The sequence below is a fragment of the Streptomyces sp. NPDC049627 genome, assembly GCF_044465645.1.
Classification (GTDB): domain Bacteria; phylum Actinomycetota; class Actinomycetes; order Streptomycetales; family Streptomycetaceae; genus Streptomyces.
In genome coordinates, this window is the sequence record NZ_JBITLW010000002.1 from 1 (window position 1) to 230,136 (window position 230,136).

The window sequence follows — 230,136 nt, forward strand, 5'->3', positions numbered from 1 at the left end:
CTTTGTACTCACCCTCTCGGGCTTTCCTCCGGGCGCTTCCCTTCGGTCTTGCGTTTCCGACTCTATCAGATCTTTTTCCGATCCGATTTCCTCGGCGCTTTCCAGGTTCCCGCTCTCGCGTTTCCCTTTCCGGCGGTTCTGACTTTATCAGATCCTCTCGGGCCTGACTCCCAGTCAGCGGGGGTTGTCTTCGCGGCCGTTGAGCCGTTCCGACGTCTCAAACCTTAGCGGATTCTCTCGGCGATTCCCAATCGGGCCGCCGAGTCCCATTCGAATTGAATTCGGGCACGCCGAAATCAACCCCGTCGGGAGATCGTGCTGTGGTTTGGGTTGCCGCTTTCGCGGCGGGAGGTGCTGTCGCAGAACCGTTACGGCTCCGCGGCAACCCGAAGAACTGTACGGATCGGGGAGGGGGCTGTCAAGCGTCCCCTGTCAAGATCTTTTGCGTCGGCGGCAGTGACCGCATCAGTCCAGGTCAGTGAGGCGTCCGCCGGCGTCCGGCTGGGCGTGCTCCACCCTGCGGAGCAGACGGGTGAGGACTTCGCCGAGGACGGTGCGTTCGTCCGCCGAGAGGTCTTGGAGCAGGTCCTCCTCGAAGACCGACGCGAGCCGCATCGCCTCCAGCCACTTCTCGCGTCCCTCCGCGGTCAGCTCGACGATGACGCGGACGCGGTTGGACTCGTCGCGCTCACGGGTGACCAGACCCTCCGCGACCATGCGGTCGATCCGGTGCGTCATGGCGGCCGGTGTGAGGCCGAGGCGCTTGGCGAGGTCGCTCGGGCCCATGCGGTAGGGGGCGCCGGAGAGGACCAGGGCCTTGAGGACCTCCCACTCGGCGTTGCTGATGCCGAGGGCGGCGGTCTGGCGGCCGTAGGCGACGTTCATACGGCGGTTCAGGCGGGAGAGCGCCGAGACGATCTTCTCGACCTGGGGGTCGAGGTCCCGGAACTCGCGCTGGTAGGCGGCGATCTGCTCTTCGAGTGTCGGCTCGCTGATGCCTGTGGTGTCGCCCATGGGCCGAGTATCGCATGGGCTTGCTTGGCGTTGAAGTCCTTCGGGATGTACTCTTTAGCTTCGAACTTTAGCTTTGAAGTCTTCAGGCCTGCATTCAGGGCTGATCGAGAGAGGTGAACGTGACCAGGGCGATGGGCGCAGCGATGCGCCGGATCCATGTGGGCAACGCACTCAGCGCGTTCGGGCTCGGTTTCACCGTCCCCTACCTGTACGTCTATGTGGCGCAGGTCCGGGGGCTCGGTTCGCTGACGGCGGGGCTCGTCCTCGCCGTCTTCGCCGTGGCCGCGCTGATCGTGCTGCCGTTCGCCGGGCGGGCCATCGTCCGGCGGGGCCCGCTGCCGGTGCTGCTCGCCGCTCTGATCACCGCCGCGCTCGGCGCGCTGAGCCTGGGGCTGGCGGGGAGTGCGGTGACCGTACTGCTGTCGGCGGCCGCCCTCGGGGCGGGGCAGGCCGTGATGCAGCCGGCGCTCGCGACGATGATCGTGGACTGCTCCGGCGCGGGGACTCGGTCGCGGGCGTTCGCGATGCAGTTCTTCCTGCAGAACCTGGGGCTGGGGGTTGGCGGGCTGATCGGTGGACATCTCGTCGACACGACGAGCGTTGCGTCCTTCACGCTGCTCTTCGCGATCGAGGCGGGGGTGTTTGTGCTGCTCGTCGCGGTGATGTCGACGGTGCGGATGCCGCGCGCGCCGCGGATCGAAGGGGCGCCGGGGAGTGGGGCGGCGAGGGGGAGCTGGAAGCAGTTGCTCCGGAACCGGGCGATGGTGCAGCTGTGTGTGCTGGGCTTCGTGCTGTTCTTCGCTTGCTACGGGCAGTTCGAGTCGGGGCTGAGTGCGTACGGGGTCGAGGCCGCCGGGGTGTCCACTTCGGCGCTCGGGACCGCGTTGGCCGCCAACACCGCGGTGATCGTGGTGGCGCAGTTCGCCGTGCTGCGGTTCGTCGAGCGGCGGAGGCGGTCGCGGGTGATCGCGGCTGTGGGGTTGATCTGGGCTGTGGCGTGGGTTGCGGCGGCGTATGCGGGGCTGGGGCACGGGAGCAAGGAGATGGCTACGGCTGCCTTCGTTGCGACGTACGCGTTGTTCGGGCTCGGGGAGGCGATGTTGTCGCCGACTGTGGCTCCGCTGGTGGCCGACTTGGCTCCAGAGGGGATGGCTGGGCAGTACAACTCCGCGTTCGCGCTGGTGAAGCAGCTCGCGTTGGCTGTTGGGCCGGCGGTGGGCGGGCCCATGGGGGCCTCGCTGCATGGGGCGTATGTCGTGACGTTCCTCGGGTTCTCGTTGGGGATCACGTATCTCGCGGTTCGGTTGGGGCGGCAGCTCAGTGCCGTGCAGGATCAGCCGTGGCTGGCGAAGAGCCGGGTGGTGGCGCAGGGGGCCGGGTCGGCGTCCGGGTCGGCTCGGGCGCGTGCCTGAGTTTCTTCGCGCCCGGAGCTCGGTTCACGCCCCCCGCGCTTCCGTCGCCCGGAGCCTGTGGGCCGAGTGGGCGGCGGCCAGGAGTGCGGCCAGGTAGATCGCCGCGGCGAGTACGGCCAGCTGCCACCACGGGACGCTCAGCACGAATCCGGAGATCCGGGCGGCGAGGACCACACTGGGTATGACGGCGATGACCAGGCCGAGCAGGGCGCTCACCGCGATGAGGGCGCCATGCCGGCAGAGCAGGACCTGGCGGGCCCAGCGCGGTGGGATGCCGACGGCGATCAGCCGGGCCGGATAGCGGCGCAGGATGCGGGTTTGGCTGCGGGTGGCGGCCAGGATCGCGAGAAGGGCCAGGGTCACCAGGCCGGCGGCGGTGGCCAGTAGCGCCGCGGGAGGCACCGGGTCGTCCGGCTTCACGTGGATCAGGACCGCGCCGGCGTCCATGCCCGCATCGATGACGGCCTGCTGCAAGGCGTGGGCCCGGTCCGCGGAGACACCGGTGACCATGAGCGGGCCGTCGGGCTGCACCGGAAGTTCCAGCGCGTCAGCGGCGGAGCGCAGCATGATGCCGTCGGAGCCGGTTCGCCACGCGGCCGGTTCGGGGGCGACGGTGGCCGTGGGCAGTTCGGCGGTGCGGCCCAGGACCTTGTCACCCTCGCGGACGACGAGGCCGGCGCGCTCGCCCGTGCCGGTGGTGGCGTCGTTGGCGTTCCTCCAGACGAGCAGACCGCCGTCGCAGCAGTGCCTCGCTCGGCGGCAGGGTGTGGCTCCTGGTGCCGGCCAGAAGGACCTGACCGGGGAGTACCTCGGGGTACGACTGCCTCTCGGCGGTGCGGATCAGGGTGTCGAGGAGGGTGACGTAGCCCAGTGAGGCGCCGAACAGCACCGTGAGGACGGCCAGGGCGGCACAGGCCCTGCGCCGGTCGGCGGCAAGCTGACGGCGTACCAGGCGGCGGCGTGGCCCGCTCTCGGGGAGGACCCGCAGTACCGCGGCGAAGCCCTGGTGTCCGCGCTCACCCCGCGCGAATGGGACGTCCTCGCGCTCGTCGGTGACGGACTGCCCAACCGCGAGATCGCGAGCGCTCTGAACCTGAGTCCCGACACCGTCAAGGACCACCTCCGGCGCGTCTACACCGAGCTCGGCGTCGAGACCCGACTTCACGCGGCCCGCATCGCCGGGGTGGCGCGCGATCCCCCCTTCTCGTCAAGTCGCCGCCTGCGGCAGTACGAACTCGCACCACACCGCCTTCCCACCCCCCGGCGTGCGGCGGGAGCCCCAGGCGGAGGCGATGGTGGCGACGATGGCGATGCCCCGGCCGGACTCGTCGGCCGGTTCGGCGCGGCGGCGGCGTGGGAGGTGGTCGTCGCCGTCGGTGACCTCGATGATCAGGCGGCGGTCGGTGCGGCGCAGGCGCAGGCGCATGGGCGGGGTGCCGTGCTGGAGGGAGTTGGCGACTAGTTCGCTGGTTGCCAGGACGCCCAGGTCATGGAGGTCGGACGGGAAGCGCCAGCTCGTCAGGACGCCGGAGGCGAAGGCACGGGCGCGGGGGGCCGCTTCCACGCCGCCCAGCAGTTCCAGGGCGGCGTTGCGGAAGAGGTCGCCGTCGGGGCCCGTGCGGGACGGGTGCTGGAGGACGAGGACCGCCACGTCGTCGTCGTGGTCCGCCGTGACGCCTGCCGTGCGCACCAGGCGGTCGCAGATGACCTGGGGGGTGCCGGTCGCGCCGGCCAGGGCGCGTTCGAGGGAGGCGATTCCCTCGTCCAGGTCCTCGTCCCGGCGTTCCACCAGGCCGTCCGTGTAGAGGACGGCGGTGGAGCCGGGGCTCAGGGCGATCGAACCCGACGCGTGCATCCAGCCGCCGGTGCCGAGGGGCGGGCCGGTCGGTTCGTCGGCACGCTGGACGGTGCCGTTCTCGTCGCGGACCAGGATCGGCAGGTGGCCGGCGGAGGCGTACACCAGGCGTCCCTCGTTCGGGTCATGGATGGCGTAGACGCAGGTGGCGATCTGGTTGGCGTCGATTTCCGTCGCCAGGCCGTCCAGGAGCTGGAGGACCTCGTGCGGGGGGAGGTCCAGGCGGGCGTAGGCCCTCACCGCCGTACGGAGTTGGCCCATGACGGCAGCCGCTCGGACGCCTCTGCCCATCACGTCGCCGATGACGAGGGCCGTGCGGCCGCCGCCCAGGGTGATCACGTCGTACCAGTCGCCGCCCACCGCGGCCTCCGTGCCGCCCGGGTGGTAGGTGGCGGCGATGCGCAGGTCGTCCGGCTCTTCGAGCTCTTGGGGGAGGAGGGAGCGCTGGAGGGTGACGGCTGTTTCGCGCTGGCGGCGTTCGCTGGCGCGCAGGCGCTCGGCGGCCTCCGCGTGGTCGGTGACGTCCGTGGCGAAGATGAGGACGCCGCCGTCGCCCTCGGTCACAGGGGTGCAGGTGAAGGTGTAGGAGCGGCCGTCGGGGGCCTTGCGGGACTTGAGGGTGCGGGGCTTGCCGCTGCGCAGGACCTGGTCGAGGAGGGGCAGCAGGCCCAGTTCGGCCAGTTCGGGGAGGGCCTCGCGGGCCGGTTCGCCCGGAGGACGTACACCGAAAGCAGTGACGTAGGCGTCGTTGACGTACGCAAGACGGTGGTCATGGCCGTGGACGAGGGCGACCAGGGACGGGACCCGGTCCAGGACCTCGCGGACCGGGAGTTCGTCCAGGGCGGGGATCGGCTTGGCCTCGTCGGTGAGTTGTTCGGCGCGGGCCGCGGGGACGGCACCCGGGCCCTCTCCCCGGCGGTCGTGGGTGACCGCCGCCGCTGTTTCGGTCCGCGCTGCGGCGCGGCGCTGCGTTCCGGGGAGCCGGGCGCTCCAGCGCGTGAAGTTCACGAATCCTTGCCTCGTGTCGTCGTCTTCTGCCGGCTCCGGACCAGGCCGGGGGTCTGCGGGGTGGCACCCCTGAGTCGCAGCACTGTGGGGAGAGCCTCGTGTTCGGGATCGGTTCGGGGATCAGTCTGGCAGTGCGGCCGACCTGGCCGACACCCGTCAGACGCCTGCCTCGTCGGTGGAGTTCCTGGGTCCGGTCAGGACGACCCCTTCGAGTCGTCCTGCGGGTCGAGAGGATGCTTTCCACCGGCCGCGAGTTCGAACTCCGCTCGGGGATGTTCGAGCGAACCCAGGGAGACGATCTCCCTCTTGAAGAGTCCCGACAGGATCCATTCGGCCAGGACACGGGCCTTGCGGTTGAAGGTCGGCACCCTGCTGAGGTGGTACACGCGGTGCATGAACCAGGCAGGGTAGCCCTTCAGCTTGCGTCCGTAGACGTGTGCGACCCCTTGGTGGAAGCCGAGGGAGGCGACCGAGCCCGCGTACTTGTGGGCGTACGTCTCCAGGGGTTCGCCGCGCAGGGCGTGCGCGATGTTGTCGCCCAGCACCTTCGCCTGGCGCAGGGCGTGCTGGGCGTTGGGGGCGCACTCCTTGCCCGGATCGCCGGCGGTGACGTCGGGGACGGCTGCTGCGTCTCCCGCGGCCCACGCGTGCGTGGTGCCCTCGATGGTCAGCTCGGGGGTGCACTGGAGCCGGCCGCGGCCGTCGAGCGGCAAGTCCGTCGCGGCGAGGACGGGGTGGGGTTTGACGCCGGCCGTCCAGACGACCGTACGAGTCGGGAAGCGGGCGCCGTCGCTGAGGACGGCGACGCGGTCCGTGCAGGACTCCAGGCGGGTGTGCAGGCGTACGTCGATGTTGCGGCGGCGCAGTTCGGTGACGGTGTAGCGGCCCATGTCCTCGCCGACCTCGGGCAGGATGCGGTCCGAGGCCTCGACCAGGATCCACTTCATGTCCTCGGGCCGGACGTTGTGGTAGTAGCGCGCGGCGTAGCGGGCCATGTCCTCGAGTTCGCCGAGCGCCTCCACGCCCGCGTAGCCGCCGCCGACGAAGACGAAGGTGAGGGCGGCGTCGCGGATCGCGGGGTCGCGGGTGGAGGAGGCGATGTCCATCTGCTCGATGACGTGGTTGCGCAGGCCGATGGCCTCTTCGACGGTCTTGAAGCCGATGCCGTGCGCGGCGAGGCCGGGGATGGGGAGCGTGCGGGAGACCGAGCCGGGGGCGAGGACGAGTTCGTCGTACGACAGCTGTTCGGTGCCCGTGCCCTCTTCCTCGGTGGCGAGGGTGGTGAGGGTCGCGGTGCGCTTTGCGTGGTCGATGGCGGTGGCCTCGCCGATGACGACCCGGCACAGGGGCAGGACGCGGCGCAGCGGTACGACCACATGGCGTGGGGAGATGGAGCCTGCGGCCGCTTCCGGGAGGAACGGCTGATACGTCATGTACGGGTCGGGAGTGACCACCGTGATCTCGGCTTCGCCCCGCACCAGTTCTTGTTTCAGCCTCCGCTGAAGTCGCAGGGCCGTGTACATCCCGACGTAGCCGCCGCCGACAACGAGAATGCGCGCACGTTCCTTCACCATCCCATGACGCACCCGGCGCTTGCGTTTGTCCACAGGCTCGACAATTTGTGTGACCGGAGCCCGTCGGAACCGCGATTTGGCCGAATTGCCGGAGTGCGGGGAAAATTCGCAGGTCAGGGGGCGTGCGCCGGGGGGTCGCAGGTGGCTCAATCGGGACGTAAACGACTCGTACTCCGATCGAGGGGCGCTCCGTGCGGAACGTGCCCCTTCTGAATTGACCCTCGCTCAACTATGTTCGTGTCTCGACGGGGTGTAGGGGGATGCGCTCTTCGGGTCCGTGAGTCACACACGGCGGGCTCGTTGTCCGGGCTTGTTCCGCGACGCTCCGGCTTTGCAATGACGGGGAGAGTCTCCGGGGGGAGACGTCATTACCGGGGGATCGCTTATGCATGTTCAGGATTCTCGTTGGTCTTCCGCGTCCGCCATCACAGCGGGTGGCGGGGCGGTGGGCGGCACGATGAGCGCGGCTGCGGGCAACGGACGCGGGGACAGCTCGCGTACGACGCCGCTGCGCGTGGACGCACAGCGCAATCTGGAGCACGTGCTGCGTGCGGCGCGCGAGGTCTTCGGCGAGCTGGGGTACGGCGCGCCGATGGAGGACGTGGCGCGGCGCGCGCGGGTCGGTGTCGGCACGGTGTACCGGCGCTTCCCGAGCAAGGACGTCCTGGTGCGGCGGATAGCCGAGGAGGAGACCTCCCGGCTGACCGACCAGGCGCGTGCGGCGCTCGGCCAGGAGGACGAGCCGTGGTCGGCGCTGTCGCGCTTCCTGCGCACGTCCGTGGCCTCGGGTGCGGGTCGGCTGCTGCCGCCGCAGGTGCTGCGGGTCGGGGTCGCCGAGGACGGCACCGTGCTCGACGAGGCCCGGGTGCCGCAGCAGCGGACCCAGCCGGGCGCCGGTGAGCTGCGGTTGGTGCCCGACCAGGCCCCGGCCGTGCCGGCCGACTCGATGGACGACGCCGGGGCTGCGGCCCTGCTCGACGTGGTGGGCCAGCTCGTGGAGCGGGCTCGCGCGGCGGGTGAGCTGCGGGCCGACGTGTCGGTGTCGGACGTCCTGCTGGTGATCGCGACGGCGGCGCCCTCGCTGCCGGATGCGGCTCAGCAGGCGGCGGCCTCGGCCCGTTTGCTGGACATCCTGCTGGAGGGGTTGCGGTCGCGGCCTCAGATGTGAGCCGACCCTTGTGCAGGGGGCGCGAAACGTCCGCTGCTCGGAACGGGTGTCAAGAGGCGGGGTGCTGCGCCGCCCTCGCCTCGAACACCATCACGGCACATCTCGGGCCATTCGAGCGCAGCATTCAACTCGCCGCCGTCCAGGGCCCGTTGAGCCCTCCCCGTACGGGCGAGGGCCAGTATCGCGTTACCGGAAGTCCCCACGGACGAGTGGATCCTCCGTACGGGTGGGTCCTGACCAAAATCCAATGTGGCACCCTGACCCGGTGTCCAGGACTGGTGGAGCCGGCGGCGGGGGCTTTCCGCGATGAGCGTTGACGGGTGGGACGAGTCGCGCGGTGACGGCGACTCGGCGACTCCCCAGGTGCCGAATCAGGGCGGACGGGCGGACCTGCCGCCGGGCGGCTCCACGGAGGGCCGCAGGCAGGGGCGCGCGGAACGCAGCGTCCCGGCCCAGCGCGACCGGCGCGAGGACAGCACGCTGCCTGCGCCGCGCGGACTTCCGCCGTCCGACTCCGACCTGATCGGCCGGATGCGCTCCGGCGACGACACGGCCTACGAGGAGCTGTACCGGCGCCACGCGGAGGCCGTGCGCCGGTACGCGCGCACCTGCTGCCGTGACGCCCACACCGCGGACGACCTCACGGCCGAGGTCTTCGCCCGCATGCTCCAGGCGGTACGGGGCGGCTCCGGGCCCGAGCACGCCGTACGCGCGTATCTGCTCACCTCGATCCGGCGGGCCGCCGCGGACTGGACGAGGTCGGCGCGGCGCGAGCAGTTGGTCGACGACTTCGCGGTGTTCGCCGCGCAGACCGCGCGGGTCTCCGAAGTCTCGGACGACGACACTCTGGACCTGGGCGCCGATGTGCGGGCGATGCACGAGGCCGAGCAGTCCATGGCCATGCAGGCCTTCCGGTCGCTGCCCGAACGCTGGCAGGCCGTGCTGTGGCACACCGAGGTCGAGGACGAGTCGCCCAGCGAGGTCGCCACGCTCTTCGGGCTGGACGCCAACGGCACGCGAGTGCTCGCCAGCCGCGCCCGCGAGGGCCTCAAGCAGGCCTACCTCCAGGCCCACGTCAGCGCCAGCCTCGCCAGCGACGAGGGCTGCGCCCGCTATGCCGACCGGCTCGGCGCCTACGCCCGCGGCAGCCTGCGCACCCGTGCCGAGCGGGGCCTGCGCAAGCACCTGGAGGAGTGCGCCAAGTGCCGGCTGGCCGCGGGCCAGATCAAGGAGGTCGCCGGCGGTATCCCCGCCGTCGTGCCGGTCGCGGTCATCGGCTGGTTCGGTGCCGCCGGGTACGCAAAGGCGGCCGGGCTCATCGCCGGTGGTGCGGGCGCCGCCGGTGCCGCGGGCGCGGCCGCGGCCGCGGCGGCCGGCGGAGGCTCGTCGAGCGGTGCCGCCGGTGGGGTCGGCGCGGCGGGCGGCGGTTCGTCCGGCGGGGCGGGTTCCGGGGGCGGTGCGGCGGCCGCCGAGGGGCTGGGCGCGCCGGTGAAGGCCGGCATCGCGGCCGGTGTGGTCGCCGTGGCCGCGGCGGCGGCTCTCATGCTGGCGCTGGCCGGCAACGACCGTCCGGCCCACAAGGAGGACGCCAAGCAGCCCTCCGCCCCCTCCCCCGTCGTCGAGGACACGCCGACGCCCCAGCCGACGAAGAAGGAGCCCACTCCGCGGCCTCCGGCGATCGTCCCGGCCGTGAAGCCCAAGCCGGCCCCGACCCCCAGGCCGACGCCGTCGCCGTCGCCCACCCGCACGCCGAGTGCGGCGCCCACGCCTTCCCCGCCGGCGCCCCCGGCCCCCGCTCCGACACCGACGCCCACCCCGACTCCGCCGCCCCCGCCCGCCCCGGTCGTCTACCAGTGGAGCGAGCTGTCGTACGACGTCGCCGGCGACGGCACCGAGCCCGAGATGCGGATCGGCGAGAGCAGCTGGGTGTGGCAGCGGTACGGCGTGTCGATCGCCGACCAGCGGTACGCGCACGGCGTCACCGTGCACGGCCGGTCCTCCGTCACCATCGACCTCAACCGGGAGTGCTCCGCCTACGACGCGATGGTGGGCGTCGACGACACGAACGCGGGGCTCGGCGCGTTCTCCTTCTCCGTCCGCGCCGACGGCGTCCGGCTGTGGCAGTCCCCCGTGCTCAAGAGCGGCGACCCCGCGGTGCCCGTCCATGTGAACCTCGCCGGGCGCCGCACCGTGCAGCTGGTGGTCGAGCCGCACACCACCTTCGACACGCTGCTGCTGGCGGACTGGGCCGAGTCGAAGTTCCGCTGCGCATAAGCGCCGTAGGCCCGGGCCTACGGCGCCTGCTCGGCAGGGCGGTGAAGGGCGCGCACGGCCTCGGCGAGTTCACGCAGCACGTCCTCCCGGGTCCGGGTGGCTCCGCGGGCCTGCTCGGCGGCGAACCGGTCGGCGCCCAGGGCGGTGCGGGCGGCCGCCTCGGCCCGCTCGGCGTTCGCCCGCTCCGGCTGCGGACGGGGATGGCCGCGGCGCCACTGCTCCGAGGCGGCGAGCAGGCGGGCCGCCCGCGGGTGGTCGCCGAGACGGCTCAGCAGATCGGCCGCGGCCTCCGCGAGAGCCGCCGTGATCACGTCGGCAACCCGGTTCTCCACGGCCAGATGGAACGTGTCGGCCAGGAGGGGCAGCCCGCGCTCCGGGCCCGACTCGGCCGTCACGACCAGGGCGTGGATCGCGTTCAGCATCACCATGAAATGGGGCGGCGGTGTGCCGAGGGCGGTCTCCGAGCGGGCCGCCTCCCACATCTCGCGCGCGCGTGCGGTGTCCTTGTCGTCCAGCGCGATCTGGGCCCGCATCAGCTGGACGAAGGCCCGGGAGTCCGCCACCCCGTACCGGTCGGCCGCCGCGCTCGCCTCGTCCAGCGCGGTCAGCGCGGCCGTACGGTCGCCCGCGCGGTAGGCGATCTCGGCGAGCCGGGCGACGAGGAACGGGGTCTCGGCGTACGCGCCCACCTCGTGGGCCAGGCGCAGCGCCTCCTCGTACTCGCCCTTGGCCTCCTCGAAACGGCTGCGCGAGATGGCCGTCTCGCCGGCGGCGCTGCACACCTGGGCCCGCATCCAGCGGTCGCCGACCCGGCGGCTGAGCACCCTCAGCTCGGCCAGGTCGTCGTCGATGCCCGCCAGGTCGCCGTGCGAGTCGACGGCCATGTGCGTGCGGAACATCAGCAGGACGCCGACCTCCCAGTCACCGCCGTGGGCCCGGCAGTTGGCGACGGCCAGGTCCATGTCGGCCTTCATGTCCCGCGAACTGCTCAGATAGAAGGCGGTCAGCGGCCAGACCAGCCCCGGCAGCCGCGCCGCCACCGGGCCTCCGCGCTCGAAGAAGGCCCGCACCCGCATCAGGTAGCGCCGCATCCGCTCGTTCAGCAGCGTGTCGATCGGCTCGGTCTCCGACTTGAGGAAGAGGTGCAGCAGCCGGAGATCCATGCGCGGGCCGTGCAGGGGGTGGTGGGACTGGTCTTCCTGCGTGGCGAGGAAGACGTCGACCGGGTCCAGGGCGGCGGTCAAGGAATCGTCTGGGGCTTTCGGGGGACCGTCGTCGGCCAGCCGAGGATGGTCATGGGCTATCCGGGGATCGTCATTGGCTGTCCGCCGATTGTCGTGGGCCTTCAGGGAGTCGCCGCCCACGGTGTCCAAAGCCGTCCCCAGCCGCAGGATCCGGTCGATCCATGCGCTGCCCTCGCGGCGGTAGTTGCGCAGCCACCAGAACCAGCCCATGGCGAGCGCGATGGAGGCGGCATCCGCTTCGTCGCCGGCCGTGAGGGCGCGGTCGAGGGCCGCACGGATGTTGTCCAGCTCCGTCTCCAGGCGGGCGACCCACGGCAGTTGACCGGCCGAACGCAGCAGCGGATCGGCCTCCTCCGCGAGCGCACGCACCCACGCGCGGTGCCGGCGCTCGGCCGCCAGACGCAGCTCGGGGACCTCGGCGGCGCGCTCGACGGCGTACTCGTGAATGGTCTCCAGCAGGCTGTACCGCATGCCGTCGGAACCGTCCCGCTCGCACGGGGTGGCCACGATGAGGGACTTGTCGACCAGCGCACCGATGAGGTCCGCGGCCGGCCCGGTGCACACCGCCTCCGCCGCCGCGAGATCCCAGCCGCCCGCGAAGACGGACACCTCGCGCAGCACAGTCCGCTCCCGCTCGTCGAGCAGCTCCCAGGACCAGTCGACGACGGCGCGCAGGGTCTGCTGGCGGGGCAGGACCGTACGGCTTCCGGAGGTGAGGAGGCGGAAGCGGTCGTCGAGGCGGTCGGCGATCTGGCGGGGTGTGAGCAGCCGTAGCCGGGCCGCCGCCAGCTCGATGGCGAGCGGCAGTCCGTCGAGACGGCGGCAGATCTCCGCGACGGCTTCCTGGTCGCGCGTGTCACCCAGCACGGCGGCGGCGTCGGGGCGGACGGCCGCCGCGCGCTCCGCGAAGAGGCGGTGCGCCTGGTCGGGGAGCAGGGGTTCGACCGGGCGCACCGACTCGCCGGGGACGCCCAGGGGTTCGCGGCTGGTGGCGAGGACGGTGAGCCCTGGGCAGCGGGTGAGGAGGGTCTCGGCGAGGGTGGCTGCCGCGCCGATGACATGTTCGCAGTTGTCAAGGATCAGAAGTTGGCTGCGCGGGGCGCAGTACTCGATCAGCAGGGCGGTCGGGTCGTCCTGCGGGGCTGTCAGCTCGTTGGTCATGAGCACGGTCTCGCGCAGACCGAGCGCGTTGACCACCGCGCCTGGTACCGCCTCCGGCCGGTCGAGCGGGGCGAGCTCGACCAGCCATGCCTGCGGTAGGCCTGAGGCGGCTTCCTCGGCGAGGCGGGTCTTGCCAGAGCCGCCCGGTCCGGTGAGCGTGACCAGTCGGGCCCTGTGCAATTCGGAACGGATGGCGGCGAGTTCGAGTTCCCTGCCCACGAAAGAGGTAAGGCGTGGACGGAGGTTGCCATGGCGGTCCGGGTGGGGAGTGGGGGGCGGGGTGGGCTGGGGTTGGCGCTGGGGCTGGGACTGGGGCTGGCTCTGGGATTCAGGCTGGGGCTGGGGCAGAAGTTGCGGCTGGGATTGGGCTTTGGGTTGGGGGCCCGTGTTGCGAGTGGTCACGGGGAGCGTCTTGCGGGCTGCCGGGCGAGCCGCCTCGGGGCCCTCGTGGCGAGCCGTCCCGGGCAGCGGCTTGAGGGCGGCTGGTTTCAGTAGCTCGGCGTGCAGGGCCCGGAGTTCTGGGCCGGGATCGGCGCCGAGGCCCTCGGCGAGGGCCTGGCGGGCGGTTTCGTACGCGGCGAGCGCGTCGGCCGTGCGGCCCGTGTCGCGCAGGGCGCGGATGAGGAGGGCGTGCAGCGGCTCGTCGTACGGGTGCGCCGTGGTCAGTTCCCTGAGTTCGGGTACGGCGTCCTGGGCGCGGCCGAGTCGCAGGTCCGCCTCGGCGCGGGCTCGGGTGGCCTCCAGGCGCAGGGCCTCCGGGCGGGTGGCGGCCGCGGTGCGGTCGGGGAGGTCGGCGAGGGCGGGGCCGCGCCACAGGGCGAGGGCGGTGGCGAGGTCGTGGGCGGCGGTGGTGGGGTCGCCGTTCTGCAGTGCGGAGGTGGCCTGGCGTACCAGTCGTTCGAAGACGAAGAGGTCTACGTCGTCCTTGGTCGCCGTGAGGCGGTAGCCGCCGGGGGCGGAGGTGACGGCGGTCTTGCCGAGGGTGCGGCGCAGGCGGCCGATCAGGGCCTGGAGGGCGGCTGGGGCGTCCTGGGGTGGGTCGTCGGTCCAGACCTCGTCGATCAGGGTGTCGGGGGTGGTGAGGTGGCCGGGGCGTAGGGCCAGGGCCGTGAGCAGGGCGCGTAGGCGGGGGCCGCCCAGGGGTATGACGGTGCCCTGGTCGTCTTCCGCCTGGGTGACGCCCAGGATTCTGTACCGCACCGGGTCATTGTCGCGGGGGTGGCTTTGGGGGGCACGGGTTTTGTCTGGGTGGGGGTGGCGTGGGTGGGGCCGGGGGGGGGAGTGGTCGGGGTGGGTGCGGGGGTCGGCCGGGTGCGGGCCGGGAGGATTCTCGCCCCCGCCGCCCCTACCCGTCCCATCCCTGAAGGGGCTCCGCCCCTTCCACCCCGCCAGGGCGCCGCCGCCCCCTGGACCCCCGCTTCAGCCCTGAAGGGGCCTCGTCCTCAAACGCCGGACGGGCTAAGAATGCCGTGAGCGGAGCCGGAGTCCGCCTGACGGTGGTGGTCAGGGGCAGGCAGTGCGGACCACCCGCCCTCACACCCGCCGCGCCCCCGCCCCCAGCGCCCCCCGCTGCGGTGTGATCCCCGCCGGTACTGCGCGCTGTCGGGCGGGCGTTCCCGTCCAGCAGGTGCCGCGGCGGGCCAGGAGGCGGTGGAGCCAGAGTTCCAGGGAGACCAGGTCTGCCAGGCCGTCCAGGGGGAGGGGCTCGCCCTCGGCTGCCGCGCGGAGGGCCTTGCGGACGACTCGGGCCTCGACCAGGCCTGCTTGGGCGAGGAGGGGGGTGCCGAACAGGGCCGTGAGGGAGTCTGCGGCCACCCTCAGGCCCGTTCGCGCGGCCACTGCCGTCGACGCGTGGGACGGGGCGCCCCAGCCGGGTGGGAGGTCGGCCACGCCGGCGCCCTCCAGGACCGTGCGGAGGATGGCCGCGCGGGCGCCCGGCTGGACGCGCAGTGCCTCGGGGAGGGCTCGGCAGGCGCGGACGACCTGGTTGTCGAGGAACGGGGCGTGCAGGCGTTGGGAGCGGATCTCGGCGGCCTGTTCCAGGACACGGAGGTCCGATGCGTGGCGGGCCAGTGCCGCACGCGCGCGGTAGTCGCCGGGACGCTGGCCGGGGCCGATGCCGTTGCGGCTCGTCGCCGCCTGCAGGCGAACCGATACTTCAGCGAGCGCCTCACCGGTCAGCCAGCGCGCCGCCGGGCCCGGTCTGGCCCAGGTGAGCGCGGCGAGCGACGCCCCTACGGCACCTCCGGGCTCGTCGAAGCGGCGGTGCAGGAGGCGGTCCGCCAGGGATTCCAGGCCGGTGCGGTAGGGGGTGCGGGCCAGCTTCCGGGCCGCGCCGTACACGCGCGCGGGGACCAGCACCGAGCCGTCCGCCTTCGCCAGGGCCGCGACCGGGCGGACCAGGTGGCGGCGTTTGCGGTCCATCAGCAGGTCCGCCAGGCGGGCCGGGTGGGCGTCGAGGACCTGGCGGGCGCCGTAGCCCGTGAAATGGTCCGCGCTGCCTGACGCCAGGCGCGCGCGGTGTCTGGCCGCCGTCACCAGGCTCGGGCCCGGTTCGTCCGTCAGCGGGCCGTCCAGGTCGGCGTACGGCAGTGTCTCCTCACCGCCGGTGACCACCACGTGGTGCAGGCGGGGGTTGGCCGCCAGGGTGCCGGCTCTTTCCAGCTCGGCCTCGCGGCCGCCGACCGCCAGGTCGTTGAAGGTCACGGCGAGCAGCCGCTCTCCCGCGCCCGTGCCGTGTCCCAGCACCGTGCCCGGCATTCCCGGCAGGCCGGCGGCCAGCAGGGCCAGGGTGCCCGAAGCCGGCCCTCCGGACAGGTCCGCCCCGATGCCCGGTACCGGCATCCCGCGCGCGGCACGCCGCTCGGCGGGGCCCATCCCCGGGACCGGACCCGGGTCTATGTCGGCGCCGGGGACATGGCGAGGCGCCGACAGGCGCGCGCGTACCGCTTCCACGAGGGCGTCGCGTACGGCGTCCACCGCGCTGTCCGGATCCGCCGTGGGTGCCGCCACCGCCAGCGAGGCGACCGGCTCGTACCCGGCGATCTCGCGCGCCCCGGCGCGGAGGATGAGCGCATGCCCCGGCGGAATGCGCCGCACGCCGTCGTACGGCGTGGAGTCGTGCACGGCCGCCGGTACGTCGGGCGCCGCGAGCAGTGCGGCGAGGTGCCCGAAGTCGAGGTTGGCCTCGATGAGGTCGGCGAGGGGGAGCGCGGCCGTCGCATAGGCCGTACCGCCCGCCCACGGGGTGTAGAACACGGGCCGTGCGCCCGCCAGATCGCCGCACACCGTGACCCTGCGGCCCACCTGGACGACGGCCGTGTAGCTGCCGGACCACGCCGTCAGATGCCGAAGTGCCCCTCCGCGCGCGGCGAACAGTCCGACCCGCAGCTGCTCGTCGGTCGCTCCGCAGGTGCCGAGGACCGCGATGCGCGTCTGGGCGTCGGCCTTCACGACGCGCACCTCGTCGGGGCGCCAGTCGCCGACCGCCCACAGTGGATCGGGGTCACCCCACAGGAGTTGGGAACCCACCGGGTGCACCGTCTCGCCGTCGCTCCCGGTGGCCCCCGCGGAACCGATTCCGGCGGCCACCGCGGCGGTGCTGCTCCATCCCACCAACCACCGCATCGACGCCTCCACAGGCTGTGGACAACCAGTGCACCGTACGAACCGGTTCACCATGCTGCCATGAAGGACGCGCGCCGGAGGGGCGGCGGAGCCGCTCGGGATCCGGGAATGCGCCTGTGTCTGCGCCCCCGTGTCGCCCTCGTGCCGGTTCGGGCGCCGCCCGAACACCCGGACGGGGCAAGGGGATCCACGCGCGCGGGGCGATCGGATCCCGGGCAGGTCCCAGGACGTCTGCGACGCGAATGCGCCCCCGATACGCTCCCCAAAAACGCCGTTCGCGCCCTCAAGTTCCGTGGTAGGAGCGGTAATCACCCACGAGCGACAGGGTCGATTTTCGGCCAAATCGGCGTCGCACGGACAGGCTCACGCACGCTCCGTACAAGCCCTGCGGACTACTCGCCGTGCTCGCCGCGCGCGCAGTCCGGGGAACGGAGTGCGCCCCCCGGACCGTTCCGCCGCCCGCGGGGATGAAGGCGGCGGAATCCCCCAGCCCACTGGATCCAGTACAGCGGGCCGACCCACGCACGAGCCATGGAACCGCTCCCCCGATGGCTGGAGAAGAGCGCACGGACGGGCGCACAGCCACACAGCGGGAGCACGTCACAACTGTCCGTACAGAGGGCGTACTTCAGTACGAACCACAATCCCGCCATCCGGAACAATGCCCCTTAACGCTTGGGATGCGGCGAACTACGCTGGGTTTACGAATGCCGCGTGGTTATGCCAGCGCGGCAGCCGTCTGTGTCGAGGGGTGGCGCATGTCCAGGGAGCAACGCGGGCCGAACGAAAAGCTCGGCGCCGTTCTCGCCCTCGCGGGAATCAGCAACGCAGGCCTCGCCCGACGCGTCAACGACCTTGGCGCTCAGCGGGGACTGACTCTTCGCTACGACAAGACGTCGGTGGCGCGCTGGGTGTCGAAAGGCATGGTGCCGCAGGGTGCCGCGCCCCACCTCATCGCCGCCGCCATCGGCCAGAAGCTCGGCCGCCCGGTGCCGCTCCACGAGATCGGCCTGGCGGACGCGGACCCCGCACCCGAAGTGGGCCTCGCCTTCCCCCGGGACGTCGGACAGGCGGTGAAGTCGGCGACGGAGCTCTACCGTCTCGACCTCGCCGGGCGCCGCGCCGGCGCCGGCGGCATCTGGCAGTCGCTGGCCGGTTCGTTCGCAGTAAGCGCATACGCAACGCCTGCCTCACGGTGGCTGATAACCCCGGCCGACAGTTCGGTGGCGCGCGAGGCGAGCACCTCCGAGGGCTCCGGCGCACCGCTCAAAGTCGGCCACAGCGATGTGCAGAAGCTGCGGGAGGCCGCCGAGGACGCCAGGCGCTGGGACTCCAAGTACGGAGGCGGCGACTGGCGTTCGTCCATGGTGCCCGAGTGCTTACGCGTGGAGGCGGCTCCGCTGCTGCTGGGCTCGTACTCCGACGAGGTGGGCCGGGCGCTGTTCGGCGCCTCCGCCGAACTCACGCGTCTCGCCGGGTGGATGGCCTTCGACACCGGGCAGCAGGAGGCCGCCCAGCGGTACTACATCCAGGCGCTGCGGCTCGCGCGCGCGGCGGCCGACGTACCCCTCGGCGGGTACGTCCTGGCGTCGATGTCGCTCCAGGCGACCTACCGGGGCTTCGGCGACGAGGGCGTCGACCTCGCCCAGGCGGCCCTGGAGCGCAACCGGGGCCTCGCCACGGCCCGCACCATGAGCTTCTTCCGGCTCGTCGAGGCACGCGCGCACGCACGCGCGGGTGACGCACAGGCGGCAGGAGCGGCGCTGAAGGCGGCGGAGGGCTGGCTCGAACGGTCCAGGGAGGGCGACAACGATCCCTCCTGGCTCGGGTTCTACTCCTACGACCGCTTCGCCGCCGACGCCGCGGAGTGCTACCGGGACCTGAAGGCACCGCGCCAGGTACGGCGGTTCACCGAGCAGGCCCTGTCCAAGCCGACGGAGGAGTTCGTACGCTCGCACGGGCTGCGGCTCGTCGTCTCGGCGGTCGCCGAGCTCGAGTCGGGCAATCTCGATGCGGCGTGCGAGCAGGGCGTACGGGCGGTGGAGGTCGCGGGGCGCATATCGTCGGCTCGCACCACCGAGTATGTGAAGGATCTTCTGCATCGGCTGGAGCCGTATGGGGATGAGCCGCGGGTGGTGGAGTTGCGGGAGCGCGCTCGGCCGCTGCTGATGGCTCCGGCGTAGCGCTCCGCTTCGGGGGCAGGGTGCCTTCGCGTCCGCCTGGTGCTGTGGATCGGCGGCTGCCGGCAGCCTGTGGCTTGTCGCGCAGTTCCTCGCGCCCCTTCAAGGCGTGGCAGTCCCCCTGGTTTGAACGCGTTGTCAGTGGCGCAGTGCACTATCGAAGCCGGAGGTGGTGCAGGTGGCAGGGCAGGTGCGGTCTGTCGGCTACGACTGTGATGTGCTCGTGATCGGCGGGGGGATCGTCGGGCTGTCCACGGCGTATGCGATCACGCGTGCCACGCCGGGGACGCGGGTGACCGTGCTGGAGAAGGAGCCGGGGCCCGCCCGGCACCAGACGGGGCGCAACAGCGGAGTCATCCACAGCGGGATCTATTACCGGCCGGGGTCGCTGAAGGCACGGTACGCGGTGCGGGGCGCCGCCGAGATGGTCAAGTTCTGCGCGGAGTACGGCGTCGCGCACGCCGTCACCGGCAAGCTGATCGTCGCGACGGAGCGCGATGAGCTGCCACGGCTGCACGCGCTGGTGCAGCGCGGCCGGGAGAACGGGATTCCGGTACGGGAGCTGGGCGCCACGCAGATCGCGGAGTACGAGCCCGAGGTGCGGGGTCTCGCGGCCATACACGTCGGGACGACGGGCGTGTGCGACTTCGTCGGCGTCGCCCGGCAGCTGGCCGAGGCGTCGGGGGCGGAGATCCGGTACGGCGCGGAGGTCGAGCGGATCGACCGGCGGGCGGAGCTGGGGGTCGCCGTACGGACCACGCGCGGGGACGTGGTGCGGGGGCGGGTGCTGGTGAACTGCGCCGGGCTGTACTGCGACGAGGTGGCCCGGTTGACGGGGGACGAGCCAGGCGTGCGGATCGTGCCGTTCCGGGGCGAGTACTACTCGCTGGCGCGGCCCGGGCTGGTGCGGGGGCTGGTGTATCCGGTGCCGGATCCGGCGTTCCCGTTCCTCGGGGTGCATCTCACGCGCGGGATCGACGGGGATGTGCACATCGGACCCAACGCGGTGCCTGCGCTGGCCCGGGAGGGGTACCGGTGGGGTGTCGTACGGCCGCGGGAGGTCGGCACGACCGTGGCCTGGCCCGGGGTGTGGCGGATGGCGGCGCAGCACTGGCGGTACGGGGCCGGGGAGCTGCGGCGGTCGGTGTCCAAGGGGGCCTTCACGGAGGCGGTGCGGAGGTTGTTGCCCGCGGTGACGTCCGATGATCTGGTGCCTGCGGCGGCGGGGGTGCGGGCGCAGGCGGTGTTGCGGGACGGGTCGCTGGTGGACGACTTCCTGATCAGGGAGGGGGCGCGGGCGGTGCATGTGCTGAATGCGCCGAGTCCGGCGGCCACGGCTTCTCTGCCGATCGGGCGGGAGGTGGCTCGGCGGGCGCTGGCGGTGCTGGAGGCGGCTTGAGCGGGGTGCTCCGAGGGTGCCGGGAAACGCCGGACGGGCTGGGATGCCCGGGCCGGCGTCGAGGAGTGGAGTGCCCTGCAGTGCTGGTCAGAGGCCGGCCGGAGAAAGCCGTGTGCTTCTGGTCCTGCGGATGGCGTACTATGGAGTCACCGACGCGGGGTGGAGCAGCTCGGTAGCTCGCTGGGCTCATAACCCAGAGGTCGCAGGTTCAAATCCTGTCCCCGCTACTGAAGGCTCAGGGCCGGAACTGATCAGTTCAGTTCCGGCCCTGAGTGTTTTCCCCTCACCGCGGACCTTGTCACCAACGGTGATCGGGCGACCGCCCTCCGCATAACAACTGACATACCGTCAATACCTGTGCGCTCCCTGAGGCCCGGCCAACTCGCCCGATTTAGGCCGCTCATGACCCCTAAGTCCCGTCGAAAATAGTTAATGATCAAGCGGAACAGCTTGGAATCCGCACCTCGCGTCTATTAACGTTCGATAACGCAGCGCGGTCGTCCCAGCCGTCACAAGAGGCGGCTCCGTGCGCACGCGCCGAATCCCGCAAGGGAGCCGGGGAACCACCACCCTGGGGTGAATCGCGCGGATTCCGCCGTGAAGTCACGGACGGTATACGCGCGTAGGAGACCTTCCTGCTCCGAACCCGTCAGCTAACCCGGTAGGCGAGAAGGAAGGAAAGGAGTACGCCCACGTGGCGTCCAACAGGCCTGCTACGCAAGCCCCGTTCGTGCCGAGCCAGCGCAGCACCGACACCTTCGGCTACGACCGCTACCGCACCGACGAGGGCCCGTACGAGGAGTGGAACCCCACCGCGGAGTCCATTCGTCCGGTACGCGGCAGGCATCGCGTCGCCAAGCAGCGCGGCGGGGGACTCGCGCGCAGCTCCACGGTTCTCGGCGTCGGTGTCATAGCCGCCGTCGGCGCGGGCGGCATGGCCAGCGCGCAGAGCGGCAAGCCGCCGGTCGCCATCTCCATCCCCGACCTGCCCCTGATCTCCGACGACTCCTCCGCCCCCGAGGACACCGCGAGCGCGCTGAGCACCATGGGCGGCGAGGCGACCGAGGAGACCACCCAGGGCACGAGCGACGCCGGTGAGGCGCTGCGGGCCCGGATCATCGCCCAGGTCGAGCAGCAGCAGGACCAGATCGAGAACAAGGCCGCCGCCGAGGCGATCGCCGCCGCCGAGAAGGAGGCCTCCGCCGCGGCCGCCAAGGCGGAGAAGGAGGCGGAGGCCAAGGCCGCCGCCGCGAAGGCCGAGGCCGAGGAGGAGGCCCGCAAGAAGGCCGAGGCCGAGCGTCTCGCCGAGCTGGCCAAGCAGTACACGCTGCCGACCTCCTCGTACACCATCACCTCGACCTTCGGTCAGGCCGGCGCCTACTGGTCCTCCGGCTACCACACCGGCCTCGACTTCGCCGCCCCCACCGGCACGCTGATCAAGGCGATCCACTCCGGCACGGTCACCTTCGCCGGCTGGGACGGCTCGTACGGCTACAAGACGGAGATCACCCTCGACGACGGCACCGAGCTCTGGTTCGCGCACCAGTCGTCGATCAGCGTCAGCGTGGGCCAGAAGGTCAACACGGGCGACGTCATCGGCCGCGTCGGCGCCACCGGCAACGTGACCGGCGCCCACCTCCACCTCGAGGTGCACCCCGACGGGAACGCGAACGGCATCGACCCGATGGCGTGGCTGCAGAGCAAGGGCCTCACGCCCTGAGGTTCTCCCGCTTCTGACACCCCGGCCCTGATCCACCGGCGGTCCTGACGCCTACCCCCCACGTCAGGGCTGCCGGTTTCCGGATCGCCGGGGTCCGCTTGTTTACGGGAAATTTGCGGGCGTGCCGGAAGACCGGCCTCCGTCAAGGGCGTTGATGCCGAGCATGACTTCTCTTCGCAAGCTCGGCTCCTCCGACCTCGAGGTCTCCCCGCTCGCCCTCGGCGGCAACGTCTTCGGCTGGACCGCCGACGAGGCCCAGTCCTTCGCCGTCCTCGACGCCTACACGGCGGCGGGCGGCAACTTCATCGACACGGCCGACTCGTACTCGGCGTGGGCCGAGGGCAACGTGGGCGGCGAGTCCGAGACGATCATCGGCAAGTGGGTGCGGGCACGCGGCAACCGGGACGACGTCCTCATCGCCACGAAGGTCAGCCAGCACCCAGACTTCCAGGGCCTGACCGCGGCCAACATCAAGGCCGCCGCCGACGCCTCCCTGCGCCGCCTCGGCACCGACCGCATCGACCTCTACTACACCCACTTCGACAAGCCTGAAGTCCCGGTCGAGGAGATCATCGGCGCCCTGGACGAGCTGGTGAAGGCGGGCAAGGTACGGCACATCGCCGCCTCCAACATCTCCCCCGAGCGGCTGCGGGCGTCCCTGGACATCTCCGACCGTGAGGGCCTCGCCCGGTACGTGGCCCTGCAGCCCCACTACAACCTGGTCTCCCGCGACACCTACGAGGGCGAACTCCAGGACCTCGCCGAGCGGGAAGGCCTCGCGGCGGTCCCGTACTACGCCCTGGCGTCCGGCTTCCTCACGGGCAAGTACCGCGCCGGTACGACGGTGGGGAGCCCGCGCGCCCAGGGCGCCGGCAGGTACCTGGAGACGGAGCGGGGGCGCAACGTGCTCGCCGCCCTCGACGAGATCGCCCAGACCCACGAGGTGCCGGTGGCCACGGTGGCCCTGGCGTGGCTGGCGTCGCGGCCGACGGTCGCGGCCCCGATCGCCTCGGCCCGGACCGTCGAGCAGCTGCCCGCGCTGCTGGGCGTCGGAGAGCTGACGCTGACGGAGGGGGAGCTGGAGAGGCTGACAGCGGCTTCCGCCTGACGTCCTGCGAGGTCACGTCCGATACGGGTTGTACACGGGATACGGCGCCGTCGGCCCGTACAGGGGCCCCTGTCCGTGCATGGGCCCCTGTCCGTACATGGGCCCGTGCCCGTACATCGGCCCGTGCCCCGGCCCGTACGGCTGCCACTGAACCGGCGCCGGATATCCATACGCCGGCCAGGCCTGCGCGGCATTCAGCGCCGGGCGTGCGAACGCCCGGCGCCCCCACAGCTCGTGCAGCAACTCCCGTTCCCGTACGGCGAAGTCGGCGCCGGCCCGCCCACGGCGCCCCCGGTGCCGCAGGAACGCCAGCGACGTGGCGTACGCCTCGTACTGCGCCACCTCCCGGGCCGCCGCCCGCCCCCCGTGGCGCCGCGCGTACTGCCGGGCCACCCGCCGGGCCCGCATCGAGCCGAGCGCGAACGGTTCGCCCGGGGTCAGCCACCCGGCCGCGACGTAGGCGGGCAGTTCCTCGCGCACGGTCCTCAGCTCGCGCTGCCGGGTCCAGATCACCAGCCAGGTCAGCAGCCCGAACGCGGGCACCATGAAGGCCACGTACACGGCGAAGAAGCCGTACTCGCCGAGCGCCGACGAGCCGTTCCAGGTGGCGTGCATGCCCATGGCGAGCAGAAGCCCGGAGACCGGGAGGAGAACGCGGCGCAGATGCTGGCGCGGGCCCGACAGCGCGGCGATGCCGAAGCCGATGCCGGTGAGGACGGTGAAGAGGGGGTGCGCGAAGGGCGACATGATGACGCGGACGAAGAAGGTCGCCGCGGTGACGGAGGCGATGCCGCTGTCGCCGGAGAGCTGGTCGGTGCCGAAGGCGGTGCCGAGGTAGAGGATGTTCTCGGTGAAGGCGAAGCCGGTGGCGGTGACCCCGGCTATCACCACGCCGTCGACGATTCCGGTGAAGTCCTGTCTGCGGAAGAGAAAGACGAGCAGGACGGCGGCCGCCTTGGCCGTCTCCTCCACGATGGGCGCTATGACGGTCGCGCCGAGGGTGTCCGCGTGCGACGGATCGGCCGTCGCGGTCGCTATCCACCGGGTCGCGAAGCTGTTGGCGACGATCGCTATCAGCGCCGCCGCGCAGGCGCCCCAGGCGAAGGAGAAGAGCAGGTTGCGCCAGGGGCCCGGCTCGACCCGGTCCAGCCACCGGAAGGCGGCGACCAGCAACGGCACGGGCAGGACGGCGAGCCCGAGCCCGACCAGGAACCCTTCGGTGCCGGTCTGCTCACGCACCAGCGCGAGGATGACCAGCCCCGAGAGCGCGAGCAGGGTGCTGAGCGCGCCGTAACGCACCCACCGCTTCTGCCACCAGTGCGCGTGCCGCAGTGCGCCGCCGGCGGGACCGGTGGGGTGCGTCGGGTACGGGGGACAGGTGGCCACGGCATTGACCCTAACGAGACGGGGGCGCCGCCCGCAGCAGCGCGAGGGGTTCCGGCGCCCGTTGCTCTTGCAGGTGGTTCTTCCCGCTGTTCCTACCGCTGTACGCGGCGGAAGAGCAGGTCGTTCACGACATGACCCTTGTCCAGTCCCTGCCCCTCGAAACGGGTCAGCGGCCGGAACCGAGGACGCGGCGCGAACCCGCCGTCGGCCTGCGTGTTCTCGAAGTCGGGGTGGGCGGTCAGCACTTCGAGCATCTGTTCCGCGTACGGCTCCCAGTCGGTGGCGCAGTGCACCAGGGCGCCGGGTTTCAGCCGGGTCGCGGCGAGGCTGAGGAACTCGGGCTGGATGAGGCGCCGCTTGTGGTGCCGCTTCTTCGGCCAGGGGTCGGGGAAGTAGACGCGCAGCCCGTCGAGCGAGTCCGGGGTGAGCATCTCCCGCAGCAGGATGATGGCGTCGCCGTTGCCGACGCGGAGGTTGGTGAGCCCGTTCCGGTCGGCGAGGCCCAGCAGATTGCCCTGCCCGGGGGTGTGTACGTCCACGGCGAGGATGTTGGTGCCGGGGTCGGCGGCGGCCATCTGGGCCGTGGCCTCCCCCATCCCGAACCCGATCTCCAGAACGACCGGGCTCCCGTTCCCGAACAGCTCCCCGAGGTCGACGACGCGCTGCCCGTCGATGTCCAGCCCCCACTTGGGCCACAGCCGCTGCAACGCGTCCGCCTGCCCCGCGGTCACCCTGCTCCGGCGCGGCTGGAAACTGCGGATCCGCCGCTCGAAGTGCGACCCGGCAGGATCGGCCTTGGGCCCGTCCGGGAACCGGGGCTCGCCCTTGGCCCGGGTGTGCCGGACGGAGACACCTGGGACGTGATGCGGATGCTCGCCGGAGACGCCGGACTGCTCGGGGGTGCCGTGGGTGCCGGCGGCTTCGGGGGTGTTCAGGGAGTCAGACACAGTGGGATCGATTTTACGGGGGCGCGCGGCGCCGGGTTTCAGCCCGTCCGGCAGTTGCGCTCAGCCCGGCAGATGAGCGTTCGGAGCCTTCGCCCGCTCCTCGTACTCCGGCAGGACCAGGACGTCGACCCCCTCCCCCGCGAGCACCCCGCTCCCGTCGGCCCCCGCCACGAAGGTGTCCGGCTCCCGCCAGGCCGTCACCACCCGCCGCACCCCCGCCTCCAGGATCAACCGCGCACAGGGCACAGGCCGGGACGCCCGGCGCGTGCACGGCTCCAGGCTGCTGTACACCGTCGCGGTGGCCAGCCTCAGATCCCCCGGCGCGATCTTCGCCAGCGCCGCCTCCTCCGCATGCACCACCGGGTCGCCCCCTTCCCGGGAGTACCCCCGCGCCAGCTCGGTCCCGTCGGCGGCCACGACCACCGCTCCCACACTGAACGCCGTCGCCGACGGCGGACACTGCGCGGCGAGCTCGCACGCCAACGCCAGCCAGCGCCGGTCGGCCGCGGCAGGGAGAACGCCGGTACCCGGCGCCGTCGGCTCGTAGCGCATCAGCACGACGTCCTCGATCCGCCGCGCCTCCAGCAGACGCAGCCGTCCGCCCTGGTACCCGCCCGGCCCGAACAGGCGTGGCGCGTCCGGGTCCCCCACGAACAGCGGGGCCAGCACCAGCTGCAGCTCGTCCGCCAGCCCCTGCTGGAGCAGCTGCGTGTGGATCGTGCCGCCGCCCTCGACCATCAGCCGCTCGACGCCGCGCACCTCGCGCAGATGCTCCAGCAGGCCCCGCCACTGCAGCTCCGCGCCCAGGGCGACGACGTCCGCCGCGACCGGCGCCCGCCGCAGCCGCTCCGCGCCCTTCTCCGTCGTACAGACGATCTTCTCGCCGCCGGTGTGCCAGAAGTTCGCCGTCGGGTCCAGCTCGCCGGACGCGCTGACCGTGATCTTCAGCGGATACTCCGGCTTGCCCGCGGCCACCCGCGCCGCCCGCCGCTCGGCGGAGTTCACCAGCAGTCGCGGGTTGTCCGCCCGGATCGTGCCTGCGCCGATGAGGATCGCGTCCACGGACGCGCGTACCTCGTCGACCCGGTCGAAGTCGGCGGGGCTGGACAGGAGCAGTCGCTCGGGGGTGGTGTCGTCGAGGTAGCCGTCCAGGGAGACGGCGGCGGACAGCAGGACGTAGGGGTACGACGGCATCGGCGCGCTCTCCGGCTCGGCTTCTCGGCATCTCAGGCTTGGTTCAAGTTTGAAACAAACCTACACTGGTCGCATGACGACTCGCTGGCTCACTCCCGAAGAGCAGCGCGCCTGGCGCGCGTACATCGCCGCCGCCGCGCTCGTGGAGGACGCGCTGGACCGGCAGCTCCAGCAGGAAGCCGGCATGCCTCATCTGTATTACTCCATCCTCGCCACCCTGTCCGAGGCTCCGGAGCGCCGGCTGCGCATGACCGACCTCGCGGAAGGGCTGAAGATCACCCGCAGCAGGCTGACCTACGGCGTCTCGCGCCTGGAGAAGGACGGCCTGGTGCGGCGCGAGGACTGCCGCTGGGACAAGCGCGGCAGCATCGCGACCCTCACGGACGAGGGGATGCGGGTCCTGGAGCGCGCGGCTCCGGGCCATGTCGAGACCGTACGGTCGCTGCTCTTCGACCGGCTGACCCCGGAGCAGGTCGGGCAGCTGGAGGAGATCTTCACGGCGGTCGGTGAGGGGTTCCAGGGAGACAGCGCCCACGCCACGCCGGAGGACGTGCCCTGGCGGCGGCGCTCCGGCAAGTCCTGTTCGTGACGCGGCCCGTCCCTGACACGCCCCGTACGTGACGCATCCCGCTCGCGACACACCCCGTACGTGACGCGCGCGACAAACTTGTTGCTTCAAATTTAAAGCATGGGGTAGGGTCCTGGCCGAGGAGCTGCTTCAAATCTGAAGCAGCAAGCCCACGGACGGAACCCGGAGAACCCGCATGCCCGACTTCACCGCCGCCGCCACCCAGCGCGCCCGCGTCCGGGTCCCGCTGCGCTTCCACGACGGCTACCGTGCCGACGCCGAACTGGTCACCTTCCACGGACTCGCCGACGGCCAGGAGCACGTGGCCGTCGTCCTCGGCGACCCGGCCCCCGGCACCACCCCCCTGGTCCGCCTGCACTCCGAGTGCCTGACCGGCGATGTCTTCGGCTCGGCCCGCTGCGACTGCGGCCCCCAGCTGCGCGAGGCCGTCGAGCGCATCGCCGAGCGCGGCGGCGTGCTGCTGTACCTGCGCCAGGAGGGCCGCGGCATCGGTCTCTACAACAAGCTCGACGCGTACGCCCTCCAGGACCAGGGCCTCGACACCTACGCCGCGAACGCGGCCCTCGGCCTCCCCGAGGATGCCCGCGACTACACGGCGGCCGCCCAGATGCTCACCGCCCTCGGTATCGGCGAGCTGGACCTGCTCTCCAACAACCCCGACAAGGCGGACCAGTTGCGCGCCCTCGGCATCGAGGTCCGCGACCGCGTCCCCACCGGCGTCTTCGCCACCCCGGACAACGTCCGCTACCTGCGCGCGAAGGTGCTCCAGACCCAGCACACGCTGCCGCTGGGGGATCTGGCCGGGCTCAACGTGGGCTGAGCAACAGCCCTGCGAACGACGGCCGCACGAACGACGGCAACAGGAAGGGGCGGGCGCCCGGCACCGGACGCCCGCCCCGGGCCGACCGCGCCGCGCCCCTCCTGACCCGCGGTCAGCCGAGCTGAAGCCGGTCGGCCAGACCCGCCGCGGTGAACGCGGCCACCAGTTCCTCCCGCCCCTCGGTGAAGTGGGCCCAGCTGTCGAAGTGGACGGGAACGACCCACCGGGCCCCGAGGATCCGGGCGGCCTCCACGGCCCGGGCACTGTCGAGGGTGAGCAGCTGACGGTCGAGGACGGCGGTGCGCGCGGCACCCGCGAAGAGGACGGCGGTGTGGACCGGCCCGAACCGCTCGGCGATCTGCTCGACCGGTCCGAGCTGGGCGTTGTCACCGCTGACGTACACCGTGGGCAGCCCCTCGCCGGTCAGCACGAAGCCGACGACCTGGCCGACGACGGCTTCGAGTTCCTCGCGCTCCCCCGGGCCGTGCAGCGCGGGCACGCCGGTCACCGTGATCACCCCTCCGCCGGGCCGGTCCACCTCCACGGACTCCCAGTCCGCCAGCCCTCGCGCGGTGCCGCCCAGCCGCCCCGCGCCACCGGGCGTGGTGAGGGTGAGCGGTACGTCGGCCAGCAGCGCGCGGCCGGAGACGTCGAGGTTGTCGGGGTGCTCGTCGTGCGAGAGGAGAACCACGTCGACGTGACCGGCTTCGGCCGGCGAGGCGGAGGCGGCTGCGGTCTTGGTCAGCGCGCGGCCGCCGCCGATGGGGTAGTCGCCGGGGGCGTCGAAGGTGGGGTCGGTGAGGAGTCGCAGGCCGCCGTACTCGATGAGGGCGGTGGGGCCGCCGAAGACGCGGACGGGGATCTGTGCGGTGGTGGGGGTGGTGATGCGGGTGGCGGCCATCGGCGGACCTCACGGTTGAGTAGGTGTTTATCCGTGAGGCAAAGCTAACCGTGTCTCACGGATGGGCGCAACCAGAAACGTGAGATGCTGACTTTTCCCGGTGGAGATACCGTTCGCCGTGATGCGCCGGCGGCTCTCCCGCCGCCGCACGGAAAGGCGGCCCGTCCGCCGCCGCTCGGAAAGGAACGACCCTGAACACCCCGCTCGCGGAGGCGCTGTCCGCAGCTCTGCTCGTCCTGGTGCTGGCGTGCGCCGTCGTCCGGCCCTTCGGCCTGCCGGAGGCGGTGGTCGCCGTTCCGGCCGCCGCGCTCCTGGTCGGCGTCGGGGCCGTCTCCCTGGACGACGCGCGGGCCGAGGCCGCACAACTCGGCCCGGTGATCGGATTCCTGGCAGCCGTACTGGTCCTCGCCCAACTCTGCGACGACGAAGGGCTGTTCCAGGCGTGCGGGGCGTGGATGGCGCGTACGGCGGCCGGCCGGCCACGCAGACTGCTCGTCCAGGTGTTCCTGGCCGCCTCGGCGATCACGGCGGTGCTCAGCCTGGACGCCACGGTGGTGCTGCTCACCCCGGTGGTGTTCGCCACCGCCGCCCGGCTCGGCGCCCGCCCCAAACCGCACGTCTACGCCTGCACCCACCTGTCGAACACGGCCTCGCTGCTGCTGCCGGTGTCCAACCTGACCAACCTGCTGGCGTTCGCGGCCAGCGGGCTGAGCTTCGCCCGGTTCGCCGCGCTGATGACGCTGCCCTGGCTGGCCGCGATCGCCGTCGAGTACGTCGTCTTCCGCAGGTTCTTCGCCACGGACCTGGACGCGGGGGCGCAGGCCCCCTCGGTCACCGAGACGACCGAACTGCCCTTGTTCGCCCTGGTGACCGTGGCATGCACGCTGGCCGGGTTCCTGCTGACGTCCGCGCTCGGGATCGATCCGGCGTGGGCGGCCCTGGCGGGCGCGCTGACCCTCGCCACCCGGGCCCTCGTGCGACGCCGCACTACCCCGAAGGCGCTGCTCGGGGCGGCCTCGGTGCCGTTCCTCGCCTTCGTCCTGGCCCTGGGCATCGTGGTACGGGCCGTCGTCGACAACGGTCTCGACTCCGCGCTCGGCCAACTGATCCCCGGCGGCACCGGATTGCCCGCCCTGCTCGGCATCGCCGCTCTGGCCGCGGTCCTCGCCAACGTGATCAACAACCTGCCCGCGGTGCTGGTCCTGCTGCCGCTGACCGCCCCGTCCGGGCCGGGCGCCGTCCTCGCCGTGCTGCTCGGCGTGAACATCGGCCCCAACCTCACCTACGCCGGCTCCCTGGCCACCCTGCTGTGGCGGCGCATCGTGCACGCCCACGACGGCGAGGTGGAGCTGAGGGAGTTCACCCGTCTCGGTGTGTATGCCGTACCGGCAAGCCTGGGCGCCTCAGTACTGGCACTGTGGGCCTCACTGGCCGCGATCGGAGGAGGCTGACGCCATGGCCGTGGTCGTCTGGATCGTCGAGGGCACTTGGCCCGCGTGTGTGGACGCGGCCCGCGCCCACGCCCCGGAGGACGCCGACGTCGTCCTGCTGTACGTCACCCCGGCGGAAGTCCCGGGTGTCGCGCACGGCGCCTTCGCCGGGCTGCTCGGCCGCGGCCGTCCCGACCGCGATCCCGGCACACGCCTGGCCGACCTGGCCGCCGCCTCGGCCGGGGAACTCCTCCAGGCCGCCGCCGACCGCCTGGGCCGGCCCTGCACGCGGACCCGGCGCACCGGCCGCATCGAGCACGAGGTCGTCGCCGCGGCGGAGGGGGCCGACCTGCTCATCCTGGCCCGCGACGGCGACCGCACCCATCTCGGACCACGCAGCCTCGGCCCCGCCAGCCGCTTCGTCGTCGACCACGCTCCCTGCCCCGCCCTGCTGGTCTGGCCCGAACCGGCCCCCGGCCTGTCCACCATGCCGCCCCCGCCGCCGCATCCTCCGCACCACGGCTGAGGAAGACAGCGGGGTAGACGGCCCTACCGGTCAACTGGGAGTCGGGGACACCTCATTGCGCATCTGTGCGTGCGCGAAGGCAGCGCCACCCGAAGTAGAGCACCCCCAGCGCTCCTCCCACGGCAGCCCCGCCGCCACTTTCCTGTTTCCGGCAGTAATAGCCGAGCGCATCAAGCTTCTTGAGATCGCTCATGGCCTGGTACTTCTTGTAGGACAAAGCCCTGCCGCACCACTGCCGATACCCAGGACGGTGCAGATCTCATCAGCGCCGGCGCGGAGCTGCCCCGCCGTCGCCGCCTGCGCGCCGTGTTCGCGCGTGCATTCCGCAATTGCCGGTCAGGCAATTGCTTGATCATTACAGGCGGGGACGCTACCAGCGGGGCCATACGTACACAATGGCGAATTGCCCTGTGGGACACGTCTGCTACGTCCGCGACATCTTGAGCAGGAGCAGCCCGAGGTCGGTGCCGTGTGCGCCGAGTTCGTCCCGATAGCGCTGGAGCATGCTGTTCTCCCGGGAGAGCTCCACACGCGGTTGCCCGAGAGACTGGCGTACCCGATCGAGCCGCGCACATTCGGCATTCCGTTGACGAATGAGTCGGATGATCGCGTCGTCGAGTCGTGCGATGAGGTGCTGCTGCTCCTCAGGAGTCGGTGCTGCCGCCGCGCTCTCTGCTGAAGCTCGGGTCGCCGCCGCGCCGTTGTGGCTCATGCGAAGGGGTCCAGAATCTCGTCGACTTCGGCAAGCACGTCATTCATGTGAACCTCCGGGATGTCGGCGACGGCTTCCGTTCTGATCTCGATCGAGGAGCTGATCCCGTCGGCCTGCGCGAGGGCCTCGGAGGTACTGGCCGCGTGGACGAGGACGTATCCGCACCGGTCCTCCGACCAGTGCAGGGGGCGTACGAGATCACCTTCCTGAACCTTCACGTCGAGCTCGATCACAGCCTCGTGGGCGCGGGCCTTCTCGACACCGTCGACTGCGACGACCCGGCCGGGCTCAGCCGTGAGGAACCGGATGGCCGCGCCGCCCTTGGCCTCCGGCGACGGAACGGAGAAGCCCGTCGTGTCCAGCAGATGGAAAGGCAGCTCCTCCATGTCGATGCCTGTCGACAGTTCGACGAGCTTGGTGATGCGGTCACCGCCACACCGGGCGTGCGACTCCACCACCCGCGGACCGGCCGCCGTGAGGATGAGCTCGGTGTGCGCGGTGCCCTCCACCACTCCCACCGCGTCGAGGACGGCAGCGGTGAAGTCGGCGACAGTCCGCTGCTCCGCCAAGTCGAGCGGAGCCGGCACGACATGCCCCAGTTCGACCACGCCGCCACCGGTCTCCTTGCCCGTCACGGCCAGGACATGATGCTTGCCGCGGAAGGAGAACGTCTCGACGCTCACCTCCCGGCCCTGCAGGAGTTCCTCAACCATGAACGTGCCGATACCGAAGGAGGAGAGCCAGTCCCAGGCTTCGTCCACTTCGGCCACGGAGCCGATCTTGCGCACTCCCAGGCTGCCCGATCCCATGACGGGCTTGACGACCGCGCTCCCGTGCTCGGCAACGAAACGGTGGAGTGCATCGCGAGTCGTTCCCCGTACGACACCCACCGGCCCGATGCCTTTGGCGTTCAGCAATGTGCGCAGGGCGAGTTTGTCGTGGAGCGTGCGCATCACGGTGAGGCCGTTGCCCGGTAGTCCCAGTTCGTCGTTGAGGTGCCCGACGACCAACTGGCCTATCTCACTCTGGGTGAGGATGCGCTCGAAGGGGTGCAGAGCGTGCAGTGTGCGCGCGAGCCGGGTCACCAGCTCGATGTCCTGGTAGTCGATCAGATGGACCTGTACGCAGTGTGAGACCACCTCTGGGTTGAAGAGGGCGGGCTTCTGGAAGTTCACGACTTCCAGACCCAGGGCAGCGGCCTTGCCGAGCGTGCGGGCGTTTCCACCCAGGACGAGAACTCGTCGCGATGTCATGGCGGTTCACAGCCTTCTGGAATGGTGACGTTTGGTCAGCGGAGAACTTCGGTCGCCGTGGCGGAGTCGGTCGAGGCGGACCTCCTCCACGACGCGCGGGCGACGGTGTACGGGAGACAGGCGGCCAGGACAGCGACCGCGGGAGTCCACAAGGCGAGGCCCTGGGGGGAGTGCGCTGCTACGAACCCGCAGACGGCGCTTCCCGTGGAGACGCCGACGTTGATGCCGGAACCGGCCCAGGAGTACACCTCCTGGATGCGTGCTGGGTCCGGGCTCGCGCGTCCGAGCAGGTTGAACTCCTCGACTCCCAGCGCCGCCATCGGAATGCCGGACAGGAAGAGGGCGAGCGCGAGGGGCCACGGGGTGTTCTGGGTCGCGACCAGGATCAGGGTGCACATCCAGGCGAGCAGCAGCAGGCCGAGCCTGCGACCCGGCATCCGCTCCGCGGAGACCCAGCCGTATCCGATGCCGCCCAGCACACTGCCCACCGCCGGCGCGAGCAGCACGAGCCCCGCGCTGTGCGCGGAGCCGCTCTCGCGCAGCGCGGCCACCACGGCCACGTCCATCGCTCCCGAGGCGGCCGCAGTCAGGCCGGCCACGCACAGCAGCCACACCACCGGACCGCTCAGCACCCGGCGCGACGGCCCGCCCGAGCGGTCCGTCGTCGGACCGAGGAGCCGCCGGACCAGTGGGGCGGTGGCAAAGCCGATCGCTCCGACCAGCACGCAACCGTCGGCGACGACAAGCGTGAGCACGGGATCCACCGTGGCGAGCAGACCGACCAGCGGCGGTCCGAGGATGAAGAGCACTTCCATACCCACGGATTCGAGCGAGTTGGCCGGACCTCGAAGGTGTTCCGCGATGTCGGCCTTGGCCCACAGCGCCCTCATGCCGGCCCCCACGGGCGGGGCGGTCGCGCCGATGATCACGCACCCCAGGGCGAACCCGGGCAGACTGTGCCCAGCGGTACTCAACAGGGCCGTCAAGGTGCCCAGCACGCTGGTCACCGCCATCAGGGAAAAGACCCTTGGCGTGCCGTGCCGGGCACTCAGCCGACCGGACAGGGGAGTTCCCACGGCCGCACCGAGCGCAAAGGCACCGGCTCCCAGACCACCGGCTGTGATGCCCATCCGATCGGTTCCCAGAAAGAGGGAACCGAGTCCGCACATCACGTACCCCAGGCGTCCCAGTAGGGAGAACACTTCTGCTCGCAGGGAGCCGGGTGTGCGCAGCAGCGCCCGATAGGGACTCACTGAGTGTCCCGCCGCAGCCAGGTCACACGGTGGCGGAACCCGTCGATGTCACCCCGGACCGCCTTCTGGTAGTCGTGGGCCAACAGACGGGTCGTCGGTCCGCATCCGTAGACCCTGTCGCCGACCGCCTCGACCGGTCGGATCTCCAGGCCGGTTCCCGTCAGGAACACCTCGTCCGCCGTCGACAGGTCGGCGAGCGTGACCGGTTCCTCCACCACCCGCAGCCCCCTTCCGACCGCCAGCTCCATGACGGTGTCGCGGGTGATGCCGCACAGCAGACCGGTCGAGCGGGGCGGCGTACGCAGCACACCGTCCGAGACGGTGAAGACGTTCGCCCCGCTGGCGTCGCCGACCAGCCCGTCCTGGGTGAGGAAGAGCGCGTCGTCGGCGCCCGAGGCCTGGGCCTCCCGCTTGCCGAGCACCGAATTGAGGTACATGCCCGTGGACTTGGCCTGGTAAGGCAGGGTGTCCGGGCCGGGACGGCGCCACGTGCTCACAGCGACCCGGATCCCCTCGGGTTCCGAGTCGAAGCGTTCCTGCTCCCACTCGTCCACCAGGACGGCCACATGGGCGGTGCGGCCCGCCGTACCCATCCCGAGCGGGCCTCCGCCGTAGAACGCCATGGGCCTGATGTAGCAGTCCCCGAAGCCCGCCCGTTCGGTCAGGGATACGACGGCCCGGGTGATCTCCGCACCGGAGTGGCCGAGGGGGATGCCGAGGATTTGGGCGGACCGTTCGAAGCGCCGCAGGTGGTCGTCGAGCCTGAAGAGGGCGACATCGCCGCCGACGGCGTAGCCCCGGATTCCTTCGAAGACGCCGTATCCGTAGTGCAGGCCGTGGGCCGACAGTGATGCCGCGCCCTCGGTATCGGTGACGAGACGGCCGTCGATCCAGTAGGTGCCCGGGGTCACGGTGCGCTGTCGCTCTCGGTGTCGGCGTCGGCGTCGGCGTCGGCGTCGATGATGCGGTCCTGCAACGCCGCACTGGCGTCCAGGATCAGTTCGCCCAGCCGGGCGAACCAGTCGGCGGCTTGTCCTTCCTGGCTCAGCCGGCCTGCCTGCCGGTATCGGTCGAGCACCTGATCGGCCCGGCCTTCCTCGCCCACGGCCTTGCCTTGCGCGGCTTTGAGAGCGCCGACGGCTTCGCTGACATCCAGGCGCCGGGAGAAGAGGGCGATGATCTGTTCGTCGAGTCCGTCGATCTGTGCCCGGTACGCCGCCAGGGACTGGAGGTATTCACGGTCGGTGTCAGACACGCTGCGGCTCCTGCGCACCACGGGAGGGCACCGGGCCCAGTTCGAGGCGGATGCTCTCCTCGATGGCCTTGAGCTGGGTGAAGAACTCGTCGGGTTCCCGGCCGGCCGCGAGGACCCTGAAGGTGTGAGCGTTGGTGCCCGCCTCCTTCGCCAGTACGGCGCCGGCGAACTTCGTCTGGATCACCTCTACGACGCCGGGTACGGCCGCGATCTCCTCCCGGCCGCCCACGGAGAGGATCTCGTAGTCGCCGGACGGGGGCTGCGGGGTGATGAAAGCCGCGTATCCCGAGAACCGGGGGCGTTCCTCCAACCGCTCCCCCAGGGCGATCCTGGCCTGCTGCCTCGCCATGTCGTATGCGGCCGCGGTTCGCAGCAGTTCGAAGACACCGCCACCGATACGCCCGTTCACCTCGATGATCACCGGTCCGTCCGAGGTGAGCATGAGCTCTGTGTGGGTGGCTCCGGACGTCGCGCCGAGCGCCCGCAGGGCCCGGGTCGTCACATCGAGGATCTCGGCACGCCGCTGCTCGGGGAGCCCTGAGGGCATGACATCGCCCACTTCCCGGAACGGCGGGGCCAGCGGGAGTTTGTCGGTGATGGCCAGGTGGTGGATCTCGCCGGCATCCAGCAACGACTCCACGCTGACGCGTGTTCCGATGCGTTCGTCGGCGTGCCAGTTGTCGCCCTGGATGACTTCCTCGACCACGAAGACGGGACTGGCACCGTTCACCCGGGGGTCGTCGCGGTACTGCAGGCCGGCTCGGGCGAACGCCTCGACGAGTTGGTCACGGTCCTCGGCCATGGTGACGCAGAGGCTGCCGACGCCGATGGCCGGCTTGAGGACCACCGGGAAGGCCAGGCGGGACGACGCGGCCTCCAGTTCGTCCTCGTCGGTGACGACGGCGAACGCCGGGCACGGGACCCCGGCCGCGCTGAGTGCCTGGCGCTGCAGGTCCTTGCGGCGCAGCCGGATGCTGGCCTGGGGGGAGTTCGCCGGAAGGCGCAGGGCCGCTGCGGCGACGGCCGCGTGGTAGCTGACGATCTCGCTGAAGGCCAGCACACCGTCGATGGGCCGGCCGCCGGCGGCGACGGCCAGCACCGCGTCCACCACCTGGTCCGCCCGCTCGATGATGTCGACCCGCCCCAGCGCCCGCAGCCCGTCGACCCGGCGAGCGTGCTCCGCCGGGCTGCCCCAGCGCAGGCTTACGACGGTGCAGGTGGCCAGTCCGGCCAGGGAGTTGACGATGTCGGCCACTTGAGGCCCGCCCGGTGCGTCCACCAGGACGAGATGGCGACGGCTCTCCGCCTCTGCCACTGTTCTCTCTCCGTTGATGTGAGGTTCTGTACGGATTCGGCGCACGTTGCGGCTCAGATCCGTTCGAGCAGCCGTTCCCGTTCGAAGGACGTGACGGTTCGCTCGAACTCGTCCAGTTCCACCTGGGCCACCGCGGTGACGAGTTCCACCGCACCCGCCGGCAGGACGCCGCGCAGCGCGGTACCGCTCCTGGTCCGGGCGATCGCCTGCGCGAGGGTCGACGGGAACGTGTCCAGCGCCTCCCCTTCCTGCGGGCAGTCCAGCCGCTGCTCCACGCCGTAGAGGCCCGCCGCGAGGAAGGCTGCGGCAGCGAGGTAGGGGTTCGCGTCGGCGCCCGCGATCCGGAGCTCCAGCCTGGGGTTGTGCTCCGGTGAGATGAGACGGAGCGTTGAGCGACGCCTGCGGTGCCACGCGAGGCGCGCGGCGGAGGCGCCGGCCGGGAGGCGCTTGTAGGAGTTGACGTACGGGGCGTAGAACAGCGAGCTCTCCGGCAGCAGTGTCAGCACGCCCGCCATGAACGAGCGCAGCACCTTCTCGTCGTGGAAGGCATTGCCGCCCTCGTGCCCGAGGCTCAGGTGCATGTGGCAGGAGCTGCCGAAGCTGTCGTCGGTCGGCTTGGCCATGAAGGTGACCGTGCGGTCGTGCAGGCGAGCCGTCTCCCGCACGATGGTCTTGTACACCGCGTGCGCGTCGCAGACCTGCAGGAAGTCGCCGTATCCGAAGTTGATCTCGAACTGCCCCGGCGCGCCCTCGTTCGCGTAGCCCTCCACGTCGAGGCCCGCCTGTCCGCATGCGCGGCAGATCGCTTCGAGCAGGGCGCGGTCACCGGGAGGGGTCTCCAGCAGGGTGTCCGGGATGTACGGCGAGTGTGGGCGAGGGTCGCGGAAGGTGTCGTCCCGGAGCGCCTGGGGGCTTTGGCCGTAGGCGTAGAACTCCACCTCGGTGCCGATGGCCGGTTGCAGGCCGAGACGGGCGGCGTCGGCCAGAACGGCCTTCAGGACCTGCCGGGGTGCGGCGTGGATCGGACGGCCCGCGCTGTCGTGGGCATCGGCCAGTACGAGCCTGCCCGCGTCGCCGAGGTCGTAGACGCGGGAGTCCTCGGCCGCCCTGACGACGATGTCGCCGTCGCCGGTGTACCAGTGCAGTCCCTCGGTCTCGGTCTCCGGTTCGGCCTCGGTCAGGTCGATGTCGGTGGCCAGGACGTAGTCCCGGGCGGTGAAGGACGGTGCGGGAGCCTGCTGGTCGGAGTTGACCAGCAGCCGGCGACCCGTGAGGCGTCCGTGCACGTCCGGAAGCCCGACCTGGAGAAAGGTGGTGTCGTGCGGGGTGGTTGTCATGCGTGACCGTTCCGGAGGGTGACGGGAGCGTCGTTCAGCGCGCGCTCGAGGGGCTCGAGTTTCAGGGCGACCTCGGCGAATTCGTCGTCCGGATCCGACATGTGCACGATGGCGCCGCCCGCGCCGACATGGACGCCTGCCGGGTCGTTCACCACCGTCCGGATCACGATGTTGAGGTCCGCGGTGCCGTTGAGGGCGAGGTAGCCCAGGCTGCCCGAGTAGATGCCGCGTGGAGCGCCTTCCAGTTCGTCGATGAAGGACATCGTGCGGATCTTGGGGGCGCCCGTCATGGAGCCGCCGGGGAAGGACGCCCTCACACACTCGACTGCGTCCGTGCCCTCGGCAAGGGTGCCGGAGATCGTCGACACGAGCTGATGGACGGTCTCGTACGACTCGACGTGCATGAGGCTGTCGACCTTCACGGTGCCGACCTCGCACACGCGGCCGAGGTCATTGCGGAGGAGGTCGACGATCATCATGTTCTCCGCTTGCGTCTTCTCGTCGCCGCGGAGCCATTCGGCGAGCGCCCTGTCCTCCTCGGGGGTGGCACCGCGCTGGATGGTCCCCTTGATCGGTTTGGTCTCGACGCGGCGGTCACGGTCCAGCTTCAGGAACCGTTCCGGGGAGGAGCACAGGACCTGGATGTCTCCGAGGGCGAAGTAGGCCGCGTACGGAGCGGGGTTGATGCGGCGCAGTTCCATGTAGAGCGCCAGCGGATCGTCGACCGGCTCACCGGTCAGACTGGTCGTCAGGCAGACCTCGTAGGTCTCCCCTGCCCGGATGAGCTCCTGAGCCCGCCCGATCAGAGCCCGGTACGCGTCCTTGTCGTGCCGCAGGACGAGGGGCCCCGGGGCGGATGCCGCTGCCCGGGTGGGTCTGCGGGCCGGCTCGGAGACCGCCGCCACGCGCCGGCTCGTCTCCTCCGCCCACGCACGGGCTGACGCCAGGTGCGCCTGGTCGGTCACCGCGCAGACGTGAACCCGGCCCTCCTCGTGGTCGAAGGCGAGGAATCTGTCCGAGAAGATGAACGCCGCGTCCGGGTAGCGGGAACGGTATCGATCCGAACCGCCGCATTCGGCCTTGAGCTCGTATCCGAAATAGCCTACGAACCCCCCGTTGAAATCAAACGGGAGCTCCGTTTCCTGCTCTAAGTCCACGCCGGTCCGGCGGGAAAGGTATTCCCAGATCGACGTGTCAATGGGGCCGTGGTTGCGGGATTCCACCTGCTGTGAGCCGTGGCGATAGGTGATCACATCGGCCAGCGGCCCGCTCGCGTCACCCATGAAACTGTACCGAGCCCCCCGGACACACCGGCTGCTGTCGAGCCAGTAAGCATCAGGTGAAGATCCGTAGAATTCTTCGAACACGGCAGCAGCAGGCAGAGCGCACTGCGTCTGGACATGGACGAGCCGAAGCCCGTGCTTGAGATTCAATATATTTCCTGGTCAGGGAAAGGAGAATTGTTCGCGATGCGTGAATCAGGCGACGGCCAGAAGATCGCCTGTCAGAGTCATGAAGTTCGCCACCAGTTGCTCGCCGTACTCACTGCAGACGGCTTCGGGGTGGTACTGCACCCCCCACTGAGGCTTGTCGGTGCGACGCACGCCCATCAGGACGCCGTCGTCGCTCCACGCGATGGCGCGCAGGGTGGCGGGAAGTGGCGTGGCCAGCGCCAACGAGTGGTAACGGACCGCAGCGAAGCCCTGCGGGATGCCGGCGAAGAGCTCGTCGTCGTGGGTGATTCTGGAGATGCGGCCGTGCATCGGCTCCGGTGCGCGCACGATCTCGGCCCCAGCCGTCCAGCCGATGCCCTGGTGCCCGAGGCAGACCCCGAGCACCGGCTTCCGGCACTTCAGCAGCACGTCGGCGCACACGCCTAGATCCCCGGGCGCCGCAGGGGTGCCGGGACCAGGAGATATCACGACGTTGTCGAATTCGAGTTGCTCGAGCTGCGCCCAGGACAGTTCGTCATTCCGGACGACTGTCGGCCTCTCCCCGGAAACGTCAGCTATGAGCTGGAAGAGATTGTAGGTATAGGAATCATAGTTGTCGACTATGAGAGTGTGCATCAGTGCTTTACTTTCCCCCATCGCGCGATCGACATATTGACCATGCCTTTAGGGCATGAAAAGATGAGCTTTACAATCGCCTTGTGTGGCATTTTCCCGCTCATCTCGTGGGCCCGCGGTACGGCCCCTGCCGACGTGACTCAAAGGAAAGGCTAACTCACTCATGATCAAAGTCAACCACCTTTCGGTGGGTCTCGTCGACAGCCTGCGTCCTCTTTGGCGAGAGCTGGTAGAGCATCACGCCCGGGTCTCGCCCCATCTTGACCGATTTGGCGACCTGCACCCGGAAGCGACCTTTTGGGAATTTCGTCGCCGTCAATATCTGGAATGGATGGACGAGGGTTTCAGTCGATGTCTGACGGCGCACGTGGACGGGGAGCTCGCCGCCTACGCGATGGTCCGCATCAGGACCGCCTCGGGCTCGCGGGACTGGGGCGACCGGGTGGGTGTGCTCGAGACCCTCGTCGTCCGGGAGCAGTACCGCGGAATGGGGCTGGGAGGCCAGTTGTACGAACAGGCCATGAAACTTCTCGCCGATGAGGATGTGGCGACTGTTCAGATCGCCGTCATGGCGGGCAACGACGGTGCCATGCGCTTCTACCAGCAGCGGGGAGCAGTGCCCTTCCTGACGACCGTCGTCGCCCCGACCGAACACCACTCAGGACCGACCCACGGCAAGCAGGACGGCACCCGGGCCGGCTGATGCCGGTCCGAGCCCTGCGTATCTCCGCAACGAGACAGCGCCCGACCCGACCGAAGCCGACTCAGGCGCTGCACAGCAGGTCAGAGGGCACTTGCCTCTCCCGCCACCGGTAGGCCCTGTGGGACTCGAACCCACAACCAATGGATTAAAAGTCCACTGCTCTGCCAATTGAGCTAAGGGCCCAGGCGATGTTGCCACCCCGAGCATAGCCGCACCTGGCCGTGTCTCCGATCGGGTATCGGGGACACGGCCGCGTCGGCTACGGATCCACCGGCTCGGGCGCCCCCGCCCGCCCCGCCTCCCGCGCGATCGTCCGCTCGTGGTCGGGGTTGAGGAACCAGTGCCGCGCCGAGGCCAGCCACCAGGTCGCGGCGAAGCCGAGGACGGCCAGGACGGCGAGCGGGGCGTAGTTGAAGGTCTCCCAGGTGACCGGCGAGACCTGCGGCAGCATGAACAGCACCGTGATCACGCCGACCCACACCACCGCCACCACACCCACGGGCCCCGACCAGCGGCCGAGATGCCAGGGGCCCCGCTCGAAGGCGTCGCCCTTACGCAGCCGCAGCAGCGTCGGGATGACGTAGGCGATGTAGAGGCCGATCACCGCGATCGAGGTCACCGCCGCGTACGCCGTCACGTTGATCAGATACGGCAGTCCCAGCACCAGCGCCCCGCCCGCCGCCAGCCACACCGCCGCGACCGGTGTGCGGGTGCGCGGGCTGACCGTGTGCCAGACATGGGAGAGCGGCAGGGCGCCGTCACGTGAAAAGGCGTAGATCATACGGCTGTTGGCAGTCACGGACGCCATCCCGCAGAACAGCTGCGCCCCGATGACGACGAGCAGGAGCAGCTTGCCGGCCGTCGCCCCCAGCGCGTCGAGCAGGATCTGCGCGGGCGGGGCGCCCGTCGGGGACGCCAGCGCCTTGTCGTACGACTGGATGGCGAAGGTGAAGCCGAGCAGGAGCACGAATCCCGCGATCCACGACGTCCAGATCGACCGCACGATGCCCTTCGGGCCCGCCGTCGACGCGTCGTGCGTCTCCTCCGTCATGTGGGCCGAGGCGTCGTACCCGGTGAAGGTGTACTGGGCCATCAGCAGGCCCAGCAGGACGACGTACACCCCGCTGCCCCAGCCCGTGTTGTTCACGAACTCGCCGAAGACGAAGGACGCCGACTGGTGTCGGTCCGGTACGAAGGCCAGCGCGCCGACGATCACCGCGACGCCCAGTACGTGCCACCACACGCTGATGCTGTTGAGCAGCGCCACGATCCGGACGCCGAAGGTGTTCAGCAGGCCGTGCAGCAGCAGGATCCCCGCGAAGAGCAGGATCGTGCGGCCCGGCGTCACCTCGAAGCCGAACTGCAGGTTGAGATAGGCGCCCAGGAACGACGCGGCCCCGAAGTCGATGCCCGCGGTCACCGCCACCTGGCCGAGCACGTTGAACCAGCCCGTGAACCACGCCCAGGCGGCCGCCGTACGGGGCGGCGCGAGCCGGTGCGCCCAGAAGTACAGGCCCGCCGACGTCGGGTAGGCCGAACAGATCTCGGCCATCGACAGGCCGACGACAAGGGTCATCAGTCCTACGGCGACCCAGCCCCAGGTGATCACCGCCGGGCCGCCCGTGTTCATGCCGAACAGGTACAGGGTCAGACAGCCCGACAGGACCGAGATGATCGTGAAGGAGACCGCGTAGTTGGAGAACGCCGACATGCGGCGGGCGAGAACCTGCGTGTAGCCGAGTTGGGCAAGCCGTTCCTCGTCCGAGAGACCCCCGGAGGACCGCCCACTCGCTATGGCGTCATCTGTCATGCCCCCAGCGATTCCCTCACCGGGGGCGTGACATGCGTCACAGCATGGCCAAAAAAGCTCGGCTAAAAGATGCCCTTGTAGCCCTGCCAGCCGCTCGCGATCTTCACCCGTGCCCCGAACGACCCCTTGCCGTCACCGTTGTTGCGCCACACAGTGCCGCTGCCGTCCCGCGAGACGAGGTCGGCCTTCCCGTCCCCGGTGATGTCCCCGGCGCCGACGACGACGTCGTAACCCGAGCCCCAGCCCGAGAACACCTTCACCCGCTCCTTCAACAGCCCGTTGCCCAGGCCGTCGTAGCGCCACAGCACCCCGGCCCGGTCACGGGCGAGGACGTCCCCGTGCCCGTCGCCGTTCAGGTCCCCGGCACCCACGACCTTCGTGTAGCCCGTCCACGCCGAGCGGATCCTCTTCCCCGCGGCCAGCGTCCCGTCGCTCTTCGCCGCGAAGAGGTAGACGTCCCCGGTCGACGCCTTCCGCGCCAGCAGATCGGCCCGCTTGTCGCCGGTCAGATCGCCGGGCGAGGTGAGGACGTCGTACGCGTTCCAGCCGGTGCCGAGCTTCGTGTACGGCATCGAAGGCGTCGGCGCCAGCCCGCACTTGACCTTGTAGCCGCGCAGCGAGCCGTCGCTCATCCGCACCAGCACGTCGTTGCAGCGGTCGTTGTTCAGGTCCCCGAAGGGCACCGCGACCACCGACGTCGACCAGCCGCCCCCGGACACCTTCCCGGAGAAGGTGCCCTTGCCGGTGCCCTGCTGGAAGGTCAGGGTGCCGGAGGAGTTGAGGGTGAGCAGGTCGGCGGCGCCGTCCGGCATGCCCTCCGAGCCCACGTGGTCGTGACGCACGGGACTGCCGTTCAGCAACTGCACCGAGCCGCGCACCTGCAGCGGACCGCCGACGCCGTCGGCCGGCGTGACGGTGAGGGTCCAGTCGTAGACGCCGTTCGGCAGAAAGGCAGATCCGGCCACCTTCGGATCGAGGCCGTTCCAGCCGACGCTCAGCTCACCGCGCGCGGGGCCGCCGTCCTCGCCGTCGCCGTAGACCTTTCCAGTGGCCCGATGGCGCACGGTCAGGTCCCAGCCCGAGGACGGCTTCGACAGCAGCACGGTGGCCAGGGTGTCGGGCGTCGTGTCGAACTCCCGCGCCTCGACGTGCGACGCCTTCCGCACCGGCCCCAGCAGCCGCAGCGGCTGCTGCGCGACTCCGGACGGCACGAGGTGCACGCGCTCCTGGTCGTCGACGTACGCGGCGTTCGCGCCCGCCTCGTCGACCGTCCAGCGCACGTCCCGCTGCGAGACGCCGGTGTCGGGCAGGTCGCCGATGACCCGGCTGTGGGGCGTGCCGTCCGCGACCGTGGTGAGCGTCAGCTTGCCGGCCTGCTTGTCGTGCGTGACGACGTACCCGTCCCCGAGCTTGGCCTCACCGCCCGGCACGGGCACCGACTGCTTCGCCGTACGGTCGTAGACCCCGGCCTCGCCGTCCGCGCACGACCAGTACAAGTACCGGCCCAGCGCCTGGAGTTCGGTGGGCGTGCAGCCTGCGTCGGTGGTGAGGGTCTCGGTGGTCCTCCTGGCGGTCAGGTTGTACGCGGTCACGGTGCCGGGGGTGGCGGCCGCGGTCCACAGGGTGTCGCCGGTAAGGGCGGCGGGGGCGGGGGTGCGGGTCAGCACCGGAGTGGAGTTGCCGATCTCGAGGACGATCTGCTGAGTCGCGGTCGTATGGATCAGGTACCGGCCGGAGACATCGGTGATCCGCCCGCCCCGAGGGAGCCCCGTGCGCTGCCAGATGTCGCTGTTGCCGCGCCCCCCGACCCGGATCCGGTCGGTGGTCTCGTCGTGCAGGAGCCAGGCCATACGGCCGTCCGCCGTGCCATGGACCTGGGCGCAGGCAACGTCCGTCGTGGCGCAGGCGGCGATGGGAAGACCCGGGGTGAACTCGCCGCGCTCGCCGAACACGGGGGTGCCGGACGGGGCGACGGTCCGAACGTTGTCCTCGCGCACATCGACGCCGGGGTAGTCCAGGACGACAAGCCGCCCCTGCTCCAGGGACAGGCCCTGGATCGGCCGCGGCGGCTTGGGCAGGGCCTTGACCAGCGTGACGACGGGCGGGCCGCCGTCCGCGCCCGGGGTGATGCGCTGGACGCCCCAGTCGTCGGTGCCGGTACGGCCGATCTTCACGGCGGTGCCCCCCGGACCGGCCGCGATCCCGTACTCCGACGACCGCAGCAGGGTCACCGGCTCGCCGCCCGCGATGGGCTGCGCCGTCACCACGCCGGTCCCGTTGACCAGCCAGTCACCGACGACGGCCAGGTCGTGGGTGGCGTTCACGCCATCGCTGAAGCCCTTGAGCGCGAGCTCCGCAGGGGCCGCCGACAGGTCGCGCGGGAACACCAGGACCGTGGCCTTGTCGTAGGCGGAGACGACGGCATGGCCACCGCCCACATCCACATGGCGGTACCCGACGGGAAGCGGCCCGCTCCAGCCGCGCACCTCACCGCTCGCGCGGTCCACCGCGGCCAGCCCCACCTGCCCGTCCACGGACGCGAGGAAGTACACCATCGTGGCGTCTCCGCCCGCGATCAGCCCGAGCTTGATGCCGGCCGGCCCTCCCGTGACCGTCAGGTCCCCGGTCGCCCCGTCGGGACTCGGGGTCAGCAGATGCACGACGCGTGTGGTCGTGCCGTCTTCGGCGGCCACGTTCCGATAGGCCACCGTCAGGTTGTCGTAGGACGTGAGGCGGCTGAGTCCCTCGGGGATGCGCAGGCTGCGCGTGGTGCCGTCGGTCGCGTCCCAGAAGTCGACACGGCCGTCGCTGTACGGGTACGCCAGGACATCGGTGCCGGTCGTCATCGGAGCCGTGCCTGCCGTCGGCACCCTCACCGACCTGCCGTCCGCGTACCGCGTCCACAGCAGCCCGCCGGTGCCCTCCAGGGTGTGGAAAACGCCCTGGACCCCGGCACCGTCATGGCCGGTGTGCGTCGACGTCCCCCGAAGCACCGCCTGTGTGTGGGAGCTCCGCAACGTCGCCGGCACCACCGTCTCCTGCGGCACCTCCGCCGCCGACGCGGCCGGCAGCAGCGGGCTCAGCCCCGCCGCCAGGGCCGCGGAGGCCGCCACCGCGACGGCTGTGCGTCTCGCGCGCGAAAGACGTACGAAGGCATGACGAGCCAAGGCGAACCCTCCCCAGAAGCAAGAGGGGAAGCGTGCCCTGCGTCAGATGCCCCCGGCTCCGGCATCCCCCTCAAAAGTGGGCTGATCTTACAGTCCGCTCACGCCCATCACACAGCAAAGCGCCGTGGCCCGAACCGGACCACGGCGCTCTGTCGATGTACTGCTCAGCCGATGTACTGCTCAGCCGTCAGCCGTTGCGCTTCCAGCGCGGCTTGTCCTCACGGCGCCCGAAGGAGCCGCCACCACGGTGGTCGTCACGCCGGCCGTACGGACGCTCGTGGCCGCCGGAGCGGAAGCCCGGGCGGTCGTCGCGGCGGTCACGGTTGAAGGGACGGTCGCTGCCACGGTGACCGCCGCGCTCGTCCCGGCGCTCGAAGGAACGACCGGCCGGCCGCTCGTCCCGGCGGAAGCCGCCACGGTCGTTGTCACGGCGCTCGAAGGAACGGCCGCCACGGTCACGGTCGAAGGAACGGCCACCCCGGTCGTCACGACGGTCGTCCCGGCGGAAGCCGCCACGGTCGTTGTCCCGACGCTCGAAACCACGCTCACCACGGTCACGGCCGAACCCACCGCGGTCATTGTCCCGACGCTCGAACGAACGCCCACCCCGGTCATCGCGACGCTCGTCCCGACGGAACCCGCCACGGTCGTTGTCCCGACGCTCGAAACCACGCTCACCACGGTCACGACCGAACCCACCGCGGTCATTGTCCCGACGCTCGAACGAACGCCCACCCCGGTCATCGCGACGCTCGTCCCGACGGAACCCGCCACGGTCGTTGTCCCGACGCTCACGACGCTCGTACGACGTCGAAGCCTCCGCCTTGTCGACGTCCTGCGCCACCGGCTGCTCCGGCACCGACACCTCGACGACCTCGGCGACGACCGCCGCCTGCGCCTCGGCCACCGCGGCCTCGGGGTCCTCGCCCCGCTCCCGGGCGACACGGGCGATCAGCCGGTCGGCCTCCTCGCGCAGCTCCGTCGCACGCCGCTGCGCCCGCTCCAGCTGCTTGGTGAGCTGGGCCACGTCACGCTCGGCCTGCTGAGCGGCGTTGCCCGCCGACTCGGCCTGCACCTCGGTCATCGAACGGGCACCGGTGATCTCGGCGACCTCCGGGTCGAAGGCGGCACCGCCCTGGATGATGTGGCGCGAAGCGTCGACGCCCGCGTCCTCCATCAGCCGGAAGATCTGGCGGCGCTGATGCGGCAGCGACAGGGACACCACGGTGCCCGTACGGCCCGCACGCGCCGTACGGCCCGCCCGGTGCAGGTAGTCCTTGTGGTCGCCCGCCGGGTCGACGTTCAGCACCAGGTCGATGCCGTCGACGTGGATACCGCGCGCGGCGACATCGGTCGCGACGAGCACATTGACGTACCCGTCCTTGAAGTCGGCCAGCGTCCGCGTCCGCGCACCCTGCGTCATGCCGCCGTGCAGCGCGTCGGCCTTCACACCGGCGTCGCGCAGCTGCTCGGCGACACGGTCGGCGCCCAGCTGCGTACGCACGAAGATGATGGTGCGGCCCTTGCGGGAGGCGATCGCGGCGGTGACCGGCGCCTTGTCCTTGGGCTTCACGATCAGGATGTGGTGCGACATGGTCGTCACGGCACCCTGCGCGGCGTCGACCTCGTGCAGGACCGGGTCGCTCAGGTACCGGTCGACGAGGGTCTTGATCTCGTTCTCCATCGTCGCGGAGAACAGCATCCGCTGACCGCCCGCCGGGACCTGGTCGAGCAGCTCGGTGACCTCGGGCAGGAAGCCCAGGTCAGACATCTGGTCGGCCTCGTCGAGCACGGCGACCTCGACGTCCTCCAGAGAGCAGGCGCCACGGTTGATGATGTCGCGCAGCCGGCCCGGAGTGGCGACCAGCACATCCACACCCCGCTCCAGGGCGTAGATCTGGTTGCCCATCGACGTACCGCCGCACACGACCTTCATCTTCAGGCCGAGCTGGTCGCCGTACGGCTGCAGCGCGTCCGCGACCTGCATCGCGAGCTCACGGGTCGGGGTGAGGATGACGGCGCGCGGCTTGTGCTTCTCGGTGCGGCCACCGGAGAGGCGGGCCAGGGTCGGCAGACCGAACGACAGGGTCTTGCCGGAGCCGGTACGACCGCGGCCCAGGATGTCCTTGCCGGCCAGGGCGTCCGGGATCGTCGCGGCCTGGATCGGGAAGGGGGTGGTCACGCCGTTCTGCGCGAGCTTGCGCACGACGCCCTCGGGGAGACCGAGGTCCGCGAAGGTGACCTCGGGGGTCTCCTCGACGGCTGCGTTCTCGTCGTTCTCGGACACGACGACGTGATCAGTACTGGAAATGGACATGCGTATGCGAAACCTTCCGGAGTCTCGTCGGCACGCGCCCGTCAACTCCGTGATTCGCAATACGACCGCCTCAATGCGGTCCGCCACGGCAAGGGAGAGTACGCGCCACACGGCGCGCTCTGCGGTGGCGCCGGGCAAATGGGATCAAACGATCTACCACCATACGCACCCCCAACCCCCCAAGGCAAACCGAGTGCCGCCGGTGTAGCCAACGTCACCTGCCGCATGCCCGGCATCCCCACCGAACCCCCCTCACGCCGGCGCCCCCGCGGCCGGCGCCGGCTCCCGCTGCCCCAGCTGCGGCTCCGTCTGCTCATGCGCCGACGACGACGGCTCAGCCTGCGTGGGCGTCGGCGAGGCAGACGTCGGCTCCCCGGTCGGCGTCGGCTCCGGATCCGGCGTCCGAGTCGGCGTCGGTTCAGCCGTACGAGTGGGCCCCGGCTTCTCGGTCGCCCCCGGACGCGCCGGCTTGCCCCCCGCCGAAGCGGACGCACTCACCCCCACGGACGGCGAAGCGGAGGCAGCCGCGGACTCCCCGGCCCCCTTCTTCTTCTCACCCTTGCCGTCCTTCCCCCTGCCCTTCCCCCGCTCGCCGCCCTCACCATGGGCCCCGAACCCGAAGCCGCCACCCGACACGGCCGACCCCCCGTCGGGCGCCTCACCGCCCCGCTGCCCGGCGGACGGCGACGGCTTCGCGCCCCCGCCGGAGCCGTCGTCGCCCACGCTCATGCAGCCGGCGGCAGCGGCGACGGCCATGACCGTGACGGCCAGACGGACGGGTACGTACAAAGGGCGCACGGAAGCCACCTCCAAGGGCGGGCGAAGAAGTCAACCTGCCCAACTCCCGCCGCCCACAAGAGGACACGCGCCCCGCATTCACAGGTTCACAGACCCCACGGAGCACCACTCACCCATAGCCGAGCGCATGCAGCCGCGCATCGTCGATCCCGAAGTGATGCGCGATCTCATGCACCACCGTCACCTCGGTCTCCTCGACGACCTCCTCCCGCGACTCACACATCCGCAGCGTCGGCCCCCGGTAGATCGTGATCCGGTCCGGCAGCACCCCCGCGTACCACTCACCGCGATCGGTGAGCGGAGTCCCCTCGTACAACCCGAGCAGCTCGGGATCGTCCGCGGGCGGTTCGTCCTCCACGAACACCGCGACATTGTCCATCAGCCGCGTCAGCTCCGGCGGGATCCGGTCCAGCGCCTCGGCGACCAGTTCCTCGAACTCCTCGCGCGTCATCTCCAGCACAGGCCCATTGTCGGGTACGACCCCGCCGTACAGGAGCCGCCAACAGCCCCGCATATCCGCCGCCACACTTGGGCATACGGGACCAATGGCCCGCGTCCCCGCCGCAGTCCTGAAAGCCCTCGGTCACCTCCCCACGGCCCCGCGCGCCCTCACCCGCCGCCACACCACCCGCCACCGGCCCACCACACTGGAACTCGTCGCGCAGCCACGCCCCTGGGGCCGCGCCCTCGGGCTGATCGCCGTCGTCCTCCTCGGCGCCTGGCTCGGCCTGCTCATCGTCGGCAACGTACGCGTCCCCGTCGGCCCCATGAACACCACGATGACCCTGCGCCCCTCCCTCACCGGCGGCACGAAGATCAACGTCTCCCCCCTGGGCGCCCTCCAACTGGACAGCCACATCGCCCCCGTCCGCCTCGACGTCAACGTCGACCAACTCGACCCCGCCCGCTCCCAGGCCCTCGTCGACCACCCCGAACGCCTCTCCGGCCTCCAGGACGAAGTCGCCCACGACGTCGCCAACGGCACCCGCGACCTCGCCCTGCGCTCCTGCGTCGCCGTCGTCTCCGGCGCCACCGCCCTCGGCCTCGCCGTCTACCGCCGCCCCCGCCGCGCCCTCGCCGCCGGCGGACTCGCCCTCACCCTCCTGGCAGCCTCGGGCGGCACGGCGCTCGCCACCTGGAACCCCGAATCGGTCCTGGAACCGAAGTTCTCCGGACTCCTCTCCTCCGCCCCCTCCCTGGTCGGCAACGCACGCAGCATCGTCACCGAATTCGACGTCTACCAAAAGGAGTTGGCCCGCCTGGTCACCAACGTCACCAAGCTCTACGACGCCACCTCCACACTCCCCGCCTACACACCCGACCCGTCGACGATCCGCGTCCTGCACGTCTCCGACATCCACCTCAACCCCGCGAGCTGGAAGATCATCGCCTCGCTCGTCGACCAGTACAAGGTCAACGTGATCGTCGACTCCGGCGACACCATGGACCACGGCACAGCCGCAGAGAACGGCTTCCTGGACCCCATCGAGGACCTCGGCGCCCCCTACGTCTGGGTCCGCGGCAACCACGACTCCCGCGTCACCCAGCGCTACCTGGAAGGCCTCAAGAACGTCCACGTCCTGGACGACGGCAAGGCCGAAACGATCTCCGGCCTGCGCTTCGCCGGCATCGGCGACCCCCAGTTCACCCCCGACCGCACCCAGGTACCCGGCGGCGACGCCGCGAACGAACTCGCGGGCGTCCGCCTCGCCTCGTCCCTGCGCGACCAGAAAACCGCCGGCACCCCCGTCGACGTCGCCGTCGCCCACGAACCGGTGGCCGCCCGCCAGACCGACGGCGAGGTCCCCCTGGCCCTGGCCGGCCACATCCACCACCAGGAGACCGAGCTCCTGCGCTACGGCACCCGCCTGCGCATCGAAGGCTCCACAGGCGGCAGCGGACTGCGCGCCGTGGAAGGCAAGCACCCCGACCCCATCCAGACGTCGATCCTCTACTTCGACCGGGACACCCGTCGCCTCCAGGCCTGGGACGAGATCGAACTGGGCGGCCTGGGCCTGACCACCGCCGAGGTACGCCGCCACCTGGCCGAGGACCCTGTCGATTAGCGGCTCCGCCGCGGGCAACCGGGAGCGACCGACTCGCCAAGCCCCCCGACGCCCTCGCCCACCCCCTCCCCGTAAACCGTTTTGGCGATACCTCCCGCCATCCCATATGCTTCTCACGTCCCCGACGCGCTGAGAAGCGCCCAGGCGGGCCGATAGCCCTCATCGTCTAGCGGCCTAGGACGCCGCCCTTTCAAGGCGGTAGCACGGGTTCGAATCCCGTTGGGGGCACGCAGTACGGTGTGCGACACTGTCGTACACATCGCTTGGTCCTGTGGAGCAGTTTGGAGTGCTCGCCACCCTGTCAAGGTGGAGGCCGCGGGTTCAAATCCCGTCAGGACCGCTGAGGCTTCTCGGAGCCTCGTGGCTGGGTAGCTCAGTTGGTACGAGCGTCCGCCTGAAAAGCGGAAGGTCGCCGGTTCGACCCCGGCCCCAGCCACAGCAAACACCCCCGTCGAGATGATCGACGGGGGTGTTTTTCATCCCCCTACGGGTTGGGGGCACGCTCCGGCCTTGAAGCCGGCCCGGTCCGATGTCGTAAAGGCGGGTGGTGCAGGACCGGATCGCCCCCCGGCAAATCGTTCGCCAGGGTTTTCCAGGGGATGAGATCCTGGATCGCGTATGTCTACGCACCCTGCCCCCGGTACCCCGGCCCTCGGCGCCCTCGCCCCCCGCCTGACCGAGTTGTCCCTGCGCGATGCGCAGCGGCTCGGTCGGCGGCTCGAAGGTGCCCGCAAGATCCGTAAGCCGGAGGCGCGGGCCGCCGTGCTGGCCGAGATCGAGGCGGAGATCGTCAGGGGCGAGGAGCGTGTCGCCGCGCGGCGCTCCCGTGTGCCCGCGGTCACGTATCCCGAGCAGCTGCCGGTCAGCCAGAAGAAGGCCGACATCGCGGCCGCCATCCGCGATCACCAGGTCGTGATCGTCGCCGGTGAGACCGGGTCCGGGAAGACGACCCAGATCCCGAAGATCTGCCTGGAGCTGGGGCGGGGTGTCCGGGGCATGATCGGGCACACGCAGCCCCGTCGTATCGCCGCCCGGACGGTCGCCGAGCGGGTGGCCGAGGAGCTGGACACGCCGCTCGGTGAGTCGGTCGGCTGGAAGGTGCGGTTCACGGACCAGGTGAATCCGGACGCGACCTTCATCAAGCTGATGACGGACGGCATCCTGCTCGCCGAGATCCAGACCGACCGCGAGCTGCGGGCCTACGACACGATCATCATCGACGAGGCACACGAGCGGTCCCTCAACATCGACTTCCTGCTCGGGTATCTCGCGCAGTTGCTGCCGAAGCGGCCCGATCTCAAGGTCGTCATCACCTCGGCGACCATCGATCCCGAGCGGTTCTCCCGGCACTTCGGCGAGGCGCCGATCATCGAGGTCAGCGGGCGGACGTATCCGGTGGAGGTGCGGTACCGGCCCCTTCTCGAGGAGGACGGCGAGGATTCCGACCGGGACCAGATCACCGCGATCTGCGATGCCGTGGAGGAGCTTCAGGGGGAGGGCAAGGGCGACATCCTCGTCTTCCTCTCCGGTGAGCGGGAGATCCGGGACACGGCCGACGCGCTGGTCAAGAAGAACTACCGGTTCACCGAGGTCCTGCCCCTCTACGCCCGCTTGTCCCATGCCGAGCAGCACCGTGTCTTCCAGCCGCACACCGGGCGCAGGATCGTTCTGGCTACGAATGTCGCCGAGACCTCGCTGACCGTCCCGGGCATCAAGTACGTGATCGACCCGGGTTTCGCCCGGATCAGCCGGTACAGCCACCGCACCAAGGTCCAGCGGCTGCCCATCGAGGCGATCTCGCAGGCCAGCGCCAATCAGCGCAAGGGCCGTTGTGGACGGACCAGTGACGGTGTCTGCATCCGGTTGTACTCGGAGGACGACTTCCTCGCCCGTCCGGAGTTCACGGACGCCGAGATTCTCCGTACGAACCTCGCCTCGGTCATCCTGCAGATGACCGCGGCCGGCCTCGGCGACATCGAGAAGTTCCCGTTCATCGACCCGCCGGACCACCGCAACATCCGTGACGGCGTGCAGCTCCTGCAGGAGCTCGGCGCGCTGGACCCGGCGCAGAAGGACGTACGCAAGCGGCTGACGGAGACCGGCCGCAAGCTCGCCCAGCTGCCCGTCGACCCGCGTCTGGCCCGCATGGTCCTGGAGGCCGACAAGAACGGCTGTGTCCGCGAGGTCATGGTCATAGCGGCTGCGCTGTCCATCCAGGACCCGCGCGAGCGCCCCGCCGACAAGCAGGCCCAGGCCGACCAGCAGCACGCCCGCTTCAAGGACGAGACGAGCGACTTCCTCGCGTACCTCAACCTGTGGCGCTACGTCCGTGAGCAGCAGAAGGAGCGGGGGTCGAGCTCCTTCCGGCGCATGTGCAAGCAGGAGTACCTGAACTTCCTGCGTATTCGGGAATGGCAGGACATCTACACGCAGCTGCGTACGGTCGCCAAGCAGATGGGCATCCACCTCAACGACGAGGATGCCCCTGCCGACCGGATCCATGTGTCCCTCCTCGCCGGCCTCCTCTCGCACATCGGGATGAAGGATGTGAAGGAGTCCAAGGACTCCGGTCCGGGCGTACGCAAGGACGGTGGCCGGGGGGAGTATCTCGGCGCCCGGAACGCCAAGTTCGCGATCTTCCCCGGCTCGGCTCTCTTCAGGAAGCCGCCCCGGTTCGTCATGTCCGCCGAGCTGGTGGAGACGAGCCGTCTGTGGGCCCGTGTGAACGCGAAGATCGAGCCGGAGTGGGTGGAGCCGCTCGCGGAGCACCTGCTGAAGCGGACGTACTCCGAACCGCACTGGGAGAAGGACCAGGCGGCGGTGATGGCGTACGAGAAGGTCACGCTGTACGGCGTTCCGATCGTCGCCCAGCGGAAGGTTAACTACGGCCGTATCGACCCGGAGGCGTCTCGCGAGCTGTTCATCCGCAACGCGCTCGTCGAGGGCGACTGGCGCACGCATCACAAGTTCTTCGCCGACAATCGCAAACTCCTCAGCGAGGTCGAGGAGTTGGAGCACCGGGCGCGGCGCCGGGACATCGTCGTCGACGACGAGACGCTGTTCGACTTCTACGACCAGAAGGTGCCCGCGCACGTCGTCTCGGGCGCCCACTTCGACTCCTGGTGGAAGCGCAAGCGGCATGAGCAGCCGGACTTCCTGGACTTCGAGCGCGAGATGCTCATCCGGGAGTCGGCGGAGGCGGTCACGAAGGCCGACTATCCGGACTCGTGGCGGCAGGGGCAGCTGAAGTTCCGCGTGACGTATCAGTTCGAGCCGGGCGCGGACGCCGACGGTGTGACGGTCCACATCCCGCTCCAGGTACTCAACCAGGTCACGGACGAGGGCTTCGACTGGCAGATCCCGGGGTTGCGGGAGGAGTTGGTGACGGAGCTGATCCGTTCCCTGCCGAAGCCGATTCGCCGCAACTACGTGCCGGCGCCGAATTTCGCGAAGCGGTTCCTCGATGCGGCCGTGCCCCTGCAGGAGCCGTTGACGGTGACCATGGCGCGTGAGCTGAAGCGCATGGTCGGAGTGCCGTTCGAGGCCGAGGACTTCGACTGGACGAAGGTCCCGGACCATCTGCGCATCACGTTCCGGATCGTCGACGAGCGGCGCCGCAAGCTGGCCGAGGACAAGGATCTGGAGGCCCTGAAGCTGCGCCTGAAGCCGAAGGCGCGCAAGGCCCTCTCCCAGGCGGCCGCGGCCACCGCGTCCCGCGAGGGCGGGGAGTCCCTGGAGCGCAAAGGTCTGACCGACTGGACGATCGGCTCGCTCACCCGCGTCTTCGAGACTCGCCGGGCCGGTCAGCCGGTGCGGGCGTACCCGGCGCTCGTCGATGACGGCGACACGGTGTCGGTCCGTCTCTTCGACACGGAGGCGGAGCAGCAGCAGGCGATGTGGAAGGGCACGCGCCGCCTCATCGTCCGCAATATCCCGGTGAACCCGGCGAAATTCGCGAGCGAGCGCCTGACGAACGCCCAGAAGCTCGCCCTGTCCGCCAACCCCCACGGCTCCATCCAGGCGCTCTTCGAGGACTGTGCGACGGCGGCGGCGGACAAGCTGATCGGTGACTTCGGTGGGCCGGCGTGGGACGAGGAGTCGTACCGGAAGCTGTACGACAAGGTGCGCGCGGAGATCGTCGACACGACGGTCCGTACGGTGGCTCAGGTGCAGCAGGTCCTGGCTGCCTGGCAGGCCGCTGAACGCCGCCTGAAGGCCGTACGCAGCCCTGCCCTGCTCGCAAACCTCACGGACGTGCGTAAGCAGCTGGACGCCCTTGTGAGGCCCGGTTTCGTGACGGAGGCGGGCCTGCGCCGCCTGCCCGACCTCATGCGCTACCTGATCGCCGTGGACCGCCGCCTCCAGCAGATGCCGACGAACGTCCAGCGCGACACGACCCGCATGGAGAAGGTCCACGAGATGCAGGACGAGTACGCCTGGCTCCTGGAGCAGATGCCGCAGGGCCGCCCGGTCCCGCAGCAGGTCCTGGACGTCCGCTGGATGCTGGAGGAGCTCCGCGTCAGCTACTTCGCCCACGCCCTCGGCACGGCGTACCCCATCTCGGACAAGCGGATCGTGAAGACGATCGACACGCTGGCGCCGTAACGGCATGCACACGCAGGGTGAGTTCGACCCGGGGCTCACCCTCCTGTACAGTCTCTTCTCGCAGCGCAACGCACGAATGGCGCAGCGAAACCTGGTCCTGTGGAGCAGTTTGGAGTGCTCGCCACCCTGTCAAGGTGGAGGCCGCGGGTTCAAATCCCGTCAGGACCGCATTGAGAGTCAAGGCCCGCGCCCCGCAAGGGATGGCGGGCCTTACTCGTACCGCAACTCCACACCACACCCCGCGCCACCCAGCCAAGGTGCAGGCCGCGCCCGCGGCGCAGCCGCAATCGGGCACAGCAAATCCCGTCAGGACCGCATTGAGAGTAAAGGCCCGCGCCCCGCAAGGGGTGGCGGGCCTTACTCGTACCGCAACTCCACACGACACCCCGCGCCACCCAGCCAAGGTGCAGGCCGCGCCCGCGGCGCAGCCGCAATCGGGCACAGCAAATCCCGTCAGGACCGCATTGAGAGCAAAGGCCCGCGCCCCGCAAGGGGTGGCGGGCCTTACTCGTGCCCCCAGTGCACCCCCCAGTGCCGGTTCGCAGCTCCCGGCGCCGGCCGGCATCAACCAGCCCGTCCGGCGTTTGAGGACGAGGCCCGTTCAGGGCCGGAGCGGGGGTCTGGGGGCGGCAGCCCCCGGCAGACGGCCGCTGCAGCGCCGGGCGCTTCACAGCGGCGGCGCAACCGGCGGAGCCCCCCGCCACCTTGACGGAGTCACATTCGCTCGGTACCCAGAAATCAGGGCACCTTCCCGTGTGGCCCCCGGAGGTGGCGTATGGCGGCATCGGCAAGGCACGAGACGCGGGCACTGCTCCGCGCGCATCTGTCGGCCGCCACCTCCTATCGGCATCTCACCCGTCACTGCCCGATCTGCCACCGCCTGCTGCGCCTGGCGATGGACTCCGCCCCGCGCACCCCGCGGACGGCTCCGGCCGAGGTCACCGAGGACGAAACCGCTTCCACTGCCTGACCGCTCATGGGCGTCAACTCCCGTGCGGCCATGGGGCGCTGGAGCATGCGCCCCCCCTCTAGCGCACAGAGGCCAGAGGCAACAAGCACCGCGGCATGTGACGGGTGTCACCGCATGAGTTTCCGGGAGTGCGGTACTTACACCCTGCCTACAACTGGTCAATTTAATATGTGCAATTGCACCAGCTTCCAGCGATCGCCCGGCATACGCTCAGTGACGACCCTTGGGTCAGCCATGGACCACCCATGGAGCACCCAAGGGCCGCCCAGGACCCACTCAAGGACTGCTCAAGAGCCGCCCCGGGGTGACTCCACAGGAGATCCGACAGGCCTCCCCAGAGTCCGACAAGCCCGCCCACAGGGCCCCGGCCGGCACACGGTCCGCACACAAAAAAGATCGCGCTGGACCCGGCGGAGTCCAGCGCGATCGACGACGCACCCTTGTTACGTGCCTGAAGAGCTCTGATCGGCTTGGGCGTGGGCTCTGTTGGGGCAGAACCCGCGTCGCTTGGAGCTAGAGTTCGGGCGCCGCGGCAAGTTGGGGGAACCGCCGGTTTGCCCGGTTATGGAGTTGTTCAGGCCTCGCTGCGCTGCTGCGGGATGCCCGCGAGCAGTGCGCGGACCTCGGCCTCGCGGTAACGGCGGTGCCCGCCGAGCGTACGGATGGACGTGAGCTTCCCGGCCTTCGCCCACCGCGTGACCGTCTTCGGGTCCACACGGAACATGGTGGCGACCTCAGCCGGGGTCAGCAGCGGCTCGGCATCAGGGGTGCGAGCGGTCATGAGCGGCCTCCTCGGGAGAACCGAACCTTCTCGGTTCTTTCCTCTAAATTCTGCACCTTGACCCGCGTTGCCCGAAATGGCGGACGCGAGTCGAGTCGGTTATAGGACGAACGGCTTGTCCTCGGCACTACAACTACACCATCTGTCCAGCCGCGTCGGCCAAACCGATGGAATTGCCCTCCCAGGTGTTCATCAGCGACGGAAGCCGATGGACCATGCCATAGCGGACAGTCACGCCACTGTGACGATCAGTCACAGTGGCGTGCAGGAGTCTCAAGACCCCCCAAAGCGTGCAATGTCGAGCTAGAGCCCTCCCCGGACTCCTTGTCCTATTTTGGCACGAGGAGGGGTTAGGGGCGCAAGAGCCGCGTAAGTGCGGTCCGTCACGCTTACACGCGTTGACACATCCTTGATGCATACGCCCGGATCGGGTCCTACGTCCTTTGTTGACGAGGCATCAAGAACCTCAGAGCGAGCACGAAACCCCAAAACGGGCGTCTCGTCAAACGTCAGTTCGTTACCTCACCGAGTGCGCCAGATCACACCGGCCCGCCCCGCCCGCAGCGCTCAGTTGGCCGACCGCCGGTCCCGCACCGCCCGCCACCGCTCCACGAGCCGCGTGTAGGCCGCCCCCGCGGCCGCCCCGTCGCCGAGCCGCAGCGCCTCGATGCCGTCGGCCACATCGGCCGCCGAGTGATCGTCCTCCAGGTCACCGGCCGGCAGGGTGTGCACCAGGCCGCCGTAGTCCAGCTCGACCAGTGAGCGCGGGTGGAACTCCTCCAGCCAGCGCCCGACGTCCACCAGGCCGTCGATGAGCGGGCCTTCGTCGATGGCTTCCTTCAGCGTCCGCAGGGCCCGCGCCACCCGCCGCCGCGCCTGCACCATGGGCGTCCGGTAGCGCAGCATCGGCGGGATCTCGCCCGAGCCCTTGTCGAAGCGCCGCTCCTCGTCCGACACCAGCACGAACCAGTGCAGCGGCACCTGCCAGGTCGAGGTGCGGATCCACGGCCGGGCGTCCGGGTTGCGGGCCAGCCAGCGCTCGTAGTCCTGGGCCGTCTGGCGCCGCACCACCTCCGGCAGCACCGCCTCCAGCACCGGCTTCGGCAGCTCCTCGGCGAGCTCCCCGAGCGCCTGCCAGCCGCGCAGCCGGGTACGCCACGGGCAGACGCACAGCACCCCGTCGGCCTCCAGCACGAAGGCGTCGCTGCTCTCGTGCACCGGCACCGGGATCGGCGGGGTGGGCACCAAGTCGGCCAGGGAGCGGCGCAGTTCGTCCTGGTACGAGGGGCGGTCGGGGCGGCGGGCGTAGCGCGCCCAGTGGCTGCGCTCCGGCTCCGGGAAGGCTGCCAGCGGCTCGTACACACGCAGATAGGTCGCGTACGGGACGATCACCGAGGACACCTTGGGCACGCCTGCTCCCTCCCCCGCCGTCTGCCAGGAAAACCTGCGAAACCCGCTCACAAAGATGCGGGAAAACTATGCAAATCGTCGCACGGCTGTACTCCGGGAGTAGGTGATCCTGAGCACTGCGGGTTGGAGGGGCGCTTCCGGGTCTAATCTCATGCTCACAGCACCCGCCACCCGTACGGGAGCTCGCTCCGATCGCCGCAACGTACTCAGGAGTCACCACAGTGACCGACGTAACACACGGCGTCCTGCACACCCTGTTCCACTCGGATCAGGGGGGTCATGAGCAAGTAGTGCTCTGTCAGGACCGCGCCAGCGGCCTCAAGGCCGTCATCGCCATCCACTCCACCGCCCTGGGCCCGGCCCTCGGCGGTACGCGCTTCTACCCGTACGCGACCGAGGAGGAGGCCGTCGCCGACGCGCTGAACCTCGCGCGCGGGATGTCGTACAAGAACGCCATGGCCGGGCTCGACCACGGCGGCGGCAAGGCCGTGATCATCGGCGACCCGGACCGCATCAAGAGCGAGGAGCTGCTGCTGGCCTACGGCCGGTTCGTGGCTTCGCTCGGCGGTCGGTACGTCACCGCGTGCGACGTCGGTACGTACGTCGCCGACATGGACGTCGTGGCACGCGAGTGCCGCTGGACGACCGGACGGTCCCCGGAGAACGGCGGCGCGGGCGACTCCTCCGTGCTCACCGCCTTCGGCGTCTACCAGGGCATGCGCGCCTCCGCCCAGCACCTGTGGGGTGACCCGTCGCTGCGCGGCCGCAGGATCGGCATCGCCGGCGTCGGCAAGGTCGGCCACCACCTGGTGGAGCACCTGCGCGCGGAGGGCGCCGAAGTCGTCATCACGGACGTCCGCGAGGAGGCCGTGGGCCGGATCCTCGCGGCCCATCCGACGGGCGTCACGGCCGTCGCCGACACCGCGACCCTGATCCGCGTGGAGGGCCTCGACATCTACGCCCCCTGCGCGCTCGGCGGGGCGCTGAACGACGACACCGTGCCCGCGCTGACCGCGAAGATCGTCTGCGGTGCCGCCAACAACCAGCTCGAGCACCCGGGCGTCGAGAAGGACCTCGCCGACCGCGGGATCCTCTACGCGCCCGACTACGTGGTGAACGCCGGCGGTGTCATCCAGGTCGCCGACGAGCTGCACGGCTTCGACTTCGACCGGTGCAAGGCGAAGGCCGCGAAGATCTACGACACCACGCTGGCCATATTCGCACGTGCGAAGGCAGATGGGATTCCGCCGGCCGCCGCGGCCGACCGGATCGCCGAGCAGCGGATGGCGGAGGCGCGCACGGCGCTCTGAGCCGATCGGCCGGCCCATAACACGGGTTTGGCCGGTACCCGCCGGTGGGCAGTTGGAGAGAACTCTCACTCTTACCGGCGGGTCGACCGCCAATAAGTGGTTAAAATCGCGGTTGACCAGCGAGGACAGGGCGCCTCGAAGGTCCTGGGCACACGCCTGTGCTGCGGGCGACGTACCGTATGGGCGCGGGCTCAGGTACCGTGGAAGCCCTACGGACCGGCCTCTCCACGGAGAGTCCGTTCCGGATCATGAACGCGTGTCAGACTCTGGGGCCGTCGAGCCCCGTCGTTGAGGGGGTCGAGCCATGGGGCGCGGCCGGGCCAAGGCCAAGCAGACGAAGGTCGCCCGCCAGCTGAAGTACAACAGCGGTGGGACGGACCTCTCACGCCTGGCTGAAGAGCTGGGCGCATCGACGTCGAACCAGTCGCCGAACGGCGACCGTTTCGAGGACGATGAGCAGGACGACGACCTGTACTCCAAGTACGCCGACCTCTATGAGGACGACGACGAGGATCAGGACGAGGACCCCTCGGAGCAGCGTCGCGGCGCTTGACTTTGCATTGAGCACTCACCCGGTCGGTGACCTCGGTCACCGACCGGGTTCTGTGCTACCCGCAGGTCTTCAGCTCGCGTAGTCCCCGACCAGGGCCGCGCCCGTCTCGTGGTCGCCCCGGTCCGTGATCTCGCCCGCGACCCAGGCGTCCACGCCTCGGTCGGCCAGCGTCGCCACGGCCACGTCCGCGGACTCCTCCGGCACGATCGCGATCATGCCGACGCCCATGTTCAGGGTCTTCTCCAGCTCCAGACGCTCGACCGAGCCGGTCTTGCCGACGAGGTCGAAGATCGGGGCGGGGGCCCAGGTGGAGCGGTCGACGATCGCGTGCAGGCCGTCCGGGATCACCCGGGCCAGGTTGGCGGCCAGACCGCCACCGGTGACGTGGCTGAACGCGTGCACGTCCGTGGTGCGGGTGAGGGCCAGGCAGTCCAGCGAGTAGATCTTGGTGGGCTCCAGCAGCTCCTCGCCGAGGGTGCGGCCCAGCTCGTCGATCTGTGCGTCCAGGGCGAGGCCGGCCTGGTTCAGCAGGACGTGCCGGACCAGCGAGTACCCGTTCGAGTGAAGGCCGGATGCCGCCATGGCGATCACCGCGTCACCCGTACGGATGCGATCCGCGCCCAGCAGCCGGTCGGCCTCCACGACGCCCGTACCGGCGCCCGCCACGTCGAAGTCGTCCGGGCCCAGCAGACCGGGGTGCTCGGCCGTCTCGCCGCCCACCAGGGCGCAGCCGGCGAGCACACAGCCCTCGGCGATGCCCTTGACGATGGCGGCGACACGCTCGGGGTGGACCTTGCCGACGCAGATGTAGTCGGTCATGAACAGCGGCTCGGCGCCGCACACCACGATGTCGTCCATGACCATGGCGACCAGGTCGTGGCCGATGGTGTCGTAGACACCCATCTGGCGGGCGATGTCGACCTTGGTGCCGACACCGTCGGTGGCGGAGGCGAGCAGCGGGCGCTCGTAGCGCTTGAGGGCGGAGGCGTCGAACAGGCCGGCGAAACCGCCGAGGCCGCCGAGGACCTCGGGGCGCTGGGTCTTCTTCACCCACTCCTTCATCAGCTCGACCGCGCGGTCGCCCGCTTCGATGTCGACGCCGGCAGCCGCGTAGGACGCACCGGAAGCACCGGTAGTTGTCTCAGACATTGCCTGGGATCTTTCGGGTTGGTTTCTACGGGCTTACGGGCGACGGATCGCGTCGACGGCAGCCGGGGCGGCCGTACCGGCCGCGAGCTCGGTCTCCAGGAGCTGCTTGCCGAGCAGCTCGGGGTCCGGGAGCTCCATCGGGTACTCGCCGTCGAAGCAGGCGCGGCACAGGTTCGGCTTGGCGATGGTGGTCGCCTCGATCATGCCGTCGATGGAGATGTACGCCAGCGAGTCGGCGCCGAGCGAGGTGCCGATCTCGTCGATCGTCATGCCGTTGGCGATGAGCTCCGCGCGCGTGGCGAAGTCGATGCCGAAGAAGCAGGGCCACTTCACGGGCGGCGAGGAGATCCGGATGTGGACCTCGGCGGCGCCTGCCTCGCGGAGCATGCGGACCAGGGCGCGCTGGGTGTTGCCGCGCACGATCGAGTCGTCGACGACGACCAGGCGCTTGCCCTTGATGACTTCCTTCAGCGGGTTCAGCTTCAGCCGGATGCCGAGCTGGCGGATGGTCTGCGAGGGCTGGATGAACGTACGGCCGACGTAGGCGTTCTTCACCAGGCCCGCGCCGAACGGGATGCCGCTGGCCTCCGCGTAGCCGATGGCGGCCGGGGTGCCGGATTCCGGGGTCGCTATGACCAGATCGGCCTCGACCGGGGCTTCCTTCGCGAGCTTGCGGCCCATCTCCACGCGGGAGAGGTAGACGTTCCGGCCGGCGATGTCGGTGTCCGGGCGGGCCAGATAGACGTACTCGAAGACACAGCCCTTGGGCTTCGCTTCCGCGAATCGGGAGGTGCGCAGGCCGTTCTCGTCGATGGCGACGAACTCGCCCGGCTCGATCTCGCGGACGAAGCTGGCGCCGCAGATGTCGAGGGCGGCGGTCTCGGACGCGGCGACCCAGCCGCGCTCCAGACGGCCGAGGACCAGCGGGCGGATGCCCTGCGGGTCACGGGCGGCATACAGGGTGTTCTCGTCCATGAAGACGAGGCTGAAGGCGCCCTTGACCTGCGGAAGGACCGTGTGGGCGGCCTCCTCGATGGTCAGCGGCTTGCCGTCCTCGTCGACCTGGGCCGCGAGCAGCGCGGTCAGCAGGTCGGTGTCGTTGGTGGCCGCCACGCGCGGTGTTCGGCCGCCCTCCTGCTTGGGCAGGTCGGCGACCATCTCGGCGAGCTGGGCCGTGTTGACCAGGTTGCCGTTGTGGCCGAGCGCGATGGAGCCGTGCGCGGTGGCGCGGAACGTCGGCTGGGCGTTCTCCCACACGGAGGCGCCGGTGGTCGAGTAGCGGGCGTGTCCGACCGCGATGTGACCCTGGAGCGAACCGAGCGAGGTCTCGTCGAAGACCTGGGAGACGAGGCCCATGTCCTTGAAGACGAGGATCTGGGAGCCGTTGCTGACCGCGATTCCCGCGGATTCCTGGCCCCGATGCTGGAGGGCGTAGAGCCCGAAGTACGTGAGCTTTGCGACCTCTTCACCCGGAGCCCAGACACCGAAGACGCCACACGCGTCCTGGGGGCCTTTCTCGCCGGGAAGTAGATCGTGATTGAGTCGACCGTCACCACGTGGCACGCCACCGAGTGTAGGCGAGATCGACCACTGGTCCGAATTGGGGATACGCGCCCGTAAAGGATCACTCGGCGGCGGACGCGTTGACACGCTCGCCGTTTTCGCTGGTCAGAGTGAGGGTGCGGTGATCGAGTGTGTATTTCACCGTGCCGTCGAAGAGCTTCAGGAGGCTCTTCTCCGTATGCATGAGTGAGGTGTCGCACATCATTCGCGTGGTGGACGCGGTGCCGAGCGTGATACGGCCGTCGCTGACCGTTGCCGTGGCCTTCACCTTGTTGCAGCCGAGGCTTCCGCTGACCTGTCCGGTTTTCTCGTCGAAGGTGAGGTGGGCCTTGCCGGCCGTGTCGGGGCTGGTGATGGTCCACTTCGTGCCCTTGAGCGGGGCGGCGTCCTGCTTGGTGAGGGCGACGCGGTCGCCGTCCGCGGTGGTGAGGGTCAGCTTGTCGCCGACGACCTCGGTCTTGAGGTCCCCGTCGGCGAGGGTGCGGGCGAGGGTCTCCTCGAAGGCCGGGGGGACGCCCTCGCAGGCCATCTCGGTCGCCTGCACCTGGTCGAACGTGATGTGGCTGTCGGCGAAGGCGGCATCGGCGCCGAAGTTGTTGCAGCCGAGACTGCCCTTGACCTTGCCGCCGTCGGCGATGCGCAGCCAGGCGCCGCCCGGGGCGTCGCTCTTCTTCCCGTCGACGGTGATGTCGTCGACGGCCCAGTGGACGCCGCTGACGGAGGCCGCCGCGCCCGCGCCGACGGTGTCGCCGGCCGCCTTCTCGTTGCCGCAGGCCACGGCGAGCGGGAGGAGGGTGAGTACGGCCAGAGCGGCCAGTCGCTGCGGGGTGTCCATGCCGAGTGTGTCCATGCCGGTGGGACGGGAGGGACACCGGACCGGTTCCGCTTGTCGCCGCTCGGCGCGTGGGGGCCGGTCAGCCCATGAGCGGCAGCAACCCGCCCAGGTCCGCCCTCTCCCCGCTCGCGCTCACCCTGGCCTGAGCGACGGCGTCCTGCCACGCCACCCGCCCGGTCGCGAGGCGGATCCAGGTCAGCGGGTCGGTCTCGACGACGTTGGGCGGGGTGCCCCGGGTGTGCTTCGGTCCCTCGACGCACTGCACGACGGCGTACGGCGGGACCCGCACCTCGGTCGAACCGCCGGGCGCCTTGGCGGCGAGGGCGTCGGCGAGGAGGCGGGTGCAGGCGGCGAGGGCCTGGCGGTCGTACGGGGTGTCAAGGCCGGGGACGGCGGCGTTCAGGTCGTCTGTGTGGACGACGAGCTCGACGGTACGGGTGACCAGGTAGTCGGCCAGAGTCATGAAACCGGGACGGGTGACGAGCAGCCGCTCGCCCGGGGTGGCGGCCAGCCGCTCGGTCAGCCGCTGCTCGGTGTGGGCGTACAGCGCGTCGAGGTCGGGGTGCTCGCGGGCGAATTCGCGGCCGAGGTCGGCGCCCGCGGCTGCCAGTGCGGCGGTCGCGAACGGCCAGTCCAGCAGGGCGAGTTCGGCCTTCGCGGGTGGCTCCAGGTCGATGGTCCGGCTGACGCTCTCGACGGCCATGGCGATATGCGCGGCCAGTTCACGTACGGTCCAGTCGCCGAGGCGTGTGGGGCGCGTGAGCTGCTCGGGGGTGAGGGTGTGTACGGCCGCCCGTACGTTCCCGAACTGGGCCAGGACCGCGGTGCGGATCTTGGCGGGGTCGTAGGTGCGGGCGCGCTTCTTGGCCGGGGACATGGGGGCAGCCTATGCAGGCCGCGACGGCCTCGTCAGAGCCTGTCCGCCTCTACCGGCGGGACCCGCGGGCATCGCGGCGCGCTCCGATGAGTTCGGCGACGCCGGCCAGCCAGCGGGCGGCCCGGTCCTCGGCGTCCGGAGCGGCCGCCACGTCCGCGGCGGTACGCAGCCAGCCGCGCAGCACCTCCGACGCCTCGGCCGAGGGCAGGGGTTCGGGCAGCTCGGCGACGTACCGCACGCCCCCGGCCCGCACCGTGTCGGCGAGGAACGCCACCGAGCGCGGCAGCACCCCGAGCCGGTCCAGTGTGACGGCGGCCGCGACGGCCCCGTCCCCGAACAGTGCGGTGCGGAAGGCGTCCCGGCTGAGCCCGTAGCGCAGCAGGCCACCGACGTCGGTGGCCGCGATCAGCTCGTCGTCGGTGCGGGTGGTGGGGGTGGGCGGCATGGCGGTGATCCTCGGCTGCGGGGCGATCAGCGGACGGTGATCGTGTAGAGGTAGTAGGTGGGGTTGTCCGTGTCGTTCGGGGTGGCTGTCGCGGCGGCCGTCATGACCGGTACGGGGGATGCGGTTCCCGAGGGGGGCGGACTCGCGGTCACCTCGGCCGCGCTGTGGCACAGCCCGTGCGGGCAGTACAGCAGCTTCACCGTGGTCCTGCCCGGCGCCACCGCGGTGAAATCGAAGTGCTGGGTGCCGCTGCCGCCGCCGCTGATGCCTTCGGCGCTGCCCTCTGTTTCCTCGCCCCTGCCTTCGTAGCGCAGCACGGCCGAGTCCGGCCGCGGCTCGGCCAGGTACCAGTTCTCGCCGAGTGTGGGGCTGGCGGGCACCTCCAGGGTGAACTCCTCGCCGACCTCGGCGGTCACCGAGCGCTCGTCGGTGCCGTACGCGGAAGGTCCGGTCAGCCCGCAGCCGGCGAGGGCCACGAGGGGGAGCGCCCAGAGGGCGGTGCGTATGCGCACGGTGTTCAGTCCTGCTCGATGTAGACGTTGTTGACGTTGGTGAACCGGTCGTCGCTGGCCGCGCTGAGGTCTCCCTTGACGAAGTCCTCCTCGCTGACCCAGGTCGTCGTACCCCACGGGTTGTAGATCTGCAGCATGTCGCCTTCCTGGCCGACGATCATCATGCCGTGCCCCACCCAGTCGCCGTTGTCCTCGTGCCCCTCGATGTTGATCGGCACGGGCTTGCCCTCGGCGACGGACTTCTCGATGTCGGTGAGGACATCGCGCCGGTCGTCGTCGGAGCCCATCTCCTGCACGTCGTAGCGGTCTCCGGTGTGCGGTGACAGCTGCGAGTCGGAGATCTCCTCCTGCCCCTCGGAGTCCATGCCGGCGGGCTGCCGGTCCCACAGCCAGCCGGAGTTGGCGCCGTCGCCCTCCTCGTGCAGCCGCAGCTGCTCGTCGGTGAGCCGCTCGCGGAACGCCTCGGGCGAGTCGTCGGTGCCGTCCGGACCGCCGGTGAGCTCCAGCGCGTACACCGGGTCCACCATGGCGCGCGCGGTGACGGTGGAGGACGGGACACAGGTGGAGCCGTCCTGTGACCAGTTCGCGTCGCCGTACGTCTGCTGCTCCTGCCCCCAGCTGTTGGTGGTGACCGGGGCGAGGTGCTCCTGCAGCCACCGCGGGTCCTTGCCGTGGATCTTCCCGGCGAAGTCCTCGACCTCGTCGACGCTGTAGCCGGCGGCGAGGGACTTCATGAGGTACGCGCGCTCCTGCGGCGTCCTCGCATCCGCCAGCATGCGTTCCATCCGGTCCTGGTCGGCGGGGGAGAGCTTCTCCATGCGGTTGCCGGCGCGTTCGAGGTCGTTGGCGGTGAGGATCTCGTTCAGCTCGCGGTCGCCGTCGATGTTGGCGGTGTCGGCCAGCACGAGACGGTCGGCGGCGGAGAGGCTGTCGGTGTGCATCTGGCCCGCGCGGGCTTCGGCGGCGTACTTGTTCAGGTCCCGGGCGGCGGCCCGGGCCGCGTCGTCGGCGGTCACCGCGGCGGCGTGCCGGTCGTCGGCTCCGGCCGTGGCGATCGACCGGGCGCGCACCCGGGCCTGCTCCTCGCCGTCGTCCTCGTGCAGGTCGTCGAACCAGCCGTCCTCCCCGCCGAGTTGTCCGCGGGCGTCACGCAGTTGCTCGCGCCCGGTCCGGTCACGGCGTCGGGCGTCGTCGAGGGCGTCGGCCAGGGTCAGGAGCGCCTGGGCGCCGCCGCGGAAGGCGCAGGCCATCTGGTCCGCCGAGCGGGACGCGGCGCCGACGACCTCACCGGCACGGGCGCCGGTGGTGCCGACCCAGGCGTTCGGCAGGCCCTGCCGGGCGACCTTGTCGACGCGGTCGCGCACGTCGTCGGCGTCGTCGGCCTGTGAGCGGTAGCGCTTGGCGAGGGTCCTGAGCGTGTCCGGGTCGCCGGACGGAGCGGCGACGGCCAGAGCGGCGTCGATGGCCTCGATGAGATCGTTCTTGCTCTCGGCGCCTGCGATGGTGGAACGCAGGTCCGCGAGGCGTGCGCGGCGGTCGGTGGTGGATTCGGTCACAGCGGTCCCTGGGCGGTGCGGGAAAGGGGCGTCGGGAGGGCGGGGCTCAGTCGAAGTCGGACAGGGTGGTGCCCGGGGCGGCCTGAGCGGGCTGTGTGCCGCTGCCGGAGTGCGCGGCGCTCAGTCCGGCGATGGCGTCCCCTTCCGCCGCGTTGTAGGCACGGGTGGAGGTACGCACCCGGTCGGCGAGCTCGTGCAGTGCGTCGGCCAGGGTCTTCGCCTCGGCCTCCCAGGCCCCGGCGTAGTCGCCGAAGGCGGGGCCCATGTCGGACCCGCCGAGCGCCTCGGGCGTGTAGCACTGGGTGGCGGTGATCGCCTTGCGTATCCCGTCCGTGTCGTCCCCGGCGGCGTCCAGCTTGCCCGCCTCCGTATCCAGCGAGCCGGCCTGAACCTGGTAGCCGCTCCCGGCCCCCACAGCGCTCAACGCGCCCTCCCCCGTGTGCTGCGTGCCGTCAGAGTGTCAAGACTGCCTGGTGTGCCGCGAGTTACCGCAGGTGGGGCAGCGTAATGACGGGTTCATGGTAAGTCACGGCATGCCGAAGCCCCCGCCCGGTGGACCGGACGGGGGCTTCAGAACCGTAGAACCGCCGGCTACTTCAGCAGCGCGGGGATCGTCTCCTCGTGTGCCGTGCGCAGTTCCTCCAGGGTGAGTGCGAACTCGCCCTGGAGCTCCACGGAGTCGCCGTCCACGACACCGATGCGGGTGACCGGCAGGCCACGCGCCCCGCACATGTCGTTGAAGCGGACCTCCTCGGAGCGCGGTACGGCGACGACCGCACGCCCCGCCGACTCGGAGAAGAGGAAGGTGAAGGCGTCCAGACCGTCGGGGACGATCAGGCGGGCGCCCTTGCCGCCGAGCAGCGCCGACTCCACGACCGCCTGGATCAGGCCGCCGTCGGACAGGTCGTGCGCGGAGTCGATCATGCCGTCGCGGGAGGCGGAGATCAGGATCTCGGCGAGCAGCCGCTCGCGCTCCAGGTCGACCTTGGGCGGCAGACCGCCGAGGTGGTCGTGCACGACCTGCGACCAGGCCGAACCGCTGAACTCCTCACGCGTGTCGCCGAGGAGGTACAGCAGCTGGCCCTCCTCCTGGAAGGCGACCGGCGTGCGGCGGGCGACGTCGTCGATGACGCCGAGGACCGCGACGACCGGGGTCGGGTGGATCGCCGCCTCGCCCGTCTGGTTGTAGAGGGAGACGTTGCCGCCGGTCACCGGGGTGCCGAGCTGCTGGCAGGCGTCCGCCAGGCCGCGCACCGCCTCCGCGAACTGCCACATCACCGCCGGGTCCTCGGGCGAGCCGAAGTTCAGGCAGTCGGAGACCGCGAGCGGCTTGGCGCCGGTCGTGGCGACATTGCGGTAGGCCTCGGCGAGGGCCAGCTGGGCGCCCGCGTACGGGTCCAGCTTGGCGTACCGGCCGTTGCCGTCCGTCGCGATGGCGACGCCGAGGCCGGTCTCCTCGTCGATGCGGATCATGCCGGAGTCCTCGGGCTGGGCGAGGACCGTGTTGCCCTGCACGAAGTGGTCGTACTGCGAGGTGATCCACTTCTTGGAGGCCTGGTTCGGGGAGCCGACCAGCTTCAGGACCTGGTCCTTCAGCTCGTCGGAGCTCTCCGGGCGGGGCAGCTTGTTCGCGTCGTCCGCCTGCAGCTCGTCCTGCCAGGACGGGCGGGCGTACGGCCGCTCGTAGACCGGGCCCTCGTGGGCCACCGTGCGCGGGTCGACGTCGACGATCTTGCCGCCGTGCCAGTAGATCTCCAGGCGGTCGCCGTCGGTGACCTCACCGATCACCGTGGCGATGACGTCCCACTTCTCGCAGATCTCCAGGAAACGGTCGACCTTCTCCGGCTCGACGACCGCGCACATGCGTTCCTGCGACTCGCTCATGAGGATTTCCTCGGGCGAGAGCGTGGAGTCGCGCAGCGGTACGTCGTCCAGGGTCACGCGCATGCCGCCGGAGCCGTTGGAGGCCAGCTCGGACGTGGCGCAGGACAGACCCGCGGCGCCCAGGTCCTGGATGCCGACGACCAGCTTCTCCTGGAAGGCCTCCAGGGTGCACTCGATGAGGAGCTTCTCCTGGAAGGGGTCGCCGACCTGCACGGCGGGCCGCTTCGAGGGCTTGGCGTCGTCGAAGGTCTCGGACGCGAGGATCGAGGCACCACCGATGCCGTCACCACCCGTGCGGGCCCCGTACAGGATGACCTTGTTGCCCGCGCCGGACGCCTTCGCGAGGTGGATGTCCTCGTGCCGCATCACACCGATGGCACCGGCGTTGACCAGCGGGTTGCCCTGGTAGCAGGCGTCGAAGACGACCTCGCCGCCGATGTTGGGCAGGCCCAGGCAGTTGCCGTAGCCGCCGATGCCGGCGACGACGCCCGGGAGGACGCGCTTGGTGTCGGGGTGGTCGGCGGCGCCGAAGCGCAGCGGGTCGACGACCGCGACCGGCCGCGCGCCCATGGCGATGATGTCGCGGACGATGCCGCCGACGCCGGTGGCCGCGCCCTGGTAGGGCTCGACGTAGGAGGGGTGGTTGTGCGACTCGACCTTGAAGGTGACCGCGTAGCCCTGGCCGACGTCCACGACACCGGCGTTCTCACCGATGCCGACGAGCAGTGCGTCGCTCTGCGGGGCCTTCTCGCCGAACTGGCGCAGGTGGACCTTGGAGGACTTGTACGAGCAGTGCTCGGACCACATGACCGAGTACATGGCGAGCTCGGCACCGGTGGGCCGGCGGCCGAGGATCTCCACGACCCGCTCGTACTCGTCCTTCTTCAGGCCGAGTTCGGCCCAGGGCAGCTCGACGTCGGGGGTCGCGGCCGCGTGCTCGACCGTGTCCAGAGGCGTCCGGCTCATGCGTTGACCAGCTTCTTGAGGATCGAGGTGAAGAAGGGGAGGCCGTCGGTGCGGCCGGTGCCGATGAGCGGCTCCACGGCGTGCTCCGGGTGCGGCATCAGGCCTACGACGTTGCCGGCCTCGTTGGTGATGCCGGCGATGTCGTTGAGCGAGCCGTTGGGGTTGAAGTCGAGGTAGCGGAACGCGACGCGCCCCTCGGCCTCCAGCTTGTCCAGCGTGTACTGGTCGGCCACGTAGCGGCCGTCCATGTTCTTCAGCGGGATGTGGATCTCCTGGCCGGCCGTGTAGTCGGTGGTCCAGGCGGTGTCCGCGTTCTCCACCCGCAGCTTCTGGTCACGGCAGATGAAGTGCAGGTGGTCGTTGCCGAGCATCCCGCCGGGCAGCAGGTGGGCCTCGGTGAGGATCTGGAACCCGTTGCAGATGCCGAGGACCGGCAGACCGGCCTTCGCCTGCTCGATGACCGTGTCCATCACCGGCGAGAAGCGGGCGATGGCCCCGGCGCGCAGATAGTCGCCGTAGGAGAAACCGCCGCACAGCACCACCGCGTCGACCTGCTTGAGGTCCTTGTCCTTGTGCCACAGGGCCACGGGTTCGGCGCCCGCGAGCCGGATCGCACGCTGCGTGTCCCGGTCGTCGAGAGAGCCCGGGAAAGTGACGACGCCAATACGAGCGGTCACTTCACGGCCTCCGCGACTTCCTCGACGCGGACGGTGAAGTCCTCGATCACGGTGTTGGCGAGGAAGGATTCCGCAAGATCATGGATGCGGGCGAGCGCGGCCTCGTCGACCGGCCCGTCAACTTCCAGTTCGAAACGCTTTCCCTGACGTACGTCCGAGATGCCGTCGAAACCCAGCCGCGGCAGTGCGCGCTGCACCGCCTGGCCCTGGGGGTCGAGGATCTCCGGCTTGAGCATGACGTCGACTACGACGCGTGCCACGTGCACTCCCGGTGGTGTGGTGCTGAGCAGGTTCCTGCAGGTGGTTTCAGACTACCTGCACAAAATTTCTACGCGCGTCGACTTGTAGGAATCTACGTGACGGCCATCACGGCCCGACGGAAGACTGCCGGTCCGCGAAAAGTTCCGGAAAAGATCCCGGATCGACACCCGATACCTATTGCGCTCGGACACGCGGAAGGATTTAGTCGAGCTTCACATCGCATTGTCGGGCACTGTACAAATGAATTGTCACCGTGCCGTACGAAGGGACCGATATTCGTGGCGCAGAAGGTCGTGGTCACTCTCTTTGACGACATCGACGGCTCGGAAGCGGCGGAAACGATCGCCTTCGGACTCGACGGCAAGTCGTACGAGATCGACCTGAATGAAGCCAATGCCAAGAAACTGCGTAAGGCGCTCGCGCCGTACGTGGAGGCCGGTCGCAAGCGGTCGAAGTCAGGCAAGGCGTACAAGCAGACCGAGGTCGCCCCGGACCCGGCGGCCGTGCGGGCCTGGGCCCAGGCCAACAAGATGGAGGTCCCGGCCCGCGGCCGGATCCCCAAGAAGGTGTACGAGGCGTTCAGCGCTGCACAGTGACGCCGGCCGACGGTGTGGTCCAGGGCCCGTCAGCGGGCCCTGGCGACAACCGACTTGCGCTACCCCCCTGCCGATCAGCTAATGTCTGGGACACGCCGCCGGGCGGGGCAGAAAAGTCCAGCTCGGGGAGCTTGCGGGTGTAGTTCAGTAGCAGAACATCCCCCTTCCAGGGGGAAGGCGCAGTGTGCAATTCCTGTCACCCGCTCTGCACCACCGTCCGGACCACTGTTGTGGATCAGGTAGGCTGGTGCTCGCACCGATCGGTGAGAGCCGGTCGGAGGCAATGCGGACGTAGCTCAGTTGGTAGAGCGCAACCTTGCCAAGGTTGAGGTCGCGAGTTCGAGCCTCGTCGTCCGCTCCGGTGAAAACCCCGGTCCACTGGACCGGGGTTTTTTCATGTGCCGTGACCGGCCGACTGACATTTGTCATGCCGAGTGGTGACAGCGCGCACTGCTGCCGGGCCCGCGGTGCCGGGACGCTGATGTCATGAACATCAACGAACACGAACACGTGATTGAGGTCACCGACCTGCGGCGTGTGTACGGGGGCGGGTTCGAGGCGGTGCGCGGCATCACGTTCTCCGTGGCCCGCGGCGAGGTCTTCGCGCTGCTCGGCACCAACGGCGCGGGCAAGACGTCCACCGTCGAACTGCTGGAGGGGCTCGCCCGGCCGGCCGGAGGGCACGTGCGGGTGCTCGGGCACGATCCGTACGCCGAGCGGGCCGCCGTACGGCCCCGGACCGGGGTGATGTTGCAGGAGGGCGGCTTTCCCTCCGAGCTGACCGTCGCCGAGACCGCGCGGATGTGGGCGGGGTGCGTGAGCGGGGCCCGGCCCGAGGGGGAAGTGCTGGAACTCGTCGGGCTCGCGGGCAAGTCCGGCGTACGGGTGAAGCAGCTGTCCGGGGGTGAGCGGCGGCGGCTGGACCTGGGGCTCGCGCTGCTCGGCGATCCCGAGGTGCTGTTCCTGGACGAGCCGACGACCGGACTGGACGTCGAAGGGCGCCGGGACACCTGGGAATTGGTGCGGCAGCTGCGCGACGCCGGTACGACCGTGCTGCTGACCACGCACTACCTGGAGGAGGCCGAGGAACTCGCCGACCGGCTCGCGATCCTGCACAAGGGGCGGATCGCGGCCGGCGGGACACCGGCCGAGGTGACCGCCTCCCAGCCGTCGCGGATCTCCTTCGAGCTGCCCGAGGGCTACTTCCTGGGGGACCTGCCGCCGCTCGGTGAGCTGGGGGTGAGCGGACACCGGGTCGACGGCCGTCTCGTACGGCTGCGCACGCATCAGCTGCAGCGGGCGGCGACCCGGCTGCTGGTGTGGGCCGAGAAGGCCGGCGTCGAGCTGCGCGGGCTGGATGTGCGGTCGGCCTCGCTGGAGGAGGCGTTCCTGGGGATCGCGCGAGAGGCGGCCGACGCTGCCAGGACGGAGGAGTACGCGGCATGAGTACGGCGATGACCACCCCGGTCGGGCGCATGACGGCGTTGGCGCGGGCCGAGCTGACCTTGCTCGGGCGCAGCAGGGGCACGCTGTTCGCGGCGCTGTTCGTACCGCTGGTCCTGCCCTTCAGCGCGCGGGAGGCAGCGAAGCAGATGGACCTGGCGGAGGTGGGCCTCACCCTCGGCACGGTCATCCTGCCCGCCTCCATCGGCTTCTCGCTGCTCTACGCGGTGTATGTGACGCTCGTCAGCGTCTATACCGCCCGGCGCGAGGAACTCGTCCTCAAGCGGCTGCGCACCGGGGAGCTGCGGGACAACGAGATCCTGGCCGGGGCCGCGTTGCCGGCCTTGGCCACGGGCCTCGCGCAGTCCGTCGTCCTGGCGGTGGGCTGCGCCGTCCTGCTCGACGTGGGTGCGCCCCGTGCTCCCCACCTCGCCGTGCTGGGCCTGCTGTTGGGGTTCGTCCTGTGCGCGTCACTCGCCGCGGTGACCGCCTCGTTCACCCGCAGCGTCGAGAACGCGCAGGTCACGACACTGCCCGTGGTCTTCCTGTCCATGATCTTCTCCGGGATGTTCGTGCCTCTGGAGGTCCTGCCCGACCGGCTGGCGTCGGTGTGCGAACTGCTGCCGCTGTCCCCGGTGATCACGCTGGTGCGCGGCGGCTGGACCGGGAATCTCTCGGTGTACGAGGCGGTCGGTGCTGTCATGACCGCGCTGGCTTGGACGGCTCTGGGCGTGTTTGCTGTACGGCGGTGGTTCCGGTGGGAACCGAGGCGCTGACGTACGGGGAGCTGGGACATGCGCAAGGCGGGGGGCTGGTGGCGGCGCAAGAGCACACCGGCGAAGTTCGAGACGTACGTACGGTGGTCGTTCCACTCCCTCGCGGCCGTCGAGGTCCTGATGGTCGGGCCGGGCCTCGTCGCCGCGGTCGGGTCCGAGCTGGGCGGCTGGGTCTTCCTCGCGGTGTGCGTGCACGCGGCGCTCTGCTGCCTGACCAACTCGCGCGCGCTGGACTCGGTGCGCGGCCGGCGTGAGCAGCCTCTGGGACTGCTGTGGACGCTCGGCGCCGCCACCGCGACGGTCGCCGCCCTGGCGATCGCCGTCGCCGAGTTCGGCCCCCACCGGGAGCGCGTCGGCTCCGCGGCGGGCGGGGTCTTCGGGGTCGTGGTGATCTACGGCATGGGCATTCTCGCGCTCGGTGTGCGCAGTCGGCGTCGCGTCTGCGCGATGGTCGCGGCCTTCAGCGCGGGATCGGCCGTCGTGGCGCTCGCCCTGGGCATGTCCGCCGTCCTCGCCGTGACCAGTGCGGTGATGGTGCTGCTGGGCGGCGGGTTCATCTCCGCCAGCTCCGTCTTCTCGGTCTGGCTGGTGAAGGCCGTCTACGAACTCGACGAGGCCCGCGAGACCCGCGCCCGGCTCGCCGTCGCCGAGGAGCGGCTGCGGTTCGGGCGGGACCTGCACGACGTGATGGGGCGGAATCTCGCCGTCATCGCCTTGAAGAGCGAGCTGGCCGTGCAGCTGGCGCGGCGCGGGCGGCCCGAGGCCGTGGAGCAGATGATCGAGGTGCAGCGGATCGCTCAGGAGTCGCAGCGCGAGGTCCGGGATGTCGTACGGGGCTACCGGGAGGCCGACCTTGGGGTCGAACTCGCCGGTGCGCAGGGTGTGTTGACGGCAGCCGGCATCGAGTGCGAGGTGACCGGGGAGGCGACCGGGCTGCCGGGCGAGGTGCAGTCCGCGCTGGCGTGGGTGGTGCGGGAGGCGACCACCAACGTGCTGCGGCACGGGGATGCCGGGCGGTGCACGGTGGGAGTGCGGGTGTCGGAGGGGCGTGTGGTGCTGACGGTGGAGAACGACGGGGCTGCCGGAGCCCCCGACGGGGGTGGGGGCTCCGGGCTGGCCGGGCTGCGGGAGCGGCTCGCGGCGGTGGACGGCACCTTGGAGGTGGGCCTGGTCGAGGAGGGGGTGTTCCGGCTGGTGGCTCAGGTGCCGTTGGCGGGGGCCGCGGCGGACGTGCGGGAGGTCGCCGTATGACCGGCCGTGTGACCGGGCCCGTGCGGTTGCTGCTCGCCGACGACGAGCATCTGATCCGGGGGGCGCTCGCCACGCTGCTGTCGCTGGAGGACGACCTCGTGATCGTCGCCGAGGCGGCGAGCGGGCCGGAGGCACTGGCCATGGCGCGGGCGCACCAGCCGGATGTCGCCGTCCTCGATCTGCAGATGCCCGGCGCGGACGGTGTGAAGGTCGCCACATCCCTGCGCGCCGAACTGCCCGGCTGCAAGGTGCTGATCGTGACCAGTCATGGGCGGCCCGGGCATCTGAAGCGGGCCCTTGAGGCGGGTGTGCGCGGGTTCGTCCCGAAGACCGTCAGCGCGCAGCGGCTCGCGGAGATCATCCGTACCGTGCATGCCGGAAACCGTTACGTCGACCCGGAGTTGGCCGCCGACGCGATCGCCGCCGGGGACTCGCCGCTGACCGCGCGGGAGGCCGAGGTGCTGGAACTCGCCGCCGACGGGGCGCCCGTCGCGGAGATCGCGGAGCGGGCGGCACTGTCGCAGGGGACCGTGCGGAACTATCTGTCGTCGGCCGTCTCCAAGCTCGGGGCGGAGAACCGGCACGCGGCAGTGCGTCTCGCGCGCGAGCGAGGTTGGGTATAGTTGCTCTCGCGCCACGGCGCAATGCGGACGTAGCTCAGTTGGTAGAGCGCAACCTTGCCAAGGTTGAGGTCGCGAGTTCGAGCCTCGTCGTCCGCTCGGTTCATGAAGGCCCCGGTCACTGCGACCGGGGCCTTCGTCGTACGCGGTGGCAGGGTCGGCGCCCGGGGAGTGCACCGGTGTCCGGGGAAGCTCCCGCCCGGGCAGTGGCCCGGCGTCCGGGGAAGAGCTCGCGCCCGGGCAGCTCACGTCCTCGAAAACCGGGCCCGCGTTTCCCGCCGGGGCCTTCTCTCGTGTGGTCAGCTCCAGCTCGTGCCCGTCAGGCGCTCGTACGCCTCGACGTACTTCGCCCGGGTCGCGTCCACGACCTGCTGCGGCAGCGGCGGCGGGGGCTGCTCGCTCTTACGGTCCCAGCCGGACTCCGGCGAGGTCAGCCAGTCACGGACGAACTGCTTGTCGTACGACGGCTGCGCGCGGCCCGGCTGCCACTGGTCGGCCGGCCAGAAGCGGGAGGAGTCGGGGGTGAGGACCTCGTCGGCGATGACGAGCTCGTCCCCCTCGAAGCCGAACTCGAACTTGGTGTCCGCGAGGATGATGCCGCGGTCGCGGGCGATGTCCCGGCCGCGGGAGTAGACGGCGAGGGTCGCCTGGCGCAGCCGGGCCGCGGTGTCGGCGCCGACCTGGCGGGCGACCTCCTCGTAGGAGACGTTCTCGTCGTGCTCGCCGACGGCCGCCTTGGTGGCCGGGGTGAAGATCGGGGCGGGGAGTTCCGAGCCGTCGACGAGACCTTCGGGGAGGGCGAGGCCGCAGACGGTACGGGACTCGTTGTACTCGACCAGGCCGGAGCCGGTGAGGTAGCCGCGGGCCACCGCCTCGACCGGGACCATCTGCAGCGACTTGCACACGAGGGTGCGGCCCGCCCAGTCGGCGGGGGCGCCGGCCGGGACGTCGGTGCTCAGGACGTGGTTGGGGATCAGGTCGGCGAGCTGGTCGAACCACCACAGGGAGAGCTGGGTGAGGACGCGGCCCTTTTCGGGGATCTCGGTCGGCAGCACCCAGTCGAATGCGGAGATGCGGTCGCTGGCGACCATCACGAGGTCGCCCGCCTCGTTCTGGTACAGGTCGCGCACCTTGCCGGTGTGCAGGTGTACCAGGCCCGGAACCTGGATCGGCTCGGGCTTTTCTACGAATCCGGACACGGTTCCTCCCCGTGGTTCTGTCCAAGTGGAATCGATTCTCCCGTATGTCGGGGATCGGTCATGGACGGGGGTGGTTTCAGCAGGGGTCGGGCTCAGTCACGTTTGCAGATGCGGTCCAGGAGGTTGGCGGTGGCGCGCTGGACGCGGGCGTCGACGTGGCCCGGGCGGTCCAGTGCCGGGGACCAGGCGAATGTTCCGGACGCGAAGACCAGGGCGCCGGACGGGGCGCGGTAGAGGGACGTCTCCTGATGGCGCAGGACGCCCTCGCGGTCGGTGTACGGGGAGTGGGCCAGCAGGATGCGCTCCTCGTGCTCGGGCAGCGGGGCGCGCGGGAAGTAGCGGTCGGCCTCGCCGGCGACCAGGTCCGCGATCTCGTCGCCCTCGTGGGCGCCGGTGGCCTCCCACAGCCAGTGGTCGGCGTTGCGGACGATCAGGGGATGCGGCTCGGGGACCTGGCCCGCGTACTGGATGCCGATCAGCTCCTGCTCGGGGCGGTCGATCTCCCGCCAGAGCACGGGGCGGCCGGGGCCCTTGCGCTTGCGGCAGGTGAGCAGGCGGTCGGGGACGCCGGACGGGGAGGGGCCCAACTCGACCTGCCAGTACATGGAGTTGGCGGAGAGGAAGACCAGGGACGTGCCGTTCTCGCGGGCGAGCTCGACGGTGCGGCGCATGTTCGTCGACCAGTACTCGTCGTGGCCGGGGAAGACCAGGCCGCGGTAGCGGGTGGGGTCGACGTGGCCGCCGTGCAGGTCGCGGGCGTCGGCGTAGGCGATGTCGTAGCCGTAGCGCTCGGCCCAGCGGATGAAGTCGTAGGCGTGGCCGACGTGCAGGGGCAGGCCGGCGCCCGCGTACGGGCGGTCGAAGGAGACGGTCGTGGCGGCGTCGGACTCGCCGAGCAGGCGGCCGTCCTCGTCCCAGGCGTGGTAGAGGCTGGCGCCGGTGCGGCCGTCCTCGGGGTAGAGGTTGTAGGCCTGCCAGGTGACGTCGGGGAGAAGCAGGAGCAGGTCCGCGGGGTGGTTGTCGCGGACGGTGAAGGGGATGTGGGAGCGGTAGCCGTCGGCGGTGGTGAGGACCGCCACATACGCGCCGATGCTCCAGAACGAGGGGATCTGCAGGCGCCAGGACAGCCACCAGTGGTGGCAGGAGACCGTGCGGTCGGCGGTGAGCGGCGGGGGCTGCACGATGCCGGAGAGGCGGGGGCTGGTGGTGATCTTTGCGGCGCCGTCACCGCTGTAGTGACCGATGCGGTAGATGTCGACGCCGAACTCCTGGGGCGGGTCGACGGTGATGTGGAAGTCGACGGCCTCGCCGGGGGCGACCGCGCCCGTCGAGGTGAAGCCCTTGATCTGGCGGTGGACGTCGTCGGCGGAGCGGGGGCCTCCGGCGGTGCGCGGGCCCGGGACCCTGGGGGTGCCGGCCGTCGGGGGGTGGGCCTGGCCGTCGACGTACCAGGGGACGACCTGGCCGGTGTCGTCGAAATACGTCACATTGCCGCGCAGCCAGGGGACGGGGCCCTGGCCGAAGGGGTCCGTCACGGCGTGCGCGAGTGCGCCCGACTCCCAGCGGCGGATCTGCTCCGATCCCATGGCCGTACCCCTCCCTCGTGCCCCCGTGGTAATGCCTCGAACGCCGTGTGCGGCCCGGGCTCTTGTATGGCTGTCGTATGTCGCAAGCCCTTGCCATATGCGTTATCGATCCCAGCACATCACATTCCGCACGCATGTTGTCACTATTCGTTGCGAATTAACCGAAAGTGGAACCGGGGATTCCGACCGCATACGGCTCCCCTACGGCCGCATACGGCTCCTGTACTGCCGTCCCGTACGGCCCACGCGGACCGGGATGGCCGTCAGACCAGGCGCACCGGCTTCTCCGGGCGTATCCCCGACTCCACCAGCCAGGCGCGCAGGGGCGTCGGGTCGCCGTCCTCGATGAGGCTGAGGACTCTGGGGGTCAGGTCGGCCGCTCTCTCGCCGTTGACGAGGAGGGTCGGGCCGTCGAGCCAGTCCAGGCCGGGGGCGGCCCCGGCGGTGTCCATCGCGGCGCAGCACACCATCGCCGTGACGTGGTCGGTGAGCAACTCGCGGGCGGTGCGGGGCGGCTGGAGCGGGAAGAGGGGCAGCGCGCCGGTGTCCAGGAGCGTGGTGCCGGGATCCGGGGCCGGGGATGCCTGCTGCTTCGCGGGGGCCGCGGCCTCTTCGCGGGCCAGTTCGGCGGTCAGGCCGACGGCGAGGGCGGAGCTTCGCTCGGTCTCCTGGTCTTCGTCCCCCGGGGCACCTTCGGCCATGGACGCGTACGGAGCCTTGGGCGCTTTGGGGGGCCGGGCGGGTGCGGCGTCGGGCCCGGCGGCCGGGGGAGCCGATGAGGACGAGAGGTGGTCCATGACGCGGGCCAGGGTCGGGCCGTCCGCCTCCGGAGGTGTACCGCCGGTGGCACGGCGGACGCCGAGGGCGTCCAGGACGCGGTGGAGGCGGGCCGCGTCGGTACGCCATTTGCGGTCGACGACCTCCTCCGGGTACGCCTGCCAGTCCACCGGCGACCAGTCCGGGCCGGGCTCGGCGGGGCCGCCGTGGAAGAGGCGGGCGGCCAGGAGCGAGGCGGCCTCGTCGACCACGCCGGGCTCTTCGAGCAGGTCGCACGCGGGGCGCTCGCCCAGCCGGGAGGCGAAGCCCTCGGCCAGGCGGTCCCGGCGGGACAGCTCGGTGAGCGCCGCGACGACGCCGGCGTCGAGCCGGGACGGCCAGCGGCCCATCCGCCAGGCCGGCAGCGCGACACGCGTGAGCAGCCGGTCCCAGCCCGCGTACGCCAGCCCGACCTGTTCCTGGGCGACGATCCGCAGCCCGTAATCCACAGCCTGTGCACGCTCGGCGGCCGCGGCGGCCACGCCCCGCTCCATCTCGGCGGCGTGGTCCCGGCAACTGCGCAACAGCACCCGCGCGACCCAGCCGAGGCCCGCGCACACCGCCCGGGACCCCGGGCAGCGGCCACGCGTCGAGGCGACGGCCACGGCGGCGTCCAGACCCCGGACGAAGCGCCGGGCCTGGGCTATGTCGGGGTGCGCCGACGGTCCCGTACCGGCGACGACCGGGGCGAGGACCGCGCGCAGCTCGCCGACGCGCATCCACCACAGGAACGGGGAGCCGATGACGAGGACGGGGGCGGCGGGCGTACGGCGGTGGACGCCGCGCATGCCTTTGCTGCCTGCGCCGCGCAGGCCGTTGATGCCGTCCTCGTCGCCGCCCCCGGCGAACGGTGGGCCGTGGGACGGGTGGGTGCGGTCCTCCAGCCAGCTGTCGCAGTCCGGGGTGAGCGCTATCGCGGACGGGGCGGGGACGTCGAGGCGGTCGGCGAGGTCGCGGACCATCCGGTACAGGTCCGGGGCCTGCTCCTCGCCCACCGGGACCGTCGGGCTGACGGCGGGGCGGGCGCGGGCGACGACCAGGGCGATCACGGCGGCGGCGAGCAGGACGACGACCGCGGCCGGGGTCACGACCCAGCGGGCCGCGTGCCAGCCCGGGCCGACGAGGTGGCCGGTGGAGGCGCCGACGAGCAGCACGACGGCGACCGCCGCGGGCAGCAGGGCCACGGCGAGCGCACGGCTGCGGATACGCAGCACGGCGAGGGCCCGGGCGCGCGCGGCCTGCGCACCCGCCTCCACACCCATACCGGTCACGCCGGACCTCACCCCCTCCGCACTGCCCTGGCTGTCCGGACTGTCCTGGCTTTGCTCACTCCCCCACTGTGGCACCCACGACTGACATCGCAATGCCGGTGGGCCAAGTGCCGGAACGCTTGCGCCGCACCCTAGTTGGGGCGTCGACCCACGTCAGCCGGATGGGGCATCGGTCACTCGATGGAATGGCTTTGGGGAAAGGTGGATGACGGACAGCGAGGATCAGGCCCGTGATCCCGGTCATGCCGCCGGTTCCGCCATGGCAGGGAACAGGCCCCGAATCCTGAGACGGATTCGGGGCCTGCGGGGTTTATCGGGGCGGCCGTGGGCGGTGCTTACGCGCCTGCCGCCGCCTTCGCCGCGATGTCCGTGCGGTGCTGGGAGCCGTCGAGGCGGATGCGGGCCACGGCCTTGTAGGCGCGGTCGCGGGCCTTGGTGAGGTCCTTGCCGGTCGCCGTGACGGACAGGACGCGGCCGCCGGCGCTCACGACCGTGTCGCCGTCGTGCTTGGTGCCGGCGTGCAGGACGTAGGCGTGCGGGGCGTCCTCGGCGGCCACCTCGTCGAGGCCGGTGATCGGGTCGCCGGTGCGCGGGGTGCCGGGGTAGTTGTGCGAGGCGATGACCACGGTGACCGCGGCGTCGTCGCTCCAGCGCAGGGGCGGCAGGTCGGCCAGGTCGCCCTTGGCGGCGGCCAGCAGGACGCCGGCCAGCGGGGTCTTCAGGCGGGCCAGGACGACCTGGGTCTCCGGGTCGCCGAAGCGGGCGTTGAACTCGATGACCCGTACGCCGCGGGAGGTGATCGCGAGACCGGCGTAGAGAAGGCCGGAGAAGGCGGTGCCGCGGCGGCGCATCTCGTCGACGGTCGGCTGCAGGACCGTCTGCATGACCTCCTCGACCAGCTTCGGGTCCGCCCACGGGAGCGGGGAGTACGCGCCCATGCCGCCGGTGTTCGGGCCCTCGTCCCCGTCCAGCGCCCGCTTGAAGTCCTGGGCCGGCTGGAGCGGGACGACCGTCTCGCCGTCGGTGATGGCGAACAGGGAGACCTCGGGGCCGTCCAGGTACTCCTCGATGACGACGCGCTCGCAGGAGTTGGCGTGCGCCCTGGCCGCCTCCAGGTCGGCGGTCACGACGACGCCCTTGCCGGCGGCGAGACCGTCGTCCTTGACGACGTACGGGGCGCCGAAGGCGTCGAGGGCCTCGTCGACCTCTTCGGGGGTCGTGCAGACGTAGGAACGGGCCGTCGGGACGCCGGCCGCCGCCATCACGTCCTTCGCGAACGCCTTGGAGCCCTCGAGCTGCGCGGCCTCCTTCGAGGGCCCGAAGACCGGGATGCCCGCCTCGCGCACGGCGTCGGCGACCCCGGCGACCAGCGGCGCCTCCGGCCCCACGACCACAAGGTCGGCGCCGAGCTGTTCGGCCAGCGCGGATACGGCCTTGCCGTCCAGGGCGTCGACCTGGTGCAGCTCGGCGACCTCGGCGATGCCGGCGTTGCCGGGGGCGCAGTGCAGCGCGGTGACGTCGGGGTCGAGGGACAGGGAGCGGCACAGGGCGTGTTCGCGGGCGCCGCTACCGATGACGAGGACCTTCACGGGGGTCAGCCTAACGGGGTTTTTGTGCGGCCTGCTCAGAGCCGGGGGGTGGGTGACCTGTACGTTCCTCCAAACCGGCCCGGCGCTGTCGTCGCCGTCGACTGGGGGCTGCCGCCCCCCAGACCCCCGCTTTCGGCCCTGAAGGGGCCTCGTCCTCAAACGCCGGACGGGCTGAGATGCCTGAACCGGCGCCGGTCGGTTCCCGCTACTCGTTCATGAACTCCTCCACCACCGTCGCCCCCAGCTCCCGCACGATCAGCTCGCGGCCGGAGAGGGCCGATTCGTTGAGGTCGGGGTCGTCGTCCTCGGGGATGTCGTCCTCGGGGGCGACCGGGGGCGGCGGCTCGGGGGCAGAGGAAGGCCGGGGCGCCGGGGTGGGCGCGGCCGTCGGGGCCGGGCCCGGGGAGGCGGATGAAGGCGGCGTGGGTGCCGTGGGCGCCTGGGGAGGGGCCGGGCGCTGGGCCGTCGTACCGCCACTGCCGTAGCCACCGGAGCCGCTGTTGCCGCCCGCGCCGTAACCGCCGCCGCCTCCGCCGAAGCCCGAGGAGCCGCCGGCCGGTGCGGGTGCCGAGCCTCCGCCCGACGGGTCGATGATCGCCTCGATCTTCCACTGGACGTTGAACTGCTCCGACAGCGCCTGCCGCAGGACGTCCTCGCTGCCGCTGCTGACGAAGTTGTCGCGTGCCCCGGCGTTGACGAAGCCGAGCTGGAGGGTGGTGCCGTCGAAGCCGGCCACCTGGGCGTTCTGGCTGAGCAGGATCCAGGTGAAGCGGCGGCGGTTCTTGACCGCCTCCAGGATGTTCGGCCAGAGCATGCGGGGGTCGAGGCCGCCGCTCGGGGGTGCGTAGGCGGGTGCGGCGCCCGCGGTGGGGGCGGGCGCAGGCGCGGCGGGCTGCGGTGGTGCGGGGGTGGCGCCGACCCCGGCCGGGGGCTGGCTGCCGCCGCCTGCCGGGGTGGCCGTGGGCCAGCCGCCGGGGCGTCGGCCGCCGCCTGCGGGCGCGGCGGTGGGCCAGGCGCCGGGGGCGGTGGCCGGGGGTGCCGAGGGGCTCGCGGCGGCGGGAGCGGGCGCGGGTGCCGGGGCGGGCGGCGTCTGGGGCGGCCGGGCCGGCTGCGGCTGCCGGTCGGGCTGCGGCGGACCGCCGGGGGCCGAGGGCGCGGAAGGCACGGAAGGCGGGGAGGCAGGCTGGCCGATGGGCACGCCCGGTCCTGCCGGAGCCGGGGCGGCCGTACCGCCACCGCCCATGCCGCCGCCCGTACCGCCGGTCGGCGCACCGGCCCCGGTCGAAGGGGCGCCGGAGGCTCGTACGGCTGCCCGGGCCGCGGCAGGTCCACCACCCGGGGAGACGGGCGCGACGGGCGCTCCGCCATGGGCCTCGGGTCCCGGCACGTACCCCATCGCGGGCATGCCGCCGCCCGCGGAGAAGCCGACGCCCCGCTCCAGCCGGTCGAGCCGGGCCATCACGGAACGCTCGTCCCCGTAGGCCGCAGGCAGCAGCACGCGCGCGCAGATCAGCTCCAGCTGGAGCCGCGGCGAGGTGGCCCCTCGCATCTCGGTCAGCCCCTCGTTGACGAGGTCGGCGGCACGGCTCAGCTCTGCGGCGCCGAAGGTGCCGGCCTGGGCCTGCATACGCTCCAGGACGTCGGCGGGGGCATCGATGAGCCCCTTCTCGGTGGCGTCCGGCACGGCGGCCAGGATCACCAGGTCCCGCAGCCGCTCCAGCAGGTCGGCGACGAAACGCCGGGGATCGTTGCCCCCCTCGATGACACGGTCCACCACCTCGAAGGCGGCGGCCCCGTCACCGGTCGCGAAGGCTTCCACGACGGAGTCGAGCAGCGACCCCTCGGTGTACCCGAGGAGGGAGGTGGCCATGGCATACGTCACACCCTCCTCCCGCGCGCCGGCGAGCAGCTGGTCCATGACGGACATGGAGTCACGCACGGAGCCCTGGCCCGCGCGCACGACGAGCGGCAGTACGCCGTCCTCGACGGGGATGTTCTCCCTGCCGCACACGTCGGCGAGGTAGTCCCGCAGGGTGCCCGGCGGGACCAGCCGGAACGGGTAGTGATGGGTCCGCGACCGGATGGTCCCGATGACCTTCTCGGGCTCGGTGGTGGCGAAGATGAACTTCAGATGCTCGGGCGGCTCCTCGACGACCTTCAGCAGCGCGTTGAAGCCGGCCGACGTGACCATGTGGGCCTCGTCGATGATGTAGATCTTGTAGCGGCTGGAGGCAGGGCCGAAGAAGGCCTTCTCCCGCAGCTCACGGGCGTCGTCCACACCGCCGTGCGACGCGGCGTCGATCTCGATCACGTCGATGGATCCGGGGCCGTTGCGCGCGAGGTCGCGGCAGGACTGGCACTCCCCACACGGGGTGGGTGTGGGCCCCTGCTCGCAGTTCAGGCACCTGGCGAGGATGCGCGCGCTCGTGGTCTTCCCGCACCCACGCGGCCCGCTGAACAGGTACGCGTGATTGACCCGGTTGTTCCGCAGCGCCTGCTGCAGCGGGTCGGTGACATGCTCCTGCCCGATGACCTCGGCGAACGACTCCGGGCGATAGCGGCGGTACAGCGCGAGAGACGACACGCATACGAGGTTATAGGCGCCCACTGACAACCCGGCCCGCGGGAACGCAAGCGCCCCCCACGCACCCGCCAGAGCCGACCTACCCTTGCTGCCTTCCGGCCCTGGGGGAGTTCAGTCAGATAGCGCCGCGTGAGGGGCTGCCCAAACAGTACCCGATGGCAGGGGGCGGGAACGAGTTCGCGAGCACTCCTCTCGGTCATGTAATGTTTCCGGCGGAGGATTCGCCTAGAGGCCTAGGGCGCACGCTTGGAAAGCGTGTTGGGGGCAACCCCTCACGAGTTCGAATCTCGTATCCTCCGCAGCCGCCTGAACAGGCGAAACGAAGGTCCCGGCCGGGAGACGGCCGGGACCTTCGTCGTTGCGTGGCCGCGGTCAGGCCAGTCCCCGTGCGAGTCGTGCCACACGCCGCCAGTCGGTCGCGGCCCGGCTCTTCGGGGTGCCGGGACGGTGGCGGGGGACGCGTACCCGCAGGGCGCCGGGCGCGATCCGGCATACCACCGGGGCGGGGAGTGTGACGTGTTCGCCGTCGATGCCGACGGGGACGGTGTCGGTGTCCGCGTCGACGACCACTTCCTTGCCGGTCAGCCGGGTGAAGCCGGTGGAACGCCCGCCGCGTACGGCGCGCACGGCCTGCGCGGTGTTGTCGACGTGTACGCACAGCACTCCGAGCAGTCCTGAGTCCAGGCGCTCCCTGCGGCCGCCGTGCGGGCCGACGACGGAGCGGTAGGGGTTGTTGCTGACCAGCACCGCCTGCAGGGCGTCGGCGCGGTGCTCGCCGGACCGCATCCGCAGGCGGTGGGAGGCGTCGCCCGTGAGCAGTTCGGGCAGGTCCTGCAGCGCCGTACGCGCTTTGGCCTGGCGGTAGGCGGGGTCGGCGACCACGGCGGCGTAGGTGCCGAAGGACGCGTTGTTGACGAAGACCCGGTCCGCGGCGAAGCCGAGGTCGACCCTCAGTTCGAGGCCATCGGTCACGGCGTCCAGGGCGGCCGCGGGGTCGTCGCGGTCGAGACCGAGGTCGAGAGCGAAGTGGTTGCGAGTGCCCGCGGGGATCACCACGAACGGGAGGTCGTGTTCGTGGGCCACCTCGGCCACCAGGGCCTGAGTGCCGTCCCCGCCCGCCACCGCGAGCAGGTCGGCTCCCTCCCTGACGGCACGCCGGGCCAGTTCGACCACGTCCTGCTGCCCTATGCCGAGCAGGGTCACCGAGGCGCCCGTCGCCAGCGCCTTGTCGACCAGGTGGAAGCGGTCCACCTTGCCGCCGCCGGAGCGCGGGTTCATCAGGATCCAGGGACGGCAGGGCTTCTCGGCGGGCGTCTGCGCGGGAGCGGAGGTACCGGCACGGTGACGGGGTGCCACGGCACTGCGCGCCGCCGCGACGGCGAGCATCCACAGGCCGAGGGAGACCAGCGCCGGGCCGAGCATGCCGTACGCGGCGTACAGGGCGAGGACGGTGAACGGTACGGCCACCGACACAGCCGCACCGCAGGCGCGTACGACGCCGGTGTGGGCCAGGGTCCACCACACTCCGACCGCGGCCAGCGCCAGCCCTGCGATGCCGAGCACCAGCCACAGCAGGCTCCGCAGCCCGGCGACGGTGAGAGGGATCAGCGCACCGGCGACCAGGGCGAGCAGCGCCGTACGCGCTTGCCAGATCCTGCTGCGGGTGATGTCGGCGGAGGGCATCGCACGGGATCGGCTCGGGTGCCGCAGGGGCGGGCCCACGGGCGGCTCACATGTCGCCGCGCGTCATCCTGTCGCCGCGCGGCATCGTGTCGAAGGGGTCGCTGAAATCTTCCTTCCGGGCGACGCACAGCGCCCAGATGATGAACCCGGAGAGCGCGATCATGATGACGGACCACACCGGGTAGTACGGCAGGGAGAGGAAGTTGGCGATGATGACCAGGCCCGCGATGGCCACTCCGGCGACCCGTGCCCACGTCGCCGCCTGGAACAGTCCGATGCTGACGATCACGGCGACCGCTCCCAGGGCGAGGTGGATCCAGCCCCAGCCGGTGAGGTCGAACTCGAAGACGTAGTTCCGCGTGCTGACGAAGACGTCGTCCTCGGCGATCGCCATGATGCCGCGAAAGATGCCGAGAAGTCCGCCGAGCGTGAGCATGACTGCCGCGAAGACCATGAGGCCCTCGGCCCACGCGTATTTCGTCTCGTGCGCCCGTGGCGCGTGTGAACTGGTCATCTTTCCGCCTTGTTTCCTTGTCCGTACTCAGTGGCGGGCGGATGCGGCCGGGTCGGAACGAGCCGACGGGCCGGAGCCGCTCAGGACGAGTTCCTTGGCGCGGCGGAACTCGTCGTCCGTGATGTCGCCGCGCGCACGGATCTCGGACAGCCTCGCGAGTTCGTCGACGCTGGTGGTGCGGCTGCCGCCGGCCGCCGTCTCCCGGACGTAGTCGTCGAACGCCTTCTGCTGTGCGCGGGCGTGGGCCACTTCCCGGCGGCCCATGTTCTTGCCCCGGGCGATGACGTAGACGAACACGCCGAGGAGGGGCAGCACGATGACCAAGGCCAGCCAGCCGCCCTTGGCCCAGCCGTTCAGCTCGTCGTCGCGGAAGACGTCGACGATGATGCGGAAGAGCAGGATGAACCACAGGATCCACAGGAAGACCACCAGCAGGGTCCAGAACATGCCCAGCAGCGGGTAGTCGTAGGCGAGATACGTCTGGGTATTCATCTGTCTCCCCTGTCTCCCCTGTCTCCCCTGTCTCCTCCGTTCCGGGTGGGCGGCCGGTTCCGGGTGGGCGGCCGACCGTCGGTCCCGGCTGTTCTCAGCGTGCGCACGCCACTGCGCGACGGCCTCACCCGGGGCGGGTGAAGTCTCGGGTCAGGGCACCGCCAGGACACGTACGGCGCGGGCCGCCCGCCCCGGGCCGTACAGGTCGGTGAACCGGCCGGTCCGCCCGTGCGGGCCTCAGGCCGTCTCCGGCGTGGCGGACGGCGGTCCGGCGCGTGCCTTGCGGAGTGCGGCCCGCCAGGCGAAGGCGACCCCCACCTCGGCCACACCGAGCAGCACCAGCCACAGGCCGACCAGCCGGGTCAGGGCCACGGCGGACTCGGCCGGCAGCGCCAGCACCACGACGCCCGCGACGACACCGAGCCCCGCGGCACCGAGGACGAAGCCGCGGTGGGGCAGGCCTTTGGCCGCGAGGGCGACCCAGGCGGTCAGCAGGCCGGTCACCAGCCAGACGGCGCCGACGATCAGGGAGAGCCCGGCGATGGTCTGCAGCGGGTGGCGCAGGCACAGCACGCCGGCCAGGACGTACAGCACCGCGACCAGTAGTCCCGTGTGCCGGTCGCCGTGCGCCCGGGCGAAGGCCGCGACGAACCGGAAGGCACCCGTCACCAGCAGGTACAGCCCGATGAGCACGGCCAGGACGTGCAGGGTCTCGTCGGGCCAGACCAGGACCAGGATGCCCGGCACCAGCGTCGCCACCGCCGAGCCCAGCAACCAGGTCCAGGAGGCGCCGAGTTCCGCCGGCAGTTGCGCCAGGTCGTCCTCCGGGGCGGGGCCCGCCCCGGAGGACAGAGGTTCCGGTCCGGCGTGCGCTGCCGGACCACGCGACACGGTCATGGCTCCTCCTCGCGTGATGCGGCCGGTCTCCGCCGGACCGCCGACGGGACGGTGTGCGGTGCCCACCGGGGCCAGCGTCCCGCGCGCCGCCCCGCCCACGGGTCACCCATGACGGGTGATCCGCAAAGGCCGGGGCGGCGATGGGGTGGACGTGGCGTTGATCCACCGGTTTCCACAGGAACGAAGCGTCAGGACATGAGCGATCCAGCCACGGCCCGGACGGAAGAGAGCAGGCGGGATGAGGCGGCCGCGCCGCCGCCGGGCAGTGTCCCGAATCCGGGCCGGAGGGCGATGACGCTGACCGTCGTGCGGGCTTGCCTCATCGCGGCGGGACTCGTCACCGCCTACTACCTGCTGCCCCTGGACAGGACCGACACGGGCGCCACCGCGACACTGCTCGCCTGCGGCCTGCTCGGAGTGGCGGTCGTCTTCCTCTGGGAGGTCCGCACCATCGCGCGCTCGCCCCATCCCCGGCTGAAGGCCGTCGAGGCGCTCGCCGCCACGCTCGCGCTGTATCTGGTCCTCTTCGCGGGCGTCTACTACCTGCTGGAAGAGTCCACCCCGGGTTCCTTCAGCGAACCGCTGACCAGGACCGACTCCCTCTACTTCACCCTGACCACCTTCTCCACCGTCGGCTTCGGTGACATCACCGCCGATTCCCAGACAGGGCGGGTCGTGACCATGCTTCAGATGGCCGGCGGCCTGGTGCTCGTCGGCGTCTTCGCGCGGGTCCTCGCGCAGGCGGTGGAGACGGGGCTGCGGCGGCGGGGCGGACAGTCGCAGGAGCAGGACGACGACCCCGGCGGAAGCGGAGGGTGAGCCACAGCGTCGGGACGCGGTGCCGGATCCTGCTCCTGCTCGGCAGGGACGACGACGATCCCCTGCTGCTGCAGGCCAATGGGCCTCGACGGACACGGCCGGGACTTCTCCCTACGCCGGCTGCGGGACTGGAAGGGCATCGCGCGGCCGGACACCATGGACAGCTCACTCGGGCAACTGCCGCATCTCCACCACGCGCAGCCCCAGCGACCGGAAACGGGCCAGGAGTCCGTACAGGTGTGCCTCGTCGACCACGGGTCCGAACAGCACCGTCTGACCGGACATCACCACGTGGTCCAGCTCCGGAAAGACCTTGGCCAGCGTCTCCGACACGTGTCCCTCGACGCGGATCTCGTAGCGCATGAGCCGCTCTCCCGCCGACAGCGATGCCAGAACCTGCTGCGCTCTGCTCCGCAATCGTCCCGCCTGCGGACACCGTCCCACCTCACCCGGCGCAGGTGACCTGTCGTCCGGCACCCCGGTCGCGGCGCTAGTGCGTCAGGACGATCTTGAACAGGACGATCAGCAGGCCGAGGACCAGGTTGACCGACGCGGTCAGGGCCATCAGGCCGCGTGAGGCATGGACCCGCTGTGCCGCGGCCACCGACCAGCCCACCTGCCCGGCCACGGCCACGGCGAGCGCAAGCCACAGGGCACCCGGTACGCCCAGCCCCAGCAGCGGGCTGACGGCCACGGCCGCGGCCGGCGGTACGGCCGCCTTGACGATCGGCCATTCGTCACGGCACACGTGCAGCACGGTCCGGCGGTCGAGGCCGTGCTGGGCCAGGCGGGCGCCGAACAACTGGGCGTGCACATGGGCCACCCAGAAGACCACGCTGGTGAGGAGCAGCAGCAGGACCAGTTCCAGGCGTGGGAAGTGGTCCAGGGTGCCGGCGCCGAGCACCACACTGGCGGCGAGCATGGAGCCGTAGACACCACCGGTGTAGTCGGCATGGGCACGGCGCTCCGCTCTGCGCTCCCGCGCTGCGGCAGGGTCGGTTCTCAGCATGACGGCTCCGCGGGTCAGCGAGCGGCGTTACGGGCGTCGGTCTCCGGTCGCCCGGAACGCCGCTCGCGGCCCGCCGGAAGGTGGGGGGTGACCAGGAAGCTGGCGAGGGTGATGCCGCCGGCGGCGAGGATCGCCGCCTTCAGGCCGTCGAGCTGGGCCGAGGCGTAGGAGTCCGTGACGGCGTCGACCTCGGACGGCGGCAGACCGGCCTGCTCGGCAGCCGTGCGGACCTGGTCGGTGGAGACGAACGTGATGCCGGCCTGGATCGCCACACCCGTCTGCTGCCGGGTCTCTTCCGACAACCGCGGGTCGTCCTCCACCTGCGTGGTGAAGGCCTGGGTCAGGGCGCCGATGAGCAGCGATCCGATGAGGGCGGTGCCCAGGGCGGAGCCCAGGTTCTGTGCCGTGAACTGCAGTCCGCCGGCCTCGCTGCGTTCCTCCTCGCCGACGCTGGACTGGACGACGTTGCCCAGCTGGGAGGCGAGCAGGCCCATGCCCAGCCCCAGCAGGGCCATGGCTCCGGCGAACTGGGCGTCGTCGATGACCGGGTCGATGGTGGCCAGCAGCCACACGACGGCCGCCGCAAGGACCAGCAGGGCGAACCGGACCACCCGGCGCGGTCCCGCCCTGCGCCCCAGCCGGGAACCGACCGTCGAGGCCACGAGCATGGCCACGGAGACGGGGAGCAGGCGCAGCCCTGTCTCGAACGCGTCGAAGCCCTGCACCACCTGCAGATACAACGGGATGGTGAAGAACAGCCCGAGCAGGATGAGGTTCTGGCTCACCAGCGTCATCAGACCGGCGCGCAGCGGGGGCCTGTTCAGCAGGGACAGGTGCACCAGGGGGTCGGCGCCCGCAGCGTCCCGCCGCCGCTGCCAGTGCGTGAAGACGGCCAGGACCGCCACGCCGGCTCCGACGACGAACAGCGTCGGGGCGAAGCCGAGGACGGTGAACGGCGGATTGCGGGGCTGCACCCAGCCCCAGGAACTGCTCTGCAGGATCCCGAGCACACCGAGTCCGAGCCCGGCCGCCGACAGTACGGCGCCGAGCAGGTCCAGCCGGGGGCGCGGTCCGGTGCGTGGGGTCTCGGCGATCGCCCGCCGGGCAAGCAGTACGGCGATGACGACCACGACCTCGCCGGCGAAGACCAGGCGCCACGTCAGGTAGGTGGTCATCCAGCCGCCGAGCAGCGGGCCGACGGCGATCCCCGCGCCCGCGAGGCCGCCGATGACGCCGTAGGCGAGGGCCCGGTCCCGGTCGTGGTAGGACTGCGCGACGAGGGCCGCCATGGCCGGCAGCACCATGGCGGCGCCGAGCCCCTCGATGACCGACCAGCCCAGGGCCAGGACCCACAGGGTGGGAGCCGCCGCGGTCAGGGCCGAGCCGGTGCCGTAGACGCACATTCCGATCAGGAACATGCGTCGCCGTCCCAGCATGTCGCCGATCCGGCCGCCGGTGACCATGAAGGCGGCCATGACGAGGGCGTAGAGCGTGATGACCGCCTGAATGGCGGTGACCTCGGTGTCGAAGTCCTCGACCAGCTGACTGATCGAGACGTTCATGACGGAGGTGTCGAGGACCATCAGGAACTGGGCCGTTCCGAGAACGATGAGGGGCCGCCAGCGCTTCATGGTGTCCACCTCGCCATCGCACCCGAAACCCTCACCGGGCACCTCACCCGCCGTGGGGGAGACACTGCCCGCGTGCGGTCACAGCAGGCCCAGCTCACGGGCCCGCCGTACCGCTTCGTGGCGCCGGTTCACCGCCAGCTTCCGGTAGACGCTCTTGAGGTGGGTCTTCACCGTGTTCACCGACACATACAGATCGGCGGCGATGTCCTCGGTGGACATCATCTGGGCGAGGCGCTGCAGCACGTCCCGCTCACGCCCGCTCAACGGCTCCACCAGCACGGGGACGGCGTCGGCCTCCGGACGGAGCGGCTCGCCGTGTGCCGCGGTGCCCGGCGTGAGCCAGCCGGCGGCCAGGTGCCGTAGCGATTCCGATGCCAGGAGCGGCCCGAGCCACGGCCCGGCTTCGAGGAAGGGCAGGCGCAGCCTCTCCCGCCGGGCCTCCAGGAGCGCCTCGGCGAGCAGCTTGCGGGTGGCGGCGGCGTCTCCCGCCGTGTGCGCGGCCTGCGCCCTCACCAGCGTGGCACGGACCCGCACCGCCGGGCCGGCGCGTCCCTGGGCGGCGATGCCGCCGAGCAGGCGGAGTGCCTGCGTCCGGTCCCCGGCCGCGAGGTGCGCCCGTGCCGCGCCCACGGCACAGGCCGGCTGCGCGTCGGCGACCTGCCGCAGCACCTCGGCAGCCGCGTGCGGGCGGCCTTCGGCCAGGTGGGCGGCCGAGGCGACCAGCGCGGTCTGGCTTTCCGCCCAGGGCGAGGCCACGTCGGCCTGCACGGACGGATCCGCGGCCGCCACGGCCGCGCGCGCCTTGCCCCGGGCCAGCAGCAGCCGGGCCGTCGCGATGGACCGGCCCGCCTCCGTCACCGGGTCCCGCGTCACCGAGTCGGGCGTGCGGTCGAGGAGGTCCTGGGCGCGGGCCAGCTCGCCCCGGTCGACCGCGACCGCGGCCAGGACCAGCTGTCCCAGTCCGCATCCGCACGGCTGGGGCAGGCTGAACTGCTCCGACTCGGTCATCGCCGCGCAGGCGTTGCGCTCCGCCCTGCTCGGCCATCCGTTGAGGTAGTCGATCAGCGCCAGGTGCCCCAGGGACTGTGCCCGCGGGATCGCCGTGGAGGCACCACCGGGGCTGTCGGCCACCTCGGTGAGGGCGGCGCGCGCCCCGTCGAAGTGCCCGGCCCACAGCCGTGCCGAGCCCAGATGGGTCAGCAGGAGAGCGGGCACCTCCGGGTGCTGGTCCAGCAGCTCGGCGGGGACTTCCCGCTCCAGTTCCCATGCGGCTTCCGCGGCTTGCTCCGCCCGGTGGGGGGAGCCGGTCAGCCGGGCCGCGAGGGCCTCCAGCAGGGCGCAGCTCAGCTGGGCCGCCGGGGGGCCGGAACCGTCGGCGGTCAGTTGCTCCTCGGCTCGGCGGAGATGAACCAGCCCGCGATCGACGTCGTGTCGGGACAGGTCCCGGGCCGCGTGGACCAGGTGGCTCTCGGGGCTGGACGTCTCGAACCCCATACGGGCGAACAGGCCGGCCAGATCGCCGGAGCACAGTCCGGTGAACAGCTGTCCGATCGCCAGGTCGTCGACCAGGGCACGGGCCGTGAACTCCCAGTCCTCGGCGGCGGCGCCGTGGACCAGCATCTCGGGAAGGGATCCGGACCGCCGCAGCCAGTGCGCGGCCCTCCGGTGCAGTTCCGGCTCCAGGCCGGGAGAGCGTTCCCGCAGATGGGCCCGGAGGATCTCCCGGAACAGCGGATGGAGGCGGTACCAGCCGTGGCCGAGGTCCTCCACGAACGCGTTCTCGCGGTGCAGCGCGACGAGAATGGGCTCGGCGTCGGTCCCCCCGATGAGTGTGTCCGCGAGATCGGCGCAGAAGCGGTCCAGGACACTGACCCGCAGCAGGAGGTCCTGGGTCCGGTGCGGCTGCCGCTTGAGCACCTCGGCGAGCAGGAAGTCGGCGACCGTGCTGTGGCCGGCCTCGAACTCCTTGAGGTAGACCTCCGGGTCCGGGCTCTGCCGCGCGGCCAGGGCGCACAGCCGAAGGCCGGCCGCCCAGCCCCGGGTACGGTCCACCAGGGTTCCCGCCGCTTCGACGGACAGGCGCAGCCCGTGCAGCTCCAGCAGCGCGACCGTCTCCTCGGAGGTGAAGGCCAGCTCGGCGTCCCTGATCTCGGTCATCTCGCCCGCCGTCCGGTAGCGGTGCAGCGGCAGCAACGGCTCGGTGCGCGTGACGAGAATCAGACGCAGTCCCGGCCGCGCGTTGTGCAGGACGAACTCCAGCTGCTCCGAGATGTCCGGGGCGGTCACCCGGTCGTACTCGTCGAGCACCAGGGTCACGGTACGGTCGCCGCCGGCGAGCTGTGCGGCGAGTCGGCTCAGCAGTGTGGCGCTGACCCGGCCCGCGTCCGCGGGGGAGCCGATCCGGTCGGACACCGGCACACCACTGGTACGCAGGCCGTGGAGCACATGGGCCCAGAACATTCCCGGGCTCTGGACCCCCGCGTCGAGGGTGAGCCAGGCGACGGGCTGCCCGAGGTGCGCGGCCCAGTCGGCGACCAGGAGGGTCTTGCCCGCGCCTGCGGATCCGTTGACCATCGTCAGCGGTGTCCGCAGTGCCTGGTCGAGGTGGTCGACCAGGCGTTCGCGCCGCAGGAAGGTGACGGGCCTCGCCGGTACGGCGAACCGTGTCGGCAGGAACGGGACACCCAGCGGATCCACGTACGGGGCCGCGGCCCCGTGTGAGGTTTCATCGCTCACTGCCACCGCGCCACCGCCCTGTCCAGCGGGTTGTGGATTACTGCTCTTCCATCAGAATCACAGCTTCTGTCCACATGCGCGCGCTGCAAAAGGGCCAAAGGTCCTCCGCCGGGCCACGAGGGTCTCCGACGCATAGAGGAGCGAGGCCACCCGCCCGGTCCGGCGCTCTGCGGGTGCGTCCGCCCCGGCCCGGGAGCAGGCTGAAAACACGTCCGAACACCGGCCGGACATCGCCACCTCTGCGTGGAGCGCCCTGGGGGAGCGGGAAGAGGAGATCCGGACCATGGGCGGAAGCGGGGTTTCTCACGGCGATCCGGGGCCCAGGCCGCCCACCGGGTCGGCGAGGCCGGCTGCCCAGGCGTTGCTGCCGATGATCTGGGCAGATCCTGAGCACATGCCGGAGCAGCTGGCGATGTTCGCCGTCAGGCGCTTCGGGCCACGCGCCTCAGCGGCAGCCGACCGGCGCCGGCGCGCCAACCCCGCGGACGGGTTCGGCGAACTGAGCGGCGGCGCGATCGCCCAGGGCACGCGGGTGACGATCGCCGAGGGCGCCCTCGTGGGCGGGCCCTTCGTGGTCCTGGTTCCGGCCGCCTTCGTCGCGGCCCTGCTCGCTCAGGCACAGATGGTGCTCGAACTGGCCGCGCTGTCCGGACGCGCCCCCGCGTCGGAGGACCGCGTGGTGGACCTGCTGGTGCTGCAGAGCGTGTACTCCTCTCCGGAGGCCTCGCGCGCGGCCCTGGCGAAAACCAAGCGACGGCCTTACGGCGGTCGTGGCCGTCTGCCCCGGGGGACGCGATGGCGGATGATCGTCAGGATGGCGGCGGTTCTCGGGATCATCGGCCCTCGCGACGAGCGCAGCCGACTCCGGCGGGCCGCGGAGACCACAGCTGTGGGCTTGCTGTTCCTCCTGGGCCTGGTGCTTCCGTTGATCTGGATGCCTGGCCTGGCCGTGCTGTACCGCAAGGCCACTCTGCGGCTCGGTGCACGGGCAGCCGCGTATTACACGGGTGCCACCGGTGTGCGGAGGGCCCCGCGGGTGCCCAGGGCGGCCGGCGTGTTCTCCGTGCTGCGCCTGTTGGCCTTCTCGTTGATCCCGGTGGTGCTTGCCGCACTGGCGATGGTGCTGGGGGCCCGCGTCGCCGACAGCGGATGGATCGCGGGATTGATCGTCCTGATCTGTGTGTCCCTGCCGGCCGCGGCCTGGTGGGTCGTTCGCCGGCGGCATCGGCAGGCTTCCTGAGCCGGGTCTGTGTGGACGGCCACAGCCAACGGCACGCGGGGAGGCGCATACTGGGGGCGATGACAAAGCCTGCTGCTCCGAAGCGCCATTTGCCCACCAGCCCCTTCAAGGCCCCGGTCCCCCCGGCTCCCAAGCACTTCGCCGTGGGCGACCAGGTCACACACGACATGTACGGCCTCGGCCGGGTGATCGGCATCGAGGACGGAATCGCGGCGTACGTGGATTTCGGCTCGGCGCAAGTCCGGGTCCTGAGCCCGTACGCCAAGATGACCAAGCTGTAGTAACGAAAGGCAGACCTCTCCCATCGATCCGACATCGCTGTTCTCCGCTCTGGAAAAGCAACCCCGCTGTTCCACCGAGGCATCGCCGCCTCCGGCGACAAACCCCTTCCAGGCCCCGGACTTCGGGGAGGACGAGGGGGCCCCGGTCAGTGTGCTGGAAAGAGCACAGTCAGGCGTGCCCAAGCAACCAGCATGATCGTCGTGCACGGAACGAGCCACCACAGCCGTAGCCAGCGGCGGGTGACCGCCAGCACGGCGATCGGTGTGGTGAGGAGGGCGAGGGTGAGGCCGAGCTTGCTGAACAGGCGGACGTGGTCGAAGGACTCGTGGTCCCAGGGGCCGAGTGGGTTCGACAGGTAGGCGATGCCGGTGGCGGCTCCCGCCAGGAGGCAGCCGATGACCAGCAGGAACGCGCACGCGACGCCTTTGGCTTGCGCTGCCCTCATGATTCGAGTGCCCGCTTCGCCTCGTCGACCTTCTCCGCGAACACGCGGCCGTAGGCCTGCGCGTCGTCGCTCCGGTAGTACGGGCCACCGTTGTAGCGCGCCGCGAGCTCCTGCATCTGTTGCCTGGTCATCTGCTCCGGCGGGACGTCGGCGAATTCGCTCTCGGCCTTCAGCTGGGCGAGGTACTCCGCTGCGATGTAGATGTTCTGGCCGGGGTCCTTGGTCGCGCTGACGACCTCTTCGCGCTGGGCGTCGGTGAGGTTCTCCGGGTCGTAGCCGAGGACTTCGGCGGAGCGGCGTATCTGGATGGCGAGCGGGCCCATGGAGGTCTGGTCGGCCTCTCCCAGGCCGGGCAGGTGGCGGCGGACGCCGTAGGCCGCGTCGTCGATCCAGGAAGGGTCGCCTTCCACTTCCCGCCATGCGATGCCCGCCAGCATCTCCGGAGGCAGTCCGGATACGTGCGCGGCATCCTTGATCAGCGTCCTGTTGCCCGAGATGTACCTGCGGCGGCCGGCGTCGTCGTCGGAGGGCAGGTACAGGTAGTGGTCCTGGGCGGGCGGCAGGTGGGCGAGTCTGTCGCGGATGCGCTGCAGCGGCGGTGAGACGGCCGTGCCGCCCGGCGCCCCGGGGATCGCGTCGGTCTTCATGCCGGTGCCGGGCAGCTGGGTGAGCGGGTTCACGCTCGCGTCGCCCACTTCGTGGCGCAGCGCGTCCACGGTGGCTGTCAGCAGGGTGGGGTAGTCGGCGTGTCCGCCACGGAAGTCCGGCAGGGAGCGCAGGGCCGCCCGTATCTCGTGCACGCAGTCCTCGCGGGCCGCGGACTCCACACGCCGGGCGTCGCCGTAGTGCTGCTTGGTGGCGTGGTAGTAGTGCTCGGCCTCTTCGCGGATCGCGTCCGCGTCGACGGTGAGTTCTGCCAGCCAGTCGAGGAAGCCGGTCGTGTCCCGCAGGTCTTCCCACCGGCGCAGGGGTTCCGCGGCACGCGCCGCGGGAGTGATCGCGTCGGCTTCCCGGGACATCACCTCGGCCAGGCGGTCCTCCGTGGTCCGCCCGCTCTCGAAGTGTCCCCTGGCACGCTCCACGGCCGCGGCATAGGTGTCCAGCGCCTTGCGTACGCGGCTGAAGGCCGCCGAGAGGTGTTCCGCCAGGTCGAGCGCTTCCCTCAGCCGCTTGGTGTAGCGCTCCCGGTGTTCGCTCTCCCACTCGACCTTCCCGGCCCTGCGGAAGTCGTCGTCGCACGCGGCCAGGAGGGTGTGCAGGCGGCCGTACTCGGCCGCGGTCCGTTCGATCAGCTGGGGGTTCGACGTGTCGAGGAACTCCACGTCCGCGCGGTAGGCCATGGCGCTCACCGGTCCTCGGGGGCGACGTAACGCCCCTTGTCGAGCAGGTCGTCCATGGCGCGCTGCGCGTCGGCGTCGGCCTTCACGTACGCGTTTCCCGTCGACCGCAGCTTCGTCGACAGGGCCGACAGCAAGGTCACCAGGTCGCCGTACTGGTCCTGGGCGAACCGGGCGAAGTCCTCTACGGCTTCGGCCACTTCGGGATGCGAGCGTGGTACGCGGCACTGGGTGGCGTTCTCCGCGTCCATGCGCCCGGCGTACAGCAGTCCCGCCAGTTCGTTCAGGAGATGCGAACTGCCGTCAATGGACTGGGTGTCCGCCGAGAAGCCTCCTGGGCCTGCAGCCATCGTTCCCCCGGTGTCGACTGTGATCGCGACCGTGAGCATGCCAGTTGCGGATGCAATCTGTCACCCTCGGCTCCGCTCACGGCCGGCGGGCTGCGCCGGCACCTTCTCCGTGAGCCGCGTCACCGGCCGCGAGGTGTCCCTGGCCGCCCCCTCGAAGCGGCTCGGGAACGGGTACTTGCGTTCCAGGAAGGCGTGGATGGCCGCCTCGGCCGCCGGTCTGGCCTCCGGAGCCGTGTCCACGTCGTTGAGGCAGAAGAAGTCGACGTCCTCGCCGGCCGCGAGGCGGGACAGGCGGCGGTGCATGTCCGGGGTGCCGAGCTGGACGTAGCGGAAGCGGTAGTCGGACGACGGGACGGCGCGGCCGGTGGCGATGGCCCAGTGGTGGTGGAGCGTGGAGGCCGGGGCGACGTCGGTGGTGGAGCGGAAGCGGGAGTAGGAGGTCTGCCGCAGCTCCTCGACGCCGAGGGCTTCCATGTCCCGCATGACCGAGCGGAGTTGGGGGTGCGGGGTGTGCAGGGACTTGTGGGTGATGTTCCTGCCGTGGAAGCGGGTGATCACCTCGCGGGCGTTCTTCCCCGCGGAGTTCGGGGCCGGTTCGAGGGGGTGCGGGGCGCCGACTCCGAGTTTCAGGGGGGAGAGGGGGATGCGGGCTATTCCGTTGCCGTGGAAGAAGTGCTCGGCCCGGACCGGGCGGTTGATGAAGACGTCGTCGTTGAAGTAGAGGTAGTGGTCCGACAGGCCCGGGATGTGGTGCAGGCGGCTCTCGATGGCGTGCGAGTTGAAGACCGGGAGCGCGTCGGCCGGGAGGATGTCCCGGTGGTCCACCACCGTCAGGCCCTCCGTGTCCGGGTCCAGCCAGGCGGGGAGCTGGGAGTCGGTCACCAGGTAGACGTGCCGGACGAAACCGGCGTACATCTCCAGGGAGCGCAGGGCGTACTTCAGCTCGTCGTGGCTGGTGTAGCGGGAGGCGCCGGTCTCGCGCGGGGCGATGACGTTGTCGGACAGCACCTGATACGTGCGGCGTTTCGCGGCCATCGCCGGGTCGTCGCCGTCGACCCAGGTGTATACGGCGTCCACGGGGAAGCGGACCTCGTCGATGCCCGGCGCGGCGAACGGGGCGAACGTCGGCACGCTGCGGCGGCGGACCGCGACCGCGGCCGGCTGCTGTGCCGTCACGGGGAGCACCTCCGACACGGGGTTGCGGCGCGGGGCGACGAGTGCCGGGCCGAAGACGTCCGGCGACAGCCGGCTGCCGGGCACGGTCAGCCACGAGGGGTCCGGGGCGGTGCCCTGGTCCCGGCCGTGGTGCCAGAACTCGATGTCGCAGCCCGTCTCCGGGCCGGTGAGGACCTGGCCTTGCGGGCCGAGGCGCACCACGCCGGTGCGCAGCACGGCGGCCCGTCGCACCGCCCGCGGCAGCCTTCCGTCGGCCCAGAGCGCCGCGGTCGTCACGGCGCCGTCCGGGTCCACGGCGCCCACGTACCCGGCCGTGCCGGCGAAGCGCTGGGCGGCCCGGGCGAGGACCGCCTCGCGGTACGCCTCCTCGACGCCGACGACCTGCCGGGGCGCGCCGTACCCGTGGTCGGTCGGGACCAGGAAGTACGGGACGCCCAGCCCCTCCAGCAGGGTGCACACCCGTTCCAGATCGGCCTCGACGGCGTCGCCGGCGGTGTAGGCGGTGACCGTACGGCCGTAGAGCCGTACCGGTCCGAAGGTGACCCGGCGCAGTCCGGGGACGGCGGTCCGCAGGCGCCGCCGGGACCGGGTCGCGCGCAGCGCCCAGAGGCGGGCCGCCGACCAGAGCCGCAGGCGCAGCAGAACGTGCCTCAGGCGCACCAGAACGTCCCGGGCCGCCGCCCGGCTGCCCCCCGGCAGTCCGGAACGGTGACGGATGCTCATGCCCCCCATGTCCATCCCCCCCCAGCCCTGTTACTTCTGCTTCTCGAAGGGGCTCGGGAAGGGGAAGTAGTCCTCCAGGAACTCGTTCATCCGGACACCGACCTGCTCGCGCTCCTCGGGCGGCACGTCGACGTCGTTGAGGCAGAAGAAGTCGAAGCGGCGGTTGCGGCGCAGGTCACGCAGGCGCGCCTCGGCGTCGGGGCGGCTGATGTTCACGTACCGGAAGCCGTACTTGCCGGGCACGCCGCGGCCGGTCATCAGCGCGTACTGGTAGAGCAGCGGGGCCGTCATGGCGATGTCCTGCGGCGAGCGGAAGCGGGACGCCGTGGTGCGGCGGACGTCCTCGGGAAAGAGTTCCTCCAGCGCCTGCAACGTCTCGCGCTGCTGCGGCAGCGGGGTGTGCATGAAGTTGTTCGTCGTCATCCGGCCGAACTTCTCCAGCAGCAGGCGGCGGACGTTCTTGCTGGCGGAGTTGGTGGCCGTCTCCTCGGCGTGCGGCTTGCCGACGCCGATCTTCAGCGGGGACACCGGGATCTTCATCAGACCGCTGCCGTGGAAGAAGTGCTCCGCGGTGACCCGGCGGCCGACGAACACGTCGTCGTTGAAGTAGAGGTAGTGGTCCGACAGGCCCGGGATGTGGTGCAGCCGGGTCTCGATCGCGTGCGAGTTGAAGACGGGCAGGACGTCGGGCGGGAAGATGTCGCGGTGGTCGACGACCGTGATGCCGGGGGCACCGTCGTCGAGCCAGTGCGGCTTCTGGCCGTCGGTCACGATGTAGATGTGCCGGACGAAGTCGGCGTACATCGCGAGGGAACGCAGCGAGTACTTCAGCTCGTCGTGGCTGGTGTAGCGGGAGGCGTTGGTCTCCTTGTCCAGGATCTCGGCGATGCCCTGGCCCTGGTACCGGGCCCGCTTCGCCCGCATCTCCGGCTGCTCGCCGTCGACCCAGGTGTAGACGACGTCGACGGGGAAGGTGACCTCGTTCACGGTCGGCAGGGTGAGCGGGGCGAAGGTCGGCAGCTCCCGGTCGCCGATCCGGACCGTGGCCGGCTTCTGCTCGGACGCCGGCAGTACGTCCGTGATGCCGTTGTTGCGGGGCGCGACAAGGGACTCGGCGAAGATGTCCTCCGACGCCTGCGGCTGCACCTTGGCCAGTCGCCGGGGCCCGTCGGGGGAGGCGAGCAGTTGGGCCCCGTCCTCCCAGAACTCGACGTCACAGGCGAGCTCCGGCCCGGCGAGCAGCTGACCCGAGGGGCCGAGGCGGTTCTCACCGACCCGCAGGACGGGGGCCGTGCGCAGGGCGGCCGGCAGGACACCGTCCAGGAACAGGGCGGGGTTCTTGAGCTGTCCGCCGGGCAGCGGTCTGCCGATGAACACCGCCTTGCCCGCGTTCTGCTTCTCGAGGGCGGCAAGGAGACGCTCCCGGTCGACGGCGTTCACGCCGACCGTGTGGCGGGTGCGCGAGGCCGGCACCAGGAAGTAGGGGATGCCCTCCTGCTCCAGCGCGGCGACGACCAGGCCGAGGTTGGCGGCGGCCGCCTCGGCGGCGCTGAACCGGGTCACGACCCGTCCGTAGAGCTGCTGGCCGCGCACCGCCACCGGGCGGAGCACCGGGTCCGTGACCGCTGCTCTGCGGCGCCGCCGCATGGTCCGCAGCTGCCAGACCTGTTCGGCGGCCTTCCGCTCGACTCGCGGTCGCATCCGCCGCGCAAAGGAACGCACGGTCACGTTCTGAGCTCCTCTTCACCAACCCCCGGGACATCCCTGCGATAACCAGACAGACGTATGGGGCCGAAGGTTGTAGAAGAGTTCTCCGAGAATTAACGAACGGAGGGCTGTACGCACAACCGGCACACGGCCGGGCGTGGTAGAGAGCCGGGTTCCGAGTAAGACGGCGAAGAGCCGGTCGTGGTTGTCCGACTCGGGGACCATCGGCACGCCCGTCCGTCCGTCCGCGGTCGGAGAAATCCTGTCTCTCCGGTGGATTCGCTCAACTCCTTTGCACGGGAGGGTTGGTGCGTCCCATACGCACCGACCTCAAGGACCTCCCCCACGTGCGCAGTAGTCGAACAGCCCCGTTCCTGGCGGCCGGCGTCGTCGCCACTCTGATTCCCGCACTCGCACCGGCCACGGCCTCCGCCGCCGAGAACCCCCTGAGCCAGTACCTGCAGCAGAGACCGGCCTGGCACCGCTGCGACCGGGAGGCGCCGGCGGCCCTCCAGTGCGCCACGATCAAGGTGCCGCTCAACTACAGCCGCCCGAACGGCAAGAAGATCGACCTCGCGATATCGAGGTACCGGACGAGCGTGCAGAGCGAGCGCCGCGGTGTGCTCCTGCTCAACCCGGGCGGCCCGGGCGGTACGGGCGTCGACATGCCGCAGTTCCTGGCGGGCGAACTGCCGAAGTCCGTCAAGCGCAAGTACGACCTCGTGGGCTTCGACCCGCGAGGCGTCGGGCAGAGCTCCCCCGTGACCTGCGGCATGACGGCCGGCGAACAGAACTGGGAACGGCCGTACAAGCCCGAGACGTTCGCCAAGGACGTGAAGTGGGCCCGGACCGTCGCCGAGAAGTGCTACGCCAAGCAGGGCGACAAGCTGCGCCACATCACCACCCGCAACACCGCCCGGGACATGGACGTCATCCGTGCCGTGCTCGGCGAGAAGAAGATCTCCTACCTGGGGTACTCGTACGGCACCTACCTCGGCGCGGTCTACACGCAGATGTTCCCCGGGCGCTCCGACCGCTTCGTGCTGGACAGCGCCGTCGACCCGGCCCGGGTCTGGCGCGGCATGATCCAGGTCTGGGCGGAGGGCGGCGAGCCCGCGTTCACCCGGTGGGCCGAGTGGACCGCCGGGCGCAACGCGACGTACCAGCTGGGGCAGACCCCTGAGGCGGTCCGCAAGACCTTCTACGACCTGGTCGCCCGGGCCGACCGCAAGCCGATCGAGCTCGACGGGGCCAAGCTGACCGGCGACGACATCCGCTCCAACGCCCGGGGCATCGTCTTCAGCGTGCGCGACGCCGCCGAGTGGGTCGGCCGGCTGAAGAAGGCCGCCGAGGGCAGGTCCCGCTCCGGTGGCGGGGCGACGAGGACGCCCACGCCCGTACCGCCGTCGTTCGGCCGCGCCGCGCCGCCCGAGGACAACGGCGACGCCGCCTTCTGGACCGTCGTCTGCGCCGACACCCGCAACTGGCCGCGCGATCCCGAGCAGTACCGCGCCGACGCGATCCGGGACAAGGGCAGGTACCCGCTGTACGGCGACTTCGCGTCCAGCATCAAGCCGTGCGCGTTCTGGAAGACGAACGGCGGTGAGGCCGCCACCAAGGTCGACAACAAGGTCGGCACGCTGATCCTGCAGAACGAGTGGGACCCCCAGACGCCGCTGACCAGCGGCCAGGGCCTGCACCGGGTCATGAAGGGCTCGAAGATGGTCACCGTCCTCGGAGGCGTCGGACACGGCATCTACGGCTCCAAGTCCTGCGCGGACAAGACGGCCACGGCCTATCTGACCACCGGCAGGCTGCCGGCCACGGACGTGACCTGCCAGGCCGCGCCGACGGCGGGCCGGCGAGGGATGGTCGACCGTTTCTGAACCCCGCGGGGTGAACGGTGGTTTGTACGGATATCGTAGGGAATGGGGTACGGGGTGCGTCGGCTGACGGGCCTGATGTTGGTGATCGCGGCGATAGCTCTCGCGACCTGGTTGTTCTTCGGGCCCGCGGCCGACTGGGAGGGCGGCGCGCGGCTTGGCCGCTTCGCCCTCCTGCTGAGCTGTTACGGAGCGATCCACGGTGGCGTCGGGCTGATCTACCCCGACACGGCGAAGGACGGATGAGAGACTCGCTCCATGCCCCCCTCAACCGCCCTGCGGCGCACACCTGTTGCCGGTCTCGTCCTGGCCGGCGCCCTGACCCTCACCGCCTGCGGTGAGGTGCGCGCCCCGGGTTCGGTGGCCGCCGCCACGCCGAGCGCTTCGGCGAGTGCTTCGGTGAGTGCTTCGGCGAGTGCCAGTGCTCCGGGTGCCTCCCCGTACGTGGAGCCGGGGGCCGGTGACGGCGCCCCTCACTACCACGAGAACAACGCCTACCGGCAGTCCGGCGACATGACCCCCGCGCACGCGAGGGACGCCGAGCGGGAGGCCGCGCGCATCAGGCCGGTGCTCGAACGGCTGTGGAAGCAGCGCACCTGGGACCCCTCGGCGGTGCGCGCCGCCCTGCTGCGGCTCGGCTACGAGGAGGAACGCGTCACACCGGACGGCAAGCGGCTCGGCGGGACGCTCACCGTCCGGGAGATGTTCCCGCGTTACCAGGACGACGGCTATGTCACGCCCGAGGGAGCCCTGGTCGCCCTGCGCGTCCATGCCGACGCCTGCGTCTCGGCGTTCGTGCAGAAGTCCAACTACGAGGTGAGGACCAACGGCCCGTACCCGGAGACCGGCTGCTTCGAGCCGCCCTACGGCCACTGATCGGCCTGCGGCGGCACGCCGACGTCCGCGAAGATGTCCCGCGCCTCCTGTCTCCTGCCGAGGGTCAGGAGCGTGCGGGCCTCGCCGAGGCGGTGGCCGGTGTCGCGGTGCAGGGACAGGGCCTCGTGGGCGAGGGTGACGGCCGTGGTGTGGTCCCCGTTCGCCTCCGCCGTCAGGGAGAGCGCGGTCAGTGCCTGGCCCTCCACCACGCGGAACGAGTGGTCGCGCGCGATGCCCAGCGCCTGCTCGGCATGGCCGCGGGCCTGGTCGTGCCGTCCCAGTCGCAGGTATGTGAGGGCGAGCCCCAGGGTGCAGTCCGCCTCGGTGCGCCGGTGCCCCGACTCGCGGGCCAGGGTGAGAGCCTGGCCACCCGCCCGCACCGCCCGGTCGGGACGGGCCAGTTGCCGGTGAGCGGTGGCCATCGTGTTGAGGATGCCGGCCTGGATCCAGCGCCGCCCCCTGTTCTTGCCCACCGCAAGAGCCCCTTCGGCCTGTTCCAGCGCCTCGTCGTGACGGCCGAGCTCGATGTTGATCCTCGCCACCGAGTCCAGCATCATGGCGCGGTCGTTGCGGTATCCGCCCTTGCGGTCAGCGATCAGCTCGGGGCCGAAGGCGTCGAGGCCGTCGGTCAGACGGCCCAGTTCCCAGTACACCAGGCCCAGATTCTGCAGAGCCAGGCTGTGGTCGTTCCATCCGATCTCCTTGTTCCGGCGGATGGCCGTCTCGAGGTGATCGGCGGCCTCGCGCAGCCGGCCCAGATCCCGGCAGGTCACACCGAGGACGACCAGGCCGAGCGTTTCCAGGTAGCGGTTTCCGGCGGCCCGGGTGATCCGCAGACCCGTGGTGACGTGCTCGAACGCGCTGTCGAGGCGCGCCATGCTCCACTCCGCCTGGGCCAGACCGCCGAGACCCGCGGCCTCGCCCGTCGCCCAGCCGATCTCCCGGCTGATCTCCCGTACGCGGGTGTGGTGATGCAGCGCCTGCCTGCCGTACCCCCGGTCCGACTTGAGCAGGCCGAGGCCGCTGTGCATGGCCGCCTGACCGAACAGGTCGCCCTCGGCCGTGGCGGCGTCCAGCGCCGTCTGCGCCACGGTCTGCCAGGTCGCCCGGGGCAGATTGATCCAGCAGTAGCCGAACAGCGCGTTCGCCAGATGCCAGGCCACCGGGCGGGGCCCGTGGCGCTTGGCATGGCTGATGAGGGCGAGCAGATTCGCCCGCTCCGCCTCCAGCCACTGTCCGGCTCCGGCGGCGGGCGGCAGACCCGGTCGGCCGTCCCCTATGAGGTCATGGGTCAGCTCGGGGAACATCCAGGTCCCCCCGGTCACACGGGCGGCGCTCACGTACCAGAGCAGGACACGTCTCAACGCGGCGTCGCGGTCCGCTGCCGTCTCCTCCACCTGCGCCCGCTCCTGCGCGTACTCGCGGAGCAGATCGTGGAAGCGGTACCGGCCCGTCGCCGCGGGCTCGATCAGGTGGGCCGCGGCCAACGCGCCGATCAGGCGCCGGGCCTGCGGCAGCGGTACGTCCAGGAAGGCCGCGGCGACCTCGGCGGTGAGCTCCGGTCCGGGGAAGAGCCCGAGCAGACGGAACAGTCGCCGTGCGGCGGGGGACAGGACTCCGTACGACGCCGAGAAAGCCGTACGCAACGGCGAACTGTCGGCATCGTCCGGCGCCAGCGCCTCCAGGCGGTTGCCCTCGGCCATCTCGGCGACCAGGTCGGACAGGCGCAGGCCCGGGTCGCCCGCCAGCCGGGCGGCGGCCAGGCGCAGCGCCAGCGGGAGGCTGCCGCACAGCCGGACCAGGTCGTCGACCACCGTCGGCGGTTCCGCGGACAGGCGGGGCGTGCCGAGTATCTCGCCCAGCAGGGCGCGGGCCTCGTCCGGCAGCAGCAGGTCCAGGGGCAGGGCGTGGGCCCCGTCGCGGGCCACGAGGTCGCCGAGGCGGTTGCGGCTGGTGACGACGACACAGCAGGACGGGCTGCCCGGGAGCAGCGGGCGGACCTGTTCCGCCGACGCCGCGTTGTCCAGGAGGACGAGGAGGCGCCGGTCGGCCAGCAGGGTCCGGTACAGGCGGCCCTGGGCCTCCTCGTGCAGGGGAATCTCCGACGCCGGCAGTCCCAGGCCCCGCAGCAGCAGCTCAAGTGCCTCGCCGGCCGTGAGCGGCGGCCGGTCGTGGTCGAAGCCGTGCAGGTTGACGTACAGCTGGCCGTCCGGGAAGCGATGGCGCACCTGGTGTGCCCAGTGCACCGCGAGCGCGGTCTTGCCGATGCCGGCGGCGCCGCCGATGGCGGAGATGACGACCGTGTTCGCCGGTCCCTCACCGGGCTCCGGCGGGAGCAACGCGTGCAGCCGGGCGAGCTCCTCCACCCGGCCCGCGAAACCCGCCGCGTCGTGGGGCAGTTCGGCCGGGACGGACGGTGCTCTCTCGCGGGTCGGGGCCGGTGCCGGTGCTGCCGCCGCCGGGTCGTTGTCGAGGATGAGGCGGTGCAGGGTCTGCAGTTCCGGTGCCGGGTCGACGCCGAGGTCCTCGGCGAGGCGTTTGCGGATGCCGTCGTAGTGGAGGAGCGCCTCGGCCTGTAATCCGCTCCGGTACAGGGCGGTCAGGAGCTGCCCGGCCATCCGTTCGTCGAGGGGACGGTCGGCGGCGAGTTCGCGCAGCCGGGGGAGGATCTCCGCATGGCGGCCCCTGCGCAGCTGCACCTCGTGGTACTGCAGCAGCGCTACGGCCTGCTCGCTCGCCAGCCTGTCCCGCATCGCCTGCGCCCATGCCCCCGTCAGCCCGGTCAGAGGCTCGCCGCGCCACAACTCCAGGGCCCGCTCGAAGAGTTCGGCGGCCCGGTCGTCGCTGTCGGCCTCCCGAACGGCTTCCTGTGCGCGGGCCCGGCCGACCAGGTCGCGGAACCGGTACAGGTCGACGCGCTCGGTGGGCGTCAGCAGCGTGTAGCCACCCTGGGTCCGGTCCAGCCGTACGCCCGTGGCCGCCGTGTCCGCCTGGTGCAGCGCGGTCTTCAGGCGGCCGACATAGCCGTAGATCACATTGCGCACCGAAGCCGGCGGGTCGTCGCCCCACACCCGGTCGACGATCGTCTCGATCGGTACGACGCGGTTGGCCTCCAGGAGGAGAACGGCCAGCACGCACCGCTGACGGGGCCGGCCGAGGTCGATCTCCGCGCCGTCCGCCCATGCCTGTACCGGCCCCAGCAACCGGATCTCCACCGGCCCGCCCTCCCGTCACCGACCATGCCTTCCGACCGGCATGGTCCATGCCGCACGACCTGCGCGTACAGGTTTCCTCAACATTCTCTCCGGTTCCCCGCGGAAAGCTGACGGCAGCACCCAGGGGGCAGCGGCCACGCCGCGCAGGCCGCCGTCCGTCGGTACCGGGGGGAACCGGCGGACGGCGGCGCTTCCCTCGTCCGCACCCGCCGGAGGGCCACCGTGAAGGTCCCGCAGTCGCCCCGCCTCACGGCTCCCGCCCGACGCACCGTCCTCTCACCTCGCCACCACCTCTTCATCACCGTGGTCACAGCTCAAACCCGAGTTTTCGCCAACTCCTCACCGGCTGACCGATTTCCGGCGTCGATGCGACCCCTTGTTCGAGCGCCGGGTCTGACCTCAAGGTCGTCCCTTCGCGCGCAGGTGGGGCGGGCCCGGCCTGCGGCGGGAGCCGGTGGCCGGGATACGACGGGGGCGCGCGGCGACAGGGCGACCAACCTGGCATTCCGCAACTACCGGTCAGTACCCCTGGTATGGCGCAATCCGCTCGGCCCGAAACTTCGCCCTGCCACCATCAACACCCATCGAAAATCCAGGCGTCCGGAATGCGGCGGGGGGCCGGCCATGGGGCTGCTCGGAAATGAGCGGGCGTTCGCGCACACGCTGACTCCCCAGGAGCACGAGAGCGTCATGGCCCTCGGCAACCGGAAGAGCTACCCGGCCGACGCCCATCTGCTCACAGAGGGTGACCGGTCCAGTCACGTCGTGATCATACTTCGGGGGTGGGTGACCGTGTCCGTGGCGACGGACCGTGGGGCCACCCGGCTGATACTCGGCCTGCGCGGCCCGGGCGAACTGCTCGGTGAGATGGCCGCGCTGGATCCGCATCCCCGCAGCGCCACCGTGCGCGCCCTGGGCCCCATAGAGGCCCAGGTCATATCCGGGGATGCGTTTCGTCGTTTTCTCGCCCTGCACCCCCGCGTCAGCGGCCTGGTGATACGTCAGCTCACCTCCCGGCTGCGCAGCGCCGACCAGGAGCGGTCCGCGCTCGCCTCGCTCACCGTGCTGCAGCGCCTGGCCGGCCGGCTCACCGAACTCTCGGGAGCCGAGCCCTCCGGCCCCTACGCCCCGTCCGCGGCGGGCCCCTCGAACGGCTCCGCCGCCTTGGGCCCCGTCGTCCACCTGGCCCAGGACGAACTGGCCGCCACGATCGGGGCGACCCGCGAAGCCGTCGCCAAGGCCCTACGGCTGCTGCGCACCCAGAACATCGTGCGCACCGGCAACCGGATGGTGGAGATCCTCGACCCCGCGTTGCTCGCCCTCCTCGCGGACGGGCACGAGGAGTAGCCCCAGGAGCAGACCCACGCCCGGCCGTGTGTAAACGGCTACAGACGCCTCCCGCCCGGGGCCCGACTCTGAGGGAACGGACGGGACCCCTCCCGAGGACCGCCACGACACTGTCCGGGCCACCTCCGCGCACCGGCTCCTCGGGCCGGACAACCACCTCTTCGAGCAGGACGAACCACCTCTTCGGCAAGCGAACAGAACACGCAGGGGGCACGGGTGAACCACGACGCTCTGGAACTCACCGAGGCGCACTACGAGTTGGTGATCAGCGTCGACGCCAGACGTTCCGGCGAGTACGACGACGTCGGCAAGCCGCGCATGCGCGCCCGGATCTACCGGGTGCTGGAGACGGCCTTCACCCACGCCAAGGTGGCTCGGGACGCCGTCCACATGGAGGACCGCGGCGACGGTGTGCTGCTGTCGGTCGCGGGCCGGATCGCGGTGAGCCGGCTGCTCGGCCTGTGGATGGTCGAGGTGCACGAGAACCTGCGGGACGAGAACCGTGATCTGGCGGTCCCGCTCGGGCTGCGCATCGGTATGCACGTCGGCCCGGTCCGGCACGACGACCGGGGCATCAGCGGACGCGCCGTCGACCTCGCCTGCCGGCTGGCCGACTCCCCCGTAGCCCGGCGGCTCCTCGACGCCGAGAAGGCCGACCTCGTGCTGGTGACCTCCCAGGCGCTGTACGAGGACGTGGTCAGTGCGGGCGGCAAGTTCATCGAGCCCGCGCGCTACGCGCCGGCCCGGCTGCGGCTCAAGGAGGGCGAGGTCACCGCCTTCTTCCACCTGCCCGGGCGGCCCGCGCCGAAGATCCCCGAGAGCGCCGCACCGGCAGCGGCGGCGTCCGACGAGCCGGCGCCGACGCCTGCCGCCGCTCCCCTGCCCGCCGTCGACGACGAGCTCGACGGCGCCGACGAGGAGGAGTTCGAGGTCGTCGACATGTCCGGCCATCGGGCCGGCCGCGTCGGGATTCATCAAAACGTCAGGCGCGACGCGTTCCATAACGACGGCTCCGTCTTCCACGGGAACGTGCAGATGGGCGGCGGCACCACCAACAACCACGGCACCGGGCAGCAGAAGGGCTGAGGCGGGTGAGCGACGACGAGCAGGCGGGCGGCGCGGCCGACGACGCCCCCGAGCAGCCCGGCGCGGGACGGTCGTCCGACGACGGCAAGAAGGCCGGGGACGACAGGAAGGCCGGCGACGACCGGAAGCAGGACCGGGGCAGGCAGGACCGGGACGACCGGGCCCGTGACGGCGACGACAAGTCCGACGAGGAGAAGTCCGCGGAGGACGAGGAGGCGGAGAAGGAGAAGGAGCGGGAGAAGGAACGGGAGCGCGCCGCCGGGCGGTTCAAGGAGCGCACCCGCGACCCCCTCGCCGACGAGCAGGGCGAGGAAGGGCCGACCGATCTCGCCGCCGCCGCACGGACCCGCCGGGCCACCCGGCAGTTGTTCGACGTCCGCCGGGATCTGATCAGCTTCGCCCACTCCCGGCTCCAGAGCGCCCACATCGGCGACAACTTCAACCTGCTGCTGGGCTCCCGCCAGGCGGGCGCCGGTATGCGCAGCGGCCCCGTGCCCGAGGAGGAGCTGCGCAGGCTCCGCCGGGTGCACGTGGAGCCGGAGGGGTACGTACGGCTGCGCACCGCGCTGCGCGCCCGGCGCCTGCTCGTGCTCGGTGCCGCGCCCGGCACGGGACGTACGAGCACCGCGCTCTCGCTCCTCGACGAGGTCACGACCTCCACGGCGGACGGCACGGACGCGGAGTCCGTCGCCCGCGTCCGGCGGGTGGATTCGGACGGCGGGATACGGCAGTTGGCCGAGACGCTGGACAGCGAGGGCGGGGACGCCTGGCGCGGCACGGGCCATCTGCTGGAGCTGTCCCTGGCGCGGCCCGGTGTCCTGCCCCCGGACGAGATGGACCTCGACGAGCTCGCCGCGGCCCTGGCCCGCCGGGAGGCCTTCGCGGTGGTCGTGGTGGCCGTCGGGTCGGCGGCGAACCCGCTGCTGGCCGGGCGGTACGGCATGCTCTGCCCGCCCGCGCCCACCGAGGAGCTGCTGGCCACCCGGTTACGCGAGCAGCTTCAGGAGCGGGCCGCCGATGCCCGGGTGGACGACACGTCCCTGGACGACCTGCTGGCCCGGGCGGAGGACCTCGCGGCCCGGGCGGAGGTCGACGACGCCGTCGGGCTGAAGGACCTGCGCCCCGCCGAGGCCGAGTTGCTGGCGTCGCTGCTGGCCGGGCATGTGCTGGGGGACGTCTCCTACGAGGAGTTGCTGTCCGGCTGCCGCAGCATCGCCGCCGAGCAGGCCCAGGAGTGGTTCGCCGGCGTGGACCGGGCGCTGGCCGCGCCCCCGGAGGGAGCGGAGCGGGCGGACCGGGGCGCGGCACGGCCGGGGACGGCGACACTGTTCCATCCGGTGGCGTTCCGGATCGCGCTCGCCGTCCTCGGCGGGGCCTCGCACAGCGCCGTGGCCACCGCCGCCCACCTGCTGACCTGGGAACTGTCGGTCCAGTCCGACCCGGACCACACCCCGGCCCGCCCGCTGTTCTGCGACGACCCGGAAGCCGACGTGGCGCTCTCGCGCGCCGAACTCACCGACGGCAAGGTGGAGGTGGCCGGGCACGACGTCCCGGCCCGGCTGATCTGGTACCGGGGTGCCGCCCTGCCGTCGGCGGTGCTGACCGAGCTGTGGGACCGGCACTTCCCGGTCCGGGCGCCGGTGGTGCGCTGGCTGCGGCTGCTGGCGGACGATCCGCGCTCCCAGGTGTGGATGCGCGCCGCGGTGGCCGCCGGTGAGCTGTGCGTACGGGACTTCGACCACGGCTACACCGAACTGGTCCGTCCGCTCGCCGAGTCCACCGCGAACCGCCGGCTGATCTTCGCGGCCACCACGCTGGACCAGGCGGCCTCGCACGCCTCGCACCGCAAGGCGGTGCACAGGCTGATCGGTGACTGGGTCAAGCGGGGCACCCCGTCGCAGCGCTGGTCCGCGGCGTGGGCGCTGGGCTACGGCAACGCGGCCGCCTCGATGGACGCCACCCTCGACGCCCTGGCCCGGATCGGGGCCCGGGACGAGGGGGAGCTGGTGTCGGTCGCCTCCCACAACGTCGTACGGCTGCTGGTGCTGCCGGACGCCGCCGAGGTGCTGGCACGGATGGCCGAGTGGACGCACCACAAGCGTGAGCCGTACCAGGACCTGGGTCTGGCGGCCACCGTGCGGCTCGCCCTGACGACGGTGGACGAGCTGCTGATGGACCCCGACGCCCCGCTGGACGACTGCGACTCCCCGTGGGCGGACCGCGGGGACTGGCCGCTCGTGCTGGCCCTGGCCGCGATCCGGCCCGAACTCGTCGAGGCGATGGCCGACTTGATGTGGACCGCGCTGAACACGGCGCGGTCGAAGGACGTCGCGATGGACGCGCTGGAGGAGCTGCTGCGGTCGGCGGTGCGCAAGGACGGCAGCGAGTGGACCCGGCCGGGGCTGGCGGCGCTGCTGCCCGCGCTGGCGACGGACGAGCAGGACCGGCGGCGGCTGGACTGGCTGCTGCGCCGAATGATGAACGACCCCGAGAAGCCGCTCCCCGAGCCGAAGGCGCGCGACCTGTGGTTCCTCGCCGTCCCCGCGCCGGAGCGGACCCGCCAGGAGGAGAGGCATGGCTGACAACGAGGACGCGAGGGCGCAGGCGAAGCAGCGGCTCCAGGCGAGACGGGCCGCCGCGGACACCGGCCCCAAGGGTCCGTTCCTGCGGGAGTACGCACCGACGGGCGGGCTGCCGGCGGTGAGCGCCCAGAAGACCTCGGTGGTGTTCTACCGGAACGGCGGCTACAGCGTGGTCACCGCCTTGGGCGTGCGGCACGTCGACAAGCCGATGCTGGCCCGGCCGTACACCGTCTGCGAGATCGCGGTCGGCACGCTCGTGACGCCCCTGCGGATCGAGCTCCCGGCCGCGGGCGGCACTTCCTTCTTCAAGGCCGAGGTGGACATCGAGTGGGAGGTGACCGATCCGCACATGGTCGCCGTCCAGGCCGTGAAGGACGTCGCCACGCGGCTCACCGCCCCGATCCTGGAGCGGTTGCGCGAGGTGACTTTGTCCTACCGGGTGACCGACGCCGAGCAGGCCAACCGGACCATCACGCGCGAGTGCGCCGGCGGCCGCTGGAGCGACCTGGGGGCCGAACTCGGCCTGCGGGTACGGCTGTACGTGCGCCTGGGCGTGGACGACGACGCCATCGCGCACGCCAAGAAGAAGCGGGAGGTGGCGGCCGAGGCCGAGGTGACCCGGCAGCGCCAGGCGGAGTACCGGCGCATGTTGCAGGGCGGCGACCTGGAGCAGCTCAGCTTCATGCTGGCGGCCGACCCCGACGGGGCGAAGGACTTCCTGGAGAAGATCCGCCAGGAGGGGAGGGAGGACGAGAGGGAGCGGGTCGACCGGCTCTACGCCATGGCGATCAGCGGCGAACTCTCGACCGTCGACGTCGAGACACAGATCCTGAACCTCCTCAACCCCAAGGGGCGCCGCCCTCTTCAGGGCCCCATCGGGTCGCTCCCGCCCCGCCGGGAGCCGCGGCAGCTGGAGCCGGCCGCGGACGGGCCGTTCACCCCCGACTGGGTGTCGGACGAACCGCCCCGCCGCCGCTCCCACCGGCCCGGGCCCGACCGGGCCGACTACGACGACCCGGGCACCCGCACCCGGCGCCGCAACCACCGGCCGGACCCCTACCCGGCGGACGACCGCGATGACGACGACCGGCGCGCCCCCGCCCGGGGAAGGGCCCAGCGGCCCGGACCCTCCTACCCGCGTGACGACGCCGAGTACGACGAGCCGCGCGTCACCTCCCGGCAGCGCGCCTACCGCCCGGAGCCCTACCCGGGAGCGGACCGCGAGGACGACGCACCGCGCGCCCGCACAGACCGGCAGGCCTACCGGCCGGAGCCGTACGCCACAGGCCCGGACGCCGGCCGCGACGACCCACGCACCCGCGACGACCGTCCCCGCCCCTACCGGTCCGAGCCGTACCACCCGGACGACGACGGCGACCACGACGATCCGCGCGCCCGCACAGACCGGCAGGCCTACCGGCCGGAGCCGTACACCACAGGCCCGGACACCGGCCGCGACGACCCACGCACCCGCGACGACCGTCCCCGCCCCTACCGGTCCGAGCCATACCACCCGGACGACGACGGCGACCACGACGATCCCGGCAGCCGGGCCCGGCGGCGGCCCGCGCGGCCGGAGCTCCCCTCGGGCCCGGACCCCGACGACTACGACGACCCGCGCGCCCGCGACGACCGTTCCCGCACCTACCGGCCCGAGCCGTACCACCCGGACGACGACCTCGACCGGGAACGGCCGCGCCGCCGCAGACGTGCCGCGGACGACGGTTGGTCCTGGGCGGAAGAGGACCGATGACCGCCGGCGGTGCGGCACGGACCTCCCCCGACCCGGTCGGGCCTGTGCCGGACGGGGGTCGGCACTGCCACGACCGGGCGGGGGAGCGCATCGCCGAGCGGCTGCTGGCCACCGTCCGGGAGGACCTCGGCCGCGCCGACTCCAAGGCGGCCGTCCTGCTCTCGGGGACGCTCGCGCTGCCCGCCTTCCTGGCCGGGTGGCGCGGCACACCCGGGTGGGACGGGGTCGCCGACCTGACGCTGGTGCTCTCCGGGCTGCTGTGGGGCGTCGCGGTGGCCGCGCTGGTCGCCGCGCTGATGCCGCGCACCGGCACGGTCCGCGCCGGGGACGGGGTGACGTACTTCGGCGATCTGGTGGGGCCCCACGATCTCGCGAGGCTGACCGCCCGGGTCGTCGAGGCCGGGCGCGATCCCGCCCGGTGGCTGCTCGTCCAGGCCGTGGACGTCAGCTCGATCCTGTCCGCCAAGTACCGGGCCATCCGCTGGGGCGTGGGCTCGCTCGCCCCGTCGGCGGCCCTGGCCGTGGTCTGGGGGCTGACAGCGGGCTGATCCCGACGGCGCACGCAACACCGGTGTACCACCGCGCACACGCCAACGCATCGCCGCACCCGGCGCCTGCGCGCACCAGGCACGACCCAGACGCGTCACCACGTACACGTCGCACGACGAACAAAGCACCTCAGCAAGACGAACCAGAACCTCAAGCACCAACCTCGCGCACGAATTCGAAGACCAAGGGGACGGCCGTGGGAAGAGTCACGGGAAGACGGCAGACAGGAAGGGTCCGGGTGCGCCGCGCCGCGGTCCCGGTGCTGGGCGGCACCGCGGTGCTCGTGTCCCTGTGGGCACCGGCCGGTCAGGATCCGGTGCCGGCGGCGGACTCCGAGCCGGCGTTCCCGGCGGTCAACTACGCGGTGGCCGTGGACGAGTCGGCCAGCCTCGCGCCCGAGGACATGAAGGCCGAGAAGGCCGCGGCCCAGCGGATCGCGCTGGGCGACGTGTCGTCGTCCTCGCAGGTCACCGTCTTCGGCTTCGCCGCCGCGGAGAACGACGACCAGCGCGCCGTGGACCCGGTGTGCGCGCGCACCACGCTGGACGCGGCGGGCCGCGAGACGATCGGCAGTTGCGTGGACAAGCTGCGCAGCCGCAAGAAGAGCGAGGGCACCGGCACCGACCTGCCCAGCGCCATCCGCCAGGGCGTGCACGACCTGACCGACGGCTCCGACGCCTCGGTGCCCCGGGTGCTGTTCCTGCTGACCGACGGGAAGATGGACGTCGAGGACAGCCCCAAGTACGGCGATCCGGCGCACCGCGCGGCCGAGGGCGAACGGCAGCTGAAGGAGGCGCTGAAGGACGCCGCCGAGCAGAACGTCCAGATCTGGCCGCTGGGCTTCGGTCCCGCGCCGGACAGGAAGCAGCTCGACCAGATCGCCGCCGGCGGCTACCGGAAGGGCTGCGTCGCCCTGCCCTCCGCGACCCCCCGGGCCCACAAGGTCTCCGGGGCGAAGGACGTCGGCACCACGCTGGAGAAGATCTTCGCCGCCGCCCACTGCCAGCGCCACGAGCCCGGCCCCGCTCCCCAGCGGCCGCCGTCCACCCAGGAGATCGGCATCTCCCCGCTGGCGACCGTCGGCAGCATCGTCGTCGACAAGGGCGACCCGGAGGTGAAGATCACCTACATCGACCCGGCGGGCCACGAGATCACCGACACCTCGGGGACGTACAAGAAGTCCCGTTTCGAGCTGGCGGGCGGCACGAGCACCGTCGAGGCGCTGAAGATCGTCGACCCGCTGCCCGGCACCTGGAAGGTGAAGGCCGAGGCCCCGGAGGGCCACCGCTCGCTGCCCGTCGCGGTCAGCGTGCTGTGGCAGGGCGAGCTGCGCGGCGCCATCACCATGGACCCGCCCTCGCCGCAGGCCGGCGAGAAGGTCACGGTGACCATGCGGCTGCAGACGCGCGAGGGCTACGAGATCAAGGACCCGCGCGACTACGAGGGGCTGCGCGTCCGCGGTGAGCTGACCGGTGACGGCTTCTCCCCGCTGGCGATCGACCTCGCCGACGGCGGCAAGGGAGCCGACCCCAAGGCAGCCGACGGCTCCTTCACCGGCACCGTGACGGTCCCGCAGGACGCCGACGGGGCGCTGCGCGCGAGCGCCACGCTGACCGCCTCCGGGCTGCGCGCCGACACCCGCGACGAGGAGAGCGTGGTCGCGCCCGGCGAACTGCCCGTCAAGGCGGCGCTCGAACTGCCCGCCGACAGCACCCACCCCGGCGGCACGGTCACCGGCACCCTGGACGTCAGCAACACCACCGGCGTCCCGCACACCCTGCGGCTGTCCGTCACCGACGTGAAGGACGGGCTGCTCTCGGTCGAGCCGAACGAGATCGTCCTCAAGCCCGGTGAGCAGGGCACCCGGAAGGTCACGGTCGGGGTCTCCCCCGCGAGCGCCTTCGGGGACCGCCTCGGCGACGGGCTGGACCTCTCCGGCACCTTCACCGTCGTCGACACCACCGACGACAACCGCACTCTCGAACGCGCCCCCGTCTCGGTTCGGGTCACACCGGAACCCGGGCCCTGGGACAAGTACTGGTGGGCGTTCGTGTCCGGCGCCGCGCTGATCGTGTTGGCCGCCGCGGCCCTCGTCGCGTGGCGGCGGCTGCGTCATCGGCAGAAGGACCCGTACGGCCTGAAGCTCCAGCTGGTCTCGGAGGACGGCCGCGTCGTCAACGAGCACCCGGCCGGGCACGGCAACAGCAAGCAGTGGTACGAGTTCACCGTCGTCGAGGCCCATCGCAGCCCGCGCATCGAACGGCGCCCCCACGGCCAGTACGCCGTCCAGCGCAGCCGTGAGGGCGGAGCGGTGCTGCGCACGAAGGCCAACGGGCGGACTCCGCTGGCCCCGGGCGGCCGCGTCCAGCTGACCGAGACGCTGAGCCTCGCCCTCGGCGAGGACACCCGGCCGGGCCGGCGAGGCCGCCGAAGGCCGGACACCCCACGGACCACGGTCGGCGCCGGCTCCTCGACCGGCTCCGCCGAGGGCCGCAGCGAAGGCCCCTTCACCACGTACCTGTGACGCGCACTGCCCGGACGTACCCAGCACACACCTGCGGCCTCGGCGGCCGTGAAGCGGGGAGGAACCCATGAAGATCTTCCAGCCGATGCTCTTCGTCGGCCTGGGCGGCACCGGAGGTCTGGTCGGTGCCGAGCTGGAACGCAGACTGCGTACCGAACTGTGCGGCCCGGACGGCATGGCGCTCAGCCGGCAGAGCGGCCACGCCCCGTTCCAGCTGCCCGACTGCCTGCAGTTCGTGTACGCGGACTACAGCGAGGCCGATCTGCAGCGGCTGCCGCAGTTCAACGTGGACCCGTCGCTGCGGGCGGCGTACTCCCGCACCTCCCGCGCCACCCACAACCTGCTGCCGAACTTCGACGCCTCCCCCGAAGTGACCAAGATGCTCCGGGCGGTCCTGCGCGACGAGGTCGGCGAGTGGCTGCCGCCGCGCGTCGACGAGCCGAAGGTCACCCCGCTGCACGCGGGTGCGGGACAGCTGCCCACCGTGGGGCGGGCCGCCCTGTTCGCCACGCTCCGGCACGGCCTCGCCCCGGTCCTGGAGCCGCTGCTCCAGGCGATCGACGCGATCGCCAAGGCGGGCGGCGAGCTGAGCGAGCTCGGCGGCGGCAAGGTCAACGGCTGCGACGTGTTCGTCGCCTTCTCGGTGGCCGGCGGCACCGGCGCCGGGATCTTCCTGGACTACCTGCACCTCATCAACCACGCCTTCCAGCTGCGCCGCTTCGACGGCGTGAAGATCTACCCGCTGGTCGTCATGCCGTCGTCGTTCTCCACCGCCACCGGCGGCGGACGGGAGGCCGAACTCAACGCGGCCCGGGCGCTGGTGGACCTGTTCCGCCTCGTCGACACGCAGAACGCGCCGTCGGAAGGCCACGAGATCGGCGATCTCGACCAGGAACTCGGACTCGGCATCCGCTACCCCGGCATGACCCCGATCCGGCTGCGCACCGGCATCCTGCCCACGGCGTTCCTGTTCAGCCCGACCGCCGGCATCCGCGCCGACGACCTGCGCCGCTCCATCGTCTCCCTGGTGATGTCGCTGATCGGCACCGAGCTGGGCGACGGCAGCGTCCGGGGCCGCAAGCTCGCGGCCGACGACGACTTCCAGACCTTCGCCGCGAGCTTCATCAACCGGGGCGTGCAGCGCAGCGCCGTGTCCCCGACCGGGATCGGCCGGCAAGGCGTCTCCACCAGCCTGGTCGCCTCCATGACCGCGCCGATGGACCAGCTCGCCGACCTGGTGGCCGGACGGCTGCTGCGGCTGGCGGTCACGGATCTCGTGGAGCGGCCGCGCCCGGAGCTGCGGGACGAGACGGCGCCGATGATGATCCGGCAGCTGTTCGCCGACTCCCACCTCGAAGAGCTGTGGGAACGCAGGCAGTTGGCGGTGCCCGAGCCCGATCCGCTGCCGCGCGGCGGCAAGAACATCGAGCAGGCCCTCGGCGAGCGCATCGCCGACATGCAGCGGCTGCTGGCCGACCTGCGGGTCGACGCCGACCGCGCGGCCGTCGCGATGGCCGACCGGTTCGCCCCGCGCCCCGCCATCGACAAACTGCTGCAGACCGTGGACCCCTTCCTCGCCGAACGCGTCGTCCGGGGCGTCCCCGACAGCGACGACCCGATCACCAAGCTCGGCTTCCTCGGCATGCTGGACAACCGCGCCCGCACACCCGCCCGCCCGCCGGGGGTGACCGAGCAGGCACCCAAGATCCCGCGGATCAAGGGCCAGTTGGGCGGCCTGGCACCCGCCCGCTGGGGCGACGACGACGTGCAGGCGGCCATCCAGGAGCAGGACCTCTGGTACCAGTGGCGCTGCCGGAGGGTGTGGCACGAGGCCTGGCGCGAGCAGCAACAGCACTGGCAGCCGCACGCCGACGCGGCCGGTGCCGACCTCGGACGCCTGGTGAACGCCTTCCGCCGGCACAGCGACCAGGAGCGCAAGACGGCCGAGCAGAAGGGCCGCGAACTGTACGAGGACCGCACCGGCATCTCGTATCTGCTGCCGCCGCAGCGCAGCCTCAACCACTTCTACGAGGACGTCGTGGGCCGGCTCATCCACCGGGAGGGGCTGCGGGACAACGACGACGAGGCGGACCTGCTGCTCAAGCTGGTCGACGGCGACACCTGGCGCCAGGTCCACGGGCTCAGCCGGCGTGACCCCGAGGGCGCGGTGGCCCGCGTCAAGGGGCAGCTGGAGGCCCGGATCACGCGCCTGTTCGCCGAGAGCGGGGCACATCTGGAACAGCGGCCGCTGCTGCCGTCGATGGGCACGCTGCTGGCCGCGGCAGCCGGGGACGCGGACGCCAAGGACCAGGTCAGCAAGGAGGCGCTCGACCTGTTCGGCCGCAAGCTGACCGGGCTGCTGCCGGTCGGGTTCACCCCGGAGGGCACCGGACTGCTGCGCGTCCTGGTGACCTACCCGCGGGTGCAGGCCGTGGACGAGGTGCAGGAGTTCCTCGGCAAGACGCTGCGGCTGCCCTCGGACGCGAAGAACTCCGTGGAGTACCGGGGTGTGGAGAGCGACTCCATCACCGTGGTCCTCTTCCGCAGCGAGATGAGCCTCACCCAGGTGCCCGAGGCCCGCAAGGTGCTGCGCCAGTGGGCCCGCGCGAAGGACAACGAGCAGGCCCAGGACGTCCTGCGGTGGCGGCAGCGGCTCGGCTACCGCGACAGCTGGATGGTCAGCAGCGAGGAGGACCGGCGCGTCATCCTGCACCGCCTGCTGTGCTGCATGTGGAACGGCCAGGTCGACGTGATGGACGGCGACCCGGCCTCGCCCGAGCGGGTCCGGCTGCGCCTGCACCCCGAGAAGGGCGCGAACGTCCCCGGCGTGCGACTGCGGCTGGGCGACTACCCCGGCGGCGTGTCCAGCTGGGCCGAACTGCTGCGCTCGTACGAACGCTGGACGGTCCTGGACGACGAACGCATCGTCGAGGACTACTGCCGCGAACTGATGGGGGCACAGCCGCTGGGCCTCGCCCGCACCGGCAGCGAACCGCATCCCCTCTTCGTCGACCTGGTCGAGAAGGTCGCCCCGCGCCAGCTGGAGCTGCTGGCGGAGCGCCGGGAGCGGGACGGCGAGCGGGTCGAGGGCTGGGTGCGCCCGCTGTGGGAGTTCTGGGCGGAGACCCTCCCGGCCGCCCTGGACACCGAGTTCGGCGACCAGCGCGCCGTCCAGCCGACCCTGCGCACCCTGCTGGAACACGTCCGCGGCGGCACCCCCGCCGCCCCCCGCACCCGCGGAGACTTCTCGGCACCCCGGCGCCCGGCACCCGACGAGGACGACTGGGGGACGGCACCGGTCTCCTCGGGGAGCGGGGGTGATCACGACGACTACGGCAGGCCCTACGGCGGCGAGCGCGGCGAAGCGGACCGGGAAGGCCGCGACGGCCGGGACAGCCACCGCGACGGCGACGCCGACTCCCGGACCGGCAACCGCCGCGACGACTACGGCGACTACGACCGGCCCGGTTCCGACGCCGACCGCCGCCGAGCCGGGTATGACAAGCCCGACCCCGACAGCGACCGCCGCCACGACGGATACGACAAGCCGGACCCGGACCGGGATCGTGGCCGCGACGGATACGACGACGGCCGGGACAGTCGGCGGCGCGCGCCCTGGGAAGACGAGTCCGGTGACACCGGCCGGGGCGGCGCCCCCTGGGACGGTGACGTGCGGTGAGCCGGTCCCACGACTTCAGTACCGTCATCCATCTGGACCTGCGGGCCGGGGCCGCGGCGCTGCACAGCCCGTCGGCCGTCCGGGCGAGAGTCGCCCAGGAGTTGGGCCGGGCCGGGCTGCCGGAGCCGGACGACCCGCTGTTCCTGGTGGTCGACACCCCGGCCGGACTCAGCGACCACCAGCTGCAGTACGAGCTGCTCACCGGCTACCGGGCGGTCGGCGAGGTCAGGCTGCTGGTGCTGCTGGTCGGCAGCGCGCCGGGCGCGTTCGCCGGAGCGGAGGGCGGCTTCCAGCCCGACCGCCGACTGCTGCGCCCCTCCGTGCTGCGGGCCACGGGCACCGCGCTGCTGTGGGCCGGCGATCTGCGCTCCGCCCGCACCGCGCTGGAGCAGCCCGAGCCGGACGACCCGGACGCGCTGGCGGTCCTGGTGGACGTCCTGTCCGTTCCGGACGTCTACCGCGCGGTGCTGGAAAACGTCCGGTCGCTGCCCGAGGCCGTCGCCGCGCCCGGCGTACGGCTGCTGGAGCAGGACCTGCCGCCGGAGGTGCGCGACCGGGCCTGGCGTGACGCGCTGGCCCGGTTCGCCGGCGAGGACGCCGAACTGGCCCCGGACGTGCTGCTGACCGCGTCCTCCGGAGCCGACCTGCCGGAGCCGCTGCGCGGCCTGGTGGCGGGCCGCGGCGGCCGGGACCTGGGGCACCGGGAACCGGGCGGTGTGGCCGACGACGCCTACCGTGCCTGCGCGGACGCCCTCGAGTACGCCGAGGAGGCGCTGGCCGGGCTGCGGTCCCTGCCCGGTCTGCTGCGGGCCTCTCGCCGGGAGGCGTTCGAGACCGACGTCGACCAGGCGCGCCAGGCACTCGACAACTACCGCGACCTCGTCGCCACCGCCCTGCGCGGCGGCGGTACGGCACCCTCGGCGGCCGAGTCGGCGACCCGGCTGGCCGCCCTCGGGCTGCGCGTGCCGTCGGCCGAGGGCATGGGTGAGCGGATCGGCGAGGGGCTGCGGGAGTTCGCCCACAAACTGCTGGGCCAGGGGCTCGCCCTGCGGTCGGTGGCCCAGCGCTTCACCGGTCTGGCCGGGCGTGTGGAGCCGCTGCCCGGCTCGGCGCTGCTGCCGAAACTCTCCCCCCACTCCGCCGACGCCGTGGCGCGGCAGACGGCGGGCACGGCGGGCGACACGGTGCCCGGGCTGCCGGTGGCCGGCCCGCTCGCGGCCGCCGGGGCCGGCCTGCTCGGTGCGCTGTGGTGGGGGCCGTTCCTCCCGCTGGCGGCCCTTGTGCCGCTGCTGTTCGTCGGGATGGCGGTCCTCGGCTCGGCCCGGCTGAAGGGCGCGGGACGCACGGGCCGCTGGGGCGTGGCCCCCACGGTCGCGGCGGCCGTCGGCACGGTCGTCGGCGCGGCGGCGGCGTACGCGACCGAACCCCCCGTCTCGCTGGGCACGATCGGCCTGCTGGTGGCTGTCGGTGTCGCGGAGGAGACGGTACGCCGGCTCTGGCGCGCGGCGGCCGCCGCCTGGGCGCCGGGCCACGCGACCGCCGTCCTGCGTCACGCTCTCGACGGCCTGGACGCCCTGCTGGCCGAGGCGGTCCGGGAGCACTGGGCCGTCGAGGAGCGCCTGTACTGCGCCGACGCCGCCCGTTCCGTCGCCGGCATGCTGCGGGCGACGGCGGCCGCGGCCGAGGCGGAGGCGGTGCCGGAGCCGGAGCGGCTGGTGACGGCCGGGGTTTCCGCGCCCTTCGGGGCGCCCGGCGCCGGCACGTCCGACGAGGACCGCTGGCTCGACGACGACATGGACCTGGAGCCGGGCGACGCCTTCACCGACGCCGACGACGGCGACTGGGCGAGCGTGTACGCCTGGGAGGACGAGCCTGCCGAGGCGAAGGGGCGGAGCGGCCGGGAAGGCCCCGCGGTCGGCCCGAAGGACCGCACCGCCAAGGCAGTTGTGCCGCGCTGGCTGGAGCGGGAGAGCGGTGAGGGCGGGCCGGAGCTGGTCGCCACGCTGTCCGCCGACCTGACGGATGCCGCGCTGGAGGCGATGAAGCACTACTGGGGTGCCGTCGAACGCGGCCAGGCCGGCGCCCGCGCCGTCCGGCGCACCGAGGAACGGGTCCGCGAGCTGCTGTCGACGGCCCGCCATCACCTCCAGCACAACGGTGTTCTGGCCCCGCCCCCGTTCGCCGCCGCGCGCCGCGTCCGCGCCACCTCGGCCAACCTGCTCGGCACCGACCCGCAGGGACCGGCCGAACTGGTCGGCGCGGAGGCCGACCGGCAGGCCGTGGTGCAGCTGTCCACACCCGAACAGGGCACGCTGCTCAGCCGCGACCCGGCCGCCGCGAGGTGGCTCAGGTTCGCCCCCAGAGCCGTACGCGACGAGGTCGAGAAGGCCTGGCGGACCAGCGGTTCGGTCCACCCGGAGGAGGTCCTGTGGACGTCGTCGGGCCGGTACGCCGGCCTGGTCCGGCTCACCCCGCTGCGCGTCGGCGTGGTGGAGACCATCCGCCCCCGAGGCGACACGGGACCCGACGGCACGGATCTGGACCGGGCACCGGCCGGGGCCACGCACGACGGGACGGAGACGTACGGCACGACGAACCCGTACGACCGGGCGGAGCCGTACGACCGGACGGAGCCGTACGAGCGAACCGAGCCGTACGAGCGGGCGGATGCGTACGACAGGACCGACCGGGGCGAGCCGGCGGACCCGTACGACCGGACCGCCTCCTACGACGGGACGGCCCCGTACGACCGGACGGAGCCGTACCGGCGGACCGACTCGGACGACGACTGGCTGAGCTCGGGCGACGACTGGCCGGAGAGCGACGCACGAGGGGACGGCGACCGCTGGTGACGAGCACCACGCATTCCCCGCTGCCGGGGCCGGGCGGACCGGCTCCGGACAAACTCGCGTTCACCGTGCCCTCGGGACGGCGGCGCGTCACCCCGGTCCGGGTCGGCCGGGAGTTCCGCCGCGACCGGCTGCTGCCCCAGCTGATCCGCAAGGCCGTGCTGGACGACGAGGGACAGCAGTGCGTGCAGGTACGCCTGAGCGCCAAGGAGGCGGCGAACCCGGCGGCGCGCGCCCTGCTGGACACCGAGGCGGGCACGGCACTGCAGCTGAACCAGCTGCTGTTCGACACCGAGTACGCGACCCTCTTCCCGAGGCTCCTCGGCTACGAGCTGGACACCGCCGAGCCGTACCTGCTGTACGACCCACCGCGCGGCACGCCCGTCGCCCGGATCCATGTGATGTCCGCGACCGACCAGGAGATCTTCACCCGGGACCTGATGCTGGCCCTGTACCTGCTGGAGGGCCAGGGCCTGGTGCCGCGCGGCGTCTCGCCCGGCACCGTGTTCTGGGACGGCGCCAGGGTCCAGCTCTGGGGGCTGGAGTCGGTGACCCGTACCGGGCGGCCGCGGCGGCCGTGGGGCCGGGCGCCCTTCTGCTCGCCCGAACAGCGCCGGGGCGAGGCCCTCGCCGACGCGCGGGACGCGGTGTGGAGCGCGGCCCAGGTCCTCTACCAGCTGGTGACCGGACGGCCGGGGCCCGCCGACCAGCCGCCCGCCGACCTGCGCGACCACCGCAAGCTGGACCAGACGCTGCGGCCCGCCTTCGCACCGCGGGCGGCCGACCGGCCGACGCCCGCCCAGGTCCTCGACCTGGTGGCGCCGGGCACCGCCCGCCGCGTCCGGCTCGCCGTGCCCCCCGACGAGACGCGCCCCCACCACCAGGCCTTCGAGGAGGCGCTGCGGCTCAAACGACAGGCACCTGCGGCCCGCACCCGCACCGAAGCGGGGTCCGAGCAGACCACCGGCGAGGTGCTCTGCCCGTACTGCCTGGAGAGCATCCGGCTCGACCTCACGAAACTGTTCGTCACCGACAGCCGGATGCAGTACCAGCCGCTGGACCTCAAGGGCATCAACAACCCCGTGCGGCGGACGGACATCATGCGCGGCGCCGTCCAGAAGTGCACGGCGGACCCGGAGTTCCCCACGCACTACATCCCGGTGCCCTATCTGACGTACGGCCGCCCGCTGACCGTCGCGATGGTCGGCCAGTCCTCCACCGGCAAGAGTCATCTGCTGACCCAGATGATCGCGGCGATCACCGACGGCGGCCTGGAGCCGTACGGGCTGAAGTGGCAGTCCGTCAATCCTGAGCAGCACGCCCGGTTCATCCGGGACCGGGTGCAGCCGTTGCGCAGCGGCAAGGTCCTGGACCACACCGCGGCGCTGGGCATGGACGACTTCGCCCGCTTCGTGGAATCCCTGCTGATCACCGACGCCCGCGGGCAGGTGCGCCCGGTCGCCTTCTTCGACCTCGGCGGCGAGGACCTCGTACGCACCGACGCGGCACTGCGGTTCCTGCTCGGCGTCGACGCCCTGGTCTTCGTCGTCGACCCGGCCCTCGCCCTGCCGCTGCCGCAGCTGGACCACGCCCGGGAACGCTGGGGTGTGGAGGTCAACCGGGACGGCGACCTCGCCTTCGGCACGGTTCTGGACCGGCTGCCGAAGAACGGCGGGTACGTGGACGTGCCGGCCGCGGTGGTGCTCGGCAAGGCCGACCTCCTCAGGTTCCAGCCGCCGGTCGACCGCTGGCTGAACCGCCCGCCGGCCACCGCCCTCGATCCCGAGCTGATGCGCGAGGAGAGCCGGGACGTCTACGGGCTGCTGCGCCGGCACGCGGGCCCGGCGTGGCTGCGCCCCTTCGACGCGATCCGCCGGTGCACCCTGCACATCGCCTCCGCCACCGGCGGCCAGGAGGACCACGGCCGCTATCCGGCGGGGGCGGGGCCCCGACGGGTGCTGGAGCCGCTGTTGGCCCTGCTGGCCCTGCACGGCCTGATCCACGTCCCGGGCGGCGCCGATGTGCTGGCGGTGGGCGAGGCCCCGGCGCTCGAAGCGGTGCCGTGGGACGAGGCCGGGGAAGCCGGGCCATTCGCGACCTCTGATGGGCCGGAGGAGCCCGACGGATCCGAGGAAGGAGAACCCCGGTGAACGACTTCCAGGACCGGGACTCGGTGCACCAGATCGTCTTCCGCTGGGACGGCAACCACGGCCGCCAGGGCACCGGCATGAACGCCGTCGCCCACTCCTGCGACGCCGCTCGCGCCGAGGAACTGGGCCGGGAGCTGGGCCCGTTGCTGTGGGTGTCCGGCGCGGCGGCCGCCCGGCCGAGCGTCGTGCGCACGCTCTCCCGCGACGACGACGTCCTGCTCGTCCAGCGCTGGCCGACGACGGACCCGGGCGGGCGGCCCAGCACGGTCAGCCATGTGCTGGTCGGGAACCGCACCACCCTGCAGCCCGCGCGCTGCCTCGGGCTCTCGTACGGCGGCTGGCGCAAGCAGGAGCGGGCCGAGCAGGAGTCGGGTCAGCTGGCGAGGTTCGATCTCGCGGACCTGCACGATCTGGCGAGGGGCCGGCTGCCCGGCATGGTGGAGCGGCTGCCGGAGGTCGAGCGCGCGCTGATCCTCGCCGGCGCGGAGCTGCTGCGCGATCCGGGGCAGCGGGTGTCACTGCTGCTGGAGGAGAAGACACCGGAGAGCTGGCCGGACCCGGCCATGGTGCCGCTGGTCTATCTCGGGCTGTTCCTGATCTTCGGGTCCTGGCTGGGCGAGGAGTGGACGTTCGCCACGTACGACACGGTGGACAGCCATCCCCTGCGGCTGATGTCCGTCCCGCGCTGGGAGCCGGACTCGGGCGGGTCCGGCCCGCTGGCCCGGGTCATGGGCCGCCGGCCGGCCACCTTCCAGTTCGAACACAGGGCGGCGGCCCAGCTGGTGGCCCACCTCCTCGCCCACCCGCAGGCGCCTCCCGGCGTCCCCCAGCTGGTCGAGGCGCTCCCCGACGGCGCGGCCCTGGACTGGGAGCACCGCCGCGACCGCCTCAGGAAGATCCTCGGTCCCGACCGCCAGGAACGGAGCCGACCCCGTGAGCGGGAGCGGGAACCGGAACCCGAAGGAGAACGGGAGTCGGTCCCGGAACTGGATCGAGCCGGGGCACCGCTCCAGGGCACGCCCGCCCCGGAGGCATACCCGACGGCTCCGTACGAAGCCCCCCACGAGGCCTCCTACGAAGCTCGGTACGGGCAGCCGTACCACGACACCCACGCCCTCCACCTCCACCAGGACCTGCGCGACCACTCCCACGGCGACGCCATGCGGCGCAGTCTCGTGATGGCGCGGCTGAGCGATCAGCCCGACGAGGTGCTCCTGAACGAGCTGAGCTCCGGCGAACTGCCGCCGGACTCCCTGGACCTGGTGCTCCGGGAGCTGGGCAGACCCGAACGCGTCCACGCACGTCATCCGGAGATGCGGCACGCGCTGTGCGCGGAGGTACTCCGCAACGGTCTGTACTTCAGACCCCAGGGAATGGCCATGGCCGACCGGGCGGCCGAGCTCTTCGCCTGGGCCGTCGCCCCGGTGGCCCGGGACCGGCGCCATCTGACCCAACTGGGCGAGGTGCTGCACCTGATGAGCCGCAGCACCCACCCCACGGCGTTCAACTGGCTCCGGCAGAGCATCATCGAACCGCCGAACGGCCAGGTCCCCGACCTGCCGCCGGAACTGTGGCGGGAACTGCTGCGGGACGCGATGAACCGCAACGGCAGACACCCCACCACGCCCTCACCACCCCGCCCCGCCCAAGCACCCGCAGCCCCGCCCCCACAGCCACCGGACCTCGACCCCGACCCCATCGGCTTCACAGCCCGACTCTCCGACATGATCAACAATCCCAGCTGCTTCATCGCAGGCATCGTCGTCCTGGGAGTCGTACTGGTGGGGCTGGTGCTGATGCTCTTCATCTGAAACGTAGATGGTGGGCCGACGCCGGCCGTTCGGCGTCGGCTCGGCCTCTCCGGTGTCGCGCGGTACCCCTCGGCAGTTGGCCAAGTCGGGTTACCCGCGACCCTCCAGGGAAAGATCCCGAGTGCATCTCAGTGAGTCGGAGGGGGCTGCTCATGAGCGATACACCACGGATGCGTCACGACAGGACAGAGCCGGGGCCGCCGCCCGAGCGCCGCTCCGATCGCTTCAGCGACGATCCCCCTGATCCCCTCGCCTCGCTGCTGGCCAAGGTCAACAAGGGGGAACACATCTCGACTCCCGGGGACAACGCGGGCGGCGAATGCCGCGACCCCCATGACGAGGAATGGCGGGAGCATGATCGCCACGGCCCCTATGCGCAGGGGCGTCGCCGGAAGAACTAGGGCGCGTATCAGGTCGTGATCAGCAGAGCCGTGACGACCCGCCATGACGCAACGGCGGCTCGATGCGCCGCCGGGCGCGGCCGAGAAACGATGTTGCCGTCGCCTGTGATGGTCATTAAGGTCGGTCAGGTGACTGCCGGGTCGGCCATGGGCCACGCACGAGTGAGGTTCCCGGCCTCGGCTTGAGCACGAGGCGGGCAAGAGGCCCGCCCCCCTTCTCCGCGTCTTAGCTCCCGGCGCCCGCATGCGGCGCCCCATTCCAGCGGATCCCAAGACCGGAGACACACCACTGATGTCCTATGACCAGCAGTACCCGCATGAATCCGAGCTGCCGGCGGCCGGCGTCCAGCTCGACCACACCGCCGTCTACGCAAGCGACCGGCATCTGTCCGCCGAGTTCCTCGCCGCGGTCCTGGGCTTGAAGGTCGGCGCCCCGTTCGGGCCGTTCCTGCCCGTCGACCTCGGCAATGGCGTGACGCTCGACTACTACGAGAAGAGGGACGAGCCGATCCAGTCCCAGCACTACGCCTTCCTCGTCCCTGACGAGCAGTTCGACGCTGTTATCGCCCGTCTGGAGGCGGTAGGAGTCACCTACTACGCCGACCCCAGCCACACCGAACCCGGCCGGATCAACCGTCTGTTCGGCGGTCGCGGCGCCTACTTCAAGGACCCGGACGGTCACAACATGGAGGTCATGACTCGGCCTTACGCCCGCCCTTAGGGCGCAACAGGGTCGAGTTTTCGTTGATCAGGCGCTCGACCCTGTTCCTCTCCTCGGCTGCTCAGTTCCCGTGCGGCTCCCGTACGACCGCGACCTCTCCCCCGGCCACCGTGACCGACCCCGGCAGCGGCCTGCCCGTCAGGAGTTCCGCGGCGTCCGCCGCGACCGCGATGTGGGCGGGGCGGTCGGTGTGGTTGATCAGGAAGAGGTAGTCGGCGTCGGGGCCGCGTCGCAGGACGGCCTCGACGCCCTGGGGGGTCGTACGGACCGGTTCCACACCCGCCTCCGCGCGGATGCGCTTCAGCAGGCCCGCCAGGGTCGTCGCGTCGGGCTGTGTGCCGAGGTACCAAGTGGTGCCCCTGCCGAGGGAGTTGCGCGTCACCGCGGAGACGCCGGCGAGCGGGCCGGTCGTGTAGGACTCGACCGTCTCGGCGCCGGCCAGGCGCACGCGCTCCGACCACAGCACTCCCGTACCGCCTCCGCTGAGCCCCACCGACTCCCCCGGCAGCAGCGGGAACAGCTCGTCGGTGCGCACGCCCAGCGCGTCCCGGAACGCGCCCGGGTAACCGCCCAGCCGGACATGGCAGTTCTCGTCGACCGCCCCGCTGTGGAAGCCGACGGCCAGGGTGCCGCCCCGCTCGGCGAAGGCGGTCAGGTTCTCGGCGCCCGCGTCGTCGACCAGGTACAGGCTCGGGGCGAGGACGAGGCGGTACGGCGACAGGTCGGCGTCCGGGCGGACGAAGTCCACGGCCACCCCCGACCGCCACAGCGGCTCGTACCAGGCGCGGACCAGGTCCTCGAAGCGGAGTTCGGCGCTGGGCTGGGAGGGGAGTTCCATGGCCCAGCGGGCGTTCCAGTCCCAGACGACGGCCACCTCGGCGGTGCCGACGCTGCCGCGCACCTCCGCGAGCGCCCGCAGATCCGCGCCGAGCCGGACCACGTCACGCCAGATCCGGCTGTCCGTACCGGCGTGCGGGAGCATCGCCGAGTGCCACTGTTCGGCACCCGCCTTCGACGCGCGCCACTGGAAGTAGGCGATGCCGTCGGCGCCGCGCGCCACATGGGCCAGCGCGTTCCGCCGCAACTCGCCGGGGTTCTTGGCCCGGTTCACGGGCTGCCAGTTCACCGCGCCCGTCGAGTGCTCCATCAGCAGCCAGGGGCCGCCCGCCAGGGAGCGGACCAGGTCGCCGCTGAGCGCGACGTCGATCTCCGACTCGGGGTCGGCGGACTGGAGGTAGTGGTCGTTGGAGACGATGTCCAGCTTCGGGGCCCAGCGCCAGTAGTCCAGCGCGTCGAAGTTGTACATCACCATGAAGTTGGTGGTGGCCGGGATCTCGGGGGCCGCCGCCAGCAGGACCTGCCGCTCCGCCTCGCACAGCGACAGCAGTTCGTCGCTGCAGAAGCGGCGCCAGTCCAGCTGGTGGGTGGGGTTCGGGACGGCGCCCGTGGCGCGGGGCGGGAGGATCTCGTCCCAGTCGTAGTACCACTGGCTCCAAAAGCGCGTCCCCCAGGCGTCGTTGAGCGCTGCGAGGTCGTCCGCGTACCGGCCCCGCAGCCAGCGCCGGAAGGCGGCCGCGCTCTCGTCGCAGTAGCACTCCGCGTTGTGGCAGCCGTACTCGTTGTGGACGTGCCACATCTTCACCGCCGGGTGCTCCGCGTACCGGCGGGCGATCTCCCCCGCCATGCGCAGGGCCGCCTTGCGGTAGGCCGGGCTGCTCGGGCAGAACGTCTGACGGCTGCCGTACGACAGCCTCCTGCCGTCCTTGTCCACGGGCAGCGCCTCGGGGTGGGCGCGGAAGAACCACGCCGGGGGCGCCGCCGTCGGGGTCGCGAGGTCGGCCGCGATGCCGTGGGCGTCCAGCAGGTCGAGGACACGGTCGAGCAGGGAGAAGTCGTACGCCCCCTCCTTCGGCTCCAGCAGCGCCCAGGAGAAGATGCCGACGCTGACCATGGTGACCCCGGCCTCGCGCATCAGGCGCATGTCCTCGGCCCAGACCTCCTCGGGCCACTGCTCGGGGTTGTAGTCGCCGCCGTAGGCGATGCCGGGGACCTTGAGTTCCCGCTTCACTTCCCGCTTCATCGGGCTCCTCCCGACGCCAGCAGACGACGCGTCGTCTCCACGCCCCACTCGTCCAGCGACAGCAGCCGGTCGCTGGACGCCATCAGGCCGCCCGTCGCCTCGACATGCTTGGCCCACTGTTCCCGGGTCTCCACCGCCGGGCGGGCCATCAGGCAGTCGGGGTCGTTGGTCCAGAGGCGGCCGTGCTGCCACTGGCGGCCGGCGCCCGTGAACTCGGCCGGGTCCTGGCCGGGCTGGCTGTAGTCACCGGCCTCGGGGCGGCGGTGCGGGGCCGTGTCGGGGCTGACCCGCATCGCGTCGAACAGGCCGATGGAGGGCAGGATCGGGGCGCCGCAGCCCAGCAGGTAGGCGTCCGCGCCGATCGCCTCGCGGATCAGCTCGATGCCGGAGCGGTACGCCGTCAGCGCGTCCACCTCCGTGTCGTGCCGTACGCCGTCCAGGGCGCCCGCGTAGAGGAAGTCGACCTTGAAGTAGTCGTAGCCCTCGGCGCGCAGCGTGCGGAACACGTCCGTCAGATACGCCGCCGCCTCGGGGTGTGTGGTGTCCAGGACGCGCAGGTCGTGGCCCCAGTTGCGGCCGGCGTGCGTGAAGCCGCCCTCGGGAGTGCGGAGCAGCCACTCGGGGTGATGGGTGGCGAGGTCGCTCGCCGGGTCGACCAGGAAGGGCGCCGTCCAGATGCCCGCCCTGCGGCCCCGTGCGCGGATGGCGTCCGCGATGCCCGCGCGGGAGCGGAAGCGGCCCGAGAGGGTGAGCCAGTCACCGAGGGCCTTCTGGTAGCCGTCGTCGATCTGGACGACGTCGATGGGCAGGTCGAGGGTCTCCATCGCGCGGAGGTTCTCGTGGATGTCGTCCTCGGTGACGGCGGTGAAGTACTCGTACCAGGAGCACCAGACCGTCGGGGCCGGGCGGGGAGCGGACAGCTGGAGGCTGTCGGCCCAGTCGCCCAGCGCCGACTGGACGGTGGCCCCGGTCCACTCCTTCACCGGGCCGTCGGCGCTGACCTCCGCGCGCCCGTCCGCCACGACCAGCCGGATCGACGGCACCTCGCGCGTCGGGTCGACCGCCGCCCACAGGCGGACCGCCGATCCGTCGCCGGGGTCGAGCGCCAGCAGCCCCTCGCCCTGGAACGTGCCCTCGGGCACGGTGACGCCCGGGCGGTAACAGACCGTCGCCCAGTTGTCGTCGGTCGGGCGGTACGGCTGGTCACCGAGGGCGTAGCCGCCGCTGGGGCTCCAGGACTGCCAGCCCTCCTCGTGGACGCGGGCACGGGCCGCGTCCACGGGCACGGAGGCGACAGGGGTGAACGGGTGCTGCACGGTGGTTCTCTTTCGAACGGGGCCGAGGTCAGCCCTTGTTGGCGCCGAGGGTGAGGCCGCTGACGAACTGGCGCTGCAGGAGGAAGTACACGAGCAGGACCGGGACGGCGGTGATGAGGGCGCCGGCGGCGATCAGGTTGGGGTCGGTGAAGTACTGGCCGGAGAGGTTGTTCAGTGCCGAGGTGATCGGCATGTTCTCGCCGGTGGAGATCAGCACGAGGGCCCAGAAGAAGTCGTTGTAGATCCAGATGGACAGCAGGGTGGCCAGGGCGGCCATCGCCGGTTTGCACAGCGGCAGGGTGATCTGCCAGTACAGCCGCCACACGGAGGCGCCGTCGACCAGGGCGGCCTCGGTGAGCTCATGGGGGAGCATCTTCATGTAGTTGGCCAGCACGAAGGCGCAGAACCCGGACTGGAAGGCGACGTGAATCAGCACGAGCCCCAGGGCGGAGTCGTAGAGCTTGCCGCTCATGGTGATGCCGGGCAGGTCGACCAGCAGGTACAGGCGGTACAGGGGGGTGATGATGACCTGCTGGGGGAGCAGGTTGCCGGCGGTGAAGACCAGCAGCAGGGCGATGTTGACGCGGAAGTCGAAGCGGGCGACGTAGAAGGCGACCATCGACGACAGGAACAGGGTCAGCAGCACCGCGGGGACGGCGATGAGCATGGTGTTGCCGAAGTAGTGCGTCATGTCCGACTGGGTGAAGGCGTTCGTGAAGTTCTCGAACGTCAGCTTGTCGGGCCAGGACACATAGCCCTTCTCACTCGTCTCGCCGTAAGGGCGCAGGGCGGCGTAGACGGCCCACAGCAGCGGCGCCAGCCAGGCCAGCGCCGCTCCGGCGAGGAAGAGGTGGAGCAGGATCCGGGCGGGGCGGACGGGCGTGCGCTGCCCCGGCGCACCGGTCGCGAGGGTGGTGGTGCTCATGCGCGCCGCTCCTTCCGGAAGGTCGCGATCAGGTAGGGGATGATCACGGCGAGGGAGATCAGCAGCAGGACGACGGCGATCGCGGAGCCGTATCCGATGCGGCTGGACTCACCGATGATGTTGTTGGTGACCAGGATCGACAGCAGCTCAGTGCCCTCGGCGCCCTTGTTGAACACGAAGACCAGGTCGAAGCAGCGCAGCGCCTCGATGATGGTCACGACCAGCACGATCGTGTTCGTCGGCCGAAGGGTGGGGAAGATGACGTTCTTGAACGTCTGCCACTCGTTGGCGCCGTCCAGGGCGGAGGCCTCGCGCAGGGCGGGGTCGACGCCCTTGAGGCCGGCCAGGTAGAGGATCATCATGTAGCCGGTGTGGCGCCAGGACGCGGCGATCAGGACCGCCCACAGGTTCAGGTCCGGGTCGCCGATCCAGTCGATGTACTTGCCCGGCTCGTTGGCGCCGATGAGGCTGTTGATCAGGCCGGTGTCGGGATTGTAGACGAGCTGCCAGACGAAGCCGATGACGGCCATGGACAGCACGACCGGCAGGAAGAACGCGGTCTGGTAGACGCGGCTGAAGCGGATCTTCTTGTCCAGCTGCACGGCCAGGAACAGGCCCAGCGGGGTGGGGATGAGGATGAGCACGACGAACCAGATGGCGTTGTGCTCGACGGCCGGCCAGAACTGCGGGTTGTTGGTGAACAACTGCGTGAAGTTGTCCAGGCCGACCCACTTGATGGAGTCGAAGCCGATGCCGTCCCAGGAGGTGAAGGCCAGGGCGATGGAGGCCAGGGCGGTGACCCAGACCAGGGCCACGTGCAGGATCGTCGGCAGCCCGGCCATCAGGGCGAGGGTGAGCCGGTCACGGCGGGTCAGCAGCCGACGATGGCCGCTCTGCGCCCGCTTTGCGGAGGACGTCACGCCCGAAGGCGGCACGGCGGCCGCCTCCGGGGACTTGGTGGGGGTCTCGGTCGTCATATCGGTCAGCCGGACGCGAAGATCTGCTTCTTCTGACGCTCGATCGACGACAGGATGCCGTCGATCCCCTTGGGGTCACGGATGAACTTCTGCAGCGCGGGCTGCATCACCGTGGAGGTGAAGTCCGGCCGGGAGTCACGGTCCATGAACTGCGTCAGGCTCTTCGCGCCGGAGATCATGTCGTACGCCTTCTTCTGCAGCGCGGAGTACGAGGACGTGTCCGCCTTGGTGGAGGCGGCGACGACGTTGGGGTCGGACTTGAGGTAGATCTCCTCGGCCGCCGGAGTGCCCAGGTACTCCAGCAGCTTCACCGAACCGGAGTGGTTCTTCTTCGCCTTGGAGAGCATGAAGCCGTCGGTGGGCGCCTCGACGGTGTCCTGGCCGAACTGCGGGTCGATCTCCGGGAAGGCGAAGAAGTCGAGGTCCTCGCGGTCGGCCTCGTTGGTGAACTGCTGGCCCACGAAGGTGCCCAGCAGATACATGCCGGCCTTCTTCGACGCCAGCGTCTGCGCCGCGTCCTGCCAGGTCCGGCCGACGGCGCCGTCCTGGTGGTAGGGCAGGAGCTCGGTCCACAGGTCGAAGACCTTGCGCACCTTGGCGTCGGTCCAGGAGGCCTTGCCGGCCATCAGCTCGACGTGGAAGTCGTAGCCGTTGGCACGGAAGTTGATCTGGTCGAAGGTGCCCATCGCGGGCCAGGCGTCCTTGTCGCCGAAGGCGATCGGGACGAGGCCGTCCTTCTTCATCTGCTTGCACAGGGCGACCAGCTGGTCCCAGGTGGTGGGGACCTCGTAGCCCTTCTCCTTGAAGACGCTCTTCCGGTAGAAGAGCGCCCACGGGTAGGTGTACAGCGGCACGAAGTAGTACTTGCCGTCCTCGCCCTTGCTCAGCTTCTGCATCGCCTCGGGGAAGTTGCCGCTGATCTTCTGCCACACGTCGTCGATCGGGGTGGCCAGGCCCTTGGCCGCGAAGAACTGCATGCGGTACCCGGCGAACCAGTGGAACACGTCGTCCGGCGTGCCCTGCAGATACGAGTTGATCTGCTCCTGGAAGGTGTTGTGGTCCTTGGTGTTCACGTCGACCGTGAGCCCGGACTGCTTCCCGAACGCCGAGTAGATGTCGGCGAACGCCTTCTTCGGCACCGCGTCCGACGCGTTGGAGCCGACCGTGACGGTCTTGGGGTCGCTCGCCGAACCGCTGCCACCGCAGGCGCTCAGCAGCGGGATGCCGGCGCCGAGCAGCGCGGCGCCACCCACGCCGCGCAGCAGCGTGCGACGGCTGGGCGAGGGCAGGGACAGACCGGAGAGGGAGGTGTCGTGCATCTGCGGCTCCTGAGGGCAGGGAACGGCTCTTGGCGGCGCGGTGAAGTCCGTCGTAATCGATCAGAAATCAACTTGACCAAACACAGTGGCGCAATAACAGCCGTATGTCTGGTCATGCGTCAAGAGAGTTCGACCCCCGTTTCGGAAACGTGACCGATATCTCGAACTGGTACAGACCGGAGGGAAGATCGAAGACGCCTGCGGCGAGACACCCTCTACGTGCACACGTGCGCTAGCGGACGACCACAGTCCGGGTCTCGCTCACCTGGTCGACGTCCGACGTCCGCACGGTCACCTTCATCTCCCAGGTCCCGGCGATGGGCAGGTTGAGGAAGCTGTTGCCCCAGTAGCCGCCCTTGTCGGTGAGCCCGGCGTCGAGGGGACCGATGTCCTTGGCCGGGAGGGTGAAGGAGATCCGCAGTTCAGGGACGACGGAGACGCCGCCGTCGGGGCCGTAGACGAGGGCCTCGATCGAGTTGTCGCCGACCCGGCCCGGGTCGAGGGTGATCTGCACCTTGCCGTGGCCGCCGGGGGTGCCGACGTCGAAGGGGACATCGGTGACCGAGGCACCCACCACGGCGGGCGCCTGCGCCGCCGCCTCGGCCTCCGCCCGGCCGGGCAGCGTGCTGGTGAGGATCGTGGTGACCGCCAGGACGACGGCGCCGACGGCGACTTCGGCGAGGACGGAGCGGCGCAGGGCGCGGCGCTGCGGATCCGGGGTGGACGGGCCGCCACTCTGTCGCGTGCCGGTTTGCGGTACTTCAGTTCGCGGTGCGTCGGTCTGCGGGACGTCGGTCCGCGGCGGCTCGGGCAGCGAGGGACCGCCGACCGGCTCCGGAACCCTTTCCGCCTCCCGCACGGCCGTCTCGGCGTCGGCCGTCGCCGTCTCGGCCGTCGCCGGCCGTGCCGTCCAGCGGCGCGACAGGGCCGCCGCGCCGAGGAGCAGGCACACCGCGGCCAGCTTGAGGGTGAGGAGCCTGCCGTACGTCGTGCCGGTGAGCGCGTCCCAGGAGCCGAGGCCGCGCCAGGACTGGTAGACGCCGGTGACGACCAGGACGGTCACGGAAGCGAACGCCAGGCGCGAGAAGCGGGTGACGGCGTCCGGGGTCAGCCGGGCGCGGTACAGCGTGCCGAGCAGGGCCGCGAGGCCGCCCAGCCAGACCGCGGTGGCCAGCAGGTGCAGCGCCGAGGACGTCATCGCCACGGGCACCTGGAGGCCCGCGGAGGCGTGCTCGCCGGCGGCCCAGGTCATCGCGAGGCCCGCGGCGAGGGCGGCGCCGGACCAGCCGTGGCGCTGACGGCGCCTGGACAGCCGTACGAGATAGACGGCGGCCGCGAGGAGGAGGGCGAGGCGGGCCAGCAGAACCGCTCCGGGGCGGCTGGACAAGGTACGCGTGAGGGACTCGACGCTCACAGCCCCCAGCGGCCCCTCCCCCGTCTCGTACGGGGCGCGCAACACCAGCAGGACCAGGGTGGCGCCGAAGAGAGCCCACCAGCCCGTCCTCAGCAGCCGCGCGAGCACGGGGGCGTCCGGCGGCCGGCACACCGCCATGAAGGTCGCCGTGCCGATGAGCAGGGCGGCGGCGAGGTAGGCGAGGTAGCGGGCGATGTTGTAGAGGCCCTCGGTCACCGGGTCCTCGGTGGGACCGGGGTCGACGGTGGCCGTGGTGAGGGAGGGTTTGCCGACGGAGAAGGTGAAGGCACCCGACACCGGGTGGCTGTCCGCGGACACCACCCGCCAGGCGACGGTGTACGTCCCCTGGGCCAGCTTCCCGGGCAACGCCACCCGCGCGGTGTCTCCCCCGCTCTGCGCATGCTGCGGCTCGCCCGTACGCAGCCGGCGGCCGTCGGGATCGAGCACACGGAACGAATCGTCGAGCAGCCCGACGGACTCCGTGAAGGTCAGGGTGAGGTGGCGGGGGGCCGACTTGAGGACGGTTCCGTCCTCGGGGTCGGTGGCACGGAGGGCTGCGTGGGCCGACGCGGGGCCTGTGCCGCCGAGGAGGAACAGGACCAGCAGGGTGCCCAGCAGCACCAGCCGTCGAAGTCGCCGCGAGCGGATTCGGCGCCGCGGTACTCGTCGCTCATCGCACCCCACGTCAGTCACATCTCCGTCGTCGGACTTGCCGCCTCGGGGACATGTACGGATGCGAAGCGTGCCACGCTCACCCTCTCACCCCGCTCACCTCGAACCAGAGCAGCTTCCCGGCCCGCCGGTCGAAGGCGCCGTCGCCGTCACCGAGGGACACGCCGCCCCAGCAGTCGGCGTACTCCTGTACGAGGCGCAGACCGCGGCCACCGTCGCCGTCCGGCGGGGCGAGCGGGACGTGGTCGTGGGGCGGTCGGCCGAAGGGCGCGGGAATGCGGGGGTGACTGTCCCAGACCCCGACGCGCAGACGTCCGTCGGCGAGCGCGGTCAGGCGGAGGGACGCCGGGCCGTTGGTGTGCAGGTAGGCGTTCGTCACCATCTCGGAGATCAGCAGCTCGACGGTGTCGAGGACTTCGGGCCTGCCGTGGCTGTTGAGCACCGACCGTACGGTCATACGTGCGACCCGAGCGCCGCGCCGCGGCCAGACAGGAGGCCCCTTGCCACCCGCCAGCACACCCACCCTGCGACAACGGCGTCTGGGGGCTGAACTGCGCAAACTTCGCGAGCGAGCGGGGCTGACGGCTACCGGCGCGGCCGCAAGGCTCGGCGTCAACCAAGGGCGGGTCAGCATGATCGAGACAGGGCGCAGCCCCCTCAGCGCCGACCGCGTCCGCTCACTCGCACGCGCCTACGACTGCGGCGACCCTCACCTCGTCGATGCCCTTGCCTCGATGGCGCAACGCCAGACGCGCGGCTGGTGGGACAGCTACCGCGACCACCTGCCGGTCGGCCTCATAGACCTCGCCGAGCTGGAACACCACGCGGCAGCCCTGCGCGTCGCCTTGGTCATTCACATCCCCGCCCTGCTCCAGACCACCGACCACGCTCGCGCTCTCTTCAAGGAGGCGGTTCCTGAACTACGGCAGTACGAGATCGAGCACCGCGTCAGCCACCGGATCAAGCGACAGGGAATCCTCCACCGCGAGGACCCGCCCCCGTACACGGCCGTCATCCACGAGTGCGCACTGCACATGGGATACGGCGGCCCCGCCACCGTGCGCGCTCAGCTCCAGCACCTTCTGGACATGAGCGAGCTGGACCACGTCACCGTGAGAGTCATCCCGTTCGGCAAGGGCTCCTTTCCCGGCACAGGACAGTCCGTCGACTATCTGGCGGGGCCGGTTCCACAGCTCGACACTGTTCAACTGGACACCCACCACGGCTGCGACTTCCTGGACGCCGAGGCCCAGCTGGAGAAGTACCGCCTCGTTCTCGACCGCATGGAGGCGAACGCCCTCAAACCCGCAGAGTCCCGTGACCTGATCCACCGAATCGCCCAGACCGTCTGAGGAAACCGTGTCCCAACTCCACTGGAAGAAGTCCAGTTACAGCCCCGACGCCTCGAACTGCGTCGAAATAGCCACCACCCCCACCACCATCCACATCCGCGACTCCAAGAACCCCAACGGCCCCCACTTCACCCTTCGGCCCGCTGCCTGGACGGCCTTCCTCTCGCAAACGGCGACCGCGAGGCGGTGATCCGCATGCAAATTCTCGTAAGTTCCTGGCCCGGCGTTCGCGGCAGCATCATCCTGGCCACGAGACCGTGATCGAGATCCCGAAGCGCATGGTGCAGTTCCTCCCGGAGGTGAAGAGAGGTGGCGGAGCCGACGCTTGAGGACCGGCTGCGGCGCTGCAGCCGGTCGGCCGTTCATCTGGAGATGCGCGACGGCTACATGCGCTCCGACCCTCGGTTCGTCGCCTGGCAGAACGGTGTCCGTGACGATCCCGTCGACAGTGCCCCGGAGCGGCGGCCATGGCTTCGGCTCGTCGCCGACCTCGTAGCCCAAGGGGTTGAGGTACGCAGGGCCAGGATCGTGTCGGAACCCGTGTCGGACTACGTCCGATTCGAGCACCACCTGACCAGCCCCAACGTGAAGGCAGGCGAGCAGGTGCGCTGGCTGCCGCGTCGTCACGCATCCGGGCTGGCCCTGCCCGGCAACGACTTCTGGCTCTTCGACGACGGCTCGGTGGTCTTCCATCACTTCGCCGGTGATGGCGAACTCGCACCACAAGAGGAGGAGTTCACCGACGATCCGGGCATCGTGAAGCTGTGTGCGGACGCCTTCGAGGCCGTCTGGGCTCTGGCAGTGCCACACGCCGACTTCAAATTCGTCTGATCCAGGATCCCGACGTAACACGGAGCGCCCTTGTCACGTCAGCGACGCCACCGCATCCGCTATCAGGGAGCGTGCTGCCGCTCCCCGTACGGCTCCCTGTGACAACCGCTCAAAGGCTCGGGTGTACAGCTCGACCTGACTGGGCTCCGTGAGCGCGGAAGCAGCATCCAAGGTGTCCGCATGCACCCTTATGTCGTCGAAGACAGTGAAGGTGGGCATGGGCCACACAGTCCGTTGCGCCGAAAACGGGACGATGCCCACGGCAACGTTCTGCAGATCCATGACCCCCAGCAAGTGGCCAAGCTGCGCCGCCATGGCCTCGGCGCTGCACAGCCGGTACCACGGCGATGGACGACAAGAGGGCGGTGGCGTATGCGGGTGTCTGGAGGAACCCAGGGATCACGTCAGAGACGTAGACGCGGAACATCTTGGTTTGCTGGTACAGGTCGACCACAGACTCTTGTAGACGGCGCAGGCCACTCCGCTGGAGTCGTCGCCACTGCACATAAGCGTCAGCAGACTGCCTGTTTGCCGCGATCAAGTCGGGAACTTGGTCCTCAGCGGCGCAGGCCCGGCACCACGCTTTGATGTCCGCGTCAGAGGGAGGGGTCCGGGCGTTCTCGATTCGGGACGACTTCGACTCCGACCAGCCGCACCTGACAGCCAGCTCCCGCCCGGTGATCCCGGCATCCTTCCGTACCTCGCGCAGACGGCCGGCGAGATCTTCGCGGGCCTTCTGAACGCGTGAAGAGGGGTGTGGGGGCATGGAGCCGGCCTTCGTCAGATCTCGTACAAGTGGTGCGGGACCGCTCGCTCCCAGACCGCCTCGAAGGCAGTGGAACACAGCTTCACGGCCTCCGGGTCTGCCGTGATCTCGTCCTCGACCACCACTCCGTCACCGGAGAAGTGGTGCACCCGCAGCAGTGCACCGTCGAACAGCCAGAAGTCGTTTCCCGGCAGGGGGATGCTTGTGGCCCGCCGCCGTGGGAGCCACCGGACCTCCTCGCCCGCCGTGATGTTGGCGTGAGTGACGTAGTGCTCCCAGCGGATGTACTCCGACACGGGCTCGGATACCACCCGGGCCCGGCGGACCGTGACGCCCCGGGCCACGGCGTCCGCGATCAGTTGATGAAAGGGATGCCACCAGGCTTCGCGGTCCTCCCAGTCCAGCCGTTCACCCCGCTTCCATGCCTCGAACCGGTCTGTCGAGGCGTAGGAGTCGCGCAGTTCCAGGTGAACGGCAGACCGTTCGCACTGGCCAAGCAGCTCAGCGAAGCTGGGCACGCTCGACGGCATCACACGCCTCCCTGATCATTGGGATCATCCGGGCCGGAATCCTGACGATGGCTTCGCTGTCAGGCACCGGGCCGATCGCGGGGCTGCTTGCCTCGCACTCCGTCTGAGTCTCGGCGCTGGGCTTCCACCCCTGCAACAAGATCTCCTGAGCTGCCGCGTCCGCCCACACGGTAGGGCAGTGGTCCAGGTCGGTGTCGGGGTCGATTCCCACGAACTCTACGGCCATGGCCGGCTCCCTTGTTCGGGTGCTTGCTCGGGCTTGCATCAGCTTCATTGAACTGCCTGAACAGCGTCAGAACCACTGCCACAAGGCACATCGACATGCAAGCTCATGCAAGTCTGTAGAGCCGTGGACGACCCGGCTCCTAGCGTCCTTGCATCACGCAGATGAGCCGGGAGGAAGCAATGCCGCAGAAGCCGCAGGACTACCACCTGACCGAGCTACCGGCCGAGCCCCCCACCACACCTGGCTGCTCCAGCTGCCTGTCCCTCTCGGTCAGCAGAGAGAACGCCCGCTCCAGAGGTGACTACAGCGCCGTATCTGACGCGAACGTGGAGCTGCGCCAGCACCACGCAGAGGCGCACGCCGCATGAGCAGGGAAACCTACGCGCAACTCTTCTCCGAGCGCCCCTTGATGACGCTACGGGTGTCGCGAGACTCCGGGCGGACGTGGGGCTCTGAGCGGACCGTGTTCGCCACGGACGACCTCCCGCCCCTGATGACCAACCAGTGGCCGCCCTGCCAGTGCCGACACTGCGCCAAGTCCGGCAAGTGCTGCAGCAGCTGAGGTGAGCCACATTTCCCTTGAACTCCCGCCCGACCCGGGCGGCGGCGGTCAGCCATGGCCGCGATCAGTTGAGCAGGAAGGTGCAGTGATGCAGAACGGAACCGACCTGTACGCACTCGCCATCAACGGGGCCTCCTTCGTGAAGGCATGCGGCGGCCCCTGCACCGAGGGATGCGTGACCCTGGCCCGGATCGGCGACGACGCCTGGGCCCTCGGTGACAGCAAGCGGCCCGGCGCCCCGCCGCTCCGCTTCACCACGGAGGAACTGGACGCGGCCGGCATCGACCCGGCCCGCTTCGGCCTGAACGTCTGGCCCTCCCCCCGCCGGCCGGGCCGGACCCATCCCTGTCCCCGGCTCCGGCCCGGCCGGCACCTCTCGAACGGGAACCACTGGTGCACCACCACGGCTATCTCTGGACCGGCCCCAAGGAGCGCTTCGACAACGAGGCCCTACGACGGCCTCCGCACCCTGAACCTCCACCCCCACCGGCCCCCAACGACCCCACAGGAGAACGCCAGCTCCAGCGCTACCGTGAAGTGGCGGCAGAGTTTCCGACCTCCGATCTGCCGCCACTGGAGACGGCGTACTGGCTCGTCAAGCCGCGCTCGCTGATTCGCGGTACGTGGGACGAGGCCAAGGAAGCGGCGGCCTGGCTCGGGGAGCGGCTGGCCGAGTACGCGCATCGGTTCGCGTACGAGAAGGACCGTGAAACCGGTCGCCTGCGCCGACTGGTCCACTCCGCCGCCGAACGGCTCGTCACGGGAGCCGACGTGTCGTACGGCTTCTACCTCGAACGCCCCGCCTACCTGTCACTGGCCGTGGTGACCTGCTCCCCGAACCGCTCGATGCCCACCCTGTCGTGTCCCCTCACCACGTCGGCCGTGCCGACACCCCACCGTCCACCACCAGATCGTGTCCCGTGACCCACGAAGCCAGCCCCGACGCCAGGAACACGCACGCGTCCCCCACGTCCTCCGGACGCCCCAGCCTCCCGGCCGGCGCCGCCCGTTCCCACCGCCGCACGCCCTCCGGCCAGGCCTCCGCCAGCCCTTCCCGGTCGATCAGCCCGGGCGAGACCGTGTTGACGCGGATGCCGTAGGGGCCGTACTCCAGGGCGGCCGAACGGGCATGCATCACCACCGCCGCCTTGGACGCCGAGTAGTGCGCGTGCAGCGGCGCCGGCCGGGACGCCTCGATGGAGGCGATGTGGGTCACCGCCCCGCCCTCACCCTGCTCCCGCATGACCTCGACCGCCGCCTGCGTGCACGCGAACACGCTCGACAGGTTGGTGTCCACGACCGCCCGCCAGTCCGCCGCGGTCATGCCGGGCAGCTCCCGCGTCGGCTGCACCCCGGCGTTGTTGACCAGCGCGGTCAGGCGCCCGCCGCCCCACTCGGCGGCCTCCCCCACCACCCGCCGGCACGCGTCCTCGTCGGTCAGATCGCCCCGCACGACCACGGCCCGCCCACCCGACTCCCGGATACGGGACGCCACTGCACCCGCCGCCTCCACCGCCGTACGGCAATGCAGGACGACCGCCGCCCCCTCCTCGGCGAACCGCGTCGCGATCCCCCGCCCGATGCCGCCGCCCGCGCCCGTGATCAGGGCGACCTGTCCTTCGAGGAGTCCGAGTCCGCTCATGGGCGGCACAGTGCAGCGATACGGGCGGCTTCGGAGGGGTAGCGCGCCGTCAGCTCCGCCGGGTCGCCGTGCTCGTAGCCCTCGTACGTGAAGCCCGGCGCCATCGTGCAGCCGAAGAAGGTCCAGGAGCCGCCCGCTACGACCCGCGCACCCATCCAGGTTCCGGCGGGGACGGTCAGCTGGATGTGGTGGCCGTGCAGTATGCCGGGGCCGAGCACGGCGGTGCGGGAGGCGCCGTCGGGGGCGAGGAGGAGCAGTTCCAGGGGGTCGCCCAGGTAGAAGTGCCAGACCTCGTCGGACGGCAGACGGTGCAGGGCCGAGAAGTCGTCCGACGTCAACAGGGCCACTATCGCCGTGCCCTCCGGCCGCCCGTCGGCGAGCTCCGGTCCCGCCCAGGTCTGCCGGAACAGCCCGCCCTCGCGCGGGATCGGCTCCAGTGCGTAGTGCGCGACGAGGTCGTCCGGGGTCACACCGAAAAGGCTACCTCCCGTGCCAGGAAGGCGAGTTGGGCGTCCTTCCGCGGGATGTACACCTCCGGCAGGTCGACCTCCGGCAGCACCACCGCCGGGCCCGCCATGAAGCCCTGCTTGAGGAAGCGGGCGATGGCCTTCTCGTTGCGCACGTCGGGGTCGACGACCACCCGCTGCCGGTCCAGGATCTGGAAGACGTACGACGTGATGACGGTCAGGAGCGCCGACGTCCAGCCGGGCTGCGTCCCCTGCGGGCCGACCGGTGCGAGCAGCAGGTGGACGCCGATGTCTCCGGGACGGACGTCGTAGCACTCGCCGACGCGGTCGGCCTCCGGCTCGTACGTCTGGAGGAGCGCGACCGGATCGCCGTCGCGCAGGACCAGGAAGGCGTGATGGGTGTCGAGGGTGTCCATGTGGGCGTAGATGTCGGCCACTTGCTCCCTGGTGAGGCCGTTCATGCCCCAGAAGGAGGCCCGCTCCTCGCTGACCCAGCCGTGCACGACCTCGGCGTCGGCCCGCGGATCGAGGGGCCGGATGCGAACGGTGCCGAGGCCGTCGACGGCCTGTTCGTGGACGGGTTGGGGGACGGGTTCGCGTACGGGTTCGTGGGCGATCGTCGGCTCCGGCTCAGACATCTGACTCCTTCTCGAACTGGGTGAAATCGGTGAGGACCGGGACCAATTCTCCCCTCAGCCACAAGGGGAGTTGGTCGCGGTGGTGGGCCGAACCGGGGATGCCGGAGGAGCCGAGCGGGACCACCCAGAGGCCGGCCTCGCGGTCGGCCAGGTCCCAGACGTAGCGGGCGGCGGGTCCGCGCGTGCTCAGGTCGGTGAGGCCGGGGACGGCGGAGGTGCACAGGACGCAGTCGTGGTCGCCGGAGAGGCCGGGTGCGTCGTACGACGGGTCGGGGAGCGCCCGCCAGGGGGCGAGGCGGTGGGCGTCGCCCCAGGTTCCGGTGGGCTGCCCGGCGGCCACCTCCTCGACCGCCGCGCGGACGGTGTCGGCGCGGTCGATGCCGTACGACTCCTCGGCGCGCAGGAGGTGTTCGAGGGCGAAGCCGATGCGCGGCAGCAGGGCCAGCCAGGGGAGGAGGACCTCCGGGTAGGCGGGCGGTGCGGACAGGGCGGCGAAGGCCGGGTGTGCGGCGAGTCGTCGTACGACCGCCGCGCGCACCGCCGCGTACCGGGCGGCGGCCTCGCTGCCCGCGTCCATGCGGCGGTCCCAGGCCAGGAGGGTCTGCCGGATGCGGTCGGCCTCGGGGGTGAGGGTGCCGGCGGCGCGCAGGAGCTCCAACAGGGGCTCCGCGGAGGCCAGTCGGGTGTCCATGTGGATCGCCGGCATGTCGGCGGCCGACCAACGCTCCTTCTCCCCCAGCAGCTCCGTGATGCGGTCGGCGCGATGGGGCGGGGCGAACTCGACGCCGAGCGGGGCGGCGAGTCCGCGCTGGTTGGCCATGGCGGCGATACCGTCGGTGAGCCCGCCGCGGGGCGTCTCGTGCCAGCCCTGCCAGTCGTGCCCCGGCTCCCAGGCGGCCACGAGCCGCACCCGGTTGGCCTCCGCCCGCACCGGCACCTTCCCGGCCACGCGGTGCAGCAGGCCCCCCTCGGTGTCGGCGGCCTGGACGACGTTGACGGGCTCGGCCCACAGCTCGACGGCACGGTCGACGTCGGCGACCCGGCGGGCGCGCAGGAGGGGGAGGAGGGCGCTGAAGCCGAGGTCCGCGGTGACGCGGGGCGGGTAACGGAGGGAGACGGCGGCGGACGTCTCCGCCATCCCGCTCTCCAGCCCCTCCGCCACCCCGCTCTCCAGCCCCTCCGGCCCCCCGATGATCACGGGCCCTCGTTCCGTCTCGATCACCTCGACCTCGACCGGCTCCTCTCCCGCGACCTCCACGGCCTCGGTGTGCCGCGTGACCCGCCGCCACACCCCGTCCGGGCCGAGGGCCTCCACTCCCGCCCCCGTCCGCCGCAGCCGCTCCCGGTACAGGTCCTGGTAGTCGGCCATGGCATTGGTGATGGCCCAGGCGACGGTGCCGGTGTGCCCGAAGTGGGCGATGCCCGGGATGCCCGGGGCGGCGAGGCCGACGACGTCGAACTCGGGGCAGGACAGGTGGATCTGCTGGTAGACCCCGGGCTCCTCGATGAACCGATGGGGGTCCCCCGCGATGACCGCGTGCCCGGTGACGGTCCGTTCCCCGCTCAGGAGCCAGCCGTTGCTGCCGGAGGTGCCGGGCCCGTCGGTGGCGAACAGCCCCACCGCGTCCGCGCCGAGATGCCGGACGACCTGCTCGCGCCAGAGCTTGGCCGGGAAGCCGGCGAAGAGGATGTGGATGCCGAGCCAGACACCGAGCGGAGTCCAGGGCTCCCACCGGCCGGGGACGAGCCCGGTCCGCGCGAACTCCGGCGTACCACCAGCCCCTTCGGCCAGCCCTTCGTTCACCCCGTCGACATACGCCCGCACCCACTCCGCGGTCTCCGCATCCCGGCCCTCCAACTCGGCGAAGCAGCGTCTGGCCGTGTCGTCCAGTCGGGCCCGTCTGACGAACCGGTCCCAGGGCAGGGCCTCGGCGCCGAGGAAGGACGCGGACGTGCCCTGGGACCGGTGCCGCTCCACCTCCAGCTGCCAGGCGCGGTCGAGGGCGGTGACGCGGCCCTGCACACGGGCGAGTTCTGTCACCCCGTCCGCGCGCAGATGCGGAATGCCCCAGGCATCACGGAAGATCTCGCCGGTCACCTGTACCCCTCCTTTGCTTTAGGTTAGCCTTGCCTAAGTCATTGGTGCGGGAATCGTACGTGAAGGGTGAACAAGCCATGGGGCAGGGGCACGGCTGGGAGGGCGCGGTCCTGAAGCTGCTGCGCGCGAAGGACTTCGCCTTCACGGTGACGGACGCCGAGGACGTCACTCCGCACTACCGCCGGGTCCACTTCACCGACGGCGGCATGCTGGCGGCGACCGGCGTCCACCCCACGATGTGGGTGCGCCTGTGGTTCGACAACGCGGGCAAGCCCCACCAGCGCGCCTACACCCTGGTCGACCCGGACCCCGCGGCCGGCACCTTCAGCCTGGAGTTCGCGCTGCACGAGGGCTGCGCCAGCGACTGGGCACGCGCGGCCAAGCCCGGCGACGCGATCGAGGCGACCGTCCACGGCACGGGCTTCACCGACCCCGACCCCGCCCCCTCCCACGTCTTCGCCGTCGCCGACCCCGCCTCCCTCCCCGCCCTCAACTCCCTCCTCACCGCCCTGGACTCCGCCCCCGCGACGGTGTGGTTCGAGGGCGAGCGGGACGGCCTCCCCTTCCGCACCGGCCCCGGCCACCACGACATACGCACGCTCCCGAGGCGCGAGGCGGGGGCCCACCTGGTGGCCGAGGTGAAGGAGGCCCTGCCCGGCCTCCTCGACGGCACCCCGGACCCGTACATCTGGATCGCCTGCGACACGGCGACGACCCGGGCCCTCACGTCGTACATCCGCAAGGAGCTGGGCGTACCGAAGCAGCGGGTGAACGCGCTGGGGTACTGGCGCCCCTGACCCGGCCCACGGCTGCGGGGTGGGGGACGAGGGGGCATGATCGGGCCATGGACGTCACCCTTCACCTCGCCCAGGACCCCGAGGCCGACGCACTCCTCGGCCGCAGCCCGCTCGCCGCGCTGGTCGGCATGCTGCTGGACCAGCAGGTGCCGATGGAGTGGGCGTTCAAGGGGCCCCGTACGATCGCCGACCGGCTCGGCGCCGACGACCTGGACGCGCACGACATCGCCGCCCAGGACCCGGAGGCGTTCTCGGCCCTGCTCTCCGAGAAGCCGGCCGTGCACCGCTACCCGGGCTCCATGGCCAAGCGGATCCAGCAGCTGTGCCAGCACCTCGTCGAGCACTACGACGGTGACGCCGAGCGCGTCTGGAAGGGCGTCGACGACGGGCGGGAGCTGCTGCGCCGACTGCAGGAACTCCCCGGCTTCGGCAAGCAGAAGGCCCAGATCTTCCTCGCCCTGCTGGGCAAGCAGCTCGGCGTCCGCCCCAAGGGCTGGCAGGAGGCCGCGGGCTCCTACGGCGAACCGAAGTCCTTCCGCTCCGTCGCCGACATCACGGGGCCCGAGTCGCTGGCCAAGGTGCGAGCACACAAGCAGGAGATGAAGGCGGCGGCGAAGGCAGCGCGCAAGTAGGAGTAAGCAACCAGCGCCGGACCACTGTCGGTGCCGTCGGCTTGTTGCCTGCCCGGCGTGGGGGCTGGGCGGGGTGGGCTCGCTCGTCCGCGCTGGCGGGGTGCCGCTGCGCCCACCCGTGCCGCCCCAGCGGCACGACTGCCCGCAGCTAGGCGGGCACAACAGCCGGTAGCCCCCCCCCCGCACCCGCGGTCGCCCGCGGCGGGCAGGGGCCGTGCCGGGGGGTGTCCGCCCGCAGCGGCGGGCGTCAACACACAGCACCTCTTGAGCCCCGGCAACCGCCCGACCGAGGACGGACACCCCCCGGCACGGCCCCGCCCCACACCGCCCTCAGGCGCTACGCGAACCCCCACCCACCCCGCACAGGCCGCCGCAGGCATCCCGCCCACCCGCCGGACGCACCCGTCATTCGAGTGGCCCGCCCCCAATGGCGCCGCAAGCCGCCCCGTTCGCAGCATGGACCATGAGCGAGGCACCGACCGGCTCTCCCTGGGGCCGGGACTACGACGACCGCCGGGTCCACTCCGGCCATCCACCCGGGCCCGGCATGCCCCACGAGCCCGAGCCTCCCCTCGAAGGCGCCCTGCACGCCCTGTCCCGAGCCGCCTGGCAGGTCGTGCTGGTCACCGGCGTCGCCTCCCTGGTCCTGGGCATCCTGATCCTCGTATGGCCGGACGTCTCGCTCTTCGTCTCCGGCGTCCTGTTCGGCCTCTACCTCCTCATCAGCGGCGTCTTCCAGCTGATCGCCGCCTTCGGCACGCACAAGACGACCTCGCTGCGCGTGCTGGCCTTCATCAGCGGCAGCCTGTCGATCATCCTCGGCCTGTTCTGCTTCCGCCGCCCGATGCAGTCGATCCTGCTGCTCGCCCTGTGGATCGGCATCGGCTGGCTGATCCGCGGCATCACCCAGACCCTGGCCGCCGCCTCCGACCGTTCCATGCCGGCCCGCGGCTGGCAGATCTTCCTCGGCGTCGTCACCACCGTCGGCGGCATCGTGCTGATCGACGCCCCGATCGAGTCGATCACCGTGCTCACGCTGCTCGCCGGCTGGTGGCTGGTGGCGGTCGGCGCCGTGGAGATCGTCACCGGGATCCGGATGCGCAAACGGGCCCGCGAGATCCCGCACGAACTGTGACACGCGCCCCGCACCCCTACGCCGAGCGGGCGGATCTCCCGCCCGACGCGATGAACGCCGTACGGCCACCGGGGAGATGACCTCCCGTGAGCAGCGCGCGAAGCTTCCCCCGCAGCCGTACCTGGCTGCGCGTCCTCGTGCTGCTGCTCGCCCTCCTGGTGCCGGGCGCCCACGCCCAGGTGCACGCCCTGCCCGCCGTGGCCGAGGTCTCCGGCGAGGCCGCCGAGCAGGACGTCCTGGACACGGTCCTGCGGCCACCGGCCCGCACCGACCGGCGAAGCCCCGTACGGCTGCTTCCCGCACCCGTGCCCGCGCCGAAGCAGGCGCCCGGCGACCCGGCGTGCCACCCCCGTTCCGCGCCGCCGCGGCCGCCCTACGTCCCGCACATCCTGCGCACTGTGGTCCTGCGCTGCTGACAGACCCCGGCAACGAGGTCAGTCAGTACGACACGAGGAGCACAGCCATGCCCACCGACCCCTATGCGGTCCTGCGCGCCCTGCTGCGCGCGGAGGCCGTACGCAACACACCGAAACCTCAGGTGAAGCAGGAGAAGCCGCAGCAGCCCCCGAAGGAGCGGGAGCGCGGCTGACACCGGCGCGGCGGAGGCACGACTCCCACCGGAGCAACGGCCTCCGCCGCACCGCCCCGAGGGCCGTCCGGGTGATCTCGTACGCCGACTCCCCCTCCACAGCGTGTGCATACGACCCGCCGAGCACAGCCCCCGTCACGAGACGTGGATGGCGGCCCCTCCAGGGCCAACCGGCTTCCGTTCGGGCCCGTTCCGGCTTCCGATCCGGCCACGGTTCCCTCACACCTCGCCGCTTCGCACCGGTCTGCGACACTTTTTCCAGCGCTGCACTCCGTCGCCATGGCTGCGCCCGGAACGTCAGGACCGGTAGGCTTTCCGTGTGATCTTCAAGCGCATCGGAAACGGCCGGCCGTACCCCGACCACGGCCGGGAAAGCACCCGGCAGTGGGCGGACGTCGCGCCGCGCCCGGTCCGCCTCGATCAGCTCGTGACGACCAAGGGCCAGCTCGATCTGGAAACCCTGCTCGCCGAGGACTCGACGTTCTACGGCGACCTCTTCGCGCACGTCGTGAAGTGGCAGGGCGACCTGTATCTGGAGGACGGCCTGCACCGCGCGGTGCGTGCGGCACTGCAGCAGCGTCAAGTGCTGCACGCGAGAGTCCTGGAACTGGACTGACCCCGGGCCGCGCCCCGGCAGGTCGACCTGTTGCCCCTTTTGGGTTGGACTGAGCGGCATCGAATGATCATCTAGTAGGCATCGCCGCTCGGGCGCACTACGCTGCGCCCCATGAGCATGCTGACTCCCCCGGGCATGGGCGGCCAGTACCGAATTCGGGGGAACAAGTACCCGCGAATGCGCCGGCCCCGGCGACGCGGCAGGCTCGTCGTCATGGCCGTCGCCTCCGTCGCCGTACTCGGCATGATGGGCTGGGGCACGCTGCAGCTCATCGACGTCTTCACCGGCAACGGCGGAAAGGCTTCTGCAGTCGGCCCGAAGTCCGACTGCTCGACCGGGGCGACCCCCTCGGCCACCGCCGCGGTTCGCCTGCCCGAGCCGGGCGGCATCACCGTCAACGTCTTCAACGCCACCACCCGCAGCGGGCTCGCCAAGCAGACGGCGGACGAGCTGAAGAAGCGGGGCTTCAAGATCGGTGACGTGGGCAACGCGACCGAGAAGTTCGACAAGAAGGTCAAGGGCACGGGGATACTCCTCGGCCCGACCACGTCCGAGAACACCTCACTGCCGGTCCTCGCCGCGCAGCTCGCCTCCGTGGAACGCCGGGCGGATGCGTCCCGCAAGGGCAGCGACGTCGACCTGATCCTCGGCAACGGGTTCAAGAACCTCACGAGCAAGGCGGACGCCGACAAGGCGCTGGCCGCGCTGGCCGCGCCGAAGCCGACGTCCACGTCGTCGAAGCAGAGCTGCTGAGAAGGCAGCGCCGTCGCGCCGCAGGGGTGCGGTTGTGTCGCGGCTGCGGGTCCGTTGTGGCTGGTCGCGCAGTTCCCCGCGGCCCTTGGGGGGCGTTCCCCCGGCCCCTACTCGGCCGCGCCGTAAAGCCGATCCCCGGCGTCTCCCAGGCCCGGCACGATGTACCCGTGCTCGTTCAGGTGGTCGTCAACCGCCGCCGTCACCACCGTCACCGGCGTCCCCGCCAGCTCCCGCTCCATCAGCTCGACACCCTCGGGCGCGGCAAGCAGCACCACGGCCGTGACATCGTCGGCACCCCGCTTGATGAGCTCCTGGATCGCCGCGACCAGCGTCCCGCCCGTCGCGAGCATCGGGTCCAGGACGTACACCTGGCGCCCGGAGAGGTCCTCCGGCATGCGCGTGGCATACGTGGAGGCCTCGAGCGTCTCCTCGTTGCGGATCATGCCCAGGAAGCCCACCTCGGCCGTCGGCAGCAGCCGGACCATGCCGTCCAGCATGCCGAGGCCGGCCCGCAGGATCGGCACGACCAGGGGGCGGGGACGGGACAGCTTGACGCCGGTGGTGCGGGCGACCGGAGTCTCGATGTCGATCGCCTCCGTGCGCACGTCCCGCGTGGCCTCGTAGGCGAGCAGGGTGACCAGTTCGTCGGCGAGCCGGCGGAAGGTCGCGGAGTCGGTGCGCTGGTCGCGCAGCGTGGTGAGCTTGTGGGCGACCAGGGGGTGGTCGACGACGTGGAGACGCATGTCCACAACAGTAACCGGGCCGGGTGGGCCCGGCGTCCTCACACGCGGCAAGCCCAGGGCCAAAGCATCACCCGAACGCTGGCATCAAACCGCCCATCGGAGGGAAAGTGGGAGGGACGTACCGGGGGTGGTGAGCCTATGCCTGATCCTGAGTCCCCAGCAGATCCCACGACTGGTCCCGCTGCGGGTCCCCCGCAGGACACGCAGGGGGAGACCGACGCCGCGCGCCGCCGGCGCCGGGCCCAGTTCCTGCGGGAGCTCGCCGAGGCCCGCGAACTCCGGGACCGCGTCCAGCCGCGCCGCGCCAAGGCGGCCCGCCTGCGGCACGCGATGCGCATGCGCACGTTCCGCTGGTAGAGCGAGCCGCGCGGGAAGATCCGCGGCTCTCGGGGGCACTTGGGCGGCGGGCGTGCGTGGACACCTGGAAAAGCCGCGTACGATCCGCACGTGGCGGCAACGAGTGTGCTGGTGAGTCCTTCACGGACGTGCTCGCGGAACCCCGCGGGCCAACGCGATCAAAACTGCCGGACACAGGGAGCCGAAGACGTCCCCTGAACGCCTTGTTTCTGCCACGATTCCGAGTGGGTGGGCCTCGGACCCCGAGCCTCCCCGCCCGCAACCTCCGCCGGGGGGAAGCCCAACCGGCACGCCTATGACCAGTGGGAGAGTCACGGTGTACTTCGCCGCACTGCTCGCGCGCACCGAAGACGGGTGGGAAGCGAGCGACACAGAGCTCGACGATGTGGAGACCCTGTCGGATCTGGCCGACCTGGCCCGTGAAGCCTCGCCCGAGGACGACACGGTGCTCGTGCTCATCGAGCAGGAGGACGCGTGGTTCGGCGTCGTCCGCGTCGACGGCGAGGACGACCCTCGCATCTACGTCTCGGACGCCGCCGCCGCTGCCCGCAGCAGCTACGGCGAGATCCTGCTCACCGACGAGTTGCTCGGCCGGGAGCCCGGGGACGACGGCCCCGACCTGGACGCCCTCGATCTCGACGGCACCGAGGAGCCGGACGGCGACTCCGACGACGACGAGGACGGCGGGGCCGCCGAGGCGGTGCCGCACAGCCCCGTCGGCGACAGCGAGATCCTCGACGACCTCGGCGTCAGCGAGAAGGAGCTGAAGGCCCTGGACGCCGACGACGCGCTCAGCGCGATCGCCGAGGCGCTGGGGGCCTCGGAGGTGCTGGAGACCGTCCGCTGACCTCGTTCGACCAGGGGTCGGCGCCCGAGGTGCCCCAGCCGCCCGACCCCGTACGTGACCGCTGGCGGGCCGCGATGCGGCTCGCCCTGGACGAGGCCGAACTGGCCGTCCGGGGCGGGGACGTCCCCGTCGGCGCCGTCGTGCTGTCCGCGGACGGGACGACCGTGCTCGGCGTCGGCCACAACGAGCGCGAGGCGACCGGTGATCCGACCGCCCACGCGGAGGTGCTGGCCATTCGCAGGGCCGCGGCCAAGGCGGGGGAGTGGCGCCTGTCCGGCTGCACGCTCGTCGTCACGCTGGAGCCGTGCACCATGTGCGCGGGCGCCATCGTGCAGTCCCGCGTGGACCGGGTCGTCTACGGCGCCCGGGACGAGAAGGCCGGCGCGGCGGGCTCCCTCTGGGACGTCGTACGCGACCGGCGGCTCAACCACCGCCCCGAGGTGATCGAGGGCGTGCTGGCCCAGGAATGCGCCCGTCTCCTCACGGACTTCTTCCGAGGTCGGTGAAGGGCGGCGTCCTGGGCCGCGAATACCGATTTCAGAGCAGGGCCCACCGTGCTGTAAGGTCTCCCTCGGTAGCGTGTCCGAGCGGCCGAAGGAGCTCGCCTCGAAAGCGAGTGTGGCGCAAGTCACCGAGGGTTCAAATCCCTCCGCTACCGCTCTCCAGAAGGGCCCCGTCGAAAGACGGGGCCCTTCGTGCGATCATGTGCGGTCGTTGGGACAAAAGTGACTGGGGAGGCCGCGATGGCGGTGAACTCGAAGAAGGCCGCCGTCTATGTGCTCGTGGTCTTCGTGCTCTACGTGATCATCACGGACCCGGCCAAGGCCGCCGACTACGTCCAGATAGGCTTCGAGGGCATATCGGACGCCGCCAAGGCCATCGGCGAGTTCTTCACCTGGCTCGCAGACGGGGCCCAGTAGGCCCTACCTCCCGGGAGTGCCCATGATCCGCCACCTCGTCCTCTTCAAGCTCAACGAGGGCGTCGAGCGCGACGACCCGCGGGTCGTGGAGGGCGTCGAGGCCTTCCGCTCGCTCGAGGGCAAGGTCCCCGGCATCCGGCACTGGGAGCTCGGCTGGAACATCAGCGACCGCCCCATCGCCTACGACTTCGCCATCAACTCCGCCTTCGACGACCCGGCCGCCCTGCGCACGTACGTCGAGCACCCCGAGCACCAGGCGGGCGTCACCCTGTGGCGGGAGTTCGCCACCTGGGTGATCGCCGACTACGAATACTGAGCCACGGCACGTTCCCCCCGCAGCCCTCCGCCGGAACGGCGGGGGGCTTTCGCGTGTCTTACGAGCTGATTCATCCCTCAACACGGGATTATGCGGTGCTTGAACACAATGAACTGTCTTGTGATGCTATGACCGCTTTTGACGGATGAGTTGATGGATCACGAGGTGGAGTTGACCGTGCCGGCCAGTACTGCGCCTCAAGCCCCGAGCCCGCAAGCCCCCACCTCGCAAACCCCCGGTCAGGAGGAACCTCCCGTAGCCGCGCCGCCCCGCAGTCGTGGTGCCGACACCCGGGCGCTCACCCAGGTGCTCTTCGGCGAGCTCAAGCAGCTGAAGCCGGGCACGCCGGAGCACAACCGCGTGCGCGGGGCGCTCATCGAGGCCAACCTCCCGCTCGTGCGCTATGCGGCCGCCCGCTTTCGCTCCCGCAACGAGCCGATGGAGGACGTGATCCAGGTCGGCACCATCGGGCTCATCAACGCCATCGACCGCTTCGACCCCGACCGGGGCGTGCAGTTCCCGACCTTCGCGATGCCGACGGTGGTCGGCGAGATCAAGCGGTACTTCCGCGACAACGTCCGCACGGTCCACGTACCGCGCCGGCTGCACGAGCTGTGGGTCCAGGTCAACAGCGCGACCGAGGACCTGACCACCGCCTACGGACGCACCCCCACCACCGCCGAGATCGCCGAGCGGCTGCGCATCACCGAGGACGAGGTGCTGTCCTGCATCGAGGCCGGGCGGTCGTACCACGCCACCTCACTGGAGGCCGCGCAGGAGGGCGACGGGCTGCCCGGGCTGCTGGACCGGCTCGGCTACGAGGACCCCGCCCTGGACGGCGTGGAGCACCGGGACCTGGTCCGGCACCTGCTGGTCCAGCTCCCCGAACGCGAACAGAGAATCCTTCTCCTGCGCTACTACAGCAACCTCACCCAGTCGCAAATCAGTGCGGAACTCGGGGTCTCCCAGATGCACGTTTCGAGGCTACTCGCCCGTAGCTTCCAGCGGCTGCGTTCGGCGAACCGGATCGACGCGTAACCGCAAACAGGAGCGACCGGTAACCGTCGCGAGCGAATCGCTCACCAGGGCGGATCCCGACAGTTCTGCGTTGAAAAGCCGTCAGACCCCGTTTATCCAGGGCGGATTCAAGTCTCACATGTCGACATGTCACTACAGCGTGTTGCCGACATGTGACATTCTTCGGGAAGCGCGTTTGCCGTGGCTTCGGCTCCGGTATTCAGGTGAAGGCTGGCGTTCCTCGATCGGAGCGTTCGCCATACCGTCCCGCGACCCAAAGGGGGTGGCATGTCCGCAGACCAGGGCAGCTCGAAGGTGCTCACGCTCACGAAGAGCGAGTCCGCGCCCGACGCCGCGCTCGACGACGTTTCGGCCCTTGAGGCCCTCCCGGCCCCGGCCCTGCCGGCCGCTGACGTCCCGGCCTTGCCGGCCTCGGCGAACATCGACACCCGCACCCTGTCCCGCTCCCTGTTCCTGCGGCTCGCCGCCCTGGACGAGAACAGCCCCGAGCGTGCCTACGTCCGGGACACCCTGATCGAGCTCAACCTCCCGCTCGTGCGCTACGCGGCAGCCCGCTTCCGCTCGCGCAACGAGCCGATGGAGGACATCGTCCAGGTCGGCACCATCGGCCTGATCAAGGCGATCGACCGCTTCGACTGCGAACGGGGCGTGGAGTTCCCGACGTTCGCGATGCCGACGGTCGTGGGCGAGATCAAGCGCTTCTTCCGCGACACGTCCTGGTCGGTGCGCGTCCCGCGCCGCCTCCAAGAGCTGCGCCTCGCGCTCACCAAGGCCAGCGACGAGCTCTCCCAGAAGCTGGACCGCTCGCCGACGGTCACCGAACTCGCCACCGTGCTGGGCGTGTCCGAGGAGGACGTCGTCGACGGCCTCGCGGTCGGCAACGCGTACACGGCCTCCTCGCTGGACTCCCCCGCCCCGGAGGACGACGGCGGCGAGGGCTCCCTGGCCGACCGGCTCGGCTACGAGGACACCGCCCTCGAGGGCGTCGAGTACCGCGAGTCCCTCAAGCCCCTGCTGGCCAAACTCCCGCCCCGTGAGCGGCGGATCATCATGCTGCGCTTCTTCGCCAACATGACCCAGTCGCAGATCGGCGAGGAGGTCGGCATCTCCCAGATGCACGTCTCCCGGCTGCTGACGCGGACCCTGGCGCAGCTGCGCGAAGGCCTCATCTCCGACTGAGCCGTTCCGGCCCCTTCATAATTGACGGAGCGTCAGCCACCATGGCCGGATGCTTCGCTCACCCCGCACGACATGGACACATGGCCGTCGGTGCGCCCTGCTCGGCGCGTCGGCGGCCGTCGTCTGCCTGGGCGGGGTGACAGCCGCGTGCGGAGGCGGCGGGGGCGGTGACGGGTACGTCGCGACCGGGGCGGCGGGCGGGCCGTCGAGGCTCTCCGGTACGGCGGTCCTGCCGACGGGCGGGGTGACGCTGGTGCCGCTCGACGGGCCGACGGGCGGGGGCGGCAGCGGGGACGACCGGGGTGGCGGTGCCGGCGGCTCCCGCGGGCGGGACGGGCGTCAGGTGACGGTGACGCCCTCACCGACAGGGGCGGAGCGCTCCGGCCCACCGATGGGCGAGGCCTCAGGACCCACGGTCACGCCGACCGACTCCAGTGCCCCGCCGGGCAGTTCACCCACGTCCTCGGCGCCCGCGCCACCCGACGCGCCCGCACGGCTCGGCGTGAGCGACCCGGCACGCAAGCCCGCCGACCAGCGCTGGTGCGAGAAAGTGACGCTCGTCTTCCACAACTCCGGCGGCACAGACGTGCGTTCGGGCACCGTCACCTTCGGCACCCACATCATCGGCGCGCTCGGCATCGACTGGGCGACGATCGAGTCGACGGAGCAGCTCCCGGCGCCGATCGGGGCCGGGGTACGCAAGGAGAAGACCTGGACGGTGTGCGTCGAGGCCTGGCGCGTGCCGCTGGGCATGCACATCGAGACGCGGGACGTCACCGTCCGGTGGAAGTAGGGGACGTACGCCCTGCTGGGACGTACGCCCTACTTCGCGAACGCCAGCCAGGCCACCGCCGCGACGACCGCCACGGCGACGACGACGCCGAGGATCAGGCCGATGCGGGGGCCGCCGGAGGACGCCTGCTGCCGACCGCCCTGCGGGCCCTCGTCGACGAAGGCGCGGAACATCTGGGTGCTGCCTGCGGGGTCGTGGTTGCCCTGGGGGCCGTGGGTGTTAGCCATGGCCTGAGACCCTAGCGAATCCGCCCGTTCGGCCCAAGTGGGGGCCGCGGCCCTGCGCAGGGGGCCACAGAGCCCACCCCACCTGCACATTTACGGCCGCAATACTTGCCTTTGCCAAGTTTTTGCGGCGCACCCCTCCCTGTTTATTTGCCTGTAGCAACCAAACAGCTCTATGGTTGCCCTAAGCAACAAATACGGGAGGTGTGATGGCCGAGCAGGCGCAGTACGAGGAGCTGGTCCGCCAGTTCAGCGCCTTCGGCGCCGTGAAGCGGGAGATGGGACGCACGCTGCCGTCCGACTGCCCCGCCGGTTCCGCCGCCGTACTGACGTTGCTGGCCCGCCACGGGGAGATGCGCATGAGCAAGCTCGCCGAGCTGCTCGCCGTGGACATGTCGGTCACCAGCCGCCATGTCGCCCACGTCGCCGAGCGCGGCTGGATCGAGCGCTCCCCCGACCCGGCGGACAAACGCAGCCGCATCCTGCGCCTCACCCCGGCGGGTGAGGCGCGGGTCCGGGAGATGTCCCGGCGGACCACGCACCTGCTCGCCGAGCGGCTGAGCGACTGGACCGACGACGAGGTCGCCCAGCTCACCCGGCTCATGGCCCGGCTGAGGGCCAGCTTCGACGACTGCCGTACACCCGCGATCACCCCGTAACCGCCACTGAGCCACAGAGCCAGAGAGCCAGTAAGAGAAGGAAGCCCATGGCAACGACCACACCATCCGGTGTGCGGGCCCACGCCAAGCACTCAGGAGGCCCGCCCGCGCACGGCGCTCCGATGTCGCACCGGCAGATCATGGAAGCGCTGACCGGGCTGCTGCTCGGCATGTTCGTGGCGATCCTGTCGTCGACGATCGTCTCCAACGCCCTGCCCGACATCATCAAGGACCTCGGCGGCGGCCAGAGCGCCTACACCTGGGTGGTCACCGCGTCGCTGCTGGCGATGACCGCGTCCACGCCGCTGTGGGGCAAGCTCGCCGACCTCTTCTCCAAGAAGCTGCTGATACAGCTGGCGCTGGTCGTCTTCGTGGCCGGTTCCGCGGCGGCGGGCCTGTCCCAGAACCCGGCCATGCTCATCACGTTCCGCGCGGTGCAGGGCATCGGCATGGGCGGCCTGTCCTCGCTCGCCCAGATCATCCTCGCGGCGATGATCTCCCCGCGGGAGCGCGGCCGCTACAACGGCTACCTCGGCGCCACCTTCGCCACCGCCATGGTCGGCGGCCCGCTGATCGGCGGCGTCATCACCGACACCGACTGGCTCGGCTGGCGCTGGTGCTTCTACGTCGGCGTGCCCTTCGCCGTCATCGCCCTGATCGTGCTCCAGCGCACCCTGCACCTCCCGGTCGTCAAGCGGAAGGTCAAGGTCGACTGGGCGGGCGCCTTCTTCATCACCGCCGCGGTCTGCCTGCTGCTGATCTGGGTGACCTTCGCCGGGGACAAGTACGACTGGCTGTCCTGGCAGACCTACGCGATGACCGGCGGCGCGCTCGCGCTGCTGCTGATCTTCGTCTTCGTGGAGTCCAAGGCGAGCGAGCCGATCGTCCCGCTGCGCCTGTTCCGCAACCGCACCATCACGCTCGCCTCGCTGGCGTCCCTCTTCGTCGGCATCGCGATGTTCGCCGGCACGATCTTCTTCAGCCAGTACTTCCAGCTGGCGCGGAACGAGTCGCCGACCATGTCCGGCGTCCTGACCATCCCGATGATCGTCGGCCTGTTCATCTCGTCGACCGTCTCCGGGCAGGTCATCACCCGCACCGGCCGCTGGAAGGCGTGGCTGCTCGCCGGCGGTGTGCTGGTGACGGCGGGCCTCGGGCTACTGGGCACGATCCGCTACGACACCGAGTACTGGCACGTGGCGATCTTCATGGCCCTCCTCGGCCTCGGCGTCGGCATGATGATGCAGAACCTGGTCCTGGCGACCCAGAACCAGGTGGACCCGAGCGACCTGGGCGCCGCCAGCTCGGTGGTGAACTTCTTCCGCTCCCTCGGCGGCGCCATGGGCGTCTCGGCGCTCGGCGCGGTCCTCAGCCACCGCATCACCCACTACGCCGAGGAGGGCCTGACCAAGCTCGGCGTGCAGGGCGGCTCCTCCGGCCACGGTGAGATCCCCGACCTCGACGCACTGCCCGGCCCGGTGCGCACGGTCATCGAGAGCGCGTACGGCCACGGCGTCGCGGACGTCTTCCTGTACGCCGCGCCGATCGCCTTCCTCGCCCTGGTGTTCTCCCTGTTCATCAAGGAGGTTCCGCTGAAGACGAAGGGCGCGCTGGCGCAGGCCGCCGAGTCAGGGACGGCGGAAGCCACCGAGGCTCCCGCGCAGGCCGTCCCCGAGGAGCGGTCCGTCCCGAGCTGGGCCGCCGCCACCTCGGACACGGAGACCGCTGCCGACGGCACCCAGAAGCTCGCCGCGGTCGCCACCGTGGCCCCGCCCGAGGAGACGTCCGGCCCGTCCGGCGGCGTCCCGGTCCGCGGCTTCGTCCGGGGGGCCGAGAGCGCGCCCGTGCCGCAGGCCGCGGTCACGCTGATCTCCCTCGCCGGACGGCAGCTCGGCCGGTCGGTGGCGCAGGCCGACGGTGGGTACGCCGTCGACGCGCCGGGCACGGGGTCGTACGTCCTGATCGCCTCCGCCGACGGCTTCCAGCCGCAGGCGTCCACGATCGTCGTGAACGGCGACGAGCCGCTGGCCTACGACATCCTGCTCAGCGGCACCAGCGGGCTGAGCGGTGTGGTCCGGGCCGCGGAGAACGCGTTGCCGGTGAAGGACGCGATGGTGATCGTCACCGACGTCCGCGGGGATCTGCTGGCCACCGCCGCCACCGGTGAGCAGGGCGAGTTCGGCTTCGCCGAGCTGGTGCCGGGTGCCGTGACCGTCGCGGTGAACGCCGCCGGGTTCCGGCCGCACGCCCTGCCCGTCGAGATCGGCGGCACCGGGGTCACCCGGATCGAGGTCGACCTGGAGGCCGGCGCCCAGGTCCAGGGCGTCGTAAGGGCACCGCACGGCCCGCTGGCCGACGCGCGGGTCACGCTGGTCGACGCCGCGGGCAACGTGGTCGGCACGGCGACGACCGGCACGGACGGGGCGTACGCCTTCACCGACCTGGACGGCGGCGAGTACACGGTCATCGCGACGGGCTACCCGCCGGTGGCGACGGCACTGACGGTCACCGGCCGCGGCGTCGACGACCACGACATCGAACTCGCCCACCCGGGCGAATAGTCGGACCCCGGCCCGTGGCGGGCGGCGCGCTCTGAGCGGAGGTGCGCCGCCGCCACGGGCCGGTTTCTTTGAGCTTGAGGAGTGACCTGAGATGGGACTGACCGCGAGGATCCGCACCCGGGACGGATGGGCCGTGTCGCACGCGGTCGTCACCGTGACCGACATGACCGGAGCGCAGGTGCTGCGGTCGGAGGCGGACGCGGAGGGGGCCGTACGGGACCCCAATCCGCTGCCCGCGGGGGCATACACCGTCATCGTCACCGCCGTCGGCTACGCGCCCGCCGCCGCGAGCGCCCTCGTGACGGCGAGCGGCCGGGCCGAGGTCGGCACGGTGACACTGGCACGGCAGGGCGGCACGGAGCTGCCGCCGCCCGGGCCGTGGACCGTCGACCCGGCGCACTCCAGCGTGGCCGCCGTCGCCCAGCACCTCGGGATCTCCAGCGTGCGGGGTCGTTTCACCGACTTCACGGGCGCCGTCGAGATCGCGCCGGACGACGTCACCAAGTCCCGGGTGGAGGCGGTGATCCGGGCGGACTCGATCGACACGGGGAACGGCATGCGGGACGGGCATCTGAAGTCGCCGGACTTCCTGGATGTGGAGCGGTATCCCGAGATCACGTACCGCTCGACAGGGCTGACGGCTGCCGTGGGTTCCGACCGGTGGAGGGTGCACGGGGAACTGGGCATGCACGGTGTCGTACGGCCGGTTGACCTGGACCTCGCGTATCTGGGGACCGGGGCGGACCCGTGGGGCGGGACGCGAGCCGCGTTCCGGGCGACGGCGGAACTGCACCGGGACGACTTCGCGATGAACTACAACCAGGTGGTGCAGGCGGGCATCGCGGCCATTGGTACGACGTTGAAGGTCGAGCTGGACATCCAGGCGGTGCAGGGGGAGTCGCTGCCCCTAGGGTGAGGCCATGGCACCGAACATCGCGACGAACACGCGCGTCTCGCTCGAAGAGCTGCTGGATTTCGTACGGCCCCGTCATCGCGCGATTCTGCTGACCAGGCGGGCGGACGGCAGCCCGCAGGCCTCGCCGCTGACCTGTGGGGTCGACGACTCGGGGCGGATCGTGGTGTCCACGTATCCGGAGCGGGCCAAGACGCGGAACGCGAAGCGGGATCCGCGGGTGAGCGTCCTTGTCATCAGCGACGACTGGAACGGGCCGTGGGTTCAGATCGACGGGTCGGCCGAGGTCGTCGACTCGCCGGAGTCCGTGGAGCCGCTGGTCGAGTACTACCGGAACATCGCCGGGGAGCATCCGGACTGGGACGAGTACCGGGCGGCGATGGTGAAGCAGGGGAAGTCGATCATCCGGGTGACGCCGGAGCGGTGGGGGCCGGTGGCGACCGGTGGGTTTCCGGCGCGGCTCGTTGAGGGGGACTGAGGGTCGCCTGATAGCTCGGGTGGCTCAGTAGGTGTGCGACTGCGGGTTGTATGTGGTTGATCGCGCAGTTCCCCGCGCCCCTGAAGGGGGCGCTACTCGCCCCCGGCCTTTTCGACCATCGCCTCGATGCCCGCCACCAGCAGGTCCAGGGCGAAGTCGAAGTCGCGCTCCCACATCTCCTCGACCGTGTCGCCGCCTCGGGCCTCCATGAGTTCCGCTGCGTCCTGGACGATTTCGGCGGCTTCCGGGGACTGCGTCACCGTGCTCATGGCGTGGTGGAAGTAGTCGTCGGGGGTCATGCCGAAGGCGGCGCTGCGGGCGATGAAGTGGCCCTCGATCGTGCCGAAGCCGTACACGAACTGGAAGACGGCCGAGATGGCGGCCACCAGGCCGTGCGCGGGCAGGCCGGTCTTGCGGATGATCCGCTGGATGAGGCGGGAGAAGGCGAGGCTGTTCGGGCCGATGTTGATGTAGGTACCGATCAGCGGCGAGAGCCACGGGTGGCGGACCAGCAGCTCGCGGTACCCGCGGGCCACCGCGCGCAGCTGGATCCGCCAGTCCTCGTGGGACTCCGGGTCGGGCAGCGTGAGCTCGCCGAAAGCGGCGTCGAGGGCGAGTTCGAGGAGGTCGTCCTTGGTGTCGACGTACCAGTAGACGGACATCGCGGTCACGTTCAGCTCGGCGGCCAGCCGCCGCATGGAGAACTTGGCCAGCCCCTCTGCGTCCAGCAGCCGGACGGTCGCCGAGGTGATCCGCTCCCGGTCGAGACCGGAGGGCTGTCCCCCGCCGCGTCCGCCCCGCCGGGCTTTGCCCGCCAGCCAGACGCTCGTACGCGCGGACCGCTGAGCTGCCCTAGCCATGGCGCACCTTCCTCGACTTCCGTGAACTGATCAAGATGCTAGGCGCGAACGCCCTCAAAGGGGCGCGGGGAACTGCGCGATCAACCACACACAACCCGCAGTCGCCCACCACCACATGACCCGAGCTCTTAGGCGATGTCTACCCGCTCAGCCCTGCGCAGCAGACCCGCCGCGACCAATCCCCCGGCCAACACAGCCCCCGCCCCCACCAACTGACTGGTCTCCAGGCCGGAGGCAAACGCGTCCATGATCCGCTCCTTCTCGGCGGAGCCGCCCGCTTCGGCCAACGCCCCCGGCAGGGACACCGCCGCGACCGGAATCAGCGCCGCGAAGCGCGAGTTGAGGACCGCCCCGAGCACCGCGACGCCCAGCCCCTGCCCGAACTCCGCCACCGTGCCGTTGATGCCGGCGCCGATACCGGCCTTCTCCGGCGGAATCGCGCTCATGATCGCGTGCGCCATCGCGGGGCTGGCGATCGCGGCGCCCGCCCCGATGAGCACCAGGCCCAGCAGGGTGCCCGGGTAGCCGTGCTCGGTGAGCGTCGCGATGGAGACGAGGCCCGCGGCCATCGCCGTCATGCCCAGGCCGATGGAGACGGGGGTACCCAGCTTGCCCGACCACTTCGCCGACAGTCCGGTGAAGTTCAGGGCCACGATCATCAACGCCAGCGGCGCCGTGCGCAGCCCCGCCTCCAGGGGCCCGTAACCGAGGACGAACTGCATGTGCTGGGTGAGCAGGAAGAGCGATCCACCCATCCCGAAGGTGATCAGCACGGCACCCGCGACGGCTCCCGTGAACCGCCGGTTCCGGAAGAAGTGCATGTCGAGCATGGGGTACGGGATCCGGCTCTCCCAGTACGCGAAGGCGCCCAGCACCACGACCGCGACGGTGGCCGTCGCCAGCACCCGGCCGGACGTCCAGCCGTGCTCGGGTCCGGAGATGATCGCGAACACCAGGGACGCCATGCCGATCGTGGACAGCAGGGCGCCGAGGAGGTCGGGCCGGTCGCCCTGGGGGTTCTTGGATTCCGGCACCAGCATCACGACCGCCACCAGGCCGAGCGCCGCGACGGGCAGGTTGATCAGGAAGATCGCACCCCACCAGAAGTGGTCCAGCATGAAGCCGCCGATGAGCGGCCCTGCCGCGAAGCCCAGGGAGTTCACGGCCGCCCAGATGCCGATCGCCTTGGGCTGCTCCTCGGGCGTGAAGATCTGCATCGCCACGGCGAGCGTGGTGGTCATCAGCAGTGCGCCGCCGATCCCCATACCGGCCCGTGCGGCGATCAACTGGCCGGAGCTGTCCGCCAGCCCGGCCACCAGCGAACCGATGCCGAACAGGGCGAGGCCCGTCGCCAGCATCTTCTTGCGGCCGTAGCGGTCGGCGGCGCTGCCCGCGGTCAACAGCAGACCGGACTGCACGAGCGAGTACGCGTTGATCATCCACTGGATGTCCGAGGTGGCGGCGCCCAGTTCGCTGGTGAGCGAGGGGATGGCCACGTTCAGGATCGTGTTGTCGAGCAGCACGGTGAGCTGCGCCAGACAGATGACACCGAGGATCAGCCAGCGTTGGGGGTGGCCTTGGGCCTGGGTCTCGGCCGCCGGGGCCTGTTCCTGGGGGGATGTCGTCATGTTGTACACCGTAGAACAGCCCCTATACGGCGTACAACGGAATTGGAATTGCGCGTAGGGGCGGCGGCCCGAGCCACCGCCCCTACGAAGGCGATCGTCAGCCGTCGCTCTTCGGCTGCGTCAGGTCGTAGAAGGTGGTGCCGTCCACGGTCACCGTCTCGAAGTTCTCCTGGACCCAGGAGCTGATCTGCGAGGAGGTGCCGTTGCTGTTGCCACCCATGCCGCCGCCGCTGCCGCTCGCGATGAAGTAGTGGATCTTGCCGTCCTCCACGTACTTCTTGAACTCGGCCGGCGTCGGGGACGGGTCGGTGCCGTTGAAGCCGCCGATCGCCATGACCGGTTCGCCGGTGGCGAGCTGGTAGCTCGCGGCGTTCTGGGCGCCGATGGCCGCGGCCGCCCAGGTGTAGTCACCGGCGTTCTTCTCCAGCAGCGCCTTGGCCTCGTCGCTGACGCCGGCGCCGTTGAGGAGACCGCCCATGCCGCCGGCGCCGCCCATGCGGCCGCCGTCACCGGTCTGACCGCCAGGGCCGCCCTGCTGATTCTGAGTGCTGCCATTGCCGTTCTGCTGACCGGGCATGCCCCCGCCGGGGAAGCCATTGCCGTTCTGCTGGTTCTGACCCTGACCCTGGCCCTGGCCCTGGGTGGTGCCGTTGCCGTTCTGCTGACCCGGCATACCGCCGCCCGGGAAACCGCCGCCACCGGGGCCGCCACCACCGCCCGGGCCGCCACGGCCGCCCGCGACCGCGGGACCCGCGGTGACGATCGAGCCGGTGTGGCCCTCGTTCGCCGTGGTGAGGGTGTACGCCGCAGGGCCGGCCAGGGCGGCGGCGAGGCCCAGCCCGACGACGCCCAGGGTCAGTCGACGTCCCAGCTTCCCGGCGAAGACCAGGCCCAGCGCGGCGGCCAGACCGCCGACCAGGACCAGCCACTTCAGCCAGGGCAGGTAGTCGGAGGAGCGGTTGAGCAGGACGTAGCCCCAGGCCGCGGTGGCCGTCATCGCGCCGGCCAGGGTGAGCGACGCCCACGCCTCGTCCCGCTTCTCCCAGAGCAGCGCCGCGCCCATGCCGATCAGCGGGGCGATGTAGGGGGCGAGGGCCACGGTGTAGTACTCGTGGAAGATGCCCTGCATGTAGCTGAAGACCAGCATGGTGGTGACCAGCGCGCCGCCCCAGACGAGGAACGACCCGCGCGTCACCGACGTGCGCTTGGCCCCGCGGGTGGCCACCAGGGCCGCGACCAGCAGGATCAGCGCGGCCGGGATCAGCCAGGAGATCTGGCCGCCGATGCCGGCGCCGAACAGCCGGTCCCAGCCGGTCTCGCCCCAGTTGCCGCCACCGTTGCCGCCTCCCCCGCCACCGCCGACGCTGCCGGTCTCGTCGCCGTTGAGCCGGCCGAGGCCGTTGTAGCCGAACGTCAGCTCCAGGAAGGAGTTGTTCTGCGAGCCGCCGATGTACGGGCGGGAGGAGGCGGGCCACAGCTCGACGATCGCGACCCACCAGCCGCCGGAGACGACGATCGCGGCCAGGCCCGCAGCGAGCTGACCGATCCGCTTCTTCACCGGCACCGGCGCGCACACCGCGTAGACGATGGCCAGCGGCGGCAGGATCAGGAAGGCCTGGAGGGTCTTGGCGAGGAAGGCGAAGCCGATGGCCGCACCGGCCCACACCAGCCACTTCGTCCGGCCGTCCTCCAGGCCCCGGATGACGAAGTAGCAGGCCACGGCCATCAGCAGGGCCAGCATCGCGTCCGGGTTGTTGAAGCGGAACATCAGCGCCGCGACGGGGGTGAGCGCGAGCACCCCGCCCGCGATCAGGCCGGCCGCGGGGCTGAACCGGCGGCGTACGGCGGCGTGGACCACGGCCACCGTGCCGACGCCCATGAGGACCTCGGGGAGCAGGATCGCCCACGAGCCGAGGCCGAAGAGGCGGACGGACAGGGCCATCGGCCACAGGGAGGCCGGGGGCTTGTCGACGGTGATGGCGCCCGCTGCGTCCAGCGACCCGAAGAAGAACGCCTTCCAGGACTGGCTGCCGGCCTGAACGGCCGCCGAGTAGAAGGAGTTGGCGTAACCGGAGGCGCTGAGGTTGTAGAGGTAGAGGAGGAACGTGGCGAGCAGGAGGCCGAGAAAGGCCGGGCGCGCCCAGCGCGGGTCCTCGGGCCGGCCGCGCCACAGCCGGCGTACGAAGGGCTGCTTGGGTTCACCGGAGCCGGGGGCCGGTGCGGCGGAAGGGGGCGTCGAGGGCGGGGCCCAGGAGTCGGGACTCGCTGCTCTGCCGTTGCCGTCGGTTGTCGTCCGGTCGTAGTGGATGGTCATCGGGAGTCCCTCGAGTCGGTGTCGTGCGGGCGCACCGGCTGCAACTGCACGGTGGCGTCCCGCCAAGGGCCGTCCGCGGCTGCACCGGCGCGGAACTGTGCGGTGTCGTACGTGTGCTGGGGTGTGCGGTGCGGCAGCGTGCCGAAGGTCTGCGGGTACGGCTGGGTGGAGTACGTCGGCGAGGACGGGGTGTGTGCGGCGATCGCCGTCGGCGGTGTGTCCTGCCGGTCCGGGAACACCCACGCCCGGAAGAGCAGGAAGCGCAGCACCGTCGCCGCGAGGTTGGCGGCGATCAGGACCGCCAGTTCGGTGGAGTGGGCGGGGTCGCTGCTGGCCGCGTTGAGGGCGGCGAGCGAGCCGCTGGTCAGGGCGAGTCCGATGCCGAAGACGACCAGGCCCTGCGCCTGGTGCCGTACGGCGCCGCCGCGGCCGCGCACTCCGAAGGTGAGGCGCCGGTTGGCGGCCGTGTTGGCGATGGCGGAGACCAGCAGCGCGAGCGCGTTGGCGATCTGCGAGCCGGTGAAGACCCGGAAGCCGCTGTAGAGGAGGAGGTAGAAGACAGTGGACAGGCCGCCGACGACGCAGAAGCCGACGAGCTGACGGGCCAGGCCCTTGGGTACGTCCTTGATCTCGCGGTCGCGCGGGTCGTCACCGAAGGGGCGGGTGAGCCGGTCCAGCGGGAGCGAACCGGTGGCCAGGGCCCTGCCGACCCGCCACACGCCCTTGAGGTCGTCGGTCGCCGTCTTCACGATGTGGACGGTCGATTCGGGGTCGTCGACCCAGTCGACCGGGACCTCGTGGATACGCAGTCCCGCGCGCTCGGCGAGCACCAGCATCTCGGTGTCGAAGAACCAGCCGGTGTCCTCGACGAGGGGCAGCAGCACCTGCGCGACATCCCGCCGGATGGCCTTGAAGCCGCACTGGGCGTCCGAGAAGCGGGCCTGCAGCGAGCCGCGCAGGACGAGGTTGTAGGCGCGGCTGATGAACTCCCGCTTGGGCCCGCGGACGACGCGGGAGGCGCGGGCCAGCCGGGAGCCGATCGCCAGGTCCGAGTGACCGGAGATCAGCGGTGCCACCAGGGGCAGCAGGGCGTTGAGGTCGGTGGACAGGTCCACGTCCATGTAGGCGAGGATCGGGGCATCCGAGGCGGACCAGACGGTCCGCAGCGCCCGGCCGCGGCCCTTCTGCTCCAGCCGGAAGGCCTTGACCTCCGGGATTTCCGCCTCCAGCCGCGACGCCACCTGGGGGGTGGTGTCCGTCGACGCGTTGTCCGCGATCGTGATGCGGAACGCGTACGGGAAGGTGCGCTCGAGGTGCTCGTGCAGTCTCAGCACACACGGCTGGAGGTCCTTCTCCTCGTTGTAGACGGGGATCACTACGTCCAGGACAGGCGTACCGGCGTCTCCGGCCGGGAGGTGCTCCCGCGCCGGCAGGGTGCCGGAAGAAGAGTCGGTTCGCATGCGACCGACTTTCGTCAGGCGCCCTGTTCCGCCCATGTGGTGACGCTGTGCTGTGCCTGTGAGTGCTGTTGCCAGCTCATTTCGGGGCGCGGCGGCACGGGGAGCGCGGGCAGATGCACCGTGAACACGGTCCGTCCGGGCACGCTGTCGACGGTCACGGCACCGCCGTGCGCGGTCGCGACGGCCTGCACAATGGCCAGGCCGAGGCCGGTGGAGCCGGTGGCACGGGAGCGGGCCGAGTCGCCGCGCGCGAAGCGTTCGAAGACGTGCGGGAGCAGGTCTGGTGGGATGCCCTGGCCGTTGTCCTCGACGTCCACGCACAGCCAGGGGCCCCGCCGTTGAACACGGGCCGTGACCGTCGTTCCGGGTGGGGTGTGGTTGCGGGCGTTGCCGAGGAGATTGACCAGCACCTGTTGCAGACGTGCCGCGTCCGCCGACACGAGGGCCGGTTCGTCGGGCAGGTCGAGGCGCCAGTTGTGGTCCATGCCGGCCGCGCGGGCATCGCTGATGGTGTCTACGACGAGCGGGACCAGGTCGGTCTGCTCGAACTGCAGCGGCCGTCCGGCGTCGAGCCGGGCGAGCAGGAGGAGGTCCTCGACGAGCAGCGTCATCCGGCCCGCCTCGGACTCGATCCGGCCGAGGGCGTGCTTGGTGTCCGGCCCGACGTCCTCTCTGCCGCGTCTGGTCAGCTCGGCGTACCCGCGGATGGAGGCGAGGGGGGTGCGCAGCTCATGGCTGGCATCGGCCACGAACTGCCGTACGCGCATCTCGCTCTGCTGGCGGGAGTGGAGGGCGGCGTGGACGTGGTCCAGCATTCTGTTGAGCGCGGCGCCGACCTGGCCGACCTCGGTGTGCGGGTCGGTCTCGGACTCGGGGACGCGCTCGCTGAGGTTGACCTCGCCGGTGTGGAGGGGGAGTTCGGAGACGCGGGTGGCGGTGGTGGCGACGCGGCGGAGGGGGCGGGTGGCCACGCCGACGATGACGGTGCCGGCGATGCCGGCGGCCACGAGGGCGGCGGCGGTGACGCTGAGCTCAATGAGCATCAGGGTGTTGAGGGTGCTGCTGACGTCCTTGGTGGGGATGGCGACGTAGTAGCTGCGGGTGCCGTCGATGCTCGTCCGGTACTGCACACGGTATTCGCCGAGGCTGCCGCCCAGGTCGACGGTGTGCTGGTCCTTGTCCCGGGGGACCTCGTCGAGCGCCGCTTCCTGGGCATCGGTGAGGTCGATGGCCTTCATCCCGAAGTCGCCGGCGGCGGTGCCGTCGTCCGACTTCTGGCCGACCTTGGCCTCGGTGATGACGCCGTCGCGGACCAGGGCGATGACCGTGCCGGACGACCCCGGACCGCCCGCGCGCTTGGCGAACTCGCCGATGTCGAAGGTCTGGGCGGCCTTGTGGGGCGAGTCGTTCTTGTTGGGGTCGTCCTCGTCGGGGTCCGTGCCGGGAGGCTTGCCGGCGGCCCGATTGCCGACCTCGGTGAGCTGGGCGCCCAGTTGTTCGTACAGGTGCGACCGCAGGGCGAGCGTCGTCACCGTACCGATCACCGCACACACGACGGCGATCAGCACCAGGGACGCGACGACGAGCCGCGTCCGCAGGGTGCGCGGCTGACCTGCCCGCCGCTGCCGCTTCTGCGCACGCGGCCGTCGTCGTCCGCTCATGACGCCGCGGGCTTGATCAGATAGCCGGCACCACGCCGGGTGTGGATCATCGGCTCGCGACCGGCGTCGATCTTCCGCCGCAGGTAGGAGATGTACAGCTCGACGACATTGGCCTGCCCGCCGAAGTCGTACGACCACACGCGGTCGAGTATCTGTGCCTTGCTGAGCACGCGCCGGGGATTGCGCATGAGGAAGCGCAACAGCTCGAACTCGGTGGCGGTGAGGTGGATGGACTGGCCGCCCCGCGAGACCTCGTGGCTGTCCTCGTCGAGGGTCAGGTCCCCGACTACCAGCACCGATTCGGACCGCCGGTCGGCGGCACCGGACCGCCGGATGAGCCCGCGCAACCGGGCGACGACCTCTTCGAGGCTGAACGGCTTGGTGACGTAGTCGTCCCCACCCGCGGTGAGCCCGGCGATACGGTCCTCGACGGCGTCCTTGGCGGTGAGGAACAGCACGGGCACGTCGGGCAGCTCCCGCCGAAGCCGGCCGAGCACCGTGAGCCCGTCCATGTCCGGCAGCATCATGTCCAGGACGACGGCGTCGGGCCGGAACTCCCGCGCGGTCTGGACGGCACCCGTGCCGTCCCCCGCACTCCGGATCTGCCAGCCCTCATAACGAAGGGCCATGGACAGCAGTTCGGTGATCGACAGCTCATCGTCCACCACAAGCACTCGGACGGGGCTCCCGTCCGGCCTCAGCAGTTCGGTGCGCCCCTGGGGCGAGGTCGTGGTCATAGTGGACACGATGTCGGAGGCCTCTTAGAGGGCCCTTTCGGCAACCTGTGATTTCCCTGAGAAACGCACAGGAGGTTCTCAGGCGATCCCTGGGAAGTCTGAAACGGATGCAGTACCGACCCCATCTCATCGAGGGGCTCATCGCCAAGACCGGACTCGACCTCCAACCGCCGTAACCCAGCCGTTAAAGATCTCTAGCACAAAAGGACCCCTCTGCGTGGGATCCGGGGAAAGACGCTCGTTCAGGGGTAAAGCAAGGTTACGGTTCCCCGCGTTGCGGTTCGGTCCGAGGTGAGGGGCGTCGAGGGGGAGGAGGGGTCGTTGAGTACGGATCGTCCCGATGAGCGGCCGGCGACTGGACTTCGCCGTGTTTTCCGAGGGCTTGGCGGCAAGATGACGGCCGCCGCTGCGGAGCGTGAGGCCTTGCGCATGGCCCGGGCGGCTCAGGATCCGACCGCCCGTGCCGTTCATACACGTAACGCGCTTCTGAGCTGGGCGCATCAGCTGTACCGAGCAGGTGACCGCATGCCGGTCTGCGGCGACTTCATGGGGTCTCCTGACGCCTCGTTCGAAAGCGTTCCCCTGACGCTCGAAGACCTGCGCGAAGCCGCACAGTATCTGGTTGAACGAAACCTGATGGAGCTGTTCCACAAGACGCACTGGACGGACCCCGGCTATCGGGAGATCCATACGGCGCACCGCATTTCCCTGACCCGCCTCGGGCTCGACTGCGCAGAAAGTGGGATGACAGTGTCAGAATTCCTCTACCCCAGGCCCGCGTCGACGGGCGACACGTACAACACGACGGTCCAGTCCGGAGCCCAGGGCATCCAGATCGGAGGTCGGCAGAACACCATGAACAACACCTGGGGCGTGAAGCCGGACTCGCTGCTGCGATTCGCGAGGGACGTGCTGACACGGCTTCCCGAACTCGGGCTCGACGACATCGCCGAAGCGGAACTCGTCGAGGAAGCGGCGGCCCTGCACGGCGAGGCGTCGGCTCAGCAGCCGAACCCGACAGCCCTGCGACGGGCGTACGACGCGGTCATGGGTGTCCTGGGGAGGGCTCCGGATTCGACCGCCAGTCAGTGGCTGCGTGAGGCCGGCCTGGTGGCGATCAACAGTGCCCTCGGCAGTTAGCGCCTGGACGCCGTACACACCGGAACCAGCACCTCGCTGCGCCTGAACTCCCCCAGGTGCGCCTGGAAACTTCACCCGAGGGCGCCGGTCAGAACAAGCCGTCCTGCGTGTTCATCGCGCGCTCCCTGAACACCCGTACCGGCACGGTCAGTTCACCATCCGCACGCGCCGGCACCAGATCCCACCCCGTCATCAACCGCGTATCGACCACCACAACCCCGCCACTCGCCGCCACATGCAGATCCGGCCCCGCAGCCGCCACCAACCGCCCGCTCACCGTCCCGCCCGCGACAAGCTCGGCCACCTCCCCGACGGCATCCGGCAGTTCCGCCAGCCCGAACACCCCCGCATGGTCGACCGGTTGGCAGGGCTCGCGGGTGAGGGACTCCGGCCAGTCAGGCAGGGCAACCGCCCTGGCGTGCAGGTCCGCCACCTCGGCCGCACGCTCCGCTTCCGAGGGCGGCAGCGATGACCGCACCGCCCGCTTGGCGCCGTACGGAATCCGGTCCGGCACCCGCAGTGCCGCCCGCAGCAGTTCCTCGGTGCGGCGGGCCGCCATCAGTGGGCCGGCGCCCAGCCAGGTGAAACAGACCGCGCCCTGCTCCAGCAGCCGTGCCGAGCCGCGCTCAACGGCGGTGATGCCGACCTTGGTCATGCCGGGGCCGAACCACGCCAGATATACGTGGTACGGGCGCGGATCGTCCGCCATCGTGTCCGCGGCCACCGAATGCGCCCGGTCCAGCCGCGCACACTCCTCGCACCGCGCCCCCGTGCTCCGCCCCGGCACGACCGCCCGCACCGGACACGCATGCCCCCGCGCTCCCCCGCATGTCCGCGCTCCCCCTTCCACGACCCCGAAGGCCACCCGCTTCCCCCAGGTCAGCGCTGAGCGCCGACCGCCGTCCCACGCCAGTGCGGGGCCGTCCGCCGACCACCGCAGCCCCGAGCATCGCCAAGCCTGTGCCATCGCTCTTCGAGACTAGAGGCCACCACTGACAACGCCGGATCGCCGAACCGACGGCGCCGGTTCCACGACCGGCCTCGGTGACCGGCGCCTCAGAGACCCACCTCGGCGGCAGCGGGCTCCGGTTCCGCGGCCGTCACGGGAACCACCTCGGACGCCACCCCTGCCGTACGCCGCCCCCGCCCCGCCAGCCGGCATCCCCAGCAGTCCGCGTGTCCGTCCCGTGCGGTCAGGTCACGCACCCCCATCCGCCACTGCCCGCGCGGACGGACGCCCGGCGGCTTGCCCCAGCCGGTGAGGTGCAGGGCCCAGGTGACGAGGACACTCGCCGCCGTGATGCCGATGCCACCGGCGATCAGCGCCGCCGAGACCGTGCATATCCCCGCGCCCAGCACGGCGGAACCGATGGTCGCGATCGCGGTTCCGGTCCACCCCGCGACCGTGTGCCCCTCGTCATACTGGCTCACGTGCCTGCCTCCCTCTCGTAGGGTCGAGAATCCCTCACGACGTAAGAAGTTTAGGCCCTAAATCTCTCACAAGCTAAGGTAATCAGGAAGATGCAAGCCACGCCGCGCCCCACCGCCACCCCGGCCCAGGCGCTGGAGGCGATGGACTCCCTCATCGCGGCCCACCTGCTCGGCCAGCAGGAGATGGCCCAGCGGCTGGGCCTGAACATCACCGATCTGCTCTGTTTCGCCTGCGTCCTGAAGGCCGGCGAGAACCTCCTCACGGCGGGCGAACTCGCCGAGCACGCGCACGTCACGACCGGCGCGATGACCGGGATCCTCAACCGCCTCGAACGCGCCGGCTTCATCACCCGCCGCCCGGACCCGGACGACCGCCGCCGCGTCCGCGTGGCCGCCGTCCCGGCCGCGGTCACCCGCGCCCAGGAGCTCTACGGCCCCTACTACGCCCGCCTGAACGCCCTCTTCGCCTCCTACTCCGCCGACGAGATCGCCGTCCTCACGGACTGGTTCACCCGCACGACCGGCCTCGCGCAGGCCTACATCGACGAGCTGCGCGACCAGGACGGTGCCTGACGACCTGACGACCTGACGACCTGACGACCTGCCAGCCTGACGGCCGGATGACCTGATGACCGCTCCGGGCGGCGGCTGGGAGATAGTGGCCGCATGCTTCATGATCCCGAGAACACCCTCTTCGTACGGGGTGAGACTCCCGTCCTGCTCCTGGCCGGTGCCTCCGTCCACGACGCCCTGCCGGCCCTCGACGCAGCCGACGGGCAGATGCCGCTGTGCTCGGGCTGGGGCCTCGTACCCAAGCTCACCCTGTGCGTCGTGGACGGGCCGGGGGAGTACGGCCTCATGGTCCCCGCGCTCGCCGCGCCGGTACTCGACGCGGCCGAGCCCGGTGACATGGGGGACTGGTGCGGGGACGCCGAACGGGCGGGCGGTGCCGTGGTGCTGTCGGTCGAGCGGATACCCGAAGTGCTCGACTGGGCCCAGCTGCTGGGCTCCGGCACGTCGCGCGGCGGGTTCGTGACGCTCATGGGCTGACCGAACTCCACGTTCTTCGGCCTCGGTTGAGGTCGGCTGAAGCCGCGTCGAAACCGGCTGAAGCCCGACTGAGGCAGCGCTGAAGCCGCACCGGGATGAGCTGAGCCCCTCAGAGGATCAGTCCGGCCCGGAAGGAAGCCGCCATGGAGTCGCCGCGCCCGTCGCAGCCGAGCCGCCCGTCGCAGCCGAGCCTGCGGACGTCGAGCCCGGCCGAGCCGAGCCCGTCGAAGCACAGCCCCTCGAAGTCCGGCCCCCTCTCCTCCTTCGCCCGGTTCGTGGTGTGCGGCGGCGGTGTCGGGCTTCTCGCGGGGGCGGCCGTACCCCTGCTGGCCACGGCCATACCCTGGGCGGCGGCGAACGCCCTGATCACCGTCGTCTCCACCCTCCTGTGCACCGAGCTGCACGCCCTGTTCACCTTCGGCACCGGACACCGCCCGGGCCTGCGCGAACACCTCCAGTCGGCGGGCTCGGCCACCGCCGCCTACCTGGCGACGACCGCCGCGATGCTCGTACTCCACGCGGTGCAGCCGTCCCCCACGCTGCTCGGCGAGCAGGCCGTCTACCTCACCGCCTCCGGGCTGGCCGGCATCGGCCGGTTCCTGGTCCTGCGGCTGTTCGTGTTCGCCGAGCGGGGGAAGGAGGCTCAGTCCCGCGGCGCACGCTCCGTACTCTCCACGGCCTCCACGGCCTCCACGGCCTCCACGGCCGCCGCCGCCGCGACGGACCATACGACGGGCCACCCGCTCGTCGCACCGGCCGAGCAGTCCGGGACCCAGGGTGGTCACGTCGACGACCGTGTCCGACGACTGCGTCGCGAGCCTCGTGGCCCGTCGAGGTACTCCTCCACACGCCCCCGCGGCCACACCTCGCCGATCTCGTGCCGCATGTCGCCCGAGAGATCAACTCGACGGTACGGCTTGGCTGTTGACGGCATGTCGACCAGCCGGGTGAGGGGCGTAAGGATCTTGCGAAGCACCGAATCGGTTGAGCCTGGAACGGTAAAGTCCGCCACATGAACGCTCGGCTGGCACTGCTCGGCACGGTGGCCCCCGGTGTCGCGGAAAGCGAGGTCTTCCGGCTGGCCCTGCAGCACGCGGTGGGCGAGCTGGGCGCGCTCGGCGGCATGATCCATCTCCGGGGCCCGATGTCCGCGCTGCGCCTGGTGTCGACGGCCGGGCTCCCTCCCGCCCTCATCCGAAGCTGGGAGATCATCGACCAGGAGGGCCCGCTGGCCCCGGCCCGCGCGCTGCACGAGGGGAACGGCGTCTGGGTCCCGCTGAGCCCGGCCGGCGCGGTCGACGCCCCGGACGCCGCCTGGCCCGGCACCGGCCTGGCCGCACTGCCGATGCACAGCAACCGGCGCAGCACCGGCGCCCTCAGCGTCCTGATGGGCGACCACGGCGAACCGTCCAGTGAGCACTGGGAGTTCCTGCGTGCCGTCATCGCCTGGGCCGAGGACCGCATGGACCAGGCGCCGCCGCCCGTCGGGCCCGGCCGGCCGGAGCGCAACGGCGAGCGCCTGCGCCGGGCACTGAAGGAGGTCAGCGTCGGCTCCTGGGACTGGAACATCCGCACCGGCGACCTGATCTGGGACGAGGCGGCCCTGGAGCTGTACGGCACCCGGCCGGCGGACTACACCGGCAAGGCCGACGACTGGATGCGGTGCGTCCACCCCGACGACCTGGCACCGATGCTGGCGGCGGCGGACCGCGCGATCCACACCGGCGGCGTCTTCGAGGCCGAGTACCGGGTGCGCAAACTCGACGGCACCTGGGCCTGGACCCAGGCCCGCGGCAGGGTGACGTACGACGAGAGCGGCGAGCCCCACCGGATGATCGGCGTGGGCTGGGACAGCGACGAGCCCCGTTCCGCCCGTGACGCGCTCGGCCGGGCCCTGCGCCACATGAGCGACGGCTTCCTCGCGATGGACGACGACTGGCGGATCACCTTCGCCAACGTGGAGGCCGAGCGCACCCTTGGCTTCTCCGAGAAGGAGCTGTTCGGCCGCCTGCTGTGGGACCTGCCCGCCGCCGAGCAGGTGCCGGGCCTGGAGATCCGCTGCCGGCAGGCCGCCGCCGCGGAGAAGTCGGTCAGCTTCGACGTACGGCTGCCGAACGGCCGCCTGTGCCATCTCCGGCTGGTCCCGGGCCCCGACGGCCGGACGATCTACTTCACCGACGTCACCGAGAAGCGGCGGCTGGAGGAGGAGCGCCGCTCCGCCGAGCGGGCGGCGTCGGAACGGGCCACGCGGATAGCGGCGTTGACGGCGGCGCTCGCCAAGGCGACGACCTCGAAGGACGTGGTGGACGCGGTCGCCCGCAGGGTGCTGCCACCGTTCGAGGCGACCGGACTGGTGGTGCAGACCGTGGAGGGCGACCGGCTGCACACGGTCGGCACCGTCGGCTACCCGGACGACGTCCTCGCCGTACTCGACGGCCGGGAGCGTACGCAGCCCAGCCCGCTGTGGGACGCGATAGTGGCCGGAGCTCCGCTGTTCCTGTCCTCCCGGAAGGAGTTCGCCGCCCGCTACCCCGACATGGCCGACCTGCCCGCCCGCGCCGGCAAGCAGGCCTGGGCGCTCCTCCCCCTCACGGCCTCGGGCCACACCTTCGGCATCTGCGCGGTCACCTTCGACCACCCGCGCCGCCTCACCGACGAGGAGCGCACCCTCCTGACCGCGACCAGCGCCCTGGTCGCCCAGGCCCTGGAACGCGCCCGCCTCTTCGACGCCGAGCACACCCGGTCCCGCGAACTCCAGCGCAGCCTGCTCCCCCGCGACCTGCCCGCCCTCCCCGCCTGCACCGCCGCGGCCCGCTACCTCCCGGCCGGCCAGGGCATGGACGTGGGCGGCGACTGGTACGACATCATCCCGCTCTCGGGCGGCCAGGTGGCCCTGGTCGTCGGCGACGTCATGGGCCACGGCCTGCCGGAGGCAGCGACGATGGGCCGCCTGCGCACGGCCGTCCACACCCTGGCCGACCTCGAACTGCCGCCCGACGAGATCATGAGCCACCTCAACGACATCGTCGGCGCCATGGGCGAGGAGTCGTATGTGACGTGCCTGTACGCGTTGTACGACTCCACGACGCGCAGCTGCTCCATATCCAGAGCGGGCCACCCGCCCCCCGCCCTGCTCCACCCCGACGGCACCGTCGTCTTCCCGCCCCTGTCGGCGGACCCGCCCCTGGGCGCGGCGGAACCCCCCTTCGAGACGACGGAGATCCCGGTTCCCGAGGGCAGCGTGCTGGTGCTGTACACCGACGGCCTGGTGGAGTCGTCGAAGCGCGAGATGGACGAGGGCATGGCGGCACTCGCGGACGTCCTGCGCACCTCCCACGCGGACGGCACGGCGAAGGACCTGGAGCACCTCTGCGAGCGGATCACCTCCGCCCTGCTCCCCTCCCACCACCAGGCCGCCGACGACGCGGCCTTCCTCCTGGCCCGGCTCCACGCACTGCCCGCCTCCCGCATGGCCTCCTGGCCCCTCCCCCAGGACCCCAGAGCAGCGGGCCGGGCCCGCGCCCTGATCCGCGACCAGCTGGCGGCCTGGGGGCTCGACTCCCTGATCCCTACGACCGAGTTGCTGGCGAGCGAGCTCGTCGGGAACGTCATCCGCCATGCGAGGGGGCCTCTGCGCCTGCGTCTGCTTCATGGCGCCGACCTGATCTGCGAGGTCTTCGACGGCAGCCTGACGATGCCGCGCATACGCCGGGCGACGGAGACGGACGAGGGAGGCCGGGGGCTTCAGCTGGTCACGGCACTGTCGCAGCGGTGGGGGACGCGGTACACGCCCACGGGCAAGTGCATCTGGACGGAACAGGCCCTGCAGACGCCGGAGACGGTGCGGGAGGGGACGGAGGCGGGGGCGGGGACGGAGGCGGCGGGCCCGCTGGAGCAGCGGATGTTCCTGAGCCTGGCGGGCCTGGGGGAGGGCTTCGACGGGGATCTGGACGCGCTGGCGTTCGGGGACCAGGAGTTGTAGGGGGCCGGGGTTACGGTCGCGGTGCCTGTCCGGCCGTACGCCTGTGGACCATTTCCCTGATCTCCTCGGGCAGTTCCTCGGCGACCGACAGGCGCGGCAGCAGGTCCGGTTCGAGTGTCATCGCGCGGAAGGTGAGGGCGACGGTCACGTCGTGAGCGGGACGGTGGACGATCTCGACCGGATCGCCGGCCCGGATGTCGCCCGGCTCGATCACCCGCAGATAGGCGCCCGGCACGGCGGCCCGCGTGAACCGCTTGATCCAGCCGTCCTGCTCCAGCCAGCCCTGGAACGTCCCGCACGGAATCCGCGGGCACGACACCTCCAGCACCACGTCGGCCCCGATGCGCCAACGCTCGCCGATCACCGCGCCGTTGACGTCGAGTCCAAGGGTCGTGAGGTTCTCCCCGAAGACACCGCCGGCCAGCGGCCGGCCCAGCTCGGCCTCCCACGCGTCGAGATCCTCGCGGGCATAGGCGTACACGGCCTGGTCGGTACCGCCATGATGCTTCACGTCATAAACCCGGTCCCCCGCGAGCCCCACGGCTCCGGTGCCCTTGGGCCCGGGGGCACTCACGGCAACCGGCCCGTCCACAGCCCGCTTGTCGATGCCCGTCGCACTGAGCCCCTTCCAGGGGTTGGGCTGAGGCTTGCCGACATTGACGGAGAGCAGCTTCATGCACACGACGGTACGGTTCTGCCGCAGCCGACGGCGACACATTTTCCCACCGCAGCTCGTCCACCCACTCGACGAGTTCGCCATCACGCCCCGTCGTCCGCCTTGCGGCTCAGTCGCCCGAGTGGCCCCAGAAGAAGATCTCCCGGGGCTTGCCCTGCTCGTCGTGCAGGACCGCGCATCGGCCGGCCCGTCGAGACCGTGGGAAGACGTCGAAGTCCTAGACGTGCGCACACGTCAGCTCGTCCGTCCCCAGTAGCTCGCGGGCCTCATCGGCGGTCACGGGTTCCACAGCGTTGTAGTCCGTAGTAGTCCCCCGCTTCAGTCCAGGACGCCGAGGAGGAGATGGAGCCCGCGCCGGCCGAGGCGCGCCATGACGTACTCGCGAAGGCAGCCTGGCCGGTGTCGCCGAGGCCCGTGCACGCAAAAGGCCCCGGATCTCTCCGGGGCCTCTCACCTGTGTGCACTCGGCAGGATTCGAACCTGCAACCTTCTGATCCGTAGTCAGATGCTCTATCCGTTAAGCTACGAGTGCTTGTTCTGTTTTCCCGCCGTTCCCGGCCCTTCCGGCCCGCTCGCGGCGACAGGAAGAACATTACATGACCGGCGCCGCCATGTGAAATCCGTTAGCCGTACCCCTTGTGACCTGCGGAAATGCCCTGGATCCGGAGCCGAGGGGCGCGCCGATCGCAAGTGCCGTGGAACCACGAAACCCCGGTCCAGTGGACCGGGGTTTGTGATCTAGCGCGGAGGCGGAGGGATTTGAACCCTCGATGGGCTTTAAGGCCCAAACCGCATTAGCAGTGCGGCGCCATAGACCGGACTAGGCGACGCCTCCAGCACAGCCGCTCGCGCGAGCGCGATTGGTGCGTGCAGATGATGACACAGTCGAGCGGGGTGTCACCAATCGACGTCCACGGTACTAGGCAGGGAGGCCACAGGGCAAAGCCCTTCCCGGCGTGCTGCGCGCGGCGCAACGTCGGGGGGCGGGGCGGCGTTGGTCAGGTCATGTTGCAGGTCGATCGTTCCGCCTCGGCCGGGCGCCTGCGGCGGCTCTTCTTCGTCGCCGCCGGGTCCCTCGCCGCCGTCGGCTCCACCTCCGTCGCGCCGGCCTCCGCATACGCCGAGGCCCCCTACGCCTCCCCAGACGCCGCCGCATACGCCCCCCAGACCCCATACGACGCCCGAGCCCCACGCGCCTCCCCGGCCGGATCCGTGCCCCTCAAGACCCCGCCCCGTCACGACCCCGGCCGCTTCGGCGACCACCTCACCATCACCGTCCGCGACGCCGGCGGCGGTGACGACGGGACCCGTGAGCTCTACTGCCACCCCAGCGGGGGCGACCACCCCGATGCCGCCGATGCCTGTGCGGCGCTCGATCGCGGTGCCCGGTGGGGCAAGGACGCCTTCGCTGCCGTACCGGAGGGCGGCTTCTGCACCATGCAGTACGGCGGGCCCGCCACCGCTCATGTCACCGGGACCTGGGCCGGGCGTCCCGTCGACGCGAGGTTCGACCGAAGTGACGGATGTGAGATCGGCCGGTGGGACCGGCTTGTGCCGGTTCTTCCCGATCTGCGGCCGGAGGGGCGGTCGTAGGCCGTCGCGTCCCCCCGCGGGAGCGGGAAGCGGGGGCTCCGGTACGTCGCCGTACAGCTTTCGTACAGGCTTTCCAAGGGGGAAGCAGCGGCCGCGTAAATGTCCCGCGAAGGTCTCGCGAAGCCGGAGGGTGCCGGAAGGGAGCAGGCAGGAGCGCGGGCGGGAACGCGGGCAGGACTTCCGCACAGGCGGTCATACGTTCTGGGTCACTTCGTCGTGCGACCTCCCTCTCATCCGGCGTCGCGAGCGCAACCCCAGCCCTTAGACTCCCTCGCGTGACACGCTGCGGGCCGGTTGGCAAGATGGCCCGAGCGGTCGGCAAGGTGCGGTAACAGGGAGGAAGCGTCTCGTGAGCAGCAGGCCATCCCGAGGCGCTGCTCGCCTCGCAGCCATACTCGACGCGCTTCCCGATGCGTTGCTGCTGGTCAACGCCAATGGGACCGTCGTCAACGCCAACACCATCGCCCTGGAGACCTTCGAGGCGCCCGGGACCGCTCTGGTCGGGCGCGGGTTGCTCGATCTGCTGCCGCATTTCGACTCCAAGCTCATCCCCGGCTCCATGCGGCGGCCCGATCACATGGACCCGCAGGGGCGGACCAAGCCGACCCGGATGATGGCCCGGCGGACGGACGGGAGCGAGTTCCCGGTCGAGGTCACGTCCGCGAATCTCGAGAACGGGCAGCAGGCCTACGACGGGTACGGGTACAGCGGCGACGAGCTGCTCATGCTCGTCGTACGGGATCTGACCGGGACCGTCGACACCGAGGCCGAGCTCGCGCGTTCGCAGCGGCAGACCGAGATGATCCTGCGGGCCGCGTCCGAGGGTGTGGTCGGGACCGACACCGACGGGCGGATCGTGCTGGTCAACCCCGCCGCCGCTCAGATACTGGGTTATCGGGCCAGTGATCTCGGTGGGCGGGAGCTGCACACGCTCGTGCTGCATTCGCGGGCGGACGGGTCTCCCTTCCCGTACGAGGAGTCGCCCCTCGCCGACACCCTCCGCTCGGGGCGCAAGCACCGGGTCCGCGGGCAGGTGCTGTGGTCCAAGGGCGGGGACAAGGTGTCCGTCGATCTGACGACCGCGCCCGTGCGGGACGGCGACCAGCTCGTCGGCGCCGTGATGACCTTCACCGACCGGCGGCCCTACGACACCCTCGCCGAGGAGAAGGCTGCCGCGGAGCAGCGGCACGAGGAGGAGCTGGAGCGGCTCGCCGAGGAGCACGCCTCCGAGCTGACCGCCCTGCGGCAGAGGCATGTCGCCGAGGCCGAGGAGCTGCAGGAGCGGCACCAGGAGGAACTCGCCGCCGGTGAGGAGCGGTACGCCGCGCTCGGGGAGCGGGAGAAGGACCGGTACGAGGCGCTCGCGGGCCGGCACGAGCAGCTGCTGACGCTGCTCGGGCGCTCGCTGCGCGGGCCGCTCGACGAGCTCCGCCGTGAGCTGGCGGCGCTCGCCGCGGACGACGCCGGGCAGTTGTGGCCCGAGGCCAATCAGGTGCTGCACCATCTGTCCGCCGGGTACTCGCGGATCACCACGCTGATCGACAACGTCCTCGGCTACCAGCGCCTCGACTCCGGTACCGACGACGTGTCCCGTACGAAGGTGATGCTCGACGCCGTCGTCGCCGCCGGTGTCGACGGGGCCGTCGAGCTCATCGGGCCGGGTCGGGTGCAGTTCGCCGTGCACGCGCCGCCCATCGAGGCCGAGGTCGACCCGCAGCGCCTCGCCACCGCGCTCGCGCATCTCGTCGCGGATGTCGCCGGGGTCGACGCGACCGGCAACTCGCCCGTGTCGGCGGGCGGTTACATGGACAACACCGTCGTGGTCGCCGCGGCGCAGCGCGGTGAGGTCGTACGGATCGAGGTGCGCGGGCCGTACGCCGGGGGAGACCCGGTGCACGAGCCGATCGTGCGCGGGATCGTGCGGGCTCACGGCGGGGTGCTGCAGACGCACGAGGTGCCGGGGATGAGCGGCAGCGCGTACGTCCTCGAGGTGCCGATCGGGGGTGGGGCCGGGGCGGTACCCGCCACCCCGGGCGAGGCACCGCAGGTCGAGGCCGCCGCGGCTGAGGCCGGTGACGGGGCCGAGGGTGCCGCCGCGGGGGCCGAGCAGAGTGCCGGCAGCGGGCGGCGGCGGGCCCGGCGGTCCTCCGTGGACGCCTTCCTGGACAGCGGCGACGTGCCCGAGGCGGAGGGCGGCGCCGAGCCCGAGGGTGCGGCGCCCACCGGACGGCGGCGCAGGCGCGCGGCCGCGGCGGAACTCCCCCAGGCGACGGAGCTTCCCCCGGGTGCGGGAGACGGTGGCGGCGACGTCTCCGGCGGTACGGGACGGCGGCGCGGACGCCCGGCCGAGGACAACGGGGACGGTGTCGCCGAGGGCGCCGTCGTCACCGCCGCCGAGCATGCGGCGGGGACCGCCGCCGTGGGCAACGGCCTGGGCGGGACCGTACCGCCGCAGGGCGTGCCCGCGCCCGGTGGGCGACGCGCCCGGCGTGACGGCGGGGAGCAGCACGCTCTGCCACCCGCGCTGCCTGCGGCCGGTGACGGGGCTCAGCCGCCTTCCGGGGCCGGTACGACCGACGCGGGTGAGGCTTCTCAGCCGACCGGGCGGCGTCGGCGTGCCCTGGCCTCGGCGGCGGAGCGCGGTGCCGCGCAGGCGCAGGAGGCGGGGCCCCGGAAGGTGTTCGCGCTGCCGCCGGCCGAGGCCGACCGGGGTGCGGCTGTCGGGGTGGAGGTGCAGGGCGGCGACGCCGAGGCGGTGTCGCCTCCGGCTGCGGCTGGGGCCGCGGGGACTGGGGCTACGGCTGTGTCGCCGGCCTCGCCGATGGCTCCGGTGCAGCACCCGGGTCCGGGTCCGGTTCCTGGGCAGGCGCCGGTTCCGGGGCAGGCGCCGGTTCCGGGGCAGGGCGCTCCCGGTGACGTTCTCGCCGACGAGGGCCGGCACGACGCCGTACCGCACGACCAGGCCGCGGACCACACGCCGCCGCAGCCGCATCCGACCAGCGCACCGACCGGGCGCCGCCGACGGGCCGTGGGCCAGCCGGCGGAGGCGGCCGGGACGCCTGCGCAGGGGGTTCCTGCGCAGAACGTGCAGGGGCAGGGCGTTCCGGCGCAGGCTGCCGCTGCTCAGGTTGCGCCCGGGCAGGCCGCTCCGGCTGTTGCGGGCCAGGCGGTTCCGGGGCAGCCGGTGCCCGGCCGGGCCACGCCCGCGCAGCCGGTTCCGGGTCAGGCCCTCCCCGCCGAGGCGGCCCCCGGCCCCGGCGTCCCCGCGCAGGGCACGCCGGCCCAGGGCGTTCCGGCCCCGCAGCCGTGGCCCGCCGCCGACGCCACCCCGGGCGCCGGGACGGCCGTACCGGCGAACGGCGCTGCCACACCCCCCGTGCCCCCGCACGCGGCCGACGCTCTCGTGCCGCCGAACGGCGCCGCCACCCCCGTACCGCCGAACCCGCAGGCCCCCCAGCAGCCCCAGCCCCCGCATCCGGCGCAGCCCCAGCCCGCCGCCGGCACGCCGGCTCCGGGCACCCCGCTGCCCCCCGAAGCCGCGGCGGCAGCGCCGAATCCGCAGCAGCGGGCGGCGCAGCCCCTGCCCGCCGAGGCCGCCGCTCCGGGTGTCCCCGGTGCCCCCGTCGACCCGAACTCGACGCAGGGCCGGGCGATCAGTGTGCGGACGCTGGGGCAGGGGGTGCCGTTCACGCGGCAGGCGGCGCAGGTGCAGCAGCCCTCGCAGGCCGCTCTCCCGCAGGCGGCCCAGCCGACGGCCACGCCTCCCCCGCATCAGACCGGTGGCGGCGGGCGGCGCCGCAAGCTGGGTACACCGCCCGACCCCGCCGCGCGGGCGTCCGCCCCGGCGGAGCAGGCGGCGCGGCCGCATCCGCAGGCCGAGAAGCCGGTGCCCGCGCAGCCGGTGCCCCCGCAGCCCTCGCTCGGCGGCCAGCCCCAGCCGTCGCAGGCCGGGCAGTCGCGGCTGGCGCCGATGACCGAGGGCGCCGGACGGTCGTACGCCATAGGCGCTCCGGACGAGAACGCCGCCGAGGGGCCCGAGCCGTTGGACGGGCCCGGCGGTGCCATCGAGATCGCCGACACCCCGCGCCCGCAGCCGCTGGACGACGAGCTGCCGCCGGAGCCGCTGGACAACCCGCGGCGGCTGCTGGTGTGGCCCGCGCCGGATGTGACGACCCAGCAGGCGCTGAGCGACCGCGGCTACCGGCCGGTGATCGTGCACTCGCGCGAGGAGGTCGACGCGCAGATCGCGGCGTTCCCGGCCGCGCTGTTCGTCGACCCGCTGACCGGGCCGATCACGCGGACCGCGCTGCAGTCGCTGCGGCAGGCCGCTGTCGCGGCCGAGGTGCCGGTGATGGTGACGGCGGGGCTCGGACAGGCCTCGCGGGAGGCGGCGTACGGCGCCGATCCCGCCGTTCTGCTGAAGGCGCTCGCGCCGCGGGACACCGAGCAGCACCCGCCGCGCGTCCTGCTCATCGAGGAGCACGCGGAGATCGCGCTGGCCCTGACGGCGACGCTGGAGCGGCGCGGGATGCAGGTGGCACGGGCCGCGAGCGACACCGACGCGGTGACGCTGGCGGGCGACTTCCGGCCCAACCTGGTCGTGATGGACCTGATGCAGGTGCACCGGCGCCGGGCCGGGATCGTCGACTGGCTGCGCGCGAACGGGCAGCTCAACCGCACCCCGCTCGTCGTCTACACGGCCGCCGTCGACCAGGCCGACCTGCCGCGGCTGGCCTCCGGCGAGACGGTGCTGTTCCTCGCCGAGCGGTCCACCAGCGGTGAGGTGCAGGCGCGGATCGTGGACCTGCTGGCGCGGATCGGGACCAACTAGGACCGGATCCGCACGAGGGGCCCGGCCCCTACCTCGCGACCATCCGCCGCGCGGCCTCCTTCACCGAGGCGCGCAGCCGGTCGCGGTCGGTGTCGGCACCGCCGACCAGGATGCGGGCCATCTGAGGGACGACGGTGGCCCAGTCGGCCACCGCGATCAGCAGGAACAGCAGGTCGTGGGCCGGGATGGCGTCGGTGACGATGCCGCGGTCCTGGCCGTCCTGGAGCGCGGCGACCTTGTGGCGGTAGTGCTCCTTGCGTTCGGTCTCGTCGGGCAGCTCGTCGGTGCCGTACTCCAGGCCCTCCCACAGGAGCAGCCGCAGCACCTCGGGGTGGGCCTCGTGGTAGTCCATCAGGCGGTCGATCCAGCCGTCGAGGTCGTCCGGGTCGACGGGGACGGCGATGGCGAGGTCGAGCATGACCTGCCCGAGGACCTTGGTGAACAGCTCCGCCTTGTTGCCGTAGTAGGCGTAGATCAGCTGCTTGTTGGCCTTCGCCTCGGCCGCGATGCGGTCGACGCGGGCGCCCGCGATGCCGTAGCGGGCGAACTCCGCGACCGCCGCCTCGAAGATCCGGGCCTTGGTGGCCTCGGCGTCCCTCACTGCCATGGGTTCAGGGTAGCGGGGTGGTAACCAACTATTTGGTTGACGGGAATGGGCGGGCGGAGCAGACTGTTCGAGTCAGTGCCAACCAACCAGTTAGTTACTAGAGCCGACTCGAAGGAGTCACTCCGCTCATGTCGCAGGCGCCCACGGAACAGCAGGTCAGGCCCGCTCGTCAGCCGACGGTCGCGGACACCCCCTCCCGCTTCTTCCTCCCCCTCATCGCCCTCTGCTCCGCCGTCACCGCCGCCAACATCTACGTCGCGGCCCCGCTGCTCTCCCTCATCGCCCGGGACTTCGGCACCGCTCCCTCGGCCGTGGCCTGGATCGCCTCGGTCGCGCAGTTCGGCTACGCCGCCGGCCTGCTGTTCTTCGCCCCGCTCGGCGACCGCGTGAGCCGGCGTCCGCTGGTCGCCGTACTCTCGCTGGCCACGACCGCGGCCCTGGCCGTGGGTGCCGCGGCCTCCGGCACGACTGCGCTCGCGGCAGCGGTCCTCGTCGCCTCCGCGGCGACCGTCGTCCCGCAACTTCTGGTCCCCCTCGTCGCCGAACGCGCCCCCGCCGAACGCCGCGCCCGTCATGTCGCCGCCGTCATCGCGGGACTGTTCACCGGCATCGTCGCGGCCCGCGTCCTCGGCGGCCTCGCCGGACAGGCCTTCGGCTGGCGGTGGGTGTTCCTGGGCGCGGCCGTCCTCACCGCGGTCCTCGGTCTGCTCACGGCCGCCGTCCTGCCTTCCGAACGCCCCCGCCGCACCGGCGGCCCCGGCGGCCTCTTCTCGGGCCTCACCGCGATGCCCGGCCTGGTGCGCCGCTCCCCCGACCTGTGGCGCGCCTGCCTGCGGCAGGCCGGCATGTACGGCGCCTGGAGCGCCCTGTGGACCTCGCTGGCCCTGCTGCTGACGGGTGAGCCGTACGCCCTCTCGACCGCGACCGCCGGACTCTTCGGCCTCTTCGGGCTGGCAGCGACTGTCGTGGCCCCGCTCGCGGGCGGCCTCGTCGACCGCTTCGGCGCCGCCCGCGTCGTACGGTCCGCGTATCTGCTCGCGGCCGTGTCCGTGCCGCTCTTCTGGCTCGGCGGACGGGTGATGGCCGCGCTCTTCGTGGCCGCCGTCGCCATCCACGCCGCCCTCGTCGCCTCCCACGTCGCCAACCAGACCCTCGCCCTGACGACCACGCCCTCCCCCGCGACCGCCAACAGCGCCTACGTCGTCGCCGGCTTCGCGGGCGGCGCCAGCGCCTCGGCCCTGGCGGGCTTCGCCTTCGGGCAGTGGGGGTGGGGCGGAGTGTGTGCGGTGGCGGGGGTTTGGCTGGTGGTGGGGTGGGGGGTGACTGCGGGGCGGCGGTGACGCGTTTCCGCCGGGGCATGAGCCGTACGGCGGTTGAGGCGCCGTACCTCAGTAGGGGGTACGGCAGCGAAGGCGCCGTAGCGCGGTAGGGGGGTACGGCAGGGAAGGCGCCGTACCGGAGTGAAATGCTCGGCGGCCGGGACGAACCCGCCTCGTCCCGGCCGCCTTTTGCGTGTCAGAGCCGGGTGACGTCCAGGTCGCCCTCCGCGTACTGCCTGCGCAGCACCTTCTTGTCGAACTTGCCGACGCTCGTCTTCGGCACCGCCGGGATGACCGACCAGCGCTCCGGGAGCTGCCACTTGGCGATCTTGCCCTCGTCGGCGAGGAAGGCGCGCAGGGTCTCGAAGTCGGCGGTGGCGCCCTCCTTGAGGACGACCGTGGCCAGCGGGCGCTCGCCCCACTTCTCGTCGGGGACGGCGACGACGGCGGCCTCGGCGACGTCCGGGTGGGACATCAGCGCGTTCTCCAGCTCGACGGAGGAGATCCACTCGCCGCCGGACTTGATGACGTCCTTGGCGCGGTCGGTGAGGGTGAGGAATCCGTCGGCGGAGATGGTGCCGACGTCGCCGGTCTTCAGCCAGCCGTCCTCGCTGAACTTGTCGGCGGGGCGCAGGGGTTCGGCGTCGGGGCCGTTGTAGTAGGCGCCCGCGATCCACGGGCCGCGGACCTCCAGCTCGCCGGCTGACTCGCCGTCCCAGGGGAGGCGCTCGCCGCCGGGACCGGTGAGGCGGGCCTCGACGGAAGCGGGGAAGCGGCCCTGGGTGAGGCGGTACGCGAACTCCTCCTCCGTGCCGACCGCGTGGGCCGGCGGGCGGGCGACCGTGCCGAGCGGCGAGGTCTCCGTCATGCCCCAGGCGTGGCAGACCCGCATACCCAGCTTGTCGAACGCCTGCATGAGCGAGGGCGGACAGGCCGAGCCGCCGATCGTCACCTGACCGAGGGTGGAGACGTCCCGCGGCTTGGCGGTGAGCTCGGCGAGCAGGCCCTGCCAGATGGTGGGCACGGCGGCCGCGTGGGTCGGCTTCTCGCCCTCGATCATCTCGGCGAGGGGCGCGGGCTGCAGGAAGCGGTCCGGCATCAGCATGTTGACGCCGGTCATGAAGGTGGCGTGCGGCAGGCCCCAGGCGTTGACGTGGAACTGAGGGACCACGACGAGCGAGGTGTCCTGGTCGGTCAGCCCCATCGACTGGGTCATGTTGACCTGCATGGAGTGCAGGTAGATCGAGCGGTGGGAGTAGACGACGCCCTTCGGGTCGCCCGTGGTGCCGGAGGTGTAGCACATGGAGGCGGCCTGCCGCTCGTCCAGCTCCGGCCAGTCGTACGTCGTCGGCTTGCCGCCGATCAGCTCCTCGTACTCGTGCACCTGGACGGAGGCGTCCGCGAGGAGGGAACGGTCACCCGGCCCCGACACCACCACGTGCTCGACCGTCTTGAGGTGCGGGAGCAGCGGGGCCAGCAGGGGGAGCAGGGAGCCGTTGGCGATGACGACCCGGTCGGCCGCATGGTTGACGATCCAGGCCAGCTGCTCGGCGGGCAGGCGGAGGTTGAGGGTGTGCAGGACCGCGCCCATGGAGGGGATGGCGAAGTAGGCCTCGACGTGCTCGGCGTTGTTCCACATCAGGGTCGCGACCCGCTCGTCGTCGGCGACGCCCAGGTCCTCGCGCAGGGCGTGCGCCAGCTGGGCCGCACGGGCACCGACCTCGGCGAAGGAACGGCGATGCGGCTCGGCCTCGCCGGTCCACGTGGTGACCTGCGATGTGCCGTGGATCGTGGACCCGTGGGTCAGGATCCTCGAGATCAGCAGCGGTACGTCCTGCATGGTGCTCAGCACGGCGTCCTCCCGGGGCGACATTGCCTACGCGGTAGTAAGGGTTGCCGAGATTCTGCGCACATACCGCTCGGTATGTCACTAGGGGCCGCTGATCGATCAGGTCACGTTGACAAACTCGGCCCGTCTGGGGGTCGCCGACGCAGCGGGGACGGCCATCTGTCCCCATTTCCCCCGAAACCTGTCCGGCCTACCGAACGAGCCCCAGCTCAGGATCCTCCCGCAGCTTGCCCAGCGCCCGCGACACCGCCGACTTCACCGTGCCGACGGACACCCCGAGGACCTCGGCCGTCTGGACCTCGCTGAGGTCCTCGTAGTACCGCAGGACGACCATCGCCCGCTGCCGCGCCGGCAGCCGCATGATCGCCCGCCACATGGCGTCGTGCAGCGCCTGCCGCTCCGCCGGGTCGTCGTCGTGGCCGGGCAGGGGCTCCGGCTCGGGCATCTCGTCGCAGGCGAACTCGTCGACCTTGCGCTTGCGCCACTGCGACGTCCGCGTGTTCAGCAGCGCCCTGCGCACATAGCCGTCGAGCGCGCGATGGTCCTCGATGCGCTCCCAGGCGACGTAGGTCTTGGTGAGCGCGGTCTGCAGCAGGTCCTCCGCGTCGCTCGGGTTGGCGGTCAGCGACCGGGCAGTACGCAGCAGCACCGGCTGACGGGCCCGCACATACGACGTGAAGGAGGGGTACGTCGCGTTCGGAAAAGCCCGCGGCGCGGCGTCGGAAGCGCTGGTGCAGACGGGTGTGGTCATGGCTCCACGCTATGAGCGACCCCTGCTTCAGCGGATCGGCCGCAGGTGCCGAAGCAGCGTCCGCCTCAGGTTGTAGGGGTGGGGCTGACTCCACCTCCTGAAGGTGGACGAGGGGGGGACGGTTACTGGGGGATTGCCCCTGGGGGGCGTCGGGGGTGGCAGGTCGGGGGTGTCCGGGGTGGCAGGTCGGGGGCATCCGGGGTGGCAGGTCGGGGGCGGGGACCCGTGGCTGGAGGTCGGGAGGGGGTCGTGGGCTGTCGGGGGGACTAGTGGGTGGCGGGCCGGGGGGCACTCGTGGGCGGCGGGCCGGAGGGCACTCGCGGGCGGCGAGCCACGGGCGCGCGTCGGGGGCGGGCCAGGGGGCGGGGCGCGCGTCGGTGCCAGGCCGGGGACACTCGCGGGCGGCGAGCCGGGGGCGTGCGTCGGCGGCGGGCGGGGGGGCGGGGCGCGGGCCAGGGGACGGAGCGTGCGTCTGCGGCTGTCCGGGGCCCTCGCGGGCTGCAGGCCGGGGGCACTCGCGGGCTGCAGGCCGGGGGCACTCGCGGGCGGCGGGCCACGGGCGCGCGTCGGCGGCGGGCCAGGGGACGGGGCGCGCGTCGGCGGCAAGCCAGGGGACGGGGCGCGCGTCGGCGGCAAGCCAGGGGACGGGGCGCGCGTCGGCGGCAAGCCAGGTGCACTCGCGGGCTGCAGGCCGGGGGACTCATGGGCGGCAGGCCACGGGCGCCCGTCGGCGGCAAGCCGCGGGACGGGGTGGAGGACCCTTCGGCGGCGACTCCGGGGCGAGTCGGGCCCGTCGGTGGCAAACCCCGTGTGGGTCGGGGGACCCGTAGGCGGCGAAGCACGGCCGGGTCGGGTCCCCCCTCGTCAGCGACTCCGGCGCGAGTCGCGACACCCCTCGGTGGCAAACCCCGGCGCGAGTCGCGGGACCCGTCGGCATCAAACCCCGACGCGGGCCAGCGCATCCCTCGGCATCAAACCCCGACGCGGACCGACGTACCCTCCGCAGCAAACCCCGACGCGGACCGACGTACCCCTCCGCAGCAAACCCGACGCGAGTCACGCATCAGCAGCAACGCCGGGTCAGGTCACGCGTCCGTGGCAAGGATCAGACCCGACGTCGGCACCCCCGTACCGGCCGTCACCAGCACCCGCTCCGCCCCGGGTATCTGGTTCACGGACGTCCCCCGCACCTGCCTCACCCCTTCCGCGATTCCGTTCATCCCGTGCAGATACGCCTCCCCGAGCTGCCCCCCGTGCGTGTTGAGCGGCAGCTGCTGCTCGGCCACGAAGTCCCCGGCCTCCCCCTTTCCGCAGAACCCGAACTCCTCCAGCTGCATCACCACGAACGGCGTGAAGTGGTCGTACAGAATTCCGACGTCGATCTCCTCCGGCCCCAGCCCCGCCGTCCGCCACAGCTGCCGCGCCACCACGCCCATCTCCGGCAGCCCGGTGAGGTCGTCCCGGTAGAAGCTCGTCATCTGCTCCTGCCCTCGGCCGGCGCCCTGGGCCGCCGCCGCGATGACGGCCGGGGGGTGGGGCAGGTCACGGGCCCGCTCGACGGTCGTGACGACGAGCGCCTGGCCGCCGTCCGTCTCCTGGCAGCAGTCCAGCAGTCGCAGCGGCTCGACGATCCAGCGCGAGGCCGCGTGGTCGGCGAGGGTGATGGGTCTGCCGTGGAAGTACGCGGCAGGGTTCGTCGCCGCGTACTTGCGGTCCGTCACCGCCACATGCCCGAACACCTCCGGCGTCAGCCCGTACGTGTACAGATACCGCTGGGCCGCCATCGCCACCCAGGATGCGGGCGTGAGCAGCCCGAACGGCAGCGACCAGCCGAGCGCCACGCCCTCCGCCGACGGCTCCCGGTGCTGCACTCCCGAGCCGAAGCGCCGCCCCGACCGCTCGTTGAACGCCCGATAGCAGACCACCACCTCCGCCACCCCCGTCGCCACGGCGAGCGCCGCCTGCTGGACGGTCGCGCAGGCCGCGCCGCCGCCGTAGTGGACGCGGGAGAAGAAGGACAGCTCGCCCATCCCGCAGGCCTGGGCCACGGTGATCTCCGGGCTGGTGTCCATCGTGAACGTCACCATCCCGTCCACGTCCCCCGGCGTGAGCCCCGCGTCGTCCAGCGCGGCCCGCACCGCCTCCACGGCCAGCCGAAGCTCACTGCGTCCCGAGTCCTTGGAGAACTCGGTGGCCCCGACACCGACGATCGCCGCCCGCCCGGCCAGGGCGTCCCGCTCGCGCACGCTCATGCCGGACCCTCCGACGGCACCGTCCCCTGACCCTCCGGCGGCACCATGCCCGTGGTCTGCGACGGCACCGTGCCCGTGGTCGCCGTGACCGGCACGGTGACCGTCACCGTGCCGGTCACATGTCTGCCGATGCCGTTGGCCCCGACCACCCGTACCGTCGCCGTGTCACCGTCGACGTCCTCGACCGTGCCGCTCAACACCATGGTGTCCCCCGGGTAGTTGGGCGCCCCGAGTCGGATGGCCACTCTGCGCAGTACGGCCGTCGGTCCGAAGTGGTCGGTGATGTAGCGGCCGACCAGGCCGTTCGTGGTCAGGATGTTCATGAAGATGTCGGGGGACCCCTTATCGCGGGCCAACTCCGCGTCGTGGTGCACGTCCTGGTAGTCACGCGAAGCGAGGGCGCCGGCGACGATCAGCGTGCGGGTGATCGGGATCTCCAGCGGGGGCAGTTCCTCTCCGGCGTTCATGCGGCCTCCTCCCGCGCACGGAAGACCGGCAGCACCGACTCGTCGTCGTACACCTGGAATTCGAGCCGCACCGGCATGCCGATCCGCACCTTGTCGTACGGCACGCCCACGACGTTGCTGATCATCCGTACCCCCTCCGCCAGTTCGACGAGTACGACCGCGTAAGGAGGGTCGAAGGCGGGGAAGGGCGGGTGGTGCATCACGACGTACGAATAGACCGTCCCCTCGCCGCTCGCCTCGACCGTGTCCCACTCCAGGCCGCCGCAGGCGTTGCAGCCCGGCAGCCAGGGGTGGCGCAGGGTGCCGCAGTCGGTGCAGCGCTGGATGAGCAGGCTGCGGCGCCGGACGCCTTCCCAGAAGCCGGCGTTGTCACGGTTGACGACAGGGCGGGGGCGCGGTGGTCTCTGCCGCCGGTCCGGCTGCTGCTGCTCGGCGCGGCGTCCGGGCGTGTATTTGAGGATGCGGAAGCGGTGGGTGCCCGCGAGGTCGGTGCCGACGTGGATGTCCGTGCGGGTCGTGACGAAGTACCCCGTGCCGAGCTTGGTCGTCTTCCGCTCCGACACCGACTCGATCACCGAGTCGAAGGTGATCTCGTCCCCGGGCCGCAGGGGCCGTAGGTACTCCTGCTCGCAGTCGGTGGCGACGACCGAGGTGCAGCCCGCCTCGTCGAGCAGGCCGAGCAGTTCGTCGTACGCGTGCGTGCGTCCCGAATGGCCGGAGAGGCCGCCCATGGTCCACGCCTGGAGCATGGTGGGCGGTGCCATGGCGTCCGGTCCGGAGTACGCCGGGTTGGTGTCGCCCATCGCCTCGCACCAGTGCCGGATCATGGGCGCGTTGACGGCGTCCTTGCCGGCGCGGGCGACCGCGGCCGGTTCGCCCTCGTAGGCCTTCAGCCTCGCCTCGAGCGCGTCGCCCGTCGCCACCTCGTGACTCGCCCCCGGCTCGTAGCTCACCGTCGCCCCCTCGTCCTCACCGGCCTCGTCGCCCCACGGCGCATCGCACTGACACTTCTGGTACACCGCAGCCGCCGATCCGGTTCCCACTGCTTCCCGGATTCCCACGAGTTCCCCATGACGTCCGACGGCGTCCCACGAGGTCCCCGGACTTCCTGGAACTTCTACGGAGTGCGGCGGTCGGCGAGGCCGCGGAGCCCCACGAAGGTTTCTGACTGTCCGTCAGATACGACTCACTGTCAAGGCCGCCAAGAGCGCCTGCGGCAACGCCGAAACGCCTGCGCGGCGGCACCGAAGTACCGCCGCGCAGACGCGTTACACCCCAAGAGCACACCCGAGAGACATTCGAGGGGGCCGGTGCGTGAGCACCGGGGCACCGGCCCCCTCAGCTCACCACCAGAGCGGCGTGAAGTTGACGGCCGCGTTGTCGTCGCCCTGGTTGAGGGCCGTGAAGGCGGAGCCGTTGACCTGGGCGGTGTTGCTCTGGTTCGAGGCGCCGGAGCCGGTCGCCTGCTGCTGGGTGGTGGACGCGGTGCCGTAGTTGTCGCCGCCGACCCCGCTGCCCAAGATGCCCTGGACGGTGTTCGTTACGGCCGCGCTGGATCCGTCGTCCGCGATGGCACCGTTGTCCGCCGCGGCGACGCCGGCCAACAGGGCGGCGGCGAGCGGGAGGGCGGAGACGGCTGCGATGACGCGGGCGGTACGGATGCTTGCCATGTTGTTCCTCCAGAACAGGTGCGTCCAGGCTCCCCAGCCGGACGCATAGGTGGTGCGTGAAGTACTGCCGATCCCAAGGCAGTTGGCCGACCGCCCCGGAGTCCTGCACGACGTCGCGAGATCAGAGTTGCCCACCGAATCCCTGGCGAACCACCCTGGAAGTCGCTATTCGCCCTCAAGCGTGATGACAAGTCGATAAACCCCTTTCACCACACCAAACCCCGCAGACGATGACAGTGCAGACAGCTCCACCCCAAGCCCCACAAGCGGTGAAGCGTTCCTGCTCACTTCCGGCCAATCTCCGCGGACCGGCGCGTCGACCGGCGGGGCGCACCCATTTCCCCTTTCCTTTTTCGAACACTCGTACGAACATAGAGGCATGGCCACCACCGACCGGCAGGCCACGACGCTGGCCCTCGCACACGCCCTGTCAGCCGCCGAGCGCGGACTGGCCGTCATCCCCCTGTCCCGGACGAAGCTCCCGGCCCTGCGCTCTCCCCACCGCGACGACCCCGATCCCAAGCCCTGCCACGGCGAATGCGGCCGCGTCGGGCACGGGGTCTACGACGCCTCCACCGACCCCGCCCGCATCCGCGAACTCTTCGCGGCCGCCCCCTGGGCGACGGGCTACGGCATCGCGTGCGGCCTGCCTCCCCACAACCTCATCGGCATCGACCTCGACACCAAGTCCGGTACGGACTCCTCGGCCGCCCTGCGCGAACTGGCGCTGCGCCACCTGTTCACGATTCCGCCCACGGTGGTCGTCCTGACCCCCAGCGGCGGCCGCCACCTCTGGCTGACCGGCCCGCCCGACGTCGTCGTCCCCAACTCGGCGGGCCGCCTCGCACCCGGCATCGACATCCGGGGCGCCGGCGGCTACCTCGTCGGCCCCGGCTCCCGTACCGACCACGGCGTCTACAGCACCGCACCCGGCACCTCCCACATCGCCCCCGCGCCCTGCCCGCGCGCCCTCCTGCGCCTTCTGCTCCCTCCACCCCGCATGCACCACCCCACGCCCCCGGCCACCGGCGGCCACGGCCAGGGACTCGTCCAGTTCGTGCTCGCCGCGCACGAGGGCCAACGCAACACCCGTCTGTTCTGGGCGGCCTGCCGCGCCTACGAGGACGGCATCGGCCCCGCCCTCGTCGAACCCCTCGTCGAGGCGGCCCTCAACACGGGCCTGACCGAACGTGAAGCCCGGGCGACCATCGGGTCGGCGGCGCGGATGACGGGGCACCGGCCCTGACGGACGGCGACGTCGGGCGGGTCTTGCATCCCGGCGGGCTCAAATCCGGCGGGCTCTGCGTCCGGCGGGCTCTGCGTCCGGCGGGCTCTGCGTCCGGCGGGCTCTGCGTCCGGCGGGCTCTGCGTCCGGCGGGCTCTGCGTCCGACAGCCTTGAAATGCACGGGAGCTCGATGCACCACCGCCCTAGAGTGCCGACCATGTCGCTGACCCGCATCGTCCTCACATCCGGCCGCTCGCTGTACCTCTCCGAGCTGCGGATGTCCTCGGCGTACGGCGGAATGCTGGAGGGCTACCCCTGCAAGCCGGTGAACGACAAGAAGATCAAGGGCCTCGTCCGCGACGCGGCCGAGCTGACCCACTCCTCCGTTCCGGTCCACCTCGTCCCGCCGCCGCGCGAGTATCCCGACCAGTACGCGGGCGCGTTCGGCCCGGTCGAGGTGCTTCCGGCGGTGGCCTGCGTCGGCGTCTTCCACTCCACCGCCCTGGACGCCGACCACGACCCCGTCCTCTACCGCTCCGCCCTCACGGTCATCTGGTTTCAGCCCACCCCGCACGTGCCGTCCGGCTGCGACGCGGAGGAGGCGCTGCGGGAGGTTCCGTGGGAGGAGTTGGCGCGGGACCACGAGCTCTAGGGTCGACCGATGAGCGTTTCGCGACCTGAGCTGATGCGCTGGCGATTCGATCTGACCTGGTCGTTGTTCGGGTACCACCTCGACCGGCTCCGGCCCGAGGACTTCCTGTGGGAACCGGTGCCGCACTGCTGGATGCTGGTGGTGGAGCGTGGCCACCGCCCCTTTGCGAGGCCGCCCGCCACGGCAGCGGACCGACGTGACCTGGCCCGGCGACGGGACCGCGACCATCGCCTGGCTGCGCGACCTGCGCGCCGACTGGCTGGTGGCGCTGGACCGGCTCGACGACACGGACCTGGATGCCACCGCGCCGTTCCCCTGGCCGGACGACCCGCAGTACACCGTCGCCCACATGATCGGCTGGGTGAACGCCGAGCTGATGAAGAACACCGCGGAGATCGGGCAGCTGCGGCTGCTGCGCGCCCAGGAGCCGGGGCGCACAATTGGTACCAAAATGAGCGTTATCTGATATTCACGCTGGATCGGAGACGTCATGAAGGACCTCAAGCTCGAGCAGAAGCGCTCGCTGTCACGTCTTGAGGCCGCTGATCAGCTGGAGGCGCTCGCGGCCGCGCTCAGGCAGGGCGGGGAAGCCGAACTGGAAATCGACCCCTGGAAGCTGAGCTTGCGGATCCCCGCCGATCTTCGCAGCGAGATCGAGCTCGAAGTCAGTGACAGGGAGATCGAGCTGGAGATCGAGTTCAAGTGGCCGACCGGAGCGGCTGCACCGGCCGAGTCGGCCGAGTCGGCGGCAGAGGAAGAGCCGGCTGCGGGCAGGCGGAAGGGAGCGTCTGCCGCTCCGGGGCGCACTCGCAGCAGCGGCGGACGAACCGCCAAGCGGACTGTCGCGAAGAAGCCGTGAGCCAAGAGAGCTGTGAGGGATTTGAACCCACGGTGACTCGCGCCACGCCCCTTTTCGAGATCTCTCGGCGGCACCGGTTCCAAGCGCACCACGCAGGTCGGACGCTTGCAGCGGACCTAAGCCGGACCATGGACTTCTTCCGGAGATGCGGCCACCAGGGATAGCGGCGGTCTGGTGCGATTCTGGGAGCTGACCCGCCAGGCTTCGGGACGGGGCCGGCGGAAGCCGCGGGTCTTCTCTGCGGTGGCGGCTTTGATGCTCGCCGGGCTGCTCACCGTCCAGATATGGCCAGTCGGCGTGCTCCCTGCGGACAACGCTCACGAGAACGGCCCCTGACCGAGTTACCTGGTCAGGGGCCGTTCACCTGCGGTGGGTGTGGGATTTGAACCCACGGTGACTCGCGCCACGACGGTTTTCAAGACCGTTCCCTTAGGCCGCTCGGGCAACCCACCTCGGCCCCGGCCCACCTGGGGCGGAGCGGGTACAGCGTACCGGCACCGCGCGTTGCGCGGGGTTCGTGGTCCGGATGGGCGGTGAGGGCCGGCCTGGCGTCAGGTGTCGTCGCCCAGGCGGACGCCGTTGACGGCGGTGTCAAAGGCGGGGCGGTACTCGTGCCATTGCTCGTCCGGGGCGGAGAGGTAGATCACGTACTGGGTGCCGTCGGTGCTCGCGAAGGCCAGCTCCGCCGCCCGGTACTTGCGTGCCCGGCCGTCGAAGGTGAACTCCCAGTACCCGGCAGGGCGTCCCCGGAAGGTCGTCTCGGCCATCCGCACCCGTTCGTAGCCGGGATTGTCGCGGGCAGTCTGGTCCTCCTCCGTTTCGCGCCAGTGCTGCAGCGGGTCGCTGCCGGCGAACTCGATGACGTTGACCCTCAGGCCCACAAGTTCCGACGGGTCGATGTAGGCGATCTCGCCGCCCCGCAACGTCGTCCTGGTCCAGCCGTCCCGCACGGGCACGGAGATGCCGGTATCAGGCTTTGCGAGGTGGTATCCCGCGGGCACCGGCGGCACGGTGGGGCTGGTCGGGGAGGGAGTGGACGGGGAGGATGAGGAGGACGTGGAGGAATCGGATCCGGACGCGCTCGTACGGGAGGCGTCGGTCCTGCCGTTCAGCCACCACACCGCACCGCCCGCCAGACAGGCGACGAGGGTCACCGCCACGGCCGACCACACCACGGTGCGGCGGCGGTTGCCGCCGCTCCCGCGGCCGGTGGGGGCGAGGGTGTCGACACGGTCCGGCCGTGTGGGCGGATCGAGACGCGCGGTGCGTGTGCCGGTCAGGTCGCCCAGGCGGCGTTCGACCTCGTGTACGTCCATGCGCTGTCCGGGGTCCTTGACGAGCAGGCCCTCGATCACGGGAGTCAGGTCCCCGGCGTTGCGCGGGGGGTCGTACGGATCCGTCGCGATGGCGTACGCGGTTTCGATCGGCGTGTGCCGGCGGAACGGGTCCCGTCCCTCGACCGCCTGGTACAGCGTCGCCCCCAGGGCCCACAGGTCACTGGCGGGGCCGGTCTCGGGATGCGCGCCCCTGAGCCGTTCGGGGGCCAGATAGCTGATGGAGCCGATCAACTCACCGGGCTTGGTCAGCGACGACGTGCCCGACTCCATGGCGATCCCGAAGTCGGTGAGGACGATCCGTCCGTCGTCACCCAGCAGGACGTTAGCGGGTTTGACGTCCCGGTGCAGGACACCGGCGCCGTGCGCGGCGCGCAGGGCGGCGGTCATGGCGCGGCCGATGCGGGCGGCTTCCTCGGGAGGCAGCGCACCCCGCCGCTTCACCACGTCGCTCAGCGTGACCGAGGGTATGTACTCCATGACGATGCAGGGCACGCCCTCGTCGTCGAGCACGTCGTGCACGACGATCACATTGGGGTGGGTGATCCGCGCGGCGCTGCGGGCCTCGCGGCGGGTGCGCTCGTAGAGCGTGCGGACCTCGTCGTCCTGCAGATGCGGCGGGATGCGCAGTTTCTTCACGGCGACCTGGCGGCCGAGCAGCTTGTCCTCGGCACGCCAGACGGTGCCCATGCCGCCGCTGCCCACCCGCTCCACCAGCAGGTACCGGCCCGCGACGAGCCGCCCCAGATCGGTCACCGCGAGACCGTCCCCTTCTCTGCTTCCCATTCGCGGCTCTGCTTCCCATTCGCGAACAGCCGAGGTCGAGAAGGCACGATAGCCCATCCGAACGTATGGCCACGGTCGCCGCCCGGTCGGCAACTCCCGCCGCACACCGCGCACTCCGCGCCCTGGCGAACAACTCCCTGGCCGTCCGCCCATGCCGTCGCCTTGGCAACCGAATCCGCGAACGGCGCTTTCCGGCGGGGAGGACGCGTTTCGTCGCGTCCTGGTTCCCGGCTCTGCGGCAAAAGGGCACGCGCGCGTGGCGTCGGCTCTTGTCGGAGCCGGGCCTGCGCGCGCGTGCCCGTGGCGTCAGCTGTCGCCCGTGCGGGAACCCAGGGTGAGTTCGACCGTGTGGGTCTTGCCGTCCCGTTCGTAGGTGATCGTGACCTTGTCGCCGGGCTGGTGGGTCCAGATCTCGCCGATCAGGGTGGGGCCGGAGTCGATCACCGTGTCGTCGAGCTTGGTGATGACGTCGCCGGGCTTGAGGCCGGCCTTGGCGGCGGGGCCGCCCGGCTCGACCGGCTCCGCGCTGCTGGTGCCCTGGTCGACGATCTTGGCGCCGTCGGAGGTGTCCTCCGTGGAGACGGAGGCGCCGATCTTGGCGTAGACCGGCTCACCGGTCTTGATCAGCTGCTCGGCGACGTACTTGGCCTGGTTGACCGGGATGGCGAAGCCGAGGCCGATCGAGCCGGCCTGGCCGGTGCCGCCCAGGCCGTTGGCGGCCGACTGGATCGCGGAGTTGATGCCGATGACGTTGCCCTGGGCGTCGAGCAGCGGGCCGCCGGAGTTGCCCGGGTTGATCGAGGCGTCCGTCTGCAGGGCGCTCATGTACGAGGAACTGCTGCCGCTGCCGTCGCTGGAGGCCACGGGGCGGTTCTTGGCGCTGATGATGCCCGTCGTGACGGTGTTGGACAGGCCGAAGGGAGCGCCGATCGCGATCGTCGAGTCGCCGACCGCCACCTTGTCGGAGTCGCCCAGCGTCAGCGGCCGGAGGTCCGACGGGGCGTTCTTGAGCTTGATGACCGCCACGTCGTAGCCCTGCGCGTGACCGACGACCTCGGCGTCGTACTTCTTGCCGTTCGGGAAGGTCGCCGTGAGCTTGCCGCCGTCGACCGCGTCGGCCACCACATGGTTGTTGGTGAGGATGTGGCCTTCCTTGTCGAAGACGAAGCCGGTGCCCGTGCCGCCCTCGCCGCTGTTGCTCTCGGCCTGGATCGTGACGGTGCTGGGCAGCGCCTTGGCGGCCACGCCCGCGACGGTGCCGGGGTCGCGCTTGAACGAGCCGCCGCTGTCGGAGGCGGAGACGGTCGTCGACGAGGTGGTGTCGTCGTTCTTGGCCAGGGTGTAACCGAGGCCGCCGCCCAGGCCGCCCGCGACCAGCGCGGCGATGAGGACCGCTGCGAGCAGACCACCCCGCCCGCGGCCGGACTTGGGCGCCGGCTGCTGGTACGTGGCACCCCAGCCGGCACCGGGGCCGCCCGCCCCGGCACCACCCGCACCGGCAGCGGCGCCGACGCTCCCTGCGGCGGCGCCGTTTTCGGCGTACGGCGGTGTGCCGGGCGGCGGCGGGGGCGGCCAGGAGGCGTCGGGAGCCGAGCTCTGGGGGGCGGGTGGCTGAGCTCCGTTCGAGGCCGCCGGGGCGGTGTACGGCTGGGTGCCGTCGGAGTTCGCCGGGGCGCTGTCCGGCACCGGCGGGAGCGGAGCGGTCGGGGCGGCATCACCCTCGGGCGCCGGATGCTCCTGGGAGGCAGGAGCAGCGGGAGCATCCACCGGCACGGGGGGTGCGGACGGGGCCGGGGGTACCGCGGCGCCCTCGTTCTCGGTGCTCACAGCTTCTCTCCTCGATCCACGGCTGTTGTCTTCGGTCGCACGGTCACGCCCGTTCACGCTGGCCAGTACTTGTCGGCGGTCGGTGCGCTTCAGCTGTGCATGCCATTTATGTATGCCGTCAGCTTTTCCCACGGGCCGTCAGAGCACCATAAGCGGTCGCTGTGGGTCCACGGCCAATCCTTATATTGCTCATGTGAGACTAAACGGGCAGAATCCGAGTGCCCCCGAGACTCCTCCGCTCGCACGTCTACCCCGGTGCGGTGGCACCATGACGCGGTGACCCACGTACGGCAGCACCAGACGCAAGTCGTCGCCCATCGCGGAGCCTCCGAAGACGCTCCCGAGCACACCCTGGCCGCGTACAAGAAGGCGATCGAGGACGGCGCGGACGCCCTCGAGTGCGATGTACGCCTCACCGCGGACGGCCATCTCGTCTGCGTCCACGACCGCCGCGTCAACCGTACGTCCAACGGCCGGGGCGCGGTCTCGGCACTGGAGCTCGCCGAGCTCGCCGCCCTGGACTTCGGCTCCCGGAAGAACCGCGACCCGTGGAAGAACCGGAGCGAGGAGCCCGACTGGGAGTTCCGGCCGGAGGATCCCGAGGACACGTCCGTGCTCACGCTGGAGCGGCTGCTGGAGCTCGTCGCCGACGCGGGGCGGCGGGTGGAGATGGCGATCGAGACCAAGCACCCGACGCGCTGGGCGGGGCAGGTCGAGGAGCGGCTGCTGCACCTGCTGAAGCGGTTCGGGCTGGACACCCCCGCCTCCGCCGCCGAGTCACCGGTGCGCGTCATGAGCTTCTCGGCGCGCTCACTGCATCGCGTGCGTGCCGCCTCGCCGACGCTGCCGACGGTCTATCTGATGCAGTTCGTCTCGCCGCGACTGCGGGACGGCCGACTGCCCGCGGGCGTCCATGTCGCCGGGCCCTCGATCAGGATCGTGCGCAATCACCCGGCGTACGTGGAGCGCCTGAAGCGAGCCGGTCACCAGGTGCACGTGTGGACCGTGAACGAGCCCCAGGACGTCGACCTCTGCGTCGAACTGGGCGTCGACGCCATCATCACCAACCGCCCGCGCGCGGTGCTGGACCAGCTCGGCCGCTGACACGCGCGCGTGCGGACGCAAACCGGACGCCCCCAATCCTCCAAAACCTCTTCAATCCCTGCACAACCTATTGACCCCCGAGCCTCATCAGCCTCATCCTCCACTCTCGGCCACACCGACGAATTCCAGCCATCTCGATTACAGGGAGTGCTCCGGCGCGTTCGGTCCGTATTCGATCGTTGCGAGTGCGTCACCGGACATTGATTGGCCGGTTTCCGGTACAGGCCAATGGGGCATCCACACCGTGGCGTGGGGCAAAGGAGGTCTCGGGGGTGGCGTTGGTGGTGGCACAGGAGGTGCCCACGTCGTCGAGCATGGCCGTACCCCATGGCCCTGCGGGCGTGGGGGAAGCGAGACACCGTATGCGCTCGCAGTTGCGCAGGGGTGGCGTGTCGGAATCGGTCATCGACGATGCCGTATTGATTCTTTCCGAACTCTTGAGCAACGCGTGCAAACACGGCCGGCCGCTGGGCGACGCACTGTCCGGGGACGGTGACGTCCGGGCCGCATGGCGCGTGGACGCGAGCGGCAGGCTCACCGTCGAGGTGACGGACGGAGGCGGGCCCACCCGCCCTGCTCCGGCCACGCCCTCGGTCACCGCACACGGCGGCCGCGGGCTGAACATCATCACCGCCCTGGCCGACGACTGGGGCGTACGGGACGACGCCCGCGGCGAGGTCACGGTCTGGGTCGTGGTCCACGGCGACGTTCATGATCCGGACGCCGGGCACCGCCGCGACGACTTCGCTACGCGCGTCGCGGCGCCGTCGGTGGCCGCGATACCCGGCCTCGACTTCGCGGACGCCTTCGACGACCTGGACTGACAGCCCTCCTCCGCTCCCGGCACGACCCGTGGGTTGTCCACAGGCTCCCGTCGGTCATGGCCTGAACGGCTAGGCTCGCGCCCGTACAGGACGAGCCGTACCCGGGAGACACCCACGATGGCCAAGAAGCGACCCCAGACCAAGGCCAAGCGCCCGCAGACCAGCGACGGGGCCCGCGCCGTAGGCGCTAATGGAGAGGTTCCGGTTGTCGGCGCGCGCGAGCCCTGCCCCTGCGGCAGCGGCCGGCGCTACAAGGCCTGTCACGGCCGGGCCGCCGCGCAGGCGGTGACCGAACTGGTGCAGCGCCCGTTCGAGGGGCTTCCGGGCGAGTGCGACTGGGTGGCCCTGCGCGAGCTGGTGCCCGCCGCCACCGTCGAGCTGACCCTGAAGGGCGGCCTTCCCGAGGGCGTCCCGTCGGTCACCCTCGCCACCGTCCTTCCGATGGCCTGGCCCGCCCTGCGCCGCGACGACGGCTCGGTCCTGCTCGGCCTGCAGAACGACACGGCGTCGGGCGACATCAGCCGCGACCTCGCCGACACGCTCCAGCAGGCGCTCGCCGCGCAGCCCGGCAGCCCGGTCCAGGGCCGCCGCGCGCCGGCCGACGGTCCGCGACTGCAGGATCTGCTCGACCCCGAAGGCGCGTTCGAGCCAGTTGTGCACACGGGCTTCGAGTTCTGGGTCCCGGACGCGGAGAACGCCACTCCGGAGGTGGCCGCCTCCCTGGAGCGGGCCAACGCCGCGGCCATCCCGACCGTCCGGCTGACCGGCGTGGACGCCGCCTACTGGTGCCGGACGCCGGAGAAGAACCACCTGCGCTGGGTCATGCCGCACCCCGAGGAGCAGCTTCTGGACGCTCTCGCACGGCTGCACGCGGCGGGCCGGTCGAACCTCGGCGAGGGCACCCGCCTCGTCGGTTCCTTCCGTGCTCACGGCCTCACCGTGCCGGTCTGGGACCTGCCGAGCGAGGTCGGCGCGGAGGACGTGGAGAAGCCGGCGGCCGAGTTCGCCGAGCGCCTCGCCACGGCCCTGGCCACGGACGCTCCGCTCACCGCGGACGAGCGCCGCGCACGGGGCGGCCTGACCAATCGGCAGGTCACGCTCAGCTGAGGCGGGCCGCGGAGATCGGGTCCGGCTGACCGGCCGTTCAGCCGGACCGGCCGTCGCAGGAGGGGTGAATCCCCTCACAACTCCCCTGCGGAGCAAGGGAGTCCGTGACTGGAAACCCCGGATCGAATTTGCGAACCGCCGATCTCTTGTTACCGTTCCAATAGCCCGGTTGCTGGTGCATCCCCCGTCGCCAGCAACCGGGTCTTTCCATGTGCGCAGCCCTTTACGGAACGGCGTCGCGTGTCAACTGCCCGTAGAGGCCCCGGAGTTGTCCGGCACCGAGTTGCTCGCGGAGCGCAGCAGCAGCGGACCGTCCCCGGCACGCCCGGCGAACTCCGCGACCGCCGTGTAGGCGTCGAGGCTCCCCCGGGTGCGCTGCCGGGGCGTCTCGCACGTCCCGGGCTCGTCCTCGACGCCCCCGGCGCAGCGCATCTGCACCGTGCGCCCACCCGGCCCCATGAGGCTCAGTACGGAGTCCAGCGCGCCGCCGGTCGCATTGCGGAAGTAGGTGCGCGCCCAGGTGTCCTCGCCCTGGGTGAGGACACAGGTCTGCGCCTCGATGCCCTCGGGAGAGGTGAGCTCGGGGCCGCAGCGGGCGGCGGTGGCCAGGCCGAGACCGAGCAGCAGCGGGGCGTCACCGGGCTCGGCGGAGGGCCCCTTGGCATCGGCGGCGGGGTCGGCGGTGGGGGAGGGACGCACGGAAGGGCGCGCGGCCTTGCGCGACGTATGGCCGAGGGTGCGTTCCTCCTCGCCCACCGGTCCTGCGGACGCCACGGCAAGCGGCAGCGCGACCGCGCCCACCACGACGCCGATGAGGGCGAACAAACGGATGTTTCCTGAGCCTGGACGGCGTGTCTCAGCGTGACGCGGCATATACCGGAAGATAACGACCACGCGTGCGTGCGCCGTTCCGCGCACGCCGGACACCCCTACAACTCGGGGGCGCTCACACCCGTACGAGTGAGGGCCTCGACCACGGCGTCGACGACCGCCTCCACATCGGGCACCCACGGGGAGGCCGAGCCGGGCAGCGGGGCGCGCTGCCAGCTGATGGCGCCCTGGCCGGTCTCGGAGGGCGGCAGAGCGATGTAGCCGCCCTCGCCGTGGAAGCGGAGGGAGCCGGGGACGAAGTCCTTGGCGTAGAGCAGCTCGCCGAGCTGCTCCATGGAGTACGGCTTGACCAGGATCGACCAGCGGGCGGGCGAGGCGACGACCGGGCCGAGGCGCATGCCCATCCGGTCGAGCGCGGTGAGGGCGTGGGCGGCCGGCAGGGCGGGGAGGCTGACCGCGCAGGGCGCCTGGCCCCCGGTGGCGAGGATGATCGGGGCCGCGGGCCGGTTGGTCCACCACCAGCGCACCATGCGCTCGTCGGTGGTCGCCGCGAGGAGGCCGGGATCGAAGGGGTGGGCGCCGGGCACCGTGCACTCCGGGTCGGGGCAGCCGCAGCGGGAGTGCCCCTGCGGGTGCGTCGTCACGCCCGGGAGTACGGGCCAGCGCCATTCCGTCGCGAAGGTCAGGGCCGCGCTGATCAACTCAGGCTTCCCGTCACTGCGCAGGAGCCTGCGTCGCCTTCCGAGGATCTCGCGCATGAGCGCTCGTTCCTTTCCGTTGCACCGCTGGCAACACCGTGGGCCACATCACACCATGTGTCGATCACTTCACTGTGCGTACCTGTTGGCGCATCACACCCCTGCCATGGGCAAGGGAAACCCCTATGGGCCGAGCGTGGGCTGCTTCCGCGGCAGCCTCGTCCATACTGCGTCTATCAAAAGCATGGGCGTGGCGTGGGGTGGCGAAGTCTGGCGTTTTGCTGTCGCGCGTATTTCTCTTCGCCTCCGCCACGGGAGGATGGGGCACGGTCGTCGGTGGCTAAGACGCCCGGGTCCGTCGCCAGGTTCCGGGTGGTCGTCAACCACCCCTGGCCTTCACCGAGTACGTACCCATCACGACCGCTGTGACGCTCCGTGGAGCGAAACCAGTCGACCGCAATAGCCCGTTCCCTGAGGCAGTTTTAGGCCAACTTTGCCTTTGTGCAAGAGGTCTGCAAGGAGTGCTCCGGTGACCCACGGACACCAGGAATCCCGGCAGGACAATGCTGGACATCCCCTCACGAGTGCGTGTACATGTGGAGACACTGCTAGCGGCGCAGAATGACATGGGGGTTTGCGATGCTTTTGAGCAATACGCACCGGTCGGAAAGCCGGACGCCATGAACGCCCCTCACCCTCCGAAAGTGGCCGGAATCGATTCAACGGTTCCTTCGCCCGCACACACTGTCGCGCCCGCGCCCCCGGCGTCGGGTGTGTCAGCGGTTCCCCCGCCGAGCGCGCCCGGAGCGCTTCTTCAGGACCGTCTCGCCGGCTGGGTCTCGGACCTCACGACGCTCCACGAACTCACCGAACGCCTGGCCCGCACGGACGCCCTCACCGAAGCCCTCCACGAACTGCTGCGCGCCGGAGCCGCACTCGTGGGTGCCCGGCGCGGTCTCGTCGTCCTGGAACCGGCCGACGGCCTGGGACCCGACACGACCATCGGCCTGGGCCTCGCCCGCGCCGACCTCGGCCACATCGAGACCGTGCCGCGCAGCTCCCTGTCGTACGGCAGGATCCTCGACGGGCTCCCGGGCGGCGACGGCGAGATCGCCCAGCCGGACCTCTTCGCCGAGGACGGCCTCGACCCCCGCCACCGCGAGGTGGCCGCACGCCTCGGTTACGCCGCAAGCTACGCCCTCCCCCTGTCCACCGAGGCCGCCGGCCGCCTCGGCGCCGCCGTGTGGCTGTACGACGAGCCCGCCGAACCGGCCGAGCGCCAACGCCACCTCGTGGGCCTGTACACCCGCTACGCCGCCGAACACCTGGCCCGGCTCCTGGAAATCGAGCGCACGCGCGCGTGCATGCGGACGATGGCGGAGGAACTGCTCCCCTCCCGCCTGCCCCGCATGGCCGGCGTCCAGCTCGCCGCCCGGCACCGCACCGGCCCGCGCGGGGGCGGCGACTGGTACGACGCGCTGCCGCTGCCGGACGCCGCGCTCGGCCTGGCCGTCGGCTCGGTGACCGGGTCCGGGCCCAGTGCCGTCGCCGCGATGGGACGGCTGAGGGCCAGCCTGCGGGCGTACGCCGTCATGGAGGGCGAGGACCCGGTCGCGGTCCTGTCCGATCTGGAACTGCTGCTCAGACTCACCGAACCCGCCCGCTCCGCCACCGCCCTCTTCGCCTACTGCGAACCCTCCCTGCGCAAGATCACGCTCGCCGGTGCCGGACACAGCCCGCCGCTGCTGATCGGCGAGCGGCGCACGGAGTACGTCGAGACCTCCGTGTCCGCACCGCTGGGCATGCTGGCCTGCTGGGAGGCGCCGAGCGTGGAGCTGACCGCGGAGGCCGGAGAGACGGTTCTGCTGTACACCGACGGGCTGCTGCATCGCACCGGCGACCCCACGGACCGGGCCTTCGCCCGGCTGCACGCGGCGGCGGCCTCGGTGCCGAGGGCCGTGCGGCACGATCCGGACGCGGTCGTCGAGCACGTCCTGCGGACGGTGCTGCCGGGCGGGCTGGATGTGACGGACAGCGAGGAGGACGTGGTGCTGCTGGCGGCGCGGTTCGAATAGGCGGCCCATAACGGGTTCCGTGGTCACGGCATAGCAGCTCCCGGTGACGGTCCTTCGACCCTGGGTTCCCTCCTGCACGTCCGTACGATGGAGGGGGTCCAGTGCCGTATCGAGGAGGATGACCGTGGCCGACGAGCTCACCCCGGAGACCCCGGAAGAGTCGGAAGAGCCGATCAAGCAGCGCAAGAACGGCCTGTACCCGGGCGTGTCCGACGAGCTTGCCGAGAACATGAAGTCCGGCTGGGCCGACACGGAGCTGCACGACCTGCAGCCGGTCCCCCAGGCCGCCGAGACCGCCGCGCGGCGCGCCGCGCTGTCGGCGCGTTTCCCCGGCGAGCGCCTGGTGATCCCCGCGGGCAACCTGAAGACGCGGTCGAACGACACCGAGTACCCCTTCCGGGCGTCGGTCGAGTACGCGTACCTCACCGGCAACCAGACCGAGGACGGCGTACTCGTCCTGGAGCCCGTCGCCGACGGTCACAAGGCGACGATCTACCTGCTGCCGCGTTCCGACCGCGAGAACGGCGAGTTCTGGCTCTCCGGCCAGGGCGAGCTGTGGGTCGGCCGCCGGCACTCGCTCACCGAGGCGGAGAAGCTGTACGGCATCCCGGCCTCCGACGTGCGCGAGCTGGCGGACACGCTGCGCGAGGCGACGGGCCCCGTGCGCGTCGTACGCGGCTACGACGCCGGCATCGAGGCCGCACTGACCGACAAGGTCACCGCCGAGCGGGACGAGGAGCTGCGGGTCTTCCTGTCCGAGGCGCGGCTGGTCAAGGACGACTTCGAGATCGGCGAGCTGCAGAAGGCCGTCGACTCGACCGTGCGCGGCTTCGAGGACGTGGTGAAGGTCCTCGACAAGGCCGAGGCGACCTCCGAGCGCTACATCGAGGGCACGTTCTTCCTCCGCGCGCGCGTGGAGGGCAACGACGTCGGCTACGGCTCCATCTGCGCCGCCGGTCCGCACGCCTGCACGCTGCACTGGGTGCGCAACGACGGGCCCGTGCGCTCCGGTGACCTGCTGCTGCTCGACGCGGGCGTCGAGACGCACACGTACTACACCGCCGACGTCACGCGCACGCTGCCGATCAACGGCCGGTACAGCGAGATCCAGAAGAAGATCTACGACGCCGTGTACGAGGCCCAGGAGGCCGGTATCGCGGCCGTGAAGCCGGGGGCGAAGTACCGGGACTTCCATGACGCCTCGCAGCGTGTGCTCGCCGAGAGGCTCGTGGAGTGGGGGCTTGTCGAAGGGCCGGTGGAGCGGGTGCTGGAGCTCGGGCTTCAGCGGCGGTGGACGCTGCACGGCACCGGGCACATGCTCGGCATGGACGTGCATGACTGTGCGGCCGCGCGCGTGGAGTCGTATGTCGACGGCACGCTGGAGGCGGGCATGGTGCTGACCGTCGAGCCGGGGTTGTACTTCCAGGCCGATGACCTGACGGTGCCGGAGGAGTACCGGGGGATCGGCGTGCGGATCGAGGACGACATTCTGGTCACCGAGGACGGGAACCGGAATCTGTCGGCTGCGCTTCCTCGGCGGTCGGACGAGGTCGAGAGCTGGATGGCCGCTCTGAAGGGCTGACGTCGGAAATGGTGGCCGGGTACCGGAGGGGTGCCCGGCCAACGTTGCGGTCTGCGGGTCGTGGGGGCTTGTCACGCAGTTCCCCGCGCCCCTGAGGGGGTTTGTGTGGACCTGCATCTTGAAGTCGCCGCCACTCACGGGCGCCGGGCCGGGCTTGAACATGCCCTGCGCGACGCCGTGCGGGACGGGCGGCTCGCTCCCGGGGAGCGGCTGCCCGCCACGCGGCGGCTCGCGGACGAGCTCGGCATCTCACGGAACACCGTGAAGGCGGCATACGACCAGCTCGTCGCCGAGGGCTATCTCACCGCCCGGCAGGGCGCCGGTACACAGGTCGCCTCGCTGCCTCCCGTCGACGCCGAACCGCCGGAGGCCTCCGCACGCGCGCGTGAGCCGCGTTTCGATCTGCGGCCGGGCAGTCCGGACGTGGGGGCGTTCCCGGCGGCCGCCTGGTTGCGGGCGTTGCGCAGGGCCATCGCCACAGCGCCCTCACTGGCGTACGACTATGGCGATCCGCGTGGCCGGGTCGAGCTGCGGACCGCGCTGTCGGGCTATCTGGGGCGGGCGCGTGGGGTGATCGCGCCGCCGGAGCGGATCGTGATCACCTCCGGGTATGTGCAGGGGCTGGCGCTGCTCACGCGCGTGCTGGACGGCGGCGTCGTCGCCATGGAGGATCCGGGGCTGCCCTTCCACCGGGAGGTGGTGCGGCGCAACGGGGGCGCTGTCGTGCCCGTGCGGGTCGACGAACGGGGGCTCCGTGCGGAGGAGTTGGGGGACTGCTCGGGCGTGGTCGTCACGCCGGCACATCAGTACCCGACCGGTGTGACGCTGCACCCCGGGCGGCGGCGGGCGCTCAGTGACTGGGCACGCGCGCGTGGCGGGCTGATCGTCGAGGACGACTACGACGGGGAGTTCCGGTACGACCGCCAGCCCGTCGGCGCGTTGCAAGGGATGGCGCCGGGACAGGTCGTGTACCTGGGTACGGCCTCCAAGACGCTCGGGCCCGCGCTGCGGCTCGGCTGGATGGTGCTGCCGCCGCACCTGGTGGACGCCGTCACCGACGCCAAGCTGCACAGCGACCATCACACCGAGTCCATCGGGCAGTTGGCGCTCGCCGAGCTGATCGACAGCCATGCGTACGACCGGCATGTGCGTGCCTGTCGGCTGCGGTACCGGCGGCGCCGGGATCAGCTCCTGGACCGGCTGGGGGCGCGTCGTCGCGTGCGCGGGATCGCGGCCGGGCTGCACGCGCTGGTCGAGGTCGACGACGAGGCGCGGGTGCTGGCCCGGGCGGAGGAGGCCGGGCTCGCGGTGGGGTGTCTGGGGGAGCACTGGCATGCTCCGGGCGACGGCGAGGGACGGCCGCAGGGGCTGGTCGTGGGGTACGGGACGCCTCGGGAGCGGGTGTATCCGGAGGCGTTGGCGGTGTTGGGGAAGGTGCTGGAGAGCGACTGAATTGGGCCGGGAAATGAGCCGTTGATTGGGTCTGATGAGGGTTCCATTGCGCCCTTAATGTCGTCGGCATGACGAACTCCCCCGTCCCGCCCGCCGGCCCGCAACGCGTCCTGGCGCTCGCCCAGTTGAGCAACTCCGTCGGGGACGGCGCCTACTACACGACGTCGGCCCTCTACTTCACCCAGGTCGTCGGCCTCGCCCCCGCGCGCGTGGGGCTCGGGCTGACCGTCGGGTGGGCGGTGGGGTCGCTGGTGGGGGTGCCGCTGGGGCGGTTCGCCGATCGGCGTGGGCCGCGCGGTACGGCGGTGCTGCTGGCCCTCGCGACGGGGCTCGCGGTGGCGTCCTTCACGGTCGTGCGGGGGTTCGTGCCGTTCGTGCTGGCCGCGTGCGTGTACGCCGCCGCGCAGTCCGGGCTCGCGGCGGCCCGGCAGGCCCTGCTGGCGGGGCTGGTGTCCGCCGGGGAGCGGACGGGGTTGCTGGCGCATCTGCAGTCGACGCTCAATGCCGGTCTGGCGGTGGGGGCGGGACTCGGCGGGCTCGCGCTGCATGCCGGGACGCGGACGGCGTATCTGGCGGTGTTCACGCTGGACGCGGTGAGCTTCCTGGTCTGCGCGGGGCTGCTGCTCCGGCTGCCCTCCGTGCCGCCCGTGCCGAGTCGGCGGCATGGTGGGCTCGGCGTGCTGCGGGACCGCCCGTATGCGGTCGTCGCGCTGCTCAACACCGTGTTGCTGCTGCGGCTTCCGCTGCTCAGCCTCGTCCTGCCGCTGTGGATCACACGGCGGACCGACGCCCCGGCCTGGCTGGTCTCCGCGCTGTTCGTGCTCAACACCGGTGCGGTGATGCTGTTCCAGGTGAGGGCGGCGCGCGGCGTCACGGGACTCGCGTCCGCCACGCGCGCGGTGCGCCGTGCCGGCTGGGTGATGCTGGCCGCGTGCGGGGTGTTCGCGTGGTCGGCGGGGGCCTCCCTGTGGGTGGCCGTCGGGTTTCTGGTGGTGGGCGCGGTCCTTCAAGTCGTCGCCGAGATGGGGCAGTCGGCGGGGTCCTGGCAGCTGTCGTTCGACCTGGCTCCGGAGGGCCGCGTCGGCGAGTACCAGGGCCTCTTCGGGACCGGCGTCACGATCGCCCGCACCCTCGGCCCGCTCCTGCTGACGGCTCTGCTCGTGGAGTGGGGGACGCCGGGCTGGCTGCTGCTGGGCGGGGCGATGCTGGCGGCGTCGTACGCGATGGGACCGGCGGCGCGCCGGGCGGCCGCCGGCCGGGTGCGCGAGGAGGTCAGGCAGCCCGAGACCGTGCCGGTGAACTGACCGGCACCGGCAGGGAGTCCAGGAACAGCGCCCCCGCGAGCAGCCCCGCGCTGCCGCGGGGGCTCCACGCGCGCGTGTGCAGGTCGGTGTCCAGCGCGGTCAGCGCCGCCGCTCCCGCTTCCGTGGCGGTGCCGCCCGCCTCCAGGACCCCACGGGCGCCCGCCTGGACGTGGCGCAGGCCGGTCGGGCCCGCGGTGTAGAGGAGTTCGGTGTCCTGGAGGGTGGACATCACGGTGAGCAGGGCATCCAGGCGGGCCTGGTCCTCCGTGGCGCCACGCGCGCGTGCCGTGGCGAGCGCGTCCAATGCCCGCCGTAGGTGCGGGAATCCGGCCCGGGCCTCGCCCCGTGCGCCGGCGGCGCCGTACTTCGCGGACACCGAGGAGCCCCGGGAGGGCCTGCGCGGGGCGCGTCTGTCGGCGTGCGCGGCGATGCGCTTGGCGGTCGCGGCGACGTCCCGCGCCCCGGCCCGGGGGTCGAGCGCGGCTGCGGCGACGAGCAGGCCGAGCGCCCACAGCGCGCCCCGGTGACCGCCGCCCGCGAGGTGCACCGAGTGCTCGGTGCACCTTCCGATCGCGCCGAGTTCCGTACGGAGCGCGGGCGTCGGCTCGCCCGTGCGGCGGGCGGCGGCGGCCATCGCCGCGAGGCCCGGCGCGAGCGCCTTGGCCGACCAGCGCAGCATGCGGTGGTCCCGGCGGGTGGCACGGGCGCCGACATCGCGCGGGTCGGGCAGGCCCGGTTTCGGAGCCAGGGCCAGCTGCCCGGTCAGCGCGGTCACGGCGGCGTGCGCCAGCGCCTCGTCCTCGCGGCTGGTCATGGACCGGCTGCTCATGGCGTGCCGCCGGTCACCGCGATCGCGTGGCGCCGGGTGAGCGACTTGTCCCTGTGGTTTCCCGTCATGGCCGGGAAGTTAGGGGCGTTGCCCGTCAGAAGGTTGGGGTGGCGCTGTGCCGCGGCTGTGAGTCCCGATAATTCCGAGAAAGCTGAAGGCGCACCCGTAGAGCCCGCCAATTCCCCCAAATGAGCAACTTACGGTGACTTTCCTTCTCTTCCGGGCAAAGTGAACTGGCCCCTTCCGTGATCTTCCCCGCCCAGGAGAGCGAAGACGAATGACCCGTTCGCCCGTACGCCCACGTCCGGCCCGGCTCCTCCGTTCGGTGCTGCCCTCCGTCGCCGCTGTCCTGACCCTGGTGACGTCGCTCCTCGTCGGTGGTGCGACGCCGGCCGCCGCACTGACCAAACCGGTCATCAACGGGCCCGTGTTCAACGACCCGCTGGGCACCGCGGCACAGCAGAAGGCGATCTTCACCCAGCTCGTACGGCTGATCGACGCGACGCCGGCCGGGGCGACGATCCGTGGCGCGATGTACGAGTTCAACGACCAGGAGGTCGCGAACGCGCTGCTCGCCGCCCACCGGCGCGGCGTCAACGTCCGGATCATCGTCGACGACTCGACCTACGTGGACGGCGCCGGCGGCGCCGAATACACCAACGTGCCCTACCGGACCCTCAGGGCAGGGCTGGGAACCAATGACACCGCCCGCTCCTGGATCGTCGTGTGCGACGACCGCTTCGAGGACCCCGACGGCGTCGACGACGTCCGGCGCGGCTGCCTGGCCGTGGCCCCGCCCCAACCGGCGTACAACCACAACAAGTTCTTCGTCTTCTCCAGGATCGGGCCCTTCGACGACGGCACCAGCTACTCGAAGGTCGTCTTCCAGACCTCCTCGAACCTCTCGAACTGGTACAAGGTCGAGTCCTTCAACGACGCCGTCACGTTCGTGAGCAGCGCGGTGTACGACGGGTACGCCTCGTACCACGAGCAGCTCCGCCGCGGTCGCACCCTGGCAGGCGGCAACAACAACGCGTACTTCTCCACGCCGACGGGATCGACGTACCGAGGCTTCTTCTTCCCGCGCGGGGACAGCTCGTACAACAACCCGGCCACCGACACCGTCGTAGGCGTGCTCGACGAGGTCGGCTGCGCCTACACCGGCACGGACGGGCTGCCCCACCGAACCGCCATCCGCATCGTGACGCACAGCTTCCTAGGCTCGCGCCGCCAGGTCGCCGACAAGCTGGCCCAGCTGCGCGGCAGGGGCTGCTTGATCGACATCATCTACACCGAGACCGACAGCACGATCACCAGCCGGCTGGACGCCGCCGGCATCCAGCACCGCGGATGCCGCATTCCCAACGGTCCGGGCATCGACGTACGCCCGCACAACAAGCAGATGCTGATCGACGGCTACTACGACGGCGCCATCACACGGCGCGTCTACACCGGCAGCGCCAACCTGACCGGGTCGTCGCTGCGGTCGGCCGACGAGGCGATCGTGCGGATCACCAGCGCGTCCTATCACGCGCGGTACCTGAGCACCTTCTACAGCATTCGCTCCGCCTGCGGTGGTTGACGCCAGCCGTACGCGGCGGCGCCGGCGCCACGGGTCTGTGTCAGGGGCGGTTGTTGCGCCGGCCGCGGAGCAGGTACCAGGCCGAGCCCGCGAAGAGCGCGACCGCGAGGGCCGCTCCGGCGGAGTTGGGCGCCTGTGCGGTACCGAACCCGTACACGGCGGCGACGACGGCGAGGCAGATGCAGGCGCCGCCCAACAGTCGCCGGTTCTTCCTCGTCATGGTCTCGGAGTTTCCCTCGCCTCGCACACCCATCAACTACTCCCTCAGCTTGCGGTCGATCCCCGCCGCGCAGCCCTCGGCTTTGATCTCCTGCGTGCGCAGCGCAGCGAACGTACCCAGACCGATGCCCTCGCCCGGGTCGTCGGCCGAGGCGAAAGTCTGCACTGCGACGGCGCGGCCCTGTGGCTTCCTGTTCGCCAGGCACGACAGTTCGGCCATGAGCCACTCCTGCACCGCGCGTGCCGTCGGACTGCCGTCCGCCGCAGCCGCCAGGTGACGGCTGAAAGCAGCAGCATCCGGCGCGGCCTCCTTCTGGAACCGGGGGCAGTGCGCGGTGGTGCCCCAGAGCAGCGCGAGCCACGCCTTCACCGCTTCGCTGCCCTGCGCGAACTGTGCCGCCACGCGCTGTGCGGCCTGCTCGATGAGCGCGCCTTCCTTGTCGACGACGGCACAGGGAGCGTTGCCACGGGCGGCGGCGAGGGTGGCGGATGTCGCCAGCGTGAGCCTGTCCAGAGGAGTGTTCGCGCGGTCCAGGGCCGCGGCGGCCTGGTCGGCGACCTCTCTCTCGCTCAGCGAAGCCGGCTCCTGAAGCGAGGCCGCCAGGAAGTACCGGACATGGTCACGCAACGGTGCATCAGGTGCCGGCAGCCGCCGCTGCTTCACCCGGACGGGTTCTCCGGTCAGCTGAGCATCCGCCAGGGTCGCCAGATAGCCGTCGACGATGGAGTTCTCGTCGGGCTGATCGGCGATCCGGCCGCGCAGCATCACCACGTTCCGCAGGGCCTGCGCGGTCGATTCAGGCAAGTCGACGCGTGATCGGCCCCGCTGTGCCGCGAGCACGGTCGAAGCCATGGCCGCTTCCGTCACGGCGACGCCGCTCTTGCGGTAGTACGGGCCTTCCGCAGTGAGCGCCTCGAGCAGGGTCCGGCGGGCCTTCTGCTCCACCTCGCCGACAGCGTCGTGGTTCTGACTGCTGTCGTCGCGGGCCGCATCGACGGCCTGGAGGAGCAGGACAGCGTCCGGCACCGACCATGGGCCGTCGTTCTTCGCCAGCCGCCGGAACTGCCGGTCGACCGCTTCGGCGCTCGTACGGCTCACCGAGCAGCGGTAGCCGAGGCCGATCAGGCCGCGCGCTGCCACATAGCCGGGCAGGACGTCGTCGGTGTCCGTGACTTCGCAGCCGTCCCGCCGAGCTGCAAGGTGGGCCGCCACCGCGCTCCTGGCATCACGGTCGGCTGCCTTCCCACCGTGGGCTTTGGAGATACGACGCAGTTCGTCGGTCAGGCGTGCCGCGCTCTCCACGTCGGAGAGGGCTGCCTCGCTCCTGGTCAGGGCCCGTACGGCGGCGGTTGCAGCCCTGCCCGTCGCCTCGGCGTCGAGGTAGGGGCCGAAGGCCTGTACGCCCAGGCGGAGGTCCTGGATGCGCAGTGCGGCATCGCGTCCCCGGCCCGGCAGCACGTGCCGGGACCACCAGTCGGCCGCACTGCGCGTAGCGGCGTCGGACAGGGGGGACCCGAGGTTGCGCAGCGCGACGACCGCTGCGGCGACCCGGTGCGGGTTCTCGTCGGTGAGGGACACGGTCGTCAGCGTGGAGGCGTCCTCGGCGAAAGTCGCCGCCAGCCGATTCTGCACCTGGGCGGAGGCGCGAACGTGCGGTCCCAGGACCAGCCCCTTGTCCGGCGGCGGGCTTGCGGAGCAGGCCGTGAGCGCCGACAGGGACACTGCGAGCAGAACCGCGGTGATACGGAAGCGGGGGGCGGAAGCAGAGTTCCGCCCCCCGGTCTGCAGAGACGCCATGCGTCAGACAGTCCCGCCGACGGGGCTGGTGCGCCGGTAGGCGGTGACGTCGTAGTAGGTGTTGCCGTACTTCATGCTCGCCGTGGCCGTGTGGGAGACCCAGATCCAGCGCCCGTAGACGTTGCCACGGCCGACGACCTGACCGTGGTTGGCGACCACGCTGGAGTTCTTGTCGCCCTGGTAGACACCCGTTCCGCAGTCGTCGTCGCTGCCGATGCTGCCCGGGGACAGTCCGCCGCCGCCGACGCTGACGCCGCCTATGCCGTACTTGTTGAAGCAGATGCCGTCACTGAGCTTGATGGTGTAGTTGGCGACCGGGCCGGCGGAGGTGCGCTTCCAGGAGGCCGATGCCTTGGACGAGTCGATCGTCCAGGTTCGCTGGCCCGCACCCCGCCAGCTGTCGTGGAACGAGACGGTGAGCTTGCCGATGCTCACCTGCCGGGTCTTCGACGAGCTGTTGGTCACTGCGGAGGCCGGCAGCGCACTCGTCGCGAGCATGGCCGCGCCCGTCACCGCCAGTACGGCGGCGCGCACAGCACGGCGCTGGTGGTACTTCACAAGATTCCCCATTCTGTGTCTGTGTTCCGCACGGACCGAGCGCCGTTGAGCGCTGCCCGGCAGAAGGACCAGCGGGGTGGTCAATTTCGCGAGCGAACAGCCGAACACCCCGTGGCCGACAGCGCGTTGCAGTAAATACCCCCTGGTCAGGGAGGTGTGCGACGCGCAATGTCGATCAAGACTCACATGGGAGATCGTTTGCAAACAAGACTGTTGAGCAAACTCTGAGGTTGGGATCGCAAGGGTTGCGTCAGCGCCGGAGGTCAACGCTGGAGCAAGAGGCGCGGACGCAGCGGCGGTTGGGCAGCGGGAGCGCTACACGGCCATCAGCGGCGCGTCTTCCCTCCACTTGAGGATCTTGTCGAAGCTCACCACCGCCCCGGCCCGCCCCGGCTTGTTGCCGATCTGGACGTGGTCGGCCAGTTCCTGGATGAGACAGAGGCCGCGGCCGTGCTCGGCGTCGGTGGACGCCGGGCGGGGCGCGCGGGGTGGTGCGCTGAAGCCGGGACCCGAGTCGGTGACCTCGATGTGGCACTTCTCGCCGTCCAGATACGCCGTCACGCGATAGGCCTCAGGGGCACCGTCGGGCGCGCTCTCGCCGCCGTGCTCGACGGCGTTCGCGCAGGCCTCGCTGAGGGCGACGGACAGGTCGTACGACACATCCGGGTCGACGCCCGCGGTCTCCATGGTGCCGATCAGCAACCGCCGGGCGAGCGGCACGCTCGCGGCTTCCCGCCGCAGATGGAGTGACCACCAGATGCTCATGCTCCAGCCTCCTGGCCGCGGCTCGACATACCGTTACGTATTGCCACGAGTGCCCGGGAGTAAGCACATCATTGACGTGATGCCGCCCATATGGTCGATGCGCCCAGGCGGGAATCGGTGTATGTGTGCGCGGCCCACATCAGAAGGCGATCTTCCGGTTGTACGGTCCCTATCATCCCGTACATCCTGAACCGCCCGTATGTCATCTTGCGGACCTGCCGTACGGCGGTCATGAGGCCGGTGCGATGATGAGCCCGCCATGACTGCCCCCCACCCGCGCACGGTGCGCTCCGGAGGAGATCTCCGGATACTGCGGGCCGCGGTGTTCGCCGCGGTCTGCGTCGTGCTGGCCGGGGTGGGGCACGCGCTGGGCTCCTGCGCCACGGTCCCGCTGTGGACGCTGGGCGCCGGATTCCTGGGCGTGCTCCTGGCCACGGTGCCGTTCGCGGGACGAGAGCGCTCGCTGCCCGGGATCGCGGTGCTGCTCGCGGTCGGCCAGACCGTCCTGCACACGCTGTTCGGGCTCGGTCAGCACGGGGCGAGTGCGGGGGCGGCCACCATGGCGGGCTCCGCGTCCGGCTCCCTGTCCGACGCCGCGCTCGTCCAGCAGGCCGCGCGGCTCGTCTGCGGGACCGCCGCGGCAGCCATCAGCCCTGCCCAGGCCCAGCGGCTCCTGACGGAGGCGCGGCTTCGGCCGGCCATGGGAACACACGCCTCGCACCGGTCGGCGGACGCCCTGCCCGCCGGCCCGGACGCCTCCGCGTCGCTCCTGCCGTCCCTGTCGATGGTGCTCGCCCACGTCCTCGCGGCGGTCGTCGCGGGGTGGCTGCTGCGGCGCGGGGACCTGGCCCTGCTGCGCATCGTCGACATGTCCGCCCTGTCGGCGCACTCGGTCGCCGAGGGCGCGTTCGTACGATCCCTGCGCGCGGCGCTCGCGCTCGTGCGCGCCCTGCGCGCCGGGCTGCCGAACGCACCCGAGACGGGCCCGCGCGCCCTGTGCGCCGGTTGGTGCGGTCCGCCCGAGCCCCGCACGCTCGCACTCCAGCACACGGTGATCAGGCGCGGCCCGCCGGCCGGCGCCGCACTCGTTCTCGCCGCCTGACGCGACGCGACCACCACTCCACACCTGCGGGTGCCGCAGAGGGGGCCGCTGTCGTGCGGCACGCGCGCGTACCCGGGTCTTCCGGTCGGGGAACACCGCTTTCCGTCCGATGGGGCACCCCTGCGTACGCGTACTCCTCTTCACCACCGGAATCCGCATCTCATTCACAGTGGAGTGCTCAACATGAAGGCCTCTCGTATCGCCGCCACGGGCGCGCTCGCCGGCACGGCCGTACTGGCCCTGTCGGTCCCCGCGTTCGCCCACGTCAGCGTCCAGCCCGAGGGCTCGGCGGCCAAGGGCGGCTACGCGGTCGTCGACTTCAAGGTGCCCAACGAGCGCGACGACGCCTCGACCACCAAGCTCGAGGTGACCTTCCCGACCGATCATCCGCTGGCCTCCGCGATGCCGGAGCCGATGGCCGGCTGGAAGATCGAGGTCACCAAGTCCAAGCTCGACAAGCCGATCGAGCTGCACGGCGAGAAGATCTCCGAGGCCGTCTCCAAGATCACCTGGACCGCCGACGGCAAGGGCATCGAGCCGGGCTACTTCGAGAAGTTCCCGGTCTCCGTCGGCCAGCTCCCCGAGGACGCCGACGAACTCGTCTTCAAGGCGATCCAGACGTACTCCAACAAGGAGGTCGTGCGCTGGATCGAGGTACCGCAGGAGGGCCAGGACGAGCCCGAGAACCCGGCGCCCGTCCTCGCACTGTCCGCCGCCGAGGACGGCCACCACGGCGCGTCCTCCTCCGGCAAGGCCTCCGACTCCGATGACGCCGAGGCCGCGTCCGCCAAGACCGCCGCCGCCGAACCCGCCGACAGCAGCGACACCACCGCCCGCGTCCTCGGCGTGGTCGGCATCGTCGTCGGCGCGCTGGGCGTGGCGTACGGCGTGCTCGCCGGCCGGCGGCGCACGGACGCCTGACGGCCCTTCAGGTCACGGCGCGCACCGGGGCACGCCCCCGGTGCGCGCCGGAGCTCTCACAACTGGGACATTTTCTATGTGTAAGAAGACTTGCGATGCGTAAGAAGACCTTCGCCGCGGCCGTCCTGCTCGCCGCCGCCACCCTGACCCTGTCCGCCTGCGGCAGCGGATCCGACAGCAGTGACTCGCCCGTCTCCGTGGTCTCCGAGGAGACCGGCTCCGACAAGGCCGCCATCGTCCTCGACAAGCCGTTCGAGAAGCCGGACCTGATCCTCACGGACACGAACGGCAAGAAATACGACCTCCGCAAGGAGACCCAGGGCAGGCCGACGCTGATCTACTTCGGCTACACCAACTGCCCCGACGTCTGCCCGCTGACGATGAGCAACATCGCCGTCGCCAAGAAGCAGCTGCCCAAGGCAGAGCAGGACGAGCTGCGCGTCGTGTTCGTCACCACCGACCCCGAGCGCGACACCGCGTCCGCGCTCGGCAAGTGGCTCAAGGGCATCGACCCGCAGGTCGTCGGCCTGACCGGCGACTTCGCCACCATCCAGGCCGGCGCCCGCACCCTCGGCATCACCATCGAGCCGCCGCACAAGGACAAGAACGGCAAGATGGTCTCCACTCACGGCACCCAGGTCGTGGCGTTCTCGCCGAAGACCGACCAGGGGTACGTCCTCTACACCGAGGAAGCCCAGGTCGACGACTACACCAAGGACCTTCCCAAGCTGATCAAGGGGCAGAAGCCGTGAGGCGTCCCGCCCCGGTGACCGCGGTGCTGACGGCGGTGACGACCGGAGCCCTCGTCCTGGCCGGCTGCGGCTCCGACTCCGATTCCGGCTCCGGCTCCGGCGGCTCCCGGGCCGATCTGTCCGTCAGCGGCGCCTACATGCCGCAGCCGGTCTCCGACTCCATGGCGGCCGGCTTCCTGACGGTCAGCAACAAGGGCGGTACGAAGGACGAGCTGACCTCCGTCACCAGCGACGTCGGCGAGGTCACCGCGCACGAGACCGTGGGTTCGTCGATGCAGGAGGCCGAGGAACTCGACGTCCCCGCACACGGTCAACTCGTGTTCAAGAGCGGCGGCAGCCATCTGATGTTCGAGAAGCTGAAGCGACAGCCGAAGCAGGGCGAGCAGGTGACCGTGAAGCTCCACTTCGCCGAGTCCGGCACGGTCACCGTCGAGATGCCGGTGAAGTCCGCGACGTACAACCCGAAGACCGGACACTGAGGGAGAGATCGCCTTGACCCAGACCATCGCCCCCCGCGTGCGGACCCTGGTGCTGCTGCTCCTGGCCGCCACCGGCCTGCTCCTCGCCGGTGCCGGGCCGGTCTCCGCGCACGCCGCGCTGACCGGCAGCGACCCCCGGCAGGGGGCGGTGGTGGACAAGGCCCCGACACAGGTCTCCCTGACCTTCTCCGAGAAGGTCGCCCTGTCCGACGACTCCCTGCGCGTGCTCGACCCCAAGGGCAAGCGCATCGACCGCGGCGACCCGGCGGGCGTCAGCGGCACCACGTACGCCGTGAAACTCCACAGCGGCCTGCCCGACGGCACGTACACCGTCACCTACCAGGTGGTGTCCGAGGACAGCCATCCCGTCGCCGGCGCCTTCACCTTCTCCATCGGCGCCCCCTCGCAGACCACCGTCTCGGTCACCGGCCAGGAGGCGGGCGGCGGGGTCGTCGGCCGGCTCTACGGCTTCGGACGGTACCTCTCGTACGCCGGCTTCATCGTGCTGGTGGGCGGCGCCGCCTTCGTGCTCGCCTGCTGGCAGCGCGGGTCCGGTGTACGGGCGCTGCAGCGGTTCGTCGTCTCCGGCTGGCTGGCCCTGACCGCCGCCACGCTCGGACTGCTGCTCCTGCGCGGCTCGTACACCAGCACCGGCAAGGTCGGCGACATCTTCGACCTGGACCTGCTCGGGCAGGTGCTGCAGACCAAGACGGGGGCGGCACTGGTGTCCCGGCTGCTGCTGCTCGCCGCGGCGGCGCTGTTCATCGCCGTGCTCTTCGGCGCGTACGACAAGCGGGAGGACGAGGAGAAGCGCGATCTGCGATTCGGGCTCGCGATCGGCGGGACCGTCGTGGCGGCGGGGCTCGCGGCGAGCTGGGCGATGTCCGAGCACGCCTCGACCGGGCTCCAGGCAGGCATCGCGATGCCGGTCGACGTCCTTCATCTGCTCGCCGTCGCGGGCTGGCTCGGCGGGCTCGCCGCACTGCTCGTGGCGCTGTACCGGTCGCCCGCCGACATGCCGGTCGAGGCGTCCGCCGTACGACGGTTCTCGCGCGTCGCCTTCGGCAGCGTGCTGGCGCTGGTCGCGACCGGCGTCTACCAGTCGTGGCGGCAGCTCGGATCGTGGTCGGCGTTCACCGGCACGCGGTACGGGCAGTTGCTGCTGATCAAGATCGGGCTCGTGGTGCTGCTGGTCGGGATCGCGTGGATCTCTCGGCGCTGGACGGCGCGGCTGGCGGACACGGGGGTGAAGGCTCGGGCGGAGAAGGACGCGGGCGCGGGCGAGAACGGGGCACGAGAGGGCGAGAGGGAGGCAGACGACAGCAACAAGGAGCACGCCGTCGCCCGGGCCGGCACTTCCGCCTCGGCTTCCGCTTCCGGCGAGAAGGGGGGCATCCCGGCCGCCGTGTCCGACAAGGGCGACCCCCGGCGCGCCGCCGAGCTCGCCCGGCAGCAGGACGCGATCGACACGGCGCGGCGCAAGCAGCAGCGGGACGCCGACCCGAACCGGTTCGGACTGCGCCGCTCCGTGCTCGCCGAGGCGTGCGTCGCCGTCGTCCTGCTCGCCGTCACCACCATGCTGACGTCGACCGAGCCGGGGCGTACGGAGGAGGCGGCCAAGGCAGCCACCGCCTCCGCCTCCGGCGACGCCTCGTCGGCCGGGGCACTGACCCTGGACATGTCCTTCGACACCGGCGGCGAGGACGGCAAGGGCGTCGCACGGATCGACCTCGACCCCGCGCGCGTGGGCGGCAACGAGATGCACGTCTACGTGCAGCGCCCCAATGGCCGCGCCTTCGACATCCCCGAGGTGAAGGTCGCCTTCACCCTGGAGTCCCAGGACATCGGGCCGCTGCCCGTCGTCCCCGACCACATCTCCACCGGACACTGGTCGGCGAGCGGAGTGCAGATCCCCATGGCGGGCGAGTGGAAGATCGCCGTGACCGTGCGGACCTCCGACATCGACCAGGCCACCGTCTCCAAGAACGCGCAGATCGGCTGAACCTCACCATGGCTGACCAGTCCATTCCTGAGGCCCGTACTCCTGAGACGCCACTTGATGACGGCGTTCCCGAAAGCGCCCCCCTCAAGGAGGGCCTGTCACGACGGCGGCTGCTCGGCACCGCCGGTGCCACCGGGCTGGTGCTGGGTGCGGCGGGCGCGGCGGTGGGATATGCCGCCCGGCCGAGCGAGGCGACACCGCTCTCCTCGGTGGGCGCCGATCAGGTGATGTTTCACGGGAAACATCAGCCCGGCATCCTCCAAGGGCTCCAGGCACGCGGCCACCTCGTCGCCTTCGACCTGGCGGCGGGCGCGGGCCGCAAAGAGGCGGCCGCGCTGCTGCGCCGCTGGTCTGAGACAGCGCGGCGGCTGATGGCGGGCGAGGCGATGAAGCAGGACGACACGGATGTCGCCCGGGACGCCGGGCCCTCGTCACTGACCATCACCTTCGGCTTCGGGCACAGCTTCTTCGCGCGGACCGGCCTGGAGAAGCAGCGACCGGTCGCCCTGGACCCGCTGCCCGACTTCTCCTCCGACCAGCTCGACAAGGCACGCGGCAACGGCGACCTGTGGGTACAGATCGGCGCCAATGACGCCCTGGTCGCCTTCCACGCCCTGCGCGCCATCCAGAAGGACGCCGGACAGGCCGCCAAGGTGCGGTGGCAGATGAACGGCTTCAACCGGTCGCCGGGTGCTACCTCGCACCCCATGACGGCTCGCAACCTCATGGGCCAGATGGACGGCACACGCAATCCGAAGCCGACGGACGCCGACTTCGGCCAGCGGATCTTCGTGCCCGCCTCCGGCTCGAAGGACCCGTCCTGGATGGCGAACGGCTCCTACGCCGTCGTACGCCGTATCCGCATGCTCCTCGACGACTGGGAGCAGCTCTCGCTCGCGGAGCAGGAGCAGGTCATCGGCCGCCGCAAGTCCGACGGGGCTCCGCTGACCGGCGGCACCGAGACGACCGAGATGGACCTGGAGAAGACGGACAAGGCCGGGAACCTGGTCGTCCCCCTCAACGCCCACGCGCGCATTACCCGGCCCGACCAGAACGGCGGGGCGGCGATGCTGCGGCGCCCGTTCTCCTACCACGACGGCATCGACGCGGACGGGGTGCCCGACGCGGGGCTGCTCTTCATCTGCTGGCAGGCCGACCCCCTGCGCGGCTTCGTCACCGTCCAGCGCAAGCTCGACCGGGGCGACGCGCTGTCCAAGTTCATCCGGCACGAGTCGAGCGGCCTGTTCGCGGTGCCGGGCGGGGCCGCGGAGGGGGAGTACGTGGGGCAGCGGTTGCTGGAGGGGTGAGAGCCTGGAGGGCCATACGGGTGCTGCACAGCCGTACGACACCGGGGTCGCCCTCCAGGGTGGCCCGCGCCGGGAGGCGACGGAGATTCGTACGCCGTGTTCGGCAACGGCCATTAGGGTGAGGTCATGCCAGCGAGCTATGCCTATCTCGGCCCCGAGGGCACCTTCACCGAGGTCGCCCTGCGCACGCTTCCCGAGGCCGCGACCCGGGAGCTGATCCCCTACGTGTCCGTGCAGTCCGCGCTCGACGCGGTGCGCGCCGGCGAGGCCGAGGCCGCGTTCGTGCCGATCGAGAACTCCGTCGAGGGCGGCATCACGACCACCCTCGACGAGCTCGTCGCGGGCGCGCCGCTGATGATCTACCGCGAGGTGCTGCTGTCGATCACCTTCGCGCTGCTGGTCAGGCCCGACACCAAGCTGTCCGACATCAAGACGGTCTCCGCCCACCCGGCCGCCCAGCCGCAGGTGCGCAACTGGCTGCGCAAGAACCTCCCGGACGCCCACTGGGAGTCGGCCGCCTCGAACGCGGACGCCGCGCGTCTGGTCCAGGAGGGCCAGTACGACGCCGCCTTCGCCGGTGAGTTCGCGGCCGCCCGGTACGGCCTGGAGGCCCTGGAGACCGGGATCCACGACGCGGAGAACGCCCAGACCCGGTTCGTGCTGGTGGGCCGTCCCGCCCGGCCGGCGGCGCCGAGCGGCGCGGACAAGACGTCCGTCGTGCTGTGGCAGCGGGACGACCACCCCGGCGGCCTGCGCGACCTCCTGGGCGAGTTCGCCACACGCGGCATCAACCTGATGCTGCTGCAGTCCCGGCCCACCGGCGCCGGCATCGGCAACTACTGCTTCTGCATCGACGCAGAGGGGCACATCTCCGACCGCCGGGTGGCCGAGGCGCTGATGGGCCTGAAGCGGATCTGCCTGGAGGTGCGGTTCCTGGGTTCGTATCCGCGCGCGGACGCGAAGCCGGGGGATGTGCAGCCCCCGCGTCCCGGGACGTCGGACGAGGCGTTCGTGTCGGCGGCGGACTGGGTGGCGCGGTGCCAGGACGGGCGGTTCTGACACCGGCCTGGGTGTTGGCTTGCCGTCGGCTCCGGCGTCGGTTTCCCACCGGTACTATCAGCCGATTGTCGTTATCCACAGAAGTTATCCACAGGTCCGCTTCTCGACCTGGGGACAAGTCGACAAGCAATGGTGAGTCTGTCGACAAATCGGCCCCCGGAACCCTTCGGCGTCCACCGCCACGCAAGTCACCCTTCGTCCACTCTTTTCCTTTGAGCAATCCTTTGGGGCGACCTCTTTCCACTCGAAAGCGGGGGTGGCGGAGGGTTTGTCCTGGGAATCCTCGACTTGCTCGGCGCGTTACGGAGTGATCAATTCCGACGTCCACAGTCCATCCACACAGCCTGTGGATAACTCTGCGAGGGCTGGGGATCACTGTGGACAACCGAGTCCCAAGTCCCGTTCCTCGCAAGGGAATCGAGTCAACCGGACGCCGCGGGCCTGCCCCGTCCCGGGGAGTGAGACACTTTTTATTGACACGTTTCGCAATTCACCCATAACGCAACGTAAGCCGCGGTTCGGAATAGTGAGTCGTGGGCTGTCATCCCTCCCCGGTAGCCTTGAGCGCGTGATTGACCTTCGCCTGCTCCGTGAGGACCCCGACCGAGTGCGCGCCTCGCAGCGCGCCCGTGGAGAGGACGTCGCGCTCGTCGACGCCCTCCTGTCTGCCGACGAGCGGCGCAGGTCGTCCGGCGTCCGCTTCGACGAACTCCGTGCCGAGCAGAAGCAGCTCGGCAAGCTCATCCCCAAGGCCGCCGGCGACGAGAAGGCCGAGCTGCTGAAGAAGGCGAGCCAGCTGGCCGCCGACGTCAAGGCGGCCGACGCCGAGCGCGACGCCGCCGACGCCGAGACCCAGGAGCTGCTGCTCCAGCTCGGCAACCTCGTGCACCCCGACGTTCCGGTCGGCGGCGAGGAGGACTTCGTCACGCTGGAGACGCACGGCGAGATCCGTGACTTCGCGGCCGAGGGCTTCGAGCCCAAGGACCACCTGGAGCTCGGCACGCTCCTCGGAGCCATCGACGTCGAGCGCGGCGCGAAGGTCTCCGGCTCCCGCTTCTACTTCCTGACCGGCGTCGGCGCCCTGCTGGAGCTCGCCCTGGTCAACGCGGCGATGACCCAGGCCACGGCGGCCGGCTTCACGCCGATGCTGACCCCGGCGCTGGTCCGTCCCCAGTCGATGGCCGGCACCGGCTTCCTCGGCCAGGCCGCGCAGGACGTCTACCACCTCGACAAGGACGACCTCTACCTGGTCGGCACCTCCGAGGTCCCGCTCGCGGCGTACCACATGGACGAGATCCTCGACGCCGACAAGCTCCCGCTGCGCTACGCGGGCTTCTCGCCCTGCTTCCGCCGCGAGGCCGGCTCGCACGGCAAGGACACGCGGGGCATCTTCCGCGTGCACCAGTTCGACAAGGTCGAGATGTTCTCGTACGTCGCTCCCGAGGACTCGCAGGCCGAGCACCAGCGCCTCCTCGAGTGGGAGAAGCAGTGGCTGACGTCGCTGGAGCTGCCGTTCCGCGTCATCGACGTCGCCTCCGCCGACCTCGGTTCCTCGGCCGCCCGCAAGTTCGACTGCGAGGCGTGGATCCCGACGCAGGGCAAGTACCGCGAGCTGACGTCCACCTCGGACTGCACCGAGTTCCAGTCCCGCCGCCTGTCGATCCGCGTCCGTGACGGCAAGCAGGTCAAGCCGCTGGCGACGCTCAACGGCACGCTGTGCGCCGTCCCGCGCACCATCGTGGCGATCCTGGAGAACCACCAGCAGGCCGACGGTTCCGTCCGGGTTCCCGAGGTGCTGCGCCCGTACCTGGGCGGCCGGGAGGTCCTGGAGCCGGTGGGCAAGTGAGCGAGGCGGCTCCCGAGGCTTCCGGCGAGGTGTCCGGGGGCTTCCCGTACAGGCTGATCGCGACCGACCTCGACGGAACGCTCCTGCGCTCCGACGAGTCGGTCTCGCAGCGCACCCGTGACGCCCTCGCCGCGGCCACCGCGGCGGGCGCCGCGCACATCGTCGTCACGGGCCGGTCGGTCCCCTGGACCCGCCACATCCTCGACGACCTCGGTTACCAGGGTCTCGCCGTCTGCGGCCAGGGCGCCCAGGTGTACGACGCCGGCGAGCACCGCCTGCTGACGTCGGTGACCCTGGACCGCCAGCTGGCCGGCGTGGCGCTGGCCAAGATCGAGGCCGAGGTCGGTCCCCTGTTCCTGGCGGCGAGCCGCGACGGCCTGGACGGCGACGTCCTGGTGGGCCCCGGTTACGCGGTCACGGGCACCCTCCCGGCGACCCCGTTCACGGACGCGGCGGATCTGTGGTCCGCCCCGCTGAACAAGATCTACATACAGCACCCGGACCTGTCGGACGACGAGCTGGCCGAGGCCGCACGCCAGGCCGCCGGCGGCTTCGTCACGGTGGCCATGGCCGGCGAGGGCATCGTGGAACTGCTGCCGCTGGGCTTGTCGAAGGCGACGGGACTCTCCCTGGCAGCCCGGCGGTTGGGCTTGAAGGCGGCGGACACGATCGCCTTCGGCGACATGCCCAACGACATCCCGATGTTCGCCTGGGCGGCGCGGGGCGTGGCCATGGCCAACGCACACGAGGAGCTGAGGGCGGTGGCCGACGAGGTGACGTCTTCCCACGAGGAGGACGGGATCGCGGTCGTTCTGGAGCGTCTGCTGGGTTGAGGCGGGCCGGCGGCCGCGGACCGTGCGTGGCTGGTCGCGCAGTTCCGCGCCCCTTTCAGGCGGGCGCAGTCGCGTTCGCTTCACAGCTGCCTGCCCCAGCCGCGGGCAGTCGTGCCGCTGGGGCGGCTCCCGTCCCACAGAAGGGCGGCAACCCGAAGCGCCGGGTCGCGCGGCCAAGCTCTCAGCCACAGCGCCGGGCCCGTCTCAACGCACCCCAACCCCTGCACTCGGCCAAGCCCCAGTGGCAACGTCTCGCGGAGGATGCACGAATCGAACGTGCGCGGGCTCTCACCCGACCACGGCTCGCTCCTGATGGAACACAGCGCAAACCGGTGCCTTACCACTCGGCCAATCCTCCGGGTGGGCGGCCCACGCGAGAGCGACATCGCGTGCTCGAAGCGGCCGCCCCGGGCAGCTCCCCGTGCGGTGCGGACTCTACGGAGGGGTAGCGATCACTCCGGAGCCCGCCGCGGACTGCCCTGTCGGGAGCTCGACGTACTGCCGTGCATGGACATCGTCGAACTCCTCTCCCTGAACGTGGCGCCGAACTCACCGTTCGGCGGTGTGGACACAACCACTGTGCCTGTAGGCGAAGTTGGACGCCACTGAATAAACAACCCGGTCAGAGAGCCATGCAAGGGCGGGGAGGGCGCTGCACGCCCCTTACCGGCGGCGCCACTTGCGCCGGCGCCCCTTGCTGAAGAACCACCCGGCAGGCGGTTCGTCCGAGCGCCAGGGCTGCGGCTCGGGCGCTTCACGGCGCCAGCGAGCGGCGAGCATGCGGGCCCTGGCAGACGGCTCGGTCATCTCGGCGGACCGTATGAAGTCCTCGTCCAGAACCGGGTCGTCCCAGTCGTCTGCCATCCCCGTCCTCCTAGCCGTACCTCTCCTGACTGTGCGTCCCCTTTTGCCCAGTGTGGACGGGCAGAGGTGAAGTCCCCGTCAGTAAGCGCAGCGTCTACTCCTCACCGGCAAGCGTCAGCGACCGCAGCTTCTGTCCCGCGTACCAGGTGGCCAGCACGGTGACCACCGCCAGCAGCACCGTCGCCGTCGTCAGGCCGACGTCCGAGGTCACCATGTCGCCACCCGCGACCTTCTGCGCCACCGCCAGCGACCACTGCTGGACGCTCAGGGTGCGCGCACCCGCCACCAGCGAACCGAACAGGGCCTCCCAGACGAGCGCGTAGACGAGCCCGAAGACCACCGCATGCCGGGACACCGTGCCGAGCAGCAGGAAGATCGCCGCGTAGGCGATGGAGGCGACCAGCGCGGCCACCGTGTAGGCGACGGCGATCTGCTGGCCGTTGCCGTTGAGGATGTACCCGGCGATGAAGGTGGGCAGCGCCGAGAACACCATCGTCACGGCGATCGCCACGATCAGTTTGGTGAAGATGATCGTCGGCCGTTTCACCGGCTTGGACAGCAGGTACACCACCGAGCCGTCGTCGATCTCCGGCCCGATCGCGCCCGTGCCGGCGATGACGCCGATGATCGGCACCATGGTGGCGAGCGCCAGCCCGCCGAGCAGGTCGGACGCGGTCTGGTCGTCGGCTCCGGCGAGGCCGCGCACCACCACGGAGATCGCGATGAGCAGCAGCGGCAGGGCGCCCAGGATGAGGGCCCGGCGACGGCCGAG

At 71.2% G+C, this 230,136-nt stretch carries 189 protein-coding genes, 15 tRNA genes, 1 other RNA gene, 7 pseudogenes and 1 riboswitch (1 of these 213 only partly in view); of the genes and pseudogenes, 106 read left to right on the top strand and 106 right to left on the bottom strand.

Translation table 11 applies throughout. The annotated features are described in order from the left end of the window. Window positions 1-465: 465 nt before the first annotated feature. Entirely contained in the window at window positions 466-1,014 is a 549-nt protein-coding gene (locus ACIBU0_RS04960; protein WP_398811820.1) for a MarR family winged helix-turn-helix transcriptional regulator, read from the bottom strand. Window positions 1,015-1,145: 131 nt separating this feature from the next. Between ACIBU0_RS04960 and ACIBU0_RS04965 the strand changes: the two genes are divergently transcribed. Then, on the top strand, window positions 1,146-2,426 hold the full coding sequence (locus ACIBU0_RS04965) for an MFS transporter (protein WP_398813928.1): 1,281 nt from the start codon (window positions 1,146-1,148) through the stop codon (window positions 2,424-2,426). A 24-nt stretch (window positions 2,427-2,450) separates the two neighbouring features. On the opposite strand, the gene ACIBU0_RS04970 is transcribed toward ACIBU0_RS04965, so the two are convergent. Beyond that, window positions 2,451-2,993: a hypothetical protein gene (locus tag ACIBU0_RS04970; protein ID WP_398811823.1), complete on the bottom strand. Its 543-nt coding sequence runs from the start codon at window positions 2,991-2,993 to the stop codon at window positions 2,451-2,453. A gap of 439 nt (window positions 2,994-3,432) precedes the next feature. On the opposite strand from ACIBU0_RS04970, the pseudogene ACIBU0_RS04975 reads away from it, so the two are divergent. Then, a pseudogene (locus tag ACIBU0_RS04975) lies at window positions 3,433-3,546 on the top strand (helix-turn-helix transcriptional regulator); the annotation flags it as partial. Window positions 3,547-3,633: 87 nt separating this feature from the next. On the opposite strand, the gene ACIBU0_RS04980 reads toward ACIBU0_RS04975, so the two are convergent. Beyond that, window positions 3,634-5,289 carry a SpoIIE family protein phosphatase gene (locus tag ACIBU0_RS04980; RefSeq protein ID WP_398811826.1) on the bottom strand — a complete coding sequence of 552 codons (1,656 nt, stop codon included), beginning with the start codon at window positions 5,287-5,289 and terminating at the stop codon, window positions 3,634-3,636. Window positions 5,290-5,483: 194 nt separating this feature from the next. After that, on the bottom strand, window positions 5,484-6,863 hold the full coding sequence (locus ACIBU0_RS04985) for an NAD(P)/FAD-dependent oxidoreductase (RefSeq protein ID WP_398811829.1): 1,380 nt from the start codon (window positions 6,861-6,863) through the stop codon (window positions 5,484-5,486). A gap of 385 nt (window positions 6,864-7,248) precedes the next feature. On the opposite strand from ACIBU0_RS04985, the gene ACIBU0_RS04990 reads away from it, so the two are divergent. Beyond that, window positions 7,249-8,031: a TetR/AcrR family transcriptional regulator gene (locus ACIBU0_RS04990; protein WP_398811832.1), complete on the top strand. Its 783-nt coding sequence runs from the start codon at window positions 7,249-7,251 to the stop codon at window positions 8,029-8,031. A gap of 306 nt (window positions 8,032-8,337) precedes the next feature. Further along, window positions 8,338-10,305 (top strand): sigma-70 family RNA polymerase sigma factor, encoded by a 1,968-nt coding sequence (locus ACIBU0_RS04995; RefSeq protein WP_398811834.1) that lies wholly within the window; start codon window positions 8,338-8,340, stop codon window positions 10,303-10,305. Window positions 10,306-10,322: 17 nt separating this feature from the next. Here the strand turns inward: ACIBU0_RS04995 and ACIBU0_RS05000 are convergent, their stop codons facing one another. Together ACIBU0_RS05000 and ACIBU0_RS05005 are read right to left on the bottom strand one after the other, a co-directional pair. Next, window positions 10,323-13,910 carry an AfsR/SARP family transcriptional regulator gene (locus ACIBU0_RS05000; protein WP_398811837.1) on the bottom strand — a complete coding sequence of 1,196 codons (3,588 nt, stop codon included), beginning with the start codon at window positions 13,908-13,910 and terminating at the stop codon, window positions 10,323-10,325. 333 nt (window positions 13,911-14,243) lie between these two features. Then, entirely contained in the window at window positions 14,244-16,337 is a 2,094-nt protein-coding gene (locus tag ACIBU0_RS05005; protein ID WP_398811840.1) for an asparagine synthase-related protein, read from the bottom strand. A 758-nt stretch (window positions 16,338-17,095) separates the two neighbouring features. Here ACIBU0_RS05005 and ACIBU0_RS05010 point away from each other — a divergent pair. From ACIBU0_RS05010 to ACIBU0_RS05030, 5 genes are all read left to right on the top strand, one after another. Further along, the gene (locus ACIBU0_RS05010) at window positions 17,096-18,520 is read left to right on the top strand and encodes an MFS transporter (RefSeq protein ID WP_398811843.1); all 1,425 of its coding nucleotides are present in this window, start codon (window positions 17,096-17,098) and stop codon (window positions 18,518-18,520) included. Window positions 18,521-18,707: 187 nt separating this feature from the next. After that, on the top strand, window positions 18,708-19,916 hold the full coding sequence (gene lhgO, locus ACIBU0_RS05015) for an L-2-hydroxyglutarate oxidase (protein WP_398813931.1): 1,209 nt from the start codon (window positions 18,708-18,710) through the stop codon (window positions 19,914-19,916). A 153-nt stretch (window positions 19,917-20,069) separates the two neighbouring features. Continuing rightward, window positions 20,070-20,143: transfer RNA gene (locus ACIBU0_RS05020), tRNA-Met, on the top strand. 298 nt (window positions 20,144-20,441) lie between these two features. Further along, window positions 20,442-20,599: riboswitch (cyclic di-AMP (ydaO/yuaA leader) on the top strand. Between the two features lie 11 nt (window positions 20,600-20,610). Then, window positions 20,611-21,636 (top strand): M23 family metallopeptidase, encoded by a 1,026-nt coding sequence (locus ACIBU0_RS05025; RefSeq protein ID WP_398811846.1) that lies wholly within the window; start codon window positions 20,611-20,613, stop codon window positions 21,634-21,636. A gap of 163 nt (window positions 21,637-21,799) precedes the next feature. After that, a complete protein-coding gene (locus ACIBU0_RS05030; RefSeq protein ID WP_398811849.1) occupies window positions 21,800-22,744 on the top strand; it encodes an aldo/keto reductase in 945 nt (314 codons plus the stop codon). 12 nt (window positions 22,745-22,756) lie between these two features. Here the strand turns inward: ACIBU0_RS05030 and ACIBU0_RS05035 are convergent, their stop codons facing one another. The 3 genes from ACIBU0_RS05035 to ACIBU0_RS05045 form a co-directional block, all read right to left on the bottom strand. Further along, the gene (locus tag ACIBU0_RS05035) at window positions 22,757-24,130 is read right to left on the bottom strand and encodes a PrsW family intramembrane metalloprotease (RefSeq protein ID WP_398811852.1); all 1,374 of its coding nucleotides are present in this window, start codon (window positions 24,128-24,130) and stop codon (window positions 22,757-22,759) included. Between the two features lie 92 nt (window positions 24,131-24,222). Then, the gene (gene trmB, locus ACIBU0_RS05040; RefSeq protein ID WP_398811854.1) at window positions 24,223-25,077 is read right to left on the bottom strand and encodes a tRNA (guanosine(46)-N7)-methyltransferase TrmB; all 855 of its coding nucleotides are present in this window, start codon (window positions 25,075-25,077) and stop codon (window positions 24,223-24,225) included. Between the two features lie 60 nt (window positions 25,078-25,137). Then, a complete protein-coding gene (locus ACIBU0_RS05045) occupies window positions 25,138-26,271 on the bottom strand; it encodes a dihydrofolate reductase family protein (protein WP_398811857.1) in 1,134 nt (377 codons plus the stop codon). A 73-nt stretch (window positions 26,272-26,344) separates the two neighbouring features. On the opposite strand from ACIBU0_RS05045, the gene ACIBU0_RS05050 reads away from it, so the two are divergent. Together ACIBU0_RS05050 and ribA are read left to right on the top strand one after the other, a co-directional pair. Then, window positions 26,345-26,860, top strand: a complete 516-nt coding sequence (locus tag ACIBU0_RS05050) for a MarR family winged helix-turn-helix transcriptional regulator (RefSeq protein WP_398811860.1) — start codon at window positions 26,345-26,347, stop codon at window positions 26,858-26,860. Window positions 26,861-27,035: 175 nt separating this feature from the next. Further along, complete coding sequence (gene ribA / locus ACIBU0_RS05055) at window positions 27,036-27,680, top strand: GTP cyclohydrolase II (RefSeq protein WP_398811863.1); 645 nt, start codon at window positions 27,036-27,038, stop codon at window positions 27,678-27,680. A 112-nt stretch (window positions 27,681-27,792) separates the two neighbouring features. Here ribA and ACIBU0_RS05060 read toward each other — a convergent pair whose 3' ends face one another. Continuing rightward, window positions 27,793-28,581, bottom strand: coding sequence for an MBL fold metallo-hydrolase (locus tag ACIBU0_RS05060; protein ID WP_398811866.1), 789 nt, complete (start codon window positions 28,579-28,581; stop codon window positions 27,793-27,795). 191 nt (window positions 28,582-28,772) lie between these two features. On the opposite strand from ACIBU0_RS05060, the gene ACIBU0_RS05065 reads away from it, so the two are divergent. Both ACIBU0_RS05065 and ACIBU0_RS05070 read left to right on the top strand, forming a co-directional pair. Beyond that, window positions 28,773-30,032: an SLC13 family permease gene (locus ACIBU0_RS05065; protein WP_398813933.1), complete on the top strand. Its 1,260-nt coding sequence runs from the start codon at window positions 28,773-28,775 to the stop codon at window positions 30,030-30,032. Window positions 30,033-30,036: 4 nt separating this feature from the next. Next, complete coding sequence (locus tag ACIBU0_RS05070; RefSeq protein WP_398811868.1) at window positions 30,037-30,537, top strand: universal stress protein; 501 nt, start codon at window positions 30,037-30,039, stop codon at window positions 30,535-30,537. 52 nt (window positions 30,538-30,589) lie between these two features. Here ACIBU0_RS05070 and ACIBU0_RS05075 read toward each other — a convergent pair whose 3' ends face one another. The 10 genes from ACIBU0_RS05075 to ACIBU0_RS05120 all read right to left on the bottom strand — a co-directional run bounded on the left by ACIBU0_RS05075 (window position 30,590) and on the right by ACIBU0_RS05120 (window position 39,731). Then, the gene (locus tag ACIBU0_RS05075) at window positions 30,590-30,730 is read right to left on the bottom strand and encodes a hypothetical protein (RefSeq protein WP_398811871.1); all 141 of its coding nucleotides are present in this window, start codon (window positions 30,728-30,730) and stop codon (window positions 30,590-30,592) included. Between the two features lie 231 nt (window positions 30,731-30,961). Continuing rightward, entirely contained in the window at window positions 30,962-31,249 is a 288-nt protein-coding gene (locus ACIBU0_RS05080) for a chorismate mutase (protein WP_398811874.1), read from the bottom strand. Beyond that, window positions 31,246-32,502 (bottom strand): ATP-grasp domain-containing protein, encoded by a 1,257-nt coding sequence (locus ACIBU0_RS05085; RefSeq protein WP_398811876.1) that lies wholly within the window; start codon window positions 32,500-32,502, stop codon window positions 31,246-31,248. The genes ACIBU0_RS05080 and ACIBU0_RS05085 overlap by 4 nt, the downstream gene beginning before the upstream one ends. A gap of 35 nt (window positions 32,503-32,537) precedes the next feature. After that, window positions 32,538-33,671: an MFS transporter gene (locus tag ACIBU0_RS05090; RefSeq protein ID WP_398813936.1), complete on the bottom strand. Its 1,134-nt coding sequence runs from the start codon at window positions 33,669-33,671 to the stop codon at window positions 32,538-32,540. 80 nt (window positions 33,672-33,751) lie between these two features. Further along, window positions 33,752-34,666 (bottom strand): branched-chain-amino-acid transaminase, encoded by a 915-nt coding sequence (ilvE, locus tag ACIBU0_RS05095; RefSeq protein ID WP_398811879.1) that lies wholly within the window; start codon window positions 34,664-34,666, stop codon window positions 33,752-33,754. Then, the gene (locus tag ACIBU0_RS05100; protein WP_398811882.1) at window positions 34,663-35,010 is read right to left on the bottom strand and encodes a chorismate mutase; all 348 of its coding nucleotides are present in this window, start codon (window positions 35,008-35,010) and stop codon (window positions 34,663-34,665) included. Before ACIBU0_RS05100 ends, ilvE begins: the two co-directional genes overlap by 4 nt. Continuing rightward, window positions 35,003-36,325 (bottom strand): acetyl-CoA carboxylase biotin carboxylase subunit family protein, encoded by a 1,323-nt coding sequence (locus ACIBU0_RS05105; RefSeq protein ID WP_398811885.1) that lies wholly within the window; start codon window positions 36,323-36,325, stop codon window positions 35,003-35,005. The genes ACIBU0_RS05100 and ACIBU0_RS05105 overlap by 8 nt, the downstream gene beginning before the upstream one ends. Window positions 36,326-36,378: 53 nt before the next feature. Continuing rightward, window positions 36,379-37,662, bottom strand: coding sequence for a hypothetical protein (locus ACIBU0_RS05110; RefSeq protein WP_398811888.1), 1,284 nt, complete (start codon window positions 37,660-37,662; stop codon window positions 36,379-36,381). Next, window positions 37,659-39,095, bottom strand: a complete 1,437-nt coding sequence (gene pabB, locus ACIBU0_RS05115) for an aminodeoxychorismate synthase component I (protein ID WP_398811891.1) — start codon at window positions 39,093-39,095, stop codon at window positions 37,659-37,661. The genes ACIBU0_RS05110 and pabB overlap by 4 nt, the downstream gene beginning before the upstream one ends. Window positions 39,096-39,140: 45 nt before the next feature. Then, complete coding sequence (locus ACIBU0_RS05120; RefSeq protein WP_398811894.1) at window positions 39,141-39,731, bottom strand: anthranilate synthase component II; 591 nt, start codon at window positions 39,729-39,731, stop codon at window positions 39,141-39,143. Window positions 39,732-39,894: 163 nt separating this feature from the next. Here ACIBU0_RS05120 and ACIBU0_RS05125 point away from each other — a divergent pair, with 163 nt between their 5' ends. Then, on the top strand, window positions 39,895-40,434 hold the full coding sequence (locus tag ACIBU0_RS05125) for a GNAT family N-acetyltransferase (RefSeq protein ID WP_398811897.1): 540 nt from the start codon (window positions 39,895-39,897) through the stop codon (window positions 40,432-40,434). 110 nt (window positions 40,435-40,544) lie between these two features. Here the strand turns inward: ACIBU0_RS05125 and ACIBU0_RS05130 are convergent. The 6 genes from ACIBU0_RS05130 to ACIBU0_RS05155 all read right to left on the bottom strand — a co-directional run bounded on the left by ACIBU0_RS05130 (window position 40,545) and on the right by ACIBU0_RS05155 (window position 48,986). Continuing rightward, window positions 40,545-40,617 (bottom strand) — tRNA-Lys (locus ACIBU0_RS05130). 76 nt (window positions 40,618-40,693) lie between these two features. Further along, window positions 40,694-42,244, bottom strand: a complete 1,551-nt coding sequence (locus ACIBU0_RS05135) for an amino acid permease (protein WP_398811900.1) — start codon at window positions 42,242-42,244, stop codon at window positions 40,694-40,696. Window positions 42,245-42,306: 62 nt separating this feature from the next. Continuing rightward, window positions 42,307-45,357, bottom strand: a complete 3,051-nt coding sequence (locus ACIBU0_RS05140) for an FG-GAP repeat domain-containing protein (RefSeq protein WP_398811902.1) — start codon at window positions 45,355-45,357, stop codon at window positions 42,307-42,309. A 241-nt stretch (window positions 45,358-45,598) separates the two neighbouring features. Further along, window positions 45,599-47,728 carry a DEAD/DEAH box helicase gene (locus tag ACIBU0_RS05145; RefSeq protein WP_398811905.1) on the bottom strand — a complete coding sequence of 710 codons (2,130 nt, stop codon included), beginning with the start codon at window positions 47,726-47,728 and terminating at the stop codon, window positions 45,599-45,601. A gap of 252 nt (window positions 47,729-47,980) precedes the next feature. Beyond that, window positions 47,981-48,526: a hypothetical protein gene (locus ACIBU0_RS05150; protein WP_398811908.1), complete on the bottom strand. Its 546-nt coding sequence runs from the start codon at window positions 48,524-48,526 to the stop codon at window positions 47,981-47,983. Between the two features lie 109 nt (window positions 48,527-48,635). Next, window positions 48,636-48,986 carry a metallopeptidase family protein gene (locus tag ACIBU0_RS05155; protein WP_211362888.1) on the bottom strand — a complete coding sequence of 117 codons (351 nt, stop codon included), beginning with the start codon at window positions 48,984-48,986 and terminating at the stop codon, window positions 48,636-48,638. An 85-nt stretch (window positions 48,987-49,071) separates the two neighbouring features. Between ACIBU0_RS05155 and ACIBU0_RS05160 the strand changes: the two are divergent. The 7 genes and pseudogenes from ACIBU0_RS05160 to ACIBU0_RS05190 all read left to right on the top strand — a co-directional run bounded on the left by ACIBU0_RS05160 (window position 49,072) and on the right by ACIBU0_RS05190 (window position 56,167). Beyond that, a pseudogene (locus ACIBU0_RS05160) lies at window positions 49,072-50,667 on the top strand (metallophosphoesterase). Window positions 50,668-50,747: 80 nt separating this feature from the next. Next, a tRNA-Glu gene (locus ACIBU0_RS05165) sits at window positions 50,748-50,820 on the top strand. 37 nt (window positions 50,821-50,857) lie between these two features. Beyond that, window positions 50,858-50,932: transfer RNA gene (locus ACIBU0_RS05170), tRNA-Asp, on the top strand. Between the two features lie 22 nt (window positions 50,933-50,954). Continuing rightward, window positions 50,955-51,028: transfer RNA gene (locus ACIBU0_RS05175), tRNA-Phe, on the top strand. A gap of 182 nt (window positions 51,029-51,210) precedes the next feature. After that, the gene (gene hrpA, locus ACIBU0_RS05180) at window positions 51,211-55,197 is read left to right on the top strand and encodes an ATP-dependent RNA helicase HrpA (protein WP_398811912.1); all 3,987 of its coding nucleotides are present in this window, start codon (window positions 51,211-51,213) and stop codon (window positions 55,195-55,197) included. A 93-nt stretch (window positions 55,198-55,290) separates the two neighbouring features. Then, window positions 55,291-55,365 (top strand) — tRNA-Asp (locus ACIBU0_RS05185). Window positions 55,366-55,972: 607 nt separating this feature from the next. Continuing rightward, a complete protein-coding gene (locus ACIBU0_RS05190) occupies window positions 55,973-56,167 on the top strand; it encodes a DUF6274 family protein (RefSeq protein WP_398811915.1) in 195 nt (64 codons plus the stop codon). A 574-nt stretch (window positions 56,168-56,741) separates the two neighbouring features. Here ACIBU0_RS05190 and bldC read toward each other — a convergent pair. Together bldC and ACIBU0_RS05200 are read right to left on the bottom strand one after the other, a co-directional pair. Continuing rightward, a complete protein-coding gene (bldC, locus tag ACIBU0_RS05195; protein WP_003949541.1) occupies window positions 56,742-56,948 on the bottom strand; it encodes a developmental transcriptional regulator BldC in 207 nt (68 codons plus the stop codon). A 567-nt stretch (window positions 56,949-57,515) separates the two neighbouring features. Beyond that, window positions 57,516-58,358 carry a hypothetical protein gene (locus ACIBU0_RS05200; protein WP_398811917.1) on the bottom strand — a complete coding sequence of 281 codons (843 nt, stop codon included), beginning with the start codon at window positions 58,356-58,358 and terminating at the stop codon, window positions 57,516-57,518. A gap of 221 nt (window positions 58,359-58,579) precedes the next feature. Here ACIBU0_RS05200 and ACIBU0_RS05205 point away from each other — a divergent pair, with 221 nt between their 5' ends. Both ACIBU0_RS05205 and ACIBU0_RS05210 read left to right on the top strand, forming a co-directional pair. Then, window positions 58,580-59,668 carry a Leu/Phe/Val dehydrogenase gene (locus ACIBU0_RS05205; protein WP_398811919.1) on the top strand — a complete coding sequence of 363 codons (1,089 nt, stop codon included), beginning with the start codon at window positions 58,580-58,582 and terminating at the stop codon, window positions 59,666-59,668. 304 nt (window positions 59,669-59,972) lie between these two features. Then, a complete protein-coding gene (locus ACIBU0_RS05210; protein WP_031484400.1) occupies window positions 59,973-60,221 on the top strand; it encodes a DUF3073 domain-containing protein in 249 nt (82 codons plus the stop codon). A gap of 69 nt (window positions 60,222-60,290) precedes the next feature. Here the strand turns inward: ACIBU0_RS05210 and purM are convergent, their stop codons facing one another. The 11 genes from purM to purS all read right to left on the bottom strand — a co-directional run bounded on the left by purM (window position 60,291) and on the right by purS (window position 70,945). After that, window positions 60,291-61,370: a phosphoribosylformylglycinamidine cyclo-ligase gene (gene purM / locus ACIBU0_RS05215; RefSeq protein WP_398811922.1), complete on the bottom strand. Its 1,080-nt coding sequence runs from the start codon at window positions 61,368-61,370 to the stop codon at window positions 60,291-60,293. Between the two features lie 33 nt (window positions 61,371-61,403). Beyond that, a complete protein-coding gene (purF, locus tag ACIBU0_RS05220; protein WP_398811925.1) occupies window positions 61,404-62,933 on the bottom strand; it encodes an amidophosphoribosyltransferase in 1,530 nt (509 codons plus the stop codon). A 61-nt stretch (window positions 62,934-62,994) separates the two neighbouring features. Beyond that, window positions 62,995-63,783 (bottom strand): META domain-containing protein, encoded by a 789-nt coding sequence (locus ACIBU0_RS05225; protein WP_398811928.1) that lies wholly within the window; start codon window positions 63,781-63,783, stop codon window positions 62,995-62,997. Between the two features lie 64 nt (window positions 63,784-63,847). Then, a complete protein-coding gene (locus ACIBU0_RS05230) occupies window positions 63,848-64,645 on the bottom strand; it encodes a sterol carrier family protein (RefSeq protein WP_398811931.1) in 798 nt (265 codons plus the stop codon). Between the two features lie 49 nt (window positions 64,646-64,694). Continuing rightward, window positions 64,695-65,090 (bottom strand): hypothetical protein, encoded by a 396-nt coding sequence (locus ACIBU0_RS05235; protein WP_398811934.1) that lies wholly within the window; start codon window positions 65,088-65,090, stop codon window positions 64,695-64,697. A gap of 26 nt (window positions 65,091-65,116) precedes the next feature. Further along, window positions 65,117-65,602: a protease inhibitor I42 family protein gene (locus ACIBU0_RS05240; RefSeq protein ID WP_398811937.1), complete on the bottom strand. Its 486-nt coding sequence runs from the start codon at window positions 65,600-65,602 to the stop codon at window positions 65,117-65,119. Between the two features lie 5 nt (window positions 65,603-65,607). Continuing rightward, the gene (locus tag ACIBU0_RS05245; protein WP_398811940.1) at window positions 65,608-67,158 is read right to left on the bottom strand and encodes a peptidoglycan-binding protein; all 1,551 of its coding nucleotides are present in this window, start codon (window positions 67,156-67,158) and stop codon (window positions 65,608-65,610) included. A gap of 46 nt (window positions 67,159-67,204) precedes the next feature. Next, window positions 67,205-67,582: a hypothetical protein gene (locus tag ACIBU0_RS05250; protein WP_398811943.1), complete on the bottom strand. Its 378-nt coding sequence runs from the start codon at window positions 67,580-67,582 to the stop codon at window positions 67,205-67,207. Window positions 67,583-67,749: 167 nt separating this feature from the next. Continuing rightward, window positions 67,750-70,008, bottom strand: a complete 2,259-nt coding sequence (gene purL, locus ACIBU0_RS05255) for a phosphoribosylformylglycinamidine synthase subunit PurL (RefSeq protein WP_398811945.1) — start codon at window positions 70,006-70,008, stop codon at window positions 67,750-67,752. Then, window positions 70,005-70,685 carry a phosphoribosylformylglycinamidine synthase subunit PurQ gene (gene purQ, locus ACIBU0_RS05260; protein ID WP_398811948.1) on the bottom strand — a complete coding sequence of 227 codons (681 nt, stop codon included), beginning with the start codon at window positions 70,683-70,685 and terminating at the stop codon, window positions 70,005-70,007. The genes purL and purQ overlap by 4 nt, the downstream gene beginning before the upstream one ends. Then, on the bottom strand, window positions 70,682-70,945 hold the full coding sequence (purS, locus tag ACIBU0_RS05265; protein ID WP_030251612.1) for a phosphoribosylformylglycinamidine synthase subunit PurS: 264 nt from the start codon (window positions 70,943-70,945) through the stop codon (window positions 70,682-70,684). Before purS ends, purQ begins: the two co-directional genes overlap by 4 nt. 279 nt (window positions 70,946-71,224) lie before the next feature. Here purS and ACIBU0_RS05270 point away from each other — a divergent pair, with 279 nt between their 5' ends. From ACIBU0_RS05270 to ACIBU0_RS05305, 8 genes are all read left to right on the top strand, one after another. Then, window positions 71,225-71,542: an Lsr2 family protein gene (locus ACIBU0_RS05270; protein ID WP_398811952.1), complete on the top strand. Its 318-nt coding sequence runs from the start codon at window positions 71,225-71,227 to the stop codon at window positions 71,540-71,542. Between the two features lie 133 nt (window positions 71,543-71,675). Beyond that, window positions 71,676-71,747: transfer RNA gene (locus tag ACIBU0_RS05275), tRNA-Gly, on the top strand. A gap of 80 nt (window positions 71,748-71,827) precedes the next feature. Beyond that, window positions 71,828-71,900: transfer RNA gene (locus ACIBU0_RS05280), tRNA-Gly, on the top strand. A gap of 128 nt (window positions 71,901-72,028) precedes the next feature. Continuing rightward, window positions 72,029-72,988: an ABC transporter ATP-binding protein gene (locus ACIBU0_RS05285; RefSeq protein WP_398811955.1), complete on the top strand. Its 960-nt coding sequence runs from the start codon at window positions 72,029-72,031 to the stop codon at window positions 72,986-72,988. Then, window positions 72,985-73,761: an ABC transporter permease gene (locus ACIBU0_RS05290; RefSeq protein WP_398811958.1), complete on the top strand. Its 777-nt coding sequence runs from the start codon at window positions 72,985-72,987 to the stop codon at window positions 73,759-73,761. The genes ACIBU0_RS05285 and ACIBU0_RS05290 overlap by 4 nt, the downstream gene beginning before the upstream one ends. A gap of 18 nt (window positions 73,762-73,779) precedes the next feature. Then, window positions 73,780-75,012 (top strand): sensor histidine kinase, encoded by a 1,233-nt coding sequence (locus ACIBU0_RS05295; protein ID WP_398811961.1) that lies wholly within the window; start codon window positions 73,780-73,782, stop codon window positions 75,010-75,012. Continuing rightward, a complete protein-coding gene (locus tag ACIBU0_RS05300) occupies window positions 75,009-75,635 on the top strand; it encodes a response regulator (protein WP_398811964.1) in 627 nt (208 codons plus the stop codon). The genes ACIBU0_RS05295 and ACIBU0_RS05300 overlap by 4 nt, the downstream gene beginning before the upstream one ends. A gap of 23 nt (window positions 75,636-75,658) precedes the next feature. After that, a tRNA-Gly gene (locus tag ACIBU0_RS05305) sits at window positions 75,659-75,731 on the top strand. A gap of 200 nt (window positions 75,732-75,931) precedes the next feature. On the opposite strand, the gene ACIBU0_RS05310 is transcribed toward ACIBU0_RS05305, so the two are convergent. The 6 genes from ACIBU0_RS05310 to ffs form a co-directional block, all read right to left on the bottom strand. Then, window positions 75,932-76,831, bottom strand: a complete 900-nt coding sequence (locus tag ACIBU0_RS05310) for a phosphoribosylaminoimidazolesuccinocarboxamide synthase (RefSeq protein ID WP_398811967.1) — start codon at window positions 76,829-76,831, stop codon at window positions 75,932-75,934. Window positions 76,832-76,923: 92 nt separating this feature from the next. After that, window positions 76,924-78,417 carry a N,N-dimethylformamidase beta subunit family domain-containing protein gene (locus ACIBU0_RS05315; protein WP_398811970.1) on the bottom strand — a complete coding sequence of 498 codons (1,494 nt, stop codon included), beginning with the start codon at window positions 78,415-78,417 and terminating at the stop codon, window positions 76,924-76,926. Window positions 78,418-78,680: 263 nt separating this feature from the next. Continuing rightward, a complete protein-coding gene (locus ACIBU0_RS05320; RefSeq protein WP_398813939.1) occupies window positions 78,681-80,495 on the bottom strand; it encodes a hypothetical protein in 1,815 nt (604 codons plus the stop codon). Between the two features lie 344 nt (window positions 80,496-80,839). Then, the gene (gene purD / locus ACIBU0_RS05325) at window positions 80,840-82,093 is read right to left on the bottom strand and encodes a phosphoribosylamine--glycine ligase (protein WP_398811973.1); all 1,254 of its coding nucleotides are present in this window, start codon (window positions 82,091-82,093) and stop codon (window positions 80,840-80,842) included. A 205-nt stretch (window positions 82,094-82,298) separates the two neighbouring features. Next, complete coding sequence (locus ACIBU0_RS05330; protein WP_398811975.1) at window positions 82,299-84,677, bottom strand: DNA polymerase III subunit gamma and tau; 2,379 nt, start codon at window positions 84,675-84,677, stop codon at window positions 82,299-82,301. A 43-nt stretch (window positions 84,678-84,720) separates the two neighbouring features. After that, an RNA gene (gene ffs, locus ACIBU0_RS05335) (signal recognition particle sRNA small type) lies at window positions 84,721-84,819 on the bottom strand. A gap of 72 nt (window positions 84,820-84,891) precedes the next feature. On the opposite strand from ffs, the gene ACIBU0_RS05340 reads away from it, so the two are divergent. Next, window positions 84,892-84,976 (top strand) — tRNA-Ser (locus ACIBU0_RS05340). Between the two features lie 73 nt (window positions 84,977-85,049). On the opposite strand, the gene ACIBU0_RS05345 is transcribed toward ACIBU0_RS05340, so the two are convergent. From ACIBU0_RS05345 to ACIBU0_RS05360, 4 genes are all read right to left on the bottom strand, one after another. Then, a complete protein-coding gene (locus ACIBU0_RS05345; protein ID WP_398811978.1) occupies window positions 85,050-86,360 on the bottom strand; it encodes a diacylglycerol/lipid kinase family protein in 1,311 nt (436 codons plus the stop codon). Between the two features lie 46 nt (window positions 86,361-86,406). Then, on the bottom strand, window positions 86,407-86,874 hold the full coding sequence (locus ACIBU0_RS05350) for a hypothetical protein (RefSeq protein ID WP_398811980.1): 468 nt from the start codon (window positions 86,872-86,874) through the stop codon (window positions 86,407-86,409). 27 nt (window positions 86,875-86,901) lie between these two features. Beyond that, window positions 86,902-87,366 (bottom strand): SHOCT domain-containing protein, encoded by a 465-nt coding sequence (locus ACIBU0_RS05355; protein WP_398811983.1) that lies wholly within the window; start codon window positions 87,364-87,366, stop codon window positions 86,902-86,904. A 237-nt stretch (window positions 87,367-87,603) separates the two neighbouring features. Next, window positions 87,604-88,263: an HdeD family acid-resistance protein gene (locus ACIBU0_RS05360; protein WP_398811986.1), complete on the bottom strand. Its 660-nt coding sequence runs from the start codon at window positions 88,261-88,263 to the stop codon at window positions 87,604-87,606. A 195-nt stretch (window positions 88,264-88,458) separates the two neighbouring features. Here ACIBU0_RS05360 and ACIBU0_RS05365 point away from each other — a divergent pair, with 195 nt between their 5' ends. Continuing rightward, window positions 88,459-89,082: a potassium channel family protein gene (locus tag ACIBU0_RS05365; protein ID WP_398811987.1), complete on the top strand. Its 624-nt coding sequence runs from the start codon at window positions 88,459-88,461 to the stop codon at window positions 89,080-89,082. A gap of 5 nt (window positions 89,083-89,087) precedes the next feature. Further along, window positions 89,088-89,253, top strand: a pseudogene (locus ACIBU0_RS05370) (DUF2252 domain-containing protein); the annotation flags it as partial. Here ACIBU0_RS05370 and ACIBU0_RS05375 read toward each other — a convergent pair. From ACIBU0_RS05375 to ACIBU0_RS05390, 4 genes are all read right to left on the bottom strand, one after another. Then, window positions 89,248-89,445 (bottom strand): hypothetical protein, encoded by a 198-nt coding sequence (locus ACIBU0_RS05375; RefSeq protein ID WP_398811990.1) that lies wholly within the window; start codon window positions 89,443-89,445, stop codon window positions 89,248-89,250. The pseudogene ACIBU0_RS05370 and the gene ACIBU0_RS05375 sit on opposite strands and share 6 nt — an antisense overlap. A 127-nt stretch (window positions 89,446-89,572) precedes the next feature. After that, entirely contained in the window at window positions 89,573-90,091 is a 519-nt protein-coding gene (locus ACIBU0_RS05380; protein ID WP_398811992.1) for a hypothetical protein, read from the bottom strand. 14 nt (window positions 90,092-90,105) lie between these two features. After that, entirely contained in the window at window positions 90,106-91,722 is a 1,617-nt protein-coding gene (locus ACIBU0_RS05385) for an MFS transporter (RefSeq protein ID WP_398811995.1), read from the bottom strand. A 78-nt stretch (window positions 91,723-91,800) separates the two neighbouring features. Then, window positions 91,801-94,458 carry a LuxR C-terminal-related transcriptional regulator gene (locus ACIBU0_RS05390; RefSeq protein WP_398811997.1) on the bottom strand — a complete coding sequence of 886 codons (2,658 nt, stop codon included), beginning with the start codon at window positions 94,456-94,458 and terminating at the stop codon, window positions 91,801-91,803. Window positions 94,459-94,852: 394 nt separating this feature from the next. Between ACIBU0_RS05390 and ACIBU0_RS05395 the strand changes: the two genes are divergently transcribed. Further along, entirely contained in the window at window positions 94,853-95,698 is an 846-nt protein-coding gene (locus tag ACIBU0_RS05395) for a hypothetical protein (protein ID WP_398812000.1), read from the top strand. Between the two features lie 59 nt (window positions 95,699-95,757). Continuing rightward, window positions 95,758-95,979, top strand: coding sequence for a hypothetical protein (locus tag ACIBU0_RS05400; RefSeq protein ID WP_398812003.1), 222 nt, complete (start codon window positions 95,758-95,760; stop codon window positions 95,977-95,979). Between the two features lie 146 nt (window positions 95,980-96,125). Here ACIBU0_RS05400 and ACIBU0_RS05405 read toward each other — a convergent pair whose 3' ends face one another. The 5 genes from ACIBU0_RS05405 to ACIBU0_RS05425 are packed head-to-tail and all read right to left on the bottom strand — an operon-like array spanning window position 96,126 to window position 101,739. Continuing rightward, the gene (locus tag ACIBU0_RS05405; protein ID WP_398812006.1) at window positions 96,126-96,425 is read right to left on the bottom strand and encodes a hypothetical protein; all 300 of its coding nucleotides are present in this window, start codon (window positions 96,423-96,425) and stop codon (window positions 96,126-96,128) included. Next, window positions 96,422-97,765, bottom strand: coding sequence for a hypothetical protein (locus ACIBU0_RS05410; RefSeq protein WP_398813941.1), 1,344 nt, complete (start codon window positions 97,763-97,765; stop codon window positions 96,422-96,424). Before ACIBU0_RS05410 ends, ACIBU0_RS05405 begins: the two co-directional genes overlap by 4 nt. A gap of 5 nt (window positions 97,766-97,770) precedes the next feature. Next, a complete protein-coding gene (locus ACIBU0_RS05415) occupies window positions 97,771-98,112 on the bottom strand; it encodes a hypothetical protein (protein WP_398812009.1) in 342 nt (113 codons plus the stop codon). A gap of 60 nt (window positions 98,113-98,172) precedes the next feature. Beyond that, window positions 98,173-100,011 (bottom strand): stealth conserved region 3 domain-containing protein, encoded by a 1,839-nt coding sequence (locus tag ACIBU0_RS05420; RefSeq protein ID WP_398812011.1) that lies wholly within the window; start codon window positions 100,009-100,011, stop codon window positions 98,173-98,175. Between the two features lie 30 nt (window positions 100,012-100,041). After that, complete coding sequence (locus ACIBU0_RS05425) at window positions 100,042-101,739, bottom strand: stealth family protein (protein ID WP_398812014.1); 1,698 nt, start codon at window positions 101,737-101,739, stop codon at window positions 100,042-100,044. A gap of 326 nt (window positions 101,740-102,065) precedes the next feature. Here ACIBU0_RS05425 and ACIBU0_RS05430 point away from each other — a divergent pair, with 326 nt between their 5' ends. From ACIBU0_RS05430 to ACIBU0_RS05440, 3 genes are read left to right on the top strand one after another with little or no spacing between them, the layout of a single operon-like run. Beyond that, window positions 102,066-103,604: an alpha/beta hydrolase gene (locus ACIBU0_RS05430; RefSeq protein ID WP_398813944.1), complete on the top strand. Its 1,539-nt coding sequence runs from the start codon at window positions 102,066-102,068 to the stop codon at window positions 103,602-103,604. Between the two features lie 54 nt (window positions 103,605-103,658). Beyond that, window positions 103,659-103,847, top strand: a complete 189-nt coding sequence (locus ACIBU0_RS05435; protein ID WP_398812017.1) for a hypothetical protein — start codon at window positions 103,659-103,661, stop codon at window positions 103,845-103,847. A gap of 12 nt (window positions 103,848-103,859) precedes the next feature. Beyond that, on the top strand, window positions 103,860-104,477 hold the full coding sequence (locus tag ACIBU0_RS05440; protein WP_398812020.1) for a hypothetical protein: 618 nt from the start codon (window positions 103,860-103,862) through the stop codon (window positions 104,475-104,477). On the opposite strand, the gene ACIBU0_RS05445 is transcribed toward ACIBU0_RS05440, so the two are convergent. Continuing rightward, complete coding sequence (locus tag ACIBU0_RS05445; protein WP_398812023.1) at window positions 104,465-107,692, bottom strand: AfsR/SARP family transcriptional regulator; 3,228 nt, start codon at window positions 107,690-107,692, stop codon at window positions 104,465-104,467. The two genes, ACIBU0_RS05440 and ACIBU0_RS05445, sit on opposite strands and share 13 nt — an antisense overlap. A 624-nt stretch (window positions 107,693-108,316) precedes the next feature. Between ACIBU0_RS05445 and ACIBU0_RS05450 the strand changes: the two genes are divergently transcribed. The 12 genes from ACIBU0_RS05450 (at window position 108,317) to ACIBU0_RS05505 (ending at window position 129,144) form a co-directional block, all read left to right on the top strand. Further along, window positions 108,317-109,039: a Crp/Fnr family transcriptional regulator gene (locus ACIBU0_RS05450; protein ID WP_398812024.1), complete on the top strand. Its 723-nt coding sequence runs from the start codon at window positions 108,317-108,319 to the stop codon at window positions 109,037-109,039. 216 nt (window positions 109,040-109,255) lie between these two features. Then, window positions 109,256-110,125, top strand: a complete 870-nt coding sequence (locus ACIBU0_RS05455; protein WP_398812027.1) for a hypothetical protein — start codon at window positions 109,256-109,258, stop codon at window positions 110,123-110,125. Window positions 110,126-110,130: 5 nt separating this feature from the next. Next, window positions 110,131-112,707, top strand: coding sequence for a hypothetical protein (locus ACIBU0_RS05460; RefSeq protein ID WP_398812030.1), 2,577 nt, complete (start codon window positions 110,131-110,133; stop codon window positions 112,705-112,707). After that, window positions 112,700-114,460 carry a hypothetical protein gene (locus tag ACIBU0_RS05465; RefSeq protein ID WP_398812033.1) on the top strand — a complete coding sequence of 587 codons (1,761 nt, stop codon included), beginning with the start codon at window positions 112,700-112,702 and terminating at the stop codon, window positions 114,458-114,460. The genes ACIBU0_RS05460 and ACIBU0_RS05465 overlap by 8 nt, the downstream gene beginning before the upstream one ends. Then, a complete protein-coding gene (locus ACIBU0_RS05470) occupies window positions 114,457-115,008 on the top strand; it encodes a Pycsar system effector family protein (protein WP_398812036.1) in 552 nt (183 codons plus the stop codon). Before ACIBU0_RS05465 ends, ACIBU0_RS05470 begins: the two co-directional genes overlap by 4 nt. A gap of 239 nt (window positions 115,009-115,247) precedes the next feature. Next, window positions 115,248-117,533: a VWA domain-containing protein gene (locus ACIBU0_RS05475; protein ID WP_398812039.1), complete on the top strand. Its 2,286-nt coding sequence runs from the start codon at window positions 115,248-115,250 to the stop codon at window positions 117,531-117,533. A gap of 67 nt (window positions 117,534-117,600) precedes the next feature. Next, complete coding sequence (locus ACIBU0_RS05480) at window positions 117,601-121,212, top strand: tubulin-like doman-containing protein (RefSeq protein ID WP_398812042.1); 3,612 nt, start codon at window positions 117,601-117,603, stop codon at window positions 121,210-121,212. After that, the gene (locus ACIBU0_RS05485; protein ID WP_398812044.1) at window positions 121,209-124,064 is read left to right on the top strand and encodes a hypothetical protein; all 2,856 of its coding nucleotides are present in this window, start codon (window positions 121,209-121,211) and stop codon (window positions 124,062-124,064) included. Before ACIBU0_RS05480 ends, ACIBU0_RS05485 begins: the two co-directional genes overlap by 4 nt. Next, a complete protein-coding gene (locus ACIBU0_RS05490) occupies window positions 124,061-126,211 on the top strand; it encodes a hypothetical protein (RefSeq protein ID WP_398812047.1) in 2,151 nt (716 codons plus the stop codon). The genes ACIBU0_RS05485 and ACIBU0_RS05490 overlap by 4 nt, the downstream gene beginning before the upstream one ends. Next, window positions 126,208-128,022 carry a hypothetical protein gene (locus tag ACIBU0_RS05495; RefSeq protein WP_398812050.1) on the top strand — a complete coding sequence of 605 codons (1,815 nt, stop codon included), beginning with the start codon at window positions 126,208-126,210 and terminating at the stop codon, window positions 128,020-128,022. The genes ACIBU0_RS05490 and ACIBU0_RS05495 overlap by 4 nt, the downstream gene beginning before the upstream one ends. 152 nt (window positions 128,023-128,174) lie before the next feature. Then, a complete protein-coding gene (locus ACIBU0_RS05500) occupies window positions 128,175-128,423 on the top strand; it encodes a hypothetical protein (protein ID WP_398812053.1) in 249 nt (82 codons plus the stop codon). A 292-nt stretch (window positions 128,424-128,715) separates the two neighbouring features. Continuing rightward, entirely contained in the window at window positions 128,716-129,144 is a 429-nt protein-coding gene (locus ACIBU0_RS05505; RefSeq protein ID WP_398812056.1) for a VOC family protein, read from the top strand. A gap of 61 nt (window positions 129,145-129,205) precedes the next feature. On the opposite strand, the gene ACIBU0_RS05510 is transcribed toward ACIBU0_RS05505, so the two are convergent. The 7 genes from ACIBU0_RS05510 to ACIBU0_RS05540 all read right to left on the bottom strand — a co-directional run bounded on the left by ACIBU0_RS05510 (window position 129,206) and on the right by ACIBU0_RS05540 (window position 138,304). Further along, window positions 129,206-131,212 carry a beta-galactosidase gene (locus tag ACIBU0_RS05510; protein ID WP_398813947.1) on the bottom strand — a complete coding sequence of 669 codons (2,007 nt, stop codon included), beginning with the start codon at window positions 131,210-131,212 and terminating at the stop codon, window positions 129,206-129,208. Window positions 131,213-131,220: 8 nt separating this feature from the next. Next, a complete protein-coding gene (locus ACIBU0_RS05515) occupies window positions 131,221-132,540 on the bottom strand; it encodes a glycoside hydrolase family 36 protein (RefSeq protein WP_398812059.1) in 1,320 nt (439 codons plus the stop codon). Between the two features lie 28 nt (window positions 132,541-132,568). Next, on the bottom strand, window positions 132,569-133,465 hold the full coding sequence (locus ACIBU0_RS05520; RefSeq protein WP_398812062.1) for a carbohydrate ABC transporter permease: 897 nt from the start codon (window positions 133,463-133,465) through the stop codon (window positions 132,569-132,571). Continuing rightward, a complete protein-coding gene (locus tag ACIBU0_RS05525; RefSeq protein WP_398812065.1) occupies window positions 133,462-134,442 on the bottom strand; it encodes a carbohydrate ABC transporter permease in 981 nt (326 codons plus the stop codon). Before ACIBU0_RS05525 ends, ACIBU0_RS05520 begins: the two co-directional genes overlap by 4 nt. A gap of 5 nt (window positions 134,443-134,447) precedes the next feature. Continuing rightward, entirely contained in the window at window positions 134,448-135,761 is a 1,314-nt protein-coding gene (locus ACIBU0_RS05530) for an ABC transporter substrate-binding protein (RefSeq protein ID WP_398812068.1), read from the bottom strand. Between the two features lie 232 nt (window positions 135,762-135,993). Then, window positions 135,994-137,796 (bottom strand): copper resistance CopC/CopD family protein, encoded by a 1,803-nt coding sequence (locus ACIBU0_RS05535; protein ID WP_398812071.1) that lies wholly within the window; start codon window positions 137,794-137,796, stop codon window positions 135,994-135,996. A 130-nt stretch (window positions 137,797-137,926) separates the two neighbouring features. Further along, complete coding sequence (locus ACIBU0_RS05540; RefSeq protein ID WP_398812074.1) at window positions 137,927-138,304, bottom strand: ATP-binding protein; 378 nt, start codon at window positions 138,302-138,304, stop codon at window positions 137,927-137,929. Window positions 138,305-138,347: 43 nt separating this feature from the next. Between ACIBU0_RS05540 and ACIBU0_RS05545 the strand changes: the two genes are divergently transcribed. The 3 genes from ACIBU0_RS05545 to ACIBU0_RS05555 all read left to right on the top strand — a co-directional run bounded on the left by ACIBU0_RS05545 (window position 138,348) and on the right by ACIBU0_RS05555 (window position 140,030). Further along, entirely contained in the window at window positions 138,348-139,199 is an 852-nt protein-coding gene (locus ACIBU0_RS05545) for a helix-turn-helix domain-containing protein (protein WP_398812077.1), read from the top strand. A 7-nt stretch (window positions 139,200-139,206) separates the two neighbouring features. Next, window positions 139,207-139,389 carry a DUF397 domain-containing protein gene (locus ACIBU0_RS05550; RefSeq protein ID WP_398812080.1) on the top strand — a complete coding sequence of 61 codons (183 nt, stop codon included), beginning with the start codon at window positions 139,207-139,209 and terminating at the stop codon, window positions 139,387-139,389. Between the two features lie 182 nt (window positions 139,390-139,571). Then, window positions 139,572-140,030 carry a DUF6879 family protein gene (locus ACIBU0_RS05555; protein ID WP_398813950.1) on the top strand — a complete coding sequence of 153 codons (459 nt, stop codon included), beginning with the start codon at window positions 139,572-139,574 and terminating at the stop codon, window positions 140,028-140,030. A gap of 33 nt (window positions 140,031-140,063) precedes the next feature. Here ACIBU0_RS05555 and ACIBU0_RS05560 read toward each other — a convergent pair. The 3 genes and pseudogenes from ACIBU0_RS05560 to ACIBU0_RS05570 all read right to left on the bottom strand — a co-directional run bounded on the left by ACIBU0_RS05560 (window position 140,064) and on the right by ACIBU0_RS05570 (window position 141,552). Next, window positions 140,064-140,796 (bottom strand): annotated as a pseudogene (locus tag ACIBU0_RS05560) (Scr1 family TA system antitoxin-like transcriptional regulator). 14 nt (window positions 140,797-140,810) lie between these two features. Continuing rightward, entirely contained in the window at window positions 140,811-141,326 is a 516-nt protein-coding gene (locus ACIBU0_RS05565; RefSeq protein ID WP_398812083.1) for a DUF6879 family protein, read from the bottom strand. Continuing rightward, window positions 141,298-141,552, bottom strand: coding sequence for a hypothetical protein (locus tag ACIBU0_RS05570; RefSeq protein ID WP_398812086.1), 255 nt, complete (start codon window positions 141,550-141,552; stop codon window positions 141,298-141,300). The genes ACIBU0_RS05565 and ACIBU0_RS05570 overlap by 29 nt, the downstream gene beginning before the upstream one ends. 179 nt (window positions 141,553-141,731) lie before the next feature. Here ACIBU0_RS05570 and ACIBU0_RS05575 point away from each other — a divergent pair, with 179 nt between their 5' ends. The 3 genes and pseudogenes from ACIBU0_RS05575 to ACIBU0_RS05585 all read left to right on the top strand — a co-directional run bounded on the left by ACIBU0_RS05575 (window position 141,732) and on the right by ACIBU0_RS05585 (window position 143,038). Then, entirely contained in the window at window positions 141,732-141,920 is a 189-nt protein-coding gene (locus ACIBU0_RS05575; protein ID WP_398812089.1) for a hypothetical protein, read from the top strand. A gap of 282 nt (window positions 141,921-142,202) precedes the next feature. Next, window positions 142,203-142,418 (top strand): annotated as a pseudogene (locus tag ACIBU0_RS05580) (DUF397 domain-containing protein); the annotation flags it as partial. 89 nt (window positions 142,419-142,507) lie between these two features. Further along, the gene (locus ACIBU0_RS05585) at window positions 142,508-143,038 is read left to right on the top strand and encodes a hypothetical protein (RefSeq protein WP_398812092.1); all 531 of its coding nucleotides are present in this window, start codon (window positions 142,508-142,510) and stop codon (window positions 143,036-143,038) included. On the opposite strand, the gene ACIBU0_RS05590 is transcribed toward ACIBU0_RS05585, so the two are convergent. Genes ACIBU0_RS05590 through ACIBU0_RS05605 form a run of 4 tightly spaced genes read right to left on the bottom strand, consistent with a single transcriptional unit; the run spans window position 142,983 to window position 146,959 of the window. Then, the gene (locus ACIBU0_RS05590; RefSeq protein ID WP_398812095.1) at window positions 142,983-143,756 is read right to left on the bottom strand and encodes an SDR family NAD(P)-dependent oxidoreductase; all 774 of its coding nucleotides are present in this window, start codon (window positions 143,754-143,756) and stop codon (window positions 142,983-142,985) included. The two genes, ACIBU0_RS05585 and ACIBU0_RS05590, sit on opposite strands and share 56 nt — an antisense overlap. Then, a complete protein-coding gene (locus tag ACIBU0_RS05595) occupies window positions 143,753-144,226 on the bottom strand; it encodes a cupin domain-containing protein (protein ID WP_398812097.1) in 474 nt (157 codons plus the stop codon). The genes ACIBU0_RS05590 and ACIBU0_RS05595 overlap by 4 nt, the downstream gene beginning before the upstream one ends. After that, complete coding sequence (locus tag ACIBU0_RS05600; protein ID WP_398812100.1) at window positions 144,223-144,861, bottom strand: GNAT family N-acetyltransferase; 639 nt, start codon at window positions 144,859-144,861, stop codon at window positions 144,223-144,225. Before ACIBU0_RS05600 ends, ACIBU0_RS05595 begins: the two co-directional genes overlap by 4 nt. Continuing rightward, window positions 144,854-146,959 (bottom strand): penicillin acylase family protein, encoded by a 2,106-nt coding sequence (locus tag ACIBU0_RS05605; RefSeq protein WP_398812103.1) that lies wholly within the window; start codon window positions 146,957-146,959, stop codon window positions 144,854-144,856. The genes ACIBU0_RS05600 and ACIBU0_RS05605 overlap by 8 nt, the downstream gene beginning before the upstream one ends. Before the next feature lie 77 nt (window positions 146,960-147,036). Between ACIBU0_RS05605 and ACIBU0_RS05610 the strand changes: the two genes are divergently transcribed. The 7 genes from ACIBU0_RS05610 to ACIBU0_RS05640 all read left to right on the top strand — a co-directional run bounded on the left by ACIBU0_RS05610 (window position 147,037) and on the right by ACIBU0_RS05640 (window position 151,481). Further along, complete coding sequence (locus ACIBU0_RS05610) at window positions 147,037-147,756, top strand: siderophore-interacting protein (protein WP_398812106.1); 720 nt, start codon at window positions 147,037-147,039, stop codon at window positions 147,754-147,756. A 47-nt stretch (window positions 147,757-147,803) separates the two neighbouring features. Continuing rightward, entirely contained in the window at window positions 147,804-148,388 is a 585-nt protein-coding gene (locus tag ACIBU0_RS05615; RefSeq protein WP_398812109.1) for an HhH-GPD-type base excision DNA repair protein, read from the top strand. Window positions 148,389-148,851: 463 nt separating this feature from the next. Continuing rightward, window positions 148,852-149,523 (top strand): HdeD family acid-resistance protein, encoded by a 672-nt coding sequence (locus tag ACIBU0_RS05620; RefSeq protein WP_398812112.1) that lies wholly within the window; start codon window positions 148,852-148,854, stop codon window positions 149,521-149,523. Window positions 149,524-149,609: 86 nt separating this feature from the next. Beyond that, the gene (locus ACIBU0_RS05625) at window positions 149,610-149,939 is read left to right on the top strand and encodes a hypothetical protein (RefSeq protein WP_398812115.1); all 330 of its coding nucleotides are present in this window, start codon (window positions 149,610-149,612) and stop codon (window positions 149,937-149,939) included. A 47-nt stretch (window positions 149,940-149,986) separates the two neighbouring features. Beyond that, the gene (locus ACIBU0_RS05630) at window positions 149,987-150,112 is read left to right on the top strand and encodes a hypothetical protein (RefSeq protein ID WP_398812118.1); all 126 of its coding nucleotides are present in this window, start codon (window positions 149,987-149,989) and stop codon (window positions 150,110-150,112) included. A gap of 319 nt (window positions 150,113-150,431) precedes the next feature. Next, entirely contained in the window at window positions 150,432-150,728 is a 297-nt protein-coding gene (locus tag ACIBU0_RS05635; RefSeq protein WP_003999914.1) for a type II toxin-antitoxin system VapB family antitoxin, read from the top strand. Window positions 150,729-150,839: 111 nt separating this feature from the next. After that, entirely contained in the window at window positions 150,840-151,481 is a 642-nt protein-coding gene (locus ACIBU0_RS05640) for a LytR C-terminal domain-containing protein (RefSeq protein ID WP_398812121.1), read from the top strand. Between the two features lie 107 nt (window positions 151,482-151,588). Here ACIBU0_RS05640 and upp read toward each other — a convergent pair whose 3' ends face one another. Next, window positions 151,589-152,224, bottom strand: a complete 636-nt coding sequence (upp, locus tag ACIBU0_RS05645) for a uracil phosphoribosyltransferase (RefSeq protein ID WP_398812124.1) — start codon at window positions 152,222-152,224, stop codon at window positions 151,589-151,591. Window positions 152,225-152,362: 138 nt separating this feature from the next. Between upp and ACIBU0_RS05650 the strand changes: the two genes are divergently transcribed. From ACIBU0_RS05650 to ACIBU0_RS05690, 9 genes are all read left to right on the top strand, one after another. After that, on the top strand, window positions 152,363-152,581 hold the full coding sequence (locus ACIBU0_RS05650) for a hypothetical protein (RefSeq protein ID WP_398812127.1): 219 nt from the start codon (window positions 152,363-152,365) through the stop codon (window positions 152,579-152,581). Window positions 152,582-152,897: 316 nt separating this feature from the next. After that, window positions 152,898-153,428, top strand: a complete 531-nt coding sequence (locus tag ACIBU0_RS05655) for a hypothetical protein (protein WP_398813953.1) — start codon at window positions 152,898-152,900, stop codon at window positions 153,426-153,428. Window positions 153,429-153,502: 74 nt separating this feature from the next. Then, a complete protein-coding gene (gene tadA / locus ACIBU0_RS05660; RefSeq protein WP_398813956.1) occupies window positions 153,503-153,934 on the top strand; it encodes a tRNA adenosine(34) deaminase TadA in 432 nt (143 codons plus the stop codon). Window positions 153,935-154,001: 67 nt separating this feature from the next. Then, window positions 154,002-154,086, top strand: a tRNA-Ser gene (locus ACIBU0_RS05665). 85 nt (window positions 154,087-154,171) lie between these two features. Continuing rightward, window positions 154,172-154,348 carry a hypothetical protein gene (locus tag ACIBU0_RS05670; RefSeq protein WP_398812129.1) on the top strand — a complete coding sequence of 59 codons (177 nt, stop codon included), beginning with the start codon at window positions 154,172-154,174 and terminating at the stop codon, window positions 154,346-154,348. 22 nt (window positions 154,349-154,370) lie between these two features. Continuing rightward, window positions 154,371-154,664, top strand: a complete 294-nt coding sequence (locus ACIBU0_RS05675) for a Dabb family protein (protein ID WP_398812132.1) — start codon at window positions 154,371-154,373, stop codon at window positions 154,662-154,664. 153 nt (window positions 154,665-154,817) lie between these two features. Then, window positions 154,818-155,702, top strand: a complete 885-nt coding sequence (locus ACIBU0_RS05680) for an RNA polymerase sigma factor SigF (protein ID WP_398812135.1) — start codon at window positions 154,818-154,820, stop codon at window positions 155,700-155,702. 267 nt (window positions 155,703-155,969) lie between these two features. After that, window positions 155,970-156,881, top strand: coding sequence for an RNA polymerase sigma factor SigF (locus ACIBU0_RS05685; RefSeq protein ID WP_398812138.1), 912 nt, complete (start codon window positions 155,970-155,972; stop codon window positions 156,879-156,881). A 49-nt stretch (window positions 156,882-156,930) separates the two neighbouring features. Beyond that, window positions 156,931-157,674 (top strand): hypothetical protein, encoded by a 744-nt coding sequence (locus tag ACIBU0_RS05690; RefSeq protein ID WP_398812140.1) that lies wholly within the window; start codon window positions 156,931-156,933, stop codon window positions 157,672-157,674. A gap of 29 nt (window positions 157,675-157,703) precedes the next feature. Here ACIBU0_RS05690 and ACIBU0_RS05695 read toward each other — a convergent pair whose 3' ends face one another. Then, entirely contained in the window at window positions 157,704-157,901 is a 198-nt protein-coding gene (locus ACIBU0_RS05695) for a hypothetical protein (protein ID WP_398812143.1), read from the bottom strand. A gap of 206 nt (window positions 157,902-158,107) precedes the next feature. Here ACIBU0_RS05695 and ACIBU0_RS05700 point away from each other — a divergent pair, with 206 nt between their 5' ends. The 4 genes from ACIBU0_RS05700 (at window position 158,108) to ACIBU0_RS05715 (ending at window position 162,509) form a co-directional block, all read left to right on the top strand. After that, complete coding sequence (locus tag ACIBU0_RS05700) at window positions 158,108-158,557, top strand: MarR family winged helix-turn-helix transcriptional regulator (protein WP_398812146.1); 450 nt, start codon at window positions 158,108-158,110, stop codon at window positions 158,555-158,557. A gap of 47 nt (window positions 158,558-158,604) precedes the next feature. After that, window positions 158,605-161,118 carry an MFS transporter gene (locus ACIBU0_RS05705; protein ID WP_398812149.1) on the top strand — a complete coding sequence of 838 codons (2,514 nt, stop codon included), beginning with the start codon at window positions 158,605-158,607 and terminating at the stop codon, window positions 161,116-161,118. Between the two features lie 91 nt (window positions 161,119-161,209). Then, the gene (locus ACIBU0_RS05710; protein ID WP_398812152.1) at window positions 161,210-162,034 is read left to right on the top strand and encodes a YceI family protein; all 825 of its coding nucleotides are present in this window, start codon (window positions 161,210-161,212) and stop codon (window positions 162,032-162,034) included. Window positions 162,035-162,038: 4 nt separating this feature from the next. Next, window positions 162,039-162,509, top strand: a complete 471-nt coding sequence (locus tag ACIBU0_RS05715; RefSeq protein WP_398812155.1) for a PPOX class F420-dependent oxidoreductase — start codon at window positions 162,039-162,041, stop codon at window positions 162,507-162,509. Window positions 162,510-162,601: 92 nt separating this feature from the next. On the opposite strand, the gene ACIBU0_RS05720 is transcribed toward ACIBU0_RS05715, so the two are convergent. From ACIBU0_RS05720 to ACIBU0_RS05745, 6 genes are all read right to left on the bottom strand, one after another. Further along, window positions 162,602-163,369, bottom strand: coding sequence for a TetR/AcrR family transcriptional regulator (locus ACIBU0_RS05720; RefSeq protein ID WP_398812158.1), 768 nt, complete (start codon window positions 163,367-163,369; stop codon window positions 162,602-162,604). 128 nt (window positions 163,370-163,497) lie between these two features. Further along, the gene (locus ACIBU0_RS05725) at window positions 163,498-164,997 is read right to left on the bottom strand and encodes an MFS transporter (protein WP_398812161.1); all 1,500 of its coding nucleotides are present in this window, start codon (window positions 164,995-164,997) and stop codon (window positions 163,498-163,500) included. A gap of 97 nt (window positions 164,998-165,094) precedes the next feature. Further along, window positions 165,095-167,311: an ArnT family glycosyltransferase gene (locus ACIBU0_RS05730; RefSeq protein ID WP_398812164.1), complete on the bottom strand. Its 2,217-nt coding sequence runs from the start codon at window positions 167,309-167,311 to the stop codon at window positions 165,095-165,097. After that, window positions 167,308-168,771: a glycosyltransferase gene (locus tag ACIBU0_RS05735; RefSeq protein WP_398812167.1), complete on the bottom strand. Its 1,464-nt coding sequence runs from the start codon at window positions 168,769-168,771 to the stop codon at window positions 167,308-167,310. Before ACIBU0_RS05735 ends, ACIBU0_RS05730 begins: the two co-directional genes overlap by 4 nt. A 14-nt stretch (window positions 168,772-168,785) precedes the next feature. Further along, window positions 168,786-170,432 (bottom strand): ATP-binding protein, encoded by a 1,647-nt coding sequence (locus ACIBU0_RS05740; RefSeq protein WP_398812170.1) that lies wholly within the window; start codon window positions 170,430-170,432, stop codon window positions 168,786-168,788. Continuing rightward, window positions 170,429-171,169: a response regulator transcription factor gene (locus ACIBU0_RS05745; protein WP_398812173.1), complete on the bottom strand. Its 741-nt coding sequence runs from the start codon at window positions 171,167-171,169 to the stop codon at window positions 170,429-170,431. The genes ACIBU0_RS05740 and ACIBU0_RS05745 overlap by 4 nt, the downstream gene beginning before the upstream one ends. A 393-nt stretch (window positions 171,170-171,562) precedes the next feature. On the opposite strand from ACIBU0_RS05745, the gene ACIBU0_RS05750 reads away from it, so the two are divergent. Further along, on the top strand, window positions 171,563-172,309 hold the full coding sequence (locus tag ACIBU0_RS05750; RefSeq protein WP_398812176.1) for a hypothetical protein: 747 nt from the start codon (window positions 171,563-171,565) through the stop codon (window positions 172,307-172,309). An 88-nt stretch (window positions 172,310-172,397) separates the two neighbouring features. On the opposite strand, the gene ACIBU0_RS05755 is transcribed toward ACIBU0_RS05750, so the two are convergent. Together ACIBU0_RS05755 and ACIBU0_RS05760 are read right to left on the bottom strand one after the other, a co-directional pair. After that, window positions 172,398-173,276, bottom strand: a complete 879-nt coding sequence (locus tag ACIBU0_RS05755) for a DUF2797 domain-containing protein (RefSeq protein WP_398812178.1) — start codon at window positions 173,274-173,276, stop codon at window positions 172,398-172,400. 89 nt (window positions 173,277-173,365) lie between these two features. Further along, entirely contained in the window at window positions 173,366-173,740 is a 375-nt protein-coding gene (locus tag ACIBU0_RS05760) for an HGxxPAAW family protein (RefSeq protein ID WP_398812180.1), read from the bottom strand. Between the two features lie 90 nt (window positions 173,741-173,830). On the opposite strand from ACIBU0_RS05760, the gene ACIBU0_RS05765 reads away from it, so the two are divergent. The 4 genes and pseudogenes from ACIBU0_RS05765 to ACIBU0_RS05780 all read left to right on the top strand — a co-directional run bounded on the left by ACIBU0_RS05765 (window position 173,831) and on the right by ACIBU0_RS05780 (window position 178,772). Next, a complete protein-coding gene (locus ACIBU0_RS05765) occupies window positions 173,831-174,313 on the top strand; it encodes a MarR family transcriptional regulator (protein WP_398812183.1) in 483 nt (160 codons plus the stop codon). 93 nt (window positions 174,314-174,406) lie between these two features. After that, window positions 174,407-174,790, top strand: coding sequence for a hypothetical protein (locus tag ACIBU0_RS05770; protein ID WP_398812186.1), 384 nt, complete (start codon window positions 174,407-174,409; stop codon window positions 174,788-174,790). 143 nt (window positions 174,791-174,933) lie between these two features. Continuing rightward, a pseudogene (locus ACIBU0_RS05775) lies at window positions 174,934-175,434 on the top strand (hypothetical protein); the annotation flags it as partial. A 368-nt stretch (window positions 175,435-175,802) separates the two neighbouring features. Continuing rightward, on the top strand, window positions 175,803-178,772 hold the full coding sequence (locus tag ACIBU0_RS05780; protein ID WP_398812189.1) for a SpoIIE family protein phosphatase: 2,970 nt from the start codon (window positions 175,803-175,805) through the stop codon (window positions 178,770-178,772). A gap of 10 nt (window positions 178,773-178,782) precedes the next feature. Here ACIBU0_RS05780 and ACIBU0_RS05785 read toward each other — a convergent pair whose 3' ends face one another. From ACIBU0_RS05785 to ACIBU0_RS05795, 3 genes are all read right to left on the bottom strand, one after another. Then, the gene (locus ACIBU0_RS05785) at window positions 178,783-179,448 is read right to left on the bottom strand and encodes an MOSC domain-containing protein (RefSeq protein WP_398812192.1); all 666 of its coding nucleotides are present in this window, start codon (window positions 179,446-179,448) and stop codon (window positions 178,783-178,785) included. Between the two features lie 459 nt (window positions 179,449-179,907). Then, window positions 179,908-179,980: transfer RNA gene (locus ACIBU0_RS05790), tRNA-Arg, on the bottom strand. A 212-nt stretch (window positions 179,981-180,192) separates the two neighbouring features. Continuing rightward, window positions 180,193-180,283, bottom strand: a tRNA-Ser gene (locus tag ACIBU0_RS05795). 170 nt (window positions 180,284-180,453) lie between these two features. On the opposite strand from ACIBU0_RS05795, the gene ACIBU0_RS05800 reads away from it, so the two are divergent. Together ACIBU0_RS05800 and ACIBU0_RS05805 are read left to right on the top strand one after the other, a co-directional pair. Further along, window positions 180,454-181,041, top strand: a complete 588-nt coding sequence (locus tag ACIBU0_RS05800; protein WP_398812195.1) for an SSI family serine proteinase inhibitor — start codon at window positions 180,454-180,456, stop codon at window positions 181,039-181,041. 349 nt (window positions 181,042-181,390) lie between these two features. Further along, window positions 181,391-185,872 carry a PAS domain-containing protein gene (locus ACIBU0_RS05805; RefSeq protein ID WP_398812198.1) on the top strand — a complete coding sequence of 1,494 codons (4,482 nt, stop codon included), beginning with the start codon at window positions 181,391-181,393 and terminating at the stop codon, window positions 185,870-185,872. A 28-nt stretch (window positions 185,873-185,900) separates the two neighbouring features. On the opposite strand, the gene ACIBU0_RS05810 is transcribed toward ACIBU0_RS05805, so the two are convergent. Beyond that, entirely contained in the window at window positions 185,901-186,479 is a 579-nt protein-coding gene (locus tag ACIBU0_RS05810) for a TetR family transcriptional regulator (RefSeq protein ID WP_398812200.1), read from the bottom strand. 128 nt (window positions 186,480-186,607) lie between these two features. Here ACIBU0_RS05810 and ACIBU0_RS05815 point away from each other — a divergent pair, with 128 nt between their 5' ends. Then, window positions 186,608-187,819 carry an MFS transporter gene (locus ACIBU0_RS05815; RefSeq protein WP_398812203.1) on the top strand — a complete coding sequence of 404 codons (1,212 nt, stop codon included), beginning with the start codon at window positions 186,608-186,610 and terminating at the stop codon, window positions 187,817-187,819. Between the two features lie 175 nt (window positions 187,820-187,994). Here ACIBU0_RS05815 and ACIBU0_RS05820 read toward each other — a convergent pair whose 3' ends face one another. The 6 genes from ACIBU0_RS05820 to ACIBU0_RS05845 form a co-directional block, all read right to left on the bottom strand. Further along, on the bottom strand, window positions 187,995-189,671 hold the full coding sequence (locus ACIBU0_RS05820) for a long-chain fatty acid--CoA ligase (RefSeq protein WP_398812206.1): 1,677 nt from the start codon (window positions 189,669-189,671) through the stop codon (window positions 187,995-187,997). Between the two features lie 166 nt (window positions 189,672-189,837). After that, the gene (locus ACIBU0_RS05825; RefSeq protein ID WP_398812209.1) at window positions 189,838-190,398 is read right to left on the bottom strand and encodes a SigE family RNA polymerase sigma factor; all 561 of its coding nucleotides are present in this window, start codon (window positions 190,396-190,398) and stop codon (window positions 189,838-189,840) included. A gap of 1,085 nt (window positions 190,399-191,483) precedes the next feature. Beyond that, complete coding sequence (locus ACIBU0_RS05830; RefSeq protein WP_398812212.1) at window positions 191,484-192,650, bottom strand: lipid-transfer protein; 1,167 nt, start codon at window positions 192,648-192,650, stop codon at window positions 191,484-191,486. Next, window positions 192,647-193,117, bottom strand: a complete 471-nt coding sequence (locus tag ACIBU0_RS05835) for a MaoC family dehydratase (RefSeq protein WP_398812215.1) — start codon at window positions 193,115-193,117, stop codon at window positions 192,647-192,649. Before ACIBU0_RS05835 ends, ACIBU0_RS05830 begins: the two co-directional genes overlap by 4 nt. Next, window positions 193,114-194,070: a bifunctional MaoC family dehydratase N-terminal/OB-fold nucleic acid binding domain-containing protein gene (locus ACIBU0_RS05840; RefSeq protein ID WP_398812218.1), complete on the bottom strand. Its 957-nt coding sequence runs from the start codon at window positions 194,068-194,070 to the stop codon at window positions 193,114-193,116. The genes ACIBU0_RS05835 and ACIBU0_RS05840 overlap by 4 nt, the downstream gene beginning before the upstream one ends. Window positions 194,071-194,460: 390 nt before the next feature. Next, a complete protein-coding gene (locus ACIBU0_RS05845; protein ID WP_398812221.1) occupies window positions 194,461-194,787 on the bottom strand; it encodes a hypothetical protein in 327 nt (108 codons plus the stop codon). Between the two features lie 379 nt (window positions 194,788-195,166). Here ACIBU0_RS05845 and ACIBU0_RS05850 point away from each other — a divergent pair, with 379 nt between their 5' ends. From ACIBU0_RS05850 to ACIBU0_RS05865, 4 genes and pseudogenes are all read left to right on the top strand, one after another. Continuing rightward, window positions 195,167-196,033 (top strand): bifunctional DNA primase/polymerase, encoded by an 867-nt coding sequence (locus ACIBU0_RS05850; RefSeq protein WP_398812224.1) that lies wholly within the window; start codon window positions 195,167-195,169, stop codon window positions 196,031-196,033. 197 nt (window positions 196,034-196,230) lie between these two features. After that, complete coding sequence (locus tag ACIBU0_RS05855; protein ID WP_398812228.1) at window positions 196,231-196,665, top strand: hypothetical protein; 435 nt, start codon at window positions 196,231-196,233, stop codon at window positions 196,663-196,665. A 9-nt stretch (window positions 196,666-196,674) separates the two neighbouring features. Next, window positions 196,675-197,131 (top strand): annotated as a pseudogene (locus ACIBU0_RS05860) (DinB family protein). Between the two features lie 24 nt (window positions 197,132-197,155). Beyond that, entirely contained in the window at window positions 197,156-197,524 is a 369-nt protein-coding gene (locus tag ACIBU0_RS05865; RefSeq protein WP_398812231.1) for an amphi-Trp domain-containing protein, read from the top strand. Window positions 197,525-197,891: 367 nt separating this feature from the next. Here ACIBU0_RS05865 and ACIBU0_RS05870 read toward each other — a convergent pair. From ACIBU0_RS05870 to ACIBU0_RS05880, 3 genes are all read right to left on the bottom strand, one after another. Further along, window positions 197,892-197,976: transfer RNA gene (locus tag ACIBU0_RS05870), tRNA-Ser, on the bottom strand. 99 nt (window positions 197,977-198,075) lie between these two features. Next, on the bottom strand, window positions 198,076-199,644 hold the full coding sequence (locus ACIBU0_RS05875; RefSeq protein WP_398812234.1) for a serine/threonine-protein kinase: 1,569 nt from the start codon (window positions 199,642-199,644) through the stop codon (window positions 198,076-198,078). A 306-nt stretch (window positions 199,645-199,950) separates the two neighbouring features. Beyond that, complete coding sequence (locus tag ACIBU0_RS05880; protein ID WP_398812237.1) at window positions 199,951-201,471, bottom strand: trypsin-like peptidase domain-containing protein; 1,521 nt, start codon at window positions 201,469-201,471, stop codon at window positions 199,951-199,953. A 276-nt stretch (window positions 201,472-201,747) separates the two neighbouring features. Between ACIBU0_RS05880 and ACIBU0_RS05885 the strand changes: the two genes are divergently transcribed. The 3 genes from ACIBU0_RS05885 (at window position 201,748) to ACIBU0_RS05895 (ending at window position 204,506) form a co-directional block, all read left to right on the top strand. Continuing rightward, window positions 201,748-202,575: a glycerophosphodiester phosphodiesterase gene (locus ACIBU0_RS05885; protein ID WP_398812239.1), complete on the top strand. Its 828-nt coding sequence runs from the start codon at window positions 201,748-201,750 to the stop codon at window positions 202,573-202,575. A 185-nt stretch (window positions 202,576-202,760) separates the two neighbouring features. Further along, window positions 202,761-203,399: an ATP-binding protein gene (locus ACIBU0_RS05890; protein WP_398812242.1), complete on the top strand. Its 639-nt coding sequence runs from the start codon at window positions 202,761-202,763 to the stop codon at window positions 203,397-203,399. A gap of 117 nt (window positions 203,400-203,516) precedes the next feature. After that, complete coding sequence (locus tag ACIBU0_RS05895) at window positions 203,517-204,506, top strand: DUF5926 family protein (RefSeq protein ID WP_398812245.1); 990 nt, start codon at window positions 203,517-203,519, stop codon at window positions 204,504-204,506. A 243-nt stretch (window positions 204,507-204,749) separates the two neighbouring features. Here ACIBU0_RS05895 and ACIBU0_RS05900 read toward each other — a convergent pair whose 3' ends face one another. Both ACIBU0_RS05900 and ACIBU0_RS05905 read right to left on the bottom strand, forming a co-directional pair. Next, window positions 204,750-205,379, bottom strand: a complete 630-nt coding sequence (locus ACIBU0_RS05900) for a hypothetical protein (RefSeq protein ID WP_398812248.1) — start codon at window positions 205,377-205,379, stop codon at window positions 204,750-204,752. A gap of 56 nt (window positions 205,380-205,435) precedes the next feature. Continuing rightward, the gene (locus ACIBU0_RS05905) at window positions 205,436-206,095 is read right to left on the bottom strand and encodes a bifunctional DNA primase/polymerase (RefSeq protein WP_398812251.1); all 660 of its coding nucleotides are present in this window, start codon (window positions 206,093-206,095) and stop codon (window positions 205,436-205,438) included. A gap of 503 nt (window positions 206,096-206,598) precedes the next feature. Here ACIBU0_RS05905 and ACIBU0_RS05910 point away from each other — a divergent pair. From ACIBU0_RS05910 to ACIBU0_RS05925, 4 genes are all read left to right on the top strand, one after another. Beyond that, window positions 206,599-208,110 carry a PP2C family protein-serine/threonine phosphatase gene (locus ACIBU0_RS05910; protein WP_398812254.1) on the top strand — a complete coding sequence of 504 codons (1,512 nt, stop codon included), beginning with the start codon at window positions 206,599-206,601 and terminating at the stop codon, window positions 208,108-208,110. Between the two features lie 124 nt (window positions 208,111-208,234). Then, a complete protein-coding gene (locus ACIBU0_RS05915) occupies window positions 208,235-209,692 on the top strand; it encodes an aminopeptidase P family protein (protein ID WP_398812257.1) in 1,458 nt (485 codons plus the stop codon). A 105-nt stretch (window positions 209,693-209,797) separates the two neighbouring features. After that, on the top strand, window positions 209,798-211,144 hold the full coding sequence (locus ACIBU0_RS05920) for a PLP-dependent aminotransferase family protein (RefSeq protein WP_398812260.1): 1,347 nt from the start codon (window positions 209,798-209,800) through the stop codon (window positions 211,142-211,144). A gap of 68 nt (window positions 211,145-211,212) precedes the next feature. Further along, window positions 211,213-212,448: an MFS transporter gene (locus tag ACIBU0_RS05925; RefSeq protein WP_398812262.1), complete on the top strand. Its 1,236-nt coding sequence runs from the start codon at window positions 211,213-211,215 to the stop codon at window positions 212,446-212,448. Here ACIBU0_RS05925 and ACIBU0_RS05930 read toward each other — a convergent pair. Continuing rightward, window positions 212,417-213,262, bottom strand: a complete 846-nt coding sequence (locus tag ACIBU0_RS05930; RefSeq protein ID WP_398812265.1) for a triphosphoribosyl-dephospho-CoA synthase — start codon at window positions 213,260-213,262, stop codon at window positions 212,417-212,419. The two genes, ACIBU0_RS05925 and ACIBU0_RS05930, sit on opposite strands and share 32 nt — an antisense overlap. A gap of 292 nt (window positions 213,263-213,554) precedes the next feature. Here ACIBU0_RS05930 and ACIBU0_RS05935 point away from each other — a divergent pair, with 292 nt between their 5' ends. Continuing rightward, entirely contained in the window at window positions 213,555-214,859 is a 1,305-nt protein-coding gene (locus ACIBU0_RS05935) for a phosphatidylserine/phosphatidylglycerophosphate/cardiolipin synthase family protein (RefSeq protein WP_398812267.1), read from the top strand. Window positions 214,860-214,899: 40 nt separating this feature from the next. On the opposite strand, the gene ACIBU0_RS05940 is transcribed toward ACIBU0_RS05935, so the two are convergent. From ACIBU0_RS05940 to ACIBU0_RS05955, 4 genes are all read right to left on the bottom strand, one after another. After that, window positions 214,900-215,079, bottom strand: coding sequence for a hypothetical protein (locus ACIBU0_RS05940; RefSeq protein ID WP_398812270.1), 180 nt, complete (start codon window positions 215,077-215,079; stop codon window positions 214,900-214,902). 36 nt (window positions 215,080-215,115) lie between these two features. Further along, complete coding sequence (locus ACIBU0_RS05945) at window positions 215,116-216,876, bottom strand: hypothetical protein (protein ID WP_398812273.1); 1,761 nt, start codon at window positions 216,874-216,876, stop codon at window positions 215,116-215,118. A gap of 3 nt (window positions 216,877-216,879) precedes the next feature. Continuing rightward, on the bottom strand, window positions 216,880-217,446 hold the full coding sequence (locus ACIBU0_RS05950) for a hypothetical protein (RefSeq protein WP_398812276.1): 567 nt from the start codon (window positions 217,444-217,446) through the stop codon (window positions 216,880-216,882). Between the two features lie 303 nt (window positions 217,447-217,749). Beyond that, window positions 217,750-218,199 carry an ATP-binding protein gene (locus tag ACIBU0_RS05955; protein ID WP_398812278.1) on the bottom strand — a complete coding sequence of 150 codons (450 nt, stop codon included), beginning with the start codon at window positions 218,197-218,199 and terminating at the stop codon, window positions 217,750-217,752. A 259-nt stretch (window positions 218,200-218,458) separates the two neighbouring features. Between ACIBU0_RS05955 and ACIBU0_RS05960 the strand changes: the two genes are divergently transcribed. The 9 genes from ACIBU0_RS05960 (at window position 218,459) to ACIBU0_RS06000 (ending at window position 228,500) form a co-directional block, all read left to right on the top strand. Beyond that, entirely contained in the window at window positions 218,459-219,301 is an 843-nt protein-coding gene (locus tag ACIBU0_RS05960) for a hypothetical protein (protein WP_398812281.1), read from the top strand. 183 nt (window positions 219,302-219,484) lie between these two features. Then, entirely contained in the window at window positions 219,485-220,222 is a 738-nt protein-coding gene (locus ACIBU0_RS05965) for a YcnI family protein (protein WP_398812284.1), read from the top strand. A 95-nt stretch (window positions 220,223-220,317) separates the two neighbouring features. Further along, entirely contained in the window at window positions 220,318-220,974 is a 657-nt protein-coding gene (locus tag ACIBU0_RS05970) for an SCO family protein (protein ID WP_398812287.1), read from the top strand. Beyond that, entirely contained in the window at window positions 220,971-221,453 is a 483-nt protein-coding gene (locus ACIBU0_RS05975) for a copper chaperone PCu(A)C (protein WP_398812290.1), read from the top strand. Before ACIBU0_RS05970 ends, ACIBU0_RS05975 begins: the two co-directional genes overlap by 4 nt. Before the next feature lie 13 nt (window positions 221,454-221,466). Further along, the gene (locus tag ACIBU0_RS05980; protein WP_398812293.1) at window positions 221,467-223,455 is read left to right on the top strand and encodes a copper resistance CopC/CopD family protein; all 1,989 of its coding nucleotides are present in this window, start codon (window positions 221,467-221,469) and stop codon (window positions 223,453-223,455) included. Window positions 223,456-223,463: 8 nt separating this feature from the next. Further along, window positions 223,464-224,762 carry an iron uptake transporter deferrochelatase/peroxidase subunit gene (efeB, locus tag ACIBU0_RS05985; RefSeq protein WP_398812296.1) on the top strand — a complete coding sequence of 433 codons (1,299 nt, stop codon included), beginning with the start codon at window positions 223,464-223,466 and terminating at the stop codon, window positions 224,760-224,762. A gap of 126 nt (window positions 224,763-224,888) precedes the next feature. Next, a complete protein-coding gene (pheA, locus tag ACIBU0_RS05990) occupies window positions 224,889-225,821 on the top strand; it encodes a prephenate dehydratase (protein WP_398812298.1) in 933 nt (310 codons plus the stop codon). 568 nt (window positions 225,822-226,389) lie between these two features. Further along, window positions 226,390-227,667, top strand: coding sequence for a serine--tRNA ligase (gene serS, locus ACIBU0_RS05995; RefSeq protein WP_398812301.1), 1,278 nt, complete (start codon window positions 226,390-226,392; stop codon window positions 227,665-227,667). A gap of 29 nt (window positions 227,668-227,696) precedes the next feature. Next, on the top strand, window positions 227,697-228,500 hold the full coding sequence (locus ACIBU0_RS06000; RefSeq protein WP_398813959.1) for an HAD family hydrolase: 804 nt from the start codon (window positions 227,697-227,699) through the stop codon (window positions 228,498-228,500). Between the two features lie 255 nt (window positions 228,501-228,755). Here the strand turns inward: ACIBU0_RS06000 and ACIBU0_RS06005 are convergent. The 3 genes from ACIBU0_RS06005 to ACIBU0_RS06015 all read right to left on the bottom strand — a co-directional run. Further along, a tRNA-OTHER gene (locus ACIBU0_RS06005) sits at window positions 228,756-228,858 on the bottom strand. 305 nt (window positions 228,859-229,163) lie between these two features. Beyond that, entirely contained in the window at window positions 229,164-229,364 is a 201-nt protein-coding gene (locus ACIBU0_RS06010; RefSeq protein WP_398812303.1) for a hypothetical protein, read from the bottom strand. Between the two features lie 94 nt (window positions 229,365-229,458). Further along, window positions 229,459-230,136, bottom strand: the 3' portion of a protein-coding gene (locus tag ACIBU0_RS06015) for an ABC transporter permease subunit (protein ID WP_398812306.1). 42 nt of this gene lie beyond the right edge of the window; the window shows 678 of its 720 coding nt (coding positions 43-720); its start codon lies beyond the right edge, outside the window; the stop codon is at window positions 229,459-229,461.

Coding starts and splice junctions, on each gene's coding strand:
- ACIBU0_RS04960 (WP_398811820.1), bottom strand. CDS start 1,014: ATGGGCGACACCACAGGCATCAGCGAGCCGACACTCGAAGAGCAGATC.
- ACIBU0_RS04965 (WP_398813928.1), top strand. CDS start 1,146: ATGGGCGCAGCGATGCGCCGGATCCATGTGGGCAACGCACTCAGCGCG.
- ACIBU0_RS04970 (WP_398811823.1), bottom strand. CDS start 2,993: ATGCTGCGCTCCGCCGCTGACGCGCTGGAACTTCCGGTGCAGCCCGAC.
- ACIBU0_RS04985 (WP_398811829.1), bottom strand. CDS start 6,863: ATGGTGAAGGAACGTGCGCGCATTCTCGTTGTCGGCGGCGGCTACGTC.
- ACIBU0_RS04990 (WP_398811832.1), top strand. CDS start 7,249: ATGCATGTTCAGGATTCTCGTTGGTCTTCCGCGTCCGCCATCACAGCG.
- ACIBU0_RS04995 (WP_398811834.1), top strand. CDS start 8,338: ATGAGCGTTGACGGGTGGGACGAGTCGCGCGGTGACGGCGACTCGGCG.
- ACIBU0_RS05005 (WP_398811840.1), bottom strand. CDS start 16,337: ATGCGGTGGTTGGTGGGATGGAGCAGCACCGCCGCGGTGGCCGCCGGA.
- ACIBU0_RS05010 (WP_398811843.1), top strand. CDS start 17,096: ATGTCCAGGGAGCAACGCGGGCCGAACGAAAAGCTCGGCGCCGTTCTC.
- ACIBU0_RS05030 (WP_398811849.1), top strand. CDS start 21,800: ATGACTTCTCTTCGCAAGCTCGGCTCCTCCGACCTCGAGGTCTCCCCG.
- ACIBU0_RS05045 (WP_398811857.1), bottom strand. CDS start 26,271: ATGCCGTCGTACCCCTACGTCCTGCTGTCCGCCGCCGTCTCCCTGGAC.
- ACIBU0_RS05050 (WP_398811860.1), top strand. CDS start 26,345: ATGACGACTCGCTGGCTCACTCCCGAAGAGCAGCGCGCCTGGCGCGCG.
- ribA (WP_398811863.1), top strand. CDS start 27,036: ATGCCCGACTTCACCGCCGCCGCCACCCAGCGCGCCCGCGTCCGGGTC.
- ACIBU0_RS05060 (WP_398811866.1), bottom strand. CDS start 28,581: ATGGCCGCCACCCGCATCACCACCCCCACCACCGCACAGATCCCCGTC.
- ACIBU0_RS05070 (WP_398811868.1), top strand. CDS start 30,037: ATGGCCGTGGTCGTCTGGATCGTCGAGGGCACTTGGCCCGCGTGTGTG.
- ACIBU0_RS05075 (WP_398811871.1), bottom strand. CDS start 30,730: ATGAGCGATCTCAAGAAGCTTGATGCGCTCGGCTATTACTGCCGGAAA.
- ACIBU0_RS05080 (WP_398811874.1), bottom strand. CDS start 31,249: ATGAGCCACAACGGCGCGGCGGCGACCCGAGCTTCAGCAGAGAGCGCG.
- ACIBU0_RS05085 (WP_398811876.1), bottom strand. CDS start 32,502: ATGACATCGCGACGAGTTCTCGTCCTGGGTGGAAACGCCCGCACGCTC.
- ACIBU0_RS05090 (WP_398813936.1), bottom strand. CDS start 33,671: ATGTGCGGACTCGGTTCCCTCTTTCTGGGAACCGATCGGATGGGCATC.
- ACIBU0_RS05110 (WP_398811888.1), bottom strand. CDS start 37,662: ATGACAACCACCCCGCACGACACCACCTTTCTCCAGGTCGGGCTTCCG.
- ACIBU0_RS05120 (WP_398811894.1), bottom strand. CDS start 39,731: ATGCACACTCTCATAGTCGACAACTATGATTCCTATACCTACAATCTC.
- ACIBU0_RS05125 (WP_398811897.1), top strand. CDS start 39,895: ATGATCAAAGTCAACCACCTTTCGGTGGGTCTCGTCGACAGCCTGCGT.
- ACIBU0_RS05135 (WP_398811900.1), bottom strand. CDS start 42,244: ATGACAGATGACGCCATAGCGAGTGGGCGGTCCTCCGGGGGTCTCTCG.
- ACIBU0_RS05145 (WP_398811905.1), bottom strand. CDS start 47,728: ATGTCCATTTCCAGTACTGATCACGTCGTCGTGTCCGAGAACGACGAG.
- hrpA (WP_398811912.1), top strand. CDS start 51,211: ATGTCTACGCACCCTGCCCCCGGTACCCCGGCCCTCGGCGCCCTCGCC.
- ACIBU0_RS05190 (WP_398811915.1), top strand. CDS start 55,973: ATGGCGGCATCGGCAAGGCACGAGACGCGGGCACTGCTCCGCGCGCAT.
- bldC (WP_003949541.1), bottom strand. CDS start 56,948: ATGACCGCTCGCACCCCTGATGCCGAGCCGCTGCTGACCCCGGCTGAG.
- ACIBU0_RS05210 (WP_031484400.1), top strand. CDS start 59,973: ATGGGGCGCGGCCGGGCCAAGGCCAAGCAGACGAAGGTCGCCCGCCAG.
- purM (WP_398811922.1), bottom strand. CDS start 61,370: ATGTCTGAGACAACTACCGGTGCTTCCGGTGCGTCCTACGCGGCTGCC.
- ACIBU0_RS05225 (WP_398811928.1), bottom strand. CDS start 63,783: ATGGACACACTCGGCATGGACACCCCGCAGCGACTGGCCGCTCTGGCC.
- ACIBU0_RS05230 (WP_398811931.1), bottom strand. CDS start 64,645: ATGTCCCCGGCCAAGAAGCGCGCCCGCACCTACGACCCCGCCAAGATC.
- ACIBU0_RS05235 (WP_398811934.1), bottom strand. CDS start 65,090: ATGCCGCCCACCCCCACCACCCGCACCGACGACGAGCTGATCGCGGCC.
- purL (WP_398811945.1), bottom strand. CDS start 70,008: ATGAGCCGGACGCCTCTGGACACGGTCGAGCACGCGGCCGCGACCCCC.
- ACIBU0_RS05285 (WP_398811955.1), top strand. CDS start 72,029: ATGAACATCAACGAACACGAACACGTGATTGAGGTCACCGACCTGCGG.
- ACIBU0_RS05290 (WP_398811958.1), top strand. CDS start 72,985: ATGAGTACGGCGATGACCACCCCGGTCGGGCGCATGACGGCGTTGGCG.
- ACIBU0_RS05295 (WP_398811961.1), top strand. CDS start 73,780: ATGCGCAAGGCGGGGGGCTGGTGGCGGCGCAAGAGCACACCGGCGAAG.
- ACIBU0_RS05300 (WP_398811964.1), top strand. CDS start 75,009: ATGACCGGCCGTGTGACCGGGCCCGTGCGGTTGCTGCTCGCCGACGAC.
- ACIBU0_RS05315 (WP_398811970.1), bottom strand. CDS start 78,417: ATGGGATCGGAGCAGATCCGCCGCTGGGAGTCGGGCGCACTCGCGCAC.
- ACIBU0_RS05320 (WP_398813939.1), bottom strand. CDS start 80,495: ATGGGTGTGGAGGCGGGTGCGCAGGCCGCGCGCGCCCGGGCCCTCGCC.
- ACIBU0_RS05345 (WP_398811978.1), bottom strand. CDS start 86,360: ATGCCCTCCGCCGACATCACCCGCAGCAGGATCTGGCAAGCGCGTACG.
- ACIBU0_RS05350 (WP_398811980.1), bottom strand. CDS start 86,874: ATGACCAGTTCACACGCGCCACGGGCGCACGAGACGAAATACGCGTGG.
- ACIBU0_RS05355 (WP_398811983.1), bottom strand. CDS start 87,366: ATGAATACCCAGACGTATCTCGCCTACGACTACCCGCTGCTGGGCATG.
- ACIBU0_RS05360 (WP_398811986.1), bottom strand. CDS start 88,263: ATGACCGTGTCGCGTGGTCCGGCAGCGCACGCCGGACCGGAACCTCTG.
- ACIBU0_RS05365 (WP_398811987.1), top strand. CDS start 88,459: ATGAGCGATCCAGCCACGGCCCGGACGGAAGAGAGCAGGCGGGATGAG.
- ACIBU0_RS05375 (WP_398811990.1), bottom strand. CDS start 89,445: ATGCGCTACGAGATCCGCGTCGAGGGACACGTGTCGGAGACGCTGGCC.
- ACIBU0_RS05380 (WP_398811992.1), bottom strand. CDS start 90,091: ATGCTGAGAACCGACCCTGCCGCAGCGCGGGAGCGCAGAGCGGAGCGC.
- ACIBU0_RS05385 (WP_398811995.1), bottom strand. CDS start 91,722: ATGAAGCGCTGGCGGCCCCTCATCGTTCTCGGAACGGCCCAGTTCCTG.
- ACIBU0_RS05395 (WP_398812000.1), top strand. CDS start 94,853: ATGCCGGAGCAGCTGGCGATGTTCGCCGTCAGGCGCTTCGGGCCACGC.
- ACIBU0_RS05400 (WP_398812003.1), top strand. CDS start 95,758: ATGACAAAGCCTGCTGCTCCGAAGCGCCATTTGCCCACCAGCCCCTTC.
- ACIBU0_RS05405 (WP_398812006.1), bottom strand. CDS start 96,425: ATGAGGGCAGCGCAAGCCAAAGGCGTCGCGTGCGCGTTCCTGCTGGTC.
- ACIBU0_RS05410 (WP_398813941.1), bottom strand. CDS start 97,765: ATGGCCTACCGCGCGGACGTGGAGTTCCTCGACACGTCGAACCCCCAG.
- ACIBU0_RS05415 (WP_398812009.1), bottom strand. CDS start 98,112: ATGGCTGCAGGCCCAGGAGGCTTCTCGGCGGACACCCAGTCCATTGAC.
- ACIBU0_RS05420 (WP_398812011.1), bottom strand. CDS start 100,011: ATGAGCATCCGTCACCGTTCCGGACTGCCGGGGGGCAGCCGGGCGGCG.
- ACIBU0_RS05440 (WP_398812020.1), top strand. CDS start 103,860: ATGCCCCCCTCAACCGCCCTGCGGCGCACACCTGTTGCCGGTCTCGTC.
- ACIBU0_RS05450 (WP_398812024.1), top strand. CDS start 108,317: ATGGGGCTGCTCGGAAATGAGCGGGCGTTCGCGCACACGCTGACTCCC.
- ACIBU0_RS05465 (WP_398812033.1), top strand. CDS start 112,700: ATGGCTGACAACGAGGACGCGAGGGCGCAGGCGAAGCAGCGGCTCCAG.
- ACIBU0_RS05470 (WP_398812036.1), top strand. CDS start 114,457: ATGACCGCCGGCGGTGCGGCACGGACCTCCCCCGACCCGGTCGGGCCT.
- ACIBU0_RS05480 (WP_398812042.1), top strand. CDS start 117,601: ATGAAGATCTTCCAGCCGATGCTCTTCGTCGGCCTGGGCGGCACCGGA.
- ACIBU0_RS05500 (WP_398812053.1), top strand. CDS start 128,175: ATGAGCGATACACCACGGATGCGTCACGACAGGACAGAGCCGGGGCCG.
- ACIBU0_RS05505 (WP_398812056.1), top strand. CDS start 128,716: ATGTCCTATGACCAGCAGTACCCGCATGAATCCGAGCTGCCGGCGGCC.
- ACIBU0_RS05520 (WP_398812062.1), bottom strand. CDS start 133,465: ATGAGCACCACCACCCTCGCGACCGGTGCGCCGGGGCAGCGCACGCCC.
- ACIBU0_RS05525 (WP_398812065.1), bottom strand. CDS start 134,442: ATGACGACCGAGACCCCCACCAAGTCCCCGGAGGCGGCCGCCGTGCCG.
- ACIBU0_RS05530 (WP_398812068.1), bottom strand. CDS start 135,761: ATGCACGACACCTCCCTCTCCGGTCTGTCCCTGCCCTCGCCCAGCCGT.
- ACIBU0_RS05540 (WP_398812074.1), bottom strand. CDS start 138,304: ATGACCGTACGGTCGGTGCTCAACAGCCACGGCAGGCCCGAAGTCCTC.
- ACIBU0_RS05555 (WP_398813950.1), top strand. CDS start 139,572: ATGCGCGACGGCTACATGCGCTCCGACCCTCGGTTCGTCGCCTGGCAG.
- ACIBU0_RS05565 (WP_398812083.1), bottom strand. CDS start 141,326: ATGCCGTCGAGCGTGCCCAGCTTCGCTGAGCTGCTTGGCCAGTGCGAA.
- ACIBU0_RS05570 (WP_398812086.1), bottom strand. CDS start 141,552: ATGGCCGTAGAGTTCGTGGGAATCGACCCCGACACCGACCTGGACCAC.
- ACIBU0_RS05575 (WP_398812089.1), top strand. CDS start 141,732: ATGCCGCAGAAGCCGCAGGACTACCACCTGACCGAGCTACCGGCCGAG.
- ACIBU0_RS05590 (WP_398812095.1), bottom strand. CDS start 143,756: ATGAGCGGACTCGGACTCCTCGAAGGACAGGTCGCCCTGATCACGGGC.
- ACIBU0_RS05600 (WP_398812100.1), bottom strand. CDS start 144,861: ATGTCTGAGCCGGAGCCGACGATCGCCCACGAACCCGTACGCGAACCC.
- ACIBU0_RS05610 (WP_398812106.1), top strand. CDS start 147,037: ATGGGGCAGGGGCACGGCTGGGAGGGCGCGGTCCTGAAGCTGCTGCGC.
- ACIBU0_RS05615 (WP_398812109.1), top strand. CDS start 147,804: ATGGACGTCACCCTTCACCTCGCCCAGGACCCCGAGGCCGACGCACTC.
- ACIBU0_RS05620 (WP_398812112.1), top strand. CDS start 148,852: ATGAGCGAGGCACCGACCGGCTCTCCCTGGGGCCGGGACTACGACGAC.
- ACIBU0_RS05630 (WP_398812118.1), top strand. CDS start 149,987: ATGCCCACCGACCCCTATGCGGTCCTGCGCGCCCTGCTGCGCGCGGAG.
- ACIBU0_RS05640 (WP_398812121.1), top strand. CDS start 150,840: ATGAGCATGCTGACTCCCCCGGGCATGGGCGGCCAGTACCGAATTCGG.
- upp (WP_398812124.1), bottom strand. CDS start 152,224: ATGCGTCTCCACGTCGTCGACCACCCCCTGGTCGCCCACAAGCTCACC.
- ACIBU0_RS05650 (WP_398812127.1), top strand. CDS start 152,363: ATGCCTGATCCTGAGTCCCCAGCAGATCCCACGACTGGTCCCGCTGCG.
- tadA (WP_398813956.1), top strand. CDS start 153,503: ATGCGGCTCGCCCTGGACGAGGCCGAACTGGCCGTCCGGGGCGGGGAC.
- ACIBU0_RS05670 (WP_398812129.1), top strand. CDS start 154,172: ATGGCGGTGAACTCGAAGAAGGCCGCCGTCTATGTGCTCGTGGTCTTC.
- ACIBU0_RS05675 (WP_398812132.1), top strand. CDS start 154,371: ATGATCCGCCACCTCGTCCTCTTCAAGCTCAACGAGGGCGTCGAGCGC.
- ACIBU0_RS05680 (WP_398812135.1), top strand. CDS start 154,818: ATGGATCACGAGGTGGAGTTGACCGTGCCGGCCAGTACTGCGCCTCAA.
- ACIBU0_RS05685 (WP_398812138.1), top strand. CDS start 155,970: ATGTCCGCAGACCAGGGCAGCTCGAAGGTGCTCACGCTCACGAAGAGC.
- ACIBU0_RS05690 (WP_398812140.1), top strand. CDS start 156,931: ATGCTTCGCTCACCCCGCACGACATGGACACATGGCCGTCGGTGCGCC.
- ACIBU0_RS05695 (WP_398812143.1), bottom strand. CDS start 157,901: ATGGCTAACACCCACGGCCCCCAGGGCAACCACGACCCCGCAGGCAGC.
- ACIBU0_RS05700 (WP_398812146.1), top strand. CDS start 158,108: ATGGCCGAGCAGGCGCAGTACGAGGAGCTGGTCCGCCAGTTCAGCGCC.
- ACIBU0_RS05705 (WP_398812149.1), top strand. CDS start 158,605: ATGGCAACGACCACACCATCCGGTGTGCGGGCCCACGCCAAGCACTCA.
- ACIBU0_RS05710 (WP_398812152.1), top strand. CDS start 161,210: ATGGGACTGACCGCGAGGATCCGCACCCGGGACGGATGGGCCGTGTCG.
- ACIBU0_RS05715 (WP_398812155.1), top strand. CDS start 162,039: ATGGCACCGAACATCGCGACGAACACGCGCGTCTCGCTCGAAGAGCTG.
- ACIBU0_RS05720 (WP_398812158.1), bottom strand. CDS start 163,369: ATGGCTAGGGCAGCTCAGCGGTCCGCGCGTACGAGCGTCTGGCTGGCG.
- ACIBU0_RS05725 (WP_398812161.1), bottom strand. CDS start 164,997: ATGACGACATCCCCCCAGGAACAGGCCCCGGCGGCCGAGACCCAGGCC.
- ACIBU0_RS05730 (WP_398812164.1), bottom strand. CDS start 167,311: ATGACCATCCACTACGACCGGACGACAACCGACGGCAACGGCAGAGCA.
- ACIBU0_RS05735 (WP_398812167.1), bottom strand. CDS start 168,771: ATGCGAACCGACTCTTCTTCCGGCACCCTGCCGGCGCGGGAGCACCTC.
- ACIBU0_RS05740 (WP_398812170.1), bottom strand. CDS start 170,432: ATGAGCGGACGACGACGGCCGCGTGCGCAGAAGCGGCAGCGGCGGGCA.
- ACIBU0_RS05745 (WP_398812173.1), bottom strand. CDS start 171,169: ATGACCACGACCTCGCCCCAGGGGCGCACCGAACTGCTGAGGCCGGAC.
- ACIBU0_RS05750 (WP_398812176.1), top strand. CDS start 171,563: ATGACGGCCGCCGCTGCGGAGCGTGAGGCCTTGCGCATGGCCCGGGCG.
- ACIBU0_RS05755 (WP_398812178.1), bottom strand. CDS start 173,276: ATGGCACAGGCTTGGCGATGCTCGGGGCTGCGGTGGTCGGCGGACGGC.
- ACIBU0_RS05765 (WP_398812183.1), top strand. CDS start 173,831: ATGCAAGCCACGCCGCGCCCCACCGCCACCCCGGCCCAGGCGCTGGAG.
- ACIBU0_RS05770 (WP_398812186.1), top strand. CDS start 174,407: ATGCTTCATGATCCCGAGAACACCCTCTTCGTACGGGGTGAGACTCCC.
- ACIBU0_RS05780 (WP_398812189.1), top strand. CDS start 175,803: ATGAACGCTCGGCTGGCACTGCTCGGCACGGTGGCCCCCGGTGTCGCG.
- ACIBU0_RS05785 (WP_398812192.1), bottom strand. CDS start 179,448: ATGAAGCTGCTCTCCGTCAATGTCGGCAAGCCTCAGCCCAACCCCTGG.
- ACIBU0_RS05800 (WP_398812195.1), top strand. CDS start 180,454: ATGTTGCAGGTCGATCGTTCCGCCTCGGCCGGGCGCCTGCGGCGGCTC.
- ACIBU0_RS05810 (WP_398812200.1), bottom strand. CDS start 186,479: ATGGCAGTGAGGGACGCCGAGGCCACCAAGGCCCGGATCTTCGAGGCG.
- ACIBU0_RS05815 (WP_398812203.1), top strand. CDS start 186,608: ATGTCGCAGGCGCCCACGGAACAGCAGGTCAGGCCCGCTCGTCAGCCG.
- ACIBU0_RS05820 (WP_398812206.1), bottom strand. CDS start 189,671: ATGTCGCCCCGGGAGGACGCCGTGCTGAGCACCATGCAGGACGTACCG.
- ACIBU0_RS05825 (WP_398812209.1), bottom strand. CDS start 190,398: ATGACCACACCCGTCTGCACCAGCGCTTCCGACGCCGCGCCGCGGGCT.
- ACIBU0_RS05830 (WP_398812212.1), bottom strand. CDS start 192,650: ATGAGCGTGCGCGAGCGGGACGCCCTGGCCGGGCGGGCGGCGATCGTC.
- ACIBU0_RS05835 (WP_398812215.1), bottom strand. CDS start 193,117: ATGAACGCCGGAGAGGAACTGCCCCCGCTGGAGATCCCGATCACCCGC.
- ACIBU0_RS05845 (WP_398812221.1), bottom strand. CDS start 194,787: ATGGCAAGCATCCGTACCGCCCGCGTCATCGCAGCCGTCTCCGCCCTC.
- ACIBU0_RS05850 (WP_398812224.1), top strand. CDS start 195,167: ATGGCCACCACCGACCGGCAGGCCACGACGCTGGCCCTCGCACACGCC.
- ACIBU0_RS05855 (WP_398812228.1), top strand. CDS start 196,231: ATGTCGCTGACCCGCATCGTCCTCACATCCGGCCGCTCGCTGTACCTC.
- ACIBU0_RS05865 (WP_398812231.1), top strand. CDS start 197,156: ATGAAGGACCTCAAGCTCGAGCAGAAGCGCTCGCTGTCACGTCTTGAG.
- ACIBU0_RS05875 (WP_398812234.1), bottom strand. CDS start 199,644: ATGGGAAGCAGAGAAGGGGACGGTCTCGCGGTGACCGATCTGGGGCGG.
- ACIBU0_RS05895 (WP_398812245.1), top strand. CDS start 203,517: ATGGCCAAGAAGCGACCCCAGACCAAGGCCAAGCGCCCGCAGACCAGC.
- ACIBU0_RS05900 (WP_398812248.1), bottom strand. CDS start 205,379: ATGCCGCGTCACGCTGAGACACGCCGTCCAGGCTCAGGAAACATCCGT.
- ACIBU0_RS05905 (WP_398812251.1), bottom strand. CDS start 206,095: ATGCGCGAGATCCTCGGAAGGCGACGCAGGCTCCTGCGCAGTGACGGG.
- ACIBU0_RS05910 (WP_398812254.1), top strand. CDS start 206,599: ATGCTGGACATCCCCTCACGAGTGCGTGTACATGTGGAGACACTGCTA.
- ACIBU0_RS05925 (WP_398812262.1), top strand. CDS start 211,213: ATGACGAACTCCCCCGTCCCGCCCGCCGGCCCGCAACGCGTCCTGGCG.
- ACIBU0_RS05930 (WP_398812265.1), bottom strand. CDS start 213,262: ATGACCAGCCGCGAGGACGAGGCGCTGGCGCACGCCGCCGTGACCGCG.
- ACIBU0_RS05935 (WP_398812267.1), top strand. CDS start 213,555: ATGACCCGTTCGCCCGTACGCCCACGTCCGGCCCGGCTCCTCCGTTCG.
- ACIBU0_RS05940 (WP_398812270.1), bottom strand. CDS start 215,079: ATGACGAGGAAGAACCGGCGACTGTTGGGCGGCGCCTGCATCTGCCTC.
- ACIBU0_RS05945 (WP_398812273.1), bottom strand. CDS start 216,876: ATGGCGTCTCTGCAGACCGGGGGGCGGAACTCTGCTTCCGCCCCCCGC.
- ACIBU0_RS05950 (WP_398812276.1), bottom strand. CDS start 217,446: ATGGGGAATCTTGTGAAGTACCACCAGCGCCGTGCTGTGCGCGCCGCC.
- ACIBU0_RS05955 (WP_398812278.1), bottom strand. CDS start 218,199: ATGAGCATCTGGTGGTCACTCCATCTGCGGCGGGAAGCCGCGAGCGTG.
- ACIBU0_RS05960 (WP_398812281.1), top strand. CDS start 218,459: ATGACTGCCCCCCACCCGCGCACGGTGCGCTCCGGAGGAGATCTCCGG.
- ACIBU0_RS05965 (WP_398812284.1), top strand. CDS start 219,485: ATGAAGGCCTCTCGTATCGCCGCCACGGGCGCGCTCGCCGGCACGGCC.
- ACIBU0_RS05970 (WP_398812287.1), top strand. CDS start 220,318: ATGCGTAAGAAGACCTTCGCCGCGGCCGTCCTGCTCGCCGCCGCCACC.
- efeB (WP_398812296.1), top strand. CDS start 223,464: ATGGCTGACCAGTCCATTCCTGAGGCCCGTACTCCTGAGACGCCACTT.
- pheA (WP_398812298.1), top strand. CDS start 224,889: ATGCCAGCGAGCTATGCCTATCTCGGCCCCGAGGGCACCTTCACCGAG.
- ACIBU0_RS06010 (WP_398812303.1), bottom strand. CDS start 229,364: ATGGCAGACGACTGGGACGACCCGGTTCTGGACGAGGACTTCATACGG.